Genomic DNA, 226,267 nt, shown 5'->3' with positions numbered 1-226,267 from the left:
CGGGCCGGCGCGGGCGTCCTGAGCTGCGCGGACATCGAAGGTCGGCGAATCGACGCAACGGCGTCGGATCGACGTACGGCGACATGTGTGGTGGTGAGTCGGTTTGGTTTTCCGGCGGGTCGGGAACCTAGCTGCCACGACAGGAACCACACATACCGTGTGACTCAATCTTCAGGAGGAGGGCGACCGTGGAGTTCACCGTCTGGGGCATCATCACCGCGCTCGTTGTCGGTCTCATCGTCGGCGCGCTGGGTCGTCTGGTCGTGCCGGGCCGCCAGAACATGCCGATCTGGTTGCACATGCTGATCGGTGTCGGCGCGGCTCTGCTGGGCACCGTGCTGGCCCGGGCGATGGGCATCGCCACGGAGACCGCCGGCATCGACTGGACGGAGCTGCTGGTGCAGGTCGTCCTCGCCGCCATCGCCGTGGCCCTGGTGGCCGGCGTGGGTGGCCGCCGCGGCGTCACCCACCGGTAGGTCAAGCGGCACCGCTGAGCGGGCGTCCGACCCCACGGGGTCGGGCGCCCGCTCGCGTGCGGTGACCGGGCGGCGGGGGCCGTCGCCCGGTGGCGGGCGATCCAGACCAGATCGTTACCGGAGTCGGTTTGGAGATTCTCCGCTTCGGGAACCTATCGATCACCACAGCAACAAACACCTCACCAACGACATATCTACTGAAGGAGGACGGCCGTGGAGTTCACCGTCTGGGGCATCATCACCGCGCTCGTTGTCGGTCTCATCGTCGGCGCGCTGGGTCGTCTGGTCGTGCCGGGCCGCCAGAACATGCCGATCTGGTTGCACATGCTGATCGGTGTCGGCGCGGCTCTGCTGGGCACCGTGCTGGCCCGGGCGATGGGCATCGCCACGGAGACCGCCGGCATCGACTGGACGGAGCTGCTGGTGCAGGTCGTCCTCGCCGCCATCGCCGTGGCCCTGGTGGCCGGCGTGGGCCGGCGTCGGGGCGTCACCCACAGGTGACCAGCCCGCCGACCGTGACCGGTCGGCACGTACCACCGCAGCGGATGCCCGCCCCCGGACCGGGGGCGGGCATCCGCTCGTCCGGCTGCCGCCCGTCGATCCCGTCGGGTCGTCGCGGGGTCTGCCTGAGCGGCCCCCGCCTGCGATACGGTCGCCTCGCCGAAGGCCCTGCCGGCCGCCGCCGCACCGTCGACGGTCCGCCCGCGCGGGGCGGCACCCACCCCCTGTCGTAAAGGAAATTTTCCTACTAGGGTGCGGCTGAGAAGGTTAGTGCCGGACGGCGCGAGGGAGATGTGGCGTGAACAGGTGGAAGCGGCTGACCCCGGTCACCGCCGTCGTGGCCTCGGCCGTGATGGTGCTCGCCGGTTGCGGTGGTTCCGGTGGCGACGAAGCCGCCGACGACAGCAAGCTGACGGTCTGGATGATGGGCGAGGGGAGCGACGCCCAGACGGCGTTCCTCGACGGCGTCGAGACCGAGTTCCGGCAGCGGCACCCCGACACCGACGTGGTGGTCCAGTACATCCCCTGGCTGGAGGCGCCGAAGAAGTTCCAGGCGGCGCTCGCCGGCGGTGAGGGCCCGGACGTCACCGAGCTGGGCAACACCGAGACCCAGGGCTGGGCGGCCCAGGAGGCGCTCGCCGACATCTCCGGCCGCTTCGGCGGCTGGGCCGACGGCAAGGACGTCCTGCCCGACCTGGTGCGCAACGCCCAACTCGACGGCAAGCAGTACGGCGTCCCCTGGTACGCCGGGGTACGCGCCATCTACTACCGCACCGACTGGTTCGCCGAGGCCGGCGTGCAGCCGCCGAAGACCTGGGACGAGCTGGTCTCGGTCGCCAAGGCGGTGCAGGCCAAGAAGCCCGGCAGCTACGGCATCGCCCTGCCGGGCAACTCCGAACTGCCGTTCTACTCCTTCCTCTGGGGTGCCGGCGGCGAGATCGCCACCAACCAGGGCGGCACCTGGAAGTCCGGTTACACCAGCGCGCAGGCCCAGCGGGCGGTGAAGTTCTGGACCGACCTGGTGACCGTGCACAAGGTCGCCCCGCCCGCCGCCGCCGGGTGGAACGAGATCGACGCCCGTACCCAGTTCGCCACGGGCAAGGCGGCGATGGCCTTCGCCGGCAGTTGGCAGGCCGGCGCGATCAAGAAGGACAACCCCGACATCGAGAAGGTCTGGGGAACCTTCCCGATCCCCGGTCCGGACGGCGGCCCGGCCCCCGCCTTCGCCGGTGGCTCGGACGTCGCCCTCTGGCAGGACAGCAAGCGGCAGGATCTGGCCTGGGACTACCTGACCGTGCTGCTGAGCAAGAAGAACGCGAAGACCTTCGCCGGCAGCCTCGGCTTCTTCCCCGTCTACTCCGACCTGGTGCAGGGCGGCGACTACGCCGACGACAAGCTGATGGCGGCGTTCGCCAGCACCATGCAGCGCACCCGGCTGACCCCGCTGACCCCGAAGTGGGTGGAGGTCAGCCGGACGAAGACGGTCACCCAGGCGATGAACAGCTCGGTCATCAAGGGCCAGAAGTCGGTGCAGCAGGCCACCGCCGACGCCGCCGCCGAGATGGAAAGCATCCTCAACGCCAAGTGAGCACCCTGACCGAGCGCACTCCGACGGCCGCCGCCCGGGACACCCCCACGCGGCGGCGGCCCCGGGTGGACCGCCTGCCGTACCTGCTCCTGCTGCCCTGCCTGGTCGTCATCGGGGTGCTGCTGCTCTGGCCGCTGGGCCAGGTGGTGGCGATGTCGTTCTTCCGGCTGAACAGCGTCCGGCAGCTGCGCGGGGACCGGGAGTGGCCGTTCGTCGGCCTGGCCAACTACACCCAGATCCTCGGCGACCCGTTCTTCCGTACGGTGCTGCGCAACACCGTGCTCTTCGCGGCGGCGAACGTGCTGCTGACGATGGTGCTGGGCACCCTGGTCGGGTTGCTGCTGCACCGGCTCGGCCGTCGGATGGCCACCTTCGTGGCCAGCTGCGTGATGCTGGCCTGGGCCACCCCGGCGCTGACCGGCACGATCGTCTGGAAGTGGATCTTCGATGACACCTCCGGCCTGGTCACCTGGGCGTTCAACGCCCTGCCGGACAGGCTGTCGCAGGCGCTCTTCGGCCGCACCGACTGGTCGGGTTACGGCTGGTTCAACTCGCCGCTGCTGTTCTTCGCGATCCTGACCCTGGTGGTGGTCTGGCACTCGTTCCCGTTCATCGCGGTGAGCGTGCTCGCCGGGCTCAAGAGCGTCCCGAGCGAGCTGCACGAGGCGGCCCGGGTCGACGGGGCCGGCCCGTGGACGGTGTTCTGGAAGATCACCTTCCCGCTGCTGCGGCCGGTCTTCGGCATCCTGGTGGTGCTCTCCACCATCTGGGACTTCAAGGTCTTCACCCAGCAGTTCGTGCTGGCCGGCGGCACCCAGGACCGGCCGACGTTCATGCTGTCGATCTACTCGTACGCCGAGGCGTTCTCCCCGCCGCCCAAGTACGGCGTGGGCTCGGCCATCGCGGTCATCCTCACGCTGATCCTGCTTGTGGTGACCGGCCTGTACGTCCGGATGGTGCTCAGGCAGGAGGACGAGTCGTGAAGAAGGTCGCCCTCAACGGCGCGGGCCTGCTGGTGGCGCTCTTCGCCGCCTTCCCGGTCTACTGGATGATCGCCACCTCGCTGAAGCCGAACCGGGAGATCTTCTCGGCCACGCCCCGGCCGGTCCCGGCCCACCCCACCCTGGAGCACTACCGGGAGATCCTCACCGGCAACCTGATCCCGGGCGTGACCTTCGGCGACTTCCTGCTCAACAGCGTGCTGGTGGCCGTCAGCACGGTCGTGCTCAGCGGACTGGTGGCGCTGCTGGCCGCGACGGCGGTGGCCCGGTTCCGGTTCCGGCTCCGGACCACCTTCCTGATCATGCTGCTGGTGGTGCAGATGATCCCGCTGGAGGCGCTGGTCATCCCGCTGTTCCTGATGATCCAGCGGCTCGGCCTCTACAACACCCTGCCCAGCCTGATCCTCACCTACCTGGGCTTCTCGCTGCCGTTCGCGGTGTGGATGCTGCGTGGCTTCGTCGCGGCCGTGCCCAAGGAACTGGAGGAGGCCGCCGCCATCGACGGGGCCAGCCGCGCCCAGACGTTCCGCAAGGTCCTCTTCCCGCTGGTCGCGCCGGGTCTGGTGGCCACCAGCATCTTCTCCTTCATCACCGCCTGGAACGAGCTGATCTTCGCGTTGACCTTCGTCAACGACCAGAGCCGCTACACCCTGCCGGTGGCGATGACCTTCTTCTTCGGCCGCGACGACACCGCCTGGGGGTCGGTGATGGCCGCCTCCACCCTGTTCACCCTGCCCGTGATCGTCTTCTTCCTGCTGGTGCAGCGCCGGATGGTCTCCGGTCTGGTGGCGGGCGCCGTCAAGGGCTGAGCCGGGACGGCGACCGTCCGTGCCCGGCCGTACCCTGGGGCCATGACGGGCAGGGTGGCGGCGGTGAACCTCGGCGTGGTGACGCGGGCGCGGTGGGCGGGCGACGCGAGCGGGCGCAGCGGCATCGACAAGCGGCCGGTCGACGGCCCGGTGCTGCTGCGCGCCGACGGCGTGGCCGGTGACTTCATCGGCGAGCGGCCCCAGCACGGCGGCCCCGACCAGGCGGTCTACGCCTACGCGCAGGAGGACGCCGGCTGGTGGTCGGCCGAACTGGGCCGCGACATCAGCCCCGGCGGGTTCGGCGAGAACCTGACCACCTGGGCGGTGGAGGTGACTGGCGCGGTGATCGGCGAACGCTGGGCGGTCGGCTCGGCGCTGCTCCAGGTCACCAAACCGCGTACCCCGTGCACGACCTTCGCCGGCTTCTGGGGGGTGCCCGACCTGATCAAACGGTTCACCGTCCGGGCCGCGCCCGGGGCGTACCTGCGGGTGCTGCGCGACGGTGAGGTGAGCGCCGGCGACCCGGTGGAGGTGGTGGACCGGCCGGCGCACGGCGTCACCATCGGCGAGGTGTTCCGGGCCACCAGTCTGGAGCCGGAGCTGCTGCCCCGGCTGCTCGACGTCCCCGAGCTGCCCGCCTCGACCAGGGAGAAGGTGCGCCGCCGGTTGAACGTCGCCGGCTGACCGCACCGGCCCGCCGCCCCGTCAGGCGGGGTCGGCGAAGACCTCGGCCAGCACCCGGGGCTCGGTCGCCCGCCCGTCGGTGACCTTCGCCCACCGGCCGTTGTCGGCGTTCCACTCCAGCCCGTCGAAGCGCACCCGCTTCACCCCGTGGTCGGGGGCGTGCGAGACCAGCCAGTGCGCGTACCGCCAGCCGTCCCGGGCGTCCGCGGCGGGCACCGTCACGTCGGTCAGCTCGGCCACCGCACCCGCGTCGGGCAACCCCCAGTCGAGGGTCAGGCCGCGGGTCAGCTCGGCCACCGCCGCCTGCCCGCGCATCACCGGGGTACGCCCGACCGTGCAGGCCACCGCGCCGGTCGCCTCGCCGAGCAGGGCCCGCGCCAGCACCTGGGACTCGTCGGCCCACTTCTGGTACGCCTTCGGGTACGCCGAACGCTGCACCGCCTGGGCCGCGTCGGTGACCTCCATCCGCTCCCAGCCGCGTACCTTCTTCAGCGCCTTGTAGAACCGGTTCGCCGCGTACCGCTGGTCGCGGATCTGCTCCGGGGTGCCCCAACCCTGGCTGGGGCGCTGCTGGAACAGGCCGAGCGAGTCGCGGTCGCCGTGGGCGAGGTTGCGCAGCCCCGACTCCTGGTACGCGGTGGCCAGGGCGACCACCACGGCCTGCTCGGGCATCTGCCGCTGCATGCCGATCGCGGCGATGGTGGCCGCGTTGGCCATCTGGTCGGCGTCGAGCTTCACGGTGCCGTCGGCCTGCACGGTGCAGCTACGGCCGGCGACGGGAAGCCGGAACTCCCCGTCGAGTTGACGGACTCCCCAGCCCCCGACGACGGCGAACAACGCCACCACGACCCCGGCTGCCACGAATGTCCGCGTCCGCACCCGCACCTCCCGTTTCAACGTTCGCCAAGCGTACGTCGCCAACCGGCGGCCCCGGGTCGGTCGACCGGTTCACGTTCCCGCAGCCCGGCCCGGAGAACCCCACACCCTTACACGAGGTGCGCGGACCCTCACCCTGCGCCCCTCGCGCTCACCCCGCACCCTCACCGGGCCCACCCTCCAGGGTCACCACCCATCGAGCCGGTCGTTTCTCCCGGAACGCGGACACGCCCTCACGGCCCTCTTCGGACAGGAAGTAGCAGGTGGACCGGGCGGACAGGTCGGCGATCTCCGCGCGCAGGTCCGTGGCGGCCGGGCGGCGCAGCAACTCCTTCGTCCCGGCCAGCGCCCCGGGGGCACCCCGGACCAGCGACGCGCAGTACCGCGCCACCGCCGCGTCCAGCTCACCGGCCGGCACGGCGGCGGTCACCAGCCCCACCTCGGCGGCCCGCCGACCGTCGAAGGTGTCGCCGGTCAGGTACAGCTCGGCGGCGGCCCGGGGGTGCAGCCGGGGCAGCACGGTCGCCGAGATCACCGCCGGGATCACCCCGATCCGCACCTCGGTGAAGGCGAACGTCGCCTCCTGCGCGCAGACCGCCAGGTCGGCCGCCGCGATCAGGCCCAGCCCGCCGGCCCGCGCCGGCCCGGCCACCCTGGCCAGCACCGGCTTCGGGCACTCCCGCACCGCCACCAGCACGTCACCGAGCATCCCGGCCGGCACCGACCCGCTGGCGTACGCCGCCGCCGTCTCCTTCAGATCGGCCCCCGAGCAGAACACCGGGCCGGTGTGGTCCAGCACGACCACCCGCACCGCGTCGTCGGCGACCGCCGCGGCGATCCCGGCCAGCAGCTCGGTCATCAGCGGGGTGGACAGCGCGTTGCGGTTGTGCGGGCTGTCCAGGGTGAGGGTGGTCACCCCGCGGGCCGTGGCGACCCGCACGAGTCGGTCGGGAGACGTCATGCCGGGCACACTAGTGGCCATGCCCGGCGTCCTTCCAGATGGTGAGACCGTTCCCGTCGACGGCGCGCTGCCCGGCACCGCGCTGCGTGCCGTCGGCGCGCGCGGGTTCGGCGTCTACCTGCACGTGCCGTTCTGCGCCAGCCGGTGCGGCTACTGCGACTTCAACACCTACACCGCAGCCGAGCTGGGCGGGGGCGGCGGCCGGGAGTCGTACGCCGACACGGTGCTGGCCGAGTTGGCGCTCGCCGCCCGGGTGCTCGCCGACGCCCCACCGCCCCGGGTCGACACGGTCTTCGTCGGCGGTGGCACCCCCACCCTGCTGCCCGCCGACGACCTGGCCCGCCTGCTCGACGGCATCGACCGCACCTGGGGGCTGGCCGCCGACGCCGAGGTGACCACCGAGGCCAACCCCGAGTCGGTCACCCCCGGGTCGCTGAAGACCCTGCGCGCCGCCGGCTACACCCGGATCTCGCTGGGCATGCAGTCCGCCGCCGCCGGGGTGCTGGCGGTCCTCGACCGCACCCACCGCCCGGGACGGGCCGTCGAGGCCGCCCGGGAGGCCCGCGACGCCGGGTTCGACCACGTCAACCTCGACCTGATCTACGGCACGCCGGGGGAGCGTCCCGAGGACTTCGCCGTCTCGCTGGAGCAGGTGGTCGCCGCCGGGGTCGACCACGTCAGCGCGTACGCCCTGATCGTGGAGGACGGCACCCGGCTGGCGGCCCGGATGCGGCGCGGCGAGCTGCCGTACCCCTCCGACGACGTGGCGGCGGACCGCTACCTGGCTGCCGAGGCCGCCCTCGACGCGGCCGGTTTCTCCTGGTACGAGGTCTCCAACTGGGCCCGCAGCGAGGCGGCCCGGTGCCGGCACAACCTGCTCTACTGGACCGGCGGCGACTGGTGGGGCCTCGGCCCGGGGGCGCACAGCCACGTCGGCGGGGTGCGCTGGTGGAACGTCAAACACCCCACGACGTACGCGCAGCGGCTCGCCGCCGGGCACTCACCCGGCCTGGCCCGGGAGATCCTCACCCCGGCCGAGACGTACACGGAGGACGTGATGCTGCGCCTGCGGCTCGCCTGCGGGCTGCCGCTGGACGTGCTGGATGGCGCGGGGCGGGCCGCCGCCGCGCGGGCGCTCGCCGACGGGCTGCTGGACCCGGTGGCGTACCCGCAGGGGCGGGCGGTGCTCACCCTGCGCGGCCGGCTGCTGGCCGACGCGGTGGTCCGCGACCTGCTCCCCTGAACGTGGTCCCGCCGGCCCGCCGCGCGCCGGGGCCGGCGGTGGTGCCCGACCGGCCGGGGGAGCGGCCGGTCGGGACTCACTTGATGAAGCTGGTGGACATCGGGTAGCGGTAGGCCTGCCCCTCGTTGGCCTTCATGCCGGCGATGATCCCGAACAGGATCTGGATCACCACGACCGCGATGCTGGGCAGGAAGAGCAGGCACCAGCTCACGAACAGCAGCACGAACGCGATGATCGACCAGAGGATCTGGAAGTTCAGCGCGGCCAGCGCCTGCGCCCGGACGGCAGGAGACTGCTGCCCGCGCACCAGGTAGGCGATCAGCGGGGCGACGAAGCCGAGCGGGCCGAAGCTGATCAGCGCACCGGCGGCCCCGCCGAAGTGTGCGACCAGCGCCCAGGTCTTGTCCTCGCTGTTGGCGTAGCCGCCGCTCGGCGCGCCGTAGGTGCCGCCGGTCGGATATCCGCCACCGGGCGGGGGGTAACCACCCGGCGGGGGGTAACCGCCCGCAGGCGGCTGGTCACCGGTGGGCGGCGGATACCCGCCGGGCGGGGGATAGCCGCCCGCCCCCGGTGCGCCGGACAGTGGTGCGGTGGGCGGCTCGTATGGCGAGCCCTGGGGCGCGGTCGGGTCCGGCGGGACGCCGTCCCCCGCGCCGGGAGGGCGAGGTGGTTCAGTCATGCCGCCACGGTAGGGGCTGCCGGCAAGGGTGCACCAGAGCGACACTGGTGAGGTTGGCCTCGACGTTCGGTCAGCGACCGCGCCGGCATCCGCCGGGGCGGGCGCACCGACGGTCCGTCTTGATCATCGCGGCGGCGGCCCTGCCGACGTAGACTGGCACTCGCTACAGTCGAGTGCCAGAGCGCTTTGCCCGGGTGCGGCAGCGCCCGGGGCGACGTGCGTCAGGAGGTGGAGATGGGTCTCGACGACCGCAAACTCGCCGTGCTGCGGGCGATCGTCGAGGACTACGTCGCCACGCAGGAGCCCGTCGGCAGCAAGACGCTCGTCGAGCGGCACCAGCTCGGGGTCTCCCCGGCGACCGTCCGCAACGACATGGCGGTGCTGGAGGAGGAGGGCTACATCCGGCAGCCGCACACCAGCGCCGGTCGGGTCCCCACCGACCGGGGCTACCGCCTCTTCGTCGACCGGCTCTCCCGGGTCAAGCCGCTCAGCCCCGCCGAACGCCGGGCCATCGAGCGCTTCCTGGTCGGCGCGGTCGACCTCGACGACGTGGTGCACCGCACCGTACGCCTGCTGGCGCAGCTCACCCGGCAGGTCGCCGTGGTGCAGTACCCGTCACTGGCCCGCTCGTCGGTGCGCCACCTGGAACTGGTGCCGATCTCCACCACCCGGCTGATGCTGGTCATGATCGCCGACACCGGGCGGGTCGAGCAGCGGCTGGTCGAGCTGGCCGCGCCGGTCCCCGCCGACGACGTCCTCGACCTGCGCCGGCTGGTCAACGAGAAACTGGTCGGGAGTCGGTTGTCCGACACTCCGCCCCTGGTGCAGGCGCTTGTCGACGAGAGTGCTCCGCACCTGCGCGGCGCGATGACCACCCTGTCCACCGTGCTGCTGGAGACCCTGGTGGAACGCACCGAGGAGCGGCTCGCGCTGGCCGGCACCGCCAACCTCACCCGGGGTGGCCTGCTCGACTTCCAGGGCTCGCTGCGACCCATCCTGGAGGCGCTCGAAGAGGAGGTCGTGCTGCTCAAGCTGATCGGCGAGGCGGAACCGAGCACCACCCGGGTGCTGATCGGCGACGAGAACGAGATCGACAATCTCCGTGCCGCCTCGGTGGTCAGCACCGGGTACGGCCCGGGCTCCACCATCGTCGGCGGGCTGGGCGTGCTCGGCCCGACCCGGATGGACTACCCCGGCACCATCGCCACGGTGCGGGCCGTGGCACGCTACGTGGGCGAGCTGCTGGCCCAGAACTGACCAGTCAGGGCCGGCGGCCGGCTCCGGCCGCCGACCGGTGCAAACGCGAGACGAACATGAGGACACGGAACGCAGTGGCCAGGGACTACTACGGCATTCTCGGCGTGAGCCGGGAAGCCTCCGACGACGAGATCAAGCGCGCCTACCGCAAGCTGGCGCGGCAGTTCCACCCGGACGTGAATCCGGACCCGGAGGCACAGGAGAAGTTCAAGGACATCAACGCCGCGTACGAGGTCCTCTCGGACGACCGGAAGCGGCAGATCGTCGACCTGGGCGGCGACCCGCTCGCCCCGGGCGGCGGAGGCGCCGGCGGCCCGGGCGGCCCCGGCGGCGCCGGTCCGTTCGTCGGCTTCCAGGACATCATGGACGCCTTCTTCGGCGGCGCGGCCGGTGGCACCCGTGGCCCGCGGCCGCGTACCCGGCCCGGGGCCGACGCGATCCTGCGGCTGGAACTGGACCTGCACGAGACCGCCTTCGGCGTCGAGGCCCCGATCACGGTCGACACCGCAGTGCTCTGCACCACCTGCTCCGGGGCGGGCACCGCGGCCGGCACCCACCTGGCGACCTGCGAGGCGTGCGGTGGCCGGGGCGAGGTGCAGTCGGTCCAGCGGACCTTCCTCGGTCAGGTCGTCTCGGCCCGGCCGTGCACCGTCTGCCAGGGCTACGGCACCACCATCCCGCACCCCTGCCCGACCTGCGCCGGCGACGGCCGGGTGCGGACCCGCCGCTCGCTGACCGTCAAGATCCCGGCCGGCGTCGAGGACGGCATGCGCATCCGGCTCGCCCAGCAGGGCGAGGTCGGCCCGGGTGGGGGCACCGCCGGTGACCTCTACGTCGAGATCCACGAGCGCCCGCACGACGTCTACTCCCGCAAGGGCGACGACCTGCACTGCCGGGTCACCGTGCCGATGACCGCCGCCGCGCTGGGCACCCGGCTCACCATCAAGACGCTGGACAGCGAGGAGACCGTCGACGTCAAGGCCGGCACCCAGCCGGGCAGCACGCTCCGGCTGCGCGCTCGGGGCGTACCGCACCTGCGCGGCACCGGCCGGGGTGACCTCTACGTCCACCTCGACGTGCGTACCCCGACCAAGCTCGACGCCGACCAGGAGAAGATGCTGCGGGACTTCGCCAAGACCCGGGGTGAGGAGGTCGCCGAGCTGAGCAAGCAGGGCGGCTTCTTCTCCCGGATGCGCGACGCCTTCAACGGTCACGCCTGACCGGTCGGCCTGTCCCGGTCGCCCTGACCGGTCGGGCCGCACTGGTCGGCTTGTCCTGGCCGGTCTCGTTGCGGCCGGATTGTCCCGGTTGGGGCGTCCCGGCCGGACCGGAGTCCCGGGTGGCTCCTCGGCCGGCCCGGCCGGTTAGCCTGATCGGCGTGTCCGCGCCGCTGTTCCTGGTCGAGTCGCTGCCCCCTGCCGACCAGTTCACCCTGGACGGCCCCGAGGGGCACCACGCCGCCACCGTGCAACGGCTGCGCGTCGGCGAGGAACTGCTGCTCGCCGACGGGCGGGGCGGCACCGCCGCCGCCGTGGTCACCGCCGTAGGCCGGGGCACCCTCGACGTCACCGTCACCTCCCGGTGGTACGTCGACGCGGACGTCCCCCGGCTGGTCGTGGTGCAGGGCATCGCCAAGGGCGAGCGGGGCGAGTTGGCCGTGCAGGCGATGACCGAGGTGGGGGTGGACGAGATCGTGCCCTGGGCGGCGTCCCGCTCGGTGGCGCAGTGGCGCGGCGACCGGGGCGTACGGGCCCGGGAGAAGTGGGTGGCGACGGCCCGGGAAGCGGCCAAACAGGCCCGCCGGGCGTGGCTGCCGGTGGTGGCCGGTGCCCCGGACGAGTCCACCGCCACGGTGGCCCGCCGGATCGCCGGGGCGGGCACGGCCTTCGTCCTGCACGAGGAGGCCGACGACCGGCTCACCACGGTCGACCTGCCGACCACCGGCGAGATCGTCCTGGTCGTCGGGCCGGAGGGCGGCATCGCCCCGACCGAGCTGACCGCCTTCACCGACGCGGGTGCCCGCCCCGTACGCCTGGGCCCCTCGGTCCTGCGCACCTCCACCGCAGGCCCCGCCGCCCTGGCCGTCCTCTCCACCCGCCTATCCCGCTGGTAACCGACCCACCCCCGCCGAGCCCCGCCCCCGCGGTACGTCCGGTGATCAAGAGCTTTGCGTCATCCCCGGGCCCGATCCCCGCCCCAAACCTCTTGATCACCGCTCCGTCGGTGCCGTCTCCCGGCGGTGCCCCTGGTGATCAAGAAGTTTGCGTCGTCGCCCAGCCCGTCCCCGCCCCAAACCTCTTGATCACCCCGCCCCTCAACGCTGCTCCCGGCGGTGCGTCCGGTGATCAAGAGGTTTGCGTCGCCCGTCGGCTTGGGATTGACGTAAGGCTCTTGATCAACGCGGGCGGGGGGTGGGGCGGGGGAGGGGTGGGAGGGGGGAGGGGAATGGGGGTGGTCTTTAGAGTGGGGGGATGGGAGCCGACTGTCTGTTCTGCCGCATCGTCGCCGGGGAGATTCCGGCCACCATCGTCAAGGAGACCGCCACCACCCTGGCCTTCCGCGACATCGGGCCGAAGGCGCCGGTGCACGTGCTGGTCATCCCCAAGGAGCACTACGCCGACGTGGCGACGCTCGGCCAGGGTGACCCGGGGCTGGCGGGCGAGGTGCTGGCTACGGCGGCGGCGGTGGCCGAGGACGAGGGGCTGACCGGCGACGGCTTCCGGCTGATGTTCAACACCGGCCCGTACGGTGGCCAGGAGGTCTTCCACGTGCACGCCCACCTGCTCGGCGGCGCGCCCCTGGGCCCGATGCTGGCCCGGGACCTGGCGTGACGTCGACGGCCGGCGGGGAACCCGGCCCGGGCGGCGACGGGGCGCGGGTACGGCGTCGGCTGGAACGGATGGTCCGCGGGACGCAGGCGCAGGCTCGGGTGCCCGCCCTGGCGGTGGCGCTGCACCGGGCCGACAGCCCGCTCTGGAGCTTCCAGGTCGGCGGCACCGGCAACGACACCGCCCTCGGCCCGGCGAGCCGGTTCCGGATCGGCTCGGTCACCAAGACCTTCACCTCCGTGCTGGTGATGCAGTGCCGTGACGACGGGCTGCTCGACCTGGACGACCCGCTGGGCCGGCACCTGGCGCTGCCCGCGCACGGCGACCTGACCGTACGCCGGCTGCTCTCGCACACCGCCGGGCTGCAACGCGAGCCGTACGGCGACGTCTGGGACACGTTGCGCGCGCCCCGGGTCGACGAGCTTCTCGCCGACCTGGCCCGGGTCGAGCGGGTGCTGCCCACCGGCCGCCGCTACCACTACTCCAACCTGGGCATGGCGCTGCTCGGCCGGCTGGTCGGCGCGCTGCGCGGCGGCACCTGGGCCGAGGTGCTCGCCGACCGGGTGCTCACCCCGCTGGGGCTGGCCGACACCTCGGTCGACCCGGGGCCGCAGGCGGTGACCGGTTTCCTGGTCGACGCGTACTCCGACGAGGCGCATCCGGAGCCGCCGACCGACTTCGGTGCGGTCGGGCCGGCCGCCCAGCTGTGGAGCACCGCGACGGACATGGCCCGGTGGGCGGCGTTCCTGGCCGACCCGGCCGCGCTGGACCCGACCGGCGCGGTGCTCGCCGCGACGACGCTGGACGAGATGCGCTGGCCGGTGACCACCACCGACGAGACGGTCTGGAAGGCCGGCTTCGGGCTCGGGCTGATCCTGGTCCCGTTACCCGACCGGGTGGTGCACGTGGGGCACGACGGCGCGATGCCGGGCTTCCTGGCCGGGGTGTACGGCCGGCGCGGCGGGGACGGCACGGCCGGCGCGATGGGCTGCGCGGTGCTCGCCTCCTGCGGCACCGCCGCCGAGGTGCTGGAGCTGCCGCACCGGCTGCTCGCCGCCTCGGCCGAGCACGCCCCGGCGGAGATCGTGCCGTGGCAGCCGGGCCCGGGCGCGCCCGGCCCGCTGCGTGGGCTGCTGGGCCGCTGGTGGGGCGAGGGGTTCGAGTACGTCTTCTCCTGGCACGACGGGGCGCTGCGGGCCCGGGGCGCGGACGATCCGGCGGGGCGGCCCCCGGCGGTGTTCGCGCCGACGCCGCAGTCGCCGGACGTGTTCCGGACGGTCTCCGGGCGGGAGGTCGGGGAACTGCTGCGACTCACCCGCGACGCCGACGGGACGGTGGTCGCGATGCACTGGGCCACCTACCGCTTCACCCGCCATCAGGAGACCTTCGACAGGTACGACTTCCGGGCCTGAGCGGGCGGCCCCCGCTCCGACGTCGGCCGCCGGCACGGGGCCGGGAGGCCGGTACGACCTCCCGGTCCGAACCGGGCGGGGAAAAGTGACGCGGTGCCGCCGGGGCCGAGCGGATACGATGGGAGTATCGTCCGCACGCCGCGCCAGCAGGGCACGGCGCGAGATGGAAGCAGGTGGCGCAGGGCCCCACGGCCCGATTTATGACCGGCACCCCACCTCCCGGCCCGCCCCGGGTGCAGACCAGGATCACGGTTCCCGATGCCAAGATCATGGTCAACCTGCTCGGCGCGGGCGACGAGATCCTGCGACTCGTCGAACGTTCGGTCACCAGCGACGTGCACGTTCGCGGCAACGAGATCACCATCACCGGTGCGCCCGCGGACAACGCTCTCGCCGAGCGCCTCTTCAGCGAGCTGCTCGAACTGATCGAGAAAGGCGAGACCCTGACCACTGATGCTGTCCGGCGTACCGTCGGCATGCTCGAACAGGGCGGCACCGAGCGGCCCGCCGAGGTGCTCACCCTCAACATCCTCTCCCGGCGCGGGCGCACCATCCGCCCCAAGACGCTGGGGCAGAAGACGTACGTCGACTCGATCGACGCCAACACGATCGTGTTCGGCATCGGCCCGGCCGGCACCGGCAAGACCTACCTGGCGATGGCGAAGGCCGTCCAGGCGCTCCAGGCCAAGCAGGTCAACCGGATCATCCTCACCCGTCCGGCGGTCGAGGCGGGCGAGCGGCTGGGCTTCCTGCCGGGCACCCTGAACGAGAAGATCGACCCGTACCTGCGCCCGCTCTACGACGCGCTGCACGACATGCTCGACCCGGAGTCCATCCCGAAGCTGATGGCCGCCGGCACCATCGAGGTGGCTCCGCTGGCGTACATGCGGGGCAGGGCACAGCCCTACGACGCGACGGTGCTGACTCCGGAAGGCTTCCGGCCGTTCGGGTCGCTGCGGGTCGGTGACCTGGTCATCGGCTCGAATGGGACGCCCACCCCGGTGATCGGCATCTATCCGCAGGGCCCCAGGCAGGTCTACCGGGTCACGACCCAGGACGGTGCCTCCACCCTCTGCTGTGGTGAACATCTCTGGACTGTCGCCACCCCTGAGGACAGGCGGCGCGGCGGTCGGCGCACCCTCGAGACGCGCGAGATGATTGGCAAGGAGCGGCGGGGCAACATCCGCCGGTACGAACTTCCGGTCGTGGCACCCGTGCAGCTCGAGTCGCGGGAGGTACCGCTCGACCCGTACGCCCTCGGTCTGCTGCTCGGCGACGGGGCCATCTCGACGCGGACCACCCCGGCCTTCCGCACCGCCGACCCGGAGTTGGCCGACGCGCTCGCCGCGGCACTGCCCGGCATCGAGCTGGTACGCAAAAGCAGCTACGACTACGTGCTCCGGCACGTCGACGGTCACCGGGGCGGGGTGATCGTCGCCAACCCGGTGACGCTCGTCCTCCGTGAACTGGGTCTTGCCGGTGCGAAGTCGGCGACCACGTTCGTGCCCGACGTCTACCTGCAGAACAGCGTCGACGTCCGGTTGGCCGTCCTGCAAGGGCTGCTGGACACCGACGGGGGGCCGGTCGTCCAGGCGGGGCGCACCTGTCGGGTGCAGTATTCGACGACGTCGGTCCGGTTGCGCGACGACGTCGTCTATCTGGTCCGGTCACTCGGTGGGGTGGCGACCTGGCGGGTGCGGGAGGCCGAGGGGCGGACGCCCGGTCTGGCCAACGGGCATCCGGTTTCGCACCGCGCCGATGCCTACACCGTGGAGATCCGGCTGCCCTCGGGCGTCGCGCCGTTCCGGTTGGCCCGCAAGCGTCAGCGGTACGACGAGCACGGCGGCGGACGGCCGATGCGGTTCATCGACTCGATTCTCCCGGCCGGGGTACAGGAGACGATGTGCATCCAGGTCGCGGCCCAGGACTCGTTGTACGTGACCGACGACTTCCTGGTCACCCACAACACCCTCAACGACGCGTTCATCATCCTGGACGAGGCGCAGAACACCACGCCCGAGCAGATGAAGATGTTCCTCACCCGGCTCGGCTTCGGTTCCAAGATCGTGGTGACCGGTGACGTCACCCAGGTGGACCTTCCCGGCGGGACGGCCAGCGGGCTGCGGGTGGTCCGGGAGATCCTGGGTCACGTCGAGGACGTGCACTTCGCGCAGCTCTCCAGCGCGGACGTGGTCCGGCACCGGCTGGTCGGTGAGATCGTCGACGCGTACGCCCGCTGGGACGAGCGGGAGAACCAGCAGGCGCAGGGCGTGCACGCCGTGCCGGGGCGGACCGCCCAGGGCGGCCGGGCCGGCCGACGCCGCTAACCAAACGGGCCGGCCGACGCCGCCAACCAATCAGAGGAAGACAGTTGTCCATCGAGATCGCCAACGAGTCCGGTGCCGAGGTCGACACCGACGCGGTGCTCGCCGTGGCCCGGCACGCCCTCGACGAGATGGGGGTCAACCCGCTCGCCGAGCTGTCCGTGCTGCTTGTCGACATCGGCTACATGACCGAGCTGAACCATCGCTGGATGGGCGGCGACGGCCCCACCGACGTGCTCGCCTTCCCCATGGACGAGGGCAGCGTCGACCACGGGCCGGGGGAGAGCGCCCCGGCCGGCGGTGAACCGGCCCTGCTCGGCGACATCGTGCTCTGTCCGGAGGTGGCGGCCAAGCAGGCGGCCACCGCCGGGCACAGCGCCGCCGACGAGCTGCACCTGCTCACCGTGCACGGGGTGCTGCATCTGCTCGGCTACGACCATGCCGAGCCGGAGGAGGAGCGGGAGATGTTCGCTCTCCAGGCCCGGCTGCTGGCCAGCTGGCGGTCGACCCGGTCCCGGTGATGGACATAGTCGCGGCCGGTCCGACCGCCGGCCTTCCCGATCTTCAGCTGATCTTCTTCGCGGCCGGGCTGGTGGTGCTCGCCGGCCTGATCGCGATGACCGAGGCGGCGCTGGCCGCGATCTCCCCGGCGCGCGCCGCCGAGCTGGCCCGCGACGGGGCGCGCGGCGCGCGTACCCTCCAGGCCGTCGCCGGTGACGTGGTCCGCCACCTCAACCTGTTGCTGCTGCTCCGGCTGCTCGCCGAGCTGACCGCCACCACCCTGGTCGCCCTGGTCGCGGTGGACAGCTTCGGCGCGGGCTGGCGGGCGGCGCTGGTGACCGCCGGCGCGATGACGGTGGTCAGCTTCGTGGTGGTGGGCGTGGCCCCGCGCACCCTGGGCCGGCAGCACGCGTACGCGGTGGGTCGGGCGGTGGCGCCGCTGGTGCGCTGGCTGGGCCGGGCGCTGAACCCGCTGGCCTCGCTGCTGATCCTGATCGGCAACGCGGTCACCCCGGGGCGCGGCTTCCGGGAGGGGCCGTTCGCCACCCAGGTCGAGCTGCGGGAGCTGGTCGACCTGGCCGAGCAGCGGGGGGTGGTGGAGCACGGCGAACGCCAGATGATCCACTCGGTGTTCGCGCTCGGCGACACCATCGCCCGGGAGGTGATGGTGCCGCGTACCGAGATGGTGTGGATCGAGGAGGGCAAGACCCTCTCCCAGGCGCTGGCGCTGTTCCTGCGCTCCGGGTTCTCCCGCATCCCGGTGATCGGCGAGAGCGTCGACGACGTGCTCGGCGTGCTCTACCTCAAGGACCTCATCAGGCGTACCAGGGGTGGTGACCTGCGGGCCCACCAGACCCCGGTGGCCGAGCTGATGCGGCCGGCGACGTTCGTGCCGGAGTCCAAGCCGGTCGACGACCTGCTGTCGGAGATGCAGGCCGCCCGCAACCACCTGGTCATCGTCGTCGACGAGTACGGCGGCACCGGCGGCCTGGTCACCATCGAGGACATCCTGGAGGAGATCGTCGGCGAGATCACCGACGAGTACGATGTCGAGCGCCCGCCGGTGGAGCACCTGGCCGACGGCGCGGTGCGGGTCACCGCCCGGCTGCCGGTGGAGAACCTGGGCGAGTTGTTCGACACCGAGCTGCCCACCGACGAGGTGGAGACGGTCGGTGGCCTGCTGGCGCAGGCCCTGGGGCGGGTGCCGATCCCGGGTGCCGACGCCGAGGTGGCCGGCCTCAAACTGGTCGCCGAGGGCACCACCGGCCGACGTAACCGGATAGACACCGTGCTGGTCAGCCGGGTGCCGTCGGACGGTCCCGATTCCCGTGACAGTCAGCACAGCAGCGAGGAGAGGCAACCCGCCGATGCCTGAGACACCCGTCGAGCCGGCCGCCCGGCCCACCCCGTCCGATCCGGCCGAGTTGAGCGCCGAGGACGGCAAGTTGGTCGTGTTGGCCCGTGGTGCCCGTGCCCGGGTGTCTGCCGTGGAGGGCGCGGCGGTCCGCGACCAGGACGGCCGGACGTACGCGGCGGCGAGCGTCGCGCTGCCCTCGTTGACGGTCACGGCGCTGCAACTCGCGGTGGCGTCGGCGGTGGCGGCCGGGGCGAGCCGGCTGGAGGCGGCGGTGGTGGTGACGGAGGCGTCGACGTTGGACGGTGCGGGTCACGCCGCGGTGCGGGACCTGTCCGCCGACGCGCCGATCCACGTGGCCGCGCCGGACGGCACGGTCCTCGGCACGGTGATCGAGTGACAGGCGTGGAGCAGCGGCCGTACCGGGCGGGTTTCGGGTGTTTCGTCGGGCGGCCGAACGCCGGCAAGTCGACCCTGACCAACGCGATCGTCGGCACCAAGATCGCGATCACCTCCAACAAGCCGCAGACCACGCGGCACGTCATCCGGGCCGTGCTGCACCGGCCGGATTCGCAGCTGGTCCTGGTCGACACCCCGGGCCTGCACCGGCCGCGCACCCTGCTCGGCGAGCGCCTCAACGACCTGGTGCGCACCACCTGGACGGAGGTCGACGTGATCGGCCTCTGCATTCCGGCCGACGAGCCGGTGGGCCGGGGTGACCGGTTCATCAGCGGCGAGCTGAGCGAGTTGAAGGCCACCGTGCTCGCCGTGGTCACCAAGACCGACCTGGTGGACAAGCGGCGGTTGGCCGAGCAGTTGCTCGCGGTCAGCGAGCTGGGTGACTTCGCCGCGGTGGTGCCGGTCAGCGCGGTCTCCGGGCACCAGGTGGACACCCTGGTCGACGTGATGACGGGTCACCTGCCGCCGTCGCCGCAGCTCTACCCGGACGACATGCTCACCGACGAGCCGGAGCAGGTGCTGGTCGCCGAGCTGATCCGGGAGGCGGCGCTGGAGGGGGTCCGCGACGAGCTGCCGCACTCGATCGCCGTGGTGGTGGAGGAGATGATCCCGGAGGGTCAGCTCATGAAGATCTACGCCGACGTCTACGTGGAGCGGCCCAGCCAGAAGGCGATCGTGCTCGGTCACCGGGCCAGCCGGCTCAAGGAGGTCGGCACCACCGCCCGCAGGCAGATCGAGGAGCTGCTCGGCACCCGGGTCTATCTGGACCTGCACGTCCGGGTGGCCAAGGAGTGGCAGCGCGACCCGAAGCAGTTGCGCAAGCTGGGTTTCTGATCCGGCGTCGGGGTACGCCGGGGTGTAATTCGGACACTGCTATGGGAAGTTTCACGTCAGGTACCGATTAGCAGCGGTTTCACAGGTCGGGTGCGCAGGGTAGGGGACGTCCATCCGCCCTCGACATAGATGCAGCCTGATGCGTAACCGATATCTGGATCTGCTCCGTTTCCTGGCCATCGTCCGGGTCGTGGTCTACCACGTCACCGGGCTGGCCTCGCTGACGCTTGTCTTCCCGGCCATGTCGGTCATGTTCGCCCTGGCCGGGTCGCTGATGGCCGCGTCGCTGGACCGCTCCGGCGGGCCCGCGGTCGGCCGTCGGCTGCGTCGGCTGCTGCCCTCGCTGTGGGTGGTGGCGGTGGTCTTCGTCCCGGCGATGCTGCTGACCGGGCTGGTGTTCACCCCCCGGGTGGTGCTCTGGCTGTTCCCGGTCGCCGACCCGCCTGCCAACTACTGGGGTGCGCTTGCGCTCAGCCCGATCTGGTACCTGCGGGACTACCTGTGGTTCGTGCTCGCCTCCCCGGTGGCACTGTGGCTCTTCCGCCGCGCCCCGCTGCCCACCCTGGCCGTTCCCTACCTGCTGCTGGTCGCGATCGAGGCGGGTCTGCTGACCACCACCTCGGCGGTGCTGCGCGACTTCGGGCTGTACTTCGGCGCCTGGCTGCTCGGCTTCGCCCACCATGACGGGCTGCTGCGCCGGCTGGCCGGCCGGGTGCTGGTGCCGGTGGCGCTGTTGCTGGCCGGGGCCGGTGCCGGCTGGGTTCTCACCCACCCCGGGCCGCGCGGCTACGACCTCAACGACATCCCGCTGGGCAACGCCCTGTGGTCGGCGGCGTTCATCCTGGTGGTCATCGGCCGGGCCCCGGCCACCGCCGCCTGGGTGGACCGCAACCGGATCGTCGACCGGCTGGTGACGATCGTGAACCGGCGCGCGTTGACCATCTACCTGTGGCACATGCCCTTCGTGGTGGCGCTCACCCCGCTGGTCGGGCTGGTCGGCTGGTCACCCCGCGACCCGTGGGGGCTGGCGATCCGGGTGGTGCTGGTCTTCCTCCTGGTCGGCGTGGTGACCCTGCTGGTCGGCTGGGTCGAGGACGTGGCGGCCCGCCGCCGCCCCGAGCTGGTCCCCGGCCGGCGGCCGGCCCGACCGGTGCCGGCGACGCCCGTCGTCCCGGGCCCCCGGGCGGCCGGGGCCGACGCCGCCGGGATCAGGGCCCGGTGAGGTACGCCGGGACGCCTCACCGCTGCACGACCGTCACGTTCCCGCTGCCGGTCTTGAGGTCCAGCACCAGCGACGCCCCCGGATCGTTGGTCACCCCGACGTCGGCGTCCCCCGAGCCGACGTCGGACTTCACCCGGTACCTGCCCGCCGGCACCGTCAGCTCGACGTCCCCGCTGCCGGCGTGGGCCCGCACCGAGGCCGCGGTGGTCAGGACGAGCGTGATGTTGCCGGAGCTGGTCTCGGCGGAGACGTCGCCGCCGAGCCGGGTCCCGGTGACGTCACCGGAGGACGCCCGCAGGTCGACCGGGCCGGTGACGTTCAGCACCTCGATGTTGCCCGAGCCGCTCTCGGCCCGCACCGGGCCGCTGGCGTCGGCGATCCGCAGGTTGCCCGAGCCCAGGGAGAGGTCGACCGACCCGATCTTCGCCAGCTCGACATCACCGGAGCCGGTCTTGCCCTGCACCCGCACCCCGGGCGGGGCGGTCACCTCGTACGACACCGAGCAGCGGGGTCCGCAGCCGGTGTCCAGCACCAGTTCGTCGCCGGTGATCTGGTACGTGGTGTCGGGCTGGTCGCCCTGGTAGCGGAGCACCCGCTTGACGCGTACCCCGGTGGCCGGGCCGGTGGCCCGCACCACGACGTCCCCGGAACCGGGCCGGACGGTGATCCGGGCGATCTTCGCCGCCTCGGTGGTGTCGAAGTCCAGCCGCCGGAACGCCATGGTGTCGCACCCGGTGGCGAGGATGAGGGCGACGGTCGCGCCCAGGGCGACCACGCTGCGGGGAAGTGCCATGACCAGCAACTTACGGCCGTCGCACCCCGGCGCACATCCGGGGCGCAGCACCGACCCACCCCGAGCCGACCCTGATTTCCCACCCCGAGAGAGAATGACCCGATGGCCGGGTACCGCCGACAGCTCTACCGCGACGACGCGGTGGTGCTGCGTGTGCAGAAGCTTGGCGAGTCCGACCGGATCATCACGCTGCTGACCCGCCGGCACGGCCGGCTGCGCGCGGTGGCCCGTGGGGTGCGCCGTACCACCAGCAAGTTCGGTGCCCGGCTGGAACCGTTCGGGCACGTCGACCTCCAGCTCGCCGGGGACCCGAAGGGCAACACCGGCAGTTCGCTGCACAGCGTCAGCCAGGTCGAGGGCATCGACCTGTACGGCAGGCGCTTCCTCGGTGACTACCCCCGGTACACGGCGGCGAGCGCGATCGCGGAGACGGCCGAACGCCTCACCCCCGTCGAGCGGGAACCGTCGCTGCGGCTGTTCCAGCTCACCCTCGGCGCGCTCAAGGCGCTGTCCCTGGGGGAGCACGCCACCACGCTGGTGCTCGACGCCTACCTGCTGCGCGGGATGAGCCTCGCCGGGTGGGCGCCGGCCCTGACCGCCTGCGCGGTCTGCGGCACCCCGGGGCGGCACCGGGCGTTCTCCGTACCGGCGGGTGGGGCGGTCTGCCCGGACTGCCGGCCGCCCGGCGCGGCCCACCCCGCGCCGGCCACCATCGACCTGATGTCCGCCCTCACCAGCGGTGACTGGCAGGTCGCCGACGCCACCGCCGCCGGGGTACGCCGGGAGTGCAGCGGCCTGGTCGCGGCGCACCTGCAGTGGCACCTGGAACGCGCGCTACGCTCGCTGCCGCTGGTCGACCGGGGTGGCCCGCCGACCGGTGCGCCGGACACCGGCCCGGTGGGCGGCGTGCCGGCCGGGGGCGACGGCGGTGCGCCGGGTGGCCGGGAGTTGCCGCCCCGGGTCGGTGTGGAGGGTGTGGACAGGGAGATGACCGAGTGATCCGATCGTTGAGGTCCGGCCGGCGGGAGCCGGTGCCGCCGACCCCGCACCCGTCGGGGGCACGTCCACCGGCGTTGCCCGCCGAGGCGCTGCCGAAACACGTCGCGGTGGTGATGGACGGCAACGGCCGCTGGGCCAAGGAGCGCGGCCTGCCCCGCACCAAGGGCCACGAGCAGGGGGAGTACAGCCTCTTCGACACCGTCGAGGGGGCGATCGAGCTGGGGGTGCCCTACCTGTCGGCGTACGCCTTCTCCACCGAGAACTGGCGGCGCTCGCCGGACGAGGTCCGGTTCCTGATGGGCTTCAACCGGGACGTCATCCGTCGCCGCCGCGACCAGCTCGTCGACCTGGGCGTACGGGTGGTGTGGTCGGGGCGGGCGGGCCGGCTGTGGAAGAGCGTCATCACCGAGTTGCAGACCGCGGAGGAGATGTCCCGGGGCAACTCGACGCTGACCCTCCAGTTCTGCGTCAACTACGGCGGCCAGGCCGAGATCGCCGACGCCGCCGCCGCGATCGCCCGGGAGGTGGCCGCCGGTCGGCTCGACCCGGACAAGGTCACCGAGAAGACGGTGGCGAAGTACCTCTACCACCCGGAGGTCCCCGAGGTGGACCTCTTCCTGCGCCCCTCCGGCGAGGAACGGATCTCGAACTTCATGCTCTGGCAGTCGGCGTACGCGGAGCTGGTGTTCCTGGACACGCTCTGGCCGGACTTCGACCGCCGCCACCTGTGGTACGCCTGTGAGCTGTACGCCCAGCGGGATCGCCGCTTCGGTGGCGCGCTGCCCAACCCGGTCGCCCCGCCGCGCTGACCCGGGCCACGATTGGCTATCTCACCGCCGGGGTATCCCCTGGTGAGCAGCTGATCGCGGAGGTGAGCACCCATGATTCAGAAGCGGATCGCACAGTGGGCGGTCATGGCGGTCGCCGTGCCGCTGGCCGCGGCGGGCGCCCGCCGGCTGAGCCACACCCTGAAGGCCCGTCGCGGCCCGAGCGGGGTGAGCCGGCTGCTGTCCCGGGGCGCCGACGTGCTGCGCCCGCGCAAGGCCCGCCGTCGCCGGTTCTGGTGACGACCGGCGGTCGGCCGCCCGCCGCCGACCACCCCCGGTAACGGGCCCGGCGGATGCCCCCGCCGGCCACCGGTCAGCCTGGACCGCCGTGGACCGGCACCGGGCCCATTCGTGCGAACGCCCCGCCGTTCCGGTGCGCACCGGAACGGCGGGGCGTTCGTCATGTCCTCGTGGCCCCCGGGCGGCCCCGGGCCGGTGCGGTGTGGACACCGCACCGGCGCTGAGCGGGTCCGGTCAGCCGGCCACTTCGGAGCGGTCGGCGGTCGCCCACAGGGTGTGGAACGCGCCCTCCCGGTCGGTCCGGTGGTAGGTGTGCGCGCCGAAGTTGTCCCGCAGGCCCTGGATCAGGGCCGCCGGCAGCCGCTCCGCGCGCAGCGCGTCGAAGTAGGCAAGCGAGGAGGAGAAGGCCGGGGTGGGTACGCCCGCCCGCGCCGAGTCGGCCACCACCCGACGCCAGCTCGGCACGCCGTCGCTCACCGCGTCGGCGAAGTACGGCGCGACCAGCAGCGTCGGCAGGTCCGGCTGCGAGTCGTACGCCTCGCGGATGCGGTCGAGGAAGCGCGCCCGGATGATGCAGCCGCCCCGCCAGATGGTGGCGGTGCCGCCCAGGTCGATGTCCCAGTGGTACTCGCGGCTGCCGGCCCGGATCTGGTCGAAGCCCTGCGCGTACGCGACGATCTTGCTGGCCAGCAGCGCCCGACGGACGTCCTCGACGAACGCGTCCCGGTCCTCGACCTGCCACTTCTCGCCCGCGTCGCCGAAGGTACGCCGGGCCGCCTCGCGCTGGCCGGCGTGCCCGGACAGCGACCGGGCGAAGGTCGCCTCGGCGATGCCGGTGATCGGGATGCCCAGGTCGAGGGCGATCTGCACCGTCCAGCGGCCGGTGCCCTTCTGCTCGGCCTGGTCGAGCACCACGTCGACGAACGCCTTGCCGGTGGCGGCGTCGGTGTGCGCCAGCACGTCGGCGGTGATCTCGATGAGGAACGACTCCAGCTCGCCGGTGTTCCACTCCCGGAAGATCTCCGCGATCTCCGCCGGGGTCGCCCCCAGCCCGGCCCGCAGCAGGTCGTACGCCTCGGCGATGAGCTGCATGTCGGCGTACTCGATGCCGTTGTGGACCATCTTGACGAAGTGGCCGGCGCCGTCGGGGCCGACGTGCTGGCAGCAGGGGACGCCGTCCACCTGCGCGGCGATCTTCTCGAACATCGGCCCGAGCTTCTGGTAGGACTCCGCCGAGCCGCCCGGCATGATGCTCGGCCCGAGCAGCGCGCCCTCCTCGCCACCGGACACGCCGGTGCCGACGAAGTGCAGCCCGTGCTCGCGCAGCGTCTCCTCCCGGCGGCGGGTGTCGGCGAAGTGGGCGTTGCCGGCGTCGACGACGATGTCGCCCTCCTCCAGCAGCGGCACCAGCTCGTCGATGACGGCGTCGGTGGGGGCGCCCGCCTTGACCATGACGATCACCGCGCGGGGCCGCTCCAGCGAGCCGACGAAGTCGGCCAGGGACTCCGACGGCACGAAGGTGCCCTCGTCGCCGTGCTCGGCGACCAGGCTGCGGGTGCGCTCCGGGGAACGGTTGTGCACCGCCACGGTGAACCCGTTCCGGGCCAGGTTGCGGGCCAGGTTGCGACCCATCACCGCCAGCCCGGTCACGCCGATCTGCGCCGTCGCCTGTTGCGTCATGTCGTACCCGCCACCTCTCACGTCACCTGTGTGCTGTGACCGTATCGCGAGCCCGCGAGGGCCGGCAGCCGCCGTCCACCCGGTGCCACAGGGTGGTCGCATGTCTCCGACCGGGGCCGTCGCTGTCGGCGGGAACGGTCGGCGGGAAATGCGGGTGCGCCGGGTGCGGGGGTCGGTTAGCGTGGCGGCATGCGCATCTGACGCCCTTCTCCAGAGCCGACCCGCCGCCGTGGCCGCGGGTCCGCGTGCTCGGGCGTCCGTGTCTCCCGCCCCCTGCCGACAGGGGATGACTCGTGGCCGGTCGTCCGGGGCCGATCCCGTCCGTCGACCGCCCGCGCCCGCCGCCCGCGTGGCCGGGTGGCCCTCCGCACCTCGTCAGGAGGCAGCGTATGCCCGCCAAGCGCAGTCCGAAGAAGTCCCGTCGTCCCGTACCGTCCCCGGTGGAGGTGGACGCGTCGGCGCTCGCGGCGCTCACCGTGTCGCCCGCGCACCCGGTTCCCCTCGCCGTCGCGTCGTCCCACCCGGACGTCGCCGCCCGGTCGACCCCGCCCCCACCGCCGTCGCGGTCGGGCCGGTCGGTCCGGGCCGGCTCCACCACCGCCCAGGGCCAGAACCGCCGGTACGCCTTCCGCCGCAGCTGACCCGCCGGGCGGAGTCCCGCCCGCCCGGGGCCCGTGCCGGGCGGAGGCCCGTCCCACCAGTGCGCCGAAACAGCGGTATCCGAGCCCTCGGATACCGCTGTTTCGGCTCAGTGCTGCCGACGGCCTGCCGCTCGGCGGGCCGGGCGGGTGGGTCAGCCGATCAGGGGGCGGAAGGTGCCCAGGGCGATGCTGACCGCGAGCGCGCCGCCGGCCAGGGCCGCCGCTCCGGCGATCAGCAGCCAGTCGGCGGGGCGGAACACCTGGCGGCGGGCCACCGTACGCGGGGTGCCGGCGTCGAAGCCCCGGGCGTCCATCGCCACCGCCAGCCGGGTGCCGCGCCGGATCGCCCCCACCAGCAGGGCGAACGCCGTGGCGGCGAAGAGCCGCAGCCGGGCCAGCGGGTCACGGCCGGCGTCCACGCCCCGGGCCCGGCGGGCCATGGTCAACATCTGCCACTCCTGGCCGAGTAGCGGCACCAGCCGGAACGCGGCCAGCGCGCCGATGGCGAAGCGGGCCGGGGCCTTCGCGTTCTGCACCAGCGCGTCGGCCAGGTCGGTCGGGTCGGTGGTGGCGAAGACGATCACCCCGGGCAGGGCGACCGCGAGCATCCGCAACACCAACCCCAGCGCCGTGACCAGCACCCCCGAGGTGACCAGCAGCGGCCCGGCCGCCCAGAGCACCCGGCCGGAGCGGTCGGCGGCGAACAGCATCAGGGTGACCAGGATGCCGACGGAACCGGCCAGCAGCGGCAGGGCCCGCCGGGCCAGCACCCGGTAGCGGATGCCGAACAGCGGCAGCAGCGCCAGTTCGACGGCGATGGCGACCGCCGGCGCGACCGGGTCGAGGCTGGCCACCAGCAGGAACGAGAAGACCAGCCCGGCTGCGAGCTTCGCCACCGGGTTGCGCCGGGCCAGCGGCGCACCGGGCGTCGCGACGGGTTCCAGCCCGATCACGACCGCCCCCACCCGCGGGCGCGTGGACCGGGAGCTGCCGGGGCCGTCGGCGTGGTGCGGGGGAGCGGGGCGGGGCCGGTCACGGCTGCTCCCGGGCGGGGCGCAGGGTGACCGTCCGGTCGGCGAGCGCGGCGACGAAGTCCCCGTCGTGGGTGACGGTGACCACCCCGTGTCCGGCGTCCCGCAGGTCGGCGAAGAGGCCGACCAGCTCACCCCAGGTGCGGCGGTCCTGGCCGAAGGTGGGTTCGTCGCAGATCAGCAGCCGGGGCGCGGTGGCCAGGGCGGTCGCCACGCTGAGCCGTCGGGCCTCCCCACCGGAGAGGGTGTACGGGTTGGCCCCGGCGAGCCGGGTCAGCCGCAGCCGGTCCAGCAGCTCGTCCACGGTGGCCCGGACTGCCGGTTCGGGGCGACCCGTCCGGCGCGGACCGAGGGCCAGTTCGTCGCGGACGGTACGGGTGACGAACTGGTGCTCCGGGTCCTGGAAGACCGAACCGATCCGGCCGGCCAGGGCGGGGGCCCGCCACCGGTGCGGGGGCGTGCGGGTGTCCCCGGCGGCCAGTGCGGCGGTGGCGGTCAGCTGGCCGTGCCCGGGGCGCAGCAGGCCACCGAGCAGCAGCGCGAGGGTGGACTTGCCGGCCCCGTTCGGGCCGAGGACGGCGAGCGCCTCGCCGGCGCGTACCGCCAGGTCGGTGGGGGCCAGCCGGGGCGGCAGGCCGAGCCGGTCGGCGGTGAGCAACGCCCCGCCGGGCGGTCCGGCGGCCGGCCGGGCCACGGTGGGGTGGCCGGGCACCCACACCCCCTCGGCGGCGAGCGCGGCACCGTGCGCGGCGAAGACCGCCTCCGGTGAGCCGTCGGCCCGGACCCCGCCGCCGGGGGTGAGCACCACCACCCGGTCGACCAGGGGCAGGGCGTCGGCGACCCGGTGTTCGACCAGGACGACGGTGGTGTCGGGGTCCAACGCGCCGGCCACCGCCGTGCGGACCAGGTCCGCGCCGACCGGGTCGAGGTTGGCCGTCGGCTCGTCGAGCAGCAGCAGCCCCGGCCGCAGCGCCAGCACGCCGGCCAGGGCGAGCCGCTGCTGCTCGCCGCCGGACAGCGCCGCGGTGGGCCGGTCCCGGTGGTACGGGAAACCGACCCGGCGCAGCGCCTCGTCCACCCGGGGCCAGATCTCGTCGCCGGGTACCCCCCGGTTCTCCAGGCCGAACGCGACGTCGTCCCCGCAGCGGGCCATCACGAGCTGGGACTGCGGGTCCTGGAAGACGGTGCCGACCCGCTCGCGGGCCTTGGCCGGGTCGAGGCCATCGATCTCGACGGTGCCCTCCTGCTCGCCGGAGTCCGCCGGCAGCAGCCCGGCAAGCGCGGCGAGCAGGGTGCTCTTGCCGGCCCCGGACGGCCCCAGCAGCAGCACCCGCTCCCCGTGGTCGATGCGCAGGTCGACCCCGCGTACCGCCCAGGCCCGCCGCCCCGCGTGCCGCCAGCCGAAGCCGACCAGCCTCACCCCGGCCACGCCACCGACCCTTCCCCGCTCGTCACGGCGGGGTCAGACGAGCGTACGGTCGCGGGCGGCGGGGAACCGGTCGAGCACCCCGGTCTCGGCGAGCGCCCGGGTCAGGTACCAGCCGCCGACCCCGGCGACGACGGCGGCGCTGAGCACGGTCAGCGCCGCGTACGGCAGGCGGTAGCTGACCAGGGCGTACTTGGAGTTCCAGACGAAGAAGTCGAACAGGGCGGCGCTCAGCCCGGTCATCGCCCCGGCGAGCACCGCCACCGGCAGCCGGTACGCCCGGTAGCGGAACGCGGCGAAGGCCAGTTCCGCGCCGAGACCCTGGATCAGGCCCTGGACGATGGTGATGCCGCCCCACTCCGCACCGAGCAGCGCGGAGACGGTGGCGGCGACGGCCTCGCAGAACAGGGCCGCCCCCGGCTTGCGGATGACCAGGCCGCCGAGCACGGCCGGGACGAGCCAGACGCCGTACATCACGGCCTGGCTGGCCGGTGCGGCGGCGAACGCCGGGTCGGCGGCCTTCCAGACCAGGCCCCAGGCCCAGAAGATGACGCCGAAGGCCACGGCGATCACGGCGGCGACCACGATGTCGATGGTGCGCCACCGGTTGGTGGTGGTGTGCTGCATGTCGGTGCTCCCAGTCCAGAGATCGAACCAGGAGAAGACGCACGCCGCGCCCGGCGGCAGCCGGACGGCGGCGCGGCTGGAGGTCGACCGAACTCCCTGCGCTGGCATTACCCAGATCAGGTTCGAGGGTCTGCGGGCGGTGCCCGCACTCTCAGCGCTGTGCGCTCCCCTGTCGGATGTGAAGTTGTCTCGGCAGACGCTAGCACCGACCTGCGGCAACGGCCCAGCAGGTCACACGGTTCCCGGCATTCGACGCCCGGGTGGGCTGGGTAGGGTGACGATCGTGCGGGTGACGGCGCGGGGCCTGACGTTCGACGTACGGGCCGGTGGCCCCGAGGGCGGCGACGTCGTCCTGCTGCTGCACGGCTTCCCGCAGCACGGTGGGGAGTGGGACGCGGTGACGCCCGCCCTGCACGCCGCCGGGCTGCGCACGTACGCCCCCGACCAGCGGGGTTACTCGCCCGGGGCCCGCCCGGCCGAGGTGGCCGACTACCGGCTGCCGGAGTTGGTCGCCGACGCGGTGGCGGTGCTGGACGCGGTGGGCGTCGACACCGCGCACGTGGTGGGGCACGACTGGGGCGCGGTCGTCGCCTGGGCGCTGGCCGCACGGCATCCGCAGCGGGTGCGTACCCTCACCGCGGTCTCGGTGCCGCACCCGGCCGCCTTCGGGTACGCGCTGGCCACCGACCGCCGGCAGCGGGCGCGCTCGGCGTACATGGCGCTGTTCCGCCGGGCGGGCCTGGCGGAGCGGGTGCTGCTGGCCGGGCGGGGGGCGGTGCTGCGCCGGCTGCTGTCCGGCGTCGGCGACCCGGCCCGGGTGGCCGGGTACGCCGGGCCGCTGCGGTCGCCCGGCGCGTTGACCGGGGCTCTGAACTGGTACCGGGCGATGTCGGGGCGGGATATGAAGGCGGTCGGTCCGGTGAGCGTGCCGACCAGTTACGTGTGGAGTGACCGGGACGTGGCGATCGGGCGGGCCGCCGCGCAGGCGTGCGCCCGGCACGTGTCGGGGGACTACCGGTTCGTGGTGCTCGACGGGGTGACCCACTGGATTCCCGACGAGGCGCCGGGCCCGCTGGCCGAGGTGATCCTGGCCCGGGTGCGCGGGTCGGTCTGAGGGATGCCGGCGGAGCACCCCGATCGGGGATCGTGAATCGGTTTCGGACGATCGTGGATCGGGCACAGGCGTTGCTGCCGACGGGGGGTGCCCCCCGTCGGTCGTACCGTCTGAACCGGAGGTAGCGCGTGTCGAAGGAATCCGACAAGCAGCGGTGGCAGCGCAATTTCGCCGATCTGCTCCAGGAGCTGCGGGTCGCCCAGACCGGCGTGCAGATCCTTTTCGCCTTCCTGCTGACCCTGCCGTTCAGTAATGGGTTCACCCGGACCAGCGAGTTCCAGCGGGACGTCTACATCCTCGCCCTGCTGTCCGCCGCCGCGGCCACCGCGATGATCATCTCGCCGGTCGCCTTCCACCGGGCGCTGTTCCGCCAGGGCCGCAAGCCGGAACTGGTCCGCTTCGCGCACCGGATGGCCTCCGGTGGCCTGGCCTTCATGCTGGTCGCGATGGTGAGCGCGGTCCTGCTGATCGCCGACTTCGTGCTCGACACCGGCATCGCCGTGGTGCTCACCGTGATCACCGGCCTGTGGTTCCTGACCTTCTGGGTGATCCTGCCGTTCGCCAGGCGCAACTGGGGCGACGACGACATCGACGACGACGATGACGATCCGGTGGTGTTGAACGGCGACTGATTCCGCCGTCGGGTGGTGGGATGCGGTGGGCCGGGGCCCGCCCGGGGTCGACGGCGGCCGGGGTGGCCCCGGCCCGTCCGCCCCGGCCGGCGGGTCAGCGGGCGATCGCCCAGGCCAGCACGGCGGCCAGGATGAGCCCGTTGAGCAGCGCCAGCACCAGGTACGCCTGCGGCGGGATCTTGCGTCCGCGCCGGACGAAGCTGACCAGCACGGCGGCGTACACCAGCAGCAGCACGGCGATGACGATCAGGAAGTAGAGCACCGCACCACCCTAGACGAGCCGGTCGTGGTGCCCGACGACCGAGCGACCGGCCACGGCTGGGTGTGGCGTCACCCCGGCGTGCCGGTCCGACCGGGCGGAGGTGGGAGAGCGACATAATATCGAGTAACATCGATTGTTGCCTCCTCCCGTCCCGGGGTGCGGCCATCGTCGCGGGGCTCGGGCGGCCGTCCAGTGGGGGCGGGCGACGCCGGCCCGGCACCGGCGACGAGGAGCGGACCATGAGAGCAGCACGGCGACGTCTCGCCGGACTGGGCGCGATCACGTTGGCGGTCCTCGCGGGCGGCGTGGCGGTCGCGTCCGGGAACGCCACCGCGGCGGCCACCGGCTGCCGGGTCGACTACAGGGTCACCAGCGAGTGGCAGGGCGGCTTCGGCGCGGACGTGACCATCACCAACCTCGGCGACCCGGTCACCGGCTGGACGCTCACCTGGGCGTTCGCCAGCGGACAGCGGGTCAGTCAGGCGTGGAACGCCACAGTCACCCAGGACGGGACGGCGGTCAGCGCCAAGGACGTCGGCTACAACGGCACCGTCGGGACCGGGGCCGGCGTCAGCTTCGGGTTCAACGGCGCGTGGACCACCGCCAACCCGGTGCCCACCACGTTCGCGCTCAACGGGGTCTCCTGCACCGGCGCAACCCCGACCGCCACGCCCTGCCCGCCACCGTCCACCCCGCCCACCCCGACCCCCACCCCCACGCCGACGCCCTCGACACAGCCACCGGTCACCGTGTGGCTGGCCGGGGACTCCACGGTCGCCAACCCGTCGTCCAGCGGGGCCTGCCCGGTGGGCTGGGGCAACCAGTTCGGCCAGTACCTCAACGGCAACGCCACCGTGGTCAACAGCGCGGTCGGCGGACGCAGCATCCAGACCTGGCTGTACGACCCGAACGTCACCACCACGATGAACGCGGCAGGCGAGTGCGTGATCAACCCGCAGACCTACTCGACCCGCTGGCAGGCGATGCTGAACGCCACCGGCGGGATGAAGGCCGGCGACTACCTGCTCATCCAGTTCGGCATCAACGACGGCAGCACCACCTGCAACCGGCACGTCGGCTCGGCCCGCTACAGGGAACTGCTCGGGGTGATGGCCCGCGCGGCCCAGCAGCGCGGCGCGTACCCGATCTTCCTCACCCCGGCCGCCGCGATCACCTGCTCGGGCAGCACCGCCGTGGGCAACCGGGGCTTCCTCACCGAGACCTTCGACGCGGGCCGGGCCAACAACGTCCCCGTCATCGACCTGCACAAGCTGAGCTACACGCTCTACAACACGCTCAGGCTCTGCCCGAACAACGGTGACTACAACTCGGGCGCGGTGGGCGCGTTCTTCTGCGCCGACCACACCCACTTCGAGACGGCCGGTGCCCGGCAGATCGCCGGCGTGGTCGCCACCGCCCTGCGTAACCAGCAGCTCGGCCTCGCGGCCTACCTCCGCTGACGGCGTACGGTCGGGCGGCCCGGACCGGGGCCGCCCGACCGGGGTCAGGACAGCGCGCAGGCGGTGCCGTTGAGGGTGAATCCGGCGGGCCGGTTGTTCGCGCCGGTGGCGTCGGCCAGGAAACCGAAGCTCACCGTCGCGCCGACCGCGACCGTGCCGTTCCAGCCGACGTCGGTCGCGCGGACGGTGCCGCCGCTCTGCGTGTAGCCCGCGTTCCAGGCCTGGCTGATCCGCTGGCCGTCGGCGAAGCTCCACTGGAGCGTCCAGCCGTCGACCGGGGCGGTGCCGGTGTTGCGGATCGTCACCTCACCCTGGAACCCGCCCTGCCACTGTCCGGTGACCGCGTACCCGACCGCACATCCGGTCCCGCCGGCCGGCGGCGCGGTGGTGGTGGGCGGTGCCGTGGTGGGCGCTGCGGTGGTCGGGGTGGGTGTCGGCGTGGTGGGCAGCTTCGCGGCGACGACCGGGGCGAGCCGGGCCGCGATCGCCCGGTGCCCGGCGTCGTTCGGGTGCACCGAGTCGCTCAGCCCGTCGGCCGGCAGCCAGCCGGTGGTGTCCACGTAGAACACGTTGCGGTCGCCGTCGCCGGTGACCGTGCTGACGGCGGCGGCGGTCTCCGCGGCGTACCGGCCGCTGAAGGTGCGCAGCGCGAAGATCGCCGCGCGCGGGTACTTGCCCCGCACGGTACGGATGAACGTGGCGTACTGGTTCTGGAAGTCCGCGCCGCTCACCCCGTGGCCGCGGTCGTTGGTGCCCAGGTTGATCACCACGGCGTCGGCCTGGTAGCGGCTGAAGTCCCAGGCCTGACTGTTCGCCGCGTACCCGGTGCGGAGGAACTGGCTGGCGACGCTGACGCAGCCGTCGGCGGTGGCGACCAGGCAGCCCCCGCCGTAACCGAGCTGGGTGTGTTCGGTGCCGAGCTGCTCGCCGGTCAGCCACCCGTACGCGGTCAGCGCCGTCCGCGACGAGGTGGTGCCGAGGGTGATGGAGTCGCCGACGAACTCGATCAGCCGGGGCCGGACTGCCGCCGGCAGGGTCCGCGCGCCCGTGTCGAGGGTCAGCCCCTGGAACACCGCGTCCCCGGTGTACGAGCCGCCGACCACCCGGTACGACACCACAAGCGTGTGGTTGCCGGCGGGCAGCGGGGTCGGGGTCAGGTTGACCGTGCCGCTGACGTTGGTCAGGTAGCGGAAGTCGGCCCCGTCGATGCTGTAGTAGAGGTCGATGGTGCGGCGCTGCCGCAGCTTGACCGTGGTGCCGGTGAACCCGGTCCGCAGGTAGGCACCCGCCCAGTTCGGCACGTACGCGCTGCTGTTGCTGCGGTCCCAGCGGCCGACGAAGGCGATGTTCGCGTCGGTGGGGGAGCCGTCCCCGGTGGCGGCGCGGGCCGGGGGCAGACCGGTGAGCGTGGCGGCCAGCACCGCCACCACACCGGCCGCCCCGGCAACGACGATCGACCGCATCTGGGACACGGGCATGGGACGGCCCCCTCTCCGGGCTGTGCGTCTCGACGGCCACCAGGCGCAAGACATTCACCATCATCTAAGCCTGTGAGGTGGGTCGGCACAACCGGCGCGGTGGCTAGCGGCCGGCGCGCAGGCCGAGTCGGCGCAGCTCCAGGGCGGCGAGCGCGTCGACGGTGGCGTCGTCGCCCCGCCGCCACGCCTGCGCCACGTCGGGGTCGATCCGGGTCAGCCGGCGCAGCGGCTGGCTGGTCAGCGCGCGCAGCGCCAGCAGGTCCCGACCGGCCGGCCCGGCGGCGAGGGCCTTCGCCGACGCGGCCCGGCGCATCCAGCGCAGCCGCAGCGGCAGCCAGCCGAACAGCACCAGCCCGAGCGGGAAGACCAGCACCGCGATGCTCAACGCCAACGCGAGCTGACCGACCAGGTCCTGCTGGTCGCGGCCGGCCTCGGCCACCGCGCGGGCAGCGTCGGCGGCCTTGGTGAACGGGCCGGTCAGCTCGTCGCCGACCAGCGGCACCCGGCCCACCTTGCCGCCGGCCTCGGCCAGGTTGTCGGCGAGGCCACCGCCGGCCCCCTCCAGCTTCCGCCCCGGTACGGCGAGCTTCTCCACCAGGTCGTACAGCCACATCGCGAAGCGGACCGCCGCGTAGACCCAGGCGACGACGAGCAGGTCGGTGAGGAACTGACGGAGGGCGACCGGAAAACGGTCAGCGTAGATCTTCACGGCCGACAGCGTGCCACGACGCGGGCTGCACGGCACCCCCCGTGCGCCCGACGGCCGGCTCCCCGACGGGCGACGGCCCCTCCCCGGCGTGGCTGACCGCGTCGGCGACGATGTGCGCGACGTGCTCGTCGACCAGGGCGTAGGCGATCTCCCGGCCGCGCCGGGACCCCCGCACCACCCCCGCGCCGCGCAGCACCCGCAGGTGCTGGGAGACCAGCGGCTGCGGTGCGCCGAGTTGCTCGACCAGCTCGTGCACGCACCGCTCACCCTGGGCCAGCTCGCTGACGATCGCCAGCCGGATCGGCGCGGACAGCGCCCGGAGCAGCTCGCCCGCGCCCTCGAAGGCGTCGTAGCCGTGGGTGCCGGTCACCCCGTAACGGTAACCAATACCGGTGACGGTACGCCGGTCGGCGTCACCGGAGCACCACCTCGTGCGGCTCCGGCGCGCCGACCACGGCCGGGGTGGCCCGGCGGCGCAGCACCCGCCGGGCGGCGGCGGCCAGCGCCACCACGAGGAACGAGGCGATCGCCAGCAGCACCACCGAGGCGCCGGGGGCGGTGTCGGCGGTGGCCGCCACCCACACCCCCGCCCCGGCGGCGAACAGGCCGAGCGCCATGGCCGCCGTCATGGTGCTGCGGAAGCCCCTGGTGACCTGCTGCGCGGTGGCCACCGGCACCACCATCAGCGCGCTGATCAGCAGGACGCCGACGGCCCGCATGGCGATGGTGACGGTGACCGCGGTGGCGACCGCCAGCAGCATGTTCAACGCCCGGACGGGCAGCCCGGCGACCCGGGCGTACTCCTCGTCGTGGCAGACCGCGAACAGCGCCGGGCGCAGCGCCAGCATGAGCACGGCGATGCTCGCGCCGAGCACCGCGATGGTGGTCAGGTCGGCGGGGGAGGTGGTGGTGAGCGACCCGAACAGGTAGGCGTTGAGGTTGGCGCTGCTGGCGTCGGAGAGCCCGACCAGCATCACCCCACCGGCGATGCCGCCATAGAACAGCAGCGCCAGCGCCAGGTCGCCGGAGGTGCGGCCCCGGGCCCGGACCAGTTCGATGGTGACCGCGCCGAGGATCGCCGCGACCACCGCCACCAGCACCGGGGACCGGTTGAGCAGCAGGCCCGCCCCGACGCCGGTGAGCGCGACGTGGCCGATGCCGTCACCGATCAGGGCCAGCCGCCGCTGCACCAGGTAGATGCCGAGGGCGGGGGCGGCCAGCCCGATCACCAGGGCGCCGACCAGGGCCCGCTGCATGAAGTCGTACTGGAAGAGGTCCATTGCTCAGCTGCTCCACAGCCCGGCGGGCTCCTCGGGACCGTGCGGGTGCACGTGGTCGTGGTCGGGCTCGGCGTGGTGGCCGGCCGGTTCCGGCACCGGGCCGTCGTGGCAGACGCCGCCCTGGTGCACCACCACCGCCCGGCTGATCAGCGGGCGCAGCGGCCCCAGCTCGTGGGCGACCAGCAGCACGGTGCCCCCGGTGCCGAGGAAGTCGTGCAGCGCCCCGGCGAACGCCTCCTGGCTGGCCGCGTCGACCCCGGCGGTCGGCTCGTCGAGCACCAGCAGCTCCGGCCCGCCGGCCAGGGCGCGGGCGATCAGGGTGCGCTGCTGCTGGCCGCCGGAGAGGGTGGCCACCGGGTCCCGGGCCCGGTCGGCGAGCCCTACCGCGCGCAGCGCCGCGTCCACCGCGGCCCGGTCGGCCCGGCCCGGCGGGCGCAGCACGCCCCGGCGGGCCAGCCGTCCCGAGGCCACCACCTCACGGACGGTGGCCGGCACGCCACTGCCGGCCCCGAGGCGCTGCGGGACGTACCCGATCCGGTGCCACTGCCGGAACCGGCGCTGCGGGACGCCGAACAGCTCGACGGTGCCGGCGCCCAGCGGGACCAGCCCGAGCACCGCCCGGATCAGGGTGGACTTGCCCGAGCCGTTGGCGCCGAGCACGGCCACCACCTCACCGGCGGTGACGGTCAGCGAGACGTCCCGCAGCACCGGCCGGCCGTCGTAGCCGGCGGTGGCGTGCGTGACCTGGATGACGGGAGCGGTCACGAACACCCCAGGGCGGTACGGAGTGTGGTCAGGTTGGTGCGCATCACCGAAAGGTAGTCCCCACCCCCGTCAGCGGAGAGCCCTTCGATCGGGTCGAGCACCGCGGTCTTCGCGCCGACCTCGGCGGCGATGGTCTCGGCGACCTTCGGGCTGACCAGCGTCTCGAAGAAGATCGTGGTGGCGTCGTGCTCGCGGGCCTCGCGGGCGACCTCGGCCAGCCGCTGCGGGGCGGGCTCGGTGTCCGGGGTGAGCCCGGTGAGGCCGATCTGCTCCAGCCGGTAACGCTCGGCGAGGTAGCCGAAGGCGGCGTGGCTGACCACGATCTCCCGGCGCTGGCAGGTCTTCAGGCCGGCGGTGTACTCGGCGTCGAGTTTTTGCAGCTCGCCGCTCAGCGTCCGGGCCCGGGCCGTGTAGTCGGCGGCCCGGTCGGGGTCGACGGTGCCGAGCCGTTCGGCGAGCTTGTCGGCGACGGTCGCCAGCCGGGTCGGGTCGAGCCACAGGTGCGGGTCCTTGCCGCCGTTCTCCTCCTCGGCGTGACCGTCCTCACCCTCGTGGTCGTGGTCGTGTCCGCCGGCTGTCGCGTCGCGCAGGGGTGCGACGGTCGTCACGTCGAAGGCCCGGTCGGCGGCGTTCTGCGCGACGGCCTCGTCCACCGCCGGTTGGAAGCCCTTGAGGTAGAAGACCAGCTCGGCCTCGCTGACCTGGCCGACCTGGCGCGGGTTGAGTTCCAGGTCGTGCGGCTCGGCACCCGGCTTGGCCAGGTTGGTGACGGTGACCGCGTCCCCGCCGACCCGCTCGGCGACGAACTGGAGGGGGTAGAAGGCGGCGACCACGTCCACCCGGTCCGGGTCGGCCCCGGTGCCCTCGGTCGAGCAGGCGGTGAGGCCGGTCAGGGCGAGCAGGGCGGTGGCGGCGGTCAGGGTGCGGAACCGGGTGCGGGTGGTCATGTCGGCAACTGTCCGTGAAAACGAGAATGATTGTCAAAAACGCATGAGTGCATGTCAGAAGAGCTTGACCAGGGCCACCGTGACCAGCAGCGTCAGCATCACCAACCGGATCAGCCGGGTCTGCGGCGCCTGCACCGGCCAGGTGACCGTCAGCAGGTAGGCCAGCCCGGCGGCCAGCGCCAGCAGCAGCAGCCCACCGACCGGGGCGGGCGCGAAGAGCGCCACCAGCACCAGCGCCAGGGTGGCGAGGAACACCGACGTCGGGTTCGCCCGGGCCAACCGGGCCAGCAGGGGGCGCTGCGTAGGCTGCATCCCACAGACTCTACGAGGAGGAACCCGGTGCTGGTCACCAACCGGTTCGTGGTCGCCGTCGAGGCGGCGGACGACTTCACCGCCCGGGCGCACGCCGCGCTGGCCGCCCTCGCCGCCCGCCCCGGCTACCGGCGCGGTGAGCTGCTGCGGGCCCTCGACGACCCCCGGCACTGGTGCCTGCTCACCGAGTGGGAGTCGGTCGGGACGTACCGGCGCGCGCTGGGCGGGTTCGACGTCAAGATCACCGCCGTGCCGCTGCTCGCCGAGTCGGTCGACGAACCCTCGGCGTACGAGACGCTGGCCGGCGCGGCCCCCGACGGCGAGGTGGTCGTCGTCGACAGTGACCGGGCCGCGCGTCCGCACCGCTGAACCCGATCGGGCCGCGTGTCCGCAGCGTTGAGCCGTGGGCACTACCCTGCTCCTATGACCGCTCCCGGCCCGGCAGCCCCACCGCCGTACCCCGTGACACCCGGCCCGGACGCCGCACCGCCGCCCGCCGCCCCGGGTGGCCCGGGGACGCCCACCCCGCCGGGTGCCCCGGGCGTGCCCACCCCGCCGTCGGACCCGGGGGTGCCCCCGCCGCCCCGGGGGCCCGGGGTGGCCCCGCCGTTCGCCGCCCCGCCCACCGAGGGCAGCCGCAAGCGGCTCTGGCTGGGCCTCGGCGTCGGCGCGCTGGCCCTGCTGATCTGCTGCGGCGGCGGCGGTGCGGCGGCCGTCGGGCTGGTGGTCAGCAACGTGCAGGCCATCGAGGAGCAGGGGCAGGCGGTCACCGACGACTACTACCGCGCCCTGGTCGCCAAGGAGTACGGCAAGGCGTACGACGCGCTCTGCGAGGACGCGCGGCGGCGGGAGTCGCGGGGCGAGTTCGCCCGGCGGGTCGCCGAGGAACCGGCCGTCGCCAGCTACCGGGTGGGCGACGTCGACCCGCAGACCCTGACCGTGCCGGTCGACGTGACCTTCAGCGGCGGCGGGCGGGACACCCAGCAGGTCACCCTCGCCGCCGACCAACAGACCGGCGGCATGGAGGTGTGCGGGGTCAGCTGAGCCGTCCCCGGTATTCTGCTGGGCCCGGGGCGCTGCTGGTCGTACCGTTGTCCCGGGCCGTCCGGTCCCACCCGTCTTCATGGCCACGCCGACCGCCAGCCGGCGTAGGAGGAAACATGCCAGCCGACCGTATCGACGCCGTCGTCAGCCTCGCCAAGCGCCGAGGCTTCGTCTTTCCCTCCAGCGAGATCTACGGAGGCACCCGGTCGGCGTGGGACTACGGTCCGCTCGGCGTGGAGCTGAAGGAGAACGTCCGCCGGCAGTGGTGGAAGGCGATGGTCCAGCAGCGCGACGACGTCGTCGGCCTCGACTCGGCGGTCATCCTCGCCCGCAAGGTCTGGGAGGCCAGCGGCCACCTCGCCGAGTTCGTCGACCCGCTGACCGAGTGCCAGTCCTGCCACAAGCGGTTCCGCGCCGACCACCTGGAGGAGGCGTACGCCGAGAAACACGGCAAGCCGCTGACCTCGTTGCAGGAGCTGAACTGCCCCAACTGCGGCAACAAGGGCACCTTCACCGAGCCGAAGATGTTCAACGGCCTGATGAAGACCTACCTCGGCCCGGTGGAGAGCGACGAGGGCCTGCACTACCTGCGCCCGGAGACCGCCCAGGGCATCTTCGTCAACTACAACAACGTGGCGACCGCCGCCCGCAAGAAGCCGCCGTTCGGCATCGCGCAGACCGGCAAGTCGTTCCGCAACGAGATCACCCCGGGCAACTTCATCTTCCGCACCCGCGAGTTCGAGCAGATGGAGATGGAGTTCTTCGTCGAGCCCGGCTCCGACGAGCAGTGGCACGAGTACTGGCTCTCCGAGCGCTGGAACTGGTACCTCGACCTCGGCCTGTCCGAGGAGAACCTGCGCTTCTACGAGCACCCCAAGGAGAAGCTCTCCCACTACTCGAAGCGCACCGTCGACATCGAGTACCGGTTCCGCTTCGGCGGCACCGAGTTCGCCGAGCTGGAGGGGGTCGCCAACCGCACCGACTTCGACCTCTCCACGCACAGCAAGCACTCCGGCGTGGACCTGTCGTACTTCGACCAGACCCGCAACGAGCGCTGGGTGCCGTACGTCATCGAGCCGGCCGCCGGCCTGACCCGCGCGGTGCTGGCCTTCCTGCTGGAGGCGTACGACGAGGACGAGGCCCCGAACACCAAGGGTGGCGTCGACAAGCGCACCGTGATGCGCTTCGACCCCCGGCTGGCCCCGGTCAAGGTGGCGGTGCTGCCGCTGTCCCGCAACGAGGCGCTCTCGCCGAAGGCCAAGGGGCTCGCCGCCCAGCTCCGTAAGCGCTGGGTGGTCGAGTTCGACGACTCGCAGGCGATCGGCCGCCGCTACCGCCGGCAGGACGAGATCGGCACCCCGTTCTGCGTCACCGTCGACTTCGACACCCTCGACGACGACGCGGTGACCGTGCGGAACCGGGACACCATGGCCCAGGAGCGGGTCGCCCTGGACCAGGTCGAGCGCTACCTGATCGAGCGCCTGCCCGGCTGCTGACCACGACCGCCGTCGTACCGGCCCCGCCACACTGACCGGGTCGGGGCCGGCGTGGCCCGGTCATCGGTCGACATCTTCGACCGTCCGGTTGTTGAGCCCGCCCGGATCCCGTGCGAGCATTCCTCGCGTTGAATCTCTACACGGGGGTGTACATGACGCGTGCGTCGCAACCGGACCACGTGGCAGGCCAGGGTCAGGGCCACGACCCGGACCGGCGGCGGCTGCTGCGCCGGGCCGCCACGGTCGCCGCCACCACGGCCGGCGCGGGCGTCGCCGCCACCGTCGGCCTGCCCGGTGCCGCCCAGGCCGCCCCGGGCGACCAGCTCATCATGGGTACGACGAACGAAGCCGGCACGGCCACCACCACGCTGCACAGCTACAACGACCGAGCCACCCTGATCCTGGAGAACCCGGTCGGTGCCCCGCTACGGCTGATGCCCGGCACCGACCTCTACCCGCAGGTGCTGGACTCCGAGGTGGGCACGCTGGCAGTCGACCATGAGGGTGACCTGTTCGTCCGGGCCGGCGCGGACAGCGGCGCGAACGGTACCAACGGCTGGGCCTGGACCAGCGAGTGGGCCACCACCTCGGTCGCCGTCGCTCCCACCCGGGTGCTCGACACCCGTGACGTCGACCTTCGGCGGCACATCGTCTCCGGTGCCGGAACCCTCGACTCGAAGGGGCGGGTCGTGCCAGGCAAGCCCATCGTCGTCAGTCTGGACTCCTACGTCCGCGACGGCTACGCGATGAAGGGCAACGTCACCGTGGTCGGGATGACGGGCTCCGGCGTGCTCACCGTCTGGGGCACCGGGCCCAAGCCGGCGGTGTCGACCGTGAACTGGTCGACCGCCGGTACCATCCTGTCCAACTTCCTCTTCACGGAGCTGGGGGCGACCGGGGCGTACCGCAGCGTCATCACGATCCAGTCGACCACCTCGCCGACCCACGTGATCGTCGATCTGACCAGCCTGTTGGTCGGTCACCCGAGTCAGGTCCGACCCGGCGGTGGGGCGTAGAGACCGTCGCACGCCGCAATCGCCATCGTCACACCAGGTACGGGGGAATGAGATGACCACGTCCGAGTCAGACCGGTCCACGGCCCGGCGCACCCTGTTGCGGCGGGCCGCGGTAACCGGCAGCGCGGCGGTCGCCGGCACCGCAGTCACCGCGGCGAACGCCGCGCCGGCCGCGGCGGCCAACGGGGAACCACTCACCATCGGCCTGCCCAATCAGGGCTCTGCCGCCACGACGCTGCGAACCGCGGCACCCGACGGTGCCTGCGCGCTGACCCTGCAGAACCGCACCGGTGCCCCACTACAGGTGCAGCGCAAGAGCAACTATCAGGATGTGGCCGGTGGGGTGATCTCCACGGTCAAGGGCCTGGGCGTGCTGGCCACCGACGCCAACGGCAACGTCCGGACATACGAGGCGCACACCACGGCGAACTCGACCATGCTGGTGCCGATCCCGCCCACCCGCATCCTGGACACCCGTTCCTCGGCCGGCCGGGCCCGGCTACTGGAGGGGGCGCAGCGGATCGACTCGCAGGGCCGGGCCGCCGCAGAGACCCTGCTGGTCGTGCACCTGCGCGACATCGTGGAGTATGGCGACGGACTGTTCGGCAACGTCACCGTGGCCAAGACTGCGAAGGGCGGCTTCGCGACGGTCTTCGGCCGGGGCGACCTGCCCAACGCCTCCACGATCAACTGGTGGAGTGCCGGACAGTTGCTCTCCAACGGTGTGCTCACCCAACTGGGCGGCTACGAGACCGTCAACGGCGAGTACTACGAGGACGTCGTCGCGATCTACGTGCAGAAGAGCGCCGCCGCGGTGATCCTCGACGTGACCGGACTACTGGTCTGGCATCCGGATGCCGCCGTCATCAACGACCCGGAGGGGGACCGGACGGGACGCGCCGCCGGTTCGGGCACCGCCGACGTGCGGGCCCGTGAGATCAGGACGGCCGCCGAGCGGGCCGACCGGAAGGTGCGGACCGGTGTGTGACCGCGCAGCTGAGGGGAACACCAGCATGAGCGCCGACGGGAACTCGTCGCCGACCCGACGTCGGATCATCAAGGCGGGCGTGGTGGCCGGTGTGGGCGTCGGTGCGGCGACCGTCGTCTCCACCCCGGCAAACGCCGCCATGGGCGAAGCGGTGCGGATCGGGCAGGTCAATGATGCCGGCACCGCGGAGACCCTGCTCGTCGGCGGGTCCTCGGCCAACCCGGCCCTGGCGCTCACCCAGGCCGGGGGTAACCCGCCGCTGGTGCTCACGCCGACCCCGGAGGCCGCGATTCCGACCGACCTGCCCACCGGGTCGCTCGCGCTCACGCCGGCCGGCGACCTGGTGATCGGTGGCAAGGGTGGGACGAAGGCCTACGTCAACACGTCGCGCTGGGCCAACAGTACGGTGGCGGTTGCCCCGATGCGGATCCTCGACACCCGCTCGTTGATCAGCTACACCCACAACATCGTGAGCCCCACGTCGGTGGTGACGGCTGGCAAGCTCAACGCCGGCAAGACGATCCACCTCACCGTGCGTAATGTCCCGCCGGCGCTCGCCGAGCGGGCCACCGCCGCCTACGTCAACGTCACCGTGGCGGGCACGATCTCGTCTGGCGTGCTGATCACCCACAGCTCGTCGATCGCACGGCCGAAGACCTCGTCGGTGAACTGGTGGGGTCCGAACCAGATCCTGTCGAACCTGGTCGAGGTGCAGCTCGGCGCGTACAACGGCGAAGGGCTGAGCTTCGCGGTCTACGTCAACAGCAACGCTGCGGTGATCGTCGACGTGTCCGGGCTGATTCTCTCGGAGCCGGCCGGCTCCTGACCGGTCGCCGTCGGATGCGGGTTCGCTTACCGTCGCGGCGGCGACCGGCCACCGGCGGCCACCGGGCGGGGGCGGCATGGGATTCTTGGGTACGTGACCTCTCCCGCTGCGGTCCTGCGCCCGCTCACCATCGGCCCCCACCAGGTGTGGCCGCCTGTGGTGCTCGCCCCGATGGCCGGCATCACCAACGTCGGCTTCCGGCAGCTCTGCCGCGAGCAGGGCGGCGGCATCTACGTCTGCGAGATGATCACCACGGTTGCGCTGGTGCAGCGGAACCCGAAGACGCTGCGCATGATCGCCTTCGGCGTCGACGAGCGACCCCGCAGCCTCCAGCTTTACGGCACCGACCCGGAGATCACCGCCCAGGCGGTGCGGATCGTGGTGGAACGGGACCTCGCCGACCACATCGACCTGAACTTCGGCTGCCCGGTGCCCAAGGTGACCCGGCGGGGCGGCGGGTCGGCCCTGCCGTGGCGGCGGCGGCTGTTCGCCCGGCTGGTGCGGGCCGCGGTGGACGCCGCGTCACCCGCCGGGGTGCCGGTTACCGTGAAGATGCGCAAGGGCATCGACGACGACCACCTGACGTACGTCGAGGCGGGGCTGGCCGCTCAGGACGCCGGGGTGGCGGCGGTGGCCCTGCACGGGCGGACCGCCGCGCAGCGGTACTCCGGCACCGCCGACTGGGACGCCATCGCCACCCTCAAGCAGGCGCTCGACGTGCCGGTGCTCGGCAACGGCGACATCTGGGAGGCCGACGACGCGCTGCGGATGGTGGCCCACACCGGGGTGGACGGGGTGGTGGTCGGCCGGGGTTGCCTGGGTCGGCCGTGGCTCTTCGCCGACCTGCAGGCCGCGTTCGAGGGCCGGCCGGAGCGTCGGCTGCCGACCCTCGGCGAGGTGGCCGTGACCATGCGGCGGCACGCCGAACTGCTGGTGGACCAGTTCACCGCCGGCTCGCGTACCCCGGCCCGGGGCGAGCGGGACGGCTGCACCGACTTCCGCAAGCACGTCGCCTGGTATCTGAAGGGCTTCCCGGTCGGCAGCGAGCTGCGCCGGGAACTCGCCATGATCGAGAGCCTGGCCCAGCTCGACGACCTGCTCGGCAAGCTCGACGCGGGCGAACCGTTCCCGGTTGCCGCCCTCGGTCAGCCGCGCGGCCGGACGAACTCTCCCGGCAAGGTCTTCCTGCCCGAGGGCTGGCTGGACAGCCGGGACGACGACACCGTCCCCGAGGGCGCCGAGCTGGACGACTCGGGCGGCTGAGGCCCGGTCGCCGTCTGCCGGCCGGGAGCCGTCCGCCGTCCCGGGGTCGCCCGCCGGCTGGGGTCGTCCGCCGTCCGGCGGTGCCGACGGCGCAGGGCCGACCCCCGAGGGGGCGGCCCTGCGCATGACCGGTGGGACGGGTCAGGAGGCGTAGCCGCGGCTGGCGATCCAGTGGGCCAGCTCGCCGACGTCGACCCGGTAGGAGGCGGTGTCCGGGTTGGCGGAGTCCGCGATCGTCACGACCCGACCACCGTCGCGGTACCCGACGACGCTGATGTAGTGCCCGCCCTCGAAGGAGTGGGTGTTGCCGTCGGTGTCGGTGGCGGTGCCGGCGATGTTGGCGACCACGGCGCGGCCGTCGTCCACCGCCCGGACGATGTCGGCGCGCAGCCTGTCGATCCGCTTGCCGTCGACCTTGCCGGCCGGGATCTCGGTGCTGCGGTACGCGTCCTTGCGGCCGATCTCCTTGTTCAGGATCGGGGTGATGTCGTTGATGCTGTCGGTGCCGCTCTCGGTGGTGCCCATCTCCTTGGCCATGGCGTCCACGTCGATGTTCTTGCCCTGGACGCTCAGCGCGTTGCGGGTGGCGGCCGGGCCGCAGTAGTAGAAGTTGGGCTGCGCGGCGTAGTCGACCTTCAGCTCGCGCTCGCCGGCGGGCTTGCGGTCGGTCTGCACGACGGCGGCGGGCCGGGTGGTCTCGGCGGCCTGCGCGGCCAGCGCGGGGCCGGCGATGCCACCGGCGGTGACGGCCAGGCCGGCAGCGGTCAGCACGGTCCTACGCAGGATGTCGGTACGCATGATGGTGCTCCTCTGCATCTCGGGGGTGCCACGGCGCGTCCCGCAGGGGGTGCGGCGACGTGGTGGTGCCACTTCGGCAGGTGAAGAGGAAGATCGGACCGGCGATCGCGGGACGCCGGTCGGGGAGGCACAACCGGGTCGCCGGTTCAGGCATTCCACGGTCGTCGACCGGGTGGTGGGGGTGACGTGCGTCGCGGGTCACGTCCGGGAGCCGCGCCGGCCCGGGCGGACCGTGCCGGCCCGGGTGGCTCGGCTCTGCCGGCCGGGTGCCGGATGGCGCAACGCCGCCCTGCCGGACCGGACCGGACCGGGCCGGGCCGGGCTGGCGACCGGCCGGGGCGATCGCGGATACCAGGTGTAACGACCCCGGCCGGCCCACGATTCCGCCCCACGGGTGGCCCCCGTCACCCGCCGGTGGGCCGATCCGTCATCGCAACCCCGCTACCGACGACCCCCGTCGGCAACCCACCGCCCGGTCACTCAAAGTCACAATCCACCCTCCATGCCACGTACCCCTCCACACGCTTTGCTCTGCTGCCCTCTCCGCGACAGTCACTCCGTGTGCCCGGTGCGTATGGAGCAGCAGAGCAAAGCGTTCGCGGGAGGTATGTGGTGGGTGCCGGAAGGCGACGGGAATGCGCAGCTCAGGGTGGGTCGGGGTGAGTGGGGTGCAGATGGTCTCTGATCATGGTCCGGGGATGGTTACTCTGTGTGATTTGGGTGGCTGTTCGGGTCGGAAGGGACTGGCGGTGATCGGAGGTGGGGCGGCGGAGGGTCGGCGGGCGATCCTCCGGCAGGTCGGAGAATTCGTCGTGCCGGAAACGCCGATGCCCGAGATCTCTGCGCCGGAGCTTCCCGAGCAGGAGGTTCGCCGTGCCGGAGAGTCCGTTGGGCTGGGGTGCCGCTGTGCCGGGAGGTCGGGACGTTGAGCGGCGGGTTCGGGGTGACGTCTGGTCAAGGCGTGGCGGGTGTGGTGGTGTCCCGGCCCGGTGCGGGCTGGCCGGGGGTGGGATTCCGGTGCGTACCTGCGGCGTCGGGGAGATGCGGCCCGGCCGGCGCGGTCGGCCAGGGGATCTCCGGGGACGGGTGGAAGGCGATGCCGGCGGTGCGCCAGCGCTGGCCGTGGCCGGCCAGCCGCTCCCGGAAGCCGGTCCAGCTCCGGACCGACGGCGCGGACCACGCCACCTCGGCGAGGGCGGGCAGGCGCGGGAGGACCAGGAACTCGATCTCGGCCAGCGAGGTCACCGACTCCGTCCAGAGCGGGGCCTCCACGCCCAGCACCGCCTCGGCGGGTACCTCGGTCAGGTGGGTCGCCGGGTCCCAGTGGTACGCCCGGTGCACGTCGATCAGGCCGGCCCAGTCGTGCCCGATCGGGGTGTCCGGGGCGTACTTCATGTCCAGGTAGGCGTGGTTGCCGGGGGAGAGGATCACCCGGGCACCCCGGCGTACCGCCTCGGCCACCGTGGGCTCGTCGCCGTCGGTGCCCCACCACTGGAGCACCCGGCCGTCGACCTGCCCGGCGGGGGCGATCTGGTGCCAACCGACCACGGTGCGGCCCAGCCCGGCGACGATCCGTTGCGTCCGCTCCACGAAGCCGGTGTACGCCGCCCCCTTGACCTTGTACGCCTCGTCCCCGCCGATGTGCAGCCACGGACCGGGGGTCAGTGCGGCCACCTCGCCGAGCACGTCGGCGACGAAGTCGTACGTGCGTTCGTCGGCGGGGTCGAGGTGGCTGAAACCGACCTCGGTGCCGGTGTACGGCGGCGGCGCGACCTTGTCCGGGGCCAGCTCGGGGTACGCGACCAGGGCCGCGTTGGTGTGGCCGGGCAGGTCCACCTCGGGGACGACGGTGACGTGCCGCCGGGCGGCGTAGGCGACGATGCGCCGGTAGTCGGCGGCGGTGTACCAGCCCCCGTGGCCGCCGCCGACCGCGGTGCGCCCGCCGACGGTCGCCAGCCGGGGCCAGGAGTCGACGGCGATCCGCCAGCCCTGGTCGTCGGTGAGGTGCAGGTGCAAATGGTTGAGCTTGTAGCGGGCCAGGTGGTCGATCACCCGGCAGACGTCCTCGACGCCGAAGAAGTGCCGTGCCACGTCGAGCATCGCGCCCCGGTAGGGGAAGCGGGGCCGGTCGACGATCGTGCCGCCCGGCACCACCCAGCGCTGCGCCACCGGGGTCCGGCTCTCCACGGCCACCGGCAGCAGTTGCCGCAGCGTCTGCACGCCGTGGAACAGGCCGGTGGCGGTGCCGGCGGTGATCCGTACCGTGTCGGGGTCGACGTCGAGCCGGTAGCCCTCGGCGTCGCCGGACACCGTCGCTGCCGGGCCGTGCGGTGCGGCGGCGGAGAGGGTGAGCTGGAGCGGGCCCGGGGCGCCCGGCAGGTCGGCGACCGGGAGCGGGTAGCCGGTGGCCGGGCGGAGCAGTTCGGCGAGGTGCCCGGCGACCTCCCGGGCGCCCGCGTCGGCGCTGACCCGTACCGCCGCGTCGGCGGGGAGGACGAAGTCGGCGGCCGGCCGCGGCCGGACCGACGCGGGCGCCGGCACCACGTCACCCAGGCCGAGCGTCGGCGGGGTGAGCAGCCGCCCGGCGGCCTCTGCGGCGCTGCGCGCCAGCGTGCCCGCGGCCGGCGTGCCCGTGGGCGGGGCGGCCGGGGTCGGGTCGGCGTCGGGGCGCGGCGGCTGCCCGGGGACGGGGGCGACGCCGGAACGTGGGGTACGCGACACGGGGCGGCTCCGGGGGGTGTATTCGCGAGGGATATGGCAAAGGTCAGGTTTGACGCGACGGGTGATGTCAAGAGTACGAGGAGGAACCGGAATTGCGTGATCGTGCTCGTGGAAGCGTTCCCAGAAACCTGCGTGAACGCGGATAGTCGTGACGGCTGTGCCTATTGTCACCGAACGGTCCCAGCCCACCCGATGTTCGCTTAACCTTCGCCCACCGAACGCTGACCAGGCCGGATTGCCGGTGGTCGGCCCCGGGGTAAGTCAGAACTGAACCTTCGTTAAGTGTCAATTCCGGCGCGCGTGGGAGGCTTCTGGTGACAGCGCACGAGACGGACAAGTACGTCTACGACTTCGCCGAGGGCAACAAGGATCTCAAGGACCTGCTCGGTGGAAAGGGTGCCAATCTCGCCGAGATGACCAATCTCGGCCTGCCGGTGCCACCGGGTTTCACCATCACCACCGGGGCGTGCCAGGCGTACCTGGCGACCGGGCGGGAACCGGACGGGCTGGCCGGGCAGATCGAGGCCCACCTGGAGGCGCTGGAACGCGCGATGGGTCGACGCCTGGGCGATCCGCAGGACCCGCTGCTGGTCTCGGTACGCTCCGGCGCCCGGTTCTCGATGCCCGGCATGATGGAGACCGTCCTCAACGTCGGACTCAACGACCACAGCGTCGTAGGGCTCGCCCGCCAGGCGGGCGGCAGCGCGGATCCGACCGCCTCCGGCGGCAACGACAGGTTCGCCTGGGACTCCTACCGCCGGCTGATCCAGATGTTCGGCAAGACGGTCTGCGAGGTGCCGGGCGAGGAGTTCGAACACGCCCTCGACGAGGCCAAACGCGCCAAGGGCACCCACGACGACCTCGACCTCGACGCCGACGACCTGCGCGGGCTGGTCGAGACGTACAAGAAGATCTTCGCCAAGCACACCGGGCGGGAGTTCCCGCAGGAGCCGCGCGAACAGCTCGACCTGGCCATCCGGGCGGTCTTCGAGTCGTGGAACGCCGAGCGGGCGATCCTCTACCGCCGCCAGGAGCGCATCCCCGCCGACCTGGGCACCGCCGTCAACGTGGTGGCGATGGTCTTCGGCAACCTCGGCCCCGACTCGGGCACCGGCGTCGCCTTCACCCGCGACCCGGGCAGCGGCGCGCAGGGCATCTACGGCGACTACCTGGCCAACGCCCAGGGTGAGGACGTCGTCGCCGGCATCCGCAACACCGTGCCGTTGCAGGAACTGGAACGGCTCGACAAGACCTCCTACGACCAACTGCTCGCCATCATGGCCCGGCTGGAGGGGCACTACCAGGACCTCTGCGACATCGAGTTCACCATCGAGCGGGGCAAGCTCTGGATGCTCCAGACCCGGGTGGGCAAGCGCACCGCCGCCGCCGCGTTCGTCATCGCCGGTCAGCTCGTCGACGAGGGCCTGATCGACCTCGACGAGGCGCTGCACCGGGTCAACGGCGCGCAGCTCGCCCAGCTCATGTTCCCCCGCTTCCAGCTCGACCACGAGTTCGAGGCGGTCGCCCAGGGCATCGGGGCCTCCCCGGGGGCCGCCTCCGGCGCGGTGGTCTTCACCTCCGCCCGCGCGGTCGAGTTGGCCGCCGAGGGGAGGTCGGTGATCCTGGTCCGCCGGGAGACCAACCCCGACGACCTCAACGGCATGATCGCCGCCCAGGGCATCCTCACCTCGCGCGGCGGCAAGACCAGCCACGCCGCCGTGGTGGCCCGGGGAATGGGCAAGACCTGCGTCTCCGGGGCCGACGGGATCGAGGTCGACGTGCCGGCCAAGCGGTTCACCGTCGGCGGGCACACCGTCTCCGAAGGCGACGTCGTCTCCATCGACGGCACCACCGGCAAGGTCTACCTGGGCGAGGTGCCGGTCACGCCGTCCGAGGTGGTGCAGTACTTCGAGGGCGCCCTCGACCCGGAACGGACCGACGACGCGCTGGTCCGGGCCGTACACCGGATCATGACGCACGCCGACGCGCGGCGGCGGCTGGCCGTGCGGACGAACGCCGACACCGGGGCGGACGCGGCCCGCGCCCGGCGCTTCGGCGCCGAGGGCATCGGCCTGTGCCGCACCGAGCACATGTTCCTCGGCGACCGGCGGGAACTTGTCGAACGGCTGATCCTCGCCGCCACCGACGCCGAGCGCACCGACGCGCTCGCCGCACTGCTTCCCCTGCAGCGCCAGGACTTCGTGGAGATCCTCCGCGAGATGGCCGGGCTGCCCGTCACCGTCCGGCTGATCGACCCGCCGCTGCACGAGTTCCTGCCCCCGCTGGAACAGCTCGCGGTCAACGTCGCCGTCGCCCAGGAACGCGGCGAGGACGTCGCCAAGGAGGAGGCGCTGCTCGCCGCCGTCCGGCGGATGCACGAGGAGAACCCGATGCTCGGCCTGCGCGGCGTGCGCCTCGGCCTGGTCATCCCCGGCCTGTTCGCGATGCAGGTCCGGGCGATCGCCGAGGCCGCCGTCGCGGTCACCCGCGACGGCGGCACGGCCTGCCCGGAGATCATGGTCCCGCTGGTCGGCGCGGTCCAGGAGCTGGAGACGGTACGCGCCGAAGCCGAGAAGATCATCGCCGAGGTGGTCGGGGACAGCGGCGTCGAGGTGCTGATCGGCACCATGATCGAGGTACCCCGGGCGGCGCTGACCGCCGGCCAGATCGCCGAGGCGGCGCAGTTCTTCTCCTTCGGCACCAACGACCTCACCCAGATGGGCTGGGGCTTCTCCCGCGACGACGTCGAGGGCGCGTTCTTCTGGCGCTACCTCGAACTGGGCATCTTCGGCATCTCCCCGTTCGAGTCGATCGACCGCGACGGGGTCGGCCGGCTGGTCCGGATCGCCGCCGAGGAGGGCCGGGCCGCCTGCCCCGGGCTGAAGCTCGGCGTCTGCGGCGAACACGGCGGCGACCCCGACTCGGTGCACTTCTTCCACGAGGTCGGACTGGACTACGTCTCCTGCTCGCCGTTCCGGGTGCCGGTCGCCCGGCTGGAGGCCGGCCGGGCCGCCATTGAGACCACCGGCTCCGACAGCCGGTGACCGCCCGCGACGCCCACCGGCCCGCCGCCGGTGGGCGTCGACGCCCGGCCGGGCCGCAGGGGTCCCCGGTGCGCGCGCCTTCCGGCGCGGTGCGGCGTAACCTGGGCTCCCGCGACCATGGGGTACGACGTGAAGGGGAGGCCGGATGGTGGAACCGCCCGCCCGGCCACCCGGCGTCGACGGGAACCCGGCCGACGCGCAACGGTGGGTCGAGGAGACGCCCAAGGACACCGGCCACGGCCGGTCCCCGTACGAGCGGGACCGGGCCCGGGTGCTGCACTCGGCGGCGTTCCGCAGGCTCGCCGCGAAGACCCAGGTGCACGTGGCCGGCACCGACGACTTCCTGCGTACCCGGTTGACCCACTCGCTGGAGGTGGCCCAGATCGCCCGGGAGATGGGGGCCCGGCTCGGCTGCGACCCGGATCTGGTGGACACCGCCGGGCTGGCCCACGACCTCGGGCACCCGCCGTTCGGGCACAACGGCGAGGACACCCTCGACGGGCTCGCCGCCTCCTGCGGCGGCTTCGAGGGCAACGCGCAGACGCTGCGGGTGCTCACCCGGCTGGAGGCGAAGGTGCTCGCCCCGGACGGCAGCCCGGCCGGGCTCAACCTCACCCGGGCCGCCCTCGACGCGGTCAGCAAGTACCCGTGGCCCCGTCGCCCCGGGCTGCGCAAGTTCGGCGTGTACGGCGACGACCGCCCGGTCTTCGACTGGCTGCGCGCCGGCAGTCCCGCCCCCGCTGATCCCGACCCGTCCGGTGGTGCCCGCCGCTGCCTGGAGGCGCAGGTGATGGACTGGGCCGACGACGTGGCGTACTCGGTGCACGACGTCGAGGACGGCATCCACGGCGGCTACGTCTCGCTGCGTCCCCTCCTGCACGACCCGGACGAACGTGCCGCGCTCTGCGTCGACGTGGCCGCCGTCTACTCCGGGGAGTCCCCGGACGACCTCGGCGGGGTGCTCGTCGAGCTGCTCGCCGACCCGGCGCTCACCCCGCTGGCCGGGTACGACGGCAGCCACCGGGCACAGGTCGCCCTCAAGGCCACCACCAGTGTGCTCACCGGCCGGTTCGTGGCGACGGTGGTCGGGGCGACCCGGGACCGCTTCGGCTCCGGCCCGCACCGCCGTTACGCCGCCGACCTGGTCGTGCCGCGCCGGATCAGGGCGCAGTGTGCCCTGCTCAAGGGCATCGCCTGGCGGTACGTGATGTGCCGCCCGGAGGCCCGTGCCCGTTACGACCGTCAGCGGGAGGTGCTCACCGAACTGGTCACCGTGCTCGCCGACCGCGCCCCGGACGCCCTCGACCCGGTCTTCGCCCCCCTGTGGCGGCAGGCCGGGGACGACCCCGCCCGGCTGCGCGTCGTCATCGACCAGGTCGCCTCCCTCACCGACCCCGCCGCCCTGACCTGGCACACCCACCTCACCTGAACACCGGTCCCATCCCTCCGCCCGCCGGGTCTCGCCGCCCGCCCCGGCCGCCGGCCCCGGTGATCAAGAGGTTCGCGTCAAAGGATCAAGAGGTTTGCGTCAAAGTTGATCACTGGATTGACGCGAACCTCTTGGTCACCGGGTTGGTGGGGTGGGTGGGGGCGGGGTGGGCGGGGAGTTAGGGTAGCCTTAGTTCTATGGCGGAGCGCTCCAAGATGGTTACTGCGACGCGGGTGGTGCGGACCGGACGGCCCACCCCGCACCTGGTCCGGCTCGTTCTCGGTGGGGAGGAGTTGGCCGGGCTGCCGGTGGGGGAGTTCACCGACCACTACGTCAAGCTGGTCTTTCCGCCCGAGGGGGTGGACCTGCCGAGGCCGCTGGACCTGACGGCGGTCAAGCGGGAGCTGCCCCGGGAGCAGTGGCCCCGGCTGCGCGCGTACACGGTGCGGGCCTGGGACGCGGCGGCCGGCGAGCTGACCATCGACGTGGTGCACCACGGCGACGAGGGGTTGGCCGGCCCGTGGGCGGCCCGGCTGCGTCCCGGCGACGAGGTGCTGTTCGTCGGCCCCGGCGGGGCGTACGCGCCGGACCCGACGGCGGACTGGCACCTGCTGGTGGGCGACGAGAGCGCCCTGCCGGCGATCGGCGTGGCGCTGGAGCGGCTGCCCGAGGGCGCCCCGGCGGTCGTCCTGGTCGAGATCGCCGACCCGGCCGACGAGCAGTCGTTGCCCAGCCCCGGCGCGGTGGCGTTGACCTGGCTGCACCGGGCCGGCCGACCGGTCGGCGAGGCCCTGGTCGCGGCCGTGCGGGAGCTGGAGTTCCCACCCGGCCGGGTGCACGCCTTCGTGCACGGCGAGGCCACCTTCGTCAAGGAGCTGCGCCGGCTGCTGCGGGTCGAGCGGTCGGTGCCCCGGGAGGCGCTGTCGATCTCCGGCTACTGGCGGCAGGGCATGGACGACGAGGGCTGGCGCTCCACCAAGCCGGACTGGAACCGGCAGGTCGAGGCCGAGGAGGCCGCCGCCGTCGGCTGACCGGGCCCTGCCGTGCCGCGCGCCGCCACCATCGGCCGCGCCGACCCCGCCGTCGCGTCCGTTCCGTGGTCGGTGGCGGTGTGGGCCACACGGCGTCCCCCCGACGCCGGATCGTCGGTGCGGCAGGGCAGGATGTAGCCCTGAGGAGGTGGCGTCGGTGGCTGGGCGGATCAGGGACGAGGACATCGCGTTGGTCCGCGAGCGCACCTCCATCGCCGAGGTCATCTCGGACACGGTGACCCTGAAGTCGGCAGGTGGCGGCAACCTCAAGGGCCTGTGCCCGTTCCACGACGAGAAGAGCCCGTCGTTCAACGTCTCGCCGGCCCGCAACGTCTTCTACTGCTTCGGTTGCGGGGTCGGCGGCGACGCGATCAAGTTCCTGATGGACGCCGAGCATCTCAGCTTCGTCGAGTCCGTCGAGCGGCTCGCCGACCGCGCCGGCATCCAGCTGCGGTACGTCGAGAACGACCAGTCGGCCCCCCGGACCCGCCCTCAGCAGGGGCAGAAGCAGCGGCTGGTGGCCGCGCACACCGCCGCCGTGGAGTTCTACCAGGCGCAGCTCACCACGGCCGGCGCGCGTCCGGCGCGGGAGTTCCTGGCCCGGCGCGGTTTCGACCGGGCCGCCGCGCAGCGGTACGGCTGCGGCTTCGCCCCGGACGCCTGGGACCTGCTCACCAAGCACCTGCGCCAGCAGGGGTTCAGCCACGACGAGCTGGTCACCGGTGGGCTGTCCCGGCCGTCGCGCTCGGGCACCCTGATCGACAGGTTCCGCCGCCGGCTGATGTGGCCGATCCGGGACATCGCCGGTGACGTGATCGGCTTCGGCGCGCGGAAACTCTTCGACGAGGACGACGGCCCGAAGTACCTCAACACCCCCGAGACGCCGATCTACAAGAAGTCGCACGTCCTCTACGGCATCGACCAGGCCAAACGGGAGATCGCCAAGCAGGGCCGGGTGGTCGTCGTCGAGGGCTACACCGACGTGATGGCCTGCCACCTGGCCGGGGTGCCGACCGCCGTGGCGACCTGCGGCACCGCCTTCGGCACCGACCACATCGGCGTGCTGCGTCGGCTGCTGCTCGACACCGACGCGGTGGCCGGTGAGGTGATCTTCACGTTCGACGGGGACGCGGCCGGGCAGAAGGCCGCGCTGCGCGCCTTCGAGGACGACCAGCGCTTCGTCGGGCGTACCTTCATCGCGGTCAGCCCGGACAACATGGACCCGTGTGACCTGCGGTTGGCAAAGGGTGACCTGGCGATCCGTGACCTGGTGGCCCGCCGCGAGCCGCTCGTCGACTTCGCCCTGCGGCACGTCATCAACCGGTACGACCTGGACACGGTGGACGGCCGGGTGGAGGCGATGCGCCGGGCCGCCCCGCTGGTTGCCAAGATCAAGGACCTGGAGAAGCGTCCCGAGTACGTCCGCAAGCTCGCCGGTGACCTCGGCATGGAGATCGAGCCGGTGCAGCGGGCGGTGCTGGCCGCCGCCCATGCTCCCGGTGAGCGGGAGGCCCCCGCCCCGCCCCGGGGTCGGGCCCGGCCGGCCGGGCCCGCCGTGGACAGTCCGGAGTCGATGGTCGAGCGGGAGGCGTTGAAGCTCGCCCTCCAGGAGCCCGTCCTCGCCGGCCCGATGTTCGACGCGGTCGAGGCCGCCGAGTACCGGCACCCGGTGCACGTCGCGGTGCGTACCGCGATCGCGGCGGCGGGCGGGGTGGCCGTCGCGGCCGGTGGCGCGGTGTGGATCGAGGCGGTCCGGGACGCCTGCACCGACCTGGCCGCCCAGGCCCTGGTCGGCGAGCTGGCCGTGGAACCGCTGCGGCTCGACGGCGAGCCCGACCCGAGGTACGTCTCGATCACCATGGCGCGGTTGCAGTGGGGCTCGGTGACCGCCCGGATCAGGGACCTCAAGTCCAAGATCCAACGGATCAACCCGGTCACCCAGAAGGACGAGTACTTCGCCCTCTTCGGGGAACTGCTCTCGCTGGAGCAGCACGCGCGGGCCCTACGCGAGCAGGCCGCGGGAGGACTCTGATGGGACTGTTCGGCCGCAAACGCAGGGTGCCGTCCGCCGCCCGCCCGCCCCTGGCCGCCGGTGAGCGCGTCCTGGCCTGGGCCGCCACGGGCAACGGCGGCAGTAACGGCGCGCCGCCTACCAGCCGGGTGTCCGCCGCCGACGGTGCGCCGCCCACTGAGGGCGTGTCCGCCACTGACCGCGTGTCCGCCGTCGACGAGGGTTCCGTCGCTGACGGCACGTCCGTCGGTGCCGGGGCGTCGGCTGTCGCCGGGGCGTCGGCCGGCACCGGTGGTGGTGCTGCCGGTGACGGGGTGCTGGTGGCCACCAACCTCGGGCTCTGGCTGCCGGGCCGGGGGGAGCGGTTGGGCTGGCACGACATCCTCAAGGCCGTCTGGTCCGGGCGGGAGCTGACTGTCACCCCGGCCGCGACGGTTGCCGAGCGGGACGGCTACCTGGTGGTCGCCGACGGTCCCGCCGAGACGTACCTGCTGCTCGATCCGGGTGACCTGCCGCACCAGGTGCGGGCCCGGGTGACCCGCTCGGTGGCGTACACCCAGCAGCACCCGGTGCCCGGCGGCTCGGGGCGGATCGCGGCCCGGCGGGTGGCCGGGGCGGACGGTCTGACCTGGACGGTCCGCTACGACCCCGGCACCCCGGTCGACGCCGACGAGGTGTGCGCCGAAACCGACCGGCTCGTCGCCGCCGCCCGCGCCGCCACCGCCCCCGCCGACCTCTGAGCCCTCGGCCTGGTCGTGGAAGATTGCGGCCCTTCCGGGGGCCGTTCGCCACCAAGATCCCGCCACGTCAGGTCATGATCGACACAGTGGGGCCGATACAGCGGCATCAGGTCGCGGCGATACCGCTCTGTCGCCGACGTTGCGATCGATCTCCACCCAAGATGTCCGCGAACCGTGCGTCGCCGGTCGGCGGGCGAGGTGTGCCGGGGTGGTCGGGTTACCGGGACCGTGCCCAGGTGACGATGCGGTCGGTGAGGCCGGGTGGCGCGACGCCGTGCAGGCTGGCGAGGTCGTCCATGGCTTCGCCCAACAGGAGGCCCAGGTAGACCAGCAGGGCGGTGCGATCCTCGCGGTACTCGCCGAGCAGTGCCAGCCGGGCCGGGGAGCACGGCCAGGCCGCCCCGCACACCCGGCACCGCCAGGAGGGGCGGGCGGCCACGTGGGGACGGTATCGGGGCATCAGCGCCGACCCGCCCGCACGTTCCCACCCGGCCCGACCCGGTTGGAACGGACACCGCCCGACCTGCCCCGGCCGGGATCACCGCAGGTCGGGCGGCCGCGCCCCGACCCGCCGTGGCCCGGCTCGGGCCGACCCGGTCCGCCGGCACAGGGGCCGGGGTGCCCCGGGAATCCGCAGCGCGATCCGAGAAACTGTCGCATGGTCGAGCCTCCGTCGATGCTGGAGGGGAGCGCCCGCCGACGACACCGACGGACGCTCCCGGCCTGGTTCCGCCCACCGTCCGATCCCGGGAACGGTCCCGCTGGGTGACAGTCTGTTGATTGCGCCGCTACGGTGGGAGGTCCGCCGGGCCGACGACGCAGGCGTGGGCCGGTCGAGCCCGAGCGGTCCGACAATGTACGGAGGCTGTCTGGTGGAACGCTCGTCCATGCTGGACCACTTCGCGGAGGAACTGCGGCTCACCCGGACTGCCCACGGCATGTCCCAGGCGGCGCTGGCCGAGGCGCTGAGCTATTCGGGTGCCCTGGTCGCCAAGGTGGAGACCTGCGAACGTCGGCCCAGCCTGGACTTCGCCCGCCGCTGCGACACGGTGTTCACCACCGACGGCCGTTTCGAACGAATCCAACGCCGGATCAGCCGGGAAACCGTGGTGCCGTGGGCGCGGGACTGGGCCGGCATCGAGTACGAGGCGACCGCGCTGCGTTGGTTCGAACCGATCTGCGTGCCGGGCCTGTTGCAGACCGAGGCTTATGCCCATGCGCTGCTGTCCGGCGGTGGGCTGTTCGCACCTGACGAGATCGAGCAGCAGGTGACGGCTCGGCTGGATCGTCAGGCCGTCCTCTCCCGCGACCGGCCACCGCTGCTCACTGCAGTCATTGACGAGTATGTGCTGCGTCGCCGCATTGGAGAATCGGAGGTCATGCGTGAGCAACTGCATCACCTGGTGAAGCTTGGCTCGGCGCTTCCCCGGGTCCGCATCCAGGTCGTCCCGCAAACTGCCGGCGCGTACCCTGGCATCAACGGCCCCTTCGTGATCGCCACCTCTCCGCAGGGGGAGGATGTCGTCTACCAGGAAGGTCAGCTCCACGGGCAGGTAGTCGACCGTTCCGACTTTCTGCGGCAGATGGTCGAGGTGTGGGAGTCGATCCGGGGCGAGGCACTGTCGCAGCAGCAGTCTCTTGAGTTGATGGCGGAAATGGCGGAGACATGGAACTGAGTGGTGCCCGGTGGCGCAAGAGCAGCCGCAGCAACGGGCAGGGTGGGGCCTGCGTCGAGGTGGCCGACAACCTGTCCGGCGTGGTGGCCGTGCGTGATTCCAAGGATCCGGGTGGACCGGTGCTGGCCTTTGGCCCCGACACGTGGCGGGATTTTGTGGCGGGAGTCGTGAGGCACCATGGCAACGGCACCACCTCGAACTGACAGAGCGCGGCGGAAACATGGATCTGAACGGTGCCCGGTGGCGCAAGAGCACCCGTAGCAATGGCGGCGGTGGTGCCTGCGTCGAGGTGGCCGACGACCTTTCCGGCGTGGTGATGGTGCGGGATTCCAAGGACCCGGGTGGGCCGGTGCCGGCCTTCGACCCGTACGCTTGGCGGGCATTCGTCGCCGGAACGGCAAGGAAGGCTTAGCGGGACTGCGGGAAACGGCGGCCGGACATCAGGTCGATGCAGGCACGCCCGGCGGCGGGGGAGTGCCCGTCGTCACCTCTGCCGGCGGCCGGGGGTTAGGCGACGGCTGTGGCGGGGCATGTCGGAGGGCGACATCCGCAGATCCCCGAGGAGGGGCGATGGCCTCCGACGAGACCCACGCCGATCGCGACGACGCGGCCACCGTGACCGCAGCCCGGCACGACCGGGACCGGTCGGGTGACCGGCGGTCCGCTGACCGCCCGTCCGGTGAGCCCGTGTCCGGCGGGCCGGTGTCAGGTGACCGGCGGCGCGGCGGCCGGCGGGAGGCCGACATGGGCACCCGGCCTGTCGGTCCCGACGACGGCCCGGACAGCCCGACCGACCTGCACCGGGCGGACTGGAGGGCGGCGCTCAAGCGCACCGGTCGGGAGTTCCAGGAGGACAGCCTGACCGACTGGGCCGCCGCGCTGACCTACTACGGGGTGCTGTCGATCTTCCCCGGGATGCTGGTGCTGATCTCGATCCTCGGGCTGCTCGGCGAGCGGGCCACGAGCGGGGTCCGGGACACGGTCGGGCAGGTGGTGCCGGAGGAGAACATCCGCACCATCATCGAGACCGCGATCGACCAGGCCGGCCAGTCGGGTGGGCTGGCCAGCGTCGCCGCCGTCATCGGTCTGGTCGCGGCGTTCTGGTCGGCCTCCGGCTACGTGGGCGCGTTCATGCGGGCCTCGAACAGCATCTACGACGTGCCGGAGGGGCGGCCGGTCTGGAAGACGCTGCCCATCCGGCTCGGGGTGACCGCCCTGGTGGGGGTGCTGCTGCTCGCCGCCGCGGTGATCGTGGTCTTTACCGGTGGCCTCGCCGAGCAGGCCGGCAGCGCCATCGGGCTGGGCTCGACGGCGGTGACGGTGTGGAACATCGCCAAGTGGCCGGTGCTGCTGGTGCTGGTCAGCCTGATGTTCGCGATCCTCTACTGGGCGTCGCCGAACGCCAGGCACGGCGGGTTCCGCTGGGTCAGCCCGGGTGGCGTGCTGGCGGTGCTGCTCTGGCTGCTGGTCTCGGGCCTCTTCGCGCTGTACGTCAGCAACTTCGGGTCCTACAACAAGACCTACGGGGCGCTGGCCGGCGTGATCATCTTCCTGGTCTGGCTCTGGCTGAGCAACATCGCGATCCTGCTCGGTGCGGAGTTCGACGCCGAGTTGGAGCGGGGCCGGGCGATCTCCGCCGGCCACGACCCGGACGAGGAGCCGTACGTCGAACTGCGTGACGACCGCAAGCTGCGCAAGAAGCGCAACGCCGCCCCCGGCCGCTGACCCGCCTCACACGGGCCACCCCTCGGGAGGCCCGTCGGACCTGCCGACCCCGCCCTGCCGCGTCGACCGTGGCGGGGCGGGGTCTTGTCATGTCCGGGTGCGATCCGGTAATGCTTCCCCCGCCCGCTCCGGACCTGACGGGCGGCGGCTCCCCGGCGTCGGTAGCAGGTCGTTGCGGAGATTTCTCGGTCTGTCAACCTTTTCTTGATCGACTAGTAGCTTTTGTTCGTTCGGACGAAAGTTGTCGGAGGAACGACCGAAGCTATGGACACGTGCCACGGAAGTCTCCTACTGTGTCGACCACAACACAACGGCGTGACGTCAATGTGAACCCTGAGGCGGAGGTGAGTCCCGTGCGGACGGCAGATTCCCTGCACGTGCAGCTGTTACGGCTGCTCCGTGACGAGGGGCCAGCGTCCCGGGCCGAGCTGGGCGACCGGTTGCAGATGCCCCGGCCCCGGCTCCTCGCCGAGTTGGAACGGCTGGTCGGGTTGGGTCTGGTGGCCGAGGCCGGACTGGCCGCCTCCCGGGGCGGACGCCGGTCGACACTCGTCGAGTTGAACCCCCACCTGCGGTTCGCCGGCATCGACATGGGTGCCAGTTCGATCGACGTCGAGGTGGTCAACGGGCGGCTCGAACCGATCGCCGCGTACGCCGAGCCGGCCGACATCCGTTCCGGCCCGAAGGCCATCCTGCACCGGGTCAACGACCTGCTGCACAAGGCCCGGGTGGACGGGGCGTACGAGCGGCTCAACGGCGTCGGCATCGGCCTGCCCGGCCCGGTCAGCTTCCGCGACGGGGTGCCGGTCTCGCCACCGATCATGCCGGGCTGGGACCGCTACCCGGTACGCGAGCTGATCAGCCGGGAGCACGGGTGCCCGGCGGTGGTCGACAACGACGTGAACATCATGGCGATCGGCGAGCGGCACGGCGGGGTGGCCCACTCGGTCGACGACTTCCTCTTCGTCAAGATCGGCACCGGAATAGGGTGTGGGATCTACCTCAGCGGCGAGGTCTACCGGGGCACCGACGGCTGCGCCGGCGACATCGGGCACATTCAGGCCGAGGCCGGCGGACCGGCCTGCACCTGCGGAAACGCCGGTTGCCTGGAGGCCGTGTTCAGTGGGGCGGCACTGGCCCGCGAGGCCGCCGTCGCGGCGCGTACCGGTACCTCGCCGGCGCTGGCCGAGCGGCTCGCCGCCCGGGGCGCGGTCTCCGCCCGCGACGTCGCCGAGGCGGCGATCGAGGGCGACGTCACCTGCATCCAGCTCATCCGCGACGGGGGTCGCCGGGTCGGGCAGGTGCTGGCCGGGCTGGTCAGCTTCACCAACCCGTCGATGATCGTCATCGGTGGCGGGCTGGCCCACCTCGGGCACATCCTGCTCGCCGAGATCCGCAGCGTGGTCTACCGCCGTTCGCTGCCGCTGGCCACCGGCAACCTGCCGGTCGTCCTGTCCGAGCTGGGACCGCGCGCCGGAGTGGCCGGCGCGGCCGTCCTCGCCAGCGACGTCGCCTTCGGGGAGGCATCGTGAGCAAGGAACCGACCTCCCCCACCGGGGACAATGCCCCGCTGGTCGAGGCGCCCGCCGACACCGTCGCCGGTGAGGTGGTGCTCCGGCTGACCGACGTGGTCAAGACCTTCCCCGGCGTCCGCGCCCTCGACGGCGTGCAGCTGGAGGTACGGGCCGGTGAGGTGCACTGCCTGCTCGGGCAGAACGGCGCCGGCAAGTCCACCCTGATCAAGGTGCTCGCCGGGGTGCACCGCCCCGACTCCGGGCAGGTGGAATGGCGCGGCGAACCGGCGCACTTCGCCAACCCGCAGGCCGCCATGCGCGCCGGCATCGCCACCATCTACCAGGAACTCGATCTGGTCGAGGACCTGTCGGTCGCCGAGAACGCCTTCCTCGGTCACGAGCCGAAGGTCGCCGGTTTCGTCAGGCGCGGGCTGATGGCCCGGCGTACCCGGGAGATCCTGAGCCGGCTCGGCCACGGCGAGATCCCGCCCGGCCGGATGGTGCGCGCGCTGCCGGCCGCCGGCAAGCAGGTGGTCAGCATGGCCCGGGCGCTGTCCCACGAGGCCCGGTTGATCATCATGGACGAGCCGAGCGCGGTGCTGGCGCACGACGAGGTGGACAACCTCTTCCGGATCATCCGGGAACTCACCGCCCAGGGCATCGCGGTCATCTACATCTCGCACCGGATGGAGGAGATCCGCGAGATCGGCGACCGGGTCACCGTACTCAAGGACGGCCGGACCACCGCGGCGAACCTGCCGGCCCGCGACACCCCGACCCGCGACCTGGTCGCCCGGATGACCGGCCGGACCATCGAGTACGTCTTCCCGGACCGCCCGACCGCGCCGGCCACCGGCGACGAGCTGCTGCGGGTCGACGGGCTGAGCCGGACCGGCGAGTTCGCCGACGTCTCGCTCAGCGTCCGCCCCGGTGAGATCGTCGGCATCGCCGGGCTGGTCGGCTCCGGCCGCTCGGAACTGCTGGAGACGATCTACGGGGCCCGACGTGCCGAGTCCGGCACCATCCGGATGGGCGGTCGGACCCTGCGGCCGGGCAGCGTCGGCGCGGCGGTCCGGGCCGGCATGGGCATGGCCCCCGAGGAACGCAAGAGCCAGGCGTTGCTGCTCGGCGAGCCGATCCACCGCAACGTCACCCTGGCGACCTTCACCCGGTACGCCCGCCTCGGCTTCACCAACGCCGGGCGGGAGCGGGCCGAGGCGGAGCGGATCGCCGACGACCTCCAGCTCCGGCCCAACGACGTGCGCCGGGCGGTACGCACCCTCTCCGGCGGCAACCAGCAGAAGGTGGTGGTCGGACGCTGGCTGCTCGGCGACACCCGGTTGCTGCTGCTCGACGAGCCGACCCGGGGGGTGGACGTGGGGGCCCGTGCCGAGCTGTACCGGGTGATCCGCGGCCTGGCCGCCCAGGGGGTCGGCGTGCTGCTGGTCTCCAGCGAGGTGCCCGAGGTGCTCGGCCTGGCCGATCGGGTGCTGGTGATGCGGGAGGGCCGGATGGTGCGCGAGGCGCCCGCCGGCGAACTGGACGAGAACACCGTGCTCGACCTCGTCATGGCGGGGTCTCTGATGGAAGGCGCGCCGGCATGAGCGAGCGCAGTGGACATAACGAGGTGACGGCATGAGTGAGTCGACCGGGACCGCGACGCCGGACCGGCCGGCGGACCTGCCGGCGCAGTCGCCGCCGGTGGACCCGGCCGTGACGGCGTCGCTCAAGGAGAAGCCGAGGACGGGCGGGTTGTCCTTCTGGAGCGGCGACGGGGGCGAGGGCGCGAAGCGTAACCTCGGCCTGATCGGCGTGCTGGTGGTGCTGATCGTGATCGGTGCCGCGACCCGCTGGGATCTCTACTCCAACCCGGACTGGGTGTGGGGCAACACGCTGACCATCCTCAAGCTCGCCTCGGTGGTCGGGGTGGTCACCGTCGGGATGACCTTCGTGATCATCGGCGGCGGCATCGACCTGTCGGTCGGCGCGATCGTCGCCCTCGCCGGGGTGTGGGCGACCACGGTCGCGACCCAGAGCTACGGCGCGGGCGGCATGATCTTCACGGCGATCGTGGTAGGCGTGGCGGTCGGCCTGGTCAACGGGATTCTCATCTCGTACGGGCGGTTGGTGGCGTTCATCGCCACGCTGGCCATGATGGTCGCCGCCCGGGGTCTGGCCGCCCAGATCTCCGGCAAGCAGACCCAGGTGTCGAGCAACTCCTTCATCAACGGCATCGCCAGCACCGAGGTGCTCGGCATCCCGCTGCTGGTCTACATCCTCGCCGCCGTGGTCGCCGCCGGGTGGGTGCTGCTCAACCGCACCACCTTCGGCCGGCGTACGGTCGCCGTCGGCGGCAACCCGGAGGCGGCCCGACTCGCCGGGATCAACGTCCGGCGGCACACCCTGCTGCTCTACGCGCTGTCCGGGCTGTGCTGCGGCATCGCCGCGATCATGCTGACCGCGCAGGCCAACTCCGCCCAGGCGGCCATGGCCAACCTCTACGAGCTGGACGCGATCGCCGCCGCCATCATCGGCGGCACGCTGCTCAGCGGTGGCCGGGGCACGATCATCGGTTCCCTGCTCGGGGTGCTGATCTTCTCCACCATCACCAACCTCTTCGCCATCAACGGCCTGTCCACCGAGGCCCAGAACATGGTCAAGGGCGGCATCATCGTCGGCGCCGTCCTGATCCAGCAGGTGCAGTTCCGCAGCGTCACCCAGTTCCTCAGCCGTAACAGGCTGACCACCCCCGCCTGACCCCGGACGCGTCGCCCCACCGGGCGCGTCCCGACCCTCCGCATCACCGCATTCCGGCGGCCACCGACGGTGGCCGGGATCAGCACAACCTTTTTCACCCCCACCATCAGTCATTTCCTGGAGGTCGTCATGACCCAGCCCCGTGACCTGTCCCGTCGCCGGTTGCTCTTCGGCGGCGCGGCGGTCGGCGCCGGTGTGCTCCTCGCCGGTTGCACCAGCAACGAGTCCACACCGACCGCGGCGCAGACCAAGGCGGCCGACAACGCCGCGGGCGGCAACGCCGCCCCCGGCAAGAAGGTCACCATCGGCTTCTCCGCCCCCGCCGCCGACCACGGCTGGATCGCCGCCATCACCAACAACGCCAAGGCGCAGGCCGGCGCGTACTCGGACGTGGACTTCAAGACCGTCGAGGCCGGCGCGGACGCGGCGGCCCAGCGGGCGGCGCTGTCCACCCTGGTCGCGCAGAAGCCGGACGTCATCGTGGTGCTGCCGCACGACGGCAAGGAGCTCAACGCGTTCGGCCTGGAGTCGATGAAGGCCGGCATCCCGGTGGTCAACCTGGACCGGGCGTTCCCCGACGCGTTGGCCTACCGGCTGCAGATCATGGGCGACAACTACGGCATGGGCGTGGCCGCCGCGAACTTCATCGTGGCGCAGCTCAAGGCCAAGGGCGTCAGCAACCCGGTCATCGGTGAGATCCCCGGCATCGACTCGCTGGAGCTGACCCAGCAGCGGTCCAAGGGCTTCGCCGACACCCTGGCCACGGCCGGGTTCAAGGTGGCCAACCGGCGGCCGGCGGAGTTCACCGCCGACTCCGGCCAGCAGGCGGCCACCGGCCTGTTCCAGGCCCTGCCGAAGATCGACGCGGTCTGGAACCACGACGACGACCAGGGCATCGGTGTCCTGGCCGCGGTCAACCAGGCCAACCGCAAGGAGTTCTTCATGGTCGGCGGCGCCGGCTCGAAGAAGGCCATGGAGGACATCCAGGCCGACAACACGGTGCTCAAGGCGACCGTGACCTACAGCCCGTCGATGGCCTCCTCGGCCATCTCCCTGGCCCGCCTCATCGCCCAGGGCAAGGGCATGTCCGACCTGGTGGAACTCCAGGTGCCCAAGGAGATCGTGCTCGCCTCGGAGACGATCACCAAGGAGAACGCGAGCAACTACCTCAAGCTCGGGTTCTGATACACGGGGGGAGACCCACCTTGTCCACTCACGACAGCGAACTCCGGATCGGCATGATCGGGTACTCGTTCATGGGCGCCGCGCACTCACAGGCGTGGCGCACCGTGAACCGGGTGTACGACCTGCCCGCCCGGGTTCGGATGGCGAAGATCTGCGGCCGGGACGCCGCGAAGGTCGCCGAGGCAGCCGACCGGCTGGGCTGGGACGCGCACACCACCGACTGGCGTGCCCTGGTCAACTCGGACGACATCGACGTGGTCGACATCTGCACACCTGGTGACAGCCACGCCGAGATCGCCCTCGCCGCGCTCGCCGCCGGCAAGCACGTGATCTGCGAGAAACCGCTGGCCAACACGGTGGACGAGGCGCGGGCGATGACCGCCGCCGCGGCCACCGCGGCAGCCGCCGGGGTCCGGTCCATGTGCGGGTTCAACTACCGCCGGGTGCCCGCCGTCGCCCTGATGCGACAGCTCGTCGCCGAAGGACGGCTCGGGACGATCCGGCACGTCCGCGCGACGTACCTCCAGGACTGGATCGTCGATCCGCAGTTCCCCCTGGTCTGGAGGCTGGAGAAGGACAAGGCGGGCTCCGGTGCCCTCGGTGACATCGGGGCGCACATCATCGACCTGACCCAGTACGTGACCGGGCAACGGATCACCGGGGTCAGCGCCGTGACCGAGACGTTCGTCAAGGAGCGTCCGCTGCCGGGCGCGTCCAGTGGCCTGGCCGCCGAGGTCGACGGCGACGCCACGGCGACCGGCACGGTCACCGTCGACGACGCCGCGATCTTCGTGGCCCGGCTGGACGACGGGGCACTGGCCACGTACGAGGCGACCCGCTTCGCCACCGGCCGCAAGAACGCCCTCCGGGTGGAGATCAACGGTTCGCTCGGTTCGGTGGTGTTCGATCTGGAGCGCCTCAACGAACTGGAGTTCTACGACGCCACCCGGCCGACGGCCGAGCAGGGGTTCGCCCGCATCCTGGTCACCGAGGCCGAGCACCCGTACATGGCGGCGTGGTGGCCGCCGGGTCACATCATCGGCTACGAGCACTCCTTCACGCACGAGATGCGCGACTTCGTCGAGGCGGTCGCCGCCGGCGTCGACCCGACCCCGTCGTTCGCCGACGCGTTGCAGGTCCAGCTCGTGCTGGATGCGGTGACCCGCTCGGCGGAACTCGGTTCCCAGTGGACCGACGTCGAGCCGGCCCTGGCCGCGCTCGGCGTCTGACCAGCCACCTCCGCCGCCGACCGGCGAGGGACCGGCCGCGGTTGCGCCCCGCGGTCGGGCCGGGGTCGGTGACGGAGGGCGTGCGCCGGGCCGTCGGCCCGGGGCACGCGCACGTCGGCCGTCCGGTGCGGCCGGACCGGGATTCCCCGGTCGCACCGGAGGGCCGCCTGTATAAATATTGATGAACATGATTCTGTAAACCGGATCACCACCACATTCGTCCGGCCGGAGGCGCGCCGCCGCCGTCGGCCGGATGCGGGGAGGCAGGGCCGAGACGCCGAACCGGCCCTGCCTGCCAGCCCCGCCCGCACGCCGTACGGGAACCGGGTGCGGTGACGATGCCGCCGACGTCGTCGCCGTGCCACGGTGCCATCCCGGACGACCGGGCGGGCGGGGCCACCCGCGCCGCACCGTACGACTCGACCGACGCGACGTTTCCACCCGACGGAAGGAGCACCATGAGAACGGGTGTCTGGCTGGTGGGAGCGCGCGGCTCCGTCGCGACCACCGCCATCGTCGGGGGCCTCGCCCTGCGGGCGGGTCTCACCGGCCCCACCGGCTGTGTCACCGAACTTCCCGACCTGCGCGGGCCCGCCCTGCCCACCTTCGCCGACCTGGTCTTCGGCGGTCACGACGTGGCCACCACCCCGCTGACCAAGCGGGCCGAGGCGCTCGCCGCCGCCGGGGTGCTGCCCGGCCGGCTGGCCGCCGCGCTCGCCGCCGACCTGACCGCCGTCGAGGACGACCTGCGGCCCGCGCCCACCGGCGGCAGCCAGGCCGACCGGGCCGCCGCCATCGCCGCCGAGCTGACCGCGTTCCGCGACCGGCACCGGCTGGACCGGGTGGTGGTGGTCAACGTCTCCGCCACCGAACCGGCCCCCGCCACGCACCCCGGCCACGCCGACCCGGACGCCCTGCGGGCCGCCCTCGCCGGCACCGACGAGGTGCTGCCGCCCAGCTCGCTCTACGCGTACGCGGCCGTCGAGGCGGGCTGCCCGTACGTCGACTTCACCCCGTCCACCGGGCTGCGCCTGCCGGCGCTCGCGGCACTGGCCGCCCAGCGCGGCCTGCCGTACGCCGGGCACGACGGCAAGACCGGGGAGACCCTGGTCAAGTCGGTGCTCGCCCCGATGTTCGCGATGCGGAACCTCGCGGTCCGCTCCTGGTCCGGGGTCAACCTGCTCGGCGGCGGCGACGGGGCGACCCTGGCCGAGCCGGGCGCCAACGCCGCCAAGGTGGACAGCAAGCAGCGGGTCCTCGGCGAGACGCTCGGCTACCTGCCGCAGGGCGGCACCCGGATCGACTACGTCGAGGACCTCGGCGACTTCAAGACCGCCTGGGATCTGATCACCTTCGCCGGGTTCCTCGGCACCGGGATGCGGATGGAGTTCACCTGGCACGGCTGCGACTCTGCGCTGGCCGCCCCGCTGGTGCTCGACCTGGCCCGGCTCACCGCCGCAGCACACGCCGCCGGCCGGGTCGGGCCCCTGCCCGAGCTGGCGTTCTTCTTCAAGGACCCGATCGACTCGCCCACCCACTCGCTGAGCGCGCAGTGGCAGCGGCTTGTCGACTTCGCCCGGGAGCTGCACGTCGGCGGTGCCGGGTGACCAGTCTGGCCGACCTGGCCGAGTTGGTCCGGGCACCGGCCGCGCTGTCCGTACCGGGGGACCTGGTGGCCGGGGCGGCGGCGGCCGGGGTGCTCGGCCCCCGTACCGCCGGGCTGGCCGGCGCGTCGGTGCTGCTCTACTGGGCCGGGATGGCCGCCAACGACTGGGCCGACCGGGGGCTGGACGCCGAGGAACGCCCGGAACGGCCCATCCCGAGCGGCCGGATCACCCCGGCCGCCGCCGCCGGGGTCGCCGCCGGGCTCACCGCCGCCGGCCTGGGGCTGGCCGCCGCCGTGGGCGGTCGCCGGGCCGCCGCCGTGGCGCTCCCGCTCGCCGCCACCATCTGGGGGTACGACCTCGCGGCGAAGAACACCGCCGCCGGTCCCGCCGTGATGGCCGCCTGCCGGGGGCTGGACGTGCTGCTCGGCGCGTCTCCCGGGCGGCCGGTCCGGGCGCTGCCGGCGGCGCTCACCGTCGCCGCGCACACCTGGACGGTCACCGCCCTGTCCCGGCGCGAGGTCACCGGCACCGACGCGGCGCTGCCCCGGCGTACCCTCGCCGGCACCGCCCTGGTCGCGCTCGCCGCCACCACCCTGCCCCGCCGCACCGCCGCGTCCCCGCGTCCCCTGGCCGCCGCGCCGTCCCCGCGTCCCCTGGCCGCCACGGTCGCCGCCGCGCTGCCGGTCGGCCTGGCCGGCTGGTACGTCGCCCGGTACGGCGGCGCGCAGGCCCGGGTCGCCGCCGAGCCCACCGCCGGCCGGGTCCGGGCCGCCGTCGGGGCCGGCATCACCGGGCTGCCCTCGTTGCAGGGCGCACTCACCGCCCGGGCCGGCGCCGGGCTGGTCGGCACGCTGGTCGCACTCGCCGCGCCGCTGGGCGGCCGGTTGGCCCGGAAGCTCTCCCCGACATGACCACCCCACCGCCCACCACCCCCGCCGATCCGCCGGCCCCGGAGCGGCTCCGGTTCGGCTACGGCACCAACGGCTTCGCCAACCACCGGCTCGACGACGCCCTGACGGTGCTGGCCGACCTCGGCTACGAGGGGGTCGCGCTGACCCTCGACCACGACCACCTCGACCCGCACGCGCCGGGGCTGGCCCGTCGGGTCGACGCGGTGGCGCACCGGCTGGCCGCGCTGGGCCTCGGCGTGGTGGTCGAGACCGGCGCCCGCTACCTGCTCGACCCGTGGCGCAAGCACGCCCCGACGCTGCTGCACGACGACCCGGCCGGCCGGATCGACTTCCTGGAACGGGCGGTGCGGGTCGGTGCCGACCTCGGCGCGGAGGCGGTCTCGTTCTGGGCCGGCGTCCGGCCCGGCCACGTCCCTGCGGAGGTGGCCCGGGACCGGCTGGTCGCCGGCTGCGCCACCGTGGTGGCCGCCGCCGACCGGGCCGGGGTGACCCTGGGCTTCGAGCCGGAGCCGGGAATGCTGGTCGAGGACATCGCCGGCTGGTGGTGGCTGCACCGGGCCCTCGGCGAGCCGGCCCGCTTCGGCATCACCCTCGACATCGGACACTGCCGCTGCCTGGAGTCGGCGACCGTGCCGGACTGCGTGACCCAGGTGGCCGACCACCTGGTCAACGTGCAGATCGACGACATGCGCCGGGGCGTGCACGAACACCTGGAGTTCGGCACCGGCGAGATCGACTTCCCGCCGGTGCTGCGGGCGCTGGCCGACGGCGGCTACCGGGGACTCGTCGCCGTGGAGCTGCCCCGGCACTCGCACGCCGCGCCCACCGTGGCCGCCCGGTCGCTGGACTTCCTGCGCACCGCCGCCCGACAGGCCGGTCTCGCGGCGGGCGCGCCACCCGTGCCCGCCGGCACCACCGGGGCGGACTGACCACCGCCGACCGTACGCACCTGGGGAGGGAAGACGGATGACACCGGATCGACTGCGGGCCGCGCTCGAGGGCGCACCCGATCCCGACTGGCTGGACACCGCGCTGCGGCACGTCGCGGCCGAGCCCGACACGGTCGCGCGGTACTTCCCGGCAGCCGCCCGCCGGTGCGGCCGGCACGAGCTGCCCGGCGCACCAGGCTGGAGCGCCGACGAGGCGGCCCGTGCGCTGCTGCTGTCCGCCCTGCCCGCCGACCGGGCCGCCGGCCAGGTCGAGCAGGTCTACCGGCACGGCGACGCCGCCGAGAAGCGGGCCGTGCTCAAGGCCCTGCCGCTGCTGCCGATCGGCGACGCCGGGGTGCCGCTGCTGCACGACGCGATCCGCACCAACGACACCCGGCTGGTCGCCGCCGCCCTCGGCCCGTACGCCCGGCACCTGACCGGCGACGCCTGGCGGCAGGCGGTGCTCAAGTGCGTCTTCATCGGGGTGCCGCTGGCCGTCGTCGCCGACCTGGACCACCGCGCCGACGGGGAACTGGCCACCATGCTCGCCGCGCTCGCCGCGGAACGGCACGCCGCCGGTCGGCAGCTCCCCGCCGACGCCACCGCACTGCTCGACCGGCTCACCATCAGGGAGGCGTGAATGCGCATCTTCGACCCCCACATCCACATGACGTCGCGGACCACCGACGACTACGAGCGGATGGCCGCCGCCGGGGTCCGTGCCGTGGTCGAGCCGGCCTTCTGGCTGGGGCAGCCGCGCACCGGCGCCGCCTCCTTCGCCGACTACTTCGACTCGCTGATCGGCTGGGAGCCGTTCCGGGCCGGCCAGTTCGGCGTCCGGCACCACGCCACCGTGGCGCTGAACCCGAAGGAGGCCAACGACCCCCGCTGCCGCCCGGTGCTCGACCTGCTGCCCCGCTACCTGGAGAAGGACGCCGTGGTCGCGGTCGGCGAGATCGGCTACGACGACATGACCCCGGCGGAGGACGAGGCGTTCGCCACCCAGCTCGCCCTCGCCGTCGACCACGACCTGCCGGCCCTGGTGCACACCCCGCACCGGGACAAGGCGCGCGGCGTCGAACGCAGCCTGGCGGTGGTCGCCGAGAGCGGCATCGCGCCCGGCCGGGTGGCCCTGGACCACCTCAACGAGGTGACCGTGAAGCTGGCCCGGGACAGCGGCTGCTGGCTGGGCTTCTCGATCTATCCCGACACGAAGATGTCGCCGCCGCGGATGGTGGAGCTGCTGCGCACGTACGGCACCGAGCGGATGCTGGTCAACTCGGCCGCCGACTGGGGCCGTTCCGACCCGCTGCTGACCCGGGCCACCGGGGAGGCGATGCTCGCCGCCGGGTTCACCGACGACGACGTCGACCTGGTGCTCTGGCGCAACCCGGTGGAGTTCTACGGGCAGTCCGGCCGGCTCGACCTGACCGACCTGGACACCCCGACCAGCGGCACCTTCGCGGGCAACTCCATCCTGCGCGGCGGCGACTGATGCGGCTGCGGCACGCCGACGGCAGCACCGTCCATCTCGGCTACTGCACCAACGTGCACCCCGCCGAGGACACCGCCGGCATCCTCGCCCAACTCGACACGTACGCCCTGCCGGTGCGGGAGGCGCTCGGCACGGACCTGCTCGGCCTGGGGCTGTGGCTGGCCGCCCCGGTCGCCGCCGAGCTGGCCGCCGACCCGACCGCCCGCCGCCGGCTGCGCGCCGAGCTGACCCACCGGGGGCTGGAGGTGGTCACCCTCAACGGCTTCCCGTACGCGGCCTTCCAGGCCCCGGTGGTCAAGGGCGCGGTGTACCACCCGGACTGGACCACCGGGCAGCGGCTGCGCTACACCCTCGACCTGGCCCGGGTGCTGGCCGACCTGCTCCCCGACGACGCGGCCCGGGGCTCCGTCTCCACCCTGCCGCTGGCCTGGCGGCACCCCTGGGACGCGACCTACGCCGAGGCGTCCCGTCGCCGGCTCGACGCGCTCACCACCGGTCTGGCCGAGGTGGAACGCGACACCGGCCGGGTGGTGCGGGTCGGCTTCGAACCCGAACCGGGCTGCGTGGTGGAGAGCAGCGGGCAGGCCGCCACGCTCCTGGCCGACCTCGACCCGGAACGCCTCGGGATCTGTCTCGACCTGGCCCACCTCGCCTGCGCCTGGGAGGAACCCGTCGCGGCGCTGGCCCGGCTGCGCTCCGCCGGGCTGCCGGTGGTCAAGGTGCAGGTCTCCGCCGCGCTGGAGTCGGCCGACCCGGTCGCCGACGCCGAGGCGCTGGGCCGCTGGGTGGAACCGCGCTTTCTGCACCAGACCCGCACCGCCGGCTGCGCCCACGCCGCCGACCCGGCCGACCCGGCGTACGCGGCCGACGACCTGGACGCGGCGCTGGCCGCGCGGCTGCCCGGGGCGTGGCGGGTGCACTACCACGTGCCGCTGCACGCCCCGCCCGAGCCGCCGCTGACCTCCACCCTGCCGGTGTTGCGCGCCGCGTTGGCCGCGCTGCTCGCCGGCCCGACGGCCGGCTGTGACCACCTGGACGTCGAGACGTACACGTGGGGGGTGCTGCCGGCGGCGCGGCGTCCGCGCACCGACGCGGAGCTGGCCGTGGGCATCGCCGCCGAACTGGCCTTCGCCCGCGACGAACTGGTCACCCTCGGGCTCACCCCGGCCGGGCGAGCCGTCCCGACGACCCTGGGAGTACGACGATGAGCGAGCGCCACCGACCCGGCACGACGAGGTGCCACCGCCGCGCCGGACGCAGCGGGGTGTCGGCATGAGCCGCCGGCTGGTGGTGCTGGACGTGGTCGGCCTGACCCCCCGGCTGCTGGCCCACATGCCCCGGCTGCGCGCCGTCGCCGAGCAGGGGTTCTCCGCCGGACTGGGGACCGTGCTGCCGGCGGTGACCTGCTCGGCGCAGGCCACTCTGCTGACCGGTGAACAGCCGTCCGGGCACGGCATCGTCGGCAACGGCTGGTACTTCCGCGACCTCGGTGAGGTGCTGCTGTGGCGGCAGCACCACGCGCTGGTCGGCGGGGAGAAGGTGTGGCAGGCGGCCCGCCGGGTCGAGCCCGGCTACACGGTGGCCAACGTCTGCTGGTGGTACGCGATGGGCGCGGACGTCGACTGGACCGTCACGCCCCGCCCCATCTACTACGCCGACGGGCGCAAGGAACCGGACTGCTGGACCGACCCGCCGGAGCTGCACGACACGCTCACCGACGCGCTGGGCACCTTCCCGCTGTTCACCTACTGGGGGCCGGGCGCGGGGCTGCCGTCGTCCCGGTGGATCTGCCGGGCGGCCGAGCGTATCCTCGCCGACCACGCCCCCGACCTGACCCTGGTCTACGTCCCGCACCTCGACTACGACCTGCAACGCTTCGGCCCGTCCTCGCCCCGGGCCGCCGCCGCGGCGGCGGAGCTGGACGCGGTGCTCGCCCCGCTGCTGGACGCCGCGCGGGCTGCCGACGCGACGGTGGTGGCGCTGTCCGAGTACGGCATCACCGACGTCTCCCGCCCGGTGGACGTCAACCGGCTGCTGCGCGCCGAGGGGCTGCTGCGGGTCTACACCCAGGACGGCATGGAGTACCTGGACCCGTGGACGTCGCGGGCGTTCGCCGTCGCCGACCACCAGGTCGCCCACGTCTACGTGAAGGACCCGGCGGACGTGGCGGCGGTGGCGAAGCTCTGCGCCGGGCTGCCCGGGGTGGCCGAGGTGCTGGACGCCGAGGGCAAGGCGGCGGCCGGGCTGGACCACGAGCGGGCCGGTGAACTGGTGCTGGTGGCCGAGCCGGACTCCTGGTTCACCTACTACTACTGGCTCGACGACGACCGCGCCCCGGACTTCGCCCGCAACGTGGAGATCCACCGCAAGCCCGGGTACGACCCGGCGGAGCTGTTCTTCGACCCGGCCGCGCCGGGTGCGGCGAAACGGCGGGCGGGGGTGGCGCTGGCCCGTAAGAAGCTCGGTATGCGCTACCTGATGAGCGTGGTGGGTCTGGACGCCGGGGCGCGGGCGGTGCGCGGTTCGCACGGGCGGTTGCCGGCCGATCCGGCGGACGGTCCGGTGCTGCTCTGCTCCGACCCGTCGCCGGCCCGGGACACCTTCGCCGCGACCGAGGTCAAGGCGTTGTTGTTGGACCTGGCCGGGTTGGGAACGGGTGCCGGTGCCGACGGGGCGTCGACGGCTCCGACCGGCCCGCCGGGCGCGGGGGAGCGGCGGTGACGCTCACCGCCGCCCCGACCGACGCCAGTGAGCTGCGCACCCGCTTCGACGCGGAGCTGGTGGCGTTCCTCGACCGGCAGGGCCCGGACTGGCCGGACGGTGCCCCGCGCGGCATCTTCTCCGCCCTGCACCGGTTCGTGCTGGCCGGCGGGAAGCGACTGCGTCCGCTGTTCTGCTACTGGGGTTGGCGGGGGGCCGGCGGTGTGGACGACCGCCCGATCGTGGTGGCGGCGGCGGCGTTGGAGCTGTTCCACGCGTTCGCCCTGATCCACGACGACATCCTGGACGGCAGCGACCACCGCCGGGGCGCGCCGTCGGTGCACCGGGTCTTCGCCGAGCTGCACACCCGCTCGGCGTGGCGGGGTGACCCGGAGACGTACGGCCGCAACACCGCGCTGCTCTGTGGGGATCTGTGCGCCGCCTGGTCGGATCAGATGTTCCACGAGTGCGGGATGACCTCCGCGCAGATCTGGCAGGGGTACCGGGTCTTCGCCCGGATGCGCACCGAGGTGATCGCTGGGGAGTACCTGGACCTGGTGTCCGGGGTTGGGGACGGCTCGGTGGCCAGCGCGCTCACCGTGATCCGGATGAAGGCGGCCCGGTACACGGTGACCCGGCCGTTGCAGATCGGTGCGGCGTTGGCCGGGGCCCCGGCGGAGCTGATCGCCGCGCTTGTCGACTTCGGTGACCCGCTGGGCGACGCGTTCCAGCTCCGCGACGACGTGCTCGGGGTCTTCGGTGATCCGGCGGTGACCGGCAAGTCGATCCTGGACGACCTGCGGGAGGGCAAGCCGACGGTGATGATGGCGATGGCCCGCGACGCCGCCGACCGGGCCCAGGCCGCCCGGCTGCGGGACCTGTTCGGCAATCCCGAGCTGGACGCGGCGGGCGCCGCCGAGTTGCGGACGATCATCGAGGCGACCGGGGCGCGGGAGAAGATCGAGCGGTTGATCCGGGTCCGGGCCGACGCCGCCCGGGTCGCGCTCGCCCAGGTGCCGTTGGCGGAGCCGGCCCGCGCCGCGCTGGCCGCCCTGGCCGATCAGGCCGTGCACCGGCAGCACTGAGCCGCGTCGCCCCTGCCCCTGTGGCGGTCCGGGGCGTGGGGCGTTCTTTCATCAGATGAATGTGGCTTCGCATCCGGGGTGGGTCGTCCCGGTGCTGCCGGTCGGCGTCGCCGGGACGGGCTTCATCTGATGAAAACCCACAACGGTGGGCAGAGGGTATGGACATTGATATAGGTCGCCATTAATGTTTGTGGCATCACGGGCATGTTTCGTCAAGGTGAACCGGCGGCGCGGTAACCCCTCGGCGAGCAATCTTCCGCCGGGCGCTGCGCGCCCCGGCCGAGGGTTCGGACCGGCCGACCGGGGCACCCCCGGCCGCCCGGCCTGCCCTGCCACACCCCACCACTCCACCCCACCACCCGGCATCCGGCGCGGCGGCACGCGTCCCGCCCTGGCCGTGATCCGTCAGGAAGGGACAGCCCTCCAATGTCCACAAAGGACTCATTCGGTCACCGTTCCCGACGGTGGCTACCCTCGGCCGCCGCGTTGCTGCTGGCCGTCACCGCCGGCGCGGTCGCCGCCACCACCGGCCCGACCGCCCCGGCCGCCGCCCACACCATCAACGCCAGCGACTTCCAGCAGGTCGAGCTGGCCCGGGGGGTCAACGAGATGGGCGAGCCCATGTCGCTGGCCGTACTGCCGGACCGGTCCGTGCTGCACACCGCCCGCAACGGCACGGTGCGGCGCACCGACGCCTCCGGCGTGACCCGGGTGGTCGGCACGATCCCCGTCTACACCCACGACGAGGAGGGGTTGCAGAGCCTCGGGGTCGACCCGGACTTCGCCACCAACCGGTTCATCTACCTCTACTACGCGCCGCCGCTGTCCACCCCCGGCGGCGACGCGCCCGCCACCGGCACCAACTGGTCCGCCTGGCAGGGCGTCAACCGGTTGTCCCGGTTCACCCTGAACAGCGACTTCACCCTCAACCAGGCCAGCAAGGTCGACGTGCTCGACGTCGGCACCGACCGGGGCATCTGCTGCCACGTCGGCAGCGACATCGACTTCGACGCCGCCGGGAACCTCTACCTGTCCACCGGCGACGACTCCAACCCGTTCGACTCCGCCGGCTACTCGCCGCTGGACGAGCGCACCAACCGCAACCCCGCCTACGACGCCCAGCGCAGCGCCGGCAACACCAACGACCTGCGCGGCAAGCTCCTGCGGATCAAGATGAACCCCGACGGGACGTACTCGATCCCGAGCGGGAACCTGTTCCCTCCCGGCACCGCGAAGACCCGCCCCGAGATCTACGCGATGGGCTTCCGCAACCCGTTCCGGATCAGCGTCGACAAGGCCACCGGCGTCGTCTACGTCGGCGACTACGGCCCGGACGCCGGCAGCACCAACGCCAACCGGGGCCCCTCCGGCCAGGTCGAGTTCAACCGGGTCACCGGTCCCGGCAACTACGGCTGGCCGTACTGCACCGGCACCAACACCACGTCCGAGACGTACAACGAGTGGAACTTCGCCACCAACTCCACCGGCCCCAAGTTCAACTGCACCGGCGGGCCGACCAACAACTCGTTCCGCAACACCGGCCTGGGCACCCTCCCGCCGGCCAAACCCGCCTGGATCAGGTACGGCGGCGACGCCGGCAGCCCGGCCGCGTTCGGCAGCGGCTCCGAGTCACCGGCCGCCGGCCCGGTCTACCGGTACGACCCGAACAACCCCTCGGTGACGAAGTTCCCGCAGACCTTCGACGGGCAGTTCTTCGCCACCGAGTTCGGCCGGGGCTGGGTCAAGCCGATCCACCTCAACAGCGACGGGTCGCCCGGCACCATCGACAGCTTCCCCTGGACGGGCAAGCAGGTGATGGACTCCGCGTTCGGCCCCGACGGGGCGTACTACCTGCTCGACTACGGCACCGGCTACTACAACGGCGACGCCAACTCCGCCCTGTACCGCTTCGACTACGTCGGTGGCGGCAACCGGGCGCCGATCGCCCGCGCGACGGCCGACCGGACCTCCGGCCCCGCGCCGTTGACCGTGAACTTCTCCTCGGCCGGGTCCACCGACCCCGAGGGCGGGACGCTGACCTACTCGTGGGCGTTCGGCGACGGCACCACCTCCACCGCGGCCAACCCCGGCAAGACGTACGCCACCGACGGGGCGTACACCGCCACGCTCACCGTGCGGGACCCGCAGGGGGCGACCGGCACCAGCAGCGTGACCGTCAACGTCGGCAACACCGCCCCGACGGTACGGGTGAACAGCCCAGGCGACGGCTCGCTGTTCTCCTTCGGCGACACGGTGCCGTTCAGCATCACCGTCACCGACCCGGAGGACGGCACGATCGACTGCGCCAGGGTCAGGATGACCTACGTGCTCGGCCACGACCAGCACGGCCACCAGATCACCTCGGCCAACGGCTGCTCCGGCACGATCACCATCCCGGTCGACGGTGAGCACGACGAGGCGGCGAACATCTTCGCGATCTTCGACGCCGAGTACACCGACGCCGGCGGGCTCACCACGCACACCCAGCACACCCTCCAGCCCCGGCGGCGGCAGGCCGAGCACTTCAAGACCTCGTCCGGCATCGCCACCTTCGACAAGACCCCCGCCGAGGGCGGCAGGACCGTCGGCAACATCGAGAACGGGGACTGGATCGGGTTCTCCCCGTACCAGCTCGGCAACGTCACCTCGTTCACCGCCCGGGTCTCCTCGGCCGGTGCCGGCGGCACCGTCCAGATCCGCGCCGGCTCGCCCACCGGCACCGTGCTCGGGCAGGCCAGCGTGCCGGTCACCGGCGGCTGGGACGTCTTCACCACGGTCACCGGAACGGTCTCCGGTGCCCCCACCGGCACCACCACGCTCTACCTGACCTTCGCCGGCGGCAGCGGACTGCTCTACGACCTGGACGCGTTCACCCTGAACACCGGCACCACCCCGCCGCCGACAAACGGCACCGGGCCGATCAGGGGCCTGGCCGGCAAGTGCCTGGACGTGCGCAACGCGGCCACCGCCGACGGCACCCAGGTGCAGATCTACACCTGCAACGGTGGGGCCGGGCAGACCTGGACGGTCACCCCGAACGGCCCGATCAAGGCGCTCGGCAAGTGCCTGGACGTCAACGGCGGCGGCACCGCCGACGGCACGAAGATCCAGCTCTGGACCTGCACCGGTGGCAGCCCGCAGGTCTGGTCGGCACAGTCCGACGGGACCCTGCGCAACCCCGCCTCCGGCAAGTGCCTCGACGTGTCCGGCAACAACTCGGCTGACAGCACCGTGGTCCTGCTGTGGACCTGCAGCGCCGCCGCCAACCAGAAGTGGACCCTGCCCTGACCTGACGGGCGCGGGACCGGCGGTGTCCGGTCCCGCGCCCCCGGCGTACTGGAGCACGACATGAGACTCTTCCGACCCCTGCTCGGCGCGGCCACCGCCGTCCTCGCCGCCCTCGCCTGCACCGCCCCGGCCACCTCGGCGTCCGCCGCCGACGCCGCCTACGACGTGCTCGTCTTCTCCAAGACCGCAGGTTTCCGGCACGACTCCATCGCGGTCGGCACCCAGGCCATCCGCGACCTGGGGGCGGCGAACAACTTCACCGTCACCGCCACCGAGGACGGCGGCCAGTTCACCACCGCCAACCTCGCCCGGTTCGAGGCGGTGATCTTCCTCAACACCACGGGTGACGTGCTCAACGCCAGTCAGCAGAGCGCCTTCGAGTCGTACATCGCCGCCGGTGGCGGGTACGTCGGCGTGCACTCCGCCGCCGACACCGAGTACGACTGGCCGTTCTACGGCAACCTGGTCGGGGCGTGGTTCGCCTCCCATCCGGCCATCCAGCAGGCCACCGTACGGGTGGAGGACCGCGCGCACGCGGCCACCGCCCACCTCGGCCCGACCTGGCAGCGCACCGACGAGTGGTACAACTACCGCACCAACGCCCGCTCCACGGCGCACGTGCTGGCGAACCTCGACGAGTCGTCGTACTCGGGGGGCGGGATGGGGGCCGACCACCCGCACGTGTGGTGCAAGACGTACAACGGCGGCCGGTCGTTCTACACCGGCGGCGGGCACAACCAGTCGGCGTACTCCGAGCCGGCCTTCCGGGCCCACCTGCTCGGCGGCATCCGGTACGCGGCCGGCCGGACGAAGGCCGACTGCCGGCCGGAGACCGGTTACACCGCGCTCTACAACGGCTCCACCAACGGCTGGTCGCAGGCCGGGCCGGGCAGCTTCACCAACTCCAACGCCACCCTCAGCTCGGTAGGCGGGCTGGGCATGCTCTGGTACAGCGCGAAGCAGTTCACCAACTACTCGCTCAAGCTGGACTGGAAGGTCGACGGGGACGACAACTCCGGCGTCCTGATCGGCTTCCCGCCGTCGAGCGACCCGAACTCGGCGATGGACAACGGCTACGAGGTGCAGATCGACGCCACCGACACCGCCGACCGGACCACCGGCTCGGTCTACTCGTTCCAGGCCGCCGACCAGGCCGCCCGGGACGCGGCGCTGAACCCGCCGGGGGAGTGGAACACCTACGAACTGCTGGTCGAGGGGGAACGGCTCCAGGTCTTCCTCAACGGGTCGAAGATCAACGACTTCACCAACACCGACCCGGTCCGCTCGCTCGCCGGCCACATCGGCATCCAGAACCACGGCACCGGTGACGACGCCTCGTTCCGCAACATCCGGATCAAGGAGCTGGGCGGCACCACGCCGACCAACGGCACCGGCCCGATCAAGGGCCTGGCCGGCAAGTGCCTGGACGTGCGCAACGGCGCCACCGCCGACGGCACCCAGATCCAGATCTTCACCTGCAACGGCAGCGCCCGGCAGACCTGGACGGTCACCCCGAACGGCCCGATCAAGGCGCTGGGCAAGTGCCTGGACGTCTCCGGTGGCGGCACCGCCAACGGCACCAAGATCCAGCTCTGGACCTGCACCGGTGGCAGTCCGCAGGTCTGGTCGTCGCAGTCCGACGGCACCCTGCGCAACCCGGCGTCGGGCAAGTGCCTGGACGTCTCCGGCAACAACTCCGCCGACAACACCGTGGTCCTCCTCTGGACGTGCAACTCCTCCGCCCCCAACCAGAAGTGGACCCTCCCCCAGTAACCCCACCCCGCCGGCCGCCGGGCCGGCCTGAGCATCGGTGATCAAGAGGTTTGCGTCACGCGGGTCGCCCCGTCGTGACGCAAACCTCTTGATCGTCGGGGGCAGGCGGGCGGGCGGGCGCGGGCCTGGGCGAGCGGGCGGGGGGAGGCGGGGCGCGGGTGGGTGGGGGAGAGGGGTTTCGTGGGGGGTGGGGTGGGCTTAGAGTGGTGGGCGGCGACCTGCGGGTGGCCGGTGACCCGACGGGAGGCGCAACCCGTTGGGCCCAGGTGCGTGTGCACCCACCGGTGACCCGGCACGGCCGTCGACGTACCGGCCCGGCCCGGCCCGGTCACCCTCGCCCCGGTCAGCTCAGGAATCCCCACCACAACAGGGGAGACAGACGATGGCGCGACCGATCACGCTCTTCACCGGCCAGTGGGCCGACCTGCCGTTCGACGAGGTCTGTCGACTCGCCTCCGAATGGGGCTACGACGGGCTGGAGATCGCCTGCTGGGGCGACCACTTCGAGGTCGACAAGGCGCTCGCCGACGACTCGTACGTCGAGCGCAAGCGGGAGACGCTGGCCAAGCACAACCTGAAGGTCTTCACGATCTCCAACCACCTGGTGGGTCAGGCCGTCTGCGACCATCCGATCGACGAGCGGCACCAGGACATCCTGCCCGCCCGGATCTGGGGCGACGGTGAACCCGAGGGGGTACGCCAGCGGGCCGCCGAGGAGATCAAGGACACCGCCCGTGCGGCGGCGAAGCTCGGCGTGGACACGGTGGTCGGCTTCACCGGATCGTCGATCTGGCACACGCTGGCGATGTTCCCGCCGGTGCCGCCGGCGATGATCGAGCGCGGCTACCAGGACTTCGCCGACCGATGGAACCCGATCCTCGACGTCTTCGACGAGGTGGGGGTCCGGTTCGCCCACGAGGTGCACCCCAGCGAGATCGCGTACGACTACTACACCACCAAGCGGACGCTGGAGGCGATCGACCACCGGCCCGCGTTCGGGCTCAATTGGGACCCGTCGCACTTCGTGTGGCAGGAGCTGGACCCGGTGAACTTCATCTTCGACTTCGCCGACCGGATCTACCACGTCGACTGCAAGGACGCGAAGGTGCGCACCGGGGACGGTCGGCGTGGCCGGCTCGCCTCCCACCTGCCCTGGGCCGACCTGCGACGCGGCTGGGACTTCGTCTCCACCGGCCACGGTGACGTGCCCTGGGAGGACTGCTTCCGGGCGTTGAACGCCATCGGATACACCGGGCCGATCTCGGTGGAGTGGGAGGACGCCGGGATGGACCGGCTGGTCGGCGCGCCGGAGGCGCTGGAGTTCGTCCGCCGGCTGGCGTTCGACGCCCCGACGGCGGCGTTCGACGCGGCGTTCAGCAGCGGCAAGGACTGAGACACCCGTCGGGCCGGTCGCCACGTGGCGACCGGCCCGACGACGTATGGACGATCAGAGGGTGCTGCCGTTGGCGCCGGTTCCCGGCGCCTTGGGCTTCGGGGTGGTGGTGGCCGAGCTGGTCGGGCTGACGCCCGACTTGGCGCCGACGCTGGCCGGGGTGCCGGCGAAGGCGTCGTCGGCCGGGGTCAGCTCCGGCTTGCCGCCGTTGCCGGTGTGCAGCTTCTCGCCGAGCTTGGACTGGCCGAGCTTGTCCTTGCCCTCGCTGTACAGGCGGGTGGCCTGGGCCTGGGCGACCCCGGCGGCCTCCTGGACGGTCGGGTGGTCGAGGACCTTGCGGCCCCGGACGACCAACTCCTCGTACTTCTCCCGGCCGGCACGGGCGCCCAGGACGAAGCCCGCAGCCAGCCCGCCAAGAAACATGATCTTTCCGCGCATGGCGGCTCCTTCCGTACCTGACGCTCCCGTCGCTCCCGCCGGTGGTGCCCGGTCGGGACCGACCATCGTCGCGCCCCACGTTTTCCTCGGTCGACAGCTAACTACCCATCCTGCTCCGCGGTCATACCTGGTTGGGCCGGGATGACGATTTGTCCGCGTTGCTGGGGTCGATCGTCCCACCCCGTGGCGCGGTGGTCGAATGCGGTAACCCCCTGGACCGAACCCCCCCGAAGTCCTGTACTCTTGTGCCGTCGCCGAGCGCCGGAGAGATCCGGTACGACGCGGCGAAGCAGTCCCCCGTAGCTCAATTGGCAGAGCAGCCGGCTGTTAACCGGCAGGTTTTTGGTTCGAGTCCAAACGGGGGAGCCCAGTATTCCACTCCCGCCCGTCGGCCCCCGCCGACGGGCCTTTCCGTATCCCGGCCCCCGCTGCCGACGATCCGCGCCGCCGTGAAGAGGGTGACCGGATGGGCGGTTTCGGTCCCGGAGGACGTACCCGGGCGGCAGGATGACGGATGTCGACCTGGACTCCCGCCGCGTCGACCGGTGTGTCGACTGAGGGGTGGATCGGGATGGCCGGTGGACGGTCCCGGGGCGCGGCCACGCTGATCGCCGTCGCGGTCGTCCTGGCCTGGCTGGTCGTCGGCGGCATCGCCGGGCCGTACGCCGGCAAGCTGGGCGACGTCGCCACCAACGACAACGCCGCCTTCCTGCCCGCCGACGCCGAGGCGACCCGCGCCCAGGATCTGGCCGCCGGTTTCGTCGCCCGCCCGACCACCCCCGCCCTGGTGGTGTACGCGCGCAGCACCGGCATCACCGGTGCCGACAAGCAGCGGGCGGTCGCCGACAGCGCCCGGTTCGCCCAGGTCAAAGGGGTGGTCGGGCCACTGCCCCCACCGATCGCCAGCCAGGACGGCCAGGCCCTGCAGGTGGTGGTGCCGATCGACGACGCGGAGGGGGAACAGATCGGCCAGGTGGTCGAGGAGTTGCGGAGCATCGCCGGGGGCGACCGCGACGGGCTCACCGTGGACGTCGCCGGCCCGGCCGGCCTGCTCGCCGACCTGATCGAGGTCTTCTCCGCCATCGACGGGCCACTGCTGCTGGTCACCCTGGTCGTGGTGCTGCTCATCCTGCTGGTCGTCTACCGCAGCCCGGTCCTGTGGATCTTCCCGCTGCTGGCGGCGGGGATGTCGTACGCGCTGGCGTCGGTCTTCGTCTACCAGCTGGCGAAGCACGACGTGATCAAGCTGAACGGGCAGGCGCAGGGCATCCTCACCGTGCTCGTCTTCGGTGCCGGCACCGACTACGCGCTGCTGCTGATCGCCCGCTACCGGGAGGAACTGCACAGGCACGAGCGCCCCTGGGACGCGATGCGTACCGCCTGGCGGGGTGCCGCCCCGGCCATCGCCGCCTCCGGGGCCACCGTCATCGTGAGCCTGCTCTGCCTGCTGCTGTCCAGCCTCAACTCCAACCGGGCGCTCGGTCCGGTGGCCGCCATCGGCATCGCCGCCACCCTGCTGGTGATGCTGACGTTCCTGCCCGCGCTGCTGGTGCTCGGCGGCAGGTGGGCGTTCTGGCCGCGTACCCCCGGGGTGGACCGGGCGGACCCGCAGGCCGAACACGGGGTGTGGGCCCGCATCGCCCGCTTCGTCGCCCGCCGGGCCCGGGTGGTGTGGCTGACCACCGCCGTGGTGCTGGCGCTGCTCACCCTCGGCCTCACCCAGCTCGGGGCCACCACCCTCGGCCAGTCCGAACTGTTCGCCAACCGCACCGACTCCGTGGCCGGGCAGGAGGTGATCGCCAGGCACTACCCGGGCGGCACCGGCAGCCCGGCGACCATCTTCACCCGGCAGCAGACCGCCGGGCAGGTCGCCCAGGTCGCACAGGGCGTGCCCGGGGTGGCCGCCGTACGCCCGGTGACCGGGCGGGACCAGGCCGGCCCGCCCGACCCGAACGCCCCACCCCTGGTGGTCGACGGACGCGTGCAGCTGGAGACGACCCTGACCGACCCGCCGGACAGCGACGCCGCCGCCCGGACCATCCGTAACCTGCGCGAGGCGGTGCACCGGGTGCCGGCCGCCGACGCCGTGGTCGGCGGGTTCACCGCCATCGACGTGGACACCTCCGACGCGTCCACCCGGGACCGCAACGTCATCATCCCGGTCGTCCTCGTGGTGATCACGGTGATCCTGGCGCTGCTGCTGCGGGCGCTGGTCGCGCCGGTGCTGCTGATCGCGACGGTGGTGCTGTCCTTCCTGGCCACCCTCGGGCTCTGCGCGCTGGTCTTCACCTACCTGCTGGACTTCCCCGGGGTCGACGCGTCGTTCCCGCTGTTCGCCTTCGTGTTCCTGGTCGCCCTGGGCATCGACTACAACATCTTTCTGATGAGCCGGGTACGCGAGGAGTCCGCCCGGCGGGGCACCCGGGCCGGGGTGCTGGCCGGGCTCACCGTCACCGGCGGGGTGATCACCTCGGCCGGCATCGTGCTCGCCGCCACCTTCTCGGCGCTGGCCGTGCTCCCGCTGGTGGTGCTCGTCGAGTTGGGTGTGGCGGTCGCCGTCGGGGTACTGCTGGACACCATCGTGGTCCGCTCACTGCTGGTGCCCGCCCTGTCGTACGACATCGGGCCCACGGTGTGGTGGCCGAGCCGACTGTCCCGGTCGGTGCGCGACGACGCGGAGGTGGCACATGGTCGCTGAGACGGACGTGGTGATCGTCGGCGGTGGTCTCGCCGGGCTGGCGGTCGCCCGCCGGCTGCACCGGGCCGGGGTGCCCTGGCGGCTGCTGGAGGCCGGCGACCGGATCGGCGGCCGGGTCGCCACCGACACCGTCGACGGCTACCTGCTCGACCGGGGCTTCCAGGTGCTCAACACCGCCTACCCGAGGCTCGGCACCCTGCTCGACCTGGGCACCCTCGACCTGGGCTGGTTCACCTCCGGGGTGCTGGTCCGCCGTGGCGACCGGCTCGACCGGCTGGTCCACCCGCTGCGCGAACCCGGCGGCGCACCCGCCACCGTGCTCGCCGGCGTCGGCTCGCTGCCCGACCGGCTCCGCTTCGCCGCCCTCGCCACCGGCTGCGCGACCCTGCCGGCGCACCGGCTGCTGACCGCGCCGGAGACCAGCAGCGGGACCGCCCTACGCCGGGCCGGGCTGTCCGACACCATCATCGAGGAGCTGATCCGGCCGTTCCTGTCCGGCGTGCTCGTCGACCGGGAACTGGAAACCTCCAGCCACGTGCTGGCGATGATCCTGCGGTCCTTCGTCCGGGGGCGGATCGGCCTGCCCGCCCGGGGGATGGCCGCGCTGCCGCAGGCCATCGCCGCCCCGCTGCCCGCCGACCTGGTCACCTGCGACACCCCGGTCACCTCGGTCGCCCCCGGCCGGGTCCGCACCCCGGCCGGTGAGATCGGCTGCCGCGCCGTCGTGGTCGCCGCCGACCCGACGGCCGCGACCACGCTGCTGCCCACCCTGCCCCGGGTACGCACCCACAGCTACACCACCTACTACCACAGCGCCCCCGAGCCGCCGCTCGACGAACCGATCCTGCTCGTCGACGGCGACCGCCGGGAACTCGTCGCCAACACGGTGGTGGTCAGCCGGGCCGCGCCGTCGTACGCCCCGCCCGGCCGGCACCTCGTGGCGACGTCGGTGGTCGGCCCCGCCGCCCCGCCCGAACCGACGATCCGGGCCGAACTGGACCGGCTCTACGGGCGCTCCACGGCGGACTGGGAACACCTGACCACGGTGTCGGTCCCCGAGGCGCTGCCCGCCGCACCACCCCCGCAGGGGCGGCTCCGCAAGCCGGTGGCGCTCGGCGGAGGGGTCTTCGTGGCCGGCGACCACCGGGACAGTCCGTCGATCCAGGGGGCACTGGCCAGCGGCTGGCGTACGGCCGGGGTAGTGCTCGCGGAACTGCGCGCGGCGGGCTGATTCGGGCGCTCGCGCAACGCCGGTTCGGGTGCATCCGGATCGACTGCTGACTGTTATTCTCGCGTAGCCCATCGTGCCGATCGGTATCGGTGGGCGGGCCGGTTCGGTGGTGGCCGGTGGCCAGTCGGGCGGGTTACGATCCGGCGCGGTATCGGGGGCGGTAGCTCAGCAGGTTAGAGCAGTGGACTCATAATCCATCGGCCACGGGTTCGAGTCCCGTCCGCCCCACGCACTCCTTCGACCTGCGGCTCTTGGCTGTACCACCATCGTCATGCGAACCATCTGGTCGAGGGTCGAGTCTTCTTGGCGCTTCGAGCGGTGCTGCCGGTGCTGCATGCATAATGAATGCATGGTTGCTCTTCAGATTCGTGACGTGCCGGAGGAAGTACGAGACGCCTTGGCGGCCCAAGCCAAGGCGCGCGGACAGTCCCTCCAGGCATACCTGCTGGAACTGGTGGAGACTCAGGCTCGCCGGCTGCGTAACACGGCGGTCCTTGATCGCTTCGCCGGCCGATCGGACGGTGCTCGTTCCCTGCCGGGGGAGAGCGCCGCCGAGTTGAACGACCAACGGGAGCAGCGCGGACCGTGGGGGAGCACCGCGTGATCGTCGTGGATGCGTCGGTTCTGGCCGACGCTCTGGTCGATGACGGGCCGGTCGGCGACGCGGCGCGGGCGGAGCTGACCGGAGACCCACACTGGGCCGCTCCGGGTCATCTTCTGGTCGAGGTCATGTCCGTGGTCAGAGGCAAGGTCCTCGGTGGGAAGCTCGGCCTCGCTCGGGCAGCGGAGGCGATCGACACCCTGCCCTCGTTGGTCATCGATGAGGTGGGTGTTCCTGGACTGCTCGACCGGATGTGGCAGTTGAGAGGCAATGTCACGGCCTACGACGCGGCTTACGTCGCGGCGGCGGAGATGATGGCCTGTCCACTCGTGACCAGTGACGGTCGGCTCGCCAAGGCCAGCGGTGTCCGCTGCGAGATTCGACTTCTCGCCGCGTCCTGACGGCGGGAGCCTCCCTGCCGCTTCTAACGTATATCGCACCCCGGGCCTTGCGGCAAGACCCCGGTGCCCGTGCAGAATCTCCACCCGACGCCAGATCCTGGCGGAATCCGAGATTCGCGAAGCATGCGTCGGTATCGACGCATCGGGCGACGCGAGCGGTCGAACGGGGAATCCATGATCGACGTGACCATCGTGGGCGGCGGGCCTACCGGCCTGCTGCTGGCCGCCGAGCTGCGGCTGCACGACGTACGGGTGGTGGTGCTGGAGCGCGACGCCGCGCCGACCAGTGTGGTGCGTTCGCTCGGCATGCACGTCCGCAGCATCGAACTGCTGGACCAGCGGGGCCTGCTGGACCGGTTCCTCGCACACGGCAGGAAGTTCCAGGTCGGCGGCTACTTCGCCGGCATCGCCAAGGAGTGGCCGGCGGGGATGGACACCGCGCACGGCTACGTCCTCGGCATCCCGCAGCCCGTCACCGAGCGGCTGCTGACCGAGCACGCCACCGCCGTCGGCGTCGAGATCCGGCGGGGCGGCGAACTGGTCGGGCTGGGCCAGGACGAGGAGGCGGTGACCGCCGAGCTGGCCGACGGCACCCGCCTGCGTACCCGCTATCTCGTCGGCTGCGACGGCGGCCGCAGCACGGTCCGCAAGCTGCTGGGTGTCGGGTTTCCCGGCGAGCCCACCAGGAACGAGACGCTGCTGGGCGTGATGGAGCTGACCGCGCCACAGGACGAGGTCGTCGCGGTGACGACCCGGGTACGTCGGACGCAGCTGCGGTTCGGGGTCGGCCCGGTCGGCGACGGCGAGGGGTTGTACCGCGTCGTCGTACCGGCCGCCGGGGTGAGTGAGGACCGGACGATCCCACCGACCATCGAGGACTTCCGGCAGCAGTTGCGGGCGACCGCCGGCACGGACCTCGGGGTGCACTCGCCCCGCTGGCTGTCCCGCTTCGGCGACGCCACCCGGCTGGCCGAGCGGTACCGGGTCGGCCGGGTGCTGCTGGCCGGCGACGCGGCGCACGTGCACCCGCCGCTGGGCGGGCAGGGGCTCAACCTCGGTCTCCAGGACGCGTTCAACCTGGGCTGGAAGCTGGCCGCGCAGGTCGCCGGGTGGGCGCCGGCGGACCTGCTGGACACCTACCAGGCGGAGCGCCGGCCGGTGGCGGCGGACGTGCTGGACAACACCCGCGCGCAGACGGAGCTGATGTCGCTGGCAGCGGGTCCGCAGGCGGTGCGTCGGCTGCTGACCGAGCTGATGGACTTCGAGCAGGTGAACCGGTACCTGATCGAGAAGATCACTGCGATCTCGGTCCGCTACGACCTCGGTGCCGAGAACGACCTGGTCGGCCGGCGGCTGCGGGACGTGGAGCTGAAGGGGGGACGCCTCTACGGGCTGATGCACCGGGGCCGGGGGCTGCTGCTGGACCAGACCGGGGAACTCTCGGTGGCGGGCTGGACCGACCGGGTCGACCGCGTCGTCGACGTCAGCGGGGAACTGGACGTGCCCGCGCTGCTGCTGCGCCCCGACGGGCACGTGGCGTGGGTCGGTGACGACCAGCGGGAGCTGCGCGACCGGCTGTCCCGGTGGTTCGGCGTCGCCGCCGCGTGACCGGGGCCGTGCCCCCGGCCCGAGGATGGGCCGGGGGCCGCCGTGTCCGGCCGCCCGGAACAGGGCGGCCGGGCACGGACGGTGGTCACACCCGGTGGTGGACCGGGTCGGTCAGGCGACCGTGCAGGCCGCGCCGTTGAGGGTGAACGAGGAGGGCTTGGCGGTGTTGCCGGTGTGGTTGGCCTGGAAGCCGATGTCGATCGAGCCGCCGGCCGGGATGGTGCCGTTGTAGCTGGCGTTGCGCGCCGTCACCTGTCCCGACGAGGGGGAGTAGGTGGCGTTCCAGCCGGAGGTGATGCTCTGCCCGCCGGGCAGCGTGAACACCAGGGACCAGCCGTTCACGGCGCTGGAACCGGTGTTGGTGATGGTCAGGTTCTCGGTCAGGCCGCTGTTCCAGGCGTTGACGCTGGCCGTGACCCGGCAGGCCCCGGAGCTGGGCGGCGTGGTCGGCGGCGGGGTGGTGGGGACGGGCGGGGTGGTCGGCGGCGGCGTGGTCACCGGCGGGGTGGTCGGCACCGGCGGAGTGGTCACCGGCGGCGTGGTCGGGGTCGGGTTGGTCAGGCCGAAGAACTGGAGGGCGACGGCGGCCATCCCGGCGGAGGGCAGGGTGTGCCCCGCCCCCTGGACGCTGTACGCCTCGACCAGGACGTTGCCGCTGGCGTCGGCGTAGCGGCGGCGGTTCCAGTTGGCCTGCGGGGTGTCGGTGGAGGTGGGCGTCTGGCTGAGCCCGAACACGTTCGTCCACTGCTCGATGGTCTCCTGGAGCAGCGAGTACGGCACCAGGGTGTCGGCGGTGCCGTGCCACAGCTGCACCTTCGGCCGGGGGCCGGTGTACCCGGGGTACGCCTGCTGGCGGACCGCGTCACCCCACTGCTGTGGGGTGCGGTTCATGTTCCCACCGGTGCACTGGCTGGCGCCGGGCGGGTAGTCGGCCGCGTTGGCGAAGCAGTTGTAGGGCACTCCCATGAAGGCGGCCCCGGCGGCGAACACGTCCGGGTAGACCGCCAGCATGTGGTTGGTCATCATGCCGCCGGACGAGCTGCCGGTGGCGAACACCCGGCGGGGGTCGCCGCCGTACTGCCGCTCGGTGTAGTTGATCATCGAGACGATCGACACGGGGTCGCTGCCGCCGCCCCGGCGCTTCGCGGCGTCCGACCAGGTATCGAAGCAGTTGCCGAAGCCGGCCTGCTGGGTCGCCGACGGGTAGATCACGATGTAGCCGTACCGGTCGGCAAGCGAGGCGAACTCGCTGCTGGAGTAGAAGCCGGGGCCGGTGCCGCCGCAGCCGTGCATGGCCACCACGATCGCCGGGTTGGTCGGGCGGGTGTTCGGCACGTAGATGTGCATCCGCATCCGACCGGGGTTGTCGCCGAAGTTGGTCACCTCGACCAGCGACGCGGCGTACGCCGGCTGGAGCGTCGGTACCACCAGGGCGGCTGCCGCCACGGTGGCCACCAGCGGTGCCGCCAGGGCGAGCAGCAGTTTGCGTCTGATTCTCATGGGCGTGACTCCCTCACAGGTTGAGATCGGCCGCGCGACCGTGCGACACGGGTACGCCCGGATGCCCGTGTCGTCCGCGCTGGCCCACTACGTCCGGCATGCCCTGCCCCGGCCCTAGGGCATTGCATGGCACTTAGTGTTCTCCTAGGTCCCACAAGTGTCAATCGAATGACCTCGATACACTTGGCGGTCACCGGTTCCGTGCCGGGGTCCACCCGGACCGTGTTCGGTAGGCGGGTACCGGTGCGCCGTCTACAGTCGGTGCCACCGTCGCCCAGCCGAGCCCGGAGCGTCCCAGTGCCACACCCGTTCGACATCGAGGAGATCTTCCCCGACGACGGGGACCACCCGGTGCGGCTGCCGCGCCGGCAGGCCGGCAACTCGCCCCAGGGCGTCGCGGTGACCCTGCTGGCCGACTACACCCTGCGTACCCGGGCGTGGCTGCCGTCCGCCGCCATCGTCGCGCTGCTCGCCGAGTCCGACGTCAGCCTCGCCGGCGCGCGGACCGTGATCAGCCGGCTGGCCCGCCGGGGCGTCCTGGAGGGGAGCCGGCAGGGGCGGCGCAGCTCGTACCGGCTCAGCCGGTCCGCCGCCGTCAGCCTCTCCGTCGGCGGCAGCTGGGTGATGGCCGCGACCACCACCAGCCAACCGTGGGACGAGTGCTGGACCCTCGTCGCGTTCTCCCTGCCCCAGGAGCGCAGCGCGCAACGACGCGCCCTGCGCGGCCAACTCCGGTGGCTGGGCTACGCGCCGCTGTACGACGGACTGTGGATCTCGCCGCACGAGCTGACCCCGAAGGCGCGGGCCCAGCTCACCCAGCTCCACCTCGGCGCGGTCACCGTGTTCCGGGGCCGTCGGGTCGACCTCGACGCGGTCGCCGGCCGCGACCCGCTCGACGCCTGGGACGTCGCGGCGGTCGCCGCCCAGTACGAGGGCTTCCTACGGCGCTGGCGACCCCTGCTGCCACGGATCGCCGCCGGCCGGGTCGACGGCGCCGAGGCGGTCCGGGCCCGGACCGAGGTGATGGACACCTTCCGGCGGTTCCCCACCCTCGACCCGCAGCTACCGCTGCGGTTGCTGCCCGCCGGCTGGCTGCGCGGCCCCGCCCGGGAGACCTTCGCCGCCGTCTACGACGGGCTCGCCGACACCGCCGAGCGGCACGTCCGGGCCGTCGTCGCCCGGTTCGCCGACGGTACGGAGGCCGACGTGCGGGCGCACACCACCGCTGACCTGCTGGCCGGAGTGTGCGCGATTGAAACCCGGCACGCCGCCCCACCCGGCCTGGCGCAGCCGTCCCCCGCGTACTGACCCGGCCACTGCCGGCTCCCGAGCCCGATCAGAGTTTCAGCCCCTCGACGGTGCCCAGGTCGTACCAGGTGAGGGAGAAGGGGCTGTCGCCGGACGGTACGACCGGGAACACGCCCCAGCTCTCCAGGACCGCACCGGGCCGCAGGGTGAAATCCGTGCCGGGCCGCTGCGACGCGCAGTACGTGTCGACCGGGAAGACCTGCCGCCCGTCGTCCAGCGTCAGATGCGACGACTGGAGATCCGCTGTCCGGGCCGGGCAGCTGAGCACCCAGCCGCCGGGGGACCGGGTTGTATAGCGCAGCTGCACCCGCAGCGTACCCGCCGTTGCCTCCAGACCCGTGACGGTCGCCGTGTTCTGCCCGTCGTCGTAGAGGAGGCGACTCATCCGCCGTGGGCCGGCCTCCGGCGACGCCGAGGCGGCCGTGTCGGGCGCGGTGGTCGACGGGGCGGGACTGCCGGACGGCGGCTGCGTGGGCCCGGGGGCGGTTGCCCCGGCCGGTGCCGCCGCGTCCGGACCCGGCCCGGTCGGCTCCGGCCCGTCGAGCGTGAGCCAGGCCAGGGCGGCGGCCCCCAGCACCGCGACGAGGACGACGCCGACGATCACCCCGACCAGATGCTTGCGCAACATTGATGATCCTTACTGCCGGTGGACAGGCTCCTTCCACGCTAGATCCCGGTGGCAAGATCCGCAGGGCGGCGGGGTCGTCGAGCTCACCGACGGCGGGCCCGGTCCAGCACCTCCTCGGCGGTGAGCGGGCTACGCGGATGATGGCTGAGCGACAGCGGGGTTCGGATCTTCACCGGTGCGGCACTCTCGGCGGCGAGATAGAACTCGCCGGTGCCGAGCCGGGCGACGTCGACGATGTCGCCCCCCTTCGCCTTCGCCATCTCCCGGGCGGCCTCGATCTGGATCGGGCTGTTCAGCCGGCCGTAGAGCTGGGTCGCCGCGTTGCCCGGAATCCGGTTGTGCAACCCCTTGGGCGCCTGGGTGGCGAAGACCAGCCCCAGGCCGTACTTACGGGCCTGCGCCGCCAGCGCCAGCGTGCTCTGGGTGCACGGCGTCATCGCGCCGGACGGGGCGAACGTCTGGGCCTCGTCCATCACGAGCAGCCCGAGCAGCGGGCGGTCGTTCGCCGGGTGTCTCCTGATCCAGGCGAACAGCGCCATCTGCAACTGGTTGACGAAGCCCTGCCGGGCCTCGTCGGACTGCAGCCCGACGAGGCTGACGACGGAGATCCGGGCCCGCGCACCGGGGGCGGGGGTGAGCAGCAGGCCCGGGTCCATCGGGCTGCCCTCCCCGCCGAACAGCGGATCGTTGACCATCGCCGCGGCCAGCGACTGCGCGATCCCCACCCCGATCTTGTCGGCCCCGTCGATGTCCAGCAGCCCGTCCGGCAGGTCGGCCAGGGTGTCGACCAAGCCCTGAACCCGGCTGCCGCCGCGCCGGCCGTAGTACTCGACGGCCTTACGCAGCACGGCGAGCCCCAGGTGGACCTTGTTGGTGCGACCGGTCAGCTGGGCGCGGGGCGCGAGCGACGCGACAGCCGCCTCCACGGCCTCGTGGAACTCGTCGGGGTCGTCGCGCACGCTGCGGAAGTCCGGCAGCGGCTGGAAGCTCAGCGGGCGACCCGACGACCGGCGTGGCGTCCACACCAGTACGTCGGTCCCGGCGAGGTAGTCCCGCGCCTTCTCCGCGTCCCCGACGCGCCACTGCGGCGGCGGTTCCGGCCACCCGTCACCGAGCCGGGCCAGGTCGTTGTTGGGGTCGAGGACGATGGCGGAGACCCCGGCGAGGGCACACTCCTCCAGGACGCGCCGGATCAGCACGGTCTTGCCGGACCCGGAGCCGGCGAAGATGGTGGTGTGCTTCCGGAGGGCTTCGAGCGGGAGGGACACGGGTTCGTCGGTGCGGTGGTCGTACCCCACGGTGAGCTGCGGACCGGACTCCGCAGGCCCGGCCGGCGGCGGATCGACCTGCCCCGGACCGGGTCGCCCACACCCGGTGTCGGTCCGCTCGGCCACGCCCGGTCCGGACGCTGCCACGCGTCCCGCCGCGTCGTCGCCGGGAGCGGCGGGGAGCCAGTCGGCGACGGAGGCGAGGGCCTGCCGCAACAGGGTGAGGTGCCGGGTCGGTCGACGGGCGGTGAGCCAGTCCCGGATGTCGACAGGTGACTCGGCGAGCATGACCCGCAGCGCCCCGAGGATACGGAGATCCTCGTGGTCCAGCGGTAGGACCGTCCCGCCGGCCCGGGTGAAGGCCGTGACCGCCTGCCGGGTCTTGGCGCCGCCGGACCAGGCGCCGTTGCGGAGCAGGAACAGCTTGCGGCGGGCCACCCGCGCGTCGAGCCCCGCCACCGTGCACGCCTTACGGAGCCGGGCCAGCGCGGCGATGGCGTGGTGCTCCTCGCTGATCGCCCGGAAACACCAGTGGACCTGGTCCTCGGTGGCCTCGTCGAGGGTGAGCCGGAGCCGGGCGTGCAGCGGCGGCTGGGCGCTCGGGGGCGGGTCCACGCTGAACGATCCGCCGCCCTCGCCGCGTTCCACCACCCAGGCGGTGAGGCCGGCCGCGAGCAGGGCGGGAACGATGCCGTCCTCGCCGTCGCGGGTCAGCGGCCCGGAAACGTCGGCCTCGTTCTTGAGCTGGGCGAACCTCTTGTCGAACGGCTCCAGGTCGACGACGGGAACGTCGCGCGGGCCGTGGGGCTGCGGCTGCGTCGGATCACCGAGCCGGGTCAGCTCCCGTACCTCGCCGGCCGCGAGGCAGTCCCGGATGTGCCGGTCGATGTCGATCAGCAGTTCCCGGGGGGTCATCCCCTCGGCGTGTGCGAAGGCGTCGGGCCGCACCGGCCACGAGGGATACGGGGGTACGAAGCCGACCTCGGCGAACCGGACGGCGAGCCGTCGTTCGACGATCCTCCGGGCCAGCGCGGGATCGTGGATGGTGGTGAGCCGGGGTGGCACCCGGAACCGGTCGCTCACCGTGTCCACCGTCCGACTCCTGATGATCGTCCACGACGTCGGCAGGCAGGCCACCAGGGTGAGCGTCCGGCGGGTGAGCTGGCGCAGCGACATCAGGCCGTCGGCGATCCGGGCGTGCACCGCAGCCTGCTCCGGGTCGTCCTGCGCGCCGGGTCGGGCGTGCAGGACGTCACCGGCGGCCACTGACTGCGCGATGAGCGTGTCGATCTGGTCGACGGCGATCACGGACGGGCCGGTGAGGGCCAGCAGCCAGGAGACCTCCTGGACGATCCGCTGTGGGCCGCGCGGCGTCCGCCGCATGCCCCAGGCGCTGCGCTCACCCGGCTCCCCCTCCTCGCCGGAGGTGAAGTAGTTCTCCGCGACGTCCCGGTGGGCGACGTCCTCCGAGGCGCTCAGCGCGAGCGCCCGCGCCGTCTCCCCGCAGACGCGGGCCACGTGCGGCGCGTACCCGACGAGCCCTTCGATGAACGCGTCCAGGGCCGGCCTGGTCAGTTCGGTGTCCCCCATCACCGCGCGGCGCGCCGACCGGGGTGCCCCGACCAGCGAGGAGAGCCGGCGCAGCAGCAGCCGGAGCTGGCTCTCGCGGCCGGGTACCGGCCGGGACAGCCCGTCGAGCACGGAGGCGAGCACGCTGTCCCAGAAGCCGTGCGCGTCGAGCAGACCAACCAGGAAGAAGTAGCCGTCCTGCTGCTGCACCTGCTGCCGGATCCAGCCCAGCAGGTGGGTCTTGCCCGAGCCGCGCTGCCCCTGGAGCACCAGCCCGATCGGGCTGCTGTCGGCGCTGCGCCGGGCGTCTGCCACCCCGTCGAGGATGTCGCGGACCACGGCGGTGTGCAGGCCCTCCACGTGGAACGGCGAGGGCCGCCAGACGTCGTCGGGCACCGGCGCCCAGTCGAACCTGAGTGCCGCCAGGGCGGCGTGCTCCGCCTCGGTCATCCCACCCCGATCGCCAGCAGGTGCTTGTCCTGGCCGCCCAACCGCAGGGCCGCCGCCACGTCGGCCGTGGTGAGCGCCTTCTGGTTGGATTCCGGGACGATGTCCACGTCCGGCTCGCGCTCCAGATCCCGCAGCGCCTCGTCGAGGTCGGCGGGGTCGACGTCGCCGAAGAACGGCCGCAACCGGGTCAGGCTGACCCAGGCCCCCGGCTCGGCGGCCAACGCCGCGTACGCGTGCCGGACGCGCAGACCGAGGGTGCGCCGCAGGTCCGGCTGGGGCGTACCGGCCCGCACGTCGGTGAGCGCGAACATCTCACCGAACGTGCGGTAGTCGCTGCGGGCCATCACCCGGTCCCGCAGGTTCACCTGCAACGCCGTCAGCGCCCCACCGAGGATCCGGCCGACCGGGGACTGGAAGGGCAGGTCCTCCTGCACCCGCACCCAGCCCTTGTCGGCGAGCTGGTGCAGGAAGGTGTTGCCCTCACGGCGGCTGTCCAGGTAGCCGAGCCGGTTGAGCTTGTCCCGGTACGACTTGCGGATGTCGACGCCGTAGCGCTTACGCAACTCGGTGTTGGGCACCTCCCGGGCCTCGGCCATCAACACGAACAGGATCGCGCTCTCGGAGGGGGTGAGGTCATCGCCGGGCATGGAACGTTCCTTCCGCCAGGTCGCGTCGCCGGGCCCGGATGACGGTGCCGATCTGGTGCACCACCGCGCCGACGTCGTGGTTGATTCGGGCATTGGTGAAGCGGAGGACGGCGTAACCGTCCATCTGCAGCCGCACGTCGCGCTGCCGGTCCGCCTCGAACCGGTCCGGCCGGCAGTGTTCCGGGCCGTCGACCTCGACGACACACCGCTCGGCGGGCCAGAGCAGGTCGAGGCAGACCGGGGGCGTGAGGGGATGCGGCTGGTGGTAGTGGTTCCAGACCCGGCCCGCCGCCCAGCTCTCGGCGGCCAGGGCGGCCTCCAGCGCCGCCTCGGTGGTGCTGCCGGGATGGGGACGCCCCAGCACCGCCGGGGCCGGCGGGGGCGGTGTGACCGCCGCCTGGGTGAGCGCGACGGCGGCCACCCGGTCCTCGTGCCGCAACGGCGTCCCGGCCAGCCACACGGCGACCCGGCCGTGGTGGCACAGCCACTCCGCGCCCGCCACGACGGCCCGTTCCCCGGCCGGGTCGAGACCGGCGGGAACCTCGACCAACAGGCTCACCCGGGGTCGGCCGAAGCCGTCCGCCACCACCCGGGTCAACCCGGGACAGCGGATCTCCGGGGGGAACGGGTCGGTCGGTGGACGCCGCCCGGACACCGCAACGCCGGCGAGGTACGCCAGGAACGGTGCGAAGTGCGCGGAGCCCCGCGCCCGCCGGGTGGCGGCGGCCCGAACGGCGGCCAGGCCGAACGGGTCGGCACGGGGGACGTGCGTGGCCTCGGGAAGCCAGCCGGGCAGCAGCGCCACCGCCACCTGTTCGAGGTCGTCCAGGACGGCACGGACGAAGGAACCGGGGGTACGGGCCGGGCCGGGCCGCAGCACGACGGCGACCGGGCCGACCGTCGCCCCGGTGGTGGCCGCCGCGACCGTGTCGGTGGGGACGCCGACGAGCTGCACGACGCGATCCACCGGCAACCCGGCGAGCTGCTGGACGAGACTCATGGCGGGTCACCGGCGTGGACCGCGACCGCCGTTTCCCGGGGGAGGTCGGATCGGGCGGAACTCAGCGGTCTTCATCCTCCCGTGCGGCCATCGGACGAACCCGAACACACTACGAAGCGGTTCGCCGGGAGCGCCAGAGCCCTCCCCGGTCAGTCGTGCTTCGGACAGCCGGGCGCACGGGCTACCCGGACCCGCCGGGTTTCCCGTCGGCGAGGGACTGGGCCCGGCGGCTCAGCGACTCGACGCGGGCGGTCAGCTCCCGTACGGCCGTCTCGTCGGCGTCGTCCAGGGTCGACAGCCGGTCGAGCAGGGCGGTGTGGTCGGCGGTCAACTGCCGGTAGCGTCGGACGAAGCTGCTGTCGTCGCCGTTGCGGCGGCTGCTCAGCAGGGCGTACTTCGGGTCGAGGTCGATGATCTGCTGGGCCAGGCCGGCGGTGGCGGCGCTGAGCGCGCTGCGGCCGTCGGTGCGTTCGTCGCGGCGGACCCGCCGGGCCGCCGCCAGCCGCCCGGCCCGCCGGCCGCCGAGGTAGAGCACCGACGCTCCGGCGACGACCCCGGTCACCGCCGCGGCGGCGAGCAGGAACCGGGGCAGCGACGGGCTGATCGTCCGCGCGCCGTCGGGTACGGTGCCGGCCTTGACCAGCCGGTCGTAGTTGACGGCGATGACCTTCACGGCCTCCAGTGGGCGGTCGACGAACGTGTCGATGCCCCGACCGATGATCATTTCGGCGGCGGCGGCCTTGCCGAGGTTCTTCTTCTCGTATCCGGGCACCAGGGCGCAGCCGTAGGTGTCGTAGTCGTCGCCGTCGCGGCTGAGCACCAGCACGACGGTCCCGTCGGCGGCCCGGTGCACCTGCTTGCAGGTGTCCCGCAGGTCGGTGCCGGGGGAGCGCAGGATCACCACCAGCCGGCGGTTGCCGATGATCCGTTCCGCCTCGGCCCGGTCCACGTCGAGGCCCGGGTCGGCGTAGAACGACGTGGTGCGGACGTGCCTGGCGATCGGGCCGTCCAGCGCCCCACCGCTCCACACCGCCCAGCCGGCCAGCACCAGGCAGGCCAGGACGGCCAGGCCGAACGGGGTGCCGAGCAGGCCGACGACGCGTCCCTGCCAGGAGCGGCCGGCACCGGTCTGCGGGGATACGGAACGTGTCATGACAGCCTGCCCCGCAGGTAGTTGTCCGGGCGGTAACCGGCGATGCCGACCTGGCGCGCGGTGTCGTCCAGCTCGGCCGCCGCCTCGTCGAGCAGCGTGCGGACGTGCCGGGCGGGCAGCTTCTCCTCCCACGCCGACCGGGCGGCCTGGAGTTTGACGATGCCCCGGGTCAGTGCCGGGTTGCTGCGGGCGTCGGTCAGCAGGGACACCTCGACGGCCAGCGCGGTCAACCCGGCCAGCCTGGTCGGCGCGGTGTCCCGCCGGCTGCCCGGCCGGCGGTCGGACCGGCGCAGCGACCGGGCCGACAGCACCATGAACGCCGCCACGCAGCCCGCGAAGAGCCACGGCAGCGCCGGCAGCGCCACCCGCAGCGGATCGGCCGGCCGGTACGGCAGGGGCCGCTCGAACAGGCCCGCGTAGCGGATGTCGGTGACCCGGTTGAGGTAGACGCCCAGCACGTTGCGCTGCGGGTAGTCGGTGCGGCTGAGCAGGTTGGCGAACTGGCCGTAGAAGCTGGCCCCGGCCAACTCCGCGAAGTCCGCCGCGCCGGGTCCGTGGTATTCGATCCAGAGCCCGTACATCACCACGATCGGCTGGTCGGGGAACCGGGCGCTCAGGGCGGGGCCGTACCGGGGAAGGGGTTCGCCGTACCGCTGCACGGGCAGCGCGACGTACCACGCGCCGTCGGGGAAGGCGTTGCGGGCGGCGGTCTCGGGCACGTCGGTGAGGGTCGCGCCGGGCGCGATGTGCCGCCCGGTCGCCCGCAGGTCGGTCAGGACGGTGCTCAGCTCCGGCCCGCTCGGCTCGCGCCAGCGCAACTCGTCCCGGTCGGCCGGGGTGGACTCCTTGCGGAGCGTGGTGATCAGGGCGATCAGCAGGTCGGTCACGTCCCCGGTGGCGAACTGCGCCCGCCAGGCGGGCAGCCGGTCGGAACTGGCCTGGTAGAAACCGCCGCTGACCTCGGTGCCGATCACCCGGATCGTGGCGTTCTTCACGTCCCGGACCCGCTCCCGTTCGTCGGAGTCGAGGCCGGGCGGGGCGACCAGGATCCGGGTGTCACCGGCCACCTCCCGGACCCGCTGCTCGTTCCAGTACGCCACCGAGCCCGGCAGGCGGACCACCGGCGCGGCGGCCACCAGCGCGGTCATCTCGTCCACCGACGGCACGGTGGCCCGGTCGGAGGTGCCGGCGCTGCCCGTGTCGACCCCGGCCGTCGACGCCGGCGACCGGCCGTAGCTGACGTCGATGCCCTGCTGCCGCTGGGCGAGCAGGAAGACCACCAGGACGAGCACGGCGATCCCGAGCAGCGTCCAGCGCACCGGCTCGGCCAGGCGGCGGTGTCCGCGGGCGGTCACCGGTGCTCCCGCCACAGCCGGTCGGCCTGCCGGGCGTGCTCGGCCGCCGCCCGCGCCGCGTCGACCCCGCCGCGCCGGCCCGCGAGCGACTCGGCGCGGGTCAGCAGCCGTTCGGCCTCCGGCACCCGGCCCGGGGTCGCGTCCCGGCTGACGGCCGCGCTGTCGATCGCCGCGCGCGCGGCCGACCAGGCGGTCCGTCGCTGCTCCGCGTGGGCCCGCCGGTGGGGCAGCAGGGTGGTCGCCACGCCTGCGGCCACCAGCAGCACCGCGCCGGCCAGCCAGAACAGGGAGGGGTCTGCCATGGGCTCCAACCGTTCGCCGGGGTCCGGGGGCGGCCCCCGGGGGTGGTCCGACCGAGTCTCGCCGATCGGGTCAACCCGCGCCACACGGCCCCCGACCAGGGCGGTTACCGCTGCGAAGGGTGGTGTGACGGTGATCGTGAGTACGGGTGCTCATCCGGTGGCCGTTCCCGCCGACGATGATCGGGGCGTGCAGATGACGCGTACCCGAACCCTCCTCGGCGGTGTGCTGCTCGCAGCCGCGACGATCGGCACCTGGGCGGCCTGGCTGGGGTGGGAGAGCGGCTACTCGACTGACCCCCGCACCGGCGCGACCTCCGGCCCGTACGCGGTCTGGCAGGTGGCCGGCGCGGTGCTCACCCTGGTCGCGGTTGCCGCCGTCGCCGGCTGGCTGCTGAGCCCGGTGCTGGTGGCACCGGTGATGACCGTGGCGTTCACGGCCGCCTGGTCGGGGCATGCGGCGGCGACCGACGACTCCGGGCTGTGGGCGGTGGGGGCGGTGCTGGTGCTTCTCGGCACCGGTTTCGGCAGCACCCTGGTCAGCCTCGGCACCCATCTGCTCCGCCGACGCCGCGCCCGGTGACCGCACCGCCGGCCCGGCTGGCGGATTGCCGACAGGACGCCCGGGGCCGGCAGGGGACACTGTTGACGCAGGTGGATGGGGGTGTGGCCGGGGAGGCGCGGCGCACCCCGGCCGGCCGGCGGTGACCGTGCCCGGTCGCCACCGCCCGGCCCGGACAACGACGTCACCATCTCCGGCCGGCGGGCGTCGCGTCCGTCGACCTGAACAGCAAGGAAGGAGGGGCCGGGATGGCCGCTCCCACCGTGACCGCCAGCCTCGACGCCTCGACCTACTCGCCGGGTGAGCCGATGACGCTCACCGTCGGCTACGCCGATCCGGACACCCGCCCGGTGACCGTCACGATCGTGCTGACCGACCCGGACGGCAACAGCAGCGCCCCGGTGCGGGTCACCGCGGTCATCGACCCGCTCGTCGTCGAGGTCGCCGACGACTCCGGCCGGGCCTGGACGATGGTCTCGGACACCGGGACGACCGCCGTCTACCGGGCGGTGGCCTGATGCCCCGGGTCACGGTGACCGTTCGTGACCAGGGGGGACGCGCTGCCAGCGCGGCGGCCGACTACGCCCTGGCGCCGCCGGTGTGGGGTGGCTACTACCTGGCCGGCAACGCCGACCCGACGACGGACCTGGTGGGCGGGAACTTCCGTTCGCTGACCCAGTACCGCAGCCTCGCCGACGGGTACGTCTTCCCCGGCTACGGCATGTCCTGGCTGCGCGATCTGGGGCGGGCCGGGGTCGCGCCGAACGTGGTGCTGGAGTTGAAGCACTACGGTGCCGGCAGCCCCGGCGCGCAGACGTTCGCCGTCGACGGGGTGACCTGGACCGTTCCCGCGCCGGCGATGACCATCCAGCAACGTCCGGGCACCACCTGGCCCCGGGCGTACGGGTACGGCCAAATGCTCGCCGGTCAGTGCGACGGGCTGCTCGCCCGCGCCCTGTCGCAGTACCGGACGATGGGGTTCCCGGTGAACCTGCAACTCGCCTCGGAGTTGGACACCGACCACGAGTTCGGCACCACCGAGTCGGGCGTGTCGTTCACCTGGGCCGAGTCGGACGCCCGCGCGGTGCAGGCGTTGACCTACGTGGTGAACTGGTTGCGGGCCCGGGGCCTGCCCGCCGGCACCACCTTCTCGGTCGGCGCGGGCGGTTTCGACCGGGCCTCCTTCCGGCGTACCCATCCGGAGGCGTTGATGTCCCGGGTGGATTTCCTCCAGTGGAACGTCTACGCGACCGACCCGGCCCACACCGCGCTGGGTCGGTTCCGCCGGACGAGGGACTGGGCGGTGGCCGACCTCGGGCCGGTGGCGCTCTCCCGACCGGTGATCATCGCCGAGTGGGGGGTGCAGGCGTCGGCCTTCCCCGACCAGGCGGCCTGGATCGCCACCGTGCCACCGGCCCTGGCCCGGCTGAACGCGGAGCGGGGACCCCGGATCGTGCGGGCGAACTACTTCAACTCCGGCTGGGGCACCCTGACGCCGAAACAGCCGGGCCTGGCCGCCCTGCGCGCCGCGTACGCGACCAGGCCGTTCGGCTGAGGCGGGGCGCGGGTCAGCCGTCACCGAGCTTGCGGGCGTACGCGTCGCGCAGTCGGGCCCAGCCGTGGTCGAGGGCGTCGCGGCCCCGGATCGCAGGGACCGGGTCGCCGGCGAGCAGCCGGTCGGCGACGTCGACGCAGAGGTGCCAGCCGGCGGCCACCATCAGCAGCGTCCCCCGGTCGGCGACGGTGTGCCACAGGGTGAGGCGGGTGCCGTCGGCGGTGGGGGTCAGCTCCCAGCGGAGCAGGTCCTCGCCCCAGGTGTGTTCCAGCAGGCGCGGCGCGTCGGCCCGGCGTACGGTGGCCGGCTGCGCGTCGGCCGCGTCACCGTCGACCAGGGTGAGCACGACGTCGCCGGGGGTGCCGAGGTCGCGGTCGGCCAGGAACGGCGCCCAGCCGGCCAGCTGGGCCGGATCGGTCAGCGCCGCCCAGACCCGCTCCGGCGGGTGGCGCAGCTCGCGGACGAACCGGAGGGTCCACCGGCCGTCGGCGGGGGTGGCGGTGACCTCGGCCGGTGGGCCGGGGCGGAACGGGGCAGGGTCCATGGTCACTCCTTGTCGAGGTGACGCTCCAGGGCGTCGAGGTGGGTCTCCCACATCCGCCGGTACGGGGCCAGCCAGTCGTCCACCGCCCGCAGCCGACGCAGGTCGAGGCGGTAGATGCGGTGCTGGGCGACCGTCCGGCAGGAGACGAAGCCGGCCTCGCGGAGCACCCGCAGGTGCTTGGAGACGGCCGGCTGGCTCAGCTCCAGCGTGTCGACCAGCTCGCCGACGCTGCACTCGGCCCGGCGGAGCGTGTCGAGGATGCGGCGGCGGCTCGGCTCGGCCAGGACGGCGAAGGCGTCAACGGGCACGCAGGAAATATGCTTTGCCCGGCATATTGCTGTCAAGGCATATGCGTCGTCGGTGGGGCCCGAGCGGGGGCCCACCCGGCTCCCTATGCTCGGGGCATGGAACTGCGGATCTTCACCGAGCCCCAGCAGGGCGCCAGCTACGACCAACTGCTCACGGTGGCCCGCGCCGCCGAGGACGCCGGCTACGGCGCGTTCTTCCGCTCCGACCACTACCTGGCGATGGGGTCGTCCACCGGCGAACCCGGCCCCACCGACGCCTGGACCACCCTGGCCGGGCTGGCCCGGGACACCTCCCGGATCCGGCTCGGCACGCTGGTCACGGCGGCCACCTTCCGGCTGCCCGGCCCGCTGGCGATCACCGTCGCCCAGGTCGACCAGATGAGCGGCGGCCGGGTCGAGCTGGGCATCGGCGCCGGCTGGTTCGCCGACGAACACACCGCCTACGGCATCCCGTTCCCGGCGGTGGGGGAGCGTTTCGACCGGCTGGAGGAGCAGCTCGCCGTCATCACCGGGCTGTGGGAGACCCCGGCCGGCGAGCGGTTCGACTTCGCCGGGAAGTACTACCCGGTCGGCAACTCCCCGGCACTGCCCAAGCCGGTGCAGCAGCCCCGCCCGCCGATCCTGCTCGGCGGCAAGGGCCCGAAACGCACCCCGCGCCTGGCCGCCCGCTACGCCGACGAGTTCAACCTGCCCTTCGTCTCGGTCGACGAGACGGTCGCCCAGTTCGGCCGGGTCCGCGCGGCCTGCGCCGAGGTGGGCCGCGACCCGGGCACCCTGCGCTGGTCCAACGCACTGGTGCTCTGCTGCGGCCGGGACGACGCCGAGGTGGCCCGCCGGGCCGCCGCGATCGGTCGGGAACCGGCCGAGCTGCGGCAGAACGGCGTCGCCGGCACCCCCGCCGAGGTGGTCGACACGATCGGCCGGTACGCCGAGGCCGGCAGCGAGCGGATCTACCTCCAGGTGCTCGACCTGGCCGACCTGGACCACCTGGAACTGGTCGCCGCCGAGGTGATGCCCCAGCTGTGACCCCGGCGGCACCCACCGGTAGGGGCGGCCGGGACGGTCAGCGGTGGTGGGCGCCCGGCTCGCGCAGCACCGTGTCCAACCGGCCGTCCCGGTCGCTGTCCAGGTAGGTGATGTCCGGTACGCCGTCACCGTCCAGGTCGAACTGGACCACGTCGGCGATCCCGTCCCCGTCCAGGTCGGTCACCACCTGCGTCGAGCCGTCCAGGTGGTGGGTGACGATCGAGTGCGCCCCGCCCTGCGCCACGCGGGCCGCCGACGCCGTCGCTTGTTCCGTCAGGTCCGGGTACGCCGACGGCGGGGCGCTCGCCGGCTCCAGGCCGACCCCGGTCGGGTCGATCTCCTCCTCGGACGGGTAGACGTCGCCGTGCAGGATCGGGTCGCGGTAGGTGCTCATCACGCCATGGTTCCCCGTGGACGCCGCCGACAACCGTGCCCGATGACGCACCGGACCGCGCTCGGGGGAGGCGTCGCGCCGGGCTGGGTCCGTTCCGCCGCCGACGTCACCGTCGGACGGCGCGGGTACAGTTCCGACGTGGTCGACACACTGGTGGGACGCGCCCGCGCGGCACTGGACCCGGCCGACCCGGCGCAGCGCCGGGCGGCCCGCGGCGAACCGGCCGCCGGGGCCGACAGGTGAGCGGGGCGCCCCGGCACAACTGGGCCGGCAACGTCCACTACGCCGCCCGGGCCTTCCACCAGCCGACCACCCTCGACGAGCTGCGCCGGCTGGTCGCCGGCAGTGACCGGGTGCGGGCGGTCGGCAGCGGCCACTCGTTCAACCGGATCGGCGACACCACCGGTGACCTGGTCTCGCTGGCCGGATTGCCGCCCACCGTCGAGGTCGACCGGGAACGCGGCACCGTCACCGTCGCCGCCGGCCTGCGCTACGGGGACGTGGCGACCCGGCTGCACGAGCAGGGTCTGGCCCTGGCCAACCTCGCCTCGCTGCCGCACATCTCGGTGGCCGGCGCGGTCGCCACCGGCACCCACGGCTCCGGTGACGGCAACCGCAACCTGGCCGCCGCCGTGGCCGGCCTCGAACTGGTCACCGCCGACGGGGACGTGCTCACGGTGGACCGGTCCGCCGGTGACCGGTTCGCCGGCATGGTGGTGTCGCTCGGCGCGCTGGGTGTGGTCACCCGGGTCACCCTGGACGTGCTGCCCACCTTCACCGTCCGCCAGTACGTCCGCGAGGGCCTGCCCGTCGGCGCGCTGGACGCGGCGCTCGCCTCGGCGTACAGCGTCAGCGGGTTCACCACCTGGCGCTCGACGGACATCGACCAGGTCTGGCGCAAGCAGCTCGCGGACGCCCCACCGCCGGCGTCGGACTGGCTCGGCACCACCCCGGCCGACCGGCCGGCGCACCCGGTGCCCGGGATGGACCCGGTCAGCTGCACCCCGCAGTTCGGCGAGCCCGGCCCGTGGCACGAGCGGCTGCCGCACTTCCGGCTCGGCTTCCTGCCGAGCAGCGGCGACGAACTCCAGTCCGAGTACCATCTGCCCCGGTCGGCCGGGGCCGGGGCGCTCGCCGCGCTGGCCGGGATGCGGGAGCGGATCGCGCCCGTGTTGCAGATCTGCGAGCTGCGCACCGTCGCCGCCGACGAGCTGTGGCTCAGCCCCAACCAGGGCCGCGACACGCTGGCCGTGCACTTCACCTGGGTCGACGACGCGGCGGCGGTGCAGCCGGTGCTGGCCGAGGTCGAGACCCGGCTCGCCCCGTTCGCCCCCCGGCCGCACTGGGGCAAGGTCTTCACCCTCGACCCGGCCGTGGTCGCCGCCGCCTTCCCCCGGTACGCCGACTTCGCCGCCCTGCTCGCCGAGCTGGACCCGGCCGGGGTGTTCCGCACCGACCTGCTCGACCACTACTTCCCCCGCGCCTGACCACCCGACCGCAGCGGGCACCGGAAGTCGGGTCCGGCCGCTTCCGGCTGCCTAGCGTCGATCATGCAAGCGGAAGGAGATCAGGTGCTGGAGCGGCTCAACGAGGCCCTGACGCACGTGGAACGGCACCTCGACGGACCGATCGAGGTGGCCGACCTGGCGCGGATCACCCTCACCTCGGAGTACCACTTCCGGCGGATGTTCTCGGCGCTGGCCGGGATGCCCCTGTCGGAGTACGTCCGCCGGCGGCGGCTCACCGTCGCGGCGGCCGAGGTGCTGGCGGGTGAGCGGACGCTGCTCGACGTCGCGGTCCGCCACGGGTACGGCTCGACCGAGGCGTTCACCCGGGCGTTCCGGGCGATGCACGGCATCGGGCCGGGTGAGGCACGGCGCACGGGGGCCGTGCTGCACTCCCAGCAGCGGTTGTCCTTCCGGCTCGTCGTCGAGGGGAGTGGCAGCATGCGGTACCGGGTGGTGGAGAAGCCGGCGTTCCGGCTGGCGGGTCGGCGGGTTCGGGTGCCCCTGGTGCACGAGGGGATGAACCCGGCGATCGTGGCGTTCGTCAGGAACATCCCGGCGGAGACGACGGCCCGGATCGGGGCCCTGTCCGACCAGGAGCCGACGGGCGTCGTCAACGCCAGCGACCTGCTCGGCGAGGACCGGTCCGAGGGCGTCGAACTGGACTACTGGTACGGCGCGGTGACCGGCGCGGACGTGCCGGACGACCTGGAGGCGCTCGACGTGCCGGCGGGCATCTGGGCGGTCTTCGCGGCCTCCGGGGAGTTCCCGGCGGCCGTGCAGCACCTGTGGCGGGACGTGTTCACCCAGTGGTTCCCGTCGAACCCGTACCGGAGCCGGCCGGGTCCGGAGATCTCCCGTGTCCGCATCGCGGCCGGCGGCACCCACGCCGACGCCGAGCTGTGGATCCCGGTGGAGCGGGCCGGCACTGCCTGACCGGACCCCAGCGGGGCCGCTGGTGCGGGGTCCGCGTGCTGCGGATGCCGCGACACCGCCCCACCTGCGCGCACCCGCCGTCGGTCACCCGGCGGGGTGGGGCCGCAGGGCGCTGCGTTGGACGGCACGGCTGATGTCGCTGGGGGAGACGATGCCGACGAGCTGGTCGCCGGTCACCACCAGGGCGCGGCCGTCGGAACACTCGCTGAGCCGGGGAAGCAGGTCGTTGAGCTGTTCCTCCGGCCGGGCCAGCACCAGGTCGTCGGCCCGGCAGGCGACCTCGGCCAGCGTGGTGGCGGCCCGCCGGTCGGGCGGGACGCCGCGTACCCGGTCCAGGGTGACCAGGCCGACGGGCCGGCCGTCCTCGATCAACGGCAGCGCCGTGTGCCGGTAGGCGAACAGGTAGTGGTCGACGAAGTCGGCGACGGTCATCTCCGCCGAGGCGGTCTGCGGCTGCGGGGTCATCACCTCACCGACCCGGACGCCGGTCAGCGCGCTGCCCAGCCGGGCCTGGCGCTGCTCCATCCCGGCCGCGCCGATCAGGAACCAGCCGATCAGCGCCAGCCAGAGCCCGCCCACCCCGTACCCGGCCAGGAACTGCCAGATGCCCAGGCCGATCAGCAGCACGCCGAGCACCCAACCGGCGCGGGCGGCCACCACCGACGCCCTGGCCCGGTCGCCGGTGGCCTTCCACACGGCGGCGCGCAGCAGCCGGCCCCCGTCGAGCGGGGCGGCCGGCAGGACGTTGAACACCGCCAGCAGCACGTTGATCCCGGCCAGCCAGGACACCGAGCCGAGCAGGAGCCCCTCCTGCCCGGCCAGCGCCAGCAGCACCGCGATCGCCCCGAAGAACACCCCGAGGATCAGGCTGACCAGCGGGCCGATCCCGGAGATGCGCAGTTCCGCGCCCGGGTCGGAGGGCTCGCCGCGCAGTTCGGCGACGCCGCCGAACAGCCACAGCGTGATCCCCTCCACCTGGAGGCCGTTGCGTTTCGCCACCACCGCGTGCGACACCTCGTGGGCCAGCAGGCCGACGAAGAAGACCACCGCCGCCGCCAGCCCGGCCAGCAGGTACGCCCAGCCGGGCCGGTCGGGGTACGAGCGGGGGAACTGGTTGGCCGACAGCACCCACGCGATCAGCACGAAGATGACCAGGACGCTCCAGTTGACCCCGACGGGTACCCCCGCGATCCGGCCAAGCCGGAAGCTCGCCCTCATGCCCCGCTCATACCCGGCGCTGCCGCGCCCATGCCAGGCCGCCGCGACGGGTCCCGGCGTCCGGGCCCGGTCAGGGGCCAGGGGCGGGGGCTGGTTGACCGGTCGGGAATAGTGGAAGGGGTGACGTTGATCGATGAGGGTGACGACCCGTACCGCTGGTTGGAGGAGCTGGACGCGGAGCCGGCCGCCGCCTGGGTCCGCGAGCGCAACGCGGCGACCGTCGCGGCGCTGACCGGCGACGACGCGTTCGCCGCGATGCAGGCCGAGATCCGGCAGGTGCTCGACGCCGACGACCGCATCCCGTACCCGGGCTGGCGCGGCGACGGGCACTACTACGACTACTGGCGGGACGCGGCGCACCCCCGGGGGCTGTGGCGGCGCACCACGCTGGCGGAGTACCGGCGGTCCGAACCGGCCTGGGACGTGCTGCTCGACCTGGACGCGCTGGCCGCCGCCGAGGACGAGAACTGGGTCTGGGGCGGCGTGACGGTGCTGCGGCCCGGTCACCGCCGCTGCCTGGTCAGCCTGTCGCGGGGCGGCAAGGACGCGGTGGTGGTCCGCGAGTACGACCTCGACACGCGCGCCTTCGTGCCCGACGGGTTCACCCTCGCCGAGGCCAAGAGTGACGTCACCTGGATCGACGCCGACCGGATCTACGTCGGCACCGACCTCGGCCCCGGCTCGCTGACCGTCTCCGGCTACCCGAGGGTGATCCGCCGGTGGCGGCGGGGCACCCCGTTGGGCGAGGCCGAGATCGTCTACGAGGGGCAGGCCGACGACGTCTCCGCGTACGCCTCGCACGATCCGACACCCGGGTACGAACGGGACTTCGTCGGCCGCAGCCTGGACTTCTACCGGACCCGCAGTTTCCTGCTGACCCCCGAGGGCGCAACGGTCCCGGTCCCGGTGCCCGAGGACGCCCAGTGGGACGTGCACCGGCAGTGGCTGCTGGTCCGGTTGCGTACGCCGTGGGAGGTCGCCGGGGTCACCCACCCGGCCGGGGTGCTGCTGGCGACCCGGTTCGACGACTTCCTCGCCGGGGGCCGGGACCTCACCGTGCTGTTCGAGCCCGACGAACGGACCGCGCTGAGCTACCACGTCTGGACCCGGCACCACCTGATCCTGGCCACCCTGGTCGACGTACGGCGGCGGTTGGCGGTGTTGACCCCCGACGGCGGGTCGGGCTGGCGGCGGACGCCGCTGGCCGGGGTGCCGGAGGGCGACGACACCTGGATCGTGGACACCGATCCGGACCTCGGCGACGACTACCTGATCGCCTCCACCGGCTATCTGCGGCCGGCGACGCTGCGGCTGGGCCGCGTCGGCGGACCGGTCGAGACCCTCAAGCGGGAACCGGCGTTCTTCGACGCCACCGGGCTGACCGTGCGCCAGTTCTTCGCCACCTCGGCCGACGGGACCCGGGTACCCTACTCGGTGGTCGGCGACCCGACGGCGTCCGCCGGGCCCACCCTGCTCACCGGGTACGGCGGCTACGAGATCTCGCTGACGCCGCACTACGACGGGGTGCTCGGCCGGAGCTGGCTGGCCCGGGGCGGCACCTACGTGGTGGCGAACATCCGGGGCGGCGGGGAGTACGGCCCGCGCTGGCACCGGGCGGCGCTGCGCGAGAACCGCCCCCGGGCGTACGAGGACTTCGCCGCCGTCGCCACCGACCTGGTGGCCCGGGGGATCACCACCGGGCGGCAGCTCGGCATCGAGGGCGGCAGCAACGGCGGGCTGCTGATGGGGGCGATGCTGACCCGCTACCCGACGCTGGTCGGCGCGGTGGTGGCGCACGTGCCACTGCTGGACATGCGGCGCTACCACCTGCTGCTCGCCGGGGCCTCCTGGATGGCCGAGTACGGCGACCCGGACGACCCGGACGACTGGGCGTTCCTGCGGGGGTACTCGCCGTACCACAACGTGCGGCCCGGGGTGACGTACCCGCCGGTCCTGTTCGTCACCTCGACCCGCGACGACCGGGTGCACCCGGGGCACGCCCGGAAGATGGCCGCCCTGCTGAGCGCGCACGGCCAGGACGTGTCGTACTACGAGAACGTCGAGGGCGGGCACGGTGCGGCGAGCAACAACGAGCAGCGGGCGTTCCTGTCGGCGTTGACGGTGCGCTTCCTGTGGCAGCGGTTGGGGAATCAGTGACCGCATGTCGGCCCGAGGCACCTTCCGGTTTCTCCCGGGAATGGTGGTCCCTGACATCGGCGGGAACGGGAATTCCGCAGTGGACGTGAGTATGTCATCGGAGACACTCGCTTTTTGTCGGTGAGGTGACTCAGCGCTGAATGTCCTTGAAGTCGCCGTACGCGAATGACTACTATCTGTAGTTATCGACTTCGGGGAGGGACCATGAAACTGCGCTTTCTCACCACATCCAGCAACTCCGGCTCGTGCCCGAGCCTGTACGAGACCGACAATGGTGACATCGTGGTGCAGGGCTACCGGTTGACCGACCCGGAGGCGCTCGCCCAACTGCGGGACGTGCTGCCCGAGGAGACGTTCGTCGTGGTGCCCCGCCGACTGATGTCCTGGTTCGAGCAGAAGGACTGACATGGGGGCGCTCGTCACCGACCCCGCCGCTTTCCAGCGCCTCTTCTCCGACTTCCACCACGCCGCCTTCAAATTGGAGGTCCGCCGGTCGTACGGCGTGCCCGCCGAGGACGAGCCGTTCCAGGTCTTTCTCGCCGGGAAAGACCCGGGCGTCGACTGGCTGCGGCCGTGGCTCGACCTGATGCGGGCCGAGACGGCGAAGGGCAAGCGGGTGGAGCGGGTCCGGGTCGTCGACGAGCCACCGAGCGACTACCTGCGGTTCGAGATGTCGGTGACGCCACACAACCTCGCGGCGGGCGAGGACATCCGCTACCTCGACCGCCGCCGGGCGACCGAGCTGACCCTGCCGCGGTACGACTTCTGGTTGTTCGACTCGCAGCTCGTCGCGTTCCTGCACTTCACCGACGACGACCGGTTCGTGGGTTTCAGCACCACCGACGACCCGGCGGAGGTGTTGGAGCACTGCCAGTGCCGGGACCGGGCCTGGACGAGGGCCACCCCCTTCTCGACGCCGCCCGGCACCGCCGCGGCAGCGGCCTGATCGGCACCACGATGTCGCCGGGTCGGCATGGACTGTCGGATGTCGATGCGTCAGGCGTCCTTCCGGCCCGCCGACAGGTGAACTGGCGGTGTCATGAGTGACGACCGGGGCCGGGTGGACAACGATTTCTCCGGCCGCAGCGCGGCGGTGGTCCAGGCCGGGCTCATTCAGGGCGACGTGAACCTGCGTACGATCACGGAAACGCCACTGCCGTCACCACGGCAGTTGCCTCCCGCGACCAAGGGGTTCATCGACCGCGAGGTGCACATCCAGCAACTCGACTCGCTGCTCGACGAGGTCGAACTGCTCACCGACAAGGCGCAACTGCCCGTCGTCACCATCTCCACGATCTCGGGCAGCGCCGGAGTGGGAAAGACGGCACTGGCCGTGCACTGGGCGCACCGGGTACGGCAACGCTTCCCCGACGGGGACCTCTACATCAACCTGCGCGGATACGACGCCGTCCCGCCACTGACCCCCCACGAGGCCCTCGACGGATTCCTCCGGGCGATGGACGTGCCCGCCGACAAGGTGCCCCGGGACCTGCACGACCGCACCGCGCTCTACCGGTCGCTGACCACCGGTAGGCGGATGCTGATCCTGCTCGACAACGCCGCCACCGCCGAGCAGGTGCGGCCCCTGCTCCCCGCCGCGCCGAGTTGCATGGTGATCATCACAAGCCGCAGCCGGCTCTCCGGGCTGACCGTCCGCGACGGTGCCATCAGGGCGGTGTTGGACGTGTTGTCGCGCCACGATGCGACCCGGCTGCTGAGGGTCACCATCGGTGCCGAGCGGGTGGACGGGCAACCCGAGTCGGTTGCCCGGCTGATCGCGCTCTGCTCGCACCTGCCACTCGCCCTGCGGATCGTCGCCGACCGGGCCCGGCTCGACGAGGAACGGCCGCTCGCGGAACTGGTGGAGGAGTTGGCCGCCGAGGAGAGCCGCCTCGACGCCCTGGCCGTCGAGGACGACGACCTGTCCGCCGTACGGACGGTCTTCTCCTGGTCGTACCAGGCGTTGGGGGCCGAGACGGCGCGGGTGTTCCGGCTGGTCGGCCTGCACCCCGGAGCCGACATCGCGGTCGACGCGGCGGCCCGGCTCACCGGGCTCGTCCCCTCGGTCGCGCGCCGCCACCTCGATTCGCTTGTCGGACTGCACCTGCTCACCCGCAGCGGACCGCACCGGTTCCGCCTGCACGATCTGCTGAGGCTGTACGCGATGGAACGAGCGACCCTCGACGAGAGCCCGGAGGCCGTCCACGCCGCCCGGGAGCGACTGCTGCGGTGGTACCTGCACCACACCTACGCGGCCTACCGGGCGATCCTCCCGCAGGGCCGGCCCCTGCCCGACGCCGACGTCCCACCCGACACGACGCTCGACGACGCCCTGCGGTGGTGCGAGCACGAACGGCTCAACCTGCTCGACGTGGTCCGCGCCGCACCCGGGTGGGGCCACCACCGGCTCGGCTGGCAGATCGCGCTCGCCAGCATGGCCTTCTTCGAGCGCAGGTCCTACTGGCAGGCGTGGATCGACAGCCACCTGGCGGGCCTGGACTGCGCCCGTCACCTGGGTGACCGCCGTGCCGAAGGGTGGCTGCTGCTCAGCCTCGGTGACGCCTGGTGGGACCGGGGAGACCTCGACGAGGCCCGACGCTGCTACGCCGGCTCCCTGCGCGCGGCGCGGGACGTCGGAGACTCCTGGACCACCGGCTACGCCCTGCGCGGATGCGGCCTGGTCGACGAGGACCGGGGGGACTTCGCCGAGGCGACCCGGTACGCCCGGGAGGCGCTGCGGACCTTCCGGGAGATGGGCGAGGAACGCGGGACCGGCCTGGCCCTGATGAGCCTCGGCAACGCGCAGCGCGGCGCCGGCCGTTACGCTGCGGCGCTCGTCGCGTACGACGACGCGACGCGGGTGTTCGAGCGGTTGCGGAACCGGTGGAGTCAGGGGCTGGTGGCACTCCACCGGGGTCAGACGCTGCTGCACGCCGGTGAGCCCGCCCCGGCGTTGGCGGCGGTGACCTCGGCCGCCACGCTGTTCCGCGAACTCGGTGACCGCCGGCACGCGGCCCTGGCCCGCTCGTACGAGGGTGACGCCCACCTCCGGCTCGACCAGCCGCACGCCGCCCGCGAAGCCCTGGCCGACGCGCTGCTGACGCTGCTGGAACTCGACGACCCTCTCGCGGCGGACGTGCGACGACGCCTGGCCGCCCTCGACCACGACGACGCCGCGCCGGAGCAGCAGGGGGACCAGGATGGATGACCCGATTCTCACGGCGGTCGCAGTGGCACTGTCGACCCGTGCCGTCGAGGGCCTGACCGACGCGGCGCGGGAAGCCCTCGCGTCGGTGATGCGCCTCGTCCGCCGGAAGGCGGCAGAGCACCGCGCGCTGCGGGCCGCGCTCGCCGCCGAGCCCGCGTCCGGCGGGGGCGACGACCGGGCCGTCGCGGTGCGCCGGGCACTGGCCGACGCCGCCGACCATGATCCGGACTTCGACCAGGAGCTACGCCGCCGCTGGGCGACCTTCCACCAGACGACTGTACGGGCCGACGCGGTGACCAACACGGTGACGGGTCAGGTCACCGGCCCGGTGGTGCAGGCGCGCGACATCTCCGGCGGGGTACACGTGGGCCTGCCCGCACAGCAACACCGCCGGTGACGGCGCGTCATGACGTGGTGGGCCTACCCGGCGGGTAGGCCGGCACGGTCGAAACGCTCAGGCTTGGCCTGTGCTTGTGCCGCAGTTCAGGCACGGGATGTACTCCTCTGCGATCTGCTGGATCAGTGGAGTGGAATTCGTTAAGCGCTCGGTCTGCCATATCGGCCCCTATGTTGTTGTGACCGTCTCCGCCGAGGACGACCAGAACGTCCGCCAGCTGGTGTTCTGCGACCGGTCGTTGTCCGGCGGCCGGCGCTGCCTGCTCCGCCCCGACCACGACGGCGAGTGCTCCCGGCGGCGGGCGTGGCGGTGAGGGCACGTCGTCCGGCGTAGCGGTCCCGGCTCAGCGGCGGGACGGGCCGCCCGCCGTCGCCGGCTCCTGCGCCATGCGTACCGCCCAGTCCAGGGCGTAGTCGGCGACCGCCTCCCAGCCCGGCTCACCCACCGTGAAGTGGGAGCGGCCGGGGAACTCGTGGTACGCGGTGACCGCCCGCGACTTCTGGTAGAGCCCGGCGTTCGCCTTGACCAGCGACGGCGGGGCCACGTGGTCCTCGCCGCCGGCGATCAGCAGCAGCGGCGGGCGGTCGTCGCGGCCGGTGTCGACGGTCGCGGCGGAGTGCGGGTCGAGGTTGGCAAACGCGCCCTCGAACAGTACGTGCCCGGCGGCCGGGACGGCGTAGCGCCGCCAGGCCCGGTCGGAGTCGTCCGGCTGGAGGGTGTTGCCGAAGGCGTAGCGGAACTCGTCCGGGCTGATCTGCACCCCCCGGTGCCGGTTGACCGGGCTGCGGAGCACCGGGTACGACGCCCGCAGCGTGCTGATCGGCAGCCGGAGCACTCCCTTGACCGGGGCGGACGCGACCGCCACGGTGGCCGCGCCGAGCCCCCGGTCGGCAAGCACCTGGGCGACCAGTCCGCCGAACGAGTGGCCGATCACGATCGGTGCGCCGGGCAGCTCGCGGATCACCGCCGCGTAGTGGTCGATGATCTGGCGCAGGGTGGTGCCGGCGACCGTGCCGGGGTCGGCGCGCAGCGCGGTCACCTCCCGGTCGAAGCCCGGCCAGGCGGGGGCGAGCACCCGGAATCCGCGTGCCTCGTACCGCTCCGCCCACCCCTCCCAACTGCGTGGTGTCATCCACAGCCCGTGCACGAGCACCACCGTGTCGACCCGCCGCTCGGCCCTGTCCGCCATGCCGTCCTCCCCACCTCACCCACCCCGATTCCGCCGCATACCCACCCCGCACGCCCCGATGCCCGCCCATGTGACCTGGGATGACGGGCCGCCGAGGGGCGTTATGGGCATTTGAAGGTCTTTGTCCACCACGATTCATGATCAAGTCGGCCGATAGTCGGATTTCCGCAGGTGAAGGGGGTTGTTATCGTCGCCGGACGCCGGAGATCCGCGGTGAGGGGGAGGACGAAGATGGGGTTGATGGACAAGCTCCGGGGCGAGCTGGTCGATATCGTCGAGTGGCTGGACGACAGCCGGGACACGATCGTCTGGCGCTTCCCCCGGTATCAGAACGAGATCAAGATGGGTGCCCGACTGATCGTCCGGGAATCCCAGACGGCGGTGTTCGTCAACGAGGGGAAGGTCGCCGACGTCTTCCCGCCCGGGACGTACACCCTGGAAACCCGGAACCTGCCGATCCTGGCCACCCTCAAGGGCTGGAAGTACGGCTTCAACTCGCCGTTCAAGGCCGAGGTGTACTTCGTCAACACCCGCCAGTTCACCGACCTGAAGTGGGGCACCCAGAACCCGGTGATCCTGCGGGACGCCGAGTTCGGTGTGGTCCGGGTACGGGCGTTCGGCGCGTACGCGGCACGGGTGGTGGACGCGTCGCGGCTCCTGCGGGAACTGGTCGGCACCGATCCGCAGTTCCGCACCGGGGAGGTGCAGGAGTACCTACGTCAGTTGATCGTCGGCCGGCTCGGCGGCGCGCTGGCCACGGCGGGCGTGCCGCTGCTGGACCTGGCGGCGCACCAGGACACGATCGGCAGACGGTTGGCGGCCGTGCTGACCGGCGAACTGGCCGAGGTCGGCATCGCGGTTCCCACGTTCATCATCGAGAACGTCTCCGTACCGCCGGAGGTGGAACAGGCGCTGGACAAGCGGACCGGCATGGGCGCGGTCGGGGATCTCGACCGGTTCACCCGCTACCAGGCCGCCAACGCGCTGGAGGCGGCGGCCAGGAACCCGGGGGGCGAGGCGGGCGCCGGCCTCGGGTTGGGCATGGGCATGGCGTTGGGCCAGCAGATGTCCCGGTCCATGGCGGGCGGCGCGGGGACGCAGCCGACGCCGTCCCCCGCGCCGCCGTCCGCCGCCGAGCCACCGCCGCTGCCCCACCAGGCGCAGTGGTACGTCGGCGTCGCCGGGCAGCGGCAGGGCCCGTACGACCTCGAAGGGCTGGCCGGGCAGGTGGGTGCGGGCACCCTGGGCCCGGACACCCTCGTCTGGCGGACCGGCATGGCGCAGTGGCAGCCCGCCGGGCAACTGTCCGAGCTGGCCCCGGTGCTGGCCAGCGTCCCGCCACCGCTGCCGCCGCAATGAGCCGGCCGCAGCGGGCCAGCCGTCGCGGCGGCACCCCGGCCCGGCGTGCCGGCACACCGGGAGAGGGAGTCCCGACATGAGCGACACGGCCGTCTCCCCGCCCTCGTACCGGTGCGGGGGCTGCGGGGCCCGGGTCGAGTACACGCCGGGCACGACTGTGCTGAGCTGCCCGTACTGCGGGCACCGGCAGGAGGTCGCGGGTGCCGGCCGGGAGGTGCGCGAGCACGCGTACGCGGAGCTGGTGGCGCTGCCCCGCAAACCGGCGGCCAGCGTCGGCGCGCACACGTTCGTCTGCCCGGGTTGCGGTGCCCGGACCGAGAGCGACGCGCTGGCCCAGCGCTGCCAGTTCTGCACCGCCCCGCTGGTGGCGGACGCCGAGGCGGGTGACCTGATCGCGCCGGAGGCGGTGCTGCCCTTCGCGGTGGACCGGGCCGGCGTGCGCACCGCACTGGGCCGGTGGTGCAGCAGCCGGTGGTTCGCCCCCAACACCCTGAAGCGGGTCAGCGAGGCGGAGACGCTGAAAGGCACCTACCTGCCGCACTGGACGTTCGACGCGCGGACCGTGTCGGCATACCGGGGCCAGCGCGGCGAGTACTACTGGGACACCGAGACGTACATGGTGACGGTCGAGGACCGGCAGGAGATGCGCACCCGGCAGGTACGACGGACCCGGTGGTACCCGGCGAGCGGCACGGTCCGCCGGGACTTCGACGACGTGCTGGTGCCCGCCACGACCCACCTGCCCCGCGGGCAGCTCGACCAACTGGACCCGTGGCCGCTGGCCGAGGCGGTCGCCTACCACGGGGACTACCTGGCCGGCTATCACGCGCTGCGGTACGACATCGAGCCCGAGCCGGGGCTGGTCGAGGCGAAGGCGCGGATGGCGCCGGTCATCGAGCGGGACTGCCGGTCGGACATCGGCGGCGACGAGCAACGGGTCGCCGCGGTGGACACCCGGTACTCGGAGGTGACGTACAAACTGGTCCTGCTGCCGGTGTGGATCGCCGCGTACCTGCACGCCGGCCGGTCGTACCAGGTGGTGGTCAACGGGCGGACCGCCGAGGTCGTCGGTGAACGTCCGTACAGCGCCGCGAAGATCACGGCGGCGGTGCTGGCCGCGGTGGCGCTGGTGGCGGCGCTCGTGGTGGCGTACCTGATGAGCCGCTAGCGCGCCGCCCACCCGGCGGGACGGGACCGCCGTCCGGCTCGCCGGACGGAACGGCCGGCTGCTCGGCGACTGAGCCCGCCGGGGCCGGGGGTGCGGTGGCGGCCGGCTCAGGAGGTGGTCAGGGCGTCGACGACGACCAGTTCGGTGCCGGGGCGTACCTCGTCGAGGAGGGTCTGCTGGGCGGTGCGGGTCAGCCGGATGCAGCCGTTGGTGACGTCCTCGCCGAGGGTGTCGTCGTCCTGCCAGGTGTGCAGGCCGATGTGCGCGCCCCGCAGCCCGGTGGGCACCGCCTCCGGGTCGTCGGGGACCGCGCCGAGGGCGAAGACGTCCACCCCGCCGTAGACCGGTTCGGGGGGTGGCGTGGTGCCGAGGATGAAGGTGCGGCCGAGGGGGGTCTCCTGGCCGGCCTGGCCGAGGCTGACCGGCCAGGTGTGCACCGGTTGGCCGTGCCGGTACCAGGTGAGCTGGTGGGTGCGCCGCTGCACCACGATCTGGTCGCGCAGGACGACCGGACTCCAGCCTCCCACGGGCAGCCAGGCCAGTCGACGGCTCGCGGAGGGCAGCAGGACCGCCGTCCAGCCGGTGCGCCGCTGCACCACCGGCATGGTCAGCTCCACCCCGCTGATGGTGGGGGCGAGCAGGGCGCGGGGACGCCCGCCCGGTGCGTCGTACGCGGCGATGTTCCGGGTCGGGGTGACGCCCTCGGTCAACGGGGTGACGTCGAGCGGGTGCGGGTCGGCCGGGAAACCGGCGGGGGCCGGGTCGTAGTCGATCACGGGCAGCCCGGGCGGGGCCGGCGCGGCGGGCGGCACGGTCTCGTCCTCGTGCGGGACGGCCACTGTCGGTGGCGGGGTCGCCGCCCGACGGGTCGGGGTGGGCGCGTCGTAGCGCAGCGCCGCTCCGACGAGCAGGGCCAGCACCAGCAGCGCCGACACGCCGACGAGGGCGACGAGCGGCCCCCGGCCCCATCGTTCGATCATCCGGTCAAAAGCCACGAAACTACTCTAAGGGGCAGGTAGCTCCACCCGGCGCGAATCGTCCCGACGGGCTCCCGACCCCGGCCGTCCACCCGCCGGACGCCGAGCCTTACACGCGTCCCGGACCGGGGTGGTTCGACGAACCGCCGAGAATTTTCGGCGGCGGCACTGATCCGTACGCGCCGGAGGTCCGTACTGGAGGTGGGAGCAGGGTCGGCCGGTGGTGGCGCCGCCGTTAGACGATCGAGGAGCAGATGGCCCGGGCACAGCAGAACGAGAAGGCGGCGACCGTCCGGACCTCCACCAGCAGCCGTGGTGTCCGGACAACGTCGAAGGGCACGATGGCGCTGATGGTGGCGTCCGCGCTGGGGCTGCTCTGGGCCGGGGTCGAGATGACCGGCAACGGCACGGCGATGTACGCGTACGGCTTCTTCTTCACCGAGTTCTTCGCCGGGGTGGTCGCCCTGGTGTCGCTCAGCCTCACCGTGATGATGGGCCTGCTCGCCACCGACCGGCTGGTCCTCATGATCCGGCACCGGGTGCTCCTGCAGTCCGCGCACCGCGCCACCGGCATCCTCGGCGTCGTCGGCCTGGTCTTCCACGTCATCACCAAGATCGCCATCGGGCGGGCCGGGCCCACCGACGCCGTGGTGCCGTTCGTCGGCGGCAGGGGGCTCTACGTCGGGCTCGGCACGGTGGCCGCCTTCCTCATGGTGAGCGTGCTGTGGACCGGCATCATCCGGGTCCGCTTCGCCGGGGTCGGACCCAAGTGGTTCTGGCGCAGCCTGCACTCCCTGGCGTACGTCTCCTGGCCGTTCGCCCTGTTCCACGGCCTCAACGCCGGCCGGGCCGCCAAGTCCTGGGTGGTGCTCAGCTACCTGGCCTGCGTCCTGCTGGTGGTGCTGGCGCTGCTGGTGCGGCTGTCGGTCTACCTCGGCAAGCGCAGCCGCGAGCAGCAGCAGGCCGCCGCGCTGAACAAGGCCATGACGGGCAAGGGCGTCGACGAGGGCAAGAGCCGGACGCTGCTCACCGGGCTCGGCCGCAAGAAGGAGGAGGAGAAGGAGAGCCGGAGCAGTTGGGCCGAGACCGCCCTCGCCCCGTCCTGGAACGCGCCGACCGGCAGCGCCCGGCGTCGGGACCCCGAACGGTTCACCGTCCCGGTCGTCCCCGAACCGGGCACCCTGCGCGAACCCGTCCGGGGTGGCCGGGGTCGTACCATCCAGGAGACCGCGCCGGCCTCCAGCCGCGAGCGCGACCTGGAACCGGCCGCCCGTCGCCGGACCGCCGAGCGGGACGACCGCGACGAGCGGCCGCGCCGCCGCGACGAGGACGTCGCCCCGGTCTCCGGTGCCCGGCGTTCCCGGTACGAGGAGGACGTGGCCCCCGTCTCGGGCGGTCGACGCGCCCGCTACGGGGAGGACGTCGCGCCGGTGTCCGGCAGCCGCCGCCGCGACCGTGACGAGGACGTGGCCCCCGTCTCCGGTGGCCGGCGTTCCCGGTACGAGGAGGACATCGCCCCCGTCTCCACAGGTCGCCGGGCCCGGCGGGACGACGACGACCTGGCCGCCCGCTACTCGGCCCCGCCCCGGCGGCGCAGCGAGGAGCCGGAGGAGCCGTGGGACAGCCCGCGCCGCTGGGAGGGGTCCGACCGGCCCGTCTCGGCCGAGCCGATCTCCGCCGCCCCGCGCAGCGGTTCCGGCCGGCACAGCGTCGAGGCGGACGTGCCGGAGGAGCCGGACTACTGGCGTCCGCCGGCCCGCTACGTCGCCGACGACATCCCCGTCGACGACACCCCGACCCTGGTCGACCTGGCCTCCCGGCGGGCCCGCAAGGCCACCGGCGACAGCCGTAGCCGGCGCAAGGGCAAGGCCAACGCGGACGCCGTCGACGGGGCGTACTGGGCCGGGCTGCGCGGTGAGGCCAAGTGATGCGCACGAAGGTCCCGCCGGTCGCCTGCATCGGCGAGCCCCGGCTGACCGCCGGCTTCGCCGAGTTCGGCCGGCTGGACCTGATGGCCCACGAGATGGAGCACGGGCCGATCGGCCCGATGGAACCGGCCAACCTGCTCCGGCTGGCCGAGGCCATCCAGCTCAAGGGCAAGGGCGGGGCGGGTTTCCCGTTCTACCGCAAGTTCAAGGCGGTGCTGGAGTCCTGCGAACGGCAGGACCTGCCCGCCGTGGTGGTGGTCAACGCCACCGAGGGGGAACCGGCGAGCTGGAAGGACAAGGTGCTGCTCACCCGGGCCCCGCACCTCATCCTCGACGGTGCCGCCCTGGCCGCGTACGCGTTGGACGCCGAGGAGATCGTGCTCTGCGTCGCCGACGACCTGATCGGCCGGGAGTCGCTCACCGACGCCCTCGCCGAACGCCGGATGCCGGTGCCCACCACCATCGTCACCGTGCCGCACCGGTTCATCTCCGGTGAGGGCGGCGCGCTGGTCAACGGCATCAACGGACTGCCGCACATCCCGCCCGGCACCAAGAAACGGTCCAGCGACTCGGGCGTACGCAACCTGCCCACCCTGCTGTCCAACGCCGAGACGTACGCCCAGGTGGCGATCGCCGCCCGGCTCGGCCCGTACGAGTACGCCGCGCTCGGCACCGACGACGAGCCCGGCACCGTGCTGCTCACCGTGACCGGCCAGGCCAAGCGTGCGGCCGTGGTGGAGTGCGCGGCCGGCACCCCGCTGCGGGACATCCTCGAACTGTGCGAGGTGCCGGAGGGGCCGGGCATCCTCATGGGCGGCTACCACGGCCGCTGGATCACCTGGGAGGCGGCGCAGCGGGCCGAGATCACCCGCAAGAGCCTCACCAGCGTCGGCGGCACCCTCGGCGCCGGCATCATCATCCCGCTGGGCCGGGACACCTGCCCGCTCGGCGAGGCCGCCCAGGTGGTCCGCTACCTGGCCGGGGAGTCCGCCGGCCAGTGCGGGCCGTGCAAGCGCGGCCTGCCCGACCTGGCCCGCGCCGTCGACCTGGCGGTCTCCGGCAGCGCCCCGGTGGAGGTGGTCCGGGCCGCCGCCGGTGACGTGAAGGGCCGGGGCGCGTGCAGCCACCCCGACGGCACGTCCCGCTTCGCCCTCTCCGCGATGGAGGTGTTCGCCGACGACCTGCGGCAACACACCACCGGAGAGGGGTGCGGCAAGCGGGTCAAGGGCGTGATGGGGCTCCCCGGCGCGCCCGACGCCAACCCCCGCAAGCTCACCCTGGACTGGTCCCGCTGTGACGGGCACGGGCTGTGCGCCCACGTCGTACCGGACTTCATCCGGCTCGACGGCAACGGTTACCCCGCCTTCCCGTCCACCCCTGTGCCGACCTGGCTGAAGGAAGGTGCGATGAAGGCGGTCAAGGTCTGCCCCGAACTCGCGCTGCGGCTGGTCGAGGCCGAGTAGCACCACCGAGAGGAGCACCGGATGCGGTCGTCGTCACCCAGCAACGGGCCGGAGGGTCGACCGGCCGCCCGGCTCGTCGTCGCCACCACCCTCGCCGGCACCCTGCTGGTCGCCTCGGCCTGCGCCGTCGGGCCGACGTCGCAGCCGGCCGCCGAGGTCGCCGTCCCGGTCGCCACCGCGTCGACCTCCGCCGCGCCCACCCCGACCGGCGCACCCGCCGCGGTGCCCGACGCGCTGCGCTTCACCGGCAGGACCCTCGACGGTACGGCGTTCTCCGCCGCCGCCCTGACCGGCCGGCCGGTGGTGCTGTGGTTCTGGGCGCCGTGGTGCGCCACCTGCGCCAGCCAGGCGTGGACGGTAGCGGAGATCGCCCCGAAGTACCGGGACACCGTGCCGATCGTCGGGGTCGCCGGTCTCGGCGAGCAGAAGGCGATGCGCAGCTTCGTCACCGAGTTCGAACTCGGCGGCACCACCCAGATCGACGACCGGGCCGGCGCGCTGTGGCGGCGCTTCGAGATCGTCGAACAGAGCACCTTCCTGATCATCGACCGGGAGGGGAAGGTCGTCCACCAGGGCTTCCTCGACGGCGAGGACCTCGCCCGCCGGGTCGCCGCCCTGGCCGGCTGATGACCGGCCCGCTGCTGCTCGCACTGACCGCCGGGATGCTCGGCGCGGTCAACCCGTGCGGCTTCGCGATGCTGCCGGCGTACCTGTCGCTGCTGGTCGCCGGCCCGGGGGACGGTCGGGGCGCGGTCGGCCGGGCACTGGCCGCGGCGGCTGGCCTGACCTGCGGGTACGTCGCGGTGTTCGGGGCCTTCGGGCTGGCCGTCGCGCCGCTGGCCGACTGGCTGCGCCCCCGGCTGCCGTGGCTGACCGTGACCCTCGGGCTGGGCCTGCTGGCGCTGGGCTGCTGGCTGCTCGCCGGTCGCCAGCTGCCCACCCCGCGCCCGTCGACCCGCGCCCCCCGGCTGACCAGGTCGCTGCCGTCCATGGCGCTGTTCGGCATGGCGTACGCGCTGGCGTCGCTGAGCTGCTCGATCGCCCCGTTCCTGGCGATCGTGGTGACCAGCCTCCAGGCCGGCTCGACGCTGCGCGGGCTGGCGCTGTTCGTGGCGTACGCGATCGGGATGGGCCTGGTGGTGGCGGTGGCGGCGCTCGGCGTGGCGCTGCTGCGCGGCCGGGTGGTGCGTGGGCTGCGCGGCGTCGGTGCGTGGGCGCCCCGGCTCAGCGGCCTGGTGCTGCTCGTCGCCGGCGGCTACGTCGCCTGGTACGGCTGGTACGAGGTCCGCCTCGCCCAGGGGAGGCACGACGCCTTCGGTGACCCGGTGGTGGTCGGCGCGGCAAGGGTTCAACGGACGCTGGTGACGGCGTTGGCCACGGCCGGCCCGGCGGTGCTCGCCGGGCTGCTGGTCGTGCTGCTCGGGGTGGCGGCGCTGCGGCACCGCACCCGCACCCGCGACGCCGGGCGGACGTGAGGGCGGTGGGTGCCCGTAGGATCCCACCGCCCACCGGACGCCTCAGCGCAGCGGGGTGAGCCGGTCGGTGCCGAGCCGGTCGCGGAGCACCTCGGGCACCAGCACCGAGCCGTCGGGCTGCTGGAACTGCTCCAGGATGGCCGGGAAGAGCCGGCTGGTGGCCAGCGCCGACCCGTTGAGCGTGTGCACGAAACGGGTCTGCTTGCCGCCCGGCTCGCGGTAGCGGATGGCGGCCCGGCGGGCCTGGTAGTCGCCGGCCCAGGAGACCGACGACACCTCCTTGTACTTGCCGGTGCTCGGCATCCACACCTCGATGTCGAGGGTCTTCTTCATCGAGGCGCTGGCGTCACCGGCCGACAGCAGGCTGCGCTGGTAGTGCAGGCCCAGCTTCTCGACCAGGCTCTCCGCGTGAGCGAGCATCTCCTCCAGCGCCGCGTCGGCCTGCTCGGGCAGGGTGAACTGGAAGATCTCCACCTTGTTGAACTGGTGCCCGCGTACGGTGCCGCGCTCGTCGGAGTGCGAACCGGCCGCCTCCCGCCGGTAGCAGGGGGTGTACGCGAACGCCTTCAGCGGCAGCTTCGACGTCTCCAGGATCTCGTCCTGGTAGGCGCCGAGGATCGCCGTCTCCGAGGTGGGCAGCAGGAACTGCCCGCGCGGGGCGGACTCCCGGTCCAGGTGGTAGACGTCGTCGTAGAACTTGGGGAACTGGCCGGCGGCGAAACCGGCGGTGTCGAGCAGCAGGTGCGGTGGGAGCAGGAACTCGTAGCCGGCCCGCACGTGCTCGTCGATGAACCAGTTGATCAGCGCCCACTCCAGCCGGGCGCCCAGGCCGGTGTACATCCAGAAGCCCGAACCGCCGAGCTTGACGCCCCGCTCGTGGTCGACCAGGCCGAGTGCCCGGCTCAGCTCCACGTGGTCGCGGATCTTCTCGATGACCGGTGGCGCACCGAAGGTCTTCACCACCCGGTTGGCCTCCTTGCCGCCGGGCACCACGTCGTCGGCGGGCAGGTTGGGCAGCTCGCTCATCGTGCCGCGCAGCCGGGACTGCACCTCGTCGAGCTGGGACTCCAGCTCGGCGAGCTGCTTGCGCTCGACCTCCGGCGCGACGGACTCCGGCGTGGTGCCGGCCCGCTTCGCCTGTGCGTACGCCCGGGCCTCGGCCTTGCGGCGCTGCCGCTCGGCGTCGATCTCCGTGATCAGGGCACGGCGTTCCTGGTCGAGTCGCTGGATGTCGTCCAGGACCCGGTTGACCTCGGCGGGATCCAGTCGCTTCGCGAGCGCGGTCGCCACCGCCTCGCGATCCTTCCGGATCAACTCCATGTCGAGCATGCTGCTCCGTACGCTCCGTCCAGGCGGTCAGGGTGGGACCCTCCGATGCTACCGTCGCGCCCGCCGCCCTCCGGCCCCGGTGCTGACGCGTGCCCCCACCCACCGGCCGCGACCGGACGGTGCTCGGGAGTCAGAGCCGGATCGGCATCAGGATCGAGAAGGTGTCCTCGTCGTCGGGGCGGCGTACGGCCAGCGGGGCGATCGGGCCGTCGAGTTCCAGCACCAGTTGCGGGCCACCGGCGGCGTCCAACGCGTCGAGCAGGAAGTCCCCGTTCACCCCGACCAGCAGGTCGGTCGGGTCCGGCCCGGCCAGTTCGGCGGCGTCGACCAGGCGCAGCCCGTCGCGGTCGTCGACCCCCAGCACCGTCACCGGCAGCGCCACCCCCTCGTGCTCCCGGGTCACCGGGGGAGTGGTGGACCGTAGCGCGCTGCGCAGCGCCGCCACGTCGACCGGGACCCGCCGGGCCGGTACGCCCGCCGGCCGGCGCAGCAGCCGCCGGTAGTCGGTGAACTCGTCAGGCAGCACCGCCGAGCGGGCCTCGACCCCGGCGACGGCGACCGCGACCTCCCCGTCGGCGACGGTCAGCCGTACCTGTCCGGTGGTGTCCAGCAGCGCCCGGAACTCGTCGACGGCCGCCGCCGGCAGCAGCGCCCGCACCGGCGGGCCGTCCACCCGGCCGTCGGCCCGGGCCAGCGCCATCCGGTACCGGTCGGTCGCCACCAGCCGGACGCCGTCGGACTCCACGTCCAGCAGCACACCGCCGAGCACCGGCAGGTCGGGATCGGTGCCGACGGCGAAGCGGACGGCGTCGACGGCGGCGGCCAGGGCGGCGGGGGACAGCACGATTCGGGTGGTCATCGGGTACTCCTCGGGATCGATCAGGGCACGGACCCGGGAGAGTTCGCGGCGGGCGTCGGCGAGACCGTCCTCCAACCGGCGCAGGTGCGCGTCGAGCAGCCGCCCGACCCGCTCCGGATCGTCACGCAGCCGCAGCGCGGCGGTGATCCCGGCCAGCGGCATGCCGACCCGGCGCAGGCCGGCCACCAGCCGGGCCGGCGTCACCTGCCCGGCGGTGTACCAGCGGTAACCGTTCACCGGGTCGACGAGCGTCGGGGTCAGCACCCCGCACCGGTCGTAGAACCGCAGCGCGCTGACCGTCAGGCCACTGGCCCGGGCCAGCTCGCCGATGCTCAGCAGCTCGCTCTCCACGCCCATGATGCTGTCGCCTCAACCAGGTCGAGGGTCAAGCCCGCACCGGCCGCCGCCGACCCCGCGACCCGCGGTCGTGCTCACTGCGGGAGCACCCGGAACGTGATCCCCGCCCGCACCAGCCGGTCCAGCAGCGCGTCCCCCATCGCCACCACCGGGGTGAGCTGCCCGGACGTGGCGGGCAGCTCGTCGTACGCCAGGCAGAGGGCCGACTCGGCGAGCATCTTGGCGGTCTCGTCGTAGCCGGGGTCGCCGCCGGCCACCTCGGTGCGGACGGTCCGGCCGCCGCCCTCGCCGACGAACCGCACCCGGAACCACGACCGGGCCCGCTGCTCCGCGCTCGGCCCCTGCCCGGAGGCGACCCGGCCGAGCAGCCAGCGCCGGGTCGGCGGCAGCTTCACCAGCCCGACCAGTCCGGCCATCCCCACCCCGGCCAGCAGCACCGTCGGCAGCCGCCTGACGGCGGCGAAGTGCCGGTAACGGAAGTCCGGGCCGTACTCCGGGCGGGCGGCGGCGGACCGGCGTACCACCTGCGGGTCGATGGTGGGCAGCGGCACCGCCCACATGCCGACCGCCGCCGACCGACCCAGCTTCCCGGCCACCGCACGGACCCGGCGTCCGTCCGGCCGGGGCTCGACCGCCCGTCGGGCCCGCGCCGCCCGCTGCGTCTGCGCGGTACGGGAGAACGCGGTGAGCGCCGAATGGTACGTCCCGGCGGAGAACCTCCCCCCGGCCCGGACGAACCCGTCGACGCTGACCGGCCCGTCCGTCGGCAACTGCCGGACGGTGTACCAGACGCCCAGGTCGTGCGGGACCGAGTCGAAACCGCAGGCGTGCACCAGCCGGGCCCCGGTGCGGACCGCCTCGGCGTGGTGCCGCACGTACATCAGGTCCACGAATTCCGGCTCGCCGGTGATGTCGAGATAGTCGGTGCCGGCGGCGGCACACGCGGCGACCAGCGGCTCCCCGTGGTGCACGTACGGGCCGACGGTGGTGGCGAGCACCCGGGTGCCCGTCACCACCGGGCGCAGCGACCCGGCGTCGGTGACGTCGGCGGTCAGCAGCGGCAGGGTGGCCAGGGCCGGGTCGATGGCGGCGAGCCGGTCCCGTACGGCGGACAGCTTCGCCGGGTTGCGGCCGGCCAGCGCCCAGCGCAGCCCCGCCGGGGCGTGCCGGGCCAGGTACTCGGCGGTCAGCCCGCCGGTGAAGCCGGTCGCGCCGAACAGGACGAGGTCGTACGGGCGGTCGGGGCGCATCCGCCGAGTGTGCCACCCGGGCCCGACCCGCACCGGCTGGGCGGGCCACCGGGCGGCTCAGCCGTGCGGGGTGAACACCGCCCGGACACAGCCGTCGGCCCGGTCCCGGAACAGCGCGTACCCGGTCGGGCCCTGGTCCAGGTCGAACCGGTGCGTCGCCAGGTGTTCGGTACGCAGCTCGTCGCGGGCCATCCGGTCCAGCAGCATCGGAATCCACCGTTGACCGTGCTGCCGGGCGCTGCGCAGGGTGAGCCCCTTGTGCATCACCGCGCCCAGCGGAAAGGCGTCCACGAAACCGGTGAAGGTACCCGAGACGAAGACCGTGCCGCCCTTACGGCAGGCGTGCACCGCCTCCCGCAGCGCCAACGGGTCCTCGACCGGGCCGGCCCGGCCGGTGAACCGGTCGGCCAGCGACAGCGGACGGCCACCGCCGTGGGCCACCCCGACCGCCTCCACGCAGACGTCGGGACCCCGGCCCCCACTGCGTTCCCGCAGCTCGGCGGGGACGTCGGTGTGTTCGTAGTGCAGCGTCTCGGCACCGGTGTGCCGTTCGGCCATCCGCAACCGCTCCGGGTACCTGTCGATCACGATCACCCGGTCCGCGCCGAGCACGGTCGCCGCCTGCGCGGTGAGCTGACCCACCGCGCCCGCCCCCCACACCGCCACCACGTCACCGGGGCGGACCGCACCCAGCTCGGCACCCATCCACCCGGCGGGGGCGGCGTCCGAGGCGAACACCGCCCGGTCGTCGCTGACCGGGTCGGGCACGGTGAACGCCCCCACGTCGGCGTACGGCACCCGGACGTACTCGGCGTGGCTGCCGGCGAACCCGCCCGCCGTGCGGGGATGGCCGAAGCAGCCGCCGGTGGGTTGCCCCCAGGCCGCCTCGGTGACCGTCGCGCCGGTCGCGCCGTTGTCACAGCAGGAGTACAGCCCCTGCCGGCAGAACCAGCAGTTCCCGCAGGCCACGGCGGCGCAGGCCACCACCCGGTCGCCGACGCGGTGCCGGCGTACCGCCGGGCCGACCTCGGCCACCTCGCCCAGGAACTCGTGCCCGAGCACGTCACCGGCGGCCAGGCCCGGTACCCGACCGGCGAGCAACGGCAGGTCGGTCCCGCAGGTGGCGCTGCGCCGTACCCGCACGATCATGTCGTGGGCGTTACGCAGCTCCGGGTCGGGCACCTGGCGTACCGCGAGCCGGTCGACGCCCTCCCAGCACAGCGCCCTCATCGGGGCAGCGCCGACCGGTCGGGCGCGGGCCGCTCGACGGCCGGCCGGTCGGCGCGCAGCACCTCACCGGTCTCGACGAGCTGCCGCACCGCGCGCAACACCTGCCGCAGGTAGCCGTCGGGGTCGTCACCGACCAGGTGGGCGGCCATCCCGGGCAGGGCGGCGAGCCCGCCGAGCGGCCGGACGGCCAACTCGGTGCCGCGCCCGCCGGGTGCGGGCCGCAGGTCCAACTCCACCGCACCGGCCAGGGGCCGCAGCGGCTCCGGCCACCGCCCGCCGGGCAGCAGTTCCGTCGCCGGGACCCCGACCGTCACCACCTGCCAACGCCCCGACCCGGCCGCGCCCCGGGTCAGCCGTCCCATCCGTACCACCCGCCTCTCCCGCCGGGACCGGTCCAGGCCGACCGCTCCGCCCATCGTCGGTGCGACCCGGGTGAACCGGGCTCGTCCCGAAGGGGTGAACCGGGCCGCGCCGGGTAACCGCCGCCGACCGGGGGAGGAACGCGCCGACTGGGGGTGGGGTGCAATGCCGCAGCAGCCCGTACGGGCGGTCGACCCGACACCCCACCCCGGCGACGCCGCGACCACCCGGGCGTCCGCCGGGCCGCCGCTGCTGGCCTCCCGGCTCACCCCGCCCGCCCCGCCCGAGCCGATGCTGCTGCGGCCCCGGCTGGTGGCCCGCCTCGACGACGGGGCCGCCGGCATCCTCACTGTGGTCCGCGCGCCCGCCGGCTGGGGCAAGACGACACTGCTCACCGCCGGTGCGCAGGCGGCGGAACCGACCGGGGACCCGGTGGCCTGGGTGCAGGTCGAGGCCGGCGACAGCGGACAACGCCTGTGGGCGTACCTCACCCGGGCCCTGCGTGGTGCGCTCCGGGCCGAACCGGACGACCTGACGCCGGCCCCGGCCGGTTCGCGGTCCGGTCCGCCCGACGGGCTGGAGGAACTGGCCGCCGCGCTGGCCGCCCGGGAACGCCCCGTCCGGCTGGTCCTCGACGACCTGCACCGGGTGACCGATCCGGGCGTCCTCACCGGGCTGGAGTTCCTGCTCCGGCACGCCGACGGGCGGCTGCGCCTCGTCGCCGCCGGCCGGACCGGCCTGCCACCGGCCTTGCACCGGCTGCGGCTGGCCGGCGAGCCGACCGAGATCGGCCCCGACGACCTGGCCTTCACCACGGACGAGGTGGCCGACCTGCTGGTGGCGCACGGGGTGCCGCTGCCGGCGGCGGCGGTCGCCCGGCTCCGGGAACGCACCGGCGGCTGGCCGGCGGGCCTGCGCTTCGCCGCGCTGGCCGCCCGGGGCCAGGCCGACCCGCAACGCTGGGTACGACGGTTCGGCGGCGACCACCCGGACGTCGCCGCCTACCTGCGCGCCGAGGTGCTCACCCCGTTGCCGGTGCCGGCCCGGGAGGTGCTGCGCCGCTGCGCCGTCGGCGGGGCGGTCCGCGCCGACCTGGCCGACGCGTTGACCGGACGCGTCGACGCCGGTCAGCTTCTGGCCGGACTGGCCCGCGACGGCGGATTCCTGCACCGCGACGACAGCGATCCACCCTGGTACCGGCCGCACCCCATGCTGGCCGACCTGCTGCGTGCGGAACTCGCCGGCCTCGACGGGCGGGAACGCGGCGAACTGCACCGGCGGGCCGCCGACTGGCACGCCGACCACGGCCGGCCGGCCGACGCGCTGCACCACGCCCTGACCGCGGGGCAGTGGGACCGCGCCACCGGACTGCTGCTGACCCACTGGCCGGAGCTGGTCCCGTACGAGCGGGAGCCGCACCTGCCGCCGCCCCCGCCGCCGCCCGCCGGGGCGGTGCGCCGGGACCCGGAGCTGGCGCTGGCCGTCGGCACCGAGCGGGCGTACGCGGGGGACGTGGCGGCGGCGACCGCCCGGCTGCGGGACGCGGTGCAGGCCGCCCGCACGCTGCCGGCCCCGCGCCGGGACCGGTTCCGGCGGCTGGCAGTGGCGCTGGAACTCACCCTGGCCCGGCTGTCCGGCGACCCCGCGACGGTACGCGCTGCCGCCGCCCGCCTGCTCGCCACCGGTCCGGCGCGGCCTGCGGATGCTGCACTGCCTGCCGATGCTGCACTGCCTGCCGGTTCGGCGGTGCCAACCGGTCCGGCGGTGCCTGCCGGTTCGGCTTCGGTCGCCCCGCTTCCTGCTGGCCCGCCGGCCGGTGCCGCTGCGTTCGACCCGCCGGCCGGTGCCGGCCTCTCCGCCGGCGACGGTGCGGTGCCCGGCGATGCCCCCGTGACCGGCGATGATCCCCGCACCGGCGACGACGACGCGGACGTCCGGGCGGTGGCCGGCACCGCGCTCGGCCTGACCGACCTGGCCGAAGGGGAGTTGGGTCGGGCCGGAGCATGGTTCCGGGCCGCGCTGGCGGCGGCCCGGCAGGTCGGCCGGCTCCGGACCGAGCTGGTCGGCGCGAGCCGGTCGGCCCTGCTGCTCGCCCTCGCCGGTGAGCTGTCGCCGGCCGAGGAGACCGCGCGGGCGGCCCTGGCCACGCCCGCCTGCCAGGGCTGGTCGGGTCGGGTCGACTGCGGCTACGCGCACCTGGCACTGGCGCTGGTGGCGGTGCAGCGGGACCAGCCCGCCGAGGCGACCGCCGAGCTGTCGGCGGCCGGCGCGGCGGCCGGGACGACCCTGGCCGGGGCGGTGGCGGCGCTGTGCCGGGCGGCCCTGCTCCGTGATGCCGGCGAGCCGGCGGCGGCCATGGCGGCGGTGCTCCGCGCCCGCGACGAACTGACCACCAGCGGTGCCGGGGAGTTGGCTGACCGGTTACTGGCCGTGGAGGCGGACCTGCGCGGCGAGCAGGGTGACGTGGACACGGCGCGGCGGCTGCTCGGCGAGCGGGCCCACGGGCCGGACCCGGTGCCGGTGCTGGCGTTGGCGTTGGCCCGGGTGGAGTTGCGGGTCGGTGACCTGCGGGCCGCCCGCCACGCCCTGCCCGACTGGGACGCCCCGGGCGCAGCCGACTGGCCGTTGTCGGTACGGCTCGCCGCCGGAGTCCTGGACGCGCTGCTGACCCGGCGGGCCGGTGACGAGCGCCGGGCCGGGCGGCTGCTGGAACGGGTGCTGGACCTGGCCGGGCGGCACGGCCACCGACGGGTCTTCACCCGGGCCGAACCGGAGGTCCGGGAACTGCTCGCGGCCCATCTGGACTCCGGTACGGCCTACTGGCCGCAGGTCAGTGACCTGGTGCGGGACGTCGCCCCGCCGCCCGGCCAGCCGGCGTACGGCACCCGGCGCGGGCCGGCCGATCCCCGGCGGGGCGACCCGGACCGTCCCCTGGACGAGCCGCTGACCGAGAGGGAACTGACCATCCTGCGGTACCTGCAGAGCATCCTGTCCAACGTGGAGATCGCCAGCGAACTGTCCCTGTCGGTCAACACCGTCAAGACCCACGTCCGCAACATCTACCGCAAGCTCGACGCCACCCGCCGCCGCGAAGCCGTCCGCCGAGCCCGCGACCTCCACCTCCTCTAACCCCACCCACCCCTGGTCCGCCCCGCCCAGCCCCGGTGATCAAGAGGTTTGCGTCACGTTGACGATCAGCCTTGACGCAAACCTCTTGATCACCTGACCTGAACCTCTTGATCACCGGGGCGGGCCGGGTGGGACCCGGGGGAGTCGGTGTGACGCCGAGGCGAGTCGGTGGTTTCCGGGGCGGGCCGGGTGGCCACGGGGTGGGCTGGGTGGACGCCGGGGTGGGTCGGTCACCGGGGGTGGGTTGGTCACCGGCAGGCCGAGGGGCGCACGGCGGGGAGGTCGTGTGGTCGGGGCTGTCAGGGGGTGGCGGCGTCCACGGCGGTGAGGAGGGTGGGGAGGTCGAGTGGGCCGTCGTGACGGTGGTCGCCGACGAACAGGGTGGGTGTGCCGTTGACACCGCTGCGGATACCGCCGGTGAAGTCGTGCCGTACCCGGTCGGCGTGCGCGTGCCTGTCGACCTCGGCGTCGATCTCGTCCGGCGGGAGCCCCACCTGTGCCACGCCGAGCGACAGGTGCACCGGGTCCAGTTGGTCCTGGTGTTCGTAGAGCCAGTCGTGCATCTCCCAGAACCGGTCCCGGCGGCCGGCCGCCTCGGCCGCCTCGGCCGCCCGTTCGGCGTACGGGTGCAGGTTGGTGATCGGGAAGTGCCGGTAGACCAGCCGGACGGTGTCCCGCCGCTGCCGCAGCACCTCGGCCAGGTTCGGGTACGCCGCCCCGCAGTACGGGCACTGGAAGTCGCCGTACTGCACGAGGGTGACCGGGGCGTCCAGGGGTCCACGGACATGGTCGGTCTCGGTCACCGGCACCCGGAGGCGGGCGGTGACCTGCAACGGGGTGCTCATCGGGTCGTCACCTGCCGTTCGGTGCCGAGTTGTTCCAATGCGTCGAGGATGCCGTCGGCACCCGGGTTGACCTCGGCGGGGGACAGGTAGCTCCAGGCCACCGCCCCGGCCTGGTCGAGCACCACCAGGGCGCGGCCGGCCCGCCCCTGCGGCGTGTACGCCCCGTAGCCCCGGGTCACCTCGCCCTTGGGTTCGAAGTCGGACAGCAGCGGAAACCGGACGCCCTTCGCCTCGGCGAAGGCGCGGTGCGACCAGAGGCTGTCCACCGAGACGCCCAGCACCACCGCGTCGTACCGCTCGAACTCCGGCATCGCGGCCTGGTAGAGCGCCATCTGGTCGCCGCAGACCGGGGACCAGTCGGCGGGGTAGAAGGCGAGCACCACCGGTCGGCCCCGAAACTGCGCGGGGCCGGTCCGTCGCCCGTCCGGGGTGGCCGGCAGGGTGAACTCGGGGGCCGGTGTCCCGGGTCGGATCAGTCCGTCGGGTCCAGTCATGTCTCCCATGGTCCCGCCGGACCGGGTGAGGGCGGCTCACCCGATCCGGGTGGTCCTGCCCACGGAACCGTCAGATCGGATTCGGACCGCCGGCGGGGACCCGGGGGCGAAATTCGGGCGGGTTCCGGTGTCGACAACCGGTTCGGACTCGGGCAGTCTGACGGACGGCGAAGGACGGGGTGGAAAGATGGACGTCGATCAGATGCGGGTCTTCGGTCGCCGGTTGGCGGGCGTGTCGTGGCGGGTGGCCCGGCACGAGTGGACCCTGGCGGCGCTCGGCGCGCTGCTGCTGGCCGTGGTGCTGACCTGGCCGACCCTGCGCGATCCGGCGAGCACCATCCCGCAGGACACCGGCGACCCGACGTTGCAGGCGTGGCAGGTGGCCTGGGGCGGGCACGCCCTGCTCACCAACCCGCTGCAGGTCTGGCACTCCAACACGTTCTATCCCGAGCCGTACACCTACGCCTACTCGGACACCCTGCTCGGGTACGCCCCGTTCGGCATGATCGGGGACGGTCCGGTGGCCGCCGTGATCCGCTACAACCTGCTCTACCTGCTGACCCACGCCCTCGCCCTGTTCGGGGCGTACGCGCTGGCCCGGCAGGTGGGGGCCGGCCGGGCCGGCGCGGCGGTGGCCGGGGTGTCCTTCGCGTACGCCCCGTGGAAGCTCGCCCAGGCCGGGCACCTGCACGTGCTCAGCATCGGCGGGATCGCCCTCGCGTTGGCGATGCTGGCCCGGGGGCACGGCTGGTCGCTGCGGCACGGCCACCGGCCCGACCGGGTCCGTCCGGGGTGGGTGGTCGCCGGGTGGGCGGTCGCCGCCTGGCAGGTCACCCTCGGCTTCGGCATCGGCCTGCCCTTCGCGTACGTGCTGGGGCTGCTCTGCCTCGGCGCGGTGGTGACGTACGGCGTGGTGTGGCTGCGGCGGCGGGCCCGGCCGGTGGTGCCGCGCCGGCTGCTCCTGGCCGACCTGGCCGGCGGGATCGGGTTCGCCGGGGTGACCCTGGCGATGGCCGCACCGTACTTCGAGGTGGTGGCCCGCAACCCGTCCGGCCGGCGGACGGTGGCCCAGATCGAGATGTTCTCCCCGCCGTGGCGGGGGTTCGTCACCGCGCCGCCGGAGTCCTGGCTGTGGGGGGAACGGCACGAGGCGGCCCGCGCCACGTTCGGTTTCCCGGGCGAGATGACCCTGCTGCCCGGGGTGGTGCTGCTGTCGCTGGCGGTGGCCGGGCTCTTCTTCTCCGCCTGGCGGCTGCGGCACCGGCTGATGCTGGCCGGCGCGGCGCTGGTCAGCGTGGCGCTCGCCGCGGGCACCACGTTCGGTGGCGACGGCGATCCCGGTTACGTGACGCTTGTCGAGCATGCCCCGGGCTGGGACGGGGTGCGTACCCCGGGCCGGCTGGTGCTGTGGACGACCCTGCTGCTCGGCCTGCTCGCCGCCGGGGCGTTGACGGTGCGGGAGACCGCCCCCGGCGCGGAGCCGGCCCCGGGGTCGGAGCCGGCCGGGGATCAGCCGCCGGGGCCGGACGCGGAGCGTGGGGCAGGGCCGGCCGGGGACCAGCCGTCGGGGCCGGACGCGGAACCCGGGTCGGAGCGGGCCGTGCCGGCGCTCCGACCGGCGGGAGCGCCCGTGCTGGTGGAGGCGTCCGCACCGGCGGAGGCGGCAGCGGGACCACGGCCGGCACTGCGGTCGGCGGCGTGGTCCGGGTCGGCGGCCGAGCAGGAGGTCACCCGGGAGTCGGCTCCGAAGGGGGCCGGCCGGCAGTGGCGGCTGACCCGGTTGGCGCTGCTGGTGCCGCTGCTGCTGGTCGGCGTGGAGGGGGTCAACCGGACCCCGCACGTGCCCGCGCCGGAGCAGCCGGCCGTGTTGCGTGGGCTGACCGGCCCGGCGCTGGTGCTGCCCAGCGACGGCATCCGGGAACTGCACGTGATGCTCTGGTCGACCGACGGGTTCCCCAAGGTGGTCAACGGGCTCGCCTCGTTCACCCCGCAGTCCCAGGAGCGGATCCGGGCGGTGAGCATGACCTTCCCGGACGCCACCTCGGTGGCGTACCTGCGGCAGGTCGGGGTGCGCACGGTGGTGCTGCTGCCCGGCTGGGCGGCCGGCACGCCGTGGGCGGACGTGGCCGCCCGACCGGTGGACGGACTGGGCATCAGTCGCGAGATCGTCGGCGAGGACGTCATCTACCGGCTCTGATGGCCGAGTTAGTTGGGAGCGCTTCCTAATTCGGCGGCGTACCGGTTACTGTTGGGTTCTTCTTCGGCAGCGGGAGCCAAGCGTGCCGGCGGGGAGCCAGGGCAGCTCTTCGCACCCGTCGACGTCCCCCACGGGGCCGTCGCACCCTGACCCTGGCATCCCGAGAGGAACCGCAGATGCGGAGAAGTCTCGTCGGCGCGGTCACCACCGTGCTGGCCGCCGCGACGGCCGTCGTGGCCGTACAGTTCACCGTCGCACCGTCCACACCGGCCGCCGCGGCGGCGGCCGAACCGTACAGCTGGAAGAACGTCCGGATCGACGGCGGTGGCTTCGTCCCCGGCATCATCTTCAACCAGACCGAGAAGAACCTGATCTACGCGCGCACCGACATCGGCGGCGCGTACCGATGGGAGCAGGCCAGCCAGTCCTGGACGCCGCTGCTCGACTGGGTCGGCGCGGACAAGTGGGGCTACAACGGCGTGGTCAGCCTGGCCACCGACCCGGTGCAGACCAACCGGGTGTACGCGGCCGTCGGCATGTACACAAACGACTGGGACCCGAACAACGGCGCGATCCTGCGCTCGTCGGACAAGGGCGCCACCTGGCAGGCCACCGCGCTGCCGTTCAAGAACGGCGGCAACATGCCCGGCCGGGGCATGGGGGAGCGGCTCGCCGTCGACCCCAACAAGAACAGCATCCTGTACTACGGCGCCGAGGGCGGCAACGGCCTGTGGCGCAGCACCGACTACGGGGTCACCTGGGCCAAGGTGGCGAACTTCCCCAACGTCGGCAACTACCGGGCCGACCCCAACGACACCACCGGCTACCAGAGCCAGAACCAGGGCCTGACCTGGGTCACCTTCGACAAGAGCACCGGTACGGCGGGCAACGCCACGCAGACCATCTACGTCGGCGTGGCGGACAAGGCGAACCCGGTGTACCGCTCGACGAACGGTGGCACGAGCTGGGAGCGGATCGCCGGTCAGCCCACCGGCTACCTGGCCCACAAGGGCGTGGTCGACCCGGTCGGCGGCTTCCTCTACATCGCCACCAGCGACACCGGCGGCCCGTACGACGGGGGCAAGGGTGACGTGTGGAAGTTCAACCGGGCCACCGGCGCGTGGACGCAGATCAGCCCGATCCCGTCGTCCAGCAGCGACGCCTACTTCGGCTACTCGGGGCTGACCATCGACAGGCAGAAGCCGAACACCCTGATGGTCGCCACCCAGATCTCCTGGTGGCCGGACGCGATCTTCTGGCGCAGCACCGACGGCGGCGCGACCTGGAGCCGGATCTGGGAGTTCGGCAGCTACCCGGAGCGCACCAAGAAGTTCACGATGGACATCAGCTCGGTGCCGTGGCTGACCTTCGGCGCCAACCCGGCCCCGCCGGAGGAGTCCCCGAAGCTGGGCTGGATGAACGAGTCGGTGGAGATCGACCCGTTCGACTCGAACCGCTTCATGTACGGCACCGGCGCGACCATCTACGGCAGCACCGACCTCACCAAGTGGGACACCGGCGGCAAGCTCACCATCAGGCCGATGGTCAAGGGCCTGGAGGAGACCGCCGTGCAGGATCTGATCAGCCCGCCCACCGGGGCGCCGCTGATCAGCGGGCTCGGTGACATCGGCGGGTTCCGGCACACCGACCTCGACGCGGTGCCGCCGATGCTGTTCACCCAGCCGGTCTTCACCACCACCACGAGCCTCGACTACGCCGAGGCGAACCCGGCGACGATGGTCCGGGCGGGCAACTTCACCGACGCCGACCGCCCCAACGACAGTCACGTCGCGTTCTCCACCGACGGCGGGGCGAACTGGTTCCAGGGCAGCGAGCCGGGCGGGATCAACAACGGCGGCACGGTCGCCGCCGCCGCCGACGGCAGCCAGTTCGTCTGGGCCCCGGGTGATGCCGGGCAGCAGGTGATCCGCTCGGTCGGGTTCGGCAACTCGTGGACCGCCGCCACCGGCATCCCGGCCAACGCCGTGGTCGAGTCCGACCGGGTCAACAAGAACAAGTTCTACGGTTTCAGTGGCGGCAAGTTCTACGTCAGCACCAACGGCGGGGCCAGCTTCACCGCGTCCGCCGCCACCGGCCTGCCGGCCACCGGCACCGTCAAGTTCAAGGCGGCGCCCGGCAGGGAGGGCGACATCTGGCTGGCCGGCGAGGGTGGGCTGTGGCGCTCCACCGACTCCGGGGCCAGCTTCACCAAGCTGGCCGGGGTGTCGGCGGCGGTGAACGTCGGCTTCGGCAAGGCGGCTCCCGGTCAGACGTACCCGGCGGTGTTCACCTTCGGCACCGTCGACGGCAAGAGCGGCGTCTACCGCTCCGACAACACCGGCGCGGCCTGGGTGCGGATCAACGACGACCAGCACCAGTACGGCAACGCGGGCGAGGCGCTGACCGGTGACCCCCGGGTCTACGGCCGCGTCTACCTGGGCACCAACGGCCGGGGCATCCTGGTCGCCGACCGGCTCGGCGGCACCCCCACCCCGACGCCGACCACCCCCAACCCGACCACGCCTCCGCCGACCACTGCGCCCCCCACGACGCCTCCACCGACCACGCCGCCGCCCACCACGCCTCCGCCGACGACGCCTCCGCCCACCGGCGGGTGCGCGGCGACGTACCAGGTGACCGGGTCGTGGCCTGGTGGCTTCCAGGGTGAGGTGACGGTCCGCAACGCCGGCACCAGCGCGATCGCCGGCTGGACGGTGAACTGGACGTTCGGCAACGGCCAGACGGTCAACTCGCTCTGGGGCGGCACCTACACCCAGACCGGGGCGAACGTCTCGGTGCGGGACGCCGGATGGAACGGTGCGCTCGGCGCGGGCGCGAGCACCAGTATCGGCTTCACCGCCAACGTCACCGGCACCAACGCCGTCCCGACGGTGACCTGCACCAGCCGCTGACAGCTGTCCGATACCCGCCGGCTCCCCATGCCCGACCGGGCAGGGGAGCCGGCGGCGGTCCGGCCCGGGACCTGCCTGTCCGTGGGTGATCGACTCATTGGTGGCGAAGTCGCGGCATCAACCCCGGGTCTTCACCGCAACATCGCCCCAACGGAGTGGATCAAGACGGCGAAGGCCCCGGTCGACGCTGAGGAGCGTGACCGGGGCCTGCGCGTGCCGTGGGACGGTCAGTCGTCCAGCCCGACGGGGGAGTTCGGCCGGTCCACGTCGACGAACTCGATGTCGTCGACGGCCCGGTCACCCCGGCTGCCGGCGGCCCGCGCGGCGGTGCCGGCGGCCCAGCCGATCGCCGCGCCGACCAGTGCCGCGCCGATCAGCAGGGTCCAGGGCAGGGCCGGACGCCGGCCGGCGAGCGCGTCGAAGGCGAGCGTCGCCCGACGGCGGGCCTCGTCGGCGGTCGAGCCGACCAGGTCGCCGGCGTCGGACAGCCCCGAGTCCCGGACCGACCGGGCGGCGTCGCGGACGCTGTCACCGGCGGAGTCCACCGCCGAGAGCAGGTGGTGCCAGGCCTGGTCGGCGATCCGCTCGGGCTTGCTGCGGCGCTCCAGAAGGTTGCTGCCGATCATCGTGTTACCTCCTCGAATGCCGAAGTCTGCGGCCACTTCGGACGTCGTCTCTGTGCCGCGGGACGGTCCCCACACCGACCGGTCGCCCGGCCGGTATCCGAGCAGTGCCCCGCCCGGCCGGGCCGCAAACCCGGTGCGCGCGGGTGACCACCAGGACTAGCGGACCACGACCACGGACGTCGCGCGGGCGAAATCGTCCCCGTCGTCGTCATCGTCGTCGTCCCCGCCGCCGAAGCCGCAGGCCAGTACGAGAGCGAGTAGCGCGCCGACCCCGGCCAGGCCGAGCAGTCTCTTGAGCATCGATCCGTCTCCTCGATCGTGGTGACCCATCTCTCGCCCACCGTAGGCACCTGTCACAACCTGCGCCGGGAGAGTCGACGGGCCGCACCGGGCAGCCGACGGGGCTCGCCCGGCCCACCGCATCCGGATTCCGGTGGACCGGGGCGGCTACTCTGGGACGGTTGGAACGGCCGAGCCGGGCCGTTCGTCGGAGAGAACAGGACCAGCAACGGTGTGGAGAGGGACGGTCCGGTCCGTCCGGATCCGCGAATTGCTCATCCCGAGGGGTGGCGACCGAGGCCATCGGAGGAATACTCTCGGTCGCGGCCCGCGTACTGATGAGGCGCCCGGGGACGGGCGAGTGGAGGTGCTCGCGTGAGCCTGTCGATCGTGAAGTCGGTCCTGCCGGCCGGTGTCATCGAGATCGCCCCCCGTGGTGAGATCGACGTCGACACCGCCTACGAGGTACGTGAGGCGATCGCCGAGGTGCTGGCCAAGGGCCGGCCCGCGCGGATCGAGCTGAACATGCGACTCGTCACCTTCATCGACTCCGTCGGGATCAGCGCCATGGTCGCCGGCTTCCAGACCGCCGAGGTCAGCGGCGTCAAACTCATCGTCACCGAACCGAGCCGGTTCGTGCACCGGCAGCTCTGGGTGACCGGCCTGCTCGGTCTCTTCGGTGCCCCGGAGCCGTACTTCGCCGGTGCCGCCACCCCGGAGGTGCTGCCCGGCGCCTGACCGGGCCGCCGTCGGCGTCGGTGCCGTCCGGCCAGGGACATTGCCAGTCCGTCTCCGGTACGGCACGATCGTGCGACCGACGACGGTCAGGAGGCCCGGTGGTCCGGCGGGAGAGCTTCAGCTACACGGTGCAGGCGCGCTGCTCACCGGCGGACGCGATGGCGCTGCTGAGCGACCTGTCCCGGCAGGAGGAGCTGCATCCGCTGATCGTCCGGGTGCGCCGGCTACCCGCCCGGCCGGGTGCCCTGGCCAGCTACGCGATCACCGACCGGCTGGAGCTGGGGCCGCTGCGGTTCCCCGTCACCTACCAGGCCGACGTGCTGCTGGCCGGCGACGACGAGATCGTGACGGTGGCCCGCCAGCAGCCCGGCACCACCGTACGCAACCACACCCGGCTGCGGATGGAGGGTGACCTGCTGCGGATCGACGTGGAGATCACCCTCGCCGCGCCGGCCCCGCTGTTCGGCTACGCCTTCCGGCAGGCCCGCGCCGCCCACCTGGGGCTGGCCAGCCGCCTCGGCGCGGTTCTGGACGGCCGGGCCGGCGACCCGCCGGCCGCCGGCTGACCACCGTCGGCATCCGCCCGGACGGTGGCCCGCCCGACGCGGACGGGCCACCGGGCCGGCTCAGATCATCGACAGGTGCACGTGGTTGGTGTGGTCGCTGGACGGGTCCCCGTTGCCCCCGCTGTACGCCTTCCACCCGCTGCTCGGCAGCCAGATCCGCTTGAACCAGATCACGTAGAGCACGCCGAGCCGGTCGGCGTTACGGATGAAGTACGCGGCGAGGTTGTTGCCGTACGTCCGGTCGCCGCCACTGGCCACCCCGCCGAAGCCGTTCTTCTGGGCGGCGAAGTCGCACGCCCGGCCCTTGGGGTGTTCCCCCGAGCCGCTGGGCCGGTAGCAGGAGACGTACCTGGTGAAACCGGCCGCCTTGGCCTGGTTCAGGGCGTTGAGCGTACGCGGGGTGATGCAGCCGTTGGCCGGGGTCGGGTCGTTGACGCTGCACGACTCGGACGGCCAGGAGCCGTCGGAGTTGCGGGGCGCCCCCTTGGCGTTGCTGGTGGACGTGCCGTCCGAGCTGCCGGAGTCGCGGGAGGTGGGGGCCGGCTTGTCGGCGGCGGCCACCGCCAACGCCCGCTCGGCCTGCTCCTTGCGCTTGCCCATGGTGGCGACCTGCTTGCGCTGTTCGGTGATCTCCCGGCTGACCGCGGCCCGGGTCCGGGTGGCCTGGTCCCGGGTTTCGATCATCGTGCGCAGTTCCTGGTCCTCCCGGGTGGCGACCGTCTCCAGCGCCGCCGCGCGGTCCAGGAAACCGCTCGGGGTGTTGCTGTTGAGCAGGGCGGACATCGGTCCGAGCCGGCCGGTGCGGTAGGCCGCGCCGGCGATCTCGCCGACCTTGGCCGTCTGCGCGACCAACTGCCCCTCGATGGTCTTGAGCTGCCCGTCGAGTTCCTGCTGGCGCTTGGTGGAGCGCTCCAGGGCGGCCTTGGCCTCCAGCCAGCCCTTGCTGGCCGCGTCGAGCTGGTCGCGCAGCGCCGGGGTGCCGCCCTCGTCGTCGTCGCCGGGGGCGGCGAGCCGGGTCGTGGGCGCGGCCACGGCCGGGGTGAACGGTGCGGCCGAGACGCCCAGGGCCAGCGCCGTGACGACTGCGGCCAGCAGCCGCGTGGTGGTGCGTACGTGCATGCGGATGTCCTTCCGTCAGCCGCCGACCGGGTTAGCTGACGGGTTCGGGACGGAAGATCCCTACCGCTGACGCGGATGCACCCCAGGAACGTGGTTCCCCGGTTCGCCCGGGCGGGCGATTGGGCGGCGGCCTCCGCCTGGCGGAGACCGGGGCCGAGCCTACCGGTACGCGTGTGACACCTGCCTACCTCGTGACTGAGGGTACGAGAGTGAATACCGTTAAAAGGGGCAAACGTTGCAAATATCCGCGATCTCTGTGCGGGAGTACCCGGCCGGGCTGACCGTCCGGCCCAGGGGTGGGGGTCACCAGTGGGCGGGACCGCAGGCGTCGGGGGCCGCCCCGGGCTCGACCTGGAGGGTGGCGTGCTCGATGTGGAAGTCCTCCCGCAGGGCGACCCGGGCGGCCGCCAGCACCGTGCCGACCTCGGCGTCACCGGCCAGGGTGAGGTGGGCCGAGGCGACGTCCATGCCCGAGGTGAGCGTCCAGACGTGCAGGTCGTGCACCTCGGCGACCCCGGGCACGGCGGTCAGCCGGTCGTGCACGGCGGTCACCGGCAGGTGCTCCGGGGCGGCCTGCACCAGGATGCGCACCGCCGCCCGGCCGAGCCGCCAGGTGCGGGGGAGGATGAACACGCCGATCGCCACGGCGACCAGCGGGTCCGCCCACCACCAGCCGGTGCCGGCGATCAGCAGTGCCGCCACGATCACGCCGATCGAGCCGAGCAGGTCGCCCAGCACCTCCAGGTACGCCCCGCGCAGGTTGATGCTCTCCCTGGCACCCTCCCGCAGCAGGCCGAACGCGACGATGTTGGCGAGCAGGCCGAGCACCGCCACCACCAGCATCGGACCGGCGAGCACCTCGGGTGGCTCGCCGAACCGGCGGACCGCCTCGATCAGCACGTAGACCGCGACCCCGCTGAGCAGCACGGCGTTGGCCAGGGCGGCGAGCACCTCCAGTCGGTAGAGGCCGAAGGTGCGCTGCGGGTCGCGTCCGGCCCGCCGGGTGGCGGTGATCGCGGCCAGGGCCATCCCGATGCCGAGTACGTCGGTGAACATGTGCCCGGCGTCGGAGAGCAGGGCCAGTGAACCGGTGCCGAAGGCGGCCGCCGCCTCGACCACCATGAGCACGGTGAGCAGCCCGAACGCCGCCCAGAGCCGACCCCGGTGCCGGTGCGCGGCGTTGCTCACCGTCGCGCTGTGGTCATGACCTGCGCCCACGTCCACACCTTCCGTCGCCGCTGCGGACCGGCTCCAATCTATGCTCACATCGCTATGTATGCAAGTGACTGTCGGACGTCCGGCCAGGTAGGCCGGGGTGCCAATCGGTCAGCCGGTCGGTTCGACGGTGGTGAGGCGCTGGGTCGCCCGGGACAACGCCACGTAGAGCGTCCGTACCCCGGACCCCGGATCGGCCCGGATCTCGCCGGGGCAGACCAGCACCACTCCGTCGTACTCCATGCCCTTGGCCTGGAGGCTGGTCACCACCTGCAGGCGCGCCCCGCCCCGGTCGCCCAACCAGCCGGCGACCTCGTCCCGGCGGGGCACCGGGGTGATCACGCCGACCGTCCCCGCCACCTCGGCCAGCAGCGTGTCCACCGCGTCGGCCGTCGCGCGGGCCAGCTCCGCCGCCGGCACGTGCAACGCCACCGGGTCCACCCCGGTGGAACGCACCGCGCTCGGCAACTCCAGGTCCGGATAGAGCCGGCGGATCTCCGCCGCCGCCACCGCGAAGATCTCCGCCGAGTTGCGGTAGTTGGTGGACAGCGTGAACCGGTGCCGACGCCGCCGGCCCAGCGCCTGGTCCCGGGCCCGGTCCAGCTCCGCCTGGTCACCCGTCCAGGCGGTCTGCGCCGGATCACCCACCACCGTCCAGGAGGCCAGCCGACCGCGCCGGCCGATCATCCGCCACTGCATCGGCGAGACGTCCTGCGACTCGTCGACCACCACGTGCGCGTAGTCCCGGTAGTCCTCAGGCCGCTCCCGTGCCGCCGCCCGCGCGGCACGCTGCCGTTCCCCGAAGGTGCTCAGCTCGCGGACCCCGCCGGCGAGCTGGAACGGGTCCCGGCGGGCCTTCTTCGGGCGGACCGGCTGACCCAGCAGCGCGTCGAGCTCGTCGAGGAGGGCGATGTCGGCCACCGTCAGCCCCTCGGTGTCCAGCGACCGGTACGCCCCGGCCAGCAAACCGATCTCCGCCCGGGACAGGACGCCTGCGGCGTACCGGTGCAGCCGCTCCGGCCGGGCCAGCCAGCCCAGCACGTGCCGGGGATGCAGCCGGGGCCACCACGCCTTGAGGAACTCCCGGAACTCCGGCCGCTCGATGATCTCGTCCTCGAAGGCGGGCTGCTCGGGCAGGCCGGTGACGGCCAACCGCCGGGCCTGCGCGTACAGCGCGGCGAGCACCCCGTCGAAGCCGACCCGGCGGACCTCGTTGCGGCGGGCCCCCCGGTGCAACGCGCGGTCCCGGACGCCGTCCAACTCGCGCCGCTCCAGACGCAGCAACGTACCCCGGTAGAGCAGCCGCAACTCCGTCGGGCCGTCCGGCACCGCGTCCCGGGCCGCCCGCTCCAGCACCCGACGCATCCGCAGCGAACCCTTCACCGCCGCCACCTCGGGCCCGTCCGTGCGGGTCGCCGACATGCCGGGGAAGAGCGAACCCAGCGAGTGCAGGGTGGCGGTCTCCTCACCCAGCGACGGCAGCACCGAGGCGATGTACTCCACGAAGACCGTCGACGGGCCCACCACCAGGATGCCGCCGCCGGCGTACCGGCTGCGGTCGGCATAGAGCAGGTACGCCGCCCGGTGCAGGGCCACCGCCGTCTTCCCGGTGCCCGGACCGCCGGAGACGATCGTGACCCCCGAACCGGGGGACCGGATCGCCTCGTCCTGCTCCCGCTGGATGGTGGCGATGATGTCCCGCATCCCCCGGCCGGTCGCCCGAGACAGGGTCGCCAGCAGCGCCCCGTCACCCACCACCGGCATGTCCGGCGGGGCGGCCTCCGGGTCGAGCAGGTCGTCCTCGATCCGGGTGACCTTCTCGTCCGACGAGCTGATCGTGCGCCGCCGCACCACCCCCAGCGGCTCCGCCGGGGTGGCCCGGTAGAAGGCGGCGGCGGCCGGGGCCCGCCAGTCGACCACCAGCGTCTCGGCGTCCTCGCCACGCACCCCGAGCCGACCGACGTGCAGCACCTGCCGGTCGCGCAGGTCGAGCCGGCCGAAGACCAGCCCCTCGTGCTCGGCGTCGAGCAGGTGCCGGCGCTGGGCGGCGTGGAAGACCATCGCGTCCCGCTCCACCAGCGCGCCGAAGTTGCCGACCCGGGCCAGCCGGTAGCCGTCCCGTTCGGCGCGGGCGGCCGAGCGGCGTAGTTCGGCGAGCCGGGCGTACACCCGGTCGAGATGCCGTTGTTCGGCGGCGATCTCCTGCTCCAGGGTGGTCTGGTCGGTCAACGTACCGGCTCCTGTGCGACGGCGACGCCGGGCGCGGGTGCACGCCAGGCGGAATGAGGGTACGGGCAGCCGCCCACCCGACGGCGGGCCGATACCCGTACCGCGACATCCACCACCTCCGCGCGACCTGCCCGGGGTGGTGGTCGCACGCCCCACACGCACGGGTCGACCGCGCGCCCGCAAATGCGCCGTCGGCTCAGCGCGTCGTCCGCCCGGCGGACGCCGGGTGGCCCGGTGAGAAGATTCCCGACCTGCCCGCACGGGGCCGGCCCGACGGTCAGTCTGGAGCCATGCCGAGTCCGCCCACCGGGGCCGCCCGGACCCCCGACCCGCCGCCCGTCGCCGCCGGGCCGGACCGCACCGCCCGGACACCCCGGGCCGCGCTGGCCGAGTTGCTCGCCGGCAACAGGCGCTTCGTCAGCGGCCGGCCGGTGCACGGGCACGACGTGACCGCCGCCGCGGCCGTGGCCTCCGGCGACCAGCAGCCGTACGCGGTGCTGCTCGGCTGTATCGACTCACGGGTGCCGCTGGAGGCGATCTTCGACCAGACCTTCGGTTCGATCTGCGTGATCCGCACCGGGGGACACGTGCTCGACCGGGCGGTGCGGGGCTCGATCGAGTACGTGGTGGCGCAGCTCGGGGTGACCCTGGTGATGGTGCTGGGGCACGAGCGGTGCGGCGCGGTCGCGTCGACGGTGCAGAGCGTGCGGACGGGCCGGCGTCCGGGCGGTGACCTGGGCTACCTGGTCGAGCGGATCACTCCGGCGGTGACCGAGGCGGGCCCGCACGACCCGGCCGTCCACCCCCTGGCGGTACGCCGGCACGTGCGCCGTACGGTGCTGGCGCTGCGTGCCGACGACATGCTGGCCGGCCCGGTCGCGGCGGGTGCGGTGGACGTCGTCGGCGCCCTGTACGACCTGGACACCGGCGAGGTCATCCTGCTCGACGACGGCACCTGACCCCGGCGGGTGGAGACGCGGAACCGCCCGCCGGGATGACCCGACGGGCGGTTGCCTGATGTGCTCGGGGGAGGGCTGCTCAGCCCTCGAAGACGCCGGCCTCGACGAGACGCTTCTCGGTCTTGTCCCACCCGTGGTCGGGGTGGGTGGCGGCGAGGTTGCTGATCTCGGCGCGGATCTTGGCGGCGTGACCGGCGGTGGCCAGCGTCCGGATCTCCTCGACGAAGGCGTCGGAGTCGGTACGCAGGTGGGCGGTCTTGCCGTTGGTCAGGTTCCGCACGTAGGCGTGCTTGCCGCCGTTGAGCGGGATGAGGTACTTGAACTCGCCCAGCACGCTGAGGGCGCCACCCTGGCCAGCCTGGCCGGCCCGGACTGACGCGCGCGCGGTCTTCGAGGTGTTGCTCGCCACGGAGATGCTCCTTGCAAGACGTACGGGAGGACGGGGAACGTCCGGGGGCTGTAGCGGGTGACGCCCGGTGGTCGTCTGACGCTCGGTGTTCGTCGAAACGCCCGGTGGGTCGTCGGCCCGCGAAGTGTTGCGACGGCACAGAACCGCCCAGAGAAATATACACGACCACGGTGCCTGGCAGCTCACCGTGCCCGTCGGAGTGCACAACCCGGGTCACCGGTCCGGGTATTTCCCGGCGGCGAATTTTCCGATTCCCTGGCGCACCATCCGTCACAGCAGTCATCATGTGTGGCAACAGCCACTCGGGTGTCGAGGTCGTAGGGGAAGACGCACCTCGCCCTCCGGGAGGTCACCGTGCCAACGCGTGGCGTCGTATACGTCCACTCGACCCCGCTCGCCGTGTGCTCGCACGTCGAGTGGGCGATCGCGCGCGTCCTCGCCGCGCCGGTCAACCTGCACTGGACGGCCCAGCCCGTCGATCCCGGCGCCCGCCGGGCCGAGTGCGGATGGACCGGTCGGCCGGGGACGGGCGCCGAGCTGGCTGCTGCCCTGAGGCAGTGGCCCATGATCCGTTTCGAGGTGACCGAGGAACCCAGTACCGGCGCGGACGGCGAACGCTTTATGCACGTGCCCGGCCGGGGCCTGTTCCGGGCCGCGGTGGGCGCGGCCGGCGACATCCAGCTCGGCGAGGACCGCCTGCGCAGCATCATGGCGTCGGTACGCCCGGAGGCCCTGGCGCACGCCCTGGACAAGGCGATGGGCACCGCCTGGGACGCCGAGTTGGAGCCCTACCGCTACGCCGGGGACGGCGCGCCGGTGACCCTGCTGACCCGGGTCGGCTGACCGAGCCCGCAGGTCTCGCCCTGCCGGCTCCCGCATCTCGCACTGCCGGGCACCTGCATCTCGCACTGCCGGCACCCGCGCCGAGGGCGATCCGGGTGCCCGCGTCGACGACGAGCTTCGCGCTGCCTGCTCCGCTCCCGGAGCGATGTCTTCGCGAGGAGCTCTATGCCTGTCCGTCATATTTATGACGGACAGGCATAGAGCTCTCCAGGAGGTTGTACTCACCCGAGTGCGCGCGCCAGCGACCGTGTCCGGTTCGGGTGGGATGACCGCCACGCGAGCGGCCGGACCCGAGTGGGCCACCCTGGCCTCCGAGCCGCGCGAGGGGCCGCCGCCCACCGGGCGGCCGGTCCGGGTGAATCCGCTCACCCGGACCGGCCGCGCCCCGACCGGCACCCGCCGGGGAGTCGGACACCCGGTCGGGGACGGGCACGCCGCGCCCACCGCCTGACCTGGCCGGGTTGCCGCTGATCTCCGGCGCGGGTTGGATGGGCCGGGTGCCGATCTCCCCGCGACGTGCCGGCGTCGCCGTCACCGCCCTGACCGCGCTGCTCGCCTCCGGATGTGCGGGGGAGGGGCAGGCGCCCGCGCCGGCCCGCCCCGAAGCCACCCCGACGGCCACTGCGACAGTCGCCGCGTCCGCCGCCGACGACCCGGCCGGCCGGGCCGCCGCGCTGGCCGGCACGCTCGGCGACGAGGACCTGGTGGGCCAGGTGCTGATGCCCTACGCCTACGGCAGCTCGGCGACGACGGTGACCCCCGGTTCGGCCGCCGGCAACCAGGCCCTCGCCGGGGTCGACACCCCGGCCGAGATGATCGCGAAGTACCGGCTCGGCGGGCTGATCCTGGTCGGGTTCAGCGCCGACGATCCCACCTCGGGCAACCAGTCGACCACCAACGTCGACAACCCGGCCCAGGTGAAGAAGCTGACCGCCGGGCTGCGCGAGGCCGCCGGGAAGCTGGCGGCCGGCCCGGCGCCGTTCCTGGTCGGCACCGACCAGGAGTACGGCGTGGTCACCCGGATCACCGACGGGGTGACCACGCTGCCCAGCGCGCTGGCCGCCGGGGCGGCCGACGACCCGGCCCGCACCGAGGCCGCCTGGAAGGCCGCCGGCACCGAACTGGCCGCGATGGGGGTGAACCTGGACTTCGCCCCGGTCGCCGACGTCCTGGCCACCCGCAGCACGGTCATCGGCTCGCGGTCCTTCGGTGCGGACCCGAAGCGGGCCGCCGCGCAGGTCGCGGGCGCGGTCCAGGGGTTGCAGAGCGCCGGGGTGGCGGCCAGCGTCAAGCACTTCCCCGGGCACGGCCTCAGCGCCGCCGACTCGCACCAGGAGGTCCCGGTGGTCGGCCAGCCCCGGGCCGAGCTGGACGCCACCGCCTTCCCGCCGTTCCGGGCCGGCATCGACGCCGGGGCGATGGCGGTGATGTCGGCGCACCTCGACGTCACCGCCGTGGACCCGGGCACCCCGGCCACCTTCTCCCGCAAGCTGCTCACCGACGTGCTGCGGGGCGAGCTGGGCTTCCAGGGGGTGGTGATCACCGACGGGATGAACATGCCGCCGGCCAAGCGCTACCCGCCGGGCGAGGCGGCGGTGAAGGCCCTGCTCGCCGGCAACGACCTGATCCTGATGACCCCGAACGTCGGCCAGGCGTACGACGGGCTGCTGGCCGCGCTGCGTGACGGCACGCTGCCCCGGGATCGGCTGGTGGCGTCGGTCACCCGGGTGCTGACCATGAAGTTCCGGCTCGCCGACCGGCCGACGCCGGCGATGTCCACGCTCGACAGCGCCCCGCACCGGGCCGCCGCCACCGCGCTGGCCGCCGCGGCGGTCACCCAGGTGCGGGGGAAGTGCGGCGCGGCGGTGTCCGGCCCGGTCACCGTCACCACCTCCGACGGGCGGGACCGGACCCGGGCGACGCTCACCGCGGCGTTGACCGACGCGGGCGTGCGGGTGGTGCCCAAGGGCGGCACCCGGGTGCACCTGGTCGGTTACGGCGACGGCCCGAAGGATCTCGCCGCCGACGCGGCGGTCACCGTGGCGATGGACACCCCGTACGTGCTGGAGAAGGCGACCTCGCCGACCCTGTTGGCGACCTATTCGTCCAGCCGGGCCTCGATGACCGCGCTCGCCGGGGTGCTGGCCGGCAAGGCCCGCCCGACCGGGCGTTCCCCGGTGCCGCTGACCGGGCTGCCTGCCACGAACTGCCCGGGCTGACCCCTGACACCGGCGTGGCCGGCCGCCGACGGAGGTCGACGGCCGGCCACGGTCGGCACGGTGGTGGGTCAGTTCAGCGGGACCTGCTGGGCCACGGCCGCGCCACCGGACTCGAAGGCGGCCAGCAGTGACGTCGGGGTGCCCCCGCTGACCGGGACCGTCACGGTGACCCGGTCACCGGCGGCCAGCCGTACGGTGTGCTCGCCCCGGGCCGTGTCGCCGTCCCAGGCGTACAGGTAGGCGGTTCCGGCCCGGTCGGCACGCAGGGTGACCTGCACGCCGGCGGTGACCCGGTGGGCCGAGGTCAGCCGCAGCGCCGAGTTCTTCAGCCTCGGCACGGCGGCCGGGGCCACCCCGTCCACGGCCGACTGGGCGATGGTCTGCGGGCTGTGCACGCTGCGCGCCGAGGTGTCCGGGAACACCGGCGTGCTGGGCTGCCGGGCCGCCGGCTGGTAGCCGGGCAGGGTGGCCAGACCATAGCGGTACGGGTCGGCCCGGACGCCGGTGAAGGTGGACCAGCCCAGCCGGGACTGCGAGCTGAGGTCCTGGGTGTCCGAGTCGTAGACCAGCACGTTGAAGCCCATCCGGGCCGGGTCCACCGCGTCGGGCAGCACCGCGAACGGGATCATCGTCTCGATGGTGTACCCGGTGTACGGGGAGCTGACCTTGCTGACCACGGTCATCCCGGGCGCGGTGGTCGCCCCCGGGCCCTGCCGGTTGTCGGCGTCGCGCTGCCAGCAGGGCGGGTTGCCGTTGGCCGGGTCGTCGGTGATCGGGAAGATGCCGGCCTTGAACACGGTGGAGGTGTCCGTCGAGTTCCCCTTCGGGTCGACGATGATCTCCACGCTGTCGGTGCGGCGCTGCCGCTTGCAGTCCTGCGGGACCACCTTCTTGCCGAGCACGTCGTCGGTGACCTGGACGATCACCTTCAGCCCGTCGGCGGTCCAGGCGATCCGACCGGTCGCCGAGGCGTCCTGCGGGGTGGTGGCCTGCCCCTCCCAAATGCGGGAGAAGTCCAGCTCCGGGCCGGGGTACTCGCCGGGCGAGGCCACCCCGTCGACGGTGCCGTCGCCGGCGCGCGGGACCTCGGTGGTCGGCACGATCTCCAGCGCGCCGGTCTCCACGGTGCTGCCGGCGGCGCTGGTGGTGGTGATGGTGATGCCGTAGTCGCCGTCCGTGCCGCCCTCGTTGGCGGTCGGCAGGGTGGCGTCGGTGTTGGTGACGGTGAAGGTGACCGCCCCGGTCGCGCCGGGGGCCAGCGCCGGGTAGCTCTTGGTGGCCGCGTCGGCGGTGAAACCGGCAGGCAGGCCGAGGGTGACGGTGCCGCTGCGGCTGACCCGGCCGTGGTTGCGCAGGTCGATCCGGACCGACCGCTGCTTTCCGGAGCCGATGGTGAGCACCGGCTTGATCAGGGTGTCCAGCTGCGGGTATCCGCCCTCACCGGCCCAGGTGCGGAACGTGCCGACCTCGGGCAGCGGCTCCAGGGTGCCGCGTACGTCGGCGACCACCCGGACGGCCCGGTCGGTGCGCCCGACACCCTGGCGGGTGGTCAGGGTGGCCCCGATGAGCTGCTGCTGGTTGGTGTCGGCGTCGGCCGGGACGGTGACGGTGAACTTCCGGGTCCGCTCCTTGCCCGAGGGCACGTCGTTGTTGAGCACGCCGGAGCCCTTGGCCTTCCAGCCCGCCGGCAGCCGCAGGTCGATCCGGGGCTTGACCAGGGCACGGTTGTGCGGGGCGCGCAGGTGCGCGGTGACCTCGACGGTCGCGCCGGGGGCCAGGTCGAACCGGTCGGTGGTGAGGTACAGCTCGGTGCCCTTGGGGAGGCCACCGGTCGCCGGCGGCAGCACCGAGCCGCGCAGGATCGCCTCCGGGGAGGAGTCCGCCGGGTCGTACGGGACGCGGCTGTCGATCAGGGTGTAGAAGTCGCACCGGATCTTCGTCGGGTCGGTGGGGGCGGCGGCGGTGCCGGCCCAGCCCTGGGTGACGTACTCCCGGCGGGCGTCGACCTCGATCTCGGCCCAGGTCTTCCCGCTGGCGCTGGGGGTGCCCTCCCAGACGCCGAAGACCTGGTCGGTCGGGACGGTCGGGGTGAAGCTGGTCGCGCACTGCGGGCCGGCGGCGGAACTGCCGGTGCCGCCGCTGCGCAGGAACTTCGCGGCCCGGAACGGGGTGAGGCCCTCGGCGCTGAGCTGCTCGGGGAAGGCGTTCGGGTCGGCGGCGGCGTGGAACGCCTCGGCGGCGAACCGGGCGGCCTGCTGGTGGTTGCCGTGGTTGCCCGGGGTCGGCGACGGGTTCATCGTCATGATGATCTCGGGCCGGGTCGTCCGGATCACCCGGACGATCTGGGCGAGGGTGTCGTCGTGGCCCCAGATCTGCTCGGACAGCGGGGCGGACGCGGTGTACCAGAAGTCGACCCGGTCGAGGTTGTAGAGGTTCTCCACGCCGGCCTTGCCGATCGCGGTGCGTTCCTCCCGCTCGCGGATGATGCCCAGCGGCGGGCCCTCCTCCAGGCCGACGGCGTTGCCGCCGCCCTCACCCCGGGTGATGGTGACGACGCCGGCCTTGGCGCCGTACTTCTCCTTCCACTGGCCCAGGGTGGCGAGGCTGCCGGCCTCGTCGTCGGGGTGGGCGCTGACGAAGAGCACGTCGAGGTCGACGGCCTTGGGGGGGCGCACGTCGGCCGGGGCGGCGACGGCGGTGGCGGGCGCCCCGGCCACGGCCAGGGCGAGTGCGGTGGGTAGCAGGAAACCCTTGATGCGCATGCAGATCCTTCCGGGACCACGATGTCCGGGCGGCGACCGTCCGTGTCGGACGCTGGGCGTCGGACGCGGGGTCGCCGGTGGACGGTGAGGCGGCGGGAACGGGAACGGTGGGCGTCGTCGGACGCGGTGCACCGGGTACGGCAGCGGTACGGGTTCCGTACACACTGGAAGGCCTTCGCCCGGTGACGCTAGGGACCAGCGCGGCGGCACGTCAATGCTTTGCAAGGTATTTCTTCCTTTGCAGAAGAAATAAAGAGGGTGGTGTCCGGGATGTCCTACGGTGCGCCGAAACGGTGAACGAACCCGCCCAACGCTTCCAATTGCGGACGTTGTTGCTGCTCCGACGGTCTGAGGTGACCCGGCTGAGACGGACTTGTTACTTGACTCTTTAATTCGTTCGCCGTAGGAAGGAAGTGTGACAGACGTGGTGACGCCACCAACGAGCCCGGTGAGCCGGGAGCGGTCGAAGGAGATCAAGCGGCTTTCCGTGATCTCCACCGCCCGCCAGGTCCGGGTGCTCTCCCGGGCCGAGCTGACCGAGCTCACCGGCCTGAGCCCTGCCACGCTCACCCCGCTGGTGCGGGACCTGATCGCCGAGGGATACCTGATCGAGCGCGGGCCCGGCACCTCCCGCGCCGGTCGGCCCCGGGCGATGCTGGAGTTCAACCCCCGCGCCGAACTGGTCGCCGCCGTCGCGCTGGAGCCGTCCCGGATCAGTTGCGAGATCGCCGACAGCGACGGCGCGGTGGTCGCCCACCGCGCGGTCCGGCTGACCGGCGACATCGTCGACACCATCTGCCGGTCGGTGCCCGAACTGGCAGGCGACGGGCTGCCGGCGCTGCGCGGGGTGGCCATCGCCGCGCCCGGCGTCATCTCCGGCGGCGCGGTCCGGCTCGCCCCCTCGGTCGGCCTGATCGAGGGCCGCCCGATAGGGGAGTCGGTCCAGCGGACGCTCGGCGTTCCCGTGGTGGTGGACAACGACGTCAACCTGATGGCGGCCGGCGAACACGCCGCCGGTGCCGGCACCGACGTCGCCGACCTGCTGCTGCTGCACGTCGCCGACGGCATCGGCGCGGGCCTGGTGCTCGACGGCCAGGTCCGGCGGGGCGCCCGGGGCGCGGCCGGCGAGGTCGGTTTCCTGCCGCTGGACCCGGCCGACCGGGGACACGACGGGATCGGCCCGTTCGAGGCACGCTGGTCGGAGAACGCGATCGCCGAGCGGGTGGTCGCGCTGGCCCCCGGCCGCCGCCCCGACTCGCCGGTGCGCGCGCTGGTCGAGCTGGCCGCCGCCGACCCGCGCGCCGCCGGATACCTCGACGAACTGCTGCACGCCTGGTCCCGGCTGATCGTCTCCTGCGTCTGCGTGATCGACCCGGGGCGGGTACTGCTCAGCGGTGCCGCCGCCGAACTCGACGACGCCGCCGTCGACCGGCTCCAGGACCTGGTCACCGCCGCCGCGCCCAGCACCACCGAGGTACGCCGGGCCGTGCTCGGCGACCGGGCGGTGCTGCACGGCGCGGTCAGCTACGCCCTCTCGGCTGCCGCCGCCGGGCTGCCCACCCTGTTACCGGCCCCTTGACCTGCTCGAACCGCTGATTCTCCAGCCCACACCCCTCGGAGGTACCCCATGAGACGTCGACTTCTGCTCGCCGGAGCGCTCGCCACCGTCCTCGCCGCCGGCACCGCCTGCGGCGGCGGCTCGGACGACACCGCAGCCGGTGAGACGGAGAAACTGACGATCTACACCGCCCGCGACAAGAAGGTCTCCACCTTCGTCGTGGACAAGTTCACCGCCAAGTACCCCGAGTACAAGGGGAAGGTGGAGATCCTCAACCTCGGCGCCCAGGAGATCCTGGAGCGGGTCCGGGCCGAGAAGGCCAACCCGCAGGCCGACGTCTGGTGGGGCGGCACCCAGCAGGGGCTGGCCGCCGGCGCCGGCGAGGACCTGCTCGCCGCCTGGCAGCCCGCGTTCGCCAGCAAGATGGACGCCAAGTACAAGGACGCCGAGGGCCGCTGGTTCGGGGAGATCCTGCTGCCCGAGGTCATCATGTACAACAACAAGGCGCTCACCCCGGAGCAGGCCCCGAAGGACTGGGACGACCTGCTGAAGCCGGAGTGGAAAGACAAGATCGTCATCCGCGACGTGGCCGCCTCGGGCACCATGCGGTCGATCTACGCCGCGATGATCATGCGGCAGTCGCCGGACGGCAGCAACCCGCAGCCCGGCTACGACTGGCTCAAGAAGCTCGACGCCAACACCGGCGCGTACGCCGCCAACCCGGCCGACCTCTACCTCAAGCTCTCCCGCCAGCAGGGCACGCTGAGCGCCTGGAACCTCCAGGACATCCTGCTCCAGGCCAACCAGTCCAACATGCCGTTCGGCTACGTGATGCCGGCCTCCGGCGCCCCGGTGCTCGTCGACGGGCTGGCCACGGTCAAGGGCGGCAACAGCGCCGGCGCGCAGAAGTTCATCGAGTTCCTCTTCGACGACGCGCTCCGCGCCGACCTGGCCAAGGACTACTACCAGATCCCGGCCATCGAGATCGCCCAGCAGCCGGAGTGGCTGGCCCAGCTCAACCTCAAGCCGCTCGACGTCAACTGGGACATCATCGGCAAGAACGAGACCGAGTGGATCAACCACTGGAACAGCCAGATCAAGAACAAGGGCTGACCGTACGGGTGCCGGGGGTCGTCCCGCCCCCGGCACCGCCCGTCCCGCCACACCGCCCGGCCAGGTCCGGTACCGCATGAAGGAGAAGACATCATGATCGATGTCACGCTGGAGTCGGTGAGCAAGCGCTTCGCGCGTGCCGGCGACACCGCTGCCGTCGACGACGTCGACATCAGCATCGCCGCGGGGGAGTTCTTCACCCTGCTCGGCCCGAGCGGCTGCGGCAAGACCACCACCCTGCGGATGGTGGCCGGGTTCTACTTTCCCACCTCGGGGCGGATCCGGTTCGGCACGGAGGACGTCACCCACCGGCCGCCGAACAAACGCGACACCGGCATGGTGTTCCAGAACTACGCCCTCTTCCCGCACATGTCCGTCGCGCAGAACGTCGCGTACGGGCTGAAGATCCGCAAGGTGGGGCGGGCCGAGTCCGCCCGGCGGATCGAGGAGGCGCTCGGCCAGGTCCACCTCGCCGGCTACGGCGACCGCCGGATCGACCAGCTCTCCGGCGGCCAGCAGCAGCGGGTCGCGCTGGCCCGCGCCCTGGTCATCCGGCCGCGTACCCTGCTGCTCGACGAGCCGCTGTCCAACCTCGACGCCAAGCTGCGCGAGGAGACCCGGGTGGAGATCCGGCGCATCCAGCAGGAGGCCGGCACCACCGCCATCTACGTCACCCACGACCAGTCCGAGGCGATGGCGATGTCCGACCGGATCGCCGTCATGGAGTCCGGCCGGGTCCGTCAGATCGGCGCCCCGCAGGAGATCTACCACCGGCCGGCGACCGCCTTCGTGGCCCGGTTCATCGGTCGCAGCAACGTGCTCAGCCTGCCGGTGGTCACCGCCGCGGCTGAGACGGTCACCGTGGGCCTGCCCGACGGCAGCGAGACCGCCGTCGCCGCCCCCGCCGACCACGGCCTGCGCGCCGGGGAAACCGCCCTGGTCTCGGTACGTCCCGAGCACCTCGGGCTCACCTCGGCCACCGAGGCCGGTGCGCTGCCCGGCCGGGTGACCGAGGTGGAGTTCACCGGTATGGCCACCAACCTCGTGGTCGAGGTGGCCGGCGAGCCGGTGCAGGTCGCCGCGATCGACGTCCCGGACGGCATCGCCGTCGGCGACCAGGTCGGCCTGCGGCTCAACCGCCAGCGGATGTGGGTGGTGACCCCGTGAGCGCGAGGAGTGAGCCGGTTTTGCGAGCCCCGCAGTCGCGAACTGAGGTGACCCCGTGAGCACCATTCCCGCCACGCCGAGCCCGGCCACCGTGCCGCCGGTCACCCAGGACCCCGCCCCGCCGCCCGCCGCCCGGCCCCGGCCCCGGCGCGGCCTCAACGCCAACTCGCCGTGGTTCCCGTACCTGCTGGTCTTCCCGCTGGCACTGATCCTCTTCGGCTACGTGGCGCAGCCGATGTTCGCCACGTTCGCCGAGAGCGTCGGGGTGGACGGGGTCGCCAACTACACCGAGTTCGTCACCGGCACCGGGGTCGCCCGGTCGGCGCTGCTCACCTCGCTGGGCATCTCGGCGGCCAGCGTGCTGCTCTGCGGGATCGTCGGGGTGGCGATGGCCTTCCTGCTCAAGCGTTTCTCGTTTCCCGGCCGGCGGCTGATCGAGGCGATCATCCTGGTGCCGGCGGCGCTGCCGCCGCTGATCGGGGCGATCTCGTTCCAGTTGCTCTACAGCGAGACCGGCATCCTGCCGCGCGGCCTGCAACACCTGTTCGGCACCGAGAACCCGGTGCTGCCGTTCACCGGCATCGGGGGGGTGCTGGTGGTGCACACCTTCACCATGTACCCGTTCTTCTACCTCGCCGCGTCGGCCGCCCTGGTGGGGATGGACCCGTCGGTGGAGGAGGCGGCCTACAACCTGGGCGCGAGCCGGGTCCGGGTGTGGCGCACCGTGCTGCTGCCGATGCTCACCCCGGCGCTGGTCTCGGCGTCGCTGCTGGTCTTCATGACGTCGCTGGCGTCGTACACGGCGCCGTTGCTGTTCGGGGTGGACCGGACGATGACCATGCAGATCTACATCAACCGCACCAACGGCGACCTGCCGATGGCCTCGACCTACGCGTCGGTGCTGGCGGTGGCGTCGGTGCTGTTCCTGCTCGGGATGCGCTGGTACGAGGGGCGGCGCAGCTACCGTTCCCAGTCCAAGGGCGTCGCCTCGCACCGCCGGGAGATCACCAACCCGTTCGGCAAGTGGTTGGCCCTGGTCGCCTCGGTGCTGGCCACCATGGTGCTGCTCGCCCCGGTGGCGACGATCGCCCTGGTCGCCTTCTCCCGGGACGGTTCGTGGACCACCGAGGTGATCCCGGCGGAGTACACCACCGCGAACTTCGTGACGATCTTCTCGGACCCGGGGGCGTACCGGCCGATCCTCAACTCGTTGCAGATGAGCCTGCTCGCCACTGTCGGCTGCGTGGTGGTCGGTGTGCTGATCGCGTACGCGGTGCGCCGGCTCGACTTCCGGGGCCGGGGGCTGCTCGACGTGGCGGTCATGCTGGCCTGGGCGCTGCCCGGCACGGTGGTGGCGATCAACCTGATTTCGGCGTTCAGCACGGGCAACGCGTTCAGCTTCGGCCAGGTGCTGATCGGCACCTTCTGGATCATGCCGTTGGCGTACTTCGTGCGGTTCCTGCCGCTGGTGTTCCGGTCGAGTTCGGCGACGCTGGCCCAGATCGACCCGTCGCTGGAGGAGGCCGCCCGTAACCTCGGCGCGCCCTGGTGGCGGGCGTTCGGCACGGTCACCCTGCGGCTGATGCTGCCCGGTGTGCTGGCCGGCGCGCTGCTGGCGTTCGTCAACGGGGTGGGCGAGTTCGTCGCCTCGGTGCTGATCTACACCTCGGAGACGGCACCCATCTCGGTCGAGATCAACAACCGGATGTACTCGTTCGAGGTCGGCACCGCCGCCGCGTACGGCATGCTCCAGGTGGTGTTGATCTTCGTGGTGATGGTGATCTCCGGCCGCCTGCAGAACGGCGGCCGGGCCACCCGGGAGGCGGCGAAGTGGACGGCGTGACCTGGCCGACCGGTGGCGGGCTGCTGCCCGCCACCCGGATTCCCGGCGGTGAGCTGGCCGCCGTCGCGGCGGCGGCCGACTACGCGGTGCTGCCCGTCGGCGCCGTCGAGTGGCACGGCCCGCACCTGCCGCTCGGCACCGACCTGATCCTCGCCGAGGGCTTCGCCGCCGAGGCCGGCGGTGCTGCCGGGCCGCGCGGGGTGCTCTTCCCGGCGGTGCCGTACGCGGCCTGCCCGGGGCAGACCCGGCCCTGGCCGGGCACGGTGTCGATCCGGCCGGAGATCGCCGTCGGCTACCTCGCCGACGTGATCGAGGGGATCGTCGCCGCCGGGTTCCCCCGGCTGCTGATCGTCAACGGCCACGACGCCAACATGTCCACCGTGCGGGCCGCGATGGAGTGGGTCTCCGGCCGACGTACCGCCAGCCTGCTGCTGGTCAACTGGTTCCAGCTGGTCACCCCGGCGGAGACCACCGAGCTGTACGGGCCGCTGACCGCCCGGGGGCACGGGGGCGCGTACGAGACCTCCGGGGTGCTCGGGTTCGATCCCGGCGCGGTCCGGCTCGACGCCGTGGCGGACCTGCCGCCGAAGCCGAAGCTGCCGGTGGGCCACCCGTACGTGCTGGTCGAGTCCCGGCCCGACCCGTGGCAGGGCTGGTCCGGGCACATCTCGCTGGCCTCCGAGGCGGCCGGCCGGCAGGTACGGGCCACGGCCGGCGCGCGGCTGCGGGAGATCGTCGCGGCCTGGGTGGCCGCCCCGCCGCCCGCTCCGCCCACCGCCGACCCGCTGCCTGACGCGGCGGCCGACAGCCCGGCCCCGACGGACGGGCCGACCACGACGGCCGGTGACCCGACGGCGACGGACGGGGCGACCGGGGGAGACCGATGAGCGTGGACCGGGGACTCGACATCGTCGACTTCCACCTGCACTTCCGCATCGGCACCGACGAGACGATCCACGCCTGCGAGGACGCCGCCGGGATGCACCCGGGCGGGGAACACGAGCGGGCCGTCCGGGCCGCCGGCTCCGCCCCGTACGCGAAGGCGTGGCGGCAGGCGTGGAGCTTCCCCGACCCGGAGCCGCCCGCGCCGCGCTGGCAGGACGAGGCGGACCGGTGGGCCGACGAGCTGCGTGCGGTGCGGGTACGCCGGGCCGTCTTCGTCACCGGCGGCGGCAACGACACCGTCGCCGACGTCGTCGACCGGCACCCGGACCTGCTGCTCGGCTTCGCCCACCACGACCCGTACTCGCCTGGGGCCGCCGCCGAGCTGGAGCGGGCGGTGACCGGACGGGGCCTGCGCGGGCTGAAGCTGTTCGCCCCGCTGCTGCGTGGCCCGCTGGACCACGCCGACCTGGACCCGCTCTGGTCGACCGCCCAGCGCCTCGGGGTGCCGGTGCTGATCCACATCGGCCACTACGGCAGCGCCGGTGGCCTCTCCTTCGGCCGGTACGGCGGCCCCGACGAACTGTCCCGGATGGCCCGCCGGTTCCCCGAGCTGAACGTGGTGGTGCCGCACTTCGGCGTCCAGCACGTGCAGGATCTGCTCTTCGCCGCCTGGGGCTGCCCCAACATCCACGTCGACACCTCCGGCTCCAACCAGTGGGTGCGCTGGATGCCGTACAGGCTGACGTTGGAGGACCTGTTCCGCCGCTGCTACGAGACGATCGGTCCGCAGCGCATCGTGTACGGCAGCGACTCGTCGTGGTTCCCCCGCGGCTACGTCACCCGCTACCTCGACGACCAGCTGCGGGTCTGCCGCGAGCTGGGGATGCCCGACGACCACCTCCGCGCGATCTTCGCCGGTAACGCCGAACGGCTGCTGGGCCTGACCGACCGACCAGCCGAGAACCCGGGAACCGGCCCCCGCGCCGCGTCCCGGCCCGGAAGGAAGTAAGGAACCGCCATGAGCGAGCTGACCACCTACCAGCGGCACCACCTGGCCCCGACCTACGACCACCACGTCGGCCACCTGTACCCGGCGATGGTGCGCGCCAGCCAGGCGCACGTGGTGATGCTGACCGAGCAGGGACTCGTCCCCGCCGAGCGGGGGGCCCGGCTGCTGCGCGGGCTGGCCGCGCTGCGCGCCGACGACAGCCCCGCCCCGGCGTTCGACGGCAGCTTCGAGGACACCTACTACCTGCTGGAGAAAAAGCTCGCGCAGGCGTGCGGCCTGCCCCCGTCCGAACTGGACGTGCAGATGGCGCGCAGCCGCAACGACCTGGACGCCGGGGTGTTCCGGATGCTCCTGCGCGACCAGCTGATCGGGGTGCTGGACCGGGTGCTGGTCACCGGCGTGACCGCGCTGGACGTCGCCGACCGCTACGCCGACGTGGTGATCACCGGTTACACCCACCGCCGGCCCGCCCAGCCCACCACCATCGGGCACGCGCTGGCCGGCTACGCCGAGGCGCTGGCCGGCGAGGCCGCCGCGTACGCCGACGTGATCGACCAGCTCAACGTCTCGCCGCTGGGCTCCTGCGCGTTCGCCGGCACCGACCTGGACATCGCCCCCGCCCGGGTGGCCGAGCTGCTCGGCTTCGACGGCCTGGTGACCAACTCCTACGAGGCGGTCGCCGGCGCCGACCACCTGGTCCGGGTGGGCACCCTCAACGCGCAGGCCCTGGCCACCGGCGCCCGGCTGGCCCGCACCCTGATGGACTGGCTGACCTGGCAGTGGGTGGCCACCCCCGGGGACTTCACCCAGGGCAGCAGCATCATGCCGCAGAAGCGCAACCCGGTGGTGCTGGAGCACCTGGTGTCGATGGCCGGCGCGAGCGCCGCCGACGCGGCGTCGGTGCTCAACAACGTCGGGGCGGCCTGGTGGGAGGACTCCAACAACGCCACCACCGACGTTCAGGTCCGGCTCTGGGACAGCAACGACCGGGCGGAACGGTTCTTCGCCCTGGTCGGCGGCTTCCTCGCCGAGTTGGAGCCGCTGAACCCGCCCACCCGGGAGGAGATCGTCGCGTCCGGGGCCACCACCACCGCGGCGGCCGACGCGTTGACCCGGCACGGGGTGCCGTTCCGGGCCGCCCACTCGGTCGTCGGTCGGCTGGTCCGCGCCGGTGCGCCGGGCACCTGGACCGCCGAGGGGGTCCGGGCCGCCGCCGACGGGCTGGCCGGCGGGCTCACCGACGCCGCCGTCGCCGACCTGATCGCCGCCGCCGTCGACCCCGAACTGGTGCTCGACCGGGCACAGGTGGACGGGCCGGGCGCCGCCGCCGTCCGCGCCCAGGTGGCGACCCTGCGGGCCGCGTTCACCGGCGTCGCCGACCGGCTCGCCGTGACCCGGGACCGGCTGGCCCGCGCCGACGAGGCGCTGGACGCGGTCGCCGCCGAGGTGGCCGGCCGGTGAGCGCGCCGATCGGGCGAACCGGTGGCCGTCGGCCCGCGCGGCCAGGCGGCCCATCGTCGCGGAGACGATTGGCGGACACGGTGGTGACGGGGCGGTGGAGCAGGTGAGCGTACGGCTGGCCGGCCGGGCCGCCGCCGGCACCCGGACCGGGGAACTGCTGCTCGGCATCGACTTCGGTGGAACCAAGATGGCCGTCGGGGTGGCCGACGACACCGGTCGGCTGCTGGCCCACCGGCGGATCGCCACGCAGTCCGAGCAGGGTGCACCGCAGGCGTTGGACCGGGCCCTGGAGTTGGCCGCCGCGCTGCTCGCCGAGGTCGGCGGGCCGCTCGTGGCGGCCGGGGTGGCCTCGCCCGGGGTGGTCCGCCCCGACGGCATCGACCTCGCCCCCAACGTGCCCGGCTGGGAACGGCTGCGCCTGGCCGACGCCGTCTCCGACGCCCTCGGGGTGGCCCGGGTGGCGGTGGACAACGACCTGAACGCCGCCGCCCTGGCCGAGCTGCGGCTCGGTGCGCTGCGCGACGCCGACCCCGGCCTGGTGGTGGGGATCGGCACCGGCGTGGCGGCGGCGGTCACCGTCGGCGGCCGGGTCCTCGCCGGGTACCGGGGCGCGGCCGGTGAGATCGGCTACGCGGTGGCCGGTGGCCCGTGGCCCGGCACCATGCTGGAGCTGGACTTCTCCGGCCGGGCCCTGGACCGGTTGGCCGACGAGTTGGGGGTGGCCGGGCAGGCGGCCGGGCTGTCCGCCGCCGCCGAGCTGCCCGGTGTGGCCCGCGACGCGCTCACCGCCCGGGTCGACGAGCTGGCCCGGCACCTGGTCACCTGCTGCCTGCTGCTCGATCCGCAGCGGGTGGTGCTGGTGGGCGGGGTGGCCGGTAGCGCGCTGATCCGGGGGCTGCTCGTCGACCGGCTGGCCGAGGTGCTCCCGCACCGTCCCGACGTGGTGCTGTCCCGGTTCGCCGACGACGCGGCGCTGCTGGGTGCGGTGACCCTGGCCCGGGAAGCGGTGCCGGCACCCCGCTGACCGGGTCACCTGGGCGTCCGGGCCGCGAGGGGCGGACCGGTCGGACCGCGTGTCCGGCCCGCGAAAGGGGGCGGGCCGGACACCCGGTGCCTGGCGGGTCAGAACGTGGGCGGGGTGGGGCTGGTCGGAGTGAGCACGCCACCGGCCCGGGTGCGGACGGCGTGGGCCGCCCCCGCCGCGTTGCGGACCACCTTGGCGGTGTCGTGGCTGACCATGGCCCGGTTCTGCTTCACGATCCGGCCGTCGATGAGCACGGTGTCGATGTTGGCGGGGGTGGCCGAGCGGACCAGCGTCGACTCCAGGTCACCGATGGGGGCGATGTTCAGGTCGTCCGCCCGGATCAGGACGATGTCGGCCCGCTTGCCGGGGGTGATCGATCCGGTCACGTCGGCGAGGCCCAGCGCCTTCGCGCCGTTGATGGTGGCCATCTCGATCGCCTGCCGGAACACCACCGGAGGCAGCGTCGCGGTGTCCGTGCCCACCCACGGGATGCCCAGGTTCCAGGCGACGTTCATCGACTCGAACATGTTGATCGGGGCGAGCGAGCTGGCGTCGAAGGACAGCGAGACGGTGATCCCGGCGGCCAGCATCCGCAGGAGTTGGCCGTGGAAGCCGCCGGCCGTGCCGAGGCGCAGCTCGGAGTGGACCGAGAAGCTGACCGGGGCGTCGGTGCGGACCATCGCCTGCCGGTCCGCCTCGTCGAACGGCAGGGCGTGGCAGAGCAGGAAGTCGGGCCCGAGGAAGCCCATCCGTTCCAGGTCGGCGGCGTGCACGGCCGTCGTCGGGCCCTGCCCGGAGTGCACCGAGACCGGCAGCTTCCGCTTCCTGACCTCGGCCATCTCGGTCAGGAAGGTGGGCAGTTGGCCGGGCCCGCGCAGGTTCACCCCGAGGTGCACCAACCCGTCGAACGGCGACTTCTTGCCGAACCAGGTGGAGCTGACCCGGTCGATGTCGGCGAAGTCGATCGGCTGGGTGGCCGGCTGGCCGTCCCGGTGGCCGTACGAGTAGCGTGCCCGCACCAGGCCGTCGGCGTGCGCGTGCAGCTCCGCGTCGGCGTACTCGGGCCCGCGTACGTTGTGGGCCCAGTTGTTGACGGTGGTGATGCCGGCGCTCGCGCACTCGACCAGACCGAGCAGCACGCTGTGGTAGAAGTCGTCAGGTTGGTAGGCGGCGACCGTGGCCGACTTCGCCGCGAAGTACTCGAATCCGGTGGAGACGAAGTTGCGGCCCAGGGCGCTCCACATGTGGTAGTGCGTCTCCACGAAGCCGGGCATCGCGATCATCTTCGAGGCGTTGATGACCTGGGCACCCCGGGCCCGCAGACTCGGGCCGACCTGGACGATCCGTCCGTCGAGCACCTCGATGTCGGCGCGGGCCCGGTTGCCGATCACGGGGTCGACGGAGACCAGCGCCGCGTTCCTGATCAGGTAGTGTCCCCGCGCCGGACGCCAGCCCGGCGCGCGACCCGGCCGGTGCGGCCCGGGGGAGGCGGCGCGGGCCGGCGTGGGGAGCGCGAGCGGTGACACGGCGGCGGCTCCGGCGGCGGCCAGCAGGGCGCGTCGACCGAGCAGTGGGGCGGGAGCGGGCCTGCCGCAGTCGTCGAAGAGTGTCGTTGTGTGGTCGTCGCCGTGCTCCGGCGTCGAGGCTGTGTCCGGGGTGTGAGGCATGCGGGCAAGCTAGGAAGATGCGGTTTCCGCGAAATTTCCGACCGGCTAGTATCCGGTGAACGCGCTGGTCCCGGCCACATGCTGAGAAGATCATCGGCGGCCCGCCACCCGCCGACAGGCCCCGCTCGCCCACCGTCACCCCGACGGTGCCGGCCCTGCGGCGGAACTCCCCCTGACCGGATTGCCGTGGTGGGCCGGACGCCCGGTGCTCACGCCGGCAGGTCGGCGCTCGCCTTCACCAACTGGTACGCCGGCAGCATCGCCTCGAACTCCTCGGTGTCCAGCCCGCCGAGGGTGATCATCAGCTTGCCGTACAGGGTGGACACCAGGATCGCCCGCTGGCGTTCGCCGTCCTCGGTCCAGGTGGCCTCGAAGGCGTCCAGCGGGCCGGCCTTGGTCCGCCGGTACTGCTGCTCCTTCGGGCTGGTGAAAACGGCGAGGTACTTGTCCACCGTCTCCTGCGGGTTCAGCGGGGTGGCCCCGGTGATCCGCCAGACCCGCAGGAACCCGATGTGCCCGGCCGGCTTCGCGTCGATCTCGCAGACCGGAACGGCCGGGCCGATGGTGAACTCGGCACCTGACGTCACCGCCTCGACCTTCCACTGCGCCGGTACCGAGAAGGTCATCGACAGGGTGCAGGCGCTGTCTTTCGGGCCGACCGTGGTGGCGGCGGCGGCCGGGGCGACGTCGTCGTACCACGGTGGGCCGGCGGTGACCGGCGCGGTCGTCGGGCTGGCCGACGGCGCGGGCGTCGTCGCCCGCTCCGTGGCGGCCCCGGCGCAGCCGGCGGTAAGGGCGAGGGTGAGCGCCGCCAGTGCGGTCGTACGTCGGATCATCGTCCCGTTTCCCGTCGGATCTCCCGCCGTCCGTCGCGGCGGCCGACGGATGCTAGCCGACCGGTGGCGGGCTGCGCTGACCGTTACGGCGACCCGGCCCGTGATCACGTCGCGGTTCCGCGCACCCGACTCGACGTGTCGTCCCACCTGTCGCGATCCGACCACGCCTGACGCCGACGGCCCGGCTCCCCAGGGGTGCCGGGCCGTCGGGCTGCTGGCGCCGTCAGGGACGGGTGAAGACCAGGGCGACGTTGTGGCCGCCGAAGCCGAACGAGTTGTTCAGCGCGGCGGGCACGTCCAGGTGGCGGACCTTGTTCGCGGCCACGTCCATGTCGAGACCGTCGTCCGGATCGTCCAGGTTGATCGTCGGCGGGATGACGCCGTCGCGGATGGTCAGGATGGTGGCGATCGACTCCAACGCGCCGGCCGCGCCGAGCAGGTGCCCGGTCATCGACTTGGTGGCGGTCAGCACCGGGTGGTCGCCGAGTGCCCGGTGCAGCGCCTTGATCTCGGCGAGGTCGCCCACCGGGGTCGAGGTGGCGTGCGCGTTGACGTGCACGATGTCGGACTTGGCCACGTCGGCGTCGGCGATCGCCTTGGCGATGGCCCGGATCGCGCCGGCCCCCTCGGGGTGTGGCTGCACGATGTCGTACCCGTCGGAGGTGATGCCCGCGCCGGCGAGCCGGGCGTAGACGTGTGCCCCCCGGGCGGCGGCGTGGTCGGCCCGCTCCAGCACCAGGATGCCGGCCCCCTCACCGAGGACGAAGCCGTCGCGCCCCTTGTCCCACGGGCGGGAGGCCTGCTCCGGCTCGTCGTTGCGGGTCGACATGGCCCGCATGGAGCTGAACCCGGCGATCGGCAGCGGGTGGATGACCGCCTCGGTGCCGCCGGCCACGACCACGTCGGCCCGACCGGAGCGGATCATGTCCAGGCCGAGCGCGATCGCCTCCGCGCCGGTCGCACAGGCGCTCGCCACCGAGTGCACCCCGGCCTGCGCGCCCAGCTCCAGCCCCACCCAGGCGGCGGGGCCGTTGGGCATCAGCATCGGGATGGTGTGCGGGGAGACCCGGCGCGGGCCGGACGCCTCCAGGATGTCGTCCTGCGCGAGCAGGGTCAGGGCGCCACCGATGCCGGAGCCGACGCTGGCGCCCAACCGCTCCGGGTCCAGCCCGGAGTCGGCGAGACCCGAGTCCGCCCAGGCCTGCTGCGCCGCGATCAGCGCGATCGCCTCGGAACGGTCCAGCCGGCGCAGCTTGACCCGGTCCAGCACCTCGCTCGGCTCGACCGCGAGCTGGGCGGCGATCCGGACCGGGAGCTGGCCGGCCCACTCCTGGGTGAGCGGACCCACCCCGGAGCGGCCGGCGAGCATGGCGTCCCAGGTCGACGCGACGTCCCCGCCCAGCGGGGTGGTCGCGCCGAGCCCGGTGACGACGACGTCGACGTGACTCATCTCAGGACTGCGCCTCGATGAAGCTGACGGCGTCCCCGACGGTCTTCAGGTTCTGCACCTCGTTGTCCGGGATCTTGACGCCGAACTTCTCCTCGGCGGCGACCACGACCTCGACCATGGAGAGCGAGTCGACGTCGAGGTCGTCGGTGAAGGACTTCCCCTCGGCCACGTCGTCCGGGTTCACCCCGGCAACCTCTTCGAGGATCTCGGCGAGGCCGGAGGTGATCTCGTCACGGGTCATTACGGTGGGTTCCTCTCATCGGGGTTGGTTCTCCGCCGGATGGCGGCGCGCCGCGGTCGCCGACCGCGTCGGATCTCAGGGGCAGCGGACGACCTGACCGGCGTAGGTCAGCCCGCCGCCGAAGCCGAACAGCAGCACCGGCGCGCCCGAGGGCACCTCCCGCCGCTCGACCAGCTTGGACAGGGCCAGCGGCACGCTCGCCGCCGAGGTGTTGCCGGACTCGACGATGTCCTTGGCGATGATCGCCTGCGGGATGTTCAGCCGCTTGGCGATGCCGTCGATGATCCGCGAGTTGGCCTGGTGCGGCACGAACGCGGCCAGCTCGGACGGGTCGACGCCGGCCTTCTCGCACGCCTGTAGCGCCAGCGGGGCCAGCGCGGTGGTGGCCCAGCGGAACACCGACTGCCCCTCCTGCGCGATGTACGGCCGCCAGCCCTCGATGCGTACCGCGTCGCTCTTGTCCGGCGCGGAGCCCCACACGACCGGGCCGATCCCGCTCGGCTCGTCGCCGGTGGTGGCGGTGACCACCGCCGCGCCCGCGCCGTCGGCGAAGATGATGCAGGTCGAGCGGTCGGTCCAGTCGGTGAAGTCGGAGAGCTTCTCGGCACCGATGACCAGCGCGTTGCGGGACGCGCCGGCCCGGATGGCGTGGTCGACGGTGCCCAGCGCGTACGCGAAGCCGGAGCAGGCGGTGTTCAGGTCGAACGCGCCGGGGGCGGTGATGCCCAGCTTGGCGGCGACCCGGCAGGCCACGTTCGGGCTGCGGTCGATCGAGGTGCAGGTGGCGACGACGACCAGGTCGATGTCGGCGGCGGTGAGGCCCGAGTTGGCCAGCGCCTTGTCGGCGGCGGCGGTGGCCATGTCGGCGACCGTCTCGCCGTCGGCGATGCGCCGGCTGACGATGCCGACCCGGTCCCTGATCCACTCGTCGTTGGTGTCGACGAACTGGGCGATGTCGTTGTTGGTCACCACCCGGGACGGCTGGTAGTGCCCGAGGGCGACGATCCGACTGCCGCTCATGCCTGGCCTCCGATGCGGGCGATGGGTCGGCCCGGCGCGACCGGGTCGGCGGGGTGGGCGAGCCACTCGGTGAGCGGGCCGCTGTCGTGGGCGGTGACCTCGACCGGCCCCTGCCGGGTGGTCACCTGGCCGAGCACCTGTCCGGCGCTCAGTTCGGTGCCCTCGGTGAGACCCTCGGCCGGGGTGAAGGTGCCGACGGCGGGGGCGACGACCACCCGGGCACGGGGGGTCGGGCGGTGACCGGGCGGGCCGCCGTGCCGGGCGATGAGGTCCCGGGCGGCGGGCAGGTCGGCGGGGGTGTTCAGGGTGACGATCTCCGGCACGCCGGTGGCCTTGAGTTCCCGCTTGACCAGCCCGGCGAGCGTGCCGGCCGGGGGCAGTTCGAGGACGCCTGTGACGCCCAGTTCGACGAGCGACCGCATGCACAGGTCCCAGCGCACCGGCGCGGTGACCTGCCGGACCAGCCGGTGCACCAGTTCCCGGCCGTGTGTGACGGGAGCGCCGTCGAGGTCGGAGAGCAGGAGCCGGGCCGGGGTCGACGGGGTGATCCCGGCGGCGACGGCGGCCAGCGCCTGCTCGGCGGGGCCCATGTACGGGGTGTGGAACGCCCCGGCGACCTGGAGCCGGACGATCCGGGCCTTGGCCGGCGGCTCGGCGGCGAGCTTGTCCAGGGCGTCGAGCGTGCCGGCGGCGACCACCTGACCGCCGCCGTTGCGGTTGGCCGGGTGCAGCCCGTGCGTCTCCAGCGCGGCGAGCACCTCGTCCGGGTCGCCGCCGAGTACGGCGGCCATCCCGGTCGGGGTGAGGGCGCAGGCGGCGGCCATCTCCCGGCCGCGTACCCCGGCGAGGGTGACCGCCGTCTCGGCGGAGAACACCCCGGCCAGCGCGGCGGCGGCCAGCTCGCCGACGCTGTGCCCGGCGACCAGGTTCACGTCGTGCAGGGGGAGTTGCTCGGCCGCGAGCAGGGCCGAGGCCACCAGCAGCGGCTGGGTGCGGGCGGTGTCCCTGATCTCGTCGGCGTCGGCCTCGGTGCCGAGCCGGACCAGGTCGACCCCGGCCGGCACCGACCACCAGCGCAGCCGTGACTCGACGCCGCGCAGGGCGAGCCAGGGTGTCAGGAAGCCGGGCTTCTGGGAACCCTGGCCGGGAGAGAGGACGGCGAGCACGTCTATGACTCTTCCCGATACCCCGGGGTGAGCGCTGTGCGGGCTGACACCAAACCGCACTAGAACTCTTGGAGGGTTCCTACAAACATCGGCCGTGATCGTCGCCTGGTGGCCCTGCTCACCGGTCACCCGGCGTCATTTCTGGCTCGGACCGGGTGCGCCCGTCGGGACGATCGGGTCCAGCCGGCCGACCGTCAGCGCCACCTGGAGCGCGAACGCGTCCCGGGGGGTCAGGGGGGAGAATCCGGTCACCTCGGCGATCCGACGCAGTCGGTAACGCACCGTGTTGGGGTGGACGAACAGGGCGCGGGCGGCGCTCTCCAGCGTCCCGCCGGCGGCGAAGAAGGCGTCCAACGTCTCCAGCAGTTCCCCGCCCGCGCGGACCAGGGCGGCGTACACGTCGTGGCGCAGTCGGCGGCGGGCCTCGGCGTCACCGGCGAGGGCCCGCTCGGGCAGCAGGTCGGCCGCCGGCACCGGCCGGGGCGCGGTCGGCCAGGCCGGGGCCGCCCGGTAGCCGGCAAGCGCCGCCCGCGCCGAGTCCGTCGCCTCGTCCAGACTGGGTACGGCGGGACCGACCACCACCGGACCGTCGCCGAACCCGGGGAGCAGCTTCTCGGTGGCGGCCAACGGATCGGCCGCGCCGCCGAGCACGATGACCAGCCGGTCGCCGTGTACGCCGCCGATCACCTCCACCCCGATCCGGCGGGCGTACCGGTAGACGGTGTGCAGCACGGCGGACACCTCCCCGCCGGGGGACCGCCCCACCGCCACTGCCACCGGCGGGGCGTCCGCCCAGCCCAGCGCGGCGGCCCGGCTGGCCAGCACGTCGGGGGAGTCACCGCGCAGCAGGGCGTCGACCAGCAGCGCCTGCAACCGGGCGTCCCAGGAGCCCCGGGACTCGGCGGCGCGGGCGTAGACCCGGGCGGCGGCGAAGGCGATCTCCCGGGAGAACCGCAGCACCGCCTCGCGCAGCTGCTGCTCCTCGCCGGGCGCGGCCAGGTGCGACACCTGCTCCTCGACCACGTCGATGGTCACCTTGATCAACGCCACCGTCTGCTGGAGGCTGATCGACCGGGCCAGGGCCAGCGGCGCGGTGGCGAAGACCTCGTCGGACACCTCCTGGGTGCTGTCGGTGGTGCCGCCGCCGGAACCCAGCCACTCGACAAGCGACCGGGCGCCGGCCTGCGCCACCAGCATCACCCAGGAGCGCTGCTCGGCCGGCAGCTCACGGAACCAGGGCAGGCTCTCGTCCATGCGGACCACGCTGGCCGTGGCCAGCGCCCCCGCCGCCCGTTCGATCCGGCGCAGGGTGGCCGTCAGTCCCATCCCGTCCGGCTCGCTCACCGCTCCAGCGTGACATGCCCTGAGCAGGGACTCGACGCCGGCTCCGGGGCGACCCGCCGGGGGCGGGTCGCCGGGCGTCGGGGCGCAGGTCGGCGGCGTGCCGGTCAGTTGGTGACGGTGACGTGCACCACCCAGCGCACCTGGGGCGACGGGCAGGGGGTCGGCTGGTGCCGGCACAGGTTGTCGGTGATGGTGGAGACGTCGACCCGGCCGGGTGCGGTCGCCACGTAGCGGGCGACGAGCGGCTGGCCGCTCGGGTAGCCGCCGGTCACCGCGCCCGCCACGACGACCCCGGCGGGGGAGAGCGTCGGTGGCAGGTAGTTGCTGGGCAGGCTGACCACGAGCGTGTCGCCGACGCGCAGCGTGAGGTCGCGTTGGTTGTCGGGCGCGGAGACGACGACGGTCTGCCCGCCGTCGGTCGGCGGCAGCTCGATGACCGCGACGTGCACCGTCCACAGCACGGTCGGCAGGGCGCACGGCGCAGTGGCGTGCCGGCAGGCGTGGTCGGTGCTGGTGGTCAGCTCGGCGGTACCCGGGGCCACGGCCCGCAGCGTCGCCACGAGGGGCTGCCCGGTCGGGTAGCCGCCGCTGGTCGACACCGGGGTCAGCGCGTTGCCGGTGGTGGTGACCGGCAGGTGGTCGGCCGCCAGGGTCACGCCCAGCGTCTGCCCGACGAACAGGGTGACGGTGCGCTGGTTGTCGGCCTCGCGGACGGTGACGTCGGCCCCGGTCGGCGGGCTGGCGGTGGTCGGCGGGGCGGCGTCGTTGGCGCAGCTCGGCGTCGGTGCGGTGGTGGGGCCGGCGAGCTGGACGCCGAAGGTGGTCGACGCGCCCGGCGTGAGCACCCCGTTGTGCGGCGCGTTGGTCGCGGTCGCGGTGCCATCCGTCGCGCTGACCGAGGTGTTCCAGGACGACACGATCCGCTGGCCGTCGGCGAGCGGCCAGGTGACCGTCCACCGGTTGGCGGTCGACGACGCGGTGTTGGCGACGGTGAAGGTGACGATCTGGCCGCCGCCGGTGCCGCTGCCCCAGCGGGAGTCGACCCGGACGGTGGCGGTGCAGCCGCCGGCCGGGGTGGCCGTGGCGGGCGCGCCACCGGCGACCGTGGTCATGCCGAGGGCGACGACGGTGGTGCCGGCGAGGATGCCGGCCGCCGTCAGGACGGACCGCCTGGACGCGATCATGACGATTCCTCCGATCCCCGTCGGAGCTCCGGTCGGGCGCGGCGTCTGACCACGGTCGCCGGCCGGAAAGCCCATGGTTCCGCTCGCACCCTATGACCGCCGCGGACCGTCAGTCAATAGATATGAATCTATGTCATGGTGGGGGTGCGGGCAGCGCCAGCTCCTGCGCCAGGATCGCCGCCTGCACCCGGCTGCGCAGCGCCAACTTCGCCAGCACCCGGCTCACGTGGGTCTTCGCGGTGCTCTCCGCCACCGCCAGCCGGTCGGCGATCTCCCGGTTGGACAGGCCGACGCCCAGGCAGGCCAACACGTCACGCTCCCGGGGGGTCAACCCGGCCACCGCGGCGTGGTCCGCCCCGTCGACGCCCGGCGCGGTCGCCGCGAACGCCGAGATCAGCCGCCGGGTCAGCGCCGGGGCGATCACCCCCTCGCCCCGGGCCACCGTCCGCACCGCCGCCACCAGGCCGGCCGCGTCGGTGTCCTTGAGCAGGAAACCGGCAGCCCCGGCGCGCAGCGCGCCGAAGACGTACTCGTCGAGGTCGAAGGTGGTAAGCACCAGCACGTCGGCGGTGCCGGCGGCGACGATCTCCCGGGTCGCCGACACCCCGTCCAACCGGGGCATCCGGATGTCCAGCACCGCCACGTCGGGACGCAGCTCACGGCAGAGCCGCACCGCCGCCTCCCCGTCGGCCGCCTCGCCCACCACCTCGATCTCCGGCGCGCCGGCCAGGATCAGCACCAGACCGGCCCGGACCGCCGCCTGGTCGTCGGCCAGCACGACCCGGACCGGGGCGGTCACGGCCGCTCCCCGGCCGGCAGCGTCGCCCGCACCCGCCAGCAGCCGTCCCGGGGGCCGGCGGTGAACTCGCCGTCGAGCAGGGCGGCCCGCTCCCGCATCCCGATCAGGCCCGCACCCCCGGCCGGCAGCCCCGCGCCGGCACCGGGCCCGCCGGAGCGGACCGGATTCTCCACCGTCACCGCCACCTCCGTCGGCAGGTACGCCACGGTCAGCTCCGCGGTGCCCGTACCGTGGCGCAACGCGTTGGTCAACGACTCCTGCACGATCCGGTACGCCGCCAGGTCGACCCCGACCGGCAGCTCCCGGGGCGGCCCCTGCACCGTCGCCCGGACCCGCAGGCCGGCCCCGGCCATCCGGGCCAGCAGCCGGTCCAACTCGTCCAGCCGGACCCGGGTGGCCTCCTGCGCCGGGTCCACGGACGGCTCCCGCAGCAGCCCGATGAGCTGCCGCATCTCGGCCATGCCCTGCACGCTGCTCTCCCGGATCACCCGCAGCGCCGCGTCGATGCGGGGCCGGTCCAGCCCGGGGGCGGCGAGCACGGCGGTGGCGTGCAGGGCTACCGCGCTGAGCTGGTTCGCCACCACGTCGTGCAGCTCCCGGGCCATCCGGGCCCGTTCGGCCAGCACCGCCTGCCGCCGGTCCAACTCGACCAGCCGGGCGGTCTGCTCGGCGCGGGCCCGTTCGGTCGCCGCCTGGTCCCGGTACTGCCGCACGCTGATCCCGGTGACCACCGGCAGCACCCCGAGCAGCGCGAACGGCATCCCGATGGCGGCACCCCGCCAGCCCCAGCAGAGCATGCCCACCACCGTCCCGCCGACGCTGAGCCCGACGGTGACCCGCAGCAGCCAGCGCCACCACCGGGGCGGGCCGTACACGCACGTGTCGTACAACACCTGGGTGTAGATCACCGTGCTACCCACGGACACGCCGAGCGCGGCGTCGGCGAGCACCGCCACCGTGCCCACCGCCAGGCCGGTCCGGGTGGCCACCCGGCGCAGCCCGACCGCCACACTCACCGCGAGCAGCGGCACCAGGAAGGACGCCCGTGGCACGTCCGGCGCCCAGGGGAACTGGGGTTGCAGGCCGACGCCGTAGGCCGCCAGGCCGCCGACCAGGGACACCCCGGCCAGGGCCAGGTCACGTCCCGGCCGGCCGGAGCCGACCCAGCCCGGCATCCGCATGGTCCCGATCCCACCACACCCCGGGTCGACGCCCCTCCCACCTGCGGAGGAGACCGTCCGGTCGGCCGTCCGCCGAAGGGGGTACGGCGGGCCGCCACTCCGCCGAAGGAGGGACCCGGAACTCGTCCCCGCCGGTGAGGTGACCGCCGGCCCGCCCCGGCACGCTGGATCGGGACGGGGAGGTAAACATGCTGCTGGCGGTCATCGTCGGGTGTGAGATCGGGTTCTGGGTGCTGCTCGTGGCCGGGCTGGTCGCCCGGTACCCGCTGCGCCGGCCACGGCTGGGCGCGGCGCTGCTGGTCTGCGTCCCCCTGGTCGACCTGGTGCTCCTGGGCGCGGCGGCGGTGGACCTGCGCCGGGGGGCCACCGCGGACGCCACCCACGGGCTGGCCGCCGTCTACCTCGGGTTCTCGGTGGCGTTCGGGCACTCCCTGGTCCGGTGGGCCGACCAGCGCTTCGCCCACCGTTTCGCGGGCGGTCCGCCACCGGTGAAACCACCCAGGTACGGCTGGGCGCGGGCCCGTTACGAGTGGCGGGAGTGGGGTAAGGGACTGCTCGGCTGGGCGGTCTCCTGCGCCCTGCTGGCCGCCGCGATCGTCGTCGTCGGTGACGCCGAGCGCACCCGGGAACTGGCGAACTGGATCCGCACCCTCACCGTCGTGCTGCTGATCTGGCTGGTCGCGTTCCCGGTCTGGGAGACGATCTTCCCGCGTCGCCCGAAGTCCTGACACCGGGGTACGCGCTGCACGGCGCGTCGGTGCCGGCCAGTACGGTGGCACTGCCGCGCCGGGGTGTCGTCCCGGCGGGCGACGCGAGTGTGAGGAGACCGGGATGGCGCACGGGGAGGCCGACCACGGCTGCGCCCAGGGCGAGCCCTGCCGGCCGGGCCACCACGACCAGCCCGGGGCGGCCCGACCGCACCGCCGGCTGGCGACGGAGCAGGTCTGTCGGGCGGCCGAACGGGCCGACGACGAGCTGACACTGCCCCGCCAACGCGGCGTCGAGACCGCCGACGCCCCGACGTCCCGACCGGCGGCGGTGGAACCCGGCCCGACGGGTCAGCCGGACACCCCGGCCCGCGCCTGCCGCAGCGACCTGGCCGGATGGGCCGGCGCCCACCGGCACGGCCCGGTCCGCCCCGGCCGGCGTCGGCAGCGCGTCCAACGCCCGCCACACCGTTGGTGCTGATCACCTGACGGCCCCTCGGCCGTTAGCGTGGGTGACGTGCAGGCGATCGCGATCGACGGGTGGGGTCCGGCCGACCGGCTGACCCTGCGGGAACTGCCCGACCCCCCGGTGGGGCCGGACACGGTGCTGGTGCGGGTACGCGCCGCCGGGGTGAACCCGGTCGACGCGAAGGTCCGCGCCGGGCAGCTGGCCGGGGCGATCCCCGCGCACTTCCCCCTGGTGCCCGGCTGGGACGCGGCGGGCGTGGTGGTGGCGGCCGGCCCGGCGGTGACCGGGTTCGCCGTGGGCGACGAGGTGATCGGGTACGTCCGCCGCGACCACCTCCAGTACGGCAGCTACGCCGAACTGGTCCCCGCCCCGCAACGCTGCCTGGCGGTCAAACCGTCGCAGGCGTCCTGGGTCGAGGCGGCCGGCCTTCCGCTGGCCGGGCTGACCGCCTACCAGGCGTTGCGGATGGCCGGCACCGGCGCGGGGGACACCGTGCTGGTGCACGGCGCGTCGGGCGGGGTGGGGCACCTCGCGGTGCAGGTGGCGCGGGCGCTCGGGGCGACCCGGGTGATCGGCACGGCGGGCCCGCCCAACCACGACTTCGTCCGGTCGTTGGGTGCCGAACCGGTCGCTCACGGCGACGGCCTGGCCGACCGGCTCCGCGCGCTTGCGCCCGACGGGGTGGACGTGGCGCTCGACCTGTTCGGCGGGGCGGCGCTGGACGTCTCGGCGGCCCTGCTGTCCCGCCCGGCCCGGCTGGTCTCCGCCGCCGACCCGGAACACGTCACCCGGCTCGGCGGCAGCTACCTGTTCGTGCAGCCGTCCTCGACGGACCTGGGGCTGCTGGCCTCGCTTGTCGACGCGGGCCGGCTCACCGTCCACATCGAGCGGGTGCTCCCGCTGGCCCAGGCCGCGGACGCGCACCGGCTGGTCGAGGCCGGGCACGTCCGGGGCAAGGTGGTGCTGGCGGTGTGGTCGGCGGCGGGCACGGCGGCCGACCGGCCGGCCTGACCGCACCGGGCGTGGTGCACCGGGGCCGGCGGTGCCGTCCCGGACCGGTGTCGGCAGCCGGCCGGTGGTCAGCGGGTGCGGCGGCGGACCAGCAGGGCGATGCCCGCCAGGCCGAGCGTGATCACCAGCATCACGCCCACGTTGAGCAGCAGCAACCGCTGGAGTTCGGCGATCGCGTCGTCGATGTCCCGACCGGGGTTGAGGACGTCGTCCGAGAGGGTCCGTTCGCCGCCACCCACGCCGCCGCTGACCGTGTCGAGCTGCGGCTCCAGCGGCACCCCGGCGGCGCGCAGCGTCTCGGACATGGTGAGCCGGCCGAGGAACCAGCCGGCGGTGGTCTTGCGCTGGTCGGGCTGCTTGGCCGGGCGGAAGGCCCGGGGGCCGCCCTTGGCCAGCGGGTAGAGGTCGAACGTCTGCCTGGGTGCGTCCCCGGCGAGCACCACGATGGTGTACTTCGGACCGAGGTCGGCCGCCTTGGGTCCCTTGGCCTCACCGGTGCGGCCGAACCAGCTGACCTGGTCGATGACCGCGACCACATGGGTCGGGGCGGTGTCGGTGCGCAGGCGCAGGGGTTCGGTCAGCCCGACCCCGGTGATGTCCACTCCGGCGGGTGGCGTCTTCGGCGTCGCCCGGTGCGCCCCGGCCGCCTGCGCCGCCGGCCCGGTGCCGAGCAGCACCGCCGCCGCCACGCCCACGGCGACCGCTGCCAGCAGCCGCCTCACCCTGTCGACCATCGCCGCCTCCTCGCCCCGTTCGATGGATGGCTGTGCTGCGGGTCACGTGCGGGTCGGTCGGCATCGGTGCGTGACCGGGCAGCGCCGGCCCCACCGCACAGACTTCCTGGAACATCGCTCGGATGCAGCTCTGGGAACAACATGTGGAACTATCTGCGATCCTGGAACGACCAATTCTCAGCCGCGTGATCAGCGGGCGGATCGTACCTTTGCGGAGGGCTTCATGGGGGGCAGGGTCCCACGGCTGGTGCGGGCGGTGCCAATGCTCGTCGGTGTGGCGCTCGGCGTGGCGCTGTTGCCGGCGTCGCCGGCGTTCGCACACAACTCGCTGACCGGGAGCAATCCGGCCAACGGGGCCAAGGTCGCCACCGCGCCGGCCGCGGTCGAGCTGCGTTTCCTGGCCAAACTCGATCCGGACAGGACGAAGGTCACAGTGACCGGGCCGGACAACATCCCGGCCGCCGGTGGCGAACCGACCTTCTCCGGCAGCCGGGTCAGGGTGCCGTTCGCTCCGGGCGCGGCCGGTCTCTACATCGTCGACTATCAATTGCCGTCCAGTGACGGCCACCCGGTCAAGGGGGAGGTGCGGTTCACCCTCACCGCCGGCACCGCCGCCGCGCCCCCGTCGCCGTCGGTCACCCCGTCGACCAGTCCCACCCCTTCGCCGACACCGAGCAGCGCGGCGTCCGACTCCCCGTCGGCCACCCCGGTCGCCGCCGCCGGCACCGACGACGCCGGCCGGGGCTGGCTCTGGGCGGCGGCCGGTGCCCTGGTGCTGCTCGCCGCGCTCGCCGCCGGCCTGTTCCTGCACCGACGCCGCTCCACCCGGACCTGACCGGACACGACGCGGGGCCCACCGGCAACCGGTGGGCCCCGCGTCGTGCCGTGGCGGCTAGACCAGACGGAGCCGGGCGGCGCGCAGCCGGGCCAGGGTGCGCTCCCGACCGAGCACCTCCAGCGACTCGAACAGCGGCAGACCGACGGTACGGCCGGTGACCGCCACCCGGACCGGGGCCTGCGCCTTGCCCAGCTTCAGGCCGCGTTGCGCGCCGACCGCCTCCAGCGTCGCCTTCAGCGACTCCGCGTCCCAGGACTCCAGCGCCGTGTAGCCGGCGACGGCCGCGTCGAGCAGCTCGGCCGCCCCCTCCTTCATCGCCTTCGCCCAGGCCGCCTCGTCGATGAGCGGGTCGGCGAGGAAGAGGAAGTCGACGTTGGGCACGATCTCGCTGAGCACCGCGATCCGGGTCTGCGCCAGCGGAGCCACCGCGGCGAACGCGGCGGCGTCGAACTCCGCCGGCTGCCACGGCGGCGGGGCGATGGTGCCGGTGCCGGTCAGCCACGGCTGGCAGGCGGCCACGAACTCGTCGACCGGCAGGGCCCGGATGTACTCGCCGTTGAACGCGCGCAGCTTCTTCTCGTCGAAGAAGGCGGGGGAGGGGTTGACCTCGGTCAACCGGAACTCCTCCTCGATCACCGACCAGGGCACGATCTCCCGGTCGCCCGAGGGCGCCCAGCCGAGCAGCATCAGGTAGTTGCGCATCGCGGCGGCGAGGTAACCCTCGTCCCGGTACGCCTCCAGAGCGACCTTGTCGCGGCGCTTGGAGAGCTTCTGCCGCTTCTCGTTGACCACCACCGGCACGTGCGCCCAGATCGGCGGCTTGACGCCCAGGGCGTCCCAGAGGAGCTGCTGCTTCGGGGTGTTCGGCAGGTGCTCCTCGGCCCGGATCACGTGGGTGATTCCCATCGTCATGTCGTCCACGACGTTGGCGAGCAGGAACACCGGGGAGCCGTCGCCCCGGGCGATGACGAAGTCCTCGATCAGCTTGTTCTCGAAGGTCGGCTCGCCCCGGATCAGGTCGACCACCACTGTCGCGCCCTCGTCGGGGGTACGGAAGCGCAGCGCCCGCCCCGCACCCGGCGGCAGGCCCCGGTCCCGGCAGAAGCCGTCGTAGCCCTGGTACTGCGAGCCGGTACGGGCCTGCACCGCCTCCCGGGTGCAGTCGCAGTAGTAGGCCCGGCCGGCGTCGTGCAGCCGCCGGGCGGCGGCCCGGTGCTCACCGGCGTACGCCGACTGGAAGTAGGGGCCCTCGTAGCTGCCCCGGGCGATGCCGATCCACTCCAGCGCGGACAGGATGCCCTCGGTCCACTCGGGCTTGTTGCGGGCGGCGTCGGTGTCCTCGACGCGCAGCACGAACACCCCGCCCTGCTGCTTGGCGAAGATCCAGTTCTGGAGCGCCGAGCGGGCGCCGCCGACGTGGAACATACCGGTCGGGGAAGGGGCGAAGCGCACACGTACCGTCACGCCGTCCAGCCTACGGGCGGGCGCGACCGCGTTCCGCCAGGGGGCCGGGACGCCGCCCGGTCCGCGCCCGGCCCGCCGTCGACGGGCGGCCCGACCCGCGGGCGGCGGCCCCGATCCGGCCGGGACCGGAAGCGGCCGGGTCGCGGACGGGGGTCAGCGGACGCCACGGATCTTGAGGACCAGGGCGCTGCCGAGCAGGGTCACCACGGCGGTCACCGCGTACAGCGTCGGGTAGCCGCCCAGGTGGACCACGATCGGGGCGGAGAGCGCCGGGCCGAGCACCTGCGGCGCGGAGTTCGCGATGTTGATCACGCCGAGGTCCTTGGCCCGGTCGGTGGCGCGCGGCAGCACCTCGGTGATCAGCGCCGCGTCGACCGACAGGTACACGCCGTAGCCGGCACCGAGCAGCACGGCCGCGACCAGCGCCATCGGCCAGGTCGGCGCGACCGCCAGCAGCAGCGCGGCCACCGCCATCACCACCCCGGAGACGATCACGTAGACCTTGCGCCGGCCGGACCGGTCGGACAGCATCCCGGCGACCACGGCGGTGAGCACCATGCCGAGGGTGTAGAGCAGGATCAGCACCAGCAGCCCGCCCTCGGGGTCGGGGTAGCGCACCCCGTCGGTGAGGAAGTACAGCAGGTAGAGGGTGCCGAGGGCGTTGCCGATCTGCACCAGGAACCGGGTGATCCAGGCCCAGGCGAAGTCCGGGTGCCGGCGCGGGTCGATCCACATCGAGGCGACCAACGCGCGCAGCCGCAGCGGCGGGCGGTGCTGCCGGGGCAGCGGGTCGTCGGGGGTGAGGAACGCGAACGGCAGCGACAGCAGCAGCACCGCCAACGCCATCGCCGTGTAGCCGGGCACGGTGCCGCTGACCAGGGCGGTGACCAGCACCGCGCCGAGCACCAGGCCGAGCGCCTGCGGGATGCCCACCCAGCCGGAGACGCCGCCGCGCTGCACGACCGGCACCCGGTCCGGGATGCCGGCGGTGAGGCTGGCCAGCATCGCGTTGAAGCAGACCTGGGCGGCGACCCAGCCCAGCGCCACTCCGGCGATGGTCTGCTGCCGGGCCAGCAGCACCAGCGCCAGCGCGCCGAGCACCGCGCCGCCGGCCGTCCAGACGTGCCGGCGGCCGAACTCCCGCCCGCCGACGCGCAGGCAGGTGCGGTCCGACAGCGCCCCGGCGAGCGGGTTGGCCAGCACCGCCGCGAGCGCGCCCAGCCCGGTGACGACGGCCAGCATCGCCTCCTTGTCGGCCGGGGCGATCCGCTCCACCTGCTGCGGCAGCAGCACCTGGATCGGGGTGAAGAAGGCCATCCAGACGCCGAGGTTGGCCGCGAAGATCAACGCGATCCAGCCGCGCCGGACCGGGACGACCGGGTCGGCGAGCGCCGCCGGCAGCGAGGCCGGCGTCGGGTCGACGGTGGTCACCCCCGGCCGACCTGGGCCCGGTACCAGGCGTACGAGGACTTGGGCGTGCGGGTCCCGGTGGCGAAGTCGACGTGCACCAGGCCGAAGCGCTTGGTGAAGCCCTCGGCCCACTCCCAGTTGTCCAGCAGCGACCAGACGAAGTACCCGGTCACGTCGACGCCTTCGTCGATGGCGGCCAGCAGGGCGCGCAGGTGCCCGTCGAGGTAGGCGATCCGGTCCGGGTCGGGCACCCGGCCGTCGGCGTCCGGGACGTCGTCGACGGCGCAGCCGCCCTCGGTGATCTGGATCGGGGGCAGCGCATCGCCGTACCGGTCGCGCAGGCCGACGAGCAGGGTACGCAGCCCGTCGGGGACCACCGGCCAGTCGAACGCGGTAAGCGGGTAGCCCTCCAGCGGGACGAGTTCGAACGGCAGCGGGGAGCCCTCCTCGGGGGCGCGTACCCCCGTCGGGTTGTAGTAGTTGACGCCGAGCACGTCCAGCGGCGCGGCGATCACCGCCAGGTCGCCGTCGCGTACCACGCCCGGGTCGAAGCCGTCGGGGTAGCCCCGGCCCAGCAGCGGGTCGGTGAACAGGTGGTTGTGCAGGGCGTCGTACGCCGCCGCGGCGGCCCGGTCGGCGTCGGTGTCGCCGTGGCGGACGACTGGCGAGTAGTTGTTGGCGATGGCCACCGGGGAACTGCTGCGGGCGCGCAGCGCGGCCACCGCCAGCCCGTGCCCGAGCAGTTGGTGGTGGGCGGCGGGGAAGGAGTCGAAGAGCAGGGTCTGGCCGGGGGCGTGTTCCCCGGTGCCGTGGCCGAGGCTCAGGTGGATGAACGGCTCGTTGAGGGTGATCCAGAGTTTCACCCGGTCGCCGAGGCGGGCGGCGGTCAGGTCGGCGTACTCGGCGAAGTGGGCGGCGGTGTCCCGGTTCAGCCAGCCGCCGGCGTCCTGGAGCGGTTGCGGCAGGTCCCAGTGGAACAGGGTGGCGACCGGGTCGATGCCGGCGGCCAGCAGGTCGTCGACGAGCCGGTCGTAGAAGTCGAGGCCGGCGGCGTTGACCGGGCCGGTGCCGCCGGGCCGCACCCGGGGCCAGGCGATCGAGAACCGGTACGCCGACACCCCGAGCCCGGCCAGCAGCGCGACGTCCTCGCGGTGCCGGTGGTAGTGGTCGCAGGCCACGTCGCCGGTGCTGCCGTCGATGATCCGGCCAGGGGTGTGCGCGAAAGTGTCCCAGATGGACGGTCCCCGGCCGTCGGCGTCGGCGCCCCCCTCGATCTGGTACGCCGAGGTGGACACCCCCCAACGGAAACCGGCGGGGAAACCGGGGATCGGTGCGGTCGTCATCCACCCTCCCAGAACGCGAAACGTGTTCGCACTCTAGGGCGCGAAGTCCGCGAGCGCCATAGGCACGAAGCGATGCGGGCGCAAGGGTTTTCGGCGTGTCTTTACCAAGCACGTCCTGGTAAGTCCGATTTAGCGCATAGAGTGCGGAATATCGCGGATGTCCTCACTGGGGGAAGAAGAGAATGATCCTCGTCGAACGCAGTGCGCAGGTGACGGCGCCGGTGGAAGCGGTCTGGGAAGTCGTACAGCGGGCCGAGCAGTTGCCCGCCTGGTTGGCCGGGGTACGGGCCGCCGAGGTCCTCTCGGGGGAGGGCTTCGGCCGACGACAACTCGTCCAGGCCGGGCGCGGCTCGGCGCACGAGGCCGAGGTGATCGCCTACCAGGAACCCACCCTGATCGGCTGGCGGGAACGCGCCCGGGGCGCCGGGGCCCGCGCCGAGGCGCGTACCGAGATCTACGTGCAGCTCACCGCCGACGAGGAGGAGGGCGGCACCGTCGTCCGGCTGATCGTGGTCCGCTGGCCGGCCGGCCCGGTCAAGGGCGCCCTGCTGCGCCTCGGGCTGCGCCGGGTCGGTGCCGACCTGGAGGAGTCGCTGGCCCGGCTCACCGACCTGGCCGCCGTCGGCTGACCCGACCCGGCGACGCGAAAGGGCCCGGCGCGCCGCGCCGGGCCCTGCGTCGTACCGGTGGGGGGCTAGCTGTCCCCGCCGGTCTCGCCGACCGGGGCGGCGTTGACGTCGTCGATCGCGTACTTCTTGGCGGCCTCGGCCGGGACGCCGGCCGGCACCGTGCCGCGCAGGGCGAGCTGCCGCAGCGTCGCCACCGCCACCGACTCGGCGTCGACGTGGAAGTGCCGCCGCAGCGCGTGCCGGGTGTCCGACATGCCGAAGCCGTCGGTGCCGAGCGAGGTGTAGTCGCCAGGTACCCAGCGGGCGATCAGGTCCGGCACCGCGCGCATCCAGTCGCTGACCGCGACCTTCGGCCCGTCGGCGTCGGCCAGCTTCTGCTGGATGTACGGCACCCGCTGCTCCGCGCCCGGGTTGAGCAGGTTGTGCTCCTCGCAGAGCACCGCGTCGCGGCGCAGCTCCGTCCAGGAGGTCACCGACCAGACGTCGGCGGCCACCCCCCAGTCCTGGGCGAGCAACTGCTGCGCCTTGAGCGCCCACTGCATGCCGGTGCCGGAGGCCAGGATGTTCGCCTTCGGACCGTCGACCTGCGGGGCCGGCGCGTAGCGGTAGATGCCCTTGAGCAGCCCGTCGACGTCCACCCCGGCCGGCTCCACCGGCTGGTGGATCGGCTCGTTGTAGATGGTGAGGTAGTAGAAGACGTTCTCCTGCGCCTCGCCGTACATCCGGTGCAGGCCGTTCTCCACGATGTGCGCCAGCTCGAAGGCGAACGCCGCGTCGTAGGCGACCACCGCCGGGTTGGTGGCGGCCAGCAGCAGCGAATGGCCGTCCTCGTGCTGGAGGCCCTCACCGTTGAGCGTGGTCCGCCCGGCGGTCGCGCCGAGGACGAAGCCCCGGGCCATCTGGTCGGCCGCCGCCCAGAAGCCGTCACCGGTCCGCTGGAACCCGAACATCGAGTAGAAGATGTACATCGGGATCATCGGCTCGTCGTGGGTGGCGTACGAGGTGCCGGCGGCGGTGAACGAGGCGACCGAGCCGGCCTCGTTGATCCCCTCGTGCAGGATCTGCCCGGTGGTCGACTCCTTGTAGGACAGGAACAGATCCCGGTCGACCGAGGTGTACCGCTGGCCGTGCGGCGAGTAGATCTTCGCGGTCGGGAAGATCGAGTCGAGGCCGAAGGTGCGCGCCTCGTCCGGGATGATCGGCACCCAGCGCTTGCCGAACTCCTTGTCCTTCATGATGTCCTTGAGCAGGCGGACGAAGGCCATCGTGGTGGCCACCTTCTGCTTGCCCGAGCCGCGCTTGACGTCGGCGAACCGCTCCGGCCCCGGGATCGCCAGCTTCTTGTGGCTGTTCCGCCGGGACGGCAGGTAACCGCCGAGCTGCTCGCGCCGCTCCCGCAGGTAGGCCAGCTCGTCCGAGGACTCGCCCGGGGTGTAGTACGGCGGCAGGTACGGGTTCTCCTCCAGCACCTTGTCCGGGATGTCCAGGTAGAGGCGGTCGCGGAACAGCTTGAGGTCGTCAAGCGTCAGCTTCTTCATCTGGTGCGTGGCGTTGCGGCCCTCGAAGTGCGAGCCCAGCGTCCAGCCCTTGATGGTCTTGGCCAGGATGACGGTCGGCTGCCCGGTGTGCTCGGTGGCCGCCTTGTAGGCCGCGTAGAGCTTGCGGTAGTCGTGCCCGCCCCGCTTGAGGTTCCAGATCTCGTCGTCCGACAGGTGCTCGACCATCCTGCGGGTCCGCTGGTCGCGGCCGAAGAAGTGCTCCCGCACGTATGCCCCGGACTCCGCCTTGTAGGTCTGGTAGTCGCCGTCGGGGGTGGTGTTCATCAGGTTGACCAGCGCGCCGTCGGTGTCCGCGGCGAGCAGCGGGTCCCACTCCCGGCCCCAGACCACCTTGATCACGTTCCAGCCGGCGCCCCGGAAGAACGCCTCCAACTCCTGCATCACCTTGCCGTTGCCCCGGACCGGGCCGTCCAGCCGCTGGAGGTTGCAGTTGATCACGAAGGTGAGGTTGTCCAGCTCCTCGCGGGCGGCCACGCCGATCGCGCCGAGCGACTCGACCTCGTCCATCTCACCGTCGCCGAGGAACGCCCAGACGTGCTGCTGGGAGGTGTCCTTGATGCCCCGGTGGTGCAGGTAGCGGTTGAACCGGGCCTGGTAGATCGCGTTCAGCGGACCCAGACCCATCGAGACCGTGGGGAACTCCCAGAAGTCCGGCATCAGCCGCGGGTGCGGGTACGACGGCAGCCCGCCGCCCGGGTGCGACAGCTCCTGCCGGAACCCGTCGAGCTGGTCCTCGGAGAGCCGGCCCTCCAGGAACGCCCGCCCGTACATGCCGGGGGAGGCGTGGCCCTGGTAGAAGATGTGGTCGCCGCCGCCCGGGTGGTTCTTGCCCCGGAAGAAGTGGTTGAAGCCCACCTCATAGAGGGAGGCGGAGCTGGCGAAGGTGGAGATGTGCCCGCCGACGCCGATCTCCGGCCGCTGCGCGCGGTGCACCAGCATCGCCGCGTTCCACCTGACGTACGCCCGGATCCGCCGCTCGATGTGCTCGTCACCCGGGAACCAGGGTTCCTGCTCCGGGGCGATGGTGTTGATGTAGTCGGTGGTGGTCAGGGACGGAACCCCGACCTGCCGCTCACGGGCCCGCTCCAGCAGGCTCAGCATGACGTACCGGGCGCGCTTGGTTCCGCGCTCGTCGATGACACCGTCGAGCGACTCGACCCATTCGCCGGTCTCTTCAGGGTCGATGTCCGGAAGCTGGCTCGGCAGACCAGCGGTGATCACCGGGCGCTTGCGTTCCGTAGCCACAGGCGTTCCCTCGGTTGTGTGTGGGATAGGTCTCTAGCGCCATCCTGCCCTCTGGTGGCACCCGTCGTCACCTCTTGCTCCCCCAGACGCGACGCTGAACACAGGTACCCGCCGGTAACCTTGCGTGGGCGACGGCCTCGGACGCTGGTGGTCGGCACCGCCCCGGCCGGCGGCGGCGACGTGACGGATGCGGCAGAATGCGCCCTATGCGCAGCGAGGTGATCACCGTCCGGACCGGTTCCCGTCCCACCGTCGCCGACATCACGGCCGAGGCCGAACGGTTCGTCGCCGGGCAGGGCGACGGCCTGCTGCACGTCTTCGTGCCGCACGCCACCGCCGGGGTGGCCATCATCGAGACCGGCGCCGGCTCCGACGACGACCTGCTGCGGGCCCTCGACGACCTGCTGCCCACCGACGACCGCTGGCGGCACCGGCACGGCTCGCCCGGCCACGGCCGCGACCACGTGCTGCCCGCCTTCGTCCCGCCGTACGCGACGCTGCCGGTGCTCGGCGGCCGGCTGCAACTCGGCACCTGGCAGTCGGTCTGCCTGGTCGACCCCAACGGCGACAACCCGTCGCGCCAGGTCCGCTTCTCCTTCCTCCCCGGCTGACCGAACCTGCCCGGCCGGACCCGGCCGGCCCGCTCGGCGCAGTCCGGTCTCCCGTCTCGACCGACGCCCGGTCGGATCGTGTCTGAGTGGGCGACCGTGGCCTCCGTCGGTAATGCTGATCGCGTGACCACCCCGCAAGATCTCGACGACCGGTTCCGGGAGACCCTGGGCGCGTTGCCCGAGCCCGAGCGGCGGCGTGACCCCGGGCAGCCCGTCCGGCCCGGTGCCGCGCTGACCGGGCGACAGTTGCTCGCCCTGTTCGACGCGCAGGTGACCAGCCGCCAGCTCGACCTGGCCGCGCGGTGGCTGCGCAGCTTCGACGAGGGCTTCTACACGATCGGCTCCGCCGGGCACGAGGCCAACGCGGCGGTGGCCGCCGCGCTGCGCCCCACCGACCCCGCCCTGCTGCACTACCGTTCCGGCGCCTTCTACTGCCTGCGCGCCGCCCAGGCGGCCGGTGACTTCCCCGGTGGCGACGCCGGTGCCGGCGGGGAGCCTGCGGCGGTGACCGGACACCCGGACGCCGACGGGGACGACCACCCCCCGGCCGACGCCCCCGACGACGGCGACCACCCGGCGGCCGGCGGCGTCCCCGCGCCCGCCGGGGCGCACCGGACCAGCCCGCCCGCCACAGGTCCGGACGCCGGCTCCCCGGCCGGTCACCCGGACGCCGCCGGCCCGTCGGACGCCGTGGCCGGGCCGCCAGGCGCCCCGGAGGCCGCCGGCCCGCCGGACGGGAGCGTGGACGCCGGTCCGCCTGACGGGTCGGACGCCGGTGCCGGGTGGGGCGGGAAGATCGGCCCCGACGCCCCGGTCCACGACCCGCACGCCGCGTCGGTGCGCCCGGCGGACACGGCCGACGGCGTCGCCGTGCCGCCGCCCCCGGCCGGCCCGGTCGCCTACCGGGTGGGTTCCGACGGCACCGCCGAACCGGTGCCCCGCCACCAGCTCGCCGCCCCCAACTCCGCCGCCGCCCCCTCCGGTCAGGCCGTCACGTCCGTCGGTTCCGCCGCCGCCGGCGAGCCCGGCCCGGCGGGAGATCCGGCCGACGCCGGACCCGGGACCGTCATCCCCACCGGCCCCCGCCCGGAGCAGGTGGTGGGCGGCCCGGACCTGGACGGATGGCAGGAGGCGTACGCCGAGGCGGCCCGGGACGTGCTGCGGGGCATGGTCGCCTCGACCCGGGACCCGATCGCCGGAGGCCGGCACAAGGTCTTCGGCCGCGCCGACCTGGCCGTGGTGCCGACCACCTCCACCGTCGCCTCGCACCTGCCCCGGGCGGTCGGGTTGGGGCTGGCCGTGGAGCGGCTGCGCCGGATGGAGACCGCCGGCCGGCGCGACGACCCGGACGGCCCGCCGCGCTCGCCGTGGCCCCGGGACGCCATCGTGGTCTGCTCGTTCGGTGACGCCTCGGTCAACCACGCCAGCGCCACCGCGGCCTTCAACACCGCCGGCTGGTACGACCACACCGGCCTGCGGATTCCGGTGCTCTTCGTCTGCGAGGACAACGGCCTGGGGATCAGTGTCCGGTCGCCGGAGGGCTGGGTGGAGCGGACCCTGCGGGCCCGGCCGGGGGTGCGGTACTTCACCGCCGACGGCACCGATCCGGTGGCCGTGCACGCGGTGACCGCCGAGGCCGCCGGCTGGGTGCGCCGGCACCGTCGCCCGGCGGTGCTGCACCTGCGTACCGTGCGGCTGCTGGGCCACGCCGGTGCCGACGCCGAGCGGGCGTACCGCAGCACCGCCGAGATCGCCGCCGACGAGGCGCGCGACCCGGTGCTGGCCACCGCCCGGCTGCTCGTCGAGTCCGGGGTGTCCACCGGGGAGGAACTGCTGGCCCGCTACGACGAGCGGGGCTGGCAGGTGCGGCGGACCGCCGAGGAGGTGCTCGACGAGCCGAAGCTCTCGGCAGCGGCCGAGGTGGTGGCCCCGCTGTCGCCCCGCCGGCCGTCGCGGGTCGCCGCCGCCGTGGCGCAGGCCGCCCAGCGGGCCGCCGGCCCGGACGCGGCCGGCCGGGCGGAGGCGTTCGGCGGTAAGCCGCCGGAACTGGCCGGCCCACTGACCCTCGCGCAGAGCATCAACGCGGCCCTCGCCGACGGGATGCTCAGCCACCCGCAGTTGGCCGTGTTCGGCGAGGACGTCGCCGCCAAGGGCGGGGTGTACGGGGTGACCAAGGGGCTGCGGGAGCGGTTCGGGGCGGCCCGGGTCTTCGACACCCTGCTGGACGAGACGTCGGTGCTGGGGCTGGGGCTGGGGGCCGGGCTGGCCGGGATGCTGCCGGTGCCGGAGATCCAGTACCTGGCGTACCTGCACAACGCCGAGGACCAGTTGCGGGGCGAGGCGGCCACCCTGCAGTTCTTCTCGCAGGGGGCGTTCCGCAACCCGATGGTGGTGCGGGTGCCGGGGCTGGCGTACCAGGAGGGGTTCGGGGGGCACTTCCACAACGACAACTCGGTGGCCGTACTGCGGGACGTGCCCGGTCTGGTGGTCGCGGTGCCGGCGCGGCCGGACGACGCCGGCCCGCTGCTGCGGACCTGCCTGGCTGCTGCGGTGGTGGACGGCACGGTCTCGGTCTTCCTGGAGCCGATCGCGCTCTACCACACCCGGGACCTGTACGAGCCGGGTGACGGTGAGTGGCTCGGGTCGTACCCGGAGCCGTCCGCCTGGGCAGCCGGCCACGCGCCGATCGGTCGGGCTCGGGTGTACGGCGTCGGCTCCGCCGAGGACGTCACCATCGTCACGTTCGGTAACGGGGTGCGGATGTCGCTGCGGGCGGCGTCGACCCTGGCCGACGAGGGGATCGGTTGCCGGGTGGTGGACCTGCGGTGGCTGGCCCCGCTGCCGGTCGCGGACCTGATCCGGGAGGCGTCGGTGACCGGGCGGGTGCTGGTGGTGGACGAGACGCGGCGCTCCGGCGGGGTGGGGGAGGGCATTCTCGCGGCGCTGGTCGACGCCGGATACGTGGGGGTGGCGCGGCGGGTGGCGGCAGTTGACTCGTTTGTACCATTAGGTCCGGCTGCCCGCCAGGTGCTGGTCTCCGAGGATGCCATTACCCAGGGTGCCCGTACGCTGCTGGCACGGTAAATTCCGTTCCACCCGGTGCGCCACTTGCGCGACGGACCACAACTGTGTGGACTCTGCCTGACGGCGTCACCGCGACGCCACCGGGCAGGGACGAGATGAGGAGGCACGCGACAGTGAGCGCGACCGCTGGTCAGGCCGCCGACGGGGTACGTCTCCTGGCGGACCGGTTCGGGATCGAACCGGGCATGGTCGTCATGGAGATGGGGTACGACGAGGACGTCGACCAGGATCTCCGGGACGCCCTGACCGACCGCTGTGGAGAACTGGTCGACGAGGACACCGACGAGGTGGTCGACGCGGTGCTCGTCTGGTACCGCGACGGTGACGGTGACCTCTTCGAGCTCCTCGTCGACGCCCTCGGTCCGCTGGCCGACGCCGGAGTCGTGTGGCTGTTGACCCCGAAGGCCGGCCGGGACGGGCACGTCGAGCCGAGCGAGGTCGCCGAGTCGGCGCAGACCGCCGGGCTCCAGCAGACCTCGACCCTCAACGCCGGCAAGGACTGGAGCGGCGCCCGGCTGGTGCTGCGCCGTGGGTCCAAGGGCCGCAAGTAGGCCGTACCCAACTGAGCAATCCCGCACCCGGGGCGTCGCCCCCGGGTGTGGCAGGCTGGACCCACCTCAGACTCGACCCAAGGAGTTCGCATGCCGATCGAGGTTGGTGCCGAGGCACCCGACTTCCTGCTGAAGGACCAGAACAACCAGGAGGTACGGCTCTCGGACTACCGGGGCAACCGCACCGTGCTGCTGGTCTTCTACCCGCTCGCCTTCACCGGCATCTGCCAGGGTGAGCTGTGCGAGGTGCGGGACAACCTCAACGACTACGTCAACGACGACGTGCAGGTGCTCACCGTCAGCGTCGACTCGATCTACGCCCACAAGATCTGGGCCGAGAAGGAGGGCTACCAGTTCCCGCTGCTTGCCGACTTCTGGCCGCATGGGGCGGTCGCCCAGGCGTACGGCGTCTTCAACGACCTCGCCGGCATCGCCAACCGGGGCACCTTCGTCATCGACAAGGCCGGCATCGTCCGGTTCGCCGAGATGAACATGCCGGGTGAGGCGCGCGACCAGCAGGGCTGGCGCAAGGCCCTCGCCGACGTGGTCGCCGCCTGACCCCCGCCCCGCCGCACCCGGTCCACCCGGCAGGGCGGGGCACCGTGATCCACCGGGCACACCGTTGCGACGGGCCGGCGGCCGGCAGGTAAGCTTGCCAGCCACCGGCCCGCTCGTACGGGCGTTCCGGGCGCGTAGCTCAGTGGGAGAGCACTCGCCTTACAAGCGAGGGGTCGCAGGTTCGAAACCTGCCGCGCCCACACCTCGACCAGCAACGACGCCGGCCGCCGATCATCGGCGGCCGGATCGTTGAGCCGATGGGACGCCTCCTGCAGGTCTGACGGAGGCGTGGCCGTGGCGGCTTCCCGGCGGCCCGCATCCCGACGCCGGCCGGAGGTGACATCGTGAGCTACGCCCACGTCAACGGGCTGCGGCTCTGGTACGAGGAACACGGCGACGGTCCACCCCTGGTGCTGCTGCACGGCGGCTACGGCGCGGCGGAGACGTTCGCCCCGATCCTGCCGGCGCTGGCCCGCCGCCGTCGGGTGATCGCGGTCGACCTGCAGGGCCACGGCCGCACCGCCGACGTGGACCGTCCACTGCGCTACGAGTCGATGGCCGACGACGTCGCCGCGCTGCTGCGGCACCTCGACCTGCCCGGGGCGCAGCTGCTGGGATACTCCCTCGGCGGCGGGGTGGCGCTGCGGACCGCCCTCCAGCATCCGGACCTGGTGCGCCGGCTGGTGCTGGTCTCCACCCCGTTCCGGCGGCAGGGCTGGTATCCCGAGGTGCTGGCTGCCATGTCCGGCCAGGACGAGCGGGCCGGCGAGCGGATGCGCGGCACGCCCCCGCACCAGCTCTACACACGGATCGCCCCCCGACCGCAGGACTGGCCGGTGCTGTGGGCCAAGACCGGTGACCTGCTACGCCGCGAGTACGACTGGACACCGCAGGTGGCGGCGCTGGCCGTACCGACCCTGCTGGTCTTCGCCGACGCGGACGCGATCCCGGTCGCCCACATGGCCGAGTTCTACGGGCTGCTCGGCGGCGGCCACCGCGACCCGGGCAGCGACGGCACCGCTCGCCCGACCTCCCGCCTCGCGGTCCTCCCCGGCCTCACCCACCAGGACATCCCCGCCACCCCCCTCCTGCCCCACGTGGCCCTCCCCTTCCTCACCCACCAACTCCACTGACCCGCACCCTCTTTTCCCTCGCGCCCTCCGCCCGCGTTGATCAAGAGGTTCGCGTCACGGAATTCGCCGCCGGTGACGCGAACCTCTTGGTCAACCGGCGGTCTGCGGGTGGGAGAGGCGGTGGCGCAGCCAGGGCAGGAGGGCGTCGGCCTGAGCCTGCTGGAAGGCGCGGACGGTGGGAATGTTGGGCGGCGGTGGACGGCGCGCGCTGTCGGTGAAGAAGCCGGCCAGCCCGGCGTAGAAGCCGGTCAGGGCGGCCGGGTCGGCCCCTGCGGTGAGCGGCAGCCGGCGCAGCAGCGCCTCGGTGTCGTGCCCGCCGTGCAACCGTACGTTGACCAGCAACAGCGCCGTGTCCAGCCAGGCGGGGCCCCGGCAGGCCCACGGCCAGTCCACCACGGTGACCGTGCCGTCCGGACCGATCAGCAGGTTGTCGGCCCGCACGTCCAGATGGCACAGGGTGTCCCCGGTCAGCCCGGTCAGCCCCCGCTCGGCCGCAGCGCACAGCTCGTCCAGGTGCCCGGCGACCCACGGGTCGAGCCGGGACGGCGGGTCGGTGGCGATCCGCCGCCAGCCGGCGAAATCGTGGGCCAGCCGTTCGGCGGCCGTCGGCGTGCCCGGCACCGGGTTCGGCGTGAGCATCCCGGCCAGGGCTTCCAGCGTACGCAGCGTCACGTCGAGTTCGGCGTCCCGCCAGGGGGTGTACGGGTGCCGTCCGTCGACGTCGGTCAGCACGAGCGCCACCCAGTCGCCGTCGTCGTGACAACCGAGCAGCCGGGGCGTCGGCGCGGACGGGGGCAGGGCGGCGGTGTGCCGGGCCTCGGCGCGGTGCATCCGGGGACTGTCCGGGTTCTGTGCCGGGCTGACCGCCTTGACGAACGCCCGTCGCCCACCGGCGGTCCGTACCCGGTCGGCGGTGCCCGGGGAGTACCCGCCGGGCTGGGAGACCGCCTCGACCACCCGGTCACCGATGATCCGCTCCACCGCCTGCCGGACATGCCCAGGCAACTCGTCCCACCCGATCCTGCCCCCATCCGCCATCCCCCCACCCTGGCGAGCACCCCTCACCCCAGGCAACCCGATTACCCCACCCAACCCTCCCACCCCCGCACCGGCTGTCCCTCCCCTCCCGCCCGTCCTTCCCCCCGCTCCCGCCCCGCCCCGGTGATCAAGAGGCTTACGTCCGGGGGAGGACGGGCAGGAGGGGCATGGGTGGGGTGGGAGGGGGAATGCGCGGGGGGACGGTCCTGGGGAGGAGTGACGGATGAGGGGTCCCACCGGCTTGACCATCGGTGTGCTCGGCTCGTACGGCGGTCGGAACCTGGGGGACGAGGCGATCCTCACCGGCCTGCTGGCCGACCTGCGCGAGCAGGAGCCGAACGCACGGATCATCGTGTTCTCCCGGAACCCGGCGCACACCGCGCTGGCCCATCCCGACGTCGAGGCGGTGCCCTGGGAGGGCGTCAGCCGGGTCGACTCGGCCGAGGTGCTCGGCCAGCTCGACCTGCTCATCCTCGGCGGCGGCGGCATCCTGTACGACAGGGAGGCCCGCCGCTACCTGCGGGTGGTCCGGGTCGCCCAGGAACGCGGCCTGCCCCTGCTGACGTACGCGGTGGGTGTCGGCCCGCTCAGCGACGGGGTGGACACCGGCATGGTGCGGGAGACGCTGGCCGGGGCGACCGAGGTGACCGTCCGCGACCAGGAGTCCCGGATGGTGCTGGAGGAGGCCGGGCTGATCAACCCCATCACCGTCACCGCCGATCCGGCGTTCCTGCTGGAGCCGGAGGATTTCCCCGCCCGGCTGCTGCGCGAGGAGGGGGTGCCCGCCGGCAAGCGGCTGGTCGGGCTGAGTGTCCGGGAGCCGGGGCGGGCGGCCGAGCGGCTCGACGTCGACGGGTACCACCGGTTGCTCGCCCAGATCGGCGACTTCCTGGTGCAGCGGATCGACGCGCACGTGCTGTTCGTGCCGATGGAACGCGACGACATCCGGCACTCGCACGGGGTGCTGTCCCACATGATCGCCGCCGACCGGGGGCGCATCCTGCACGGTGACTACTCGCCCCGGCAGGTGCTCGGTCTGATGAAGCACTTCGACCTGGCGGTCGGCATGCGGCTGCACTTCCTGATCTTCGCGGCGATGGTCGGTACCCCGTTCCTGCCCCTGCCGTACGCGGGAAAGGTCTTTGACCTGGCCCAGCGGCTCGGGGTGCCGGCGCTGCGCGGTGTGGAACGGGAGGTGGAGGGTCCGCTGCTGGCGGAGGTCGACCGGCTCTGGGACGAACGGGAGTCCCGCCGTGAGGCCACCGCCCTCCGGGTCGCCGAGGTGTGCGACCAGGCCCGGGGCACCTCCCAGGTCACCCGTGCCGTGCTGGACGGCCTGCGCTCGCGCACCCTGGCCCGGATGGCCGCCTGACCGGCGACCCCGGGGCCCGGACCGCCACGGTACCGACACCCGAAGGGCGGGCCCACCACGCCACCGGCGGACCACGACCCCACCGGCGGCCGACCACCGGCAGACCACCCGGCCCGGCAGACCACCCGGCCCGGCGGCCGGCCGGGACCGGGAACCGGCACGACCGGGGAGCGGTTGTGCCGGCCGGGTCAGACAGCCGGGCCGCGCCAGCGGTAGCGCCACTGGTCGCCGGCGGACTCCAACTCGTAGATCTGGGCGTCGACCAGACCCTGCGGGCCGAGGTGGTGGTGGGTCAGCGGGGGACGCTCGTTGCTGTCCAACTCGACGTCGACCGCCTCGCCGTCAGCCGGGCCGTCCGCCAGGGGAATCCGTACCGTCGCAGCCATGCGCCCATCCTGCCAAGCCGGCCGCCGGACCGCAGGATTTGCCGGGGACAGCGGGTTCACCGGGGGACAGCGGGACGGCACGTGCCGCCGCTATCGTCCGCTGATGGCGAAATTCGGATCGATCCGACGCTCGCCCCGGTGCCGGCCCGTACCGACGACGAGCGGGCGGTGCTCGACGCGTTCCTCGACTTCCACCGGGCCACCGCGCTGTGCCCGTTCCCGTGAGCTGGCCGCCCGGTTCCCGCTGGACCATGTCGTGGCGCAGCCGCAGCTCGGGAAGGTGTCGCTGCGCTGGATCATGGTGCATATGATCGAGGAGACCGCCGGGCACGCCGACAACCTCCGTGAGCTGACCGACGGCAGCACCGGCGCGGTCTGAGCGGCAGGGCCCCCTCATCGCCGCCTATCCTGACCCCCGGGTGTCGACGAGGGGGAACGAGTGCTGGTCGTCCACGGGGTGTGGCTGGTCGGGGCCGGTCTGGCGGTGTGGGCGGAGGATTCGACCCGGCCGACCCGGGTGCCGCGCCGCCCCGGCCGGGCCCCGCGCGAACGCCCCCACCCCTTCGCCGCCGAGCCGGGTGCCCTGGCCGCGCTGCTCGGTGACCGTCCGGCGGGCACCGTGCCGCTCACCCTTCCCACCCGGGCGGGCGCGCCGCTGCACTCACCGGAGCTGGTCCCGGCCACCGTCGCGGAACCGGCCCGTGGCCCGGTCACCCTCGCCGCCTGGCGGACCCCCGTCCTCAGGTACGCCCCGGACGACGCGTTCGACCTGCTGCGTACCCTCGACGGGCTCGACGCCGTGGTGGGGGCGGGCCTGCGGCACCTCGCCGAGTTGGCGGGTTTCGCGGTCGACCTGGTGGCCCGTGGCCGGCTGCTGCCCGGCGTGACCGACCGCCCGCCGGGGGACGTGCCGGTGGGCCGACGGTCGGCCGACCGGCCGACGGGGAAGGCGGTCGGGTGGGCGGTGTGGCGGCCCCTGCTCACCGGCGCGGACGCCGCCTGGGCCCGGTCGCTGGCCCTCGCCCTGCCCCCGGCGGTCCGGGCCGCAGTCGACCCCGCATCACCCCCCGCCCGTCCGCGTTCCGGGGCCGATGGGACGGCCGGGGAGCGGCCCGGTCCCCGGGGGACACCCGGCTGCGGGCAGCGCGAAGCAGACGCACCGCCCGCCGACGCCGGCCCGGCCGGTCGACCCGGCGTGCCCGCCGGTGCCGACGGGGTCGGCGGGCTGGTCGCCGACGTGCTGGACCTGCTCACCGACGCCGCCGCCCGCCGGGCGCTGACCGACGCCGACCTGCTCCGGGGCGGTCGACGCGACGGCGTGACGGCCGGGTGGCTGGCGGCGTTGACCGGCCAGCAGCGGCGGTTCACCGCCGAACCCGACGCGCTGGCCACCCTCCGCACCGAGCTGGACGCCTGGCAGCGCGACGCCGTCGGCGGCCCGGTCCGGGCGAGTTTCCGGCTGGTGGAGCCGGCCGACGACGAGATCGTCGACACCCTGACCGTGGTGCCGGCCGACCCGTCGACAGTCGTCGGGCAGGGTGGACGGTGGCGCATCGAGTTCGGTCTCCAGGCCGCCGACGAGCCGGGCCTGCACGTCGCCGCCGGTGACGTCTGGCGGCACCCGGAGCGGCTGCCGGCGCTGGCCGACCGCTACGGCGACCCGCAGGAGACCCTGCTGGCCGAGTTGGGCCGGGCCGGCCGGCTCTGGCCGGAGCTGGACGGGGCCCTGCGCATCCCTGCCCCGGAACAGCTGGAACTGGACGTCGAGGGGGCGCACCGGTTCCTGCGCGAGGGCGCGCCGGTGCTGCACGCCGCCGGGTTCGGGGTGCTGCTGCCGTCCTGGTGGCGGCGGCCGGCGGCGCGGCTCGGCGCCCGGTTGCAGGCCCGCAGCCGGACCGCCCCGGGGACGGTCGCCGCAGCCGGGGCGCTCGGCCTGGATGCGCTCGTCGACTACCGCTGGGAGGTGGCGCTCGGGGACGAGACGGTCGACGCCGACGAGCTGGCGGCGCTGGCCGCGCTGAAGACCCCGCTGGTGCGGCTGCGTGGCCGGTGGGTGGAGCTGGACCCGAAACGGCTGGCCGCCGGCCTGCGGCTGCTGCGCTCCTCCGGCGAGCTGACCGTCGCCGACCTGCTGCGGATGGGGCTGGCCGGGGCGGAGACCCCGGACGCCCTGCCGGTGCTTCAGGTGACCGCCGACGGCCCGCTCGGTGACCTGCTGGCCGGGCAGGCCGAACGGCGGCTCGTCCCGCTGGACCCGCCGCCGGCCTTCAAGGGCACCCTGCGGCCGTACCAGCGGCGCGGCCTGGCCTGGCTGGCGTTCCTCCAGTCGCTCGGGCTCGGCGGGGTGCTCGCCGACGACATGGGGTTGGGCAAGACCGTGCAGTTGCTGGCCCTGCTCGCCGGGGACCCGCCGGACACCGGGCCGACCCTGCTGGTCTGTCCGATGTCGCTGGTCGGCAACTGGCAGCGGGAGGCGGCCCGGTTCACCCCCGGGCTGCGGGTGCACGTGCACCACGGCGCGGACCGGGCCCGGGACGACACGTTCGAACAGGCGGTGCACGCCGCCGACCTGGTGCTCACCACCTACGCGGTGGCCGCGCGGGACGCGGTCGCGCTGGCCTCGGTCGGCTGGCACCGGGTGGTGGTCGACGAGGCCCAGGCGATCAAGAACGCGGCCACCCGGCAGGCCGAGGCGGTCCGGGCGCTGCCCGCCCGGCACCGGATCGCCGTCACCGGCACGCCTGTGGAGAACCGGCTGGCGGACCTGTGGTCGATCATGCAGTTCGCCAATCCCGGCCTGCTCGGCCCGGCCAGCAGTTTCCGGCAGTCGTACGCGGTGCCGATCGAGCGGCACGGCGACGCCGAGGCGGCGGCCCGGCTGCGTCGGGTCACCGGCCCGTTCGTGCTGCGGCGGCTCAAGACCGACGCCTCGATCATCAGCGACCTGCCGGAGAAGCTGGAGATGGAGGTGGTCTGCAACCTCACCGCCGAGCAGGCGTCGCTCTACCGGGCGATCGTCGACGAGATGCTGGCGAAGATCGAGTCGAGCGACGGGATGGAACGCCGGGGCCTGGTGCTGGCCACCATGACCCGGCTCAAGCAGGTCTGCAACCACCCCGCCCAACTGCTGCACGACGGCTCGCCGTTGGCCGGCCGTTCCGGCAAGCTGCAACGGTTGGAGGAGATCGTCGACGAGGTGCTCGCGGCCGGCGAGAAGGCCCTGCTGTTCACCCAGTACGCCGAGTTCGGCGCGCTGCTGCGCGGCCACCTGTCGGCGCGCTTCGGCCGGGAGGTGCTCTACCTGCACGGCGGGGTCGGCAAGGCCGACCGGGACGACCTGGTCACCCGGTTCCAGTCCCCGGACGGCCCGGCCCTGTTCGTGCTCTCCCTCAAGGCCGGCGGCACCGGGCTGACCCTGACCGCCGCCAACCACGTCGTGCACGTCGACAGGTGGTGGAACCCGGCGGTGGAGGACCAGGCCACCGACCGGGCGTTCCGGATCGGCCAACGACGGCGGGTGCAGGTCCGCAAGTTCGTCTGCGCCGGCACCGTCGAGGAGAAGGTGGCCGCGATGATCGCCGACAAGCGGGGGCTGGCCGCGTCGGTGGTGGGCAGCGGCGAGCAGTGGGTCACCGAGCTGTCCACCGGGCAGCTGCGGGAGCTGTTCTCCCTGGACGCCGGGGCGGTGGTCGAGTGAGCCCCCGGGGCGTCGGGGCGCAGGGGCCGTTCGCCGGGTTCGGCCCGCCGCGCCGGGTCGACGGTGGACTGAAGGCACGCAGCACCCGGGGAGCGATCGGGGTCTCCTGGTGGTCCCGGCGCTTCCTGGAGGTGCTGGAGTCGTTCGCGTTGGGCACCCGGCTCACCCGGGGCCGGGCGTACGCACGCCGGGGGCAGGTGCTCCGGCTCGACGTGTCACCCGGGCGGGTCGAGGCGAGCGTGCAGGGCTCCCGGCCCCGGCCCTACCCGGTGACCATCGCCCTGCCGCCGTTCCCGGACGCGCTCTGGGACCGGGTCGAACGCGAGCTGGCCGGGCAGGCGTTCTTCAGCGCCCGGCTGCTCGCCGGCGACCTGCCGGCCGAGCTGGAGGAGTTGTTCGCCGTCGCGGGGGCGCCCCTGTTCCCCCGGTCGGTGGGGGAGCTGACCCAGCGGTGCGGCTGCCCCGACGTCGCGGTGCCGTGCAAGCACCTCGCGGCGACGTTCTACCTGCTCGCCGAGGCGTTCGACGCCGACCCGTTCCAGCTGCTGCACTGGCGGGGCCGCAGCCGCGACGCGTTGCTGGGCCGGCTGCGTGCCCTCCGGGCCGACGCGGTCGGGTCGTCCCACGACACCGACGCCGCGCCGGTCGGCGGGTCCGCCGACGCCGGGCGGGTCACCGGCCCGTCCGACCGGACGCCGGCCCGCGTACCGTCGGTCGTGGACGGTGCGCGGGCCGCCGCGGCGGGGTCGGCCCGGGTGCTCGCCGACCTGCCCGACGTGCCGCCGGCGGTGGACCGGTTCTGGGTGTCGCCGGTGCCGCTGCCGGACCGGCCGCCCATCCTGGCCACCGGCCCGGAACTGCTGCTGCGGCAGCTCGGCTCACCCGCTGCGGCGATCGGCGGCCCCGGCCTGCTGGAGCGCCTGCGCCGGGCCTACCGGGCGTTCGACCCGGGCTGACCCGGGGCGCGGCCGTGATCGACACCAGTGGGGCGATGCCGGGGTGTCCCGTCGCTGCGATGCCACACCATCGCGCCCCTGGTGTCGATCATGGCGCGGGTCAGCGCCAGCGGTGCCGGAAGTGCCACATCAGGCCGGTGTTGGCCGCCAGGACGACGACGCACGCCGCGCCCGCCGTCCGTCCGGCCAGGACGGTCATCGCGGGCAGCGACGCCCACAGGATGACGGTCAGCAGCATCAGCCAGCGCCCGCGTCGGGCCCGGGCCCGATGGTCGAGTCGCGCGAAGAACTTCGGATCGCTCTCCCGGAGCTGCCGGGTGATCTGTTCGAACCTGCGCTGATCCTCTTTGCTGAGCATGGCGGTGCCTTCCCCTCAGGCTTCAGCGGTTCGGCGGCTTACCCGCTGCGGCGGCCGGTCACGCCCTCCTCCTGCTGCTACTTTCGGCTCCGGGCGTCGCCGCCGGTGTGCGGGCCGGGGTCGCCGGGGACGGGCCGCCCGAAACCGGGTCGGCGGGCGCGGAGCACCTCAGCACCGGCTTACCGGGGGCTTAAGTTTCGCTGTGCCGGTGAACGCCACGCCCGGTGACGCGTACCGCCAAAACGTTACGGCGGGGGCGCGGCCGGACACGTCGTCCCTGCTGGGGACGGTGCGGCCCGGTCGGGGCGGAACCACCCGGCCGGTGACGTCGCACAGCGGCACCTTAAGTGCCCCCGCCGACGGCCGTGACCAGCCTTGTCGGCAGCTCAGCCCTTGGCTACCTTCCCGTGGCAACTCCTCCGGCAGCCGCCGCCGCACCCTCCGCCCCGCCCCCGGTCGCAGCGGTACGGCGCATCGAAAGAAAACGGGACCGGTACATGGCCGACCAGAATGTGCCACCGCATCGACCGCACACCCCCGGCGGGCCCACCCCGTCGTACGAGGTCCCGGCCGCGCCGTACGGGACGCCGCCGGTGTCCCGGGGCCCGCAGTGGGTGGGGCCCGAGGGGTTGGGTAGGCAGGCGTTCCACCAGCCGGCCGGCTCCGGACTGCCCCACCTGGACGACGACGGCGACGACCGTGACCGGGTCGGCCGGCGGCGTGCCCTGGTCGCGTTGGGCGGCACCGCCGCCGTGGTGGCAGGCGGTGCGGCGCTGGCGATGAGCCCCCAGGTACGCGGCCTGTTCGGCGACGCCGCCGCCGGGGATGCCACAGGCGTCACCGCCACCGACGGCACGCCGGCCCGCCCCGGCGGCCAGCAGCCCAGCACGGTACGCACCTACACCGAGCAGAACGAGAGCTACATGGGCTCCCGGGCCGGTGCGGCGCTGAAGAAGAACTCGCCCAGCGGTGGCCGGACCTTCTCCGGGCCGGCCGACGCGGCGGCGCGGACCCCGGTGACGGTGCGGACGGTGCTGGCCAAGGACCCCGTCCGGCACCTGGCCAGCCGGGCCACCTTCGGGGCCACCCCGAAGGTGCTCGCCGACATCAGGCGGATGGGCATCGACGCCTGGGTGCGCCGGCAGCTCGACCCGGAGAAGATCGCGCCGAGCGCCGCCGAGCTGAAGCTCGCCGAACTGCCCACCCTCGCCCTGAGCAGCCAGCAGGTACGCGACCAGCGGGAGCAGCTCAACGAGCGAGGCGCGCAGCCGGAGAAGGAGACGGTCGACGGCACGCTGGCCCGGCAGATCTGGTCGGAGCGGCAGCTCTACGAGGTGATGGTCGACTTCTGGAACGACTTCCTGCACGTCGCGGCGGACTTCGACGGCGGTGAGGCGTACCGGAACTCGTTCGACAGGGACGTGGTGCGCAAGCACGCCATGGGCAGCTACCCGGACATGCTGGTGGCGGCGAACAAGCATCCGGCGCTGCTGCTCTACCTCAACCAGAACGACTCCCGGGCCGACGCGGTCAACGAGAACCTGGCCCGGGAGAACCTGGAGCTGTACTCGGTCGGGGTCGACGGCGGCTACACCGAGAAGGACGTCCGGCAGGCCGCCCTGCTCCAGACCGGCCGGGGCGTCGACGACGGGAAGTACGTCTTCCGTCACGACCGGCACTACCGGGGCAAGGTGAAGATCCTCGGCTTCAGCCACCCCAACGACTCGACCGACCCGAAGAAGACCGACCAGGTCATCGACGCCTACATCACCTACCTCGCGCTGCACCCGTCGACCGCCCGGTACGTGGCCCGCAGCCTGGCCACCCGGTTCGTCTCGGACACCCCGCCGAAGTCCCTGGTGGACCGGCTCGCCAAGATCTACACGGTCAACAAGGGCTCGGTGAAGCCGCTGCTGATGTCGCTGTTCAGCTCCTCGGAGTTCTGGGCGGCGGTGGGGCAGAAGGTGCGCCGGCCGATGGAGTACCTGGTCGTCACCTACCGGACGCTTGGCGTCGGGCCGCAGGCCGGGCCGGGTTTCCGGCAGGGCGACAGCAAACGCACCGCGTTCGCCCAGGGGCTGCGCCAGATCCACGACAAGCTGCGCGAGCTGGGCCAGTACCCGATGGGCCAGCCCACCCCCGACGGCTACCCCGACGTCTACGTCGCCTGGACGTCGGCCGGCACGATGGTCAACGGCTGGAACGAGGCAGCCGACCTGATCGCCGGCAACCGCACCCAGTTCACCTACACCAGGCCGGAGCGGTTGGTGGCCAAGCCGCCGACCACCGCCGGGGCGTACGTGGACGCGTTGGCGCAACGGCTGGTGCACCAGAAGCTGTCCACGCGGGAGAAAAACCTGATCCTCGGTGTGGCCGGCGTGTCCGCCACCGCCAGGGTCGACGCCACGTTCAACGGGGCGATCGCCGCCGTCGCGCGGGCGATCCTCGCGTCCCCCCAGCACCACCTGCGGTGAGGCAGACGATGGAGAAGCCGGTGACGCACCCGATGGAGAAGACCGTGCCCGCGTTCCCCCTGCACCCCGAGTGCCCCGACCTGCGCCGGCTCGCCGACGACCCGGCGCAGGCGCTGCTGCGCGCCGAGGCCGACCTCGTCGCCGCCGAGGCCGACCGCTACCGCCGGCTGGAGGACCTGGAGGAGGCCCAGCAGGACGGGCGCGGGGTGACCCGGCGGACGTTCGTCGCCGGTGCCGCCGCCGCCACCGCGCTGGCCACCGCCCAGTTCGTCACCACCTCCGCGTCGTTCGCGGCGACGAAGACCGGCACCCTGATCCACGTCTTCCTCTACGGCGGGCTGGACGGGCTGAGCCTGGTCGCCCCCGCCGACGACCCGGTGCTCGCCAAGGCCCGCCCCGACCTGCTGCTCGGCGGCGACTCGCTGGCCCTGGGCCGGGGATTCAAGCTGACCAGCGCGTTCGCCCCGCTGGAGAGGTGGCTGAAGGCCGGTCAGCTCGGGTTCGTCCCGGCGGTCTCCGACGAGCGACTGTCCCGCAGCCACTTCCAGGCCGCCGATGCCTGCAACCTCGGCGGCCTGCCCAGCGAGACAGGCGGCCGGGGCTGGCTGGACAGCCTGGTCGACGCCCTCGGCAAGGGCACCGCGTTCCGCAGCGTCGGCATCGGCAGCACGCTGCCCCGCTCGCTGGTCGGCACCAACGGCGCGTTGTCGCTCAACAGCGTCGGCTCGCTGCGGCTCAACGGCGACGACCGCTACCGGGCGGCCACCGAGAAGGCGATCCGGGGCCTGTTCACCGGGATCAACCACCCGGTCGAGGAGGCGGTGATCGAGGGGATGGGCGCGCTGTCCACCGCCCAGCAGCTCGCCGCCAAGCCGTACCAGCCGGCCGAGGGTGTGACGTACGAGGGCGTCGGGTACGCCTTCCAGCAGCTCGCCCAGCTCATCAAGGGCGGGGCGAACGTCCGGGTCGCCACGGTCGGGATGGGCGGCTACGACACCCACGAGAACCAGGGCACCCGCTCCGGCGGTCAGCTCCACCGCCGGCTCGGGGAGCTGGCGAAGGCGATGGCGGCGTTCCTCACCGACCTGGGCGAGCGGGCCGCCGACGTCACCATCATGGTGTCCAGCGAGTTCGGCCGCCGGGTCGCCTCCAACGGCGGCGGCACCGACCACGGCCACGGCGGGGTGGTCACCATCCTGTCCGGCCGTAAGCTCGCCGGCTCGCTGCTGGGCCGCTGGGACGGACTGGGCGATCTGGACTCGGGGGACGTACCCGAGTACAACAACATGTTCGACGTCTACGGCGCGGTGGCGCAGGGCCGGTTCGGGCTGACCACCGCCCAGGTCGACCGGATCTTCCCGCGGCGCAAGTACACCCCGATGAAGCTCTACGCGTGACCCACCAGGACATGCACGCCGCCGGCCGGCGTACCCGGAACCCGTCGGGGTACGCCGGCCGGCCGGCTGCGTCCGTACCCCCGCCGCCGGCCCGGCCCCGGCGCGGCTCCGCCGGCCGACGGGCGCTGTCCGCGCTGTTCTGGGTCGGTCTGGTGGCCGCGGTGCTGCCGTGGTGGCTCGACACCCCGGCCGGCTCGTTGACCGGCACCGCCGACGTGCTCACCGCCGCCGGCCGGGTCACCGGCCTGGTCGCCGGCTACCTGCTGCTGGTGCAGGTGCTGATGATGAGCCGTCTCGGCCTGCTGGAACGCGGGGTCGGCGGCGAGCGGTTGTCCCGGGTGCACCGGGACCTCGGCGCGACGCTGCTGGTGGCGGTGCTGGCGCACCTGTCGCTGCTGGTGGTCGGCTACGCGCGGACCCAGGGCAACCCGGTCGGCGCCCAGGTGGGGGTGCTGCTGCGCGACTTCGACGACATGGTGTCCGCCTTCGCCGCGGCCGGCATCCTGGTGCTCGTCGGCGGCACCGGCATCCGGGCGGTCCGCCGGGCGGTGCCCTACGAACTCTGGTACCACCTGCACCTGACCAGCTACCTGGCGCTGCTGCTCGGCTTCGGCCACCAGTTCAGCAACGGCGCGCAGCTCTTCCCGCCCGGCCCGGTCCGCACCGGCTGGATCGCCGGCTACCTGCTGGTCGCCGCCGCCCTGGTGTGGGGCCGGCTGGTCGCGCCGCTGCTGCTCAACCTGCGGCACCGGCTGCGGGTGGCCGACGTGGTGGCGGAGAGCCCCGACACCGTCTCGATCTACCTCACCGGCCGCCGGCTGCACCAGCTCGACCCGCTCGGCGGGCAGTACCTGCGCTGGCGGTTCCTGGCCCGGGGCTGCTGGTGGCAGTCGCACCCGTTCTCGCTCTCCGCCGCCGCGAACGGCCGCTGGCTGCGGCTGACCGTGAAGGTGGTCGGCGGGCACACCCGGGACCTGCGTGACCTCGACCCGGGCACCCGGGTCTGGGCGGAGGGGCCCTCCGGCACGTTCACCGCCGCGCACCGCACCCGGGACCGGGCGCTGCTGATCGCCGGTGGCAGCGGCATCGGCCCGCTGCGGGCGATGCTGGAGGAACTGCCCGTCGGCGCGGCCCTGATCTACCGGGCCCGCACCCCGGCCGACGTGCTGTTGCAGCACGAGCTGGACTGGCTGGCCCAGGCCCGGCAGACCGCCGTCTGGTACGTCGTCGGCTCCCGCGACGACGCCGGCCCCCGCCAGGTGATGAACCCGGACGGGCTGCGCCGGCTGGTGCCCGACCTGACCCGCCGCGACGTCTACCTGTGCGGCCCGCAGGGGCTGGTCGACTCCTCGGTGCGGGTGCTCCGGCAGGCCGGCGTGCCCCGCCGGCAGATCCACCTCGCCCCGTTCGAGCTGTAGGAGGGCACCTGACATGCGTCGCGCGCTGCTCGCCATCACCGGGTTGGCCGCCGGCACCACCGCGCTGGTGGTGCTCAAGGGCGCACCGGAGGACCGCCAGGTCGCCCGGGACCTGCCGGCCGGCGCATTGGTCGGCTCGCCGGACCGCACCGACCCCACCATCCCCGGCGCGACGCCGCAGCGGACCGCCGCGACGCCCCGGCCGACCGGCCGGCCCGACGCCACCGCCGGCCGCACCCCGGCCGCGCGGCGGACCACCCCCGGCGGGGACGCCGGCACGCGCCGCACCCCGGCCGCCGGCCGGAGCACCGGCACCGCGCCGAAGCCCACCACCCGCACGGTCACCGGCCCGGTGGTGTCCACCGAGTTCGGCAACGTGCAGGTGCGGATCACCGTCTCCGGCACGCGGATCGTCGACGCGGTGGCCCTGGAACTGCCCCAGGGCGGCCAGTCCGACCTGCGCAGCGACCGGGTCGACGCCGCCTACAGCGGCACCAGCGGCGACGTGGTGCGCCAGCAGGGCGCCAACCTGGACACGGTGTCCCAGGCGACCGCCACCAGCGACGGCTACCGGCGGTCGTTGCAGGCCGCGCTCGACCAGGCCCGCTAGGTGGGCGCGCCGTCGACCCGACCCGGCCTGCGCCGGGTCGAGCAGGTCATGGGTACGGCGATCAGCCTGGACCTCGCCACCGACCTGCCCGCCGCCGTCCTGCGTACGCTCGCCGACGACACGTTCCGCTGGCTGCGGGAGGTCGACGCCCGGTTCACCACCTACCGCGAGGACAGCGAGGTGCGCCGCCTCGACCGGGGGGAACTGCCGCCGGCCGGGGCGTCGGCGGACCTGCGCACCGTGCTGGCCCGCTGCGCCGACCTGTGGGCCGACACCGACGGCTTCTTCGACGCGTACGCCACCGGCCGGCTGGACCCCTCCGGTTACGTGAAGGGCTGGGCCGCCCAGGTCGCCTCGGACCGGCTGGTGGCCGCCGGGGCGGTCGACCACTGCCTCAACGCCGGCGGTGACGTCCGGGTGCGCGGGCACTCGTCGTCCGGGCTGCCGTGGCGGATCGGCGTCCGGCACCCGTGGGACGCGGACGCCACCTGCCTGGTGCTCACCGGCACCGACCTGGCCGTCGCCACCTCGGGCGTCTACGAACGGGGGCACCATGTGCTCGACCCGCGCCGGGGCGTACCGGCCCGGGGGCTGCGCTCGGTCACCGTGGTCGGCCCGGACCTGGGCGTCGCCGACGCGTACGCCACGGCGGCGGTGGCGATGGGCGTGGCCGGCGTCGGGTGGCTCGACCGGCTGCCCGGCCACCTGCACGCGGTGGTCACCGACGACGGTCGGCTGCTGCGCTCCACCGCCCTGCCGCTGGCCGACTGAGGCGTCGGCGGGGTCACCTGCCGCTGGGGGCGCTCACCGGGTCGTGCGGTGGGTGCCGGCCGGGCGGGAGCCGGTCGGCCGGGGGCGACCCGGGCGGGAGCCGGCCGGGCGGGTGTCCGACCAGTGGCGGGACCGTCGCCGGTACGGCGGTTCGGTGCCGTCGGTGTGCCGCATCTCGTCCCTGGCCATGTCGTACCCCCGCTCCGGTGGCGCGTGCGCGCCGTCGTGGTGTGCAACGAGTCCGGCGTCGGCGGGGACGCTGGCGGGAACCCGACCCGCTGCGGCCGGGTCGGCCGGTGGCGGCCGGTCAGTGGCCGCGCCGGGGCAGCGGGAGCTGGCCGGGCAGCAGCTCCGGGGTCAGCGTCACCCCGTCGGCCCGCAACGTCTCGATCAGGGTGTTCTGCAACAGGTACGAGTCGGGCAGCCGCCAGCGGGCCTGCTCCGGAGCGACCGCCCAGCGCACCGGACCCTCGGGCAGCCGGGTGGGGGGTGCCGGAATCCACGAGCCGGTGCCGTGCCGGACGACGTGGAAGCAGTGTTCCAGCTCGGGGCGCAGCGGGTCGCCGGAGCGGACCAGGAACATCCACCGCCCGGTCGGGGTCACCACCACCGGGCCCCGGGCACCCGGCCCGGCGGGGTGGCCGGGTACGGCGTCGAGCAGCCGCCGGCCCAGGTGCGCCGACACCTCCAGCACGTCGAACGCCCGGCCGGTGGGCAGCAGCACCCCGTGCGGGCGGCTGCGCCACCAGGTGGCCACCCGGGCCGGGTCGGCGCTCGCCCCCCGCTCCCAGTTCTCCAGCGCGGGGTGGCAGCCGACGGTGGGACAACCGGCCCGGCCGCACACGAAACGGCTGCGTGCCAGGCAGGCACCGGGGGTCACCTCCCAGCCGTGCACCGCGTACCGGACGGCGATCCGGCGCAGCCGGACGCGTTCGATCGGTGCCAGCTGGGCGACCCGTGGCCCGACGTTCCCCCACATGTCCAGTGCTCTCCTCTGGCTCCGACCGGTCACCGCCACCCCTCACGTCGAGCGCCGTCACTGTCGCGATCCGGGATCGTTGACACCTGACGAACGCCTCATGCAACTTGCACGAAGCTATGAGAACTGGCTGTACGTGTGACGTACACGCTGTGCGACCAGCGACAACCTGGGCGGACGGATCGGCGACGCCCAACGTGGGTCGTCCGGAGCCCGACCGGACGACCCACGAGGGGGAGGAACGGGAGAAGATGGACGAGCTTCCGATCGGGCGACGGGTGGCCTACTGGCGCGGGCGACGGAAGATGTCCCAGCAGGTCTTCGCCGACCGGCTCGGCAAGTCCAAGAGCTGGGTCGACAAGGTCGAACGCGGGGTCCGCCGGCTGGACAAGTTCTCCGTGCTGTACGAGATCGCCGTGATCCTCCGGATCGACGTGCAACTGCTGCTCGGCAAGGACCCGGAGCGGCGTACCGACGCGTTGAGCTGCATCGACCAGTTCGAGGTGCAGGAGATCCGGGCCGCCCTGGAGCAGTACTCCTCGATGACCGCGTACTTCGACGGGGTGTCGTACCCGCCGCCCCTGGCCGACCTGCGCAAGGCCGTCACCCACGCCTGGCTCACCTACCAGTACGGCCGGTACGCGATGCTCACCCGGGCGCTGCCGAAACTGCTGCGCGACGCCCAGGCCGCCGACGCCGGCTACGGCGGCGAGCAGGGCCGGGAGGCCGCCCACCTGCTCGGGCAGGTCTACCAGATCGCCTCCTCGGTGCTGCGCAAGCTGGGCGAGTGCGAGCTGGCCTGGCTGGCCGCCGACCGGTCGATGGCGGTCGCCCAGCGGGCCGACGACCAACTGCTGGCCGGTGTCGCCACGGCCCGGGTCTGCAACGCGCTGGTGGCGATGGGCCGGGCCCGGCCCGCGCTGGAGTTGAACCTCAGCATCGCCAACCAGCTCGCCCCCGGCGGCATGAACGACAGCGCGCCGGACCGGCTCTCCGTCTACGGCATGCTGCTGTTGCAGGGCGCGATGGCCGCCGCCCGGTTCGGCGACTCCGACGCCGTCGAGGACCTGCTGTACGGGGCCAACGAGGCGGCGCTGATGCTCGGCAGCGACCAGAACCACTACTGGACCTCGTTCGGCCCGACCAACCTGGAACTGCACCGGGCCGCCGCCGCCGTGGAACTGGGCGACGGCGGGCGGGCGGTGGAGATCCACCAGCGCATCCCCGAGCCGAGCTTCAACGGGCTGCTGCCCGAGCGGCGGGCCCACCACCTGCTCGACCTGGCCCGGGGCTACAGCCAGCTCGGTGACGTCGCGATGGCGGGGGAGATGCTGCTGCGCGGCGACCGGCTCGCCCCGTCCGAGATCCGCTGCCGACCCATCGCCCACGAAGTGATGACCGACGTGCTGCGTCGCACACGTGGTGCGTTGCCCGCGCCGATTGCGGAGTTGGCTGAGCAGATGGGAGTCGGAGTATGAACACGGCGGCGGCCGGATGAGCGGCAGCCCCCACCAGAGCAGTGAGCACCGCGGAGTGCTCTACGTCATCGCCTGCGGTTCGCCGCTGGCCCGTCACCTCGACCGACTCGTCGGCCTGGCCCAGGACGACGGCTGGGAGGTCTGCGTCGTCACCACGCCCGACGGGGCGAAGTTCGTCGACCGGGCCGCGCTGGCCCGGCAGACCGGACACCCGGTGCGCACCCACTACAAGAACCCGGGCGACCCGGACCTGCTGCCCCCGGCCGACGCGATGCTGGTCTGCCCGGCCACCGTCAACACGGTCAACAAGTGGGCGGCCGGGATCACCGACACGTTGGCGCTGGGCCTGCTCGTCGAGGGGCAGGGCCGGGGCGTGCCGGTGGTGGTGGTGCCGTTCACCAACGCGGCGATGGCCGCGCACCCGGCGTTCCAGACCGGCCTGCGCCGGCTGGCCGAGTGGGGTGCCACGGTGCTCTTCGGCGACGACGTCTACCCGTTGCACCCACCCGGCACGGGGGAACGGCACCTGCACGCCTTCCCGTGGGAGGCGGCGGTCGCGGCCCTGCCGGGCCGCTTCCGGGCCACCTCGGCGGCCTGACCCGTCGACGGGCGTGGGCGTGGCCGCCACCGTGCGCCGGTAAGCTGACCGGCCGTGAGCACAACCGCGTCCCCGCCGTCCGTCGCCGATGTGGTCGCCGAGTTGGATCGGCGTTACCCGCCCGCCTGGGCCGAGGAGTGGGACCGGGTCGGTCTGGTGCTCGGTGAGCCCACCGACCCGGTCCGCCGCGTCTACGGCACGGTCGACGTCGTCCCGGAGACGGTCGCCGAGGCGCTCGCCGCCGGTGCCGACCTGATCGTCGCGCACCACCCGCTGCTGCTGCGCGGCGTCTCCTCGGTCGCCCCGACCACCTGGAAGGGGCGGATCGTGCACGACCTGATCCGCGCCGGGGTGGCCCTGTACGTGGCGCACACCAACGCCGACGTCGCCGCGCCGGGCGTCTCCGACGCGCTGGCCGCCCGGTTCGGGCTGACCGGCCTGCGCCCGCTGCACCCCTCCGCGCCGGGTTCGGCGTCGGCCGGCGGCGGGCGGGGCATCGGCCGGGTCGGTGAGCTGCCCACCCCGCTGACGCTCGCCGAGTTGACCGAGCGCGCCGCCGCCGTCCTGCCGGCCACCGTCTGGGGGGTTCGCGCCGGGGGCGATCCCACGCGTATCGTGCGTACCCTCGCGGTCAGCGGCGGCTCCGGCGACGGCTTCCTGGCCGCGGCGACCGCCGCCGGTGCGGACGCGTTCCTCACCTCCGACCTGCGGCACCATCCCGCCGGTGAGCACCTCGCCGCCGGTGGGCCCGCCCTGCTGGACGCCGCACACTGGGCGACCGAACGACCCTGGCTGGACGACGTGGCCGCCCACCTGCGGGCCGGCTTCGGCGTCGAGGCCGTGGTGTCCGACCTGGACACCGACCCGTGGACCGTGCACGCCGCCGCACCCGCGATGGACGACAAGGAGCCCCGACCGTGAAGGCTGAACCCCAGGTCCAGCGCCGCCTGCTCGACCTCCAGGCGATCGACACCACCCTCGCCCAACTCGCCCACCGCCGCCGGTCGCTGCCGGAGCGGGCCGAGCTGGAGGGCCTGGCCCGGGAGCTGTCCGCCCTGGAGGACGAGCGGGTCCGCGCCCAGGTCGCCGTGGACGACCTGGACCGGGACATCGCCCGGCTGGAGAAGGACATCGACCAGGTGCGGGCCCGCAAGAGCAAGGACGAGGCCCGGCTGGCCAGCGGCAGCGGACCGGCCCGGGAACTGGAGGCGCTCCAGCACGAACTGGTCTCGCTCAACCGCCGCCAGGGTGACCTGGAGGACGCCGAGCTGGAACTGATGGAGCAGCGGGAGACGGCACAGGCCACCCTCGACGGGATCGAGGCCCGCATCGCCGAGGCCCGGGACCGGCGGGCCGCCGTCGAGCAGCGCCGCGACGAGAGCCTGGCCGCGATCGCCAAGGAGGAGGAGTTCAAGCAGGGCGCGCGCAAGCCGCTCGCCGCCGACCTCCCCGCCGACCTGGTCACCCTCTACGACAAGATCCGCGAGGACACCGGCCTCGGCGCGGCGCTGCTCACCGCCGGTCGCTGCGGCGGCTGCCGGTTGGAGCTGTCCGGCGCGGACCTGGCCCGGATCCGCCGCTCGGCCCCGGACGAGGTGGTCCGCTGCGAGGACTGCCGCCGGATCATGGTGCGTACCAACGAGTCGGGGCTGTAGCCCGGTGGCGGTGCGCGCGGTCGTCGTCGAGGCCGACGGCGGGTCCCGGGGCAACCCCGGGCCGGCCGGTTACGGTGCCGTGGTCCGCGACCCGGCCACCGGCGAGGTGCTGGCCGAACGGGCCGAGTCGATCGGCACGGCCACCAACAACGTCGCCGAGTACCGGGGTCTGATCGCCGGGCTGGAGGCCGCCGCCGAGCTGGGCGCGGCCGACGTCGACGCCCGGATGGACTCGAAGCTGGTGGTCGAGCAGATGTGCGGCCGGTGGCAGATCAAGCACCCGGGGCTGCGTCCGCTCGCCGCGCGGGCCGCCGCGCTTGTCGACCGCTTCGAGTCGGTCCGGTTCAGTTGGATCCCCCGGGACCGCAACCGGCACGCCGACGCCCTGGCGAACGCCGCGATGGACACCGCCGCCGGCAAGCCGTCCCGGTCGGTGGCGGGTTCGGCCGGCGGTGAGCCGCCCCGGTCGGTGGCGGGTGCCGACTCGCCCGGCCGGGCGCAGGCCCGCGAGGTGGCCGCCCGGGCCGCCACCCGGTCCACCGGCACGGACCCGGCGACCGCCAAGGCGTCCTGGGAGCCGAGGCCGAGCTTCACCGCCACCCGGCTGATCCTGGTCCGGCACGGGGAGACCGAGTGGACCGTGCAGCACCGCTACGCCGGCCGCGCCGACGTGCCGCTGTCCGGGTCCGGTCAGGCCCAGGCACGGGCCACGGCCACCCGGGTGGCGGCGCTGGCCCCGTCCGTCGCGGCCGTGCTCAGCTCCCCGCTGTCCCGGTGTACGGCCACCGCCGAAGCGATCGCCGCCGCGCTCGGTGATCTGCCGGTCCGCCCGCAGGACGACTGGATCGAGTGCGACTTCGGGGACTGGGACGGGCACACCTTCGCCGAGGTCCGCGACAGGTGGCCGGGTGAATTGGACGCCTGGCTCGCCTCGACCCGGGTCGCGCCGCCGGGCGGTGAGTCGTTCACCGAGGTCGGGCAGCGGGTCGACCGGGCGATGGCGGCGCTGCGGGAGGCGTACCCCGGGGAGACCGTGGTGGTCGTCTCGCACGTCTCGCCGATCAAGCTGGCCCTGCGCGACGCCCTGGCCGCCGAGGACGCCCTCCTGCACCGGCTCTACCTGGACGCGGCCGGCATCTCGGTGCTCGACATGTGGCCCGACGGGGGCGTCGCGGTCCGTTCCGTCAACGACACCGCCCACCTCCCGGTCCGCTGATCCCGGATCGTCCCCGAACCGGCCCGGGATTCCCGGGCCGGTTCGTCATCGGTCGATGCGCCACGCCGTCCGTCGTGCCGTTCGGCGCAGCCGGAACGCCGTTGGGCGCATCGTCAAGCGCCAATTGATCGTGACCGGCCACACCGGGTCGTAGCGTCCGGCCGTTACTGGCCGGAACGACTACCGGAGGTAGGTCAGATGACCGCTGGCGAACCGGAGACGCCGCGTACGACGTCGTCCAGGGCGACGGACCACAGCCCCTGGAACTGGTTGCTCCTCATACCGATCGTGGTGCCGCTGATACCGGCGCTGTTCAACGCGGACTCGCCCCGGATCTTCGGCTTCCCGCGCTTCTACTGGCTGCAACTGGCCTGGATCCTGCTCGGGGTGGCCACCACCACGCTGGTCTACCAGACGACCAAGAAGCGGGGAGCCCGGTGAGCGCGAGGAGTGAGCCGGTTTTGCGAGCCCCGCAGTCGCGAACGGAGGTGATCAACTGATGTGGCGCGATCACTTGACCGAGATCATCGTGTTCTCGGCGTTGTTCCTGCTGGTCAGCGCGATGGGTTTCGTGGCGGCCCGGTGGCGGGCGCCGAAGGACATGGCGCACCTCGACGAGTGGGGGCTGGGCGGGCGCAGCTTCGGCGGCTGGATCACCTGGTTCCTGGTCGGCGGTGATCTCTACACGGCGTACACGTTCGTGGCGGTGCCGGCGCTGATGTTCGGGGCGGGCGCGGCCGGGTTCTTCGCCGTGCCGTACACGATCGTCGTCTATCCGCTGGTGTTCCTGGTGCTCTGCCGGCTCTGGTCGGTGTCGCACCGGCACGGTTTCGTCACCCCGGCCGACTTCGTCCGCCGCCGGTTCGACTCGCCGGTGCTGGCGCTGCTGATCGCGATCACCGGCATCGTGGCGACCATGCCGTACATCGCGTTGCAGTTGGTGGGCATCGAGGCGGTGCTCAAGACGATGGGGGTCACCGGGGACAGCGCGCTGGCGCGGCACCTGCCGATCATCATCGCCTTCGCGATCCTGGCCGCCTACACCTACCAGTCCGGGCTGCGCGCGCCGGCGCTCATCGCGTTCGTCAAGGACAGCCTGATCTACATCGTGATCCTGGTGGCGGTGATCTACCTGCCGTACAAGCTGGGGGGTTGGGGTTCGATCTTCGACGCGGCGGACGCGAAGTTCGCCGCCTCGCCGAATCCGAACGACGGCATCCTGCTCAACGCCAACAACCAGCTCCAGTACGTCACCCTGGCGTTCGGGTCGGCGCTGGCGCTGTTCCTCTACCCGCACAGCATCACCGGCGTGCTGGCCAGCCGGAACCGGGACGTGATCAAGCGGAACATGTCGGCGCTGCCGGCGTACAGTCTGCTGCTCGGCCTGATCGCCCTGCTCGGCTTCATGGCGATCGCGGCCGGGGTGAAGCCGCTGCCCGGGGCGAAGGAGGGCACCGTCGACAGCAACACGGTGGTGCCGGTGCTGTTCGACCAGCAGTTCCCGGACTGGTTCGCCGGGGTGGCGTACGCGGCGATCGGCATCGGCGCGCTGGTGCCGGCGGCGATCATGTCGATCGCGGCGGCGAACCTGTTCACCCGCAATATCTACAAGGAGTACCTGAAGCGGGACGCCAGCCCGGCGCAGGAGGCGAACGTCTCGAAGATCACCTCGCTGGTGGTCAAGGTCGGCGCGGTGGCCTGCATCGTCTTCCTCGATCCGCAGTTCTCCATCGACCTCCAGCTCATCGGCGGTGTGATCATCCTCCAGACGCTGCCGGCGGTGGCGCTGGGCCTCTACACCCGCTGGTTCCACCGGGGCGCGCTGATCGCCGGCTGGGCGGCCGGCATGGGGCTGGGCATGTGGATGCTCTACCAGATCCCCAACCCGGCGTCGAAGCGCGCGCACTTCGGCGGGTCGGCGTTCCCGCTGTCCGACTTCGGCTTCGACACCACGAAGACGATCTACGTCGGCATCGTGGCCGTGCTGGTGAACCTGGTGGTGGCGGCGCTGGTCACGCTGGCGTTGCGGGCGGCGAAGGTGGCCGACGGCGTGGACGGCACCACCCCCGACGACTACTTCGCCGACGAGGGCGACCCCCGCGTCACCCCCGGCCCCGACCGCGACGCCGACTCGGCCCGCGAGCCGGTCGCCTGACCCCGCCGCCCCTCCCTGCCCGCGCGCCTTCCCCGGTCCCCCTCCCGCCTTCCCTCGCCCGCCCCGTCCGACCCCGTGATCAAGAGGTTTGCGTCAACTAGCGGTGTAGAGGTGACCTAAACCTTCTGATCGACGGGGTCGGACGGGGCGGGAGGGGGTCAGCGGCGGCGGGTGCGGGAGTCGAGGGCCTGGTTGAGCCGGCCCAGCAGGGTGGCCAGGGTGTCCCTGTCGGTGGGAGGCCAGTCGGCCAGGATGTCGCCGTAGAGCCGGGTCCGGGCGGCCCGGACGGCGGCCATCCGGTGCAGGCCGGCGGGGGTGGGGGAGATCACCGTGCCCCGGCCGTCCGCCGGGTCGGGGGCGCGGGCGATCAGGCCGTCGCGTTGCAGCGCCGAGACCTGCCGGGTGACCGTGGAGCCGTCCAGGTTGAGCCGGGCGGCCAGCGCCGAGACGTTCTGCGGGCCGGTGGCGTCGAGGTGGCGCAGGATCACGTACGCCGCCCGGTCGAGGACCCGGTGCTCGGCGCTGCCGGTGGCCCGGCGGGTGGCCTCGCCCAGCCGCATCAACAGGGCGACCTCGGTCTCGATCCGGCCGAGGGTGGCCTCGTCCGACTCCGTTCGCTTCGCCTGGTCGTCGCTCATAGCTGTATGATACAACCGAATTACCTGTACGATACAGCTATCTGTGGCTTCGGCCCGACAGGAGGCGGAGTGGACCGGCGAACCGAGCCCCACCGCAGTGCCATCTACGCCACCACGCTGGTGGCCTTCCTCGCCATCGCCGGCATCGCCGTGGTGGACCCCATCCTGCCCGCCATCGGCACCGCGATCGGCGTCACCGCCTGGCAGGTCGAACTGCTGTTCACCGCGTACATCGCGGTGATGGCCGTCGGGATGATCCCGGCCACCCTGGCCAGCGGACGCTTCGGCTTCAAGCCGGTGCTCGTCGCCGGCGTCTCCGTGGTCGGCCTGGCCGCCATCGCCGCCTCGTTCAGCAACGACATCGTGCAGCTGTCGGTGCTGCGCGGCGTCTGGGGACTGGGCAACGCGATGTTCTTCGCCACCGCCATGGTGGTCCTGGTCAACCTCGCCAACGACCGGGAATGGGTGGTCGGCCTCTTCGAGACCGCGCTCGGCCTCGGCTTCGCCGTCGGCCCGCTGATCGGCGGCCTGCTCGGGGAGATCAGCTGGCGACTGCCGTTCTTCGTCTGCGGCATGTTCATGGTGCTCGCCCTGCTGGTGGCCGCCCGCCGGCTCCGCGAGCCGACCCACCGGCAGCCGCCCGTCCGGCTGGGGCAGATCGCCGCCACCTACCGCCGGCCGGCGTTCATCACCCTCTGCGTGGTCACCGCCGCCTACAACTTCGTCTTCTTCGTGGTGCTCGGCTACACGCCGCTCTTCCTCGGCCTCGACGTCATCCCCCTCGGCCTCGCGTTCACCGGCTGGGGTCTCGGCCTGGCCGCCGGCATCCTGCTCATCGGCCACCGGCTCGCCCACCGGATCGGTGCGGTGCAGACCGTCGGGGTGGCGCTGGTCGGCCTGCTGGCCTGCATGGTCCTCTTCGCCACCTCGGCCGGCACCGTCGAGTCGCTGGTGGTGCTCGTCGTCGCCGGCCTGTGCATGGGCCTGGCCAACGCCAACCTCACCGACCTGGCCCTCGGCCTCGGCTCCGCCGACCGTCGGGTCGCCACCGGCGCGTTCAACCTGGTCCGCTGGGGCGCCGCCGCACCCGCGCCGATCCTCGCCGGCAAACTCGCCGAACACGGGCTGGCGTTGCCGTTCTGGGTCGGCGCCGGGGTACTCGCCGTCGGCCTGCTGGTCTACCTGACCTGCGCGCACCTGATGGCCGCCGGGTACGGCGAACGGCTGCTCTGGTCCCGCTGGAACCGGGCCGCCCGGCAGGCCGAGCACACCCCCGAGGAACCCGTCGGCGAGGCGTACTGAGCGGACCGGGGCCGCTCAGCCGAGCGCCCGCCAGAGCAGGTAGAGGCCGATCGCCGTACCGAAGCAGACGATCAGCGTCCGGAGCACCACCGGCGGCAGCCGGCGGGTCACCCGCGCCCCCACGTACCCGCCGAGCATCGTGGCCGGCGCGACCACCGCGACCGCCGCCCAGTTGACCGGCCCGAACAGGGCGAACACCACCAGGGTGGTCAACCCCACCACGGCCGACAGCAGGTTCTTCACCGCCGACACCCGGGCCAGCGTCGCGTCCAGCACCAGGGCCAGGCCGGCCACCAGCATCACCCCGAGCGCCGCGCCGAAATAGCCGCCGTACACCGTGCCGACCGCGACCATCGCCTGCACCGTGAGGGTACGGCGGCGCGGGCCCAGGTCGGCCGGGTGCCCGACCAGCCGGCGCAGCGGCCCCTGGAAGGCCAGCACCGCCGTGGCCCCGAGCACCAGGAACGGCACCATCAGGTCGAACGCCCGCGCCGGGGTGGCCAGCAGGAGCAGACAACCGACCCCCGTGCCGAGCACCGCCGTCGGCAGCAACGGCCACAGCGTCCGGCGGGGCGGCAGATCCATCCGGCTGCCCGCCACACTCGCCGCGTAGCCGGGGAAGACCGACACCGAGTTGCTGACGTTCGCCGCCACGGGCGGAATGCCCACCGCGATCATCGCCGGGAAGGTGATCAGCGAACCACCGCCTGCCGCCGCGTTCACCGTGCCCGCGGCGAGACCGGCGATGACCAGCAGTACGGCATCGGAGAGGTCCATGGTGCCCAGAGGCTAGTAGGCCCTGATCAAAGCCCCTCCACCGGCTCAGCCGCGTACCAGATTCGCCTTCCGGCCGGTGCGGGCGGAGGTGGGGTGGAATCGGGGCGGGCCGCCGCGTCGTTAGGATGGGGGCGCGACGGACGAGTCGACCGGGCGGTCGCGTCGGCGGGCTGCGGCCCGCCGCCGAGGAACGTCCGGACTCCACAGGGCAGGGTGGTTGCTAACGGCAACCCGGGGCGACCCGCGGGACAGTGCCACAGAAAACAGACCGCCGGCCCCGTTCGGGGACGGTAAGGGTGAAACGGTGGGGTAAGAGCCCACCAGCACCCCGGGTGACCGGGGTGGCTCGGTAAACCCCACCCGGAGCAAGGCCAAGCAAGGGCCGTCACCGCACGTTGACGACCCGGCGCAGACGCTTGAGGGCTGCCCGCCCGATGTCTGCGGGTAGGCCGCAGGAGCCTGTCGGCGACGGCAGGCCGAGATGGATGGCCGCCGCCGGTGCGGACCCCGCGAGGGGTACGCGCCGCGCACAGAATCCGGCGTACAGGTCGACTCGTCCGTCGCCCACCAGCTCAGAGCCGTGATCATGGCTCTGAGCTGGTTCTATGTTCGGGCGTCGATGGTCGTTCTTGGTCAACATTGGCCGGCGTTTGACGCCCTGTAGACGCCCTGTAGCCGCCCTGACGCCCTGGAGACGCCCTGAGTGCTGGCTCAGTCGACCTTGGCTCGGGTCCGCCCTGCTGCGCCGTCGTGGGGCCTTTGCGGGGTCGGCGCGTGGGGGCTCCGGGCAGGGGCCGGCGGCTGCGGGGGAGGGTCGGGCACGTCTTGGCCGTGGAGTTGGGTGCTGGGATGGGATGAGCCAGTGGCAAGCCAGTCCCGGGGTTGGACTGGCGCGGCAGCCGGAAGCCCCGACCACGCGACCAGGCCGGCCCCGCCGGCTTCCGTCACGGCCTCGCCGGGTCTGGTCCCTCTGGTTGGCGGGGCGGTGTCCCGGCGGCTGTCGGCGGCTTACCGCCCCGGTGCCGTAGGCGTCCGGGGCGGCTTGCCGCCGGCCGGGTTTGCCGCCCCGCACCGCGCGGAGCGCGGTGCCTTGATCCAATACAGAACAATTCAGCAGTCGACAGAGGGCTCACTCAAGGGGCCGCTCACCAGGCAGCCTGCCGCCAGGCGTGCTGTATCGCAACCGAACGCTCTGAGGCCTCCGTGGCTGTCGGTGGAATGTTCGTCCGGTAGTAAGTACAGTGTCCGGATGGACAAGCGAACCATTTCCTATGAGGAAGCGCTAGCTCTTATAGAGCGCGATGAATCACCCTTCTGGGATTGCAAAAGCGCAAAGAGTGGCGGTTCGGCCATTCAGAAGGTAGGCGCGGCTCTTGCTAATACTGACGGCGGCGACTTCGTGGTCGGTATTGAGGATCGAGCAAAGGGGGTTGGTATCGATCGGTGGCAGGGATTTCTTGCGATCGAGGATGCGACGCCTGTTCTGGAAGCCCTTAGTAGAGACGTAAGTCCACCGGTACCCTATGGCGTCGATTTCTTAGAGGTTCAGGGATACGAGTCTTCCGGTGTGGTTTGTCTAATCCAGGTCGCAAAAAGTGGCAGCGTGCATTACGCGGCAGACAAGAAAGTCTATACCCGACGAGGCGCGTCGTCGGTTGCGATTTCGGGCAACGCGATCACTGATCTAAGCTTGTCCAAGGGGGCTCGTTCTTACGAGGATCAACTCTTGGAAGACTACTTTCTCGACGATCTGGTGGAAGAGCCTGAAGTAGGAACTTTCTTGCAAGGCTACAGCCCTGCTACAAGCCCGGCTAGTCTGGCTCGATCTCGAAGATTGGTTGATCGCCAGAGTGGTCGTGCGCGCGTTTGTGCTGCGATCTTGTATGCGACGATCCCTTCCGCTGTTGTGCCGAAGAGATGTGCGGTTAAGGTGGCCAGATACAACACCAAGGAGCAAGAACCGCTCCGCAAGCATTTGGTGGGTGTGCCAAAGACCATCGAGGGGCCTGCGCGCGTGCTCATCGATGAAACCCTGAAGGAGGTGTCGGAACTGATCGAGTCAGTTTCCACGCTGACGCCTGACGGTAAAATGGAGCCGCTGCGGTACCCGCCGGAAGTGCTCAAGGAAATTGTTGTGAATGCGGTTATCCACCGCGACTACAACATATCTGACGACATCCGCGTGTATGTCTTCAATAATCGGGTAGAGGTTCGTAGTCCTGGTGGACTTCCGGGTCACATGACGCTCGACAACCTCTTTTCAGACGAGCGGGCTTCCAGAAACCCTAAGATTGTTCAACTTCTGAACAAGTATCCAGATCCTCCTAACAAGGATATTGGGGAGGGGCTTCGGACGGTCTTAAGCAAGATGAAGGAGGCCCAGCTTCAGCCACCTAAGTTCTCGGTGATCAATAATCAGTTTGTGGTTGAGATTGGGCACACACCTCTGGCGCGACCTCAAGAGATTGTTCTGGAATACCTTGAGATCCACGAGGAGATCACTAACGCCATAGGTAGGGAACTTACGGGCATCGCCTCTGAAAACTCTATGAAGGACGTCTTTTACTCTCTTCGGCAATCTGGGATTCTAGAGATGGTGCCTGGCAAGAGGGGTAGTCGGTCCGCATGGCGAAAAGTGGTAAGTAGCGAGGAGGTTGTTGAAGTGGCGTCGGAGGCTCCCGTATTGTTAGCGAAGACTGATGTGGAATTGCCCGCTTCGGCTGGCAATGCTGCACTTAGCAATAGTGTTGAGACTCCTGCCGTAGCCCCGACCTTGGTCAACGCGTATTCTAGGGCCAGAAAGAAATTCAACTACCGAGGTGGCCGGCAGGGCAGGAACGATCTCTGCGGCTGCGGGAGTGGCATCAAGTTCAAGCGTTGTTGTGGAAAGCGGGAATAGGCTAATTTCCTGGTCCGCATATTCCTGTATGGTTGGCACGGTATGCACATCTTTCTTGACCTGAGATGCGTTTATCGCAAAGGATGCGGATGTGATTTTGCTGGTCGCCCTCCCGCGTAATTGTTGTTTCGCCGGCGTCGATTTCTGGTGCGAAGCCAAGTATGTGCGTTATTCGTGCTGCATAGTCGATTGCGGCACTTAGTGTCGGAACGGCAAAAGGCATGTGGATTACAAATCTCCGCTCGTTTTCCGTGTCTGTAATGGTTACTCCGGTCATTTTTGCATCACTTCCTTCTGATTGCGGTGGACGTTATTTCTCTGCTTTTCGGTGGGTTGGCATTTCTTTTTTCTGCGATGGCGCAGTCGGGGTGCGTAGATCAGGCATCTACGCACCCCGACCGGTGCCGCGTCCTCACCTGCTATCGCGGCCCTTGTGGCGAGCACGAAACCAGGGGGATTGGGTTGCGGCGATAGAAGAGTCAACCGATTTAACTCGCACGGGTCATCCACCTGGTTGGACTGTCGTTAGACGTCTTGGTCCCTCGTGAAACGTCCCGGGACGGGGTTGAAAAGTCCCGTCCTGAAAAGGTCCAATAGAAGAATGAACGAACGTCTTCGGACTGTCATGGTGCGTCGAGGAATCCGGGTCGACGACTTGGCCGATGAATGTGGCGTCGACCCGAAAACCGTCGAACGGTGGATCAGCCTCGGTCGTGTGCCCCATCGTCGGCATAGGTGGACGGCAGCTCGGCGGTTGGGAGCGGAAGAGGCGTATCTCTGGCCGGAAGTCCTGGCGACCGTCGACGGCCGGCGCGGTGAGGCGAGTCGGGCTGAACTGATCGAGGTCTACCCCGACCGGGCGTCGGTGCCGCGTGAGGTGTGGTTACGGCTGCTGTCTGAGGCCCAGGAACGGATGGATCTGCTCGTCTACTCGGGGACCTTCTTTGCGCAGACGCAACCTCGGGTGGCGCGAATGCTGGCTGACCGGCTGTCGGCGGGCGTGCAGGTGCGGCTGTGCTTCGGTGATCCGTCGAGTGACGCGGTGGCGGTGCGGGATCGGGAGGAACAGCTCGGCGGCACGCTGGGGGCGAAGATCCGCGCTTCGTTGACGTACTACCGGGAGCTTGCCGGGGTCGATGGCTGCGAGATCCGGCTACACCCGACGACGCTGTACAACAGCGTCTTTCGCTATGACGACGAGGTGTTGGTCAATCCGCACGCTTATGGTGAGGCGGCCAGTGCCAATCCGACGTTCCACTTCCGTAGGGTCGACGGGGGCGGGCTGTTCGAGCACTACACGACGAGCTTTGACCGGGTATGGTCCACGGCGGTGCCGTGGCAGGGAGCGGAGGTCTGACGGTGGGACGTGTGGAGCATTGGAACGACCCGAACGCGCCGAAGGCGAACACGCTCGTCCCGGCCTGCGGCGTCCTGGCGGTCGACGACCAGGGCGCGATCCTCCTACAGCGTCGGCGTGACACCGGCCAGTGGGCGTTGCCGATGGGCAAGATGGAGATCGGCGAGACTCCGACCGAGTGCGCCGTACGGGAAACGCTGGAAGAGACGGGGATCGAGGTCGAGGTGACCGGCGTCCTTGGCGTCTACTCCGATCCGGGCCACATCATCGCGTACTCGGACGGTGAGGTTCGTCAGGAGTACGAGGTGACGTTGCTGGCGCGGCCGATCGGCGGGGCGTGCGCACCGAACGACGAGGCGAGTCACGTCGGCTGGTTCCGGCCTGACGAGCTGGCGGCGCTCGACATCCATCCGACGATGCGGCGGCAGATCGCGGACTACCTCACGCGGCGGATGCCGCACGTCGACTGATGACACGAGAAACGCCCCGGTGATGATCTCCCGGGGCGCTCGTGTGCGGTGTGTCGGTGTCACAGCTCGTCGACGGCGAAGGCGGCCACCAGCTCGGCCATGCTGTCGATGACGGCGTCTGCGGCGGCGAACCGTTCGCGCTTGCCGGGCTTGTTCGCGTACCCGATGGCTGCGACTCCGGCGGCGTGGGCGGCCTCGATATCGCTGACCGAGTCGCCGACCAGGACGCATTCCGCCGGATCGGCACGGAGTTCCCGCACGGCGTCCAGCACCGGGAACGGGTCCGGCTTCATCCGCTCGGGGGCGGCCTCGGGTCGGCCGATGACCGGGTGTACGTAGCCGATAAGCCGGCGGGCGGTCAGGTATGCGTGCACCGAGTCGGCCGAGTTGTTCGACACCACGGCGACCCTGCGGCCGGTCTGATGGGCGGCGACGATGACTTCCCGGCCGTACGAGGTCGGTTCGGCGGTGCGGGCCGCGGTGACTTCCTGGTGGGTCAGAGCCTCGTCGACCAGGCGGACGACGGCAGGGCGCCCGACGGTGGCGGTAAAGCGGAGCACGGCGAGCGGGTCACGTTCGGCCAGGATCTCGGGCGGCAGGGTCACCGCCTGGTCGACGAGCAGCCGGCGCAACTCGTGAGCGACGGTCGACGCCGGGTGCTGGGCGAAGATGCTGCACACGGGGCCGTCGAAGTCGAGCAGGATCACGCGGGCGCGGTCGATCACCTTCGCCAGGTCGGCGGCGGTCACGAGGCGTACTCACGGGCGATGGTGCCCCACAGGCTGTCGAACCAGGCGCGGGCCTGCTCGACGTAAAGGGCGTCGTTGCTGTCGTCCTCGTCGCTGGGCGTGAACGGGAACAGGATCGCGTCCTTGCCCATCGCGTCGTAGATCGCCATCGGCTTGCCGTCCACGGAGACGGTGTGTTCGACAACGGGGTAGAACCCGAAGAACGCTTCCTGTTCGTTAATGATGAACAGCTTGAACAGGGGCGCGGCGTTGTGAACGCGTACCTCGATGGTGGCGGTCTTGACCAACCCGAGGTCGGCCAACTCCTGTACGGCGTCGGTGAGGGCGTGGATCGACCGGTCGGTGATGCGTAGGGCTCGGGCACGGATGCCGGGGTCGTCGGCCTGGTCCTCGGCACGGCAGGGGATCGCCATCGGGGCAGTCATGTCGGAGATCAGCACACGTACCCGGATCGACTCCGGGGTGAGGCGACCGATGCGGACCTTGTCCAGGGTCTCTTGGATCGCGTTGTACAGCGTCTCTCCGGAGAAGCCGGCGAAGTCGATCGTGACGTTCGTGGCCTCGAACGCGCGCTCGATGTGCGGCCGTAGTCCGACCGGGCGCTCCGTGTTGGCGCGGACGAAGGTGCCGCTGCCCTGACGGGTCACGATCAGGCGTTCCTCTTGCAGCTTCCGCAAGGCGGCCTTGATCGTCTCGCGGGCGACGCTGAACCGCTCGACGAGATCGTGTTGCGACGGCAACTTCTCGCCGGGCGCGAACTTCCCGGTCTTGATCTCGGCTCGGAGGGTGGCCGCGATCTGTTGCGACGGCGTACGGGGGTCATCGGGGTCAAGAGCCATGCACGGACGGTACCGCTGACTAGCCAGGCTAGGAAAGTTCCCACACTGTCATTGACATGACTAGCCAAGCCGGCCTACCTTTGATCCACGGCACCTGGCTAGTCAGGTTAGTCAGGTGGGATCAGGAGGTCGAGCAATGGCTCTGCGTGGCGGTACGAGGTTCGCCGTGCGTTGTGAGGACGTGTTCCCGGCGGGGTGCGCGTTGGTGCCCGAGTCGCTGGGTGAGGTGGAGGACTACGACGAGAAGACGGGCCGGCGCTCTCCGGCGAAGGACAAGCTGACCGGCCAGCGGGTGTGGCAGGTGCGGGTGATGGACCTTGACCCGGAACTCGGGAAGCGGTCCCGGGAGACGACGGTCAAGATCTCCGCCGACTACCAGCCGGTGCCGCCGTCGGGTGCGCCGTTCGAGGCGGTGGAGTTCGAGGGCATGACGGTGACGCCGTACGTGGCGAGCAACGGCGGGATGGCGTACTCGCTGCGGGCTACCGCGATGCGTGCCCCGGCGGGTGTTGCCGGCAACAAGAAGGCGGCGGCGTAGCCGCTTTGAGTGTGGGCGGGGCTGTCTGATCTTGGCGGACGGCAGCCCCGCCCTTCTCTGTCTCTTCCCCCTGCTCTGTCGAGAGAGGTAGTGACGTGTCCAAGGGTATGCGTCCGGCTGGCCGTGGCTGGCCTCGGTGTGGTGTGTGTCAGTCCCGGTTCGATCCGGCCACGGGTGCCGACGGTCGGTGTGACGGCTGCGTCGGGCAGCTCGTTCTCCCGTTTCCTCCGGTCCGGGATGCGTCGGGCCGGTTCGTGTCGCTGCGGGGTGCCAAGTGATCGGGCGTCCTCGCGGTGAAGTGGTGATGACGTCCGCCGGTGACCTGCTGGTGGTCCGGCCGAAGCGGTTCGAGCTTCCGGTTTGGGCGGTGCTGCTCGGCCTGGTGCTGCGCTGGTCTGGGCGGCTGCTCTGGTGGTGCCTGCGTCATCCGGTGGCTACCGCCTCAGTGGTGCTGGCGTGCTGGCTGTACGCCGAGTTCGGTTGGTCCGGTCTGGTGGTGCCGCTCGTGCTGGCGTCGGCGGCCTCGGCGGTGTGGCGCTGGCGGGATGAGTCGTCCTGGTGGGCGTGGTTGGCGGGTCCACTGCTCGGCTCGTTCCGGCGGGTGTTCGTCTACCGGCGGGTGTGGCGTGAGGCCATGACGCTCTGCGGGCTCGCCGAGACATACGACCGTCGGGGCGTTCTGCCGGAACTGCTGCGGGTCCGCTCGGATCAGGCGCTCGACGTGCTGAGGGTCCGGATGGTCCGGGGGCAGACGCCGGAGCAGTTCCAGCGGGTGAGTGCGAACCTGGCCTACGCCTTCGGCCGGCGGTACGCCCGGGTCTACGCGGAACGTCCCGACGACGCGCCGACACGTACCGGTCGGGGTGCCTGGGTGCTGCGGCTGGTCGACCGGGTGCGGTACCGGGATCGGCCGACGGTGGTCTACCTGGCGCTGGTGCGTACCGATGCGCTGCGCACGGTGGTGCCGCCGTTCCCGGTGCCGGCGGTGCCGGACTTCACCGCGCTGCCGCTGGCCCGGCGGGAAGACCTGCGTACCTGGTCGCTGCATCTGCTCGCTACTCACGTCCTGGTGGGCGGGGCGACCCGGTCGGGGAAGGGCTCGGTGCTCTGGTCGGTCGTTCGGGTCGTCGGCGGAGGTGTCGCCTCCGGGCTGGTGCGGCTCTGGGTGATCGACCCAAAGGGCGGGATGGAGTTCGCGCTCGGTCGTCCGATGTTCGCCCGGTTCGCCTGCAAGTCGTTCGAGGCCATGGCGGATCTGCTCGACGAGGCCGTGACCGTGCTGCGGGAGCGCCAGACCCGGTTGGCCGGCACGGTTCGGGTGCACACGCCGACCGAGGCTGACCCCCTGGTCGTGGTCGTCATCGACGAGATGGCCGCACTGACCGCGTACCTGCAAGACGTCGACCTGCGTAAGCGCATCGCGTCATCGCTGGGGTTGCTGCTGTCGCAGGGTGCCGGGGTCGGCGTGCTGGTGGTGGCCGCGTTGCAGGACCCACGTAAGGAGGTGCTGCCGTTCCGGGACCTGTTCCCGACCCGGATCGCGCTGGGGCTGACCGAGGCGTCACAGGTCGACATGGTCCTTGGTGACGGTGCCCGCAACCGGGGCGCTCTCGCGGATCAGATGCCCCGTTGGGCGAAGGGCGTCGGGTACGTGATCCTCGATGGCACCCCCGACCCGATGCGGGTCCGGTTCTCCTACGTCAGCGATGACGACATCCGCGACATGGCGCGGCAGTACCCGGCCCCGGCTGACGCGGCGGACATCCTCGCCCAGGTCGGCCGGGAAACCGCCGTCGAACCGGTCCGCCTTCCGCTGCCGCGTAAGCCGTCCGGGCCGTTGCTGCCTGATGCGCTGCGCAACCTGCTCGACTCCGACGGCGGGGGTGAGGCGCGATGACCGCTGCCCCGACCGGGTGCCGCTTCTACCGGCTGCGAACCCCCGAACCGGTGACCGCCGTCTCTGTCCGGGTCGACCCCGAGCGGCCTGACCCGTACCCGGTCTATCTGGCGGTCGGTGCGGGCCGGCGGCGGATGTCCCTGACCCCTGACGAGGCGTGGGCGCTGTGGCGGTGCCTGTCCGAAGCGGTCGCCACGCTCGGTACCCCTCCCGACTACATCCGCACTGACATCCGACCGGCCCGGAGGTAACTGCCGTGAACCCCCTCACCCGTCTGACCAACCGCCTCCGCCGCCCGCTGTACGTCCGACTCGTCGGCCCGGCTGACCAAAGCGCCGCCGCCCTGCATGGCCTCGCCCACCTCATCAACCGTCGCCCCGACATGGAGGGCCGGCGCATCCGCATCGACCTGATCATCCGCGAGAAGCCGAAGGGGGCGGAGTGATGACCGAACGCTCCGAATCGGCTGTACGCCTGGTGATCCTGCTCGCCATTGGCACCATGGCCGGCGCTGCCGCCTTCACCCACGTCCACGACCTGTCCGTAGCCCACGGTCAACCCGACTGGATCGGCTGGGCCAACGCCGTAGCCGTCGAGCTGATGGCGATCTACCTCGGCCTGGAACTCCGCGCCCGCCGCCGTGCCGGTCGGCCTATCGGCCTGGTCGGCTCGCTCCTGGTCGCGTTCGCGCTGCTGTCCCTCGCCGCCCAAGTGGCGGAAGCCGAACCGTCGGTCTGGGGCTGGACCGTGGCCGCGGTGCCCTCGCTGGCGTTCCTCGCCCTGGTCAAAGTCGTCCTGTCCAACGCCCCAGCCGTGCCGCCGGCTCCCGCACCGGACCAACCCCCGGGCGACTGGTACGAGGTGCCCGAGCAGGCCACCACCGAACCCGAGCGCCCGGCTGACCCCGTGCCGCCGGCTGTCCCGGCTCCGGCTGCCATCTCTGCCCCGGCAGCCGTGCTGCCCCCGCGTGTCGTCCCCTCGAACCGGCCGCACGTCGTCGGGATCATCCGATGACCGCCACCCTCACCGCCGGCCGGCGGCTACCGGAACTCGTGCACGACCTCGATCAACCCGACGATGTGCGCATTGAACTCGTCCAGTTCCTCAGCCGGAACCCACAGCTCCAGGATGGTCTTCCCACCGGCCTGCTGGACCGGGTACCGGCGCAGAAACTCCGACTCCACCCGGAACCGGGTGACGTAGCCGACGCCGGACGCGGGCACGTTCCAATCCCGGGCGATCATCACCGCGTAGTCCTCGTTCAGGACCGGGTAGAAGATCGGCTGATCCGGCAGACGCGGCGGCCACGCCCGCCATCCGGCCTCGCGGACGAGATCCAGCTCTTTCGGTCCGGTCGGACGCCACAGCACCGTCGTACCGTCATCGCCGCTCATGTCGACCTCGCCACTCGGGTTCCTGGTGAGCCCGGACAGTACCGGCGCACCCGCACCCAGAACCACCGCATTCCATTCACGGCGGGGGTGGGCCGATGACCGCCCCCACCCTGCCGGGCCTCGAACCGGCCGCCCCGACCCCGGTCGCTGTTCCTCGGCCGGGGTCGCGGGCGGCCCGCATGGCGCTACCCCGCTCGGTT

The 226,267-nt window shown here is 73.0% G+C and carries 207 protein-coding genes, 3 tRNA genes, 1 other RNA gene, 4 pseudogenes and 2 riboswitches (1 of these 217 running past the window's edge); of the genes and pseudogenes, 142 read left to right on the top strand and 73 right to left on the bottom strand.

The annotated features are described in order from the left end of the window. Positions 1–188: 188 nt before the first annotated feature. The 6 genes from Q2K16_RS13065 (at position 189) to Q2K16_RS13040 (ending at position 5,059) form a co-directional block, all read left to right on the top strand. Positions 189–476 (top strand): GlsB/YeaQ/YmgE family stress response membrane protein, encoded by a 288-nt coding sequence (locus Q2K16_RS13065; RefSeq protein WP_302745668.1) that lies wholly within the window; start codon positions 189–191, stop codon positions 474–476. A gap of 213 nt (positions 477–689) precedes the next feature. Then, complete coding sequence (locus Q2K16_RS13060) at positions 690–977, top strand: GlsB/YeaQ/YmgE family stress response membrane protein (RefSeq protein ID WP_088644375.1); 288 nt, start codon at positions 690–692, stop codon at positions 975–977. 298 nt (positions 978–1,275) lie between these two features. Beyond that, positions 1,276–2,565, top strand: coding sequence for a sugar ABC transporter substrate-binding protein (locus tag Q2K16_RS13055; RefSeq protein WP_302745667.1), 1,290 nt, complete (start codon positions 1,276–1,278; stop codon positions 2,563–2,565). Beyond that, a complete protein-coding gene (locus tag Q2K16_RS13050) occupies positions 2,562–3,548 on the top strand; it encodes a carbohydrate ABC transporter permease (RefSeq protein ID WP_302745666.1) in 987 nt (328 codons plus the stop codon). Before Q2K16_RS13055 ends, Q2K16_RS13050 begins: the two co-directional genes overlap by 4 nt. Continuing rightward, a complete protein-coding gene (locus tag Q2K16_RS13045; RefSeq protein WP_302745664.1) occupies positions 3,545–4,375 on the top strand; it encodes a carbohydrate ABC transporter permease in 831 nt (276 codons plus the stop codon). Before Q2K16_RS13050 ends, Q2K16_RS13045 begins: the two co-directional genes overlap by 4 nt. Positions 4,376–4,417: 42 nt before the next feature. After that, entirely contained in the window at positions 4,418–5,059 is a 642-nt protein-coding gene (locus tag Q2K16_RS13040; protein ID WP_302745663.1) for an MOSC domain-containing protein, read from the top strand. 21 nt (positions 5,060–5,080) lie between these two features. Here the strand turns inward: Q2K16_RS13040 and Q2K16_RS13035 are convergent, their stop codons facing one another. Both Q2K16_RS13035 and Q2K16_RS13030 read right to left on the bottom strand, forming a co-directional pair. Beyond that, positions 5,081–5,944: a hypothetical protein gene (locus Q2K16_RS13035; protein ID WP_302746465.1), complete on the bottom strand. Its 864-nt coding sequence runs from the start codon at positions 5,942–5,944 to the stop codon at positions 5,081–5,083. Between the two features lie 142 nt (positions 5,945–6,086). Continuing rightward, complete coding sequence (locus Q2K16_RS13030) at positions 6,087–6,896, bottom strand: enoyl-CoA hydratase-related protein (protein ID WP_302745662.1); 810 nt, start codon at positions 6,894–6,896, stop codon at positions 6,087–6,089. Positions 6,897–6,915: 19 nt separating this feature from the next. Here Q2K16_RS13030 and hemW point away from each other — a divergent pair, with 19 nt between their 5' ends. Continuing rightward, the gene (gene hemW / locus Q2K16_RS13025; RefSeq protein ID WP_302746464.1) at positions 6,916–8,139 is read left to right on the top strand and encodes a radical SAM family heme chaperone HemW; all 1,224 of its coding nucleotides are present in this window, start codon (positions 6,916–6,918) and stop codon (positions 8,137–8,139) included. 76 nt (positions 8,140–8,215) lie between these two features. Here the strand turns inward: hemW and Q2K16_RS13020 are convergent, their stop codons facing one another. Continuing rightward, the gene (locus tag Q2K16_RS13020) at positions 8,216–8,818 is read right to left on the bottom strand and encodes a DUF4870 domain-containing protein (protein WP_145921284.1); all 603 of its coding nucleotides are present in this window, start codon (positions 8,816–8,818) and stop codon (positions 8,216–8,218) included. Between the two features lie 234 nt (positions 8,819–9,052). Between Q2K16_RS13020 and hrcA the strand changes: the two genes are divergently transcribed. The 13 genes and pseudogenes from hrcA (at position 9,053) to Q2K16_RS12955 (ending at position 21,009) form a co-directional block, all read left to right on the top strand. Beyond that, positions 9,053–10,075, top strand: a complete 1,023-nt coding sequence (gene hrcA, locus Q2K16_RS13015) for a heat-inducible transcriptional repressor HrcA (RefSeq protein WP_302745659.1) — start codon at positions 9,053–9,055, stop codon at positions 10,073–10,075. A 74-nt stretch (positions 10,076–10,149) separates the two neighbouring features. Continuing rightward, positions 10,150–11,295: a molecular chaperone DnaJ gene (dnaJ, locus tag Q2K16_RS13010; RefSeq protein ID WP_302746463.1), complete on the top strand. Its 1,146-nt coding sequence runs from the start codon at positions 10,150–10,152 to the stop codon at positions 11,293–11,295. A 158-nt stretch (positions 11,296–11,453) separates the two neighbouring features. Further along, positions 11,454–12,188, top strand: a complete 735-nt coding sequence (locus tag Q2K16_RS13005) for a 16S rRNA (uracil(1498)-N(3))-methyltransferase (protein ID WP_302745657.1) — start codon at positions 11,454–11,456, stop codon at positions 12,186–12,188. 358 nt (positions 12,189–12,546) lie between these two features. Then, on the top strand, positions 12,547–12,906 hold the full coding sequence (locus Q2K16_RS13000) for a histidine triad nucleotide-binding protein (RefSeq protein WP_302745656.1): 360 nt from the start codon (positions 12,547–12,549) through the stop codon (positions 12,904–12,906). A gap of 68 nt (positions 12,907–12,974) precedes the next feature. Continuing rightward, a complete protein-coding gene (locus Q2K16_RS12995; protein ID WP_302746462.1) occupies positions 12,975–14,315 on the top strand; it encodes a serine hydrolase domain-containing protein in 1,341 nt (446 codons plus the stop codon). Positions 14,316–14,515: 200 nt separating this feature from the next. Beyond that, positions 14,516–15,367: pseudogene (locus Q2K16_RS12990) on the top strand (PhoH family protein); the annotation flags it as partial. A 102-nt stretch (positions 15,368–15,469) separates the two neighbouring features. Then, a pseudogene (locus Q2K16_RS12985) lies at positions 15,470–16,015 on the top strand (LAGLIDADG family homing endonuclease); the annotation flags it as partial. Between the two features lie 156 nt (positions 16,016–16,171). After that, a complete protein-coding gene (locus Q2K16_RS12980) occupies positions 16,172–16,642 on the top strand; it encodes a PhoH family protein (protein WP_368052566.1) in 471 nt (156 codons plus the stop codon). 44 nt (positions 16,643–16,686) lie between these two features. Further along, positions 16,687–17,160 carry an rRNA maturation RNase YbeY gene (gene ybeY, locus Q2K16_RS12975; protein ID WP_088644390.1) on the top strand — a complete coding sequence of 158 codons (474 nt, stop codon included), beginning with the start codon at positions 16,687–16,689 and terminating at the stop codon, positions 17,158–17,160. Beyond that, positions 17,136–18,515 (top strand): hemolysin family protein, encoded by a 1,380-nt coding sequence (locus tag Q2K16_RS12970; protein WP_302746461.1) that lies wholly within the window; start codon positions 17,136–17,138, stop codon positions 18,513–18,515. Before ybeY ends, Q2K16_RS12970 begins: the two co-directional genes overlap by 25 nt. After that, on the top strand, positions 18,508–18,894 hold the full coding sequence (locus tag Q2K16_RS12965; RefSeq protein ID WP_302745654.1) for a cytidine deaminase: 387 nt from the start codon (positions 18,508–18,510) through the stop codon (positions 18,892–18,894). Before Q2K16_RS12970 ends, Q2K16_RS12965 begins: the two co-directional genes overlap by 8 nt. Continuing rightward, positions 18,891–19,787 carry a GTPase Era gene (era, locus tag Q2K16_RS12960; RefSeq protein WP_302745653.1) on the top strand — a complete coding sequence of 299 codons (897 nt, stop codon included), beginning with the start codon at positions 18,891–18,893 and terminating at the stop codon, positions 19,785–19,787. The genes Q2K16_RS12965 and era overlap by 4 nt, the downstream gene beginning before the upstream one ends. Positions 19,788–19,926: 139 nt before the next feature. Continuing rightward, entirely contained in the window at positions 19,927–21,009 is a 1,083-nt protein-coding gene (locus Q2K16_RS12955; RefSeq protein ID WP_489671881.1) for an acyltransferase family protein, read from the top strand. Between the two features lie 16 nt (positions 21,010–21,025). On the opposite strand, the gene Q2K16_RS12950 is transcribed toward Q2K16_RS12955, so the two are convergent. Beyond that, complete coding sequence (locus Q2K16_RS12950) at positions 21,026–21,802, bottom strand: DUF4097 family beta strand repeat-containing protein (protein WP_302745652.1); 777 nt, start codon at positions 21,800–21,802, stop codon at positions 21,026–21,028. A gap of 102 nt (positions 21,803–21,904) precedes the next feature. Here Q2K16_RS12950 and recO point away from each other — a divergent pair, with 102 nt between their 5' ends. The 3 genes from recO to Q2K16_RS12935 all read left to right on the top strand — a co-directional run bounded on the left by recO (position 21,905) and on the right by Q2K16_RS12935 (position 23,868). Beyond that, positions 21,905–22,801, top strand: coding sequence for a DNA repair protein RecO (recO, locus tag Q2K16_RS12945; RefSeq protein ID WP_302745651.1), 897 nt, complete (start codon positions 21,905–21,907; stop codon positions 22,799–22,801). Positions 22,802–22,833: 32 nt separating this feature from the next. Then, a complete protein-coding gene (locus Q2K16_RS12940; protein ID WP_302746460.1) occupies positions 22,834–23,610 on the top strand; it encodes an isoprenyl transferase in 777 nt (258 codons plus the stop codon). Between the two features lie 72 nt (positions 23,611–23,682). Then, positions 23,683–23,868: a hypothetical protein gene (locus Q2K16_RS12935; protein ID WP_302745649.1), complete on the top strand. Its 186-nt coding sequence runs from the start codon at positions 23,683–23,685 to the stop codon at positions 23,866–23,868. A gap of 234 nt (positions 23,869–24,102) precedes the next feature. Here the strand turns inward: Q2K16_RS12935 and gndA are convergent, their stop codons facing one another. Next, positions 24,103–25,548 carry an NADP-dependent phosphogluconate dehydrogenase gene (gene gndA, locus Q2K16_RS12930; RefSeq protein ID WP_302745647.1) on the bottom strand — a complete coding sequence of 482 codons (1,446 nt, stop codon included), beginning with the start codon at positions 25,546–25,548 and terminating at the stop codon, positions 24,103–24,105. 389 nt (positions 25,549–25,937) lie between these two features. Here gndA and Q2K16_RS12925 point away from each other — a divergent pair, with 389 nt between their 5' ends. Continuing rightward, entirely contained in the window at positions 25,938–26,189 is a 252-nt protein-coding gene (locus Q2K16_RS12925; RefSeq protein ID WP_302745645.1) for a hypothetical protein, read from the top strand. 152 nt (positions 26,190–26,341) lie between these two features. Here the strand turns inward: Q2K16_RS12925 and Q2K16_RS12920 are convergent, their stop codons facing one another. The 3 genes from Q2K16_RS12920 to Q2K16_RS12910 all read right to left on the bottom strand — a co-directional run bounded on the left by Q2K16_RS12920 (position 26,342) and on the right by Q2K16_RS12910 (position 29,273). Beyond that, entirely contained in the window at positions 26,342–27,142 is an 801-nt protein-coding gene (locus tag Q2K16_RS12920; protein ID WP_302745644.1) for an energy-coupling factor transporter transmembrane component T family protein, read from the bottom strand. A gap of 79 nt (positions 27,143–27,221) precedes the next feature. After that, the gene (locus Q2K16_RS12915; RefSeq protein ID WP_302745643.1) at positions 27,222–28,649 is read right to left on the bottom strand and encodes an ABC transporter ATP-binding protein; all 1,428 of its coding nucleotides are present in this window, start codon (positions 28,647–28,649) and stop codon (positions 27,222–27,224) included. Between the two features lie 33 nt (positions 28,650–28,682). Further along, complete coding sequence (locus Q2K16_RS12910) at positions 28,683–29,273, bottom strand: ECF transporter S component (protein WP_302745642.1); 591 nt, start codon at positions 29,271–29,273, stop codon at positions 28,683–28,685. Positions 29,274–29,348: 75 nt separating this feature from the next. Further along, positions 29,349–29,454: riboswitch (TPP riboswitch) on the bottom strand. Positions 29,455–29,556: 102 nt separating this feature from the next. On the opposite strand from Q2K16_RS12910, the gene Q2K16_RS12905 reads away from it, so the two are divergent. Together Q2K16_RS12905 and Q2K16_RS12900 are read left to right on the top strand one after the other, a co-directional pair. Next, positions 29,557–30,387 (top strand): alpha/beta fold hydrolase, encoded by an 831-nt coding sequence (locus tag Q2K16_RS12905; protein WP_302745641.1) that lies wholly within the window; start codon positions 29,557–29,559, stop codon positions 30,385–30,387. Positions 30,388–30,515: 128 nt separating this feature from the next. Further along, positions 30,516–31,019 carry a DUF6328 family protein gene (locus Q2K16_RS12900; RefSeq protein WP_302745640.1) on the top strand — a complete coding sequence of 168 codons (504 nt, stop codon included), beginning with the start codon at positions 30,516–30,518 and terminating at the stop codon, positions 31,017–31,019. A gap of 94 nt (positions 31,020–31,113) precedes the next feature. Here Q2K16_RS12900 and Q2K16_RS12895 read toward each other — a convergent pair whose 3' ends face one another. Beyond that, on the bottom strand, positions 31,114–31,281 hold the full coding sequence (locus Q2K16_RS12895; protein ID WP_168222550.1) for a hypothetical protein: 168 nt from the start codon (positions 31,279–31,281) through the stop codon (positions 31,114–31,116). Between the two features lie 239 nt (positions 31,282–31,520). On the opposite strand from Q2K16_RS12895, the gene Q2K16_RS12890 reads away from it, so the two are divergent. Beyond that, on the top strand, positions 31,521–32,741 hold the full coding sequence (locus tag Q2K16_RS12890; protein ID WP_302745638.1) for a cellulose binding domain-containing protein: 1,221 nt from the start codon (positions 31,521–31,523) through the stop codon (positions 32,739–32,741). Positions 32,742–32,785: 44 nt separating this feature from the next. Here the strand turns inward: Q2K16_RS12890 and Q2K16_RS12885 are convergent, their stop codons facing one another. The 7 genes and pseudogenes from Q2K16_RS12885 to Q2K16_RS12855 all read right to left on the bottom strand — a co-directional run bounded on the left by Q2K16_RS12885 (position 32,786) and on the right by Q2K16_RS12855 (position 38,232). Continuing rightward, positions 32,786–34,219 carry a cellulose binding domain-containing protein gene (locus Q2K16_RS12885; protein ID WP_302745636.1) on the bottom strand — a complete coding sequence of 478 codons (1,434 nt, stop codon included), beginning with the start codon at positions 34,217–34,219 and terminating at the stop codon, positions 32,786–32,788. Positions 34,220–34,322: 103 nt separating this feature from the next. Beyond that, the gene (locus Q2K16_RS12880) at positions 34,323–34,928 is read right to left on the bottom strand and encodes a hypothetical protein (RefSeq protein ID WP_302745635.1); all 606 of its coding nucleotides are present in this window, start codon (positions 34,926–34,928) and stop codon (positions 34,323–34,325) included. 79 nt (positions 34,929–35,007) lie between these two features. Then, a pseudogene (locus Q2K16_RS12875) lies at positions 35,008–35,298 on the bottom strand (ArsR/SmtB family transcription factor); the annotation flags it as partial. A gap of 43 nt (positions 35,299–35,341) precedes the next feature. Further along, positions 35,342–36,208: a metal ABC transporter permease gene (locus Q2K16_RS12870; RefSeq protein ID WP_088644407.1), complete on the bottom strand. Its 867-nt coding sequence runs from the start codon at positions 36,206–36,208 to the stop codon at positions 35,342–35,344. 3 nt (positions 36,209–36,211) lie between these two features. Beyond that, on the bottom strand, positions 36,212–36,973 hold the full coding sequence (locus Q2K16_RS12865; RefSeq protein ID WP_302745633.1) for a metal ABC transporter ATP-binding protein: 762 nt from the start codon (positions 36,971–36,973) through the stop codon (positions 36,212–36,214). Further along, positions 36,970–37,920 (bottom strand): metal ABC transporter substrate-binding protein, encoded by a 951-nt coding sequence (locus Q2K16_RS12860; protein WP_302745632.1) that lies wholly within the window; start codon positions 37,918–37,920, stop codon positions 36,970–36,972. Before Q2K16_RS12860 ends, Q2K16_RS12865 begins: the two co-directional genes overlap by 4 nt. 54 nt (positions 37,921–37,974) lie before the next feature. Beyond that, positions 37,975–38,232, bottom strand: a complete 258-nt coding sequence (locus Q2K16_RS12855) for a DUF6703 family protein (protein ID WP_302745631.1) — start codon at positions 38,230–38,232, stop codon at positions 37,975–37,977. Positions 38,233–38,259: 27 nt separating this feature from the next. On the opposite strand from Q2K16_RS12855, the gene Q2K16_RS12850 reads away from it, so the two are divergent. The 7 genes from Q2K16_RS12850 (at position 38,260) to dusB (ending at position 44,865) form a co-directional block, all read left to right on the top strand. Next, the gene (locus tag Q2K16_RS12850; protein ID WP_145921258.1) at positions 38,260–38,601 is read left to right on the top strand and encodes an antibiotic biosynthesis monooxygenase family protein; all 342 of its coding nucleotides are present in this window, start codon (positions 38,260–38,262) and stop codon (positions 38,599–38,601) included. Between the two features lie 201 nt (positions 38,602–38,802). Further along, on the top strand, positions 38,803–39,276 hold the full coding sequence (locus Q2K16_RS12845; protein ID WP_302746459.1) for an Rv0361 family membrane protein: 474 nt from the start codon (positions 38,803–38,805) through the stop codon (positions 39,274–39,276). A gap of 116 nt (positions 39,277–39,392) precedes the next feature. After that, complete coding sequence (locus Q2K16_RS12840) at positions 39,393–40,772, top strand: glycine--tRNA ligase (protein ID WP_302745630.1); 1,380 nt, start codon at positions 39,393–39,395, stop codon at positions 40,770–40,772. 152 nt (positions 40,773–40,924) lie between these two features. Continuing rightward, positions 40,925–41,788 carry a hypothetical protein gene (locus Q2K16_RS12835; RefSeq protein ID WP_302745628.1) on the top strand — a complete coding sequence of 288 codons (864 nt, stop codon included), beginning with the start codon at positions 40,925–40,927 and terminating at the stop codon, positions 41,786–41,788. A 52-nt stretch (positions 41,789–41,840) separates the two neighbouring features. Then, entirely contained in the window at positions 41,841–42,776 is a 936-nt protein-coding gene (locus Q2K16_RS12830) for a hypothetical protein (RefSeq protein WP_302745627.1), read from the top strand. Between the two features lie 25 nt (positions 42,777–42,801). Continuing rightward, entirely contained in the window at positions 42,802–43,602 is an 801-nt protein-coding gene (locus Q2K16_RS12825; RefSeq protein ID WP_302745626.1) for a hypothetical protein, read from the top strand. Between the two features lie 93 nt (positions 43,603–43,695). Beyond that, positions 43,696–44,865 (top strand): tRNA dihydrouridine synthase DusB, encoded by a 1,170-nt coding sequence (gene dusB / locus Q2K16_RS12820; protein ID WP_302745624.1) that lies wholly within the window; start codon positions 43,696–43,698, stop codon positions 44,863–44,865. A 141-nt stretch (positions 44,866–45,006) separates the two neighbouring features. Here dusB and Q2K16_RS12815 read toward each other — a convergent pair whose 3' ends face one another. Both Q2K16_RS12815 and Q2K16_RS12810 read right to left on the bottom strand, forming a co-directional pair. Next, positions 45,007–45,663: a C39 family peptidase gene (locus Q2K16_RS12815; RefSeq protein WP_302745623.1), complete on the bottom strand. Its 657-nt coding sequence runs from the start codon at positions 45,661–45,663 to the stop codon at positions 45,007–45,009. A gap of 954 nt (positions 45,664–46,617) precedes the next feature. Further along, positions 46,618–48,417 (bottom strand): beta-N-acetylhexosaminidase, encoded by a 1,800-nt coding sequence (locus tag Q2K16_RS12810; protein WP_489671916.1) that lies wholly within the window; start codon positions 48,415–48,417, stop codon positions 46,618–46,620. A gap of 281 nt (positions 48,418–48,698) precedes the next feature. Between Q2K16_RS12810 and ppdK the strand changes: the two genes are divergently transcribed. The 5 genes from ppdK (at position 48,699) to Q2K16_RS12785 (ending at position 56,639) form a co-directional block, all read left to right on the top strand. Continuing rightward, positions 48,699–51,428, top strand: coding sequence for a pyruvate, phosphate dikinase (gene ppdK, locus Q2K16_RS12805; RefSeq protein WP_302745621.1), 2,730 nt, complete (start codon positions 48,699–48,701; stop codon positions 51,426–51,428). A gap of 145 nt (positions 51,429–51,573) precedes the next feature. Next, positions 51,574–52,857, top strand: a complete 1,284-nt coding sequence (locus Q2K16_RS12800; RefSeq protein WP_302745619.1) for a deoxyguanosinetriphosphate triphosphohydrolase — start codon at positions 51,574–51,576, stop codon at positions 52,855–52,857. A gap of 197 nt (positions 52,858–53,054) precedes the next feature. Continuing rightward, positions 53,055–53,888 (top strand): siderophore-interacting protein, encoded by an 834-nt coding sequence (locus Q2K16_RS12795; protein ID WP_302745618.1) that lies wholly within the window; start codon positions 53,055–53,057, stop codon positions 53,886–53,888. 148 nt (positions 53,889–54,036) lie between these two features. Continuing rightward, positions 54,037–55,920: a DNA primase gene (dnaG, locus tag Q2K16_RS12790; protein ID WP_302745617.1), complete on the top strand. Its 1,884-nt coding sequence runs from the start codon at positions 54,037–54,039 to the stop codon at positions 55,918–55,920. 182 nt (positions 55,921–56,102) lie between these two features. After that, positions 56,103–56,639, top strand: coding sequence for a hypothetical protein (locus tag Q2K16_RS12785; protein WP_489671915.1), 537 nt, complete (start codon positions 56,103–56,105; stop codon positions 56,637–56,639). Between the two features lie 217 nt (positions 56,640–56,856). Here the strand turns inward: Q2K16_RS12785 and Q2K16_RS12780 are convergent, their stop codons facing one another. Further along, positions 56,857–57,078: a flavin reductase gene (locus tag Q2K16_RS12780; protein WP_302745616.1), complete on the bottom strand. Its 222-nt coding sequence runs from the start codon at positions 57,076–57,078 to the stop codon at positions 56,857–56,859. 433 nt (positions 57,079–57,511) lie between these two features. Between Q2K16_RS12780 and Q2K16_RS12775 the strand changes: the two genes are divergently transcribed. The 20 genes from Q2K16_RS12775 to Q2K16_RS12680 all read left to right on the top strand — a co-directional run bounded on the left by Q2K16_RS12775 (position 57,512) and on the right by Q2K16_RS12680 (position 81,906). Continuing rightward, a complete protein-coding gene (locus Q2K16_RS12775; protein ID WP_302745615.1) occupies positions 57,512–58,315 on the top strand; it encodes a helix-turn-helix domain-containing protein in 804 nt (267 codons plus the stop codon). Then, entirely contained in the window at positions 58,306–58,518 is a 213-nt protein-coding gene (locus tag Q2K16_RS12770; protein ID WP_302745613.1) for a DUF397 domain-containing protein, read from the top strand. The genes Q2K16_RS12775 and Q2K16_RS12770 overlap by 10 nt, the downstream gene beginning before the upstream one ends. Positions 58,519–58,535: 17 nt before the next feature. Further along, a complete protein-coding gene (locus tag Q2K16_RS12765; protein ID WP_302745612.1) occupies positions 58,536–58,727 on the top strand; it encodes a DUF397 domain-containing protein in 192 nt (63 codons plus the stop codon). Between the two features lie 332 nt (positions 58,728–59,059). Then, a complete protein-coding gene (locus Q2K16_RS12760; RefSeq protein WP_302746458.1) occupies positions 59,060–60,040 on the top strand; it encodes a YihY/virulence factor BrkB family protein in 981 nt (326 codons plus the stop codon). A 353-nt stretch (positions 60,041–60,393) separates the two neighbouring features. Next, entirely contained in the window at positions 60,394–61,572 is a 1,179-nt protein-coding gene (locus Q2K16_RS12755) for an ROK family transcriptional regulator (RefSeq protein ID WP_302745611.1), read from the top strand. Positions 61,573–61,646: 74 nt separating this feature from the next. Beyond that, positions 61,647–63,158 carry a sugar ABC transporter ATP-binding protein gene (locus Q2K16_RS12750; protein WP_194821123.1) on the top strand — a complete coding sequence of 504 codons (1,512 nt, stop codon included), beginning with the start codon at positions 61,647–61,649 and terminating at the stop codon, positions 63,156–63,158. 31 nt (positions 63,159–63,189) lie between these two features. After that, entirely contained in the window at positions 63,190–64,311 is a 1,122-nt protein-coding gene (locus Q2K16_RS12745; protein ID WP_302745610.1) for an ABC transporter permease, read from the top strand. 129 nt (positions 64,312–64,440) lie between these two features. Continuing rightward, positions 64,441–65,496 carry a substrate-binding domain-containing protein gene (locus tag Q2K16_RS12740; RefSeq protein WP_302745608.1) on the top strand — a complete coding sequence of 352 codons (1,056 nt, stop codon included), beginning with the start codon at positions 64,441–64,443 and terminating at the stop codon, positions 65,494–65,496. Between the two features lie 20 nt (positions 65,497–65,516). After that, on the top strand, positions 65,517–66,725 hold the full coding sequence (locus Q2K16_RS12735) for a Gfo/Idh/MocA family protein (protein ID WP_302745607.1): 1,209 nt from the start codon (positions 65,517–65,519) through the stop codon (positions 66,723–66,725). A 458-nt stretch (positions 66,726–67,183) separates the two neighbouring features. Continuing rightward, positions 67,184–68,332 (top strand): inositol-3-phosphate synthase, encoded by a 1,149-nt coding sequence (locus tag Q2K16_RS12730; protein WP_302745606.1) that lies wholly within the window; start codon positions 67,184–67,186, stop codon positions 68,330–68,332. After that, positions 68,329–69,243 carry an SCO3242 family prenyltransferase gene (locus Q2K16_RS12725; RefSeq protein ID WP_302745605.1) on the top strand — a complete coding sequence of 305 codons (915 nt, stop codon included), beginning with the start codon at positions 68,329–68,331 and terminating at the stop codon, positions 69,241–69,243. The genes Q2K16_RS12730 and Q2K16_RS12725 overlap by 4 nt, the downstream gene beginning before the upstream one ends. After that, positions 69,240–70,172, top strand: coding sequence for a sugar phosphate isomerase/epimerase family protein (locus Q2K16_RS12720; RefSeq protein WP_302745604.1), 933 nt, complete (start codon positions 69,240–69,242; stop codon positions 70,170–70,172). Before Q2K16_RS12725 ends, Q2K16_RS12720 begins: the two co-directional genes overlap by 4 nt. A 37-nt stretch (positions 70,173–70,209) precedes the next feature. Then, positions 70,210–70,812, top strand: coding sequence for an EboA domain-containing protein (locus Q2K16_RS12715; RefSeq protein WP_302745602.1), 603 nt, complete (start codon positions 70,210–70,212; stop codon positions 70,810–70,812). Next, positions 70,813–71,667 (top strand): TatD family hydrolase, encoded by an 855-nt coding sequence (locus Q2K16_RS12710; protein ID WP_302745600.1) that lies wholly within the window; start codon positions 70,813–70,815, stop codon positions 71,665–71,667. It abuts the gene before it with no gap. Further along, on the top strand, positions 71,667–72,875 hold the full coding sequence (gene eboE, locus Q2K16_RS12705; RefSeq protein ID WP_302745598.1) for a metabolite traffic protein EboE: 1,209 nt from the start codon (positions 71,667–71,669) through the stop codon (positions 72,873–72,875). Before Q2K16_RS12710 ends, eboE begins: the two co-directional genes overlap by 1 nt. Positions 72,876–72,939: 64 nt before the next feature. Next, the gene (locus Q2K16_RS12700) at positions 72,940–74,388 is read left to right on the top strand and encodes an alkaline phosphatase family protein (RefSeq protein WP_302745596.1); all 1,449 of its coding nucleotides are present in this window, start codon (positions 72,940–72,942) and stop codon (positions 74,386–74,388) included. Further along, positions 74,385–75,452 carry a polyprenyl synthetase family protein gene (locus Q2K16_RS12695; RefSeq protein ID WP_302745595.1) on the top strand — a complete coding sequence of 356 codons (1,068 nt, stop codon included), beginning with the start codon at positions 74,385–74,387 and terminating at the stop codon, positions 75,450–75,452. Before Q2K16_RS12700 ends, Q2K16_RS12695 begins: the two co-directional genes overlap by 4 nt. A gap of 426 nt (positions 75,453–75,878) precedes the next feature. After that, entirely contained in the window at positions 75,879–78,740 is a 2,862-nt protein-coding gene (locus tag Q2K16_RS12690) for a carbohydrate-binding protein (RefSeq protein WP_302745594.1), read from the top strand. A 60-nt stretch (positions 78,741–78,800) separates the two neighbouring features. Further along, a complete protein-coding gene (locus Q2K16_RS12685; protein WP_302745593.1) occupies positions 78,801–80,513 on the top strand; it encodes a ThuA domain-containing protein in 1,713 nt (570 codons plus the stop codon). 382 nt (positions 80,514–80,895) lie between these two features. Beyond that, the gene (locus Q2K16_RS12680; RefSeq protein ID WP_145921227.1) at positions 80,896–81,906 is read left to right on the top strand and encodes a sugar phosphate isomerase/epimerase family protein; all 1,011 of its coding nucleotides are present in this window, start codon (positions 80,896–80,898) and stop codon (positions 81,904–81,906) included. A 54-nt stretch (positions 81,907–81,960) separates the two neighbouring features. Here Q2K16_RS12680 and Q2K16_RS12675 read toward each other — a convergent pair whose 3' ends face one another. Next, positions 81,961–82,344: a hypothetical protein gene (locus Q2K16_RS12675; RefSeq protein WP_302745591.1), complete on the bottom strand. Its 384-nt coding sequence runs from the start codon at positions 82,342–82,344 to the stop codon at positions 81,961–81,963. Between the two features lie 293 nt (positions 82,345–82,637). On the opposite strand from Q2K16_RS12675, the gene Q2K16_RS12670 reads away from it, so the two are divergent. From Q2K16_RS12670 to rox, 7 genes are all read left to right on the top strand, one after another. After that, positions 82,638–82,710, top strand: a tRNA-Asn gene (locus Q2K16_RS12670). A gap of 205 nt (positions 82,711–82,915) precedes the next feature. Then, positions 82,916–85,042, top strand: a complete 2,127-nt coding sequence (locus Q2K16_RS12665; RefSeq protein WP_302746457.1) for an MMPL family transporter — start codon at positions 82,916–82,918, stop codon at positions 85,040–85,042. Continuing rightward, positions 85,032–86,273, top strand: coding sequence for an NAD(P)/FAD-dependent oxidoreductase (locus tag Q2K16_RS12660; protein ID WP_302745590.1), 1,242 nt, complete (start codon positions 85,032–85,034; stop codon positions 86,271–86,273). The genes Q2K16_RS12665 and Q2K16_RS12660 overlap by 11 nt, the downstream gene beginning before the upstream one ends. Before the next feature lie 154 nt (positions 86,274–86,427). Next, positions 86,428–86,501: transfer RNA gene (locus tag Q2K16_RS12655), tRNA-Ile, on the top strand. A 121-nt stretch (positions 86,502–86,622) separates the two neighbouring features. Further along, positions 86,623–86,877, top strand: a complete 255-nt coding sequence (locus Q2K16_RS12650) for a FitA-like ribbon-helix-helix domain-containing protein (protein WP_302745588.1) — start codon at positions 86,623–86,625, stop codon at positions 86,875–86,877. Beyond that, on the top strand, positions 86,859–87,275 hold the full coding sequence (locus Q2K16_RS12645) for a type II toxin-antitoxin system VapC family toxin (RefSeq protein ID WP_302745587.1): 417 nt from the start codon (positions 86,859–86,861) through the stop codon (positions 87,273–87,275). The genes Q2K16_RS12650 and Q2K16_RS12645 overlap by 19 nt, the downstream gene beginning before the upstream one ends. Positions 87,276–87,449: 174 nt before the next feature. Further along, entirely contained in the window at positions 87,450–88,883 is a 1,434-nt protein-coding gene (gene rox / locus Q2K16_RS12640) for a rifampin monooxygenase (protein WP_302745585.1), read from the top strand. Between the two features lie 111 nt (positions 88,884–88,994). Here rox and Q2K16_RS12635 read toward each other — a convergent pair whose 3' ends face one another. Further along, positions 88,995–90,383 carry an extracellular catalytic domain type 1 short-chain-length polyhydroxyalkanoate depolymerase gene (locus tag Q2K16_RS12635; RefSeq protein WP_302745583.1) on the bottom strand — a complete coding sequence of 463 codons (1,389 nt, stop codon included), beginning with the start codon at positions 90,381–90,383 and terminating at the stop codon, positions 88,995–88,997. Between the two features lie 297 nt (positions 90,384–90,680). Between Q2K16_RS12635 and Q2K16_RS12630 the strand changes: the two genes are divergently transcribed. Next, positions 90,681–91,691, top strand: a complete 1,011-nt coding sequence (locus tag Q2K16_RS12630) for a PaaX family transcriptional regulator (RefSeq protein ID WP_302745581.1) — start codon at positions 90,681–90,683, stop codon at positions 91,689–91,691. A gap of 28 nt (positions 91,692–91,719) precedes the next feature. On the opposite strand, the gene Q2K16_RS12625 is transcribed toward Q2K16_RS12630, so the two are convergent. From Q2K16_RS12625 to Q2K16_RS12595, 7 genes are all read right to left on the bottom strand, one after another. Continuing rightward, on the bottom strand, positions 91,720–92,319 hold the full coding sequence (locus tag Q2K16_RS12625; protein WP_302745579.1) for a hypothetical protein: 600 nt from the start codon (positions 92,317–92,319) through the stop codon (positions 91,720–91,722). 83 nt (positions 92,320–92,402) lie between these two features. Continuing rightward, positions 92,403–95,606: an ATP-binding protein gene (locus Q2K16_RS12620; RefSeq protein WP_302745578.1), complete on the bottom strand. Its 3,204-nt coding sequence runs from the start codon at positions 95,604–95,606 to the stop codon at positions 92,403–92,405. After that, complete coding sequence (locus Q2K16_RS12615) at positions 95,603–96,253, bottom strand: hypothetical protein (RefSeq protein ID WP_302745576.1); 651 nt, start codon at positions 96,251–96,253, stop codon at positions 95,603–95,605. Before Q2K16_RS12615 ends, Q2K16_RS12620 begins: the two co-directional genes overlap by 4 nt. Beyond that, positions 96,240–97,253 (bottom strand): endonuclease domain-containing protein, encoded by a 1,014-nt coding sequence (locus tag Q2K16_RS12610; protein WP_302745575.1) that lies wholly within the window; start codon positions 97,251–97,253, stop codon positions 96,240–96,242. The genes Q2K16_RS12615 and Q2K16_RS12610 overlap by 14 nt, the downstream gene beginning before the upstream one ends. A 181-nt stretch (positions 97,254–97,434) precedes the next feature. Then, positions 97,435–98,406, bottom strand: coding sequence for a hypothetical protein (locus Q2K16_RS12605; protein ID WP_302745574.1), 972 nt, complete (start codon positions 98,404–98,406; stop codon positions 97,435–97,437). Continuing rightward, positions 98,403–99,761 carry a hypothetical protein gene (locus Q2K16_RS12600; RefSeq protein WP_302745573.1) on the bottom strand — a complete coding sequence of 453 codons (1,359 nt, stop codon included), beginning with the start codon at positions 99,759–99,761 and terminating at the stop codon, positions 98,403–98,405. Before Q2K16_RS12600 ends, Q2K16_RS12605 begins: the two co-directional genes overlap by 4 nt. Then, positions 99,758–100,063 (bottom strand): DUF6403 family protein, encoded by a 306-nt coding sequence (locus Q2K16_RS12595; RefSeq protein WP_302745571.1) that lies wholly within the window; start codon positions 100,061–100,063, stop codon positions 99,758–99,760. Before Q2K16_RS12595 ends, Q2K16_RS12600 begins: the two co-directional genes overlap by 4 nt. Positions 100,064–100,256: 193 nt before the next feature. Between Q2K16_RS12595 and Q2K16_RS12590 the strand changes: the two genes are divergently transcribed. From Q2K16_RS12590 to Q2K16_RS12580, 3 genes are all read left to right on the top strand, one after another. Further along, a complete protein-coding gene (locus tag Q2K16_RS12590) occupies positions 100,257–100,643 on the top strand; it encodes a hypothetical protein (RefSeq protein WP_302745569.1) in 387 nt (128 codons plus the stop codon). A 227-nt stretch (positions 100,644–100,870) separates the two neighbouring features. Continuing rightward, positions 100,871–101,140 carry a hypothetical protein gene (locus Q2K16_RS12585; RefSeq protein WP_302745567.1) on the top strand — a complete coding sequence of 90 codons (270 nt, stop codon included), beginning with the start codon at positions 100,871–100,873 and terminating at the stop codon, positions 101,138–101,140. Then, complete coding sequence (locus Q2K16_RS12580; RefSeq protein WP_302745566.1) at positions 101,140–102,177, top strand: hypothetical protein; 1,038 nt, start codon at positions 101,140–101,142, stop codon at positions 102,175–102,177. The genes Q2K16_RS12585 and Q2K16_RS12580 overlap by 1 nt, the downstream gene beginning before the upstream one ends. Before the next feature lie 13 nt (positions 102,178–102,190). Here Q2K16_RS12580 and Q2K16_RS12575 read toward each other — a convergent pair whose 3' ends face one another. Continuing rightward, positions 102,191–102,721, bottom strand: coding sequence for an SRPBCC family protein (locus Q2K16_RS12575; RefSeq protein ID WP_302745564.1), 531 nt, complete (start codon positions 102,719–102,721; stop codon positions 102,191–102,193). A gap of 2 nt (positions 102,722–102,723) precedes the next feature. After that, positions 102,724–103,029, bottom strand: coding sequence for an ArsR/SmtB family transcription factor (locus Q2K16_RS12570; RefSeq protein WP_302745562.1), 306 nt, complete (start codon positions 103,027–103,029; stop codon positions 102,724–102,726). Between the two features lie 96 nt (positions 103,030–103,125). Between Q2K16_RS12570 and Q2K16_RS12565 the strand changes: the two genes are divergently transcribed. Further along, positions 103,126–104,055, top strand: a complete 930-nt coding sequence (locus Q2K16_RS12565; RefSeq protein ID WP_302745560.1) for an LLM class F420-dependent oxidoreductase — start codon at positions 103,126–103,128, stop codon at positions 104,053–104,055. A 37-nt stretch (positions 104,056–104,092) separates the two neighbouring features. Here the strand turns inward: Q2K16_RS12565 and Q2K16_RS12560 are convergent, their stop codons facing one another. Next, entirely contained in the window at positions 104,093–104,449 is a 357-nt protein-coding gene (locus Q2K16_RS12560) for a thrombospondin type 3 repeat-containing protein (protein WP_302745559.1), read from the bottom strand. A gap of 42 nt (positions 104,450–104,491) precedes the next feature. On the opposite strand from Q2K16_RS12560, the gene Q2K16_RS12555 reads away from it, so the two are divergent. The 3 genes from Q2K16_RS12555 to Q2K16_RS12545 all read left to right on the top strand — a co-directional run bounded on the left by Q2K16_RS12555 (position 104,492) and on the right by Q2K16_RS12545 (position 106,890). Further along, the gene (locus Q2K16_RS12555; protein WP_302745558.1) at positions 104,492–104,692 is read left to right on the top strand and encodes a hypothetical protein; all 201 of its coding nucleotides are present in this window, start codon (positions 104,492–104,494) and stop codon (positions 104,690–104,692) included. Next, positions 104,689–105,936 (top strand): FAD-binding protein, encoded by a 1,248-nt coding sequence (locus tag Q2K16_RS12550; protein WP_302745557.1) that lies wholly within the window; start codon positions 104,689–104,691, stop codon positions 105,934–105,936. The genes Q2K16_RS12555 and Q2K16_RS12550 overlap by 4 nt, the downstream gene beginning before the upstream one ends. Before the next feature lie 84 nt (positions 105,937–106,020). Continuing rightward, on the top strand, positions 106,021–106,890 hold the full coding sequence (locus tag Q2K16_RS12545; RefSeq protein ID WP_302745556.1) for an AraC family transcriptional regulator: 870 nt from the start codon (positions 106,021–106,023) through the stop codon (positions 106,888–106,890). 84 nt (positions 106,891–106,974) lie between these two features. Here Q2K16_RS12545 and Q2K16_RS12540 read toward each other — a convergent pair whose 3' ends face one another. Continuing rightward, positions 106,975–108,108, bottom strand: coding sequence for a site-2 protease family protein (locus Q2K16_RS12540; protein ID WP_302745555.1), 1,134 nt, complete (start codon positions 108,106–108,108; stop codon positions 106,975–106,977). A 120-nt stretch (positions 108,109–108,228) separates the two neighbouring features. On the opposite strand from Q2K16_RS12540, the gene Q2K16_RS12535 reads away from it, so the two are divergent. The 6 genes from Q2K16_RS12535 (at position 108,229) to Q2K16_RS12510 (ending at position 114,183) form a co-directional block, all read left to right on the top strand. Next, positions 108,229–110,265: a prolyl oligopeptidase family serine peptidase gene (locus Q2K16_RS12535; protein ID WP_302745554.1), complete on the top strand. Its 2,037-nt coding sequence runs from the start codon at positions 108,229–108,231 to the stop codon at positions 110,263–110,265. A 204-nt stretch (positions 110,266–110,469) separates the two neighbouring features. Then, complete coding sequence (locus Q2K16_RS12530) at positions 110,470–110,670, top strand: hypothetical protein (RefSeq protein WP_302745552.1); 201 nt, start codon at positions 110,470–110,472, stop codon at positions 110,668–110,670. Between the two features lies 1 nt (position 110,671). Then, positions 110,672–111,211 (top strand): DUF6879 family protein, encoded by a 540-nt coding sequence (locus Q2K16_RS12525; RefSeq protein ID WP_302745551.1) that lies wholly within the window; start codon positions 110,672–110,674, stop codon positions 111,209–111,211. 93 nt (positions 111,212–111,304) lie between these two features. Further along, positions 111,305–113,473: an ATP-binding protein gene (locus tag Q2K16_RS12520; protein WP_302745550.1), complete on the top strand. Its 2,169-nt coding sequence runs from the start codon at positions 111,305–111,307 to the stop codon at positions 113,471–113,473. Beyond that, on the top strand, positions 113,466–113,870 hold the full coding sequence (locus Q2K16_RS12515; protein ID WP_302745549.1) for a hypothetical protein: 405 nt from the start codon (positions 113,466–113,468) through the stop codon (positions 113,868–113,870). Before Q2K16_RS12520 ends, Q2K16_RS12515 begins: the two co-directional genes overlap by 8 nt. A gap of 178 nt (positions 113,871–114,048) precedes the next feature. Further along, a complete protein-coding gene (locus tag Q2K16_RS12510; RefSeq protein ID WP_302746713.1) occupies positions 114,049–114,183 on the top strand; it encodes a hypothetical protein in 135 nt (44 codons plus the stop codon). 30 nt (positions 114,184–114,213) lie between these two features. Here the strand turns inward: Q2K16_RS12510 and Q2K16_RS12505 are convergent, their stop codons facing one another. Beyond that, positions 114,214–115,059, bottom strand: a complete 846-nt coding sequence (locus Q2K16_RS12505; protein ID WP_302745548.1) for an alpha/beta hydrolase — start codon at positions 115,057–115,059, stop codon at positions 114,214–114,216. 240 nt (positions 115,060–115,299) lie between these two features. On the opposite strand from Q2K16_RS12505, the gene Q2K16_RS12500 reads away from it, so the two are divergent. Beyond that, entirely contained in the window at positions 115,300–116,418 is a 1,119-nt protein-coding gene (locus Q2K16_RS12500) for an SPFH domain-containing protein (protein ID WP_302745547.1), read from the top strand. A 76-nt stretch (positions 116,419–116,494) separates the two neighbouring features. After that, positions 116,495–117,586 carry a TFIIB-type zinc ribbon-containing protein gene (locus tag Q2K16_RS12495; protein ID WP_302745546.1) on the top strand — a complete coding sequence of 364 codons (1,092 nt, stop codon included), beginning with the start codon at positions 116,495–116,497 and terminating at the stop codon, positions 117,584–117,586. 107 nt (positions 117,587–117,693) lie between these two features. On the opposite strand, the gene Q2K16_RS12490 is transcribed toward Q2K16_RS12495, so the two are convergent. Continuing rightward, the gene (locus Q2K16_RS12490; RefSeq protein ID WP_302745544.1) at positions 117,694–118,581 is read right to left on the bottom strand and encodes a L,D-transpeptidase; all 888 of its coding nucleotides are present in this window, start codon (positions 118,579–118,581) and stop codon (positions 117,694–117,696) included. Between the two features lie 236 nt (positions 118,582–118,817). On the opposite strand from Q2K16_RS12490, the gene Q2K16_RS12485 reads away from it, so the two are divergent. Genes Q2K16_RS12485 through Q2K16_RS12470 form a run of 4 tightly spaced genes read left to right on the top strand, consistent with a single transcriptional unit; the run spans position 118,818 to position 123,429 of the window. Then, positions 118,818–120,491 (top strand): ferric reductase-like transmembrane domain-containing protein, encoded by a 1,674-nt coding sequence (locus Q2K16_RS12485; RefSeq protein ID WP_302745542.1) that lies wholly within the window; start codon positions 118,818–118,820, stop codon positions 120,489–120,491. Continuing rightward, complete coding sequence (locus tag Q2K16_RS12480) at positions 120,488–121,954, top strand: NADH-quinone oxidoreductase subunit NuoF family protein (RefSeq protein ID WP_302745541.1); 1,467 nt, start codon at positions 120,488–120,490, stop codon at positions 121,952–121,954. The genes Q2K16_RS12485 and Q2K16_RS12480 overlap by 4 nt, the downstream gene beginning before the upstream one ends. A gap of 21 nt (positions 121,955–121,975) precedes the next feature. Continuing rightward, a complete protein-coding gene (locus Q2K16_RS12475; RefSeq protein WP_302745540.1) occupies positions 121,976–122,581 on the top strand; it encodes a TlpA family protein disulfide reductase in 606 nt (201 codons plus the stop codon). Then, positions 122,581–123,429: a cytochrome c biogenesis CcdA family protein gene (locus Q2K16_RS12470; RefSeq protein ID WP_302745539.1), complete on the top strand. Its 849-nt coding sequence runs from the start codon at positions 122,581–122,583 to the stop codon at positions 123,427–123,429. Before Q2K16_RS12475 ends, Q2K16_RS12470 begins: the two co-directional genes overlap by 1 nt. Before the next feature lie 42 nt (positions 123,430–123,471). Here the strand turns inward: Q2K16_RS12470 and serS are convergent, their stop codons facing one another. From serS to Q2K16_RS12445, 5 genes are all read right to left on the bottom strand, one after another. Then, the gene (serS, locus tag Q2K16_RS12465; protein ID WP_302745538.1) at positions 123,472–124,758 is read right to left on the bottom strand and encodes a serine--tRNA ligase; all 1,287 of its coding nucleotides are present in this window, start codon (positions 124,756–124,758) and stop codon (positions 123,472–123,474) included. Between the two features lie 130 nt (positions 124,759–124,888). Continuing rightward, entirely contained in the window at positions 124,889–125,974 is a 1,086-nt protein-coding gene (locus Q2K16_RS12460; RefSeq protein ID WP_489671880.1) for a DNA polymerase III subunit beta family protein, read from the bottom strand. A 74-nt stretch (positions 125,975–126,048) separates the two neighbouring features. Next, complete coding sequence (locus Q2K16_RS12455) at positions 126,049–127,224, bottom strand: saccharopine dehydrogenase family protein (RefSeq protein WP_302745537.1); 1,176 nt, start codon at positions 127,222–127,224, stop codon at positions 126,049–126,051. A 57-nt stretch (positions 127,225–127,281) separates the two neighbouring features. Further along, a complete protein-coding gene (locus Q2K16_RS12450; RefSeq protein ID WP_302745536.1) occupies positions 127,282–128,454 on the bottom strand; it encodes a zinc-dependent alcohol dehydrogenase in 1,173 nt (390 codons plus the stop codon). Beyond that, positions 128,451–128,870, bottom strand: coding sequence for a hypothetical protein (locus Q2K16_RS12445; protein WP_489671879.1), 420 nt, complete (start codon positions 128,868–128,870; stop codon positions 128,451–128,453). The genes Q2K16_RS12450 and Q2K16_RS12445 overlap by 4 nt, the downstream gene beginning before the upstream one ends. A gap of 109 nt (positions 128,871–128,979) precedes the next feature. Between Q2K16_RS12445 and Q2K16_RS12440 the strand changes: the two genes are divergently transcribed. Next, positions 128,980–131,943 carry a winged helix-turn-helix domain-containing protein gene (locus Q2K16_RS12440; protein WP_302745534.1) on the top strand — a complete coding sequence of 988 codons (2,964 nt, stop codon included), beginning with the start codon at positions 128,980–128,982 and terminating at the stop codon, positions 131,941–131,943. A 299-nt stretch (positions 131,944–132,242) separates the two neighbouring features. On the opposite strand, the gene Q2K16_RS12435 is transcribed toward Q2K16_RS12440, so the two are convergent. Both Q2K16_RS12435 and Q2K16_RS12430 read right to left on the bottom strand, forming a co-directional pair. Next, positions 132,243–132,788 carry a DsbA family protein gene (locus Q2K16_RS12435; protein WP_302745533.1) on the bottom strand — a complete coding sequence of 182 codons (546 nt, stop codon included), beginning with the start codon at positions 132,786–132,788 and terminating at the stop codon, positions 132,243–132,245. Further along, a complete protein-coding gene (locus Q2K16_RS12430; protein ID WP_302745532.1) occupies positions 132,785–133,282 on the bottom strand; it encodes a redoxin domain-containing protein in 498 nt (165 codons plus the stop codon). Before Q2K16_RS12430 ends, Q2K16_RS12435 begins: the two co-directional genes overlap by 4 nt. 187 nt (positions 133,283–133,469) lie before the next feature. Here Q2K16_RS12430 and Q2K16_RS12425 point away from each other — a divergent pair, with 187 nt between their 5' ends. Together Q2K16_RS12425 and Q2K16_RS12420 are read left to right on the top strand one after the other, a co-directional pair. After that, positions 133,470–135,479, top strand: a complete 2,010-nt coding sequence (locus Q2K16_RS12425; RefSeq protein WP_302745531.1) for a hypothetical protein — start codon at positions 133,470–133,472, stop codon at positions 135,477–135,479. A 176-nt stretch (positions 135,480–135,655) separates the two neighbouring features. Further along, on the top strand, positions 135,656–138,391 hold the full coding sequence (locus Q2K16_RS12420) for a cellulose binding domain-containing protein (protein ID WP_302745530.1): 2,736 nt from the start codon (positions 135,656–135,658) through the stop codon (positions 138,389–138,391). 227 nt (positions 138,392–138,618) lie between these two features. Here the strand turns inward: Q2K16_RS12420 and Q2K16_RS12415 are convergent, their stop codons facing one another. Both Q2K16_RS12415 and Q2K16_RS12410 read right to left on the bottom strand, forming a co-directional pair. After that, complete coding sequence (locus Q2K16_RS12415; protein ID WP_302745529.1) at positions 138,619–139,017, bottom strand: hypothetical protein; 399 nt, start codon at positions 139,015–139,017, stop codon at positions 138,619–138,621. A 156-nt stretch (positions 139,018–139,173) separates the two neighbouring features. Beyond that, positions 139,174–139,317, bottom strand: coding sequence for a hypothetical protein (locus Q2K16_RS12410; protein ID WP_158224263.1), 144 nt, complete (start codon positions 139,315–139,317; stop codon positions 139,174–139,176). Positions 139,318–139,671: 354 nt separating this feature from the next. On the opposite strand from Q2K16_RS12410, the gene Q2K16_RS12405 reads away from it, so the two are divergent. Both Q2K16_RS12405 and Q2K16_RS12400 read left to right on the top strand, forming a co-directional pair. Further along, positions 139,672–140,034, top strand: a complete 363-nt coding sequence (locus tag Q2K16_RS12405; RefSeq protein ID WP_067309377.1) for an STAS domain-containing protein — start codon at positions 139,672–139,674, stop codon at positions 140,032–140,034. Between the two features lie 98 nt (positions 140,035–140,132). Further along, entirely contained in the window at positions 140,133–140,600 is a 468-nt protein-coding gene (locus Q2K16_RS12400; protein ID WP_145921176.1) for an SRPBCC family protein, read from the top strand. A 60-nt stretch (positions 140,601–140,660) separates the two neighbouring features. Here Q2K16_RS12400 and Q2K16_RS12395 read toward each other — a convergent pair whose 3' ends face one another. From Q2K16_RS12395 to Q2K16_RS12385, 3 genes are all read right to left on the bottom strand, one after another. Beyond that, positions 140,661–141,719, bottom strand: a complete 1,059-nt coding sequence (locus Q2K16_RS12395; RefSeq protein WP_302745527.1) for a coiled-coil domain-containing protein — start codon at positions 141,717–141,719, stop codon at positions 140,661–140,663. A gap of 4 nt (positions 141,720–141,723) precedes the next feature. Then, positions 141,724–141,855, bottom strand: a riboswitch (cyclic di-AMP (ydaO/yuaA leader). 167 nt (positions 141,856–142,022) lie between these two features. Further along, the gene (locus Q2K16_RS12390; RefSeq protein WP_302745526.1) at positions 142,023–142,937 is read right to left on the bottom strand and encodes a cation diffusion facilitator family transporter; all 915 of its coding nucleotides are present in this window, start codon (positions 142,935–142,937) and stop codon (positions 142,023–142,025) included. 108 nt (positions 142,938–143,045) lie between these two features. Continuing rightward, a complete protein-coding gene (locus Q2K16_RS12385; RefSeq protein WP_302745524.1) occupies positions 143,046–145,163 on the bottom strand; it encodes a HelD family protein in 2,118 nt (705 codons plus the stop codon). A 290-nt stretch (positions 145,164–145,453) separates the two neighbouring features. On the opposite strand from Q2K16_RS12385, the gene Q2K16_RS12380 reads away from it, so the two are divergent. Then, positions 145,454–146,122 (top strand): carbonic anhydrase, encoded by a 669-nt coding sequence (locus Q2K16_RS12380; protein ID WP_302745522.1) that lies wholly within the window; start codon positions 145,454–145,456, stop codon positions 146,120–146,122. Between the two features lie 79 nt (positions 146,123–146,201). Here the strand turns inward: Q2K16_RS12380 and Q2K16_RS12375 are convergent, their stop codons facing one another. After that, on the bottom strand, positions 146,202–146,531 hold the full coding sequence (locus tag Q2K16_RS12375; protein WP_088647745.1) for a hypothetical protein: 330 nt from the start codon (positions 146,529–146,531) through the stop codon (positions 146,202–146,204). A 354-nt stretch (positions 146,532–146,885) separates the two neighbouring features. Between Q2K16_RS12375 and Q2K16_RS12370 the strand changes: the two genes are divergently transcribed. From Q2K16_RS12370 to Q2K16_RS12360, 3 genes are all read left to right on the top strand, one after another. Further along, a complete protein-coding gene (locus Q2K16_RS12370; protein ID WP_088647746.1) occupies positions 146,886–147,374 on the top strand; it encodes a DUF3145 domain-containing protein in 489 nt (162 codons plus the stop codon). Between the two features lie 265 nt (positions 147,375–147,639). Further along, positions 147,640–147,825, top strand: coding sequence for a hypothetical protein (locus tag Q2K16_RS12365; RefSeq protein WP_302745519.1), 186 nt, complete (start codon positions 147,640–147,642; stop codon positions 147,823–147,825). Positions 147,826–147,862: 37 nt separating this feature from the next. Continuing rightward, the gene (locus Q2K16_RS12360; RefSeq protein ID WP_302746455.1) at positions 147,863–149,593 is read left to right on the top strand and encodes a glycoside hydrolase family 3 protein; all 1,731 of its coding nucleotides are present in this window, start codon (positions 147,863–147,865) and stop codon (positions 149,591–149,593) included. Between the two features lie 68 nt (positions 149,594–149,661). Here Q2K16_RS12360 and Q2K16_RS12355 read toward each other — a convergent pair whose 3' ends face one another. Next, positions 149,662–152,355 (bottom strand): sugar-binding protein, encoded by a 2,694-nt coding sequence (locus Q2K16_RS12355; protein ID WP_302745517.1) that lies wholly within the window; start codon positions 152,353–152,355, stop codon positions 149,662–149,664. A 415-nt stretch (positions 152,356–152,770) separates the two neighbouring features. Between Q2K16_RS12355 and Q2K16_RS12350 the strand changes: the two genes are divergently transcribed. The 8 genes from Q2K16_RS12350 (at position 152,771) to Q2K16_RS12315 (ending at position 162,415) form a co-directional block, all read left to right on the top strand. After that, the gene (locus tag Q2K16_RS12350) at positions 152,771–153,934 is read left to right on the top strand and encodes an ROK family protein (protein WP_302745515.1); all 1,164 of its coding nucleotides are present in this window, start codon (positions 152,771–152,773) and stop codon (positions 153,932–153,934) included. A 48-nt stretch (positions 153,935–153,982) separates the two neighbouring features. Next, positions 153,983–155,026 carry an extracellular solute-binding protein gene (locus Q2K16_RS12345; RefSeq protein ID WP_302745513.1) on the top strand — a complete coding sequence of 348 codons (1,044 nt, stop codon included), beginning with the start codon at positions 153,983–153,985 and terminating at the stop codon, positions 155,024–155,026. A 93-nt stretch (positions 155,027–155,119) separates the two neighbouring features. Further along, the gene (locus Q2K16_RS12340; RefSeq protein ID WP_302745511.1) at positions 155,120–156,193 is read left to right on the top strand and encodes an ABC transporter ATP-binding protein; all 1,074 of its coding nucleotides are present in this window, start codon (positions 155,120–155,122) and stop codon (positions 156,191–156,193) included. 55 nt (positions 156,194–156,248) lie between these two features. Then, positions 156,249–158,036, top strand: a complete 1,788-nt coding sequence (locus Q2K16_RS12335) for an ABC transporter permease (protein WP_302745510.1) — start codon at positions 156,249–156,251, stop codon at positions 158,034–158,036. Next, positions 158,033–158,923 (top strand): creatininase family protein, encoded by an 891-nt coding sequence (locus tag Q2K16_RS12330; RefSeq protein WP_302745508.1) that lies wholly within the window; start codon positions 158,033–158,035, stop codon positions 158,921–158,923. Before Q2K16_RS12335 ends, Q2K16_RS12330 begins: the two co-directional genes overlap by 4 nt. Beyond that, positions 158,920–159,930: an amidohydrolase family protein gene (locus Q2K16_RS12325; RefSeq protein WP_302745507.1), complete on the top strand. Its 1,011-nt coding sequence runs from the start codon at positions 158,920–158,922 to the stop codon at positions 159,928–159,930. Before Q2K16_RS12330 ends, Q2K16_RS12325 begins: the two co-directional genes overlap by 4 nt. A gap of 9 nt (positions 159,931–159,939) precedes the next feature. Further along, the gene (locus tag Q2K16_RS12320; RefSeq protein ID WP_302745505.1) at positions 159,940–161,391 is read left to right on the top strand and encodes a lyase family protein; all 1,452 of its coding nucleotides are present in this window, start codon (positions 159,940–159,942) and stop codon (positions 161,389–161,391) included. 103 nt (positions 161,392–161,494) lie between these two features. Further along, the gene (locus Q2K16_RS12315) at positions 161,495–162,415 is read left to right on the top strand and encodes an ROK family protein (RefSeq protein ID WP_302745503.1); all 921 of its coding nucleotides are present in this window, start codon (positions 161,495–161,497) and stop codon (positions 162,413–162,415) included. Positions 162,416–162,513: 98 nt separating this feature from the next. Here Q2K16_RS12315 and Q2K16_RS12310 read toward each other — a convergent pair whose 3' ends face one another. The 10 genes from Q2K16_RS12310 to Q2K16_RS12265 form a co-directional block, all read right to left on the bottom strand. Next, positions 162,514–164,082: an amidohydrolase family protein gene (locus Q2K16_RS12310; RefSeq protein ID WP_302745501.1), complete on the bottom strand. Its 1,569-nt coding sequence runs from the start codon at positions 164,080–164,082 to the stop codon at positions 162,514–162,516. 209 nt (positions 164,083–164,291) lie between these two features. Continuing rightward, a complete protein-coding gene (locus tag Q2K16_RS12305; RefSeq protein ID WP_302745500.1) occupies positions 164,292–164,918 on the bottom strand; it encodes a lipoprotein in 627 nt (208 codons plus the stop codon). A 223-nt stretch (positions 164,919–165,141) separates the two neighbouring features. Further along, a complete protein-coding gene (gene fabF / locus Q2K16_RS12300) occupies positions 165,142–166,368 on the bottom strand; it encodes a beta-ketoacyl-ACP synthase II (RefSeq protein ID WP_302745499.1) in 1,227 nt (408 codons plus the stop codon). A gap of 1 nt (position 166,369) precedes the next feature. After that, positions 166,370–166,609 carry an acyl carrier protein gene (locus Q2K16_RS12295; RefSeq protein WP_067313076.1) on the bottom strand — a complete coding sequence of 80 codons (240 nt, stop codon included), beginning with the start codon at positions 166,607–166,609 and terminating at the stop codon, positions 166,370–166,372. A 75-nt stretch (positions 166,610–166,684) separates the two neighbouring features. Beyond that, positions 166,685–167,629 (bottom strand): beta-ketoacyl-ACP synthase III, encoded by a 945-nt coding sequence (locus tag Q2K16_RS12290; RefSeq protein WP_145921163.1) that lies wholly within the window; start codon positions 167,627–167,629, stop codon positions 166,685–166,687. Further along, a complete protein-coding gene (locus tag Q2K16_RS12285; protein WP_302745495.1) occupies positions 167,626–168,795 on the bottom strand; it encodes an acyltransferase domain-containing protein in 1,170 nt (389 codons plus the stop codon). Before Q2K16_RS12285 ends, Q2K16_RS12290 begins: the two co-directional genes overlap by 4 nt. A 135-nt stretch (positions 168,796–168,930) precedes the next feature. Next, positions 168,931–170,121: a PucR family transcriptional regulator gene (locus Q2K16_RS12280; protein ID WP_302746454.1), complete on the bottom strand. Its 1,191-nt coding sequence runs from the start codon at positions 170,119–170,121 to the stop codon at positions 168,931–168,933. Between the two features lie 122 nt (positions 170,122–170,243). Beyond that, the gene (locus Q2K16_RS12275; protein WP_302745493.1) at positions 170,244–171,323 is read right to left on the bottom strand and encodes a cellulose binding domain-containing protein; all 1,080 of its coding nucleotides are present in this window, start codon (positions 171,321–171,323) and stop codon (positions 170,244–170,246) included. A 133-nt stretch (positions 171,324–171,456) separates the two neighbouring features. Continuing rightward, positions 171,457–172,122, bottom strand: coding sequence for a response regulator (locus tag Q2K16_RS12270; protein WP_302745491.1), 666 nt, complete (start codon positions 172,120–172,122; stop codon positions 171,457–171,459). Beyond that, a complete protein-coding gene (locus tag Q2K16_RS12265) occupies positions 172,119–173,303 on the bottom strand; it encodes a sensor histidine kinase (protein ID WP_302745490.1) in 1,185 nt (394 codons plus the stop codon). The genes Q2K16_RS12270 and Q2K16_RS12265 overlap by 4 nt, the downstream gene beginning before the upstream one ends. Positions 173,304–173,491: 188 nt before the next feature. Here Q2K16_RS12265 and Q2K16_RS12260 point away from each other — a divergent pair, with 188 nt between their 5' ends. From Q2K16_RS12260 to Q2K16_RS12250, 3 genes are all read left to right on the top strand, one after another. Continuing rightward, positions 173,492–174,031 carry a hypothetical protein gene (locus Q2K16_RS12260; RefSeq protein WP_302745488.1) on the top strand — a complete coding sequence of 180 codons (540 nt, stop codon included), beginning with the start codon at positions 173,492–173,494 and terminating at the stop codon, positions 174,029–174,031. A 103-nt stretch (positions 174,032–174,134) separates the two neighbouring features. Continuing rightward, positions 174,135–174,491 (top strand): hypothetical protein, encoded by a 357-nt coding sequence (locus tag Q2K16_RS12255; RefSeq protein ID WP_302745487.1) that lies wholly within the window; start codon positions 174,135–174,137, stop codon positions 174,489–174,491. A 36-nt stretch (positions 174,492–174,527) separates the two neighbouring features. Continuing rightward, positions 174,528–175,490, top strand: coding sequence for an NADP-dependent oxidoreductase (locus Q2K16_RS12250; protein WP_302745486.1), 963 nt, complete (start codon positions 174,528–174,530; stop codon positions 175,488–175,490). Between the two features lie 68 nt (positions 175,491–175,558). Here Q2K16_RS12250 and Q2K16_RS12245 read toward each other — a convergent pair whose 3' ends face one another. Continuing rightward, a complete protein-coding gene (locus tag Q2K16_RS12245; protein WP_302745485.1) occupies positions 175,559–176,224 on the bottom strand; it encodes a hypothetical protein in 666 nt (221 codons plus the stop codon). A 223-nt stretch (positions 176,225–176,447) separates the two neighbouring features. On the opposite strand from Q2K16_RS12245, the gene Q2K16_RS12240 reads away from it, so the two are divergent. Continuing rightward, positions 176,448–177,059, top strand: a complete 612-nt coding sequence (locus Q2K16_RS12240; RefSeq protein WP_302745484.1) for a copper resistance CopC family protein — start codon at positions 176,448–176,450, stop codon at positions 177,057–177,059. Between the two features lie 57 nt (positions 177,060–177,116). Here the strand turns inward: Q2K16_RS12240 and gltX are convergent, their stop codons facing one another. The 3 genes from gltX to Q2K16_RS12225 all read right to left on the bottom strand — a co-directional run bounded on the left by gltX (position 177,117) and on the right by Q2K16_RS12225 (position 181,279). Continuing rightward, positions 177,117–178,526 (bottom strand): glutamate--tRNA ligase, encoded by a 1,410-nt coding sequence (gltX, locus tag Q2K16_RS12235; RefSeq protein ID WP_302745482.1) that lies wholly within the window; start codon positions 178,524–178,526, stop codon positions 177,117–177,119. A gap of 153 nt (positions 178,527–178,679) precedes the next feature. Further along, entirely contained in the window at positions 178,680–179,957 is a 1,278-nt protein-coding gene (locus tag Q2K16_RS12230; RefSeq protein ID WP_302745480.1) for an MFS transporter, read from the bottom strand. Next, the gene (locus Q2K16_RS12225; RefSeq protein WP_302745479.1) at positions 179,954–181,279 is read right to left on the bottom strand and encodes a GH1 family beta-glucosidase; all 1,326 of its coding nucleotides are present in this window, start codon (positions 181,277–181,279) and stop codon (positions 179,954–179,956) included. The genes Q2K16_RS12230 and Q2K16_RS12225 overlap by 4 nt, the downstream gene beginning before the upstream one ends. A gap of 182 nt (positions 181,280–181,461) precedes the next feature. On the opposite strand from Q2K16_RS12225, the gene Q2K16_RS12220 reads away from it, so the two are divergent. Beyond that, positions 181,462–181,908 carry an SRPBCC family protein gene (locus tag Q2K16_RS12220; protein ID WP_302745478.1) on the top strand — a complete coding sequence of 149 codons (447 nt, stop codon included), beginning with the start codon at positions 181,462–181,464 and terminating at the stop codon, positions 181,906–181,908. A gap of 65 nt (positions 181,909–181,973) precedes the next feature. Here the strand turns inward: Q2K16_RS12220 and aceE are convergent, their stop codons facing one another. Next, positions 181,974–184,712: a pyruvate dehydrogenase (acetyl-transferring), homodimeric type gene (gene aceE, locus Q2K16_RS12215; protein ID WP_302745477.1), complete on the bottom strand. Its 2,739-nt coding sequence runs from the start codon at positions 184,710–184,712 to the stop codon at positions 181,974–181,976. Positions 184,713–184,918: 206 nt separating this feature from the next. Between aceE and Q2K16_RS12210 the strand changes: the two genes are divergently transcribed. The 6 genes from Q2K16_RS12210 (at position 184,919) to Q2K16_RS12185 (ending at position 190,649) form a co-directional block, all read left to right on the top strand. Beyond that, a complete protein-coding gene (locus Q2K16_RS12210; RefSeq protein WP_168222548.1) occupies positions 184,919–185,323 on the top strand; it encodes a YjbQ family protein in 405 nt (134 codons plus the stop codon). 123 nt (positions 185,324–185,446) lie between these two features. Beyond that, complete coding sequence (locus Q2K16_RS12205; RefSeq protein ID WP_302745474.1) at positions 185,447–188,407, top strand: thiamine pyrophosphate-dependent enzyme; 2,961 nt, start codon at positions 185,447–185,449, stop codon at positions 188,405–188,407. A gap of 113 nt (positions 188,408–188,520) precedes the next feature. Next, the gene (locus tag Q2K16_RS12200; protein WP_067315614.1) at positions 188,521–188,958 is read left to right on the top strand and encodes a DUF3052 domain-containing protein; all 438 of its coding nucleotides are present in this window, start codon (positions 188,521–188,523) and stop codon (positions 188,956–188,958) included. A 90-nt stretch (positions 188,959–189,048) separates the two neighbouring features. Further along, positions 189,049–189,516, top strand: a complete 468-nt coding sequence (locus tag Q2K16_RS12195) for a peroxiredoxin (RefSeq protein ID WP_302745471.1) — start codon at positions 189,049–189,051, stop codon at positions 189,514–189,516. Between the two features lie 128 nt (positions 189,517–189,644). Next, positions 189,645–189,716: transfer RNA gene (locus Q2K16_RS12190), tRNA-Val, on the top strand. A gap of 144 nt (positions 189,717–189,860) precedes the next feature. Next, entirely contained in the window at positions 189,861–190,649 is a 789-nt protein-coding gene (locus tag Q2K16_RS12185) for an alpha/beta fold hydrolase (RefSeq protein ID WP_302745470.1), read from the top strand. 90 nt (positions 190,650–190,739) lie between these two features. On the opposite strand, the gene Q2K16_RS12180 is transcribed toward Q2K16_RS12185, so the two are convergent. Then, positions 190,740–191,687 carry a phosphotransferase family protein gene (locus tag Q2K16_RS12180; protein WP_302745469.1) on the bottom strand — a complete coding sequence of 316 codons (948 nt, stop codon included), beginning with the start codon at positions 191,685–191,687 and terminating at the stop codon, positions 190,740–190,742. Between the two features lie 223 nt (positions 191,688–191,910). Between Q2K16_RS12180 and Q2K16_RS12175 the strand changes: the two genes are divergently transcribed. Next, positions 191,911–193,059: a polysaccharide pyruvyl transferase family protein gene (locus tag Q2K16_RS12175; protein ID WP_302745467.1), complete on the top strand. Its 1,149-nt coding sequence runs from the start codon at positions 191,911–191,913 to the stop codon at positions 193,057–193,059. A gap of 188 nt (positions 193,060–193,247) precedes the next feature. Here the strand turns inward: Q2K16_RS12175 and Q2K16_RS12170 are convergent, their stop codons facing one another. Continuing rightward, on the bottom strand, positions 193,248–193,445 hold the full coding sequence (locus Q2K16_RS12170; protein ID WP_088644837.1) for a hypothetical protein: 198 nt from the start codon (positions 193,443–193,445) through the stop codon (positions 193,248–193,250). Between the two features lie 81 nt (positions 193,446–193,526). On the opposite strand from Q2K16_RS12170, the gene Q2K16_RS33235 reads away from it, so the two are divergent. The 4 genes and pseudogenes from Q2K16_RS33235 (at position 193,527) to Q2K16_RS12155 (ending at position 198,098) form a co-directional block, all read left to right on the top strand. Next, on the top strand, positions 193,527–193,670 hold the full coding sequence (locus Q2K16_RS33235; RefSeq protein WP_489671952.1) for a hypothetical protein: 144 nt from the start codon (positions 193,527–193,529) through the stop codon (positions 193,668–193,670). Next, positions 193,654–193,824: pseudogene (locus Q2K16_RS33230) on the top strand (mycothiol transferase); the annotation flags it as partial. The gene Q2K16_RS33235 and the pseudogene Q2K16_RS33230, both read left to right, overlap by 17 nt. Before the next feature lie 60 nt (positions 193,825–193,884). Then, positions 193,885–197,142 (top strand): SNF2-related protein, encoded by a 3,258-nt coding sequence (locus tag Q2K16_RS12160; RefSeq protein ID WP_302745464.1) that lies wholly within the window; start codon positions 193,885–193,887, stop codon positions 197,140–197,142. Beyond that, the gene (locus Q2K16_RS12155; RefSeq protein ID WP_302745462.1) at positions 197,139–198,098 is read left to right on the top strand and encodes an SWIM zinc finger family protein; all 960 of its coding nucleotides are present in this window, start codon (positions 197,139–197,141) and stop codon (positions 198,096–198,098) included. The genes Q2K16_RS12160 and Q2K16_RS12155 overlap by 4 nt, the downstream gene beginning before the upstream one ends. 100 nt (positions 198,099–198,198) lie before the next feature. Here the strand turns inward: Q2K16_RS12155 and Q2K16_RS12150 are convergent, their stop codons facing one another. Further along, positions 198,199–198,456 (bottom strand): DUF3040 domain-containing protein, encoded by a 258-nt coding sequence (locus Q2K16_RS12150; protein ID WP_302745460.1) that lies wholly within the window; start codon positions 198,454–198,456, stop codon positions 198,199–198,201. A 497-nt stretch (positions 198,457–198,953) separates the two neighbouring features. Between Q2K16_RS12150 and Q2K16_RS12145 the strand changes: the two genes are divergently transcribed. From Q2K16_RS12145 to Q2K16_RS12125, 5 genes are read left to right on the top strand one after another with little or no spacing between them, the layout of a single operon-like run. Next, positions 198,954–200,930 carry a DUF1800 domain-containing protein gene (locus Q2K16_RS12145; protein WP_302745459.1) on the top strand — a complete coding sequence of 659 codons (1,977 nt, stop codon included), beginning with the start codon at positions 198,954–198,956 and terminating at the stop codon, positions 200,928–200,930. Between the two features lie 20 nt (positions 200,931–200,950). Continuing rightward, positions 200,951–202,327, top strand: a complete 1,377-nt coding sequence (locus Q2K16_RS12140; protein ID WP_302745457.1) for a DUF1501 domain-containing protein — start codon at positions 200,951–200,953, stop codon at positions 202,325–202,327. Then, on the top strand, positions 202,324–203,745 hold the full coding sequence (locus Q2K16_RS12135; RefSeq protein WP_302745455.1) for a ferredoxin reductase family protein: 1,422 nt from the start codon (positions 202,324–202,326) through the stop codon (positions 203,743–203,745). Before Q2K16_RS12140 ends, Q2K16_RS12135 begins: the two co-directional genes overlap by 4 nt. A 13-nt stretch (positions 203,746–203,758) precedes the next feature. Further along, complete coding sequence (locus Q2K16_RS12130) at positions 203,759–204,355, top strand: FMN-binding protein (RefSeq protein ID WP_302745454.1); 597 nt, start codon at positions 203,759–203,761, stop codon at positions 204,353–204,355. A 48-nt stretch (positions 204,356–204,403) separates the two neighbouring features. Beyond that, positions 204,404–205,126, top strand: coding sequence for an FAD:protein FMN transferase (locus Q2K16_RS12125; RefSeq protein ID WP_302746453.1), 723 nt, complete (start codon positions 204,404–204,406; stop codon positions 205,124–205,126). Positions 205,127–205,159: 33 nt separating this feature from the next. Here the strand turns inward: Q2K16_RS12125 and Q2K16_RS12120 are convergent, their stop codons facing one another. Together Q2K16_RS12120 and Q2K16_RS12115 are read right to left on the bottom strand one after the other, a co-directional pair. After that, positions 205,160–205,315 carry a hypothetical protein gene (locus Q2K16_RS12120; RefSeq protein WP_302745453.1) on the bottom strand — a complete coding sequence of 52 codons (156 nt, stop codon included), beginning with the start codon at positions 205,313–205,315 and terminating at the stop codon, positions 205,160–205,162. 118 nt (positions 205,316–205,433) lie between these two features. Beyond that, positions 205,434–206,105, bottom strand: a complete 672-nt coding sequence (locus Q2K16_RS12115; RefSeq protein WP_302745451.1) for a bifunctional DNA primase/polymerase — start codon at positions 206,103–206,105, stop codon at positions 205,434–205,436. 251 nt (positions 206,106–206,356) lie between these two features. Between Q2K16_RS12115 and Q2K16_RS12110 the strand changes: the two genes are divergently transcribed. From Q2K16_RS12110 to mctP, 7 genes are all read left to right on the top strand, one after another. Continuing rightward, positions 206,357–207,583 carry a helix-turn-helix domain-containing protein gene (locus Q2K16_RS12110; RefSeq protein ID WP_302745449.1) on the top strand — a complete coding sequence of 409 codons (1,227 nt, stop codon included), beginning with the start codon at positions 206,357–206,359 and terminating at the stop codon, positions 207,581–207,583. 16 nt (positions 207,584–207,599) lie between these two features. Beyond that, positions 207,600–208,181, top strand: coding sequence for a flavoprotein (locus tag Q2K16_RS12105; RefSeq protein WP_302745448.1), 582 nt, complete (start codon positions 207,600–207,602; stop codon positions 208,179–208,181). A gap of 54 nt (positions 208,182–208,235) precedes the next feature. Continuing rightward, the gene (locus Q2K16_RS12100; protein ID WP_302745446.1) at positions 208,236–209,102 is read left to right on the top strand and encodes a Nif3-like dinuclear metal center hexameric protein; all 867 of its coding nucleotides are present in this window, start codon (positions 208,236–208,238) and stop codon (positions 209,100–209,102) included. Further along, positions 209,099–209,836: a zinc ribbon domain-containing protein gene (locus Q2K16_RS12095; protein WP_302745444.1), complete on the top strand. Its 738-nt coding sequence runs from the start codon at positions 209,099–209,101 to the stop codon at positions 209,834–209,836. The genes Q2K16_RS12100 and Q2K16_RS12095 overlap by 4 nt, the downstream gene beginning before the upstream one ends. A gap of 4 nt (positions 209,837–209,840) precedes the next feature. Beyond that, positions 209,841–211,052 (top strand): bifunctional RNase H/acid phosphatase, encoded by a 1,212-nt coding sequence (locus Q2K16_RS12090; protein ID WP_302745443.1) that lies wholly within the window; start codon positions 209,841–209,843, stop codon positions 211,050–211,052. Positions 211,053–211,250: 198 nt separating this feature from the next. After that, the gene (locus tag Q2K16_RS12085; RefSeq protein WP_302745442.1) at positions 211,251–211,493 is read left to right on the top strand and encodes a DUF3311 domain-containing protein; all 243 of its coding nucleotides are present in this window, start codon (positions 211,251–211,253) and stop codon (positions 211,491–211,493) included. A 58-nt stretch (positions 211,494–211,551) separates the two neighbouring features. Then, positions 211,552–213,207 (top strand): monocarboxylate uptake permease MctP, encoded by a 1,656-nt coding sequence (gene mctP / locus Q2K16_RS12080; RefSeq protein WP_302745440.1) that lies wholly within the window; start codon positions 211,552–211,554, stop codon positions 213,205–213,207. 158 nt (positions 213,208–213,365) lie between these two features. Here mctP and Q2K16_RS12075 read toward each other — a convergent pair whose 3' ends face one another. After that, positions 213,366–213,845, bottom strand: a complete 480-nt coding sequence (locus Q2K16_RS12075; protein WP_302745438.1) for a MarR family winged helix-turn-helix transcriptional regulator — start codon at positions 213,843–213,845, stop codon at positions 213,366–213,368. A 69-nt stretch (positions 213,846–213,914) separates the two neighbouring features. On the opposite strand from Q2K16_RS12075, the gene Q2K16_RS12070 reads away from it, so the two are divergent. Further along, the gene (locus Q2K16_RS12070; RefSeq protein WP_302745436.1) at positions 213,915–215,147 is read left to right on the top strand and encodes an MFS transporter; all 1,233 of its coding nucleotides are present in this window, start codon (positions 213,915–213,917) and stop codon (positions 215,145–215,147) included. Positions 215,148–215,162: 15 nt separating this feature from the next. Here Q2K16_RS12070 and Q2K16_RS12065 read toward each other — a convergent pair whose 3' ends face one another. Next, positions 215,163–215,924 carry a sulfite exporter TauE/SafE family protein gene (locus Q2K16_RS12065; RefSeq protein WP_302745434.1) on the bottom strand — a complete coding sequence of 254 codons (762 nt, stop codon included), beginning with the start codon at positions 215,922–215,924 and terminating at the stop codon, positions 215,163–215,165. A gap of 141 nt (positions 215,925–216,065) precedes the next feature. Here Q2K16_RS12065 and rnpB point away from each other — a divergent pair. The 4 genes from rnpB (at position 216,066) to Q2K16_RS12045 (ending at position 220,650) form a co-directional block, all read left to right on the top strand. After that, positions 216,066–216,484, top strand: an RNA gene (gene rnpB / locus Q2K16_RS12060) — RNase P RNA component class A. A 689-nt stretch (positions 216,485–217,173) separates the two neighbouring features. Beyond that, positions 217,174–218,823 (top strand): ATP-binding protein, encoded by a 1,650-nt coding sequence (locus Q2K16_RS12055; RefSeq protein ID WP_302745433.1) that lies wholly within the window; start codon positions 217,174–217,176, stop codon positions 218,821–218,823. A 601-nt stretch (positions 218,824–219,424) separates the two neighbouring features. Beyond that, positions 219,425–220,180 carry a DUF5919 domain-containing protein gene (locus tag Q2K16_RS12050; RefSeq protein WP_302745432.1) on the top strand — a complete coding sequence of 252 codons (756 nt, stop codon included), beginning with the start codon at positions 219,425–219,427 and terminating at the stop codon, positions 220,178–220,180. A gap of 11 nt (positions 220,181–220,191) precedes the next feature. Further along, complete coding sequence (locus tag Q2K16_RS12045; RefSeq protein WP_282267176.1) at positions 220,192–220,650, top strand: NUDIX domain-containing protein; 459 nt, start codon at positions 220,192–220,194, stop codon at positions 220,648–220,650. Between the two features lie 59 nt (positions 220,651–220,709). Here the strand turns inward: Q2K16_RS12045 and Q2K16_RS12040 are convergent, their stop codons facing one another. Next, positions 220,710–221,399 carry an HAD family hydrolase gene (locus tag Q2K16_RS12040; RefSeq protein WP_282267174.1) on the bottom strand — a complete coding sequence of 230 codons (690 nt, stop codon included), beginning with the start codon at positions 221,397–221,399 and terminating at the stop codon, positions 220,710–220,712. Then, positions 221,396–222,238, bottom strand: coding sequence for a GntR family transcriptional regulator (locus tag Q2K16_RS12035; RefSeq protein WP_282267172.1), 843 nt, complete (start codon positions 222,236–222,238; stop codon positions 221,396–221,398). Before Q2K16_RS12035 ends, Q2K16_RS12040 begins: the two co-directional genes overlap by 4 nt. Before the next feature lie 136 nt (positions 222,239–222,374). Between Q2K16_RS12035 and Q2K16_RS12030 the strand changes: the two genes are divergently transcribed. From Q2K16_RS12030 to Q2K16_RS12015, 5 genes are all read left to right on the top strand, one after another. After that, on the top strand, positions 222,375–222,776 hold the full coding sequence (locus Q2K16_RS12030) for a transcriptional regulator (RefSeq protein ID WP_302745430.1): 402 nt from the start codon (positions 222,375–222,377) through the stop codon (positions 222,774–222,776). A 304-nt stretch (positions 222,777–223,080) separates the two neighbouring features. Then, positions 223,081–224,673: an FtsK/SpoIIIE domain-containing protein gene (locus Q2K16_RS12025; RefSeq protein ID WP_302746452.1), complete on the top strand. Its 1,593-nt coding sequence runs from the start codon at positions 223,081–223,083 to the stop codon at positions 224,671–224,673. Then, positions 224,670–224,924, top strand: coding sequence for a hypothetical protein (locus Q2K16_RS33015; protein ID WP_368052548.1), 255 nt, complete (start codon positions 224,670–224,672; stop codon positions 224,922–224,924). Before Q2K16_RS12025 ends, Q2K16_RS33015 begins: the two co-directional genes overlap by 4 nt. Positions 224,925–224,929: 5 nt before the next feature. Then, a complete protein-coding gene (locus Q2K16_RS12020; protein WP_302745429.1) occupies positions 224,930–225,118 on the top strand; it encodes a hypothetical protein in 189 nt (62 codons plus the stop codon). Further along, positions 225,118–225,687 carry a DUF2637 domain-containing protein gene (locus Q2K16_RS12015; RefSeq protein ID WP_302745427.1) on the top strand — a complete coding sequence of 190 codons (570 nt, stop codon included), beginning with the start codon at positions 225,118–225,120 and terminating at the stop codon, positions 225,685–225,687. Before Q2K16_RS12020 ends, Q2K16_RS12015 begins: the two co-directional genes overlap by 1 nt. A gap of 26 nt (positions 225,688–225,713) precedes the next feature. On the opposite strand, the gene Q2K16_RS12010 is transcribed toward Q2K16_RS12015, so the two are convergent. Beyond that, positions 225,714–226,067 (bottom strand): hypothetical protein, encoded by a 354-nt coding sequence (locus Q2K16_RS12010; protein WP_302745425.1) that lies wholly within the window; start codon positions 226,065–226,067, stop codon positions 225,714–225,716. A gap of 95 nt (positions 226,068–226,162) precedes the next feature. Here Q2K16_RS12010 and Q2K16_RS12005 point away from each other — a divergent pair, with 95 nt between their 5' ends. Then, on the top strand, positions 226,163–226,267 hold the 5' end (the start) of the coding sequence (locus Q2K16_RS12005; protein ID WP_302745423.1) for a replication initiator. It continues 1,650 nt past the right edge of the window; 105 of the gene's 1,755 nt are visible here — the first part of the coding sequence; it begins with the start codon at positions 226,163–226,165; the stop codon falls past the right edge of the window.

It is taken from the genome of Micromonospora cynarisoli (assembly GCF_030518815.1).
GTDB classification, from domain to species: Bacteria; Actinomycetota; Actinomycetes; order Mycobacteriales; family Micromonosporaceae; genus Micromonospora; species Micromonospora wenchangensis.
Note: the sequence above shows the minus strand (reverse complement) of the source record. Positions and strands in the feature narration are given on the sequence as shown.

What these genes read in the sequence shown, in the direction of transcription:
- Q2K16_RS12025 (WP_302746452.1), top strand. Translation starts at nt 223,081, where the DNA reads ATGACGTCCGCCGGTGACCTGCTGGTGGTCCGGCCGAAGCGGTTCGAG.
- hrcA (WP_302745659.1), top strand. Translation starts at nt 9,053, where the DNA reads ATGGGTCTCGACGACCGCAAACTCGCCGTGCTGCGGGCGATCGTCGAG.
- Q2K16_RS12520 (WP_302745550.1), top strand. Translation starts at nt 111,305, where the DNA reads ATGAGTGACGACCGGGGCCGGGTGGACAACGATTTCTCCGGCCGCAGC.
- Q2K16_RS12660 (WP_302745590.1), top strand. Translation starts at nt 85,032, where the DNA reads ATGGTCGCTGAGACGGACGTGGTGATCGTCGGCGGTGGTCTCGCCGGG.
- Q2K16_RS12590 (WP_302745569.1), top strand. Translation starts at nt 100,257, where the DNA reads ATGACGCGTACCCGAACCCTCCTCGGCGGTGTGCTGCTCGCAGCCGCG.
- Q2K16_RS12105 (WP_302745448.1), top strand. Translation starts at nt 207,600, where the DNA reads ATGAGCGGCAGCCCCCACCAGAGCAGTGAGCACCGCGGAGTGCTCTAC.
- Q2K16_RS12460 (WP_489671880.1), bottom strand. Translation starts at nt 125,974, where the DNA reads ATGGGCGTGGAGAGCGAGCTGCTGAGCATCGGCGAGCTGGCCCGGGCC.
- Q2K16_RS12275 (WP_302745493.1), bottom strand. Translation starts at nt 171,323, where the DNA reads ATGATCGCGTCCAGGCGGTCCGTCCTGACGGCGGCCGGCATCCTCGCC.
- recO (WP_302745651.1), top strand. Translation starts at nt 21,905, where the DNA reads ATGGCCGGGTACCGCCGACAGCTCTACCGCGACGACGCGGTGGTGCTG.
- Q2K16_RS12620 (WP_302745578.1), bottom strand. Translation starts at nt 95,606, where the DNA reads ATGACCGAGGCGGAGCACGCCGCCCTGGCGGCACTCAGGTTCGACTGG.
- Q2K16_RS12595 (WP_302745571.1), bottom strand. Translation starts at nt 100,063, where the DNA reads ATGGCAGACCCCTCCCTGTTCTGGCTGGCCGGCGCGGTGCTGCTGGTG.
- rox (WP_302745585.1), top strand. Translation starts at nt 87,450, where the DNA reads ATGATCGACGTGACCATCGTGGGCGGCGGGCCTACCGGCCTGCTGCTG.
- Q2K16_RS12265 (WP_302745490.1), bottom strand. Translation starts at nt 173,303, where the DNA reads ATGCGGATGCCGGGCTGGGTCGGCTCCGGCCGGCCGGGACGTGACCTG.
- Q2K16_RS12010 (WP_302745425.1), bottom strand. Translation starts at nt 226,067, where the DNA reads ATGAGCGGCGATGACGGTACGACGGTGCTGTGGCGTCCGACCGGACCG.
- Q2K16_RS12420 (WP_302745530.1), top strand. Translation starts at nt 135,656, where the DNA reads ATGCGGAGAAGTCTCGTCGGCGCGGTCACCACCGTGCTGGCCGCCGCG.
- Q2K16_RS12720 (WP_302745604.1), top strand. Translation starts at nt 69,240, where the DNA reads ATGACCACCCCACCGCCCACCACCCCCGCCGATCCGCCGGCCCCGGAG.
- Q2K16_RS12175 (WP_302745467.1), top strand. Translation starts at nt 191,911, where the DNA reads ATGAGGGGTCCCACCGGCTTGACCATCGGTGTGCTCGGCTCGTACGGC.
- Q2K16_RS12110 (WP_302745449.1), top strand. Translation starts at nt 206,357, where the DNA reads ATGGACGAGCTTCCGATCGGGCGACGGGTGGCCTACTGGCGCGGGCGA.
- Q2K16_RS12890 (WP_302745638.1), top strand. Translation starts at nt 31,521, where the DNA reads ATGAGAGCAGCACGGCGACGTCTCGCCGGACTGGGCGCGATCACGTTG.
- Q2K16_RS12815 (WP_302745623.1), bottom strand. Translation starts at nt 45,663, where the DNA reads ATGCGTACCGACATCCTGCGTAGGACCGTGCTGACCGCTGCCGGCCTG.
- Q2K16_RS12450 (WP_302745536.1), bottom strand. Translation starts at nt 128,454, where the DNA reads ATGAGGGCGCTGTGCTGGGAGGGCGTCGACCGGCTCGCGGTACGCCAG.
- Q2K16_RS12525 (WP_302745551.1), top strand. Translation starts at nt 110,672, where the DNA reads ATGGGGGCGCTCGTCACCGACCCCGCCGCTTTCCAGCGCCTCTTCTCC.
- Q2K16_RS12055 (WP_302745433.1), top strand. Translation starts at nt 217,174, where the DNA reads ATGGACAAGCGAACCATTTCCTATGAGGAAGCGCTAGCTCTTATAGAG.
- Q2K16_RS12240 (WP_302745484.1), top strand. Translation starts at nt 176,448, where the DNA reads ATGGGGGGCAGGGTCCCACGGCTGGTGCGGGCGGTGCCAATGCTCGTC.
- Q2K16_RS12585 (WP_302745567.1), top strand. Translation starts at nt 100,871, where the DNA reads ATGGCCGCTCCCACCGTGACCGCCAGCCTCGACGCCTCGACCTACTCG.
- Q2K16_RS12710 (WP_302745600.1), top strand. Translation starts at nt 70,813, where the DNA reads ATGCGCATCTTCGACCCCCACATCCACATGACGTCGCGGACCACCGAC.
- Q2K16_RS12925 (WP_302745645.1), top strand. Translation starts at nt 25,938, where the DNA reads ATGCCCGCCAAGCGCAGTCCGAAGAAGTCCCGTCGTCCCGTACCGTCC.
- Q2K16_RS12410 (WP_158224263.1), bottom strand. Translation starts at nt 139,317, where the DNA reads ATGCTCAAGAGACTGCTCGGCCTGGCCGGGGTCGGCGCGCTACTCGCT.
- Q2K16_RS12210 (WP_168222548.1), top strand. Translation starts at nt 184,919, where the DNA reads ATGCGCAGCGAGGTGATCACCGTCCGGACCGGTTCCCGTCCCACCGTC.
- Q2K16_RS12325 (WP_302745507.1), top strand. Translation starts at nt 158,920, where the DNA reads ATGAGCGTGGACCGGGGACTCGACATCGTCGACTTCCACCTGCACTTC.
- Q2K16_RS12530 (WP_302745552.1), top strand. Translation starts at nt 110,470, where the DNA reads ATGAAACTGCGCTTTCTCACCACATCCAGCAACTCCGGCTCGTGCCCG.
- Q2K16_RS12580 (WP_302745566.1), top strand. Translation starts at nt 101,140, where the DNA reads ATGCCCCGGGTCACGGTGACCGTTCGTGACCAGGGGGGACGCGCTGCC.
- Q2K16_RS12345 (WP_302745513.1), top strand. Translation starts at nt 153,983, where the DNA reads ATGAGACGTCGACTTCTGCTCGCCGGAGCGCTCGCCACCGTCCTCGCC.
- Q2K16_RS12195 (WP_302745471.1), top strand. Translation starts at nt 189,049, where the DNA reads ATGCCGATCGAGGTTGGTGCCGAGGCACCCGACTTCCTGCTGAAGGAC.
- Q2K16_RS12075 (WP_302745438.1), bottom strand. Translation starts at nt 213,845, where the DNA reads ATGAGCGACGACCAGGCGAAGCGAACGGAGTCGGACGAGGCCACCCTC.
- Q2K16_RS12295 (WP_067313076.1), bottom strand. Translation starts at nt 166,609, where the DNA reads ATGACCCGTGACGAGATCACCTCCGGCCTCGCCGAGATCCTCGAAGAG.
- Q2K16_RS12035 (WP_282267172.1), bottom strand. Translation starts at nt 222,238, where the DNA reads ATGGCTCTTGACCCCGATGACCCCCGTACGCCGTCGCAACAGATCGCG.
- Q2K16_RS12255 (WP_302745487.1), top strand. Translation starts at nt 174,135, where the DNA reads ATGGCGCACGGGGAGGCCGACCACGGCTGCGCCCAGGGCGAGCCCTGC.
- Q2K16_RS12415 (WP_302745529.1), bottom strand. Translation starts at nt 139,017, where the DNA reads ATGATCGGCAGCAACCTTCTGGAGCGCCGCAGCAAGCCCGAGCGGATC.
- Q2K16_RS12835 (WP_302745628.1), top strand. Translation starts at nt 40,925, where the DNA reads ATGACGCGTGCGTCGCAACCGGACCACGTGGCAGGCCAGGGTCAGGGC.
- Q2K16_RS12360 (WP_302746455.1), top strand. Translation starts at nt 147,863, where the DNA reads ATGGGCCGGGTGCCGATCTCCCCGCGACGTGCCGGCGTCGCCGTCACC.
- Q2K16_RS12575 (WP_302745564.1), bottom strand. Translation starts at nt 102,721, where the DNA reads ATGGACCCTGCCCCGTTCCGCCCCGGCCCACCGGCCGAGGTCACCGCC.
- Q2K16_RS12320 (WP_302745505.1), top strand. Translation starts at nt 159,940, where the DNA reads ATGAGCGAGCTGACCACCTACCAGCGGCACCACCTGGCCCCGACCTAC.
- Q2K16_RS12340 (WP_302745511.1), top strand. Translation starts at nt 155,120, where the DNA reads ATGATCGATGTCACGCTGGAGTCGGTGAGCAAGCGCTTCGCGCGTGCC.
- Q2K16_RS12565 (WP_302745560.1), top strand. Translation starts at nt 103,126, where the DNA reads ATGGAACTGCGGATCTTCACCGAGCCCCAGCAGGGCGCCAGCTACGAC.
- gndA (WP_302745647.1), bottom strand. Translation starts at nt 25,548, where the DNA reads ATGACGCAACAGGCGACGGCGCAGATCGGCGTGACCGGGCTGGCGGTG.
- Q2K16_RS12540 (WP_302745555.1), bottom strand. Translation starts at nt 108,108, where the DNA reads ATGAGGGCGAGCTTCCGGCTTGGCCGGATCGCGGGGGTACCCGTCGGG.
- Q2K16_RS12740 (WP_302745608.1), top strand. Translation starts at nt 64,441, where the DNA reads ATGACCCAGCCCCGTGACCTGTCCCGTCGCCGGTTGCTCTTCGGCGGC.
- Q2K16_RS12500 (WP_302745547.1), top strand. Translation starts at nt 115,300, where the DNA reads ATGGACAAGCTCCGGGGCGAGCTGGTCGATATCGTCGAGTGGCTGGAC.
- Q2K16_RS12830 (WP_302745627.1), top strand. Translation starts at nt 41,841, where the DNA reads ATGACCACGTCCGAGTCAGACCGGTCCACGGCCCGGCGCACCCTGTTG.
- Q2K16_RS12935 (WP_302745649.1), top strand. Translation starts at nt 23,683, where the DNA reads ATGATTCAGAAGCGGATCGCACAGTGGGCGGTCATGGCGGTCGCCGTG.
- Q2K16_RS12380 (WP_302745522.1), top strand. Translation starts at nt 145,454, where the DNA reads ATGCCGAGTCCGCCCACCGGGGCCGCCCGGACCCCCGACCCGCCGCCC.
- Q2K16_RS12625 (WP_302745579.1), bottom strand. Translation starts at nt 92,319, where the DNA reads ATGTTGCGCAAGCATCTGGTCGGGGTGATCGTCGGCGTCGTCCTCGTC.
- Q2K16_RS12245 (WP_302745485.1), bottom strand. Translation starts at nt 176,224, where the DNA reads ATGGTCGACAGGGTGAGGCGGCTGCTGGCAGCGGTCGCCGTGGGCGTG.
- Q2K16_RS12715 (WP_302745602.1), top strand. Translation starts at nt 70,210, where the DNA reads ATGACACCGGATCGACTGCGGGCCGCGCTCGAGGGCGCACCCGATCCC.
- Q2K16_RS12455 (WP_302745537.1), bottom strand. Translation starts at nt 127,224, where the DNA reads ATGCGCCCCGACCGCCCGTACGACCTCGTCCTGTTCGGCGCGACCGGC.
- Q2K16_RS12120 (WP_302745453.1), bottom strand. Translation starts at nt 205,315, where the DNA reads ATGGCCAGGGACGAGATGCGGCACACCGACGGCACCGAACCGCCGTAC.
- Q2K16_RS12085 (WP_302745442.1), top strand. Translation starts at nt 211,251, where the DNA reads ATGACCGCTGGCGAACCGGAGACGCCGCGTACGACGTCGTCCAGGGCG.
- Q2K16_RS13030 (WP_302745662.1), bottom strand. Translation starts at nt 6,896, where the DNA reads ATGACGTCTCCCGACCGACTCGTGCGGGTCGCCACGGCCCGCGGGGTG.
- Q2K16_RS12795 (WP_302745618.1), top strand. Translation starts at nt 53,055, where the DNA reads ATGGCGGAGCGCTCCAAGATGGTTACTGCGACGCGGGTGGTGCGGACC.
- Q2K16_RS12680 (WP_145921227.1), top strand. Translation starts at nt 80,896, where the DNA reads ATGGCGCGACCGATCACGCTCTTCACCGGCCAGTGGGCCGACCTGCCG.
- Q2K16_RS12800 (WP_302745619.1), top strand. Translation starts at nt 51,574, where the DNA reads ATGGTGGAACCGCCCGCCCGGCCACCCGGCGTCGACGGGAACCCGGCC.
- Q2K16_RS12995 (WP_302746462.1), top strand. Translation starts at nt 12,975, where the DNA reads ATGGTCCGCGGGACGCAGGCGCAGGCTCGGGTGCCCGCCCTGGCGGTG.
- Q2K16_RS13040 (WP_302745663.1), top strand. Translation starts at nt 4,418, where the DNA reads ATGACGGGCAGGGTGGCGGCGGTGAACCTCGGCGTGGTGACGCGGGCG.
- Q2K16_RS12840 (WP_302745630.1), top strand. Translation starts at nt 39,393, where the DNA reads ATGCCAGCCGACCGTATCGACGCCGTCGTCAGCCTCGCCAAGCGCCGA.
- Q2K16_RS12980 (WP_368052566.1), top strand. Translation starts at nt 16,172, where the DNA reads ATGCGGTTCATCGACTCGATTCTCCCGGCCGGGGTACAGGAGACGATG.
- Q2K16_RS12950 (WP_302745652.1), bottom strand. Translation starts at nt 21,802, where the DNA reads ATGGCACTTCCCCGCAGCGTGGTCGCCCTGGGCGCGACCGTCGCCCTC.
- Q2K16_RS12355 (WP_302745517.1), bottom strand. Translation starts at nt 152,355, where the DNA reads ATGCGCATCAAGGGTTTCCTGCTACCCACCGCACTCGCCCTGGCCGTG.
- Q2K16_RS12440 (WP_302745534.1), top strand. Translation starts at nt 128,980, where the DNA reads ATGCCGCAGCAGCCCGTACGGGCGGTCGACCCGACACCCCACCCCGGC.
- Q2K16_RS12745 (WP_302745610.1), top strand. Translation starts at nt 63,190, where the DNA reads ATGAGTGAGTCGACCGGGACCGCGACGCCGGACCGGCCGGCGGACCTG.
- Q2K16_RS12690 (WP_302745594.1), top strand. Translation starts at nt 75,879, where the DNA reads ATGTCCACAAAGGACTCATTCGGTCACCGTTCCCGACGGTGGCTACCC.
- Q2K16_RS12470 (WP_302745539.1), top strand. Translation starts at nt 122,581, where the DNA reads ATGACCGGCCCGCTGCTGCTCGCACTGACCGCCGGGATGCTCGGCGCG.
- Q2K16_RS12910 (WP_302745642.1), bottom strand. Translation starts at nt 29,273, where the DNA reads ATGCAGCACACCACCACCAACCGGTGGCGCACCATCGACATCGTGGTC.
- Q2K16_RS12180 (WP_302745469.1), bottom strand. Translation starts at nt 191,687, where the DNA reads ATGGCGGATGGGGGCAGGATCGGGTGGGACGAGTTGCCTGGGCATGTC.
- Q2K16_RS12485 (WP_302745542.1), top strand. Translation starts at nt 118,818, where the DNA reads ATGGCCCGGGCACAGCAGAACGAGAAGGCGGCGACCGTCCGGACCTCC.
- Q2K16_RS12445 (WP_489671879.1), bottom strand. Translation starts at nt 128,870, where the DNA reads ATGGGCGGAGCGGTCGGCCTGGACCGGTCCCGGCGGGAGAGGCGGGTG.
- fabF (WP_302745499.1), bottom strand. Translation starts at nt 166,368, where the DNA reads ATGAGTCACGTCGACGTCGTCGTCACCGGGCTCGGCGCGACCACCCCG.
- Q2K16_RS12220 (WP_302745478.1), top strand. Translation starts at nt 181,462, where the DNA reads ATGATCCTCGTCGAACGCAGTGCGCAGGTGACGGCGCCGGTGGAAGCG.
- Q2K16_RS12760 (WP_302746458.1), top strand. Translation starts at nt 59,060, where the DNA reads ATGGGCACCCGGCCTGTCGGTCCCGACGACGGCCCGGACAGCCCGACC.
- Q2K16_RS12115 (WP_302745451.1), bottom strand. Translation starts at nt 206,105, where the DNA reads ATGTGGGGGAACGTCGGGCCACGGGTCGCCCAGCTGGCACCGATCGAA.
- Q2K16_RS12605 (WP_302745574.1), bottom strand. Translation starts at nt 98,406, where the DNA reads ATGACACGTTCCGTATCCCCGCAGACCGGTGCCGGCCGCTCCTGGCAG.
- serS (WP_302745538.1), bottom strand. Translation starts at nt 124,758, where the DNA reads ATGCTCGACATGGAGTTGATCCGGAAGGATCGCGAGGCGGTGGCGACC.
- Q2K16_RS12610 (WP_302745575.1), bottom strand. Translation starts at nt 97,253, where the DNA reads ATGAGTCTCGTCCAGCAGCTCGCCGGGTTGCCGGTGGATCGCGTCGTG.
- Q2K16_RS12665 (WP_302746457.1), top strand. Translation starts at nt 82,916, where the DNA reads ATGGCCGGTGGACGGTCCCGGGGCGCGGCCACGCTGATCGCCGTCGCG.
- Q2K16_RS12650 (WP_302745588.1), top strand. Translation starts at nt 86,623, where the DNA reads ATGGTTGCTCTTCAGATTCGTGACGTGCCGGAGGAAGTACGAGACGCC.
- Q2K16_RS12395 (WP_302745527.1), bottom strand. Translation starts at nt 141,719, where the DNA reads ATGCACGTACGCACCACCACGCGGCTGCTGGCCGCAGTCGTCACGGCG.
- Q2K16_RS12145 (WP_302745459.1), top strand. Translation starts at nt 198,954, where the DNA reads ATGGCCGACCAGAATGTGCCACCGCATCGACCGCACACCCCCGGCGGG.
- Q2K16_RS12870 (WP_088644407.1), bottom strand. Translation starts at nt 36,208, where the DNA reads ATGGACCTCTTCCAGTACGACTTCATGCAGCGGGCCCTGGTCGGCGCC.
- Q2K16_RS12860 (WP_302745632.1), bottom strand. Translation starts at nt 37,920, where the DNA reads ATGACCACCCGCACCCGGTTCCGCACCCTGACCGCCGCCACCGCCCTG.
- Q2K16_RS33015 (WP_368052548.1), top strand. Translation starts at nt 224,670, where the DNA reads ATGACCGCTGCCCCGACCGGGTGCCGCTTCTACCGGCTGCGAACCCCC.
- Q2K16_RS12290 (WP_145921163.1), bottom strand. Translation starts at nt 167,629, where the DNA reads ATGAGCGGCAGTCGGATCGTCGCCCTCGGGCACTACCAGCCGTCCCGG.
- Q2K16_RS12150 (WP_302745460.1), bottom strand. Translation starts at nt 198,456, where the DNA reads ATGCTCAGCAAAGAGGATCAGCGCAGGTTCGAACAGATCACCCGGCAG.
- Q2K16_RS12560 (WP_302745559.1), bottom strand. Translation starts at nt 104,449, where the DNA reads ATGAGCACCTACCGCGACCCGATCCTGCACGGCGACGTCTACCCGTCC.
- Q2K16_RS12030 (WP_302745430.1), top strand. Translation starts at nt 222,375, where the DNA reads ATGGCTCTGCGTGGCGGTACGAGGTTCGCCGTGCGTTGTGAGGACGTG.
- Q2K16_RS12130 (WP_302745454.1), top strand. Translation starts at nt 203,759, where the DNA reads ATGCGTCGCGCGCTGCTCGCCATCACCGGGTTGGCCGCCGGCACCACC.
- Q2K16_RS12770 (WP_302745613.1), top strand. Translation starts at nt 58,306, where the DNA reads ATGGAACTGAGTGGTGCCCGGTGGCGCAAGAGCAGCCGCAGCAACGGG.
- Q2K16_RS12015 (WP_302745427.1), top strand. Translation starts at nt 225,118, where the DNA reads ATGACCGAACGCTCCGAATCGGCTGTACGCCTGGTGATCCTGCTCGCC.
- Q2K16_RS12555 (WP_302745558.1), top strand. Translation starts at nt 104,492, where the DNA reads ATGACGCACCGGACCGCGCTCGGGGGAGGCGTCGCGCCGGGCTGGGTC.
- Q2K16_RS12430 (WP_302745532.1), bottom strand. Translation starts at nt 133,282, where the DNA reads ATGACTGGACCCGACGGACTGATCCGACCCGGGACACCGGCCCCCGAG.
- Q2K16_RS12475 (WP_302745540.1), top strand. Translation starts at nt 121,976, where the DNA reads ATGCGGTCGTCGTCACCCAGCAACGGGCCGGAGGGTCGACCGGCCGCC.
- Q2K16_RS12955 (WP_489671881.1), top strand. Translation starts at nt 19,927, where the DNA reads ATGCGTAACCGATATCTGGATCTGCTCCGTTTCCTGGCCATCGTCCGG.
- Q2K16_RS12065 (WP_302745434.1), bottom strand. Translation starts at nt 215,924, where the DNA reads ATGGACCTCTCCGATGCCGTACTGCTGGTCATCGCCGGTCTCGCCGCG.
- Q2K16_RS13000 (WP_302745656.1), top strand. Translation starts at nt 12,547, where the DNA reads ATGGGAGCCGACTGTCTGTTCTGCCGCATCGTCGCCGGGGAGATTCCG.
- Q2K16_RS12885 (WP_302745636.1), bottom strand. Translation starts at nt 34,219, where the DNA reads ATGCCCGTGTCCCAGATGCGGTCGATCGTCGTTGCCGGGGCGGCCGGT.
- Q2K16_RS12310 (WP_302745501.1), bottom strand. Translation starts at nt 164,082, where the DNA reads ATGCCTCACACCCCGGACACAGCCTCGACGCCGGAGCACGGCGACGAC.
- Q2K16_RS12515 (WP_302745549.1), top strand. Translation starts at nt 113,466, where the DNA reads ATGGATGACCCGATTCTCACGGCGGTCGCAGTGGCACTGTCGACCCGT.
- Q2K16_RS12825 (WP_302745626.1), top strand. Translation starts at nt 42,802, where the DNA reads ATGAGCGCCGACGGGAACTCGTCGCCGACCCGACGTCGGATCATCAAG.
- Q2K16_RS12435 (WP_302745533.1), bottom strand. Translation starts at nt 132,788, where the DNA reads ATGAGCACCCCGTTGCAGGTCACCGCCCGCCTCCGGGTGCCGGTGACC.
- eboE (WP_302745598.1), top strand. Translation starts at nt 71,667, where the DNA reads ATGCGGCTGCGGCACGCCGACGGCAGCACCGTCCATCTCGGCTACTGC.
- Q2K16_RS12365 (WP_302745519.1), top strand. Translation starts at nt 147,640, where the DNA reads ATGACCGCCACGCGAGCGGCCGGACCCGAGTGGGCCACCCTGGCCTCC.
- Q2K16_RS12635 (WP_302745583.1), bottom strand. Translation starts at nt 90,383, where the DNA reads ATGAGAATCAGACGCAAACTGCTGCTCGCCCTGGCGGCACCGCTGGTG.
- Q2K16_RS12050 (WP_302745432.1), top strand. Translation starts at nt 219,425, where the DNA reads ATGAACGAACGTCTTCGGACTGTCATGGTGCGTCGAGGAATCCGGGTC.
- Q2K16_RS12855 (WP_302745631.1), bottom strand. Translation starts at nt 38,232, where the DNA reads ATGCAGCCTACGCAGCGCCCCCTGCTGGCCCGGTTGGCCCGGGCGAAC.
- Q2K16_RS12280 (WP_302746454.1), bottom strand. Translation starts at nt 170,121, where the DNA reads ATGGGACTGACGGCCACCCTGCGCCGGATCGAACGGGCGGCGGGGGCG.
- Q2K16_RS12495 (WP_302745546.1), top strand. Translation starts at nt 116,495, where the DNA reads ATGAGCGACACGGCCGTCTCCCCGCCCTCGTACCGGTGCGGGGGCTGC.
- Q2K16_RS12170 (WP_088644837.1), bottom strand. Translation starts at nt 193,445, where the DNA reads ATGGCTGCGACGGTACGGATTCCCCTGGCGGACGGCCCGGCTGACGGC.
- Q2K16_RS12505 (WP_302745548.1), bottom strand. Translation starts at nt 115,059, where the DNA reads ATGGCGGACAGGGCCGAGCGGCGGGTCGACACGGTGGTGCTCGTGCAC.
- Q2K16_RS13020 (WP_145921284.1), bottom strand. Translation starts at nt 8,818, where the DNA reads ATGACTGAACCACCTCGCCCTCCCGGCGCGGGGGACGGCGTCCCGCCG.
- hemW (WP_302746464.1), top strand. Translation starts at nt 6,916, where the DNA reads ATGCCCGGCGTCCTTCCAGATGGTGAGACCGTTCCCGTCGACGGCGCG.
- Q2K16_RS12965 (WP_302745654.1), top strand. Translation starts at nt 18,508, where the DNA reads ATGCCTGAGACACCCGTCGAGCCGGCCGCCCGGCCCACCCCGTCCGAT.
- Q2K16_RS12675 (WP_302745591.1), bottom strand. Translation starts at nt 82,344, where the DNA reads ATGCGCGGAAAGATCATGTTTCTTGGCGGGCTGGCTGCGGGCTTCGTC.
- Q2K16_RS12425 (WP_302745531.1), top strand. Translation starts at nt 133,470, where the DNA reads ATGGACGTCGATCAGATGCGGGTCTTCGGTCGCCGGTTGGCGGGCGTG.
- Q2K16_RS12730 (WP_302745606.1), top strand. Translation starts at nt 67,184, where the DNA reads ATGAGAACGGGTGTCTGGCTGGTGGGAGCGCGCGGCTCCGTCGCGACC.
- Q2K16_RS12225 (WP_302745479.1), bottom strand. Translation starts at nt 181,279, where the DNA reads ATGACGACCGCACCGATCCCCGGTTTCCCCGCCGGTTTCCGTTGGGGG.
- Q2K16_RS12700 (WP_302745596.1), top strand. Translation starts at nt 72,940, where the DNA reads ATGAGCCGCCGGCTGGTGGTGCTGGACGTGGTCGGCCTGACCCCCCGG.
- Q2K16_RS12615 (WP_302745576.1), bottom strand. Translation starts at nt 96,253, where the DNA reads ATGCCCGGCGATGACCTCACCCCCTCCGAGAGCGCGATCCTGTTCGTG.
- mctP (WP_302745440.1), top strand. Translation starts at nt 211,552, where the DNA reads ATGTGGCGCGATCACTTGACCGAGATCATCGTGTTCTCGGCGTTGTTC.
- Q2K16_RS12260 (WP_302745488.1), top strand. Translation starts at nt 173,492, where the DNA reads ATGCTGCTGGCGGTCATCGTCGGGTGTGAGATCGGGTTCTGGGTGCTG.
- Q2K16_RS12685 (WP_302745593.1), top strand. Translation starts at nt 78,801, where the DNA reads ATGAGACTCTTCCGACCCCTGCTCGGCGCGGCCACCGCCGTCCTCGCC.
- Q2K16_RS12765 (WP_302745612.1), top strand. Translation starts at nt 58,536, where the DNA reads ATGGATCTGAACGGTGCCCGGTGGCGCAAGAGCACCCGTAGCAATGGC.
- Q2K16_RS12305 (WP_302745500.1), bottom strand. Translation starts at nt 164,918, where the DNA reads ATGATCCGACGTACGACCGCACTGGCGGCGCTCACCCTCGCCCTTACC.
- Q2K16_RS12125 (WP_302746453.1), top strand. Translation starts at nt 204,404, where the DNA reads ATGGGTACGGCGATCAGCCTGGACCTCGCCACCGACCTGCCCGCCGCC.